The sequence below is a fragment of the Nonomuraea sp. NPDC005730 genome (genome assembly GCF_040630865.1).
Classification (GTDB): domain Bacteria; phylum Actinomycetota; class Actinomycetes; order Streptosporangiales; family Streptosporangiaceae; genus Nonomuraea.
The window spans coordinates 1-222,925 of the sequence record NZ_JBEXYK010000004.1; the positions used below are offsets into that span (position 1 = coordinate 1).

A 222,925-nucleotide genomic window follows, 5' to 3' on the forward strand; every position below is an offset into this window, starting at 1 on the left:
GACATCATCACCACGATCGCCCGGCGCAGTTTGACCGGGTCTTTCGCAGTACGGGCGATGCGCTGGATCTTCCGGCCCTCCTCCATCGTCAAGGGTCGGACGAACACATCCGGTGGACGGGCCACGGCTACCTCCCAGGTTCCAGAGGCAGCCAGCTTTCCGGGTTCACCAGCCGAGATCAATTACCGGGTCAACGTTCAGAGACGGGCCACTAGCGATTTCGCTTGCGTTTATTTCGTCTGTTGCGGATACTGCGAAGAGGGGGTGACGTCATGACTGACGTGCAGGCCAAGCGAGTTCGGCCGGGAAGCATCGATGCCGAGGTAGCCGGTCGCGCGGTACGCCGAATCAAGGATTACCTCATGCGGTATCCCGAGCAGCCGACCGTACATGTCGTCGGTGAGCACGGGGACGAGGACCCCTTGATCCTGCCTCGTGAAGCCGTGACTCTGCTTGCCTTCATCCTCGCCCAAGCAGCCGAAGGGCGCGGAGTCACGGTGATTCCGTCGCATGCTGAGCTGACGACACAGCAAGCGGCGGACATGCTGAACGTCTCACGCCCGTATGTGATCAAACTTTTGGAGACGGGAGAAATTCCCTTCCGGTTGATCGGCAAGCACCGCCGAATCAAGTACGAGGATCTCCAGGAGTACAAGCGTCGCGATGATGCCAAGCGCCGGACCGCGGCCGACGAACTCGCTGCGCTGGGGCAAGAGTTGGGCATCTGAGCCATGACATTCGTGGTGGTCTACGACGCGAACGTGTTGTACGGCAACACCCTGCGTGACCTGCTCATTCGTCTCGCCATGGCAGGACGGGTGCAAGCCAGGTGGACCAACGGCATCCTTGACGAGATGCAGCGCAACCTCGCCGCCAACCGGCCCGACATTCCTGCGGAGAAGCTCGACAAGCTCCGCTGCCTGATGAACTCCGCTGTCCGAGACTGCCTCGTCGAGGGATATGAGCCACTGATCGAAGGGCTGAAACTACCCGACTCCGATGATAGGCATGTGCTGGCTGCGGCGATCAAGGTGGGCGCGAAGGTCATCGTTACGTCGAATCTCAAGGACTTCCCTGCCGACTACTTGGTTCCATGGGATATCGAGGTGAAGTCACCCGATGACTTCGTGCTGGACCAAATCGACCTGGACGGAAGGGTCGTCTGGGCTTGTGTGCAGCAGATCGCGGACTCACGGACCAGCCCGCCGGAGACCGTCGATGATGTGCTTGACGCTTTGGAGGCGGCGGGGCTCGTCGAAGCGGTCGCTGCCCTCCGAGCCGGCTGAAGTCCCCCAACTGGATCTGTAGCGCGAAGCCAAGTTCTACCACCAGCAATACTTGTACAAAGTGCCCAACGGGTACTGCGGAATCGGCGGAACGGGCGTCGCCTGCCCGGTGGGCCTGACGTCTGGCGAGGCGTGAGTCGAACGCCGGCCCAGGCGTCGCACTTCTGTGCAGATAGATATACAGTTCATGTATGACTGTTCTGCACGACGCTACTGAGCTGAGCGTCACAGAGGCGGCCCAGCGAGGGGTTGCCCGCCTAGTGGCTGATGCGGAGCAGGGGACCGATCTGGTGGTCACCCGTCGGCGTCAGCCAGTGGCGGCCGTGGTGAGTATCCGCCGGCTCAATGAGCTGGAAGAGGCGGCGGCTGATCTGCGTGATCTGGCGCTGGTGCTCGCCCGGTCGGTTACGGACACGGGGGAGCGGGTCTCACTCGATGAGGTGCTTGGCGCTTTCGGGCATACTCGCGAGTCGCTGTCCACCATCCCGGACGATGAGTGAATCGTGTCCGACGTCGCCTTCACGGCGCCGGCGGTCGACGACCTTCGGCGGATCGGCCCAGACGCGGTACCCAAGGTGCTCAAGAAGATCCTTCTCCTGCTGGACAACCCTGAAGCTGGTTATCCGCTCGGCGGGGAACTGACCGGTTTCCGGAAGCTGGTGGTCGGTCGCAACACCTGGCGTGTCGTCTACCGCATCACCGAGGACAAGTCGGTGGAGATCTGCGAGGTGTGGGCTGTTGGTGAACGTGCCGACGCCGAAGTGTACGAGGAGGCGACGGCGAGGGTCCGGGAGGCGGGTGCAGGCCGTCCCGAGATCATCCAGCTCGGCCAGGTGATCGAACGCCTCGGCGCGCTGGCCGATCACATTCGGGTGGAGAAAGCATCTCCCAGGGAACCCGTTCCGGATTGGCTCGCAGACCGTTTGATCTACACGGTCGGGATGGCGCGTGAGGATGTTGCCGCTCTTGACCTTGAAGAGGCGGTCGACACGTGGGCTGAGTACCGGTCCGAATCTCGTTAGGTTGCGCATCTATCGCCTGAAGCAAAGTGCGGCACGCGTGACAGTGCTTCGGAGGAGGTTGCGGCGAACATCTCGCAATCTTGATCGGCGTCTCCTCCCGGCCGAGACACTGGGCCAAGGCTCGGCAGATCAGCCAGCCTATGTGCGGCAGATCTGCCGGGAGAGGTGCGGCAAATCTGCCATGGAAGCACGCCCGATGTCGATCATGGGCCAGATTCGTTCTCGGCGACAACCTTCCTTGAAGATCTAGGGCAGGTTGGGTGTCCAAGGTGGTGCGTGGTCGTCAGCCGCTCACTGTGGACCAGCTTCGGGAGATATCCATCCAGATTGGGTGCCGCTTCACCTGCTCCGATTCGGAGCCCGAGGAGATGACGATCCGAGGAAGCGCAAAGATTTCGGCACGGCCGTGGCGTTGACCGCGCTGGCGGGGATGGCCCTGCCCAAGCGTCCCGATGTGGATGAGACGACAGCCGTCACGCGGACCAGCATTACGGGCGCCCAGCGTCGGTTGGAGGCGGTCACACCTGCGCGCGAACTCGCCAGGTCGGCTGTGGCGCAGGTCGATCTCGCGAGCCGGGTTCTTGGCCCTGGACTCCTGCGAGCCATCGGATCGAGCGCGGCCCCATGGCGCGTAGCACCGAGGAGATCCTCTCCCTGTCAGCTGATCGTGGAGAAGAGCGGGAACGGACGCCGGCCACCGCCTCCCTTGCGTTGATCAAGCACGATCCCACCGCGCGTGCCCTGGTCATCGCCATGCCAGAGGTCTTCCCTTGGGTTCGCCACCTGTCGTCCACCGAACTCAGCGCCTTCACGTTGGAATTGGTGGAGGTGCTCTCGGATGCGGCTGAACTCGATGTCGACGCCACCAGCCAAGAGGTCATAGCGGGCTGGCGAGCCACTGCCAGGATCAAGGCGGATCCTGCCGGCTACGCCGAGGCTCGTAAGGCCACAAGCGGCGACTTCGGGCCGGTGCCGGTTTCCATATGAGCCCGAAGCGACACCCGAAGGACGCGGAGTAGGTAGTCATCGCTTCGTGAGGCTGGGTGCTTACCCCCAGATCAGGACGACCCAGATCAGGACGAGGGGACGGCGCGCCGCCGCATCTCCGTCCTCTGGCCGCGCACCGACGGCCCCGGCTCGTCGAAGGAGGTGAGACTTTCTGGGCGCGTGCCCGATCTGTGCCAGGACGGGCAGGCGCGTGGTCACTCACGGCTGGTCGCGAGGGTGATCGTCACCTGGTTGATCGCTTGTGGTGGGGGTCAGAACTTGCCCGTCTGTACCTCGATGCGGTGACCCAGTTGCTTGCTCAGTTCCGTGTGGAAGCCGGCGCGGAGAGGTGGCCAGCCCCAGAAGTCGAATGCGAGGGCACCGAGGTCGAAACCGGACCCGAACAGCCACTCGGTGACCGGGACGGAGGCTCCGCACGAGGAGCAGGTGACACTTCCTTCGCCGGTCTCCTTCCAGGTGTCGATGCCGTCGCTGAACGGCTGCCAGGCCTTCTGGTCCGCCTCCCACGCGTTCGGGTAGTCGATGATCACGGTGGTCGTGTCACATCGCGGGCAGGTCGCCGAGTCCGCCTCGCTCATCCCCTGGCCCCCGACATGGTGATCCCGCCCGACGATGACCGCTACCGGGCCCGGTATCCACGACGGGTCCGAGGAATCGGCCACTGCCCGTTCCCAGTTGGGGCCGGGCTCGTAGCCGTCGTCTACTTGCAGGCTGTACATCCCGTCGCGGGACCTTTCGCGTGTGATCAGCCCCTCGGCGACCATCCAGTCGACCACACGCTCTGCGAGCGACTCAGCCTTTTCGCCGGTCACCTCGACATCGACGATCCGCTCGAAAAAGTCACCCATAGTGCTTCAACTCCTCCTCGGTCACTGATGCCCACTGTGCCACCCCGCTGAGACAGGGACGCCGTTCCCGCGACCGCTACGTGCCGCGGCACAGGTGGTTGAGCCTGTTTCTGGAGAGGCAGAGATTTGCGGGAGCACCTGCCTCGTTCTCGGCAGATCATCTCGATCGGTGGTCACATAACATCGTGAACATGGACGAGGCCACCACCGTAAGGCTCCCGCACGGGCAGAACCTCAGGTGCGACACGTGCCAGAGCGAGATCTTCGAGTCCCGCCAGTGGAAGCTGCAGACGACCGGAATGACCTTCATGGGCCTGGACTGGGCCAACCGGGACGCGACCTGCTTCGTCTGTACCACTTGCCGGCGGATTCACTGGTTCCACCTGTAGGGGGAACCGGCTGCCGGCGCCCGGAGGTGAACCATGGTGCGCATCGCGGTGTCCGGGCACAGGGGCTTGCCGGGCGAGGCTGCTGTTCTGGTCGATCGGGCGATACGTGAGGCCCTCGTGGAGTGCCTTCCCGGCCTCAGTGGGTTGTCCTGTCTGGCGGACGGGGCCGATCAGATCTTCGCTCGCGCGGTACTCGACCTCGGCGGTGTGCTGGAGGTCGTGATCCCGGCCGAGCGGTATCGGGACGGGCTGCCGGGCGAGTGTCGTGCTGCGTACGACGAGTTGCTGGGCCGGGCGGGCCAGGTTCACAGGCTGGAGTTCGTGGAGTCCACCGCGGAGTCGCACATGGCGGCCAGTGTGCGGATGCTGGACGACGCCGATGTGTTGTTCGCCGTCTGGGACGGGCAGCCGGCCCGGGGGCATGGCGGCACGGCTGACGTGGTGGCCGAGGCTCGGCGGCGGGAGGTGCCGGTGCGGGTGATCTGGCCCGATGGGGCCCGGCGGGGTTGAGGTGCCTTCGAAGCTTGATCGGGATGGCGCCACCCTTGATGTCGCAGTGACGGACTCGCTTGCTGCCGGCCCGCTTGCTGCCCAGCTCGGCCTGCTTGTTGTCCGGTCGGCTTGGGTCGCTTTCGATATGGTCGGTTGCGTTTCGTGTACGGGGGGCTGGTGAGAAACCATATCCCCGGGAGGAAAGACGGTTGGTGATAGGAGAAAGAACTACACCTCGGGTCGGACCACGGCTCGGTTTCTTTGCCGTCCACCTGTCACTGTGCTCACGTCAGAGCACGCGCCGGGCCACCGGCGCGGCATCTTCTTCCCTGCGTGGAACAGGCAGGAGCCGTGAACCTAGAGGCGCAGATCCTCGAGGTGATGCTACGCGTCAAGGCGCTCGAGACGAGCACCCGTACCGCGGACGACATCACCATGATCAGCATTGTTCTGATGATGACCGAACTCGCTGCCTTCCAGGCCGAGCTGAGACGAGATTACGAGGCCCTGGTCGACGAGATCACCGGGCTGCGGCACCACATCAACGGCCATGGCTGCAGCCTTTTGCGCCGTTCGGACCTTCGGCAGCGACCGGAGAGCAACTAGCGAGCCGGTGCCGGTCGAGAAGACCTCCTGTTGTGGGGGAGACAGCGTCTCCGTCGCAACAGGAAGGCTTATGTCCCACGGTGCCTGTGGTGCAGTTTGGGATCATTGAGTGTGATGTGGAATGTGGCGGGGCGGTTGTGGGCGGACCTGGCTCGGGTGCCTGTGGTGTTTCCCGGGCGGGGAGAGGTCGCGGTGGTCGTCTCCGCCGGGTCGTGGTTGTGTCCGCCCGGGTGGACGGGGATCGTCGTGCTGGACGGCGGGGCGCTGGTCACGGTGCCTGACGCCGGGTTGGCCGAGCCGGTGCGCCAGGCCCTGCGCGGCAGTCTCGGCGAGGACGGCGTCGATCTTTCGCGGTTGTCCGAGCGGCTTTCTGAGCGGCTTTCTGAGCGGTTGTTCGAGCGGTTGTCCGAGCGGCTGGAGGTCCGCGAGGTTCTGGGGCCGGCGACGCTCGCGTACGTCGATGCTGAGGAGTTCGTTCCCTGCCATGCCGGGGCGGATGTCGAACGGCTGGCGGCGGGGGATGGGGACGTCGGCAGGCTCGTGGCGGCGGTGAGTGAGCAGGATGCCGACGAGAGCGGGCTGGCGGAGGTCGGTTCGGCGGTCTGGGTGGTTCGTGAGGGCGGTGAGGTGGTGGCCGCAGCCGGGTATCGGACGTGGTTGGACACGGCGGCGCATTTGTCCGTACTGACTGCCGAGGGGTTTCGGGGGCGGGGGCTGGCTCGGGCGGTGGCGTCGGCGGCGGTGGCCGACGCTCTTGGTGAGGGGCTGCTGCCGCAGTGGAGGGCGCGTCCGGCGGCGTCGCGACGGGTGGCCCGAGCTCTCGGGTTCCGCGAGCTGGGGTCACAGGTGAGCCTTCGCGTAGAGCGGTGACCGTATCTCTGCAGAGCGGTGACCGTATCTTTGGCGCGTGGGCAAGGTGTCGCCAGAGGTGTTCGAAGAAGTGTCCGTGCTTTGGGAAGAGCATCGGCACATTCCGTTTCCCGGGCTGGCTGATCGGGACCTGTTCGCGGACCTGGTCCTGGCGGACGACGGTGTCGCGGGTGTCATGTTCTGGTACGTCCGTAATGAGGGCAAGGCGCTCACCGACCAGCTACGCGAGCGGCTCATCAGCAGCGCCCGCGACCTGCGCTGGATCCGGCGGCGAGCGCGTGGCCGGGAGGCGAGGACGTACGTGGACCGGCTGCTGCGGATGGCCGACCTGATCCTCGGTGGCTCCCCGGCTGGATGAGGAGCTTGCCCGGCGCCCGGTCAGATCGCGTCGGTGAAGCGGGTGAGGAGGGTGCGGAGGGTGGTGCGTTCCTCGGGGGTGAAGGCGGTGGAGATGCGGCGTTCGATGATCACGGCGGCCTCGTCCGCCACCCGCAGGGCTTCGCGCCCGGCGTCCGTGAGGTGGGTTTCGAGCATGGTGCGGTGCCACTGATGGGGGGAACGTTCGATCAGGCCGTGTTCGAGCAGGTTCTTCAGTACGACGTTCATGGCCTGCGGCGTGACCAGGCATTCCCTGGCCAGGGCGGCGGCGGAGATGCCCGGGCTGGCGTCGAGGGCGAGCAGGGCGGCGTACTGGGGCACGGTCAGTCCGGCGGTCTTGACCGCGGCGTGCTTGGCCGCCATGAGTCGCTGCTCGGCGCGCTTGACGTCGAGGCCGAGCCGCTCCTCCGGGGGCATGTCCATGCAGGGAGCCTACAAGCCGGCAGGCACTAAAAGCTCTTATAGGTATAAAAGATTTGATAGTGTTCCGGGCATGTCTGTGATCCCGGAGAGCCATCTCGACCTGCTGACCCGCCCCCTGTACGTCCACCTGGCGACGTTGATGCCCGACGGCACCCCGCAGGTGACGCCCGTGTGGACCGTCTGGGACGGTGAGTTCCTGCGCTTCACCACCACGAGCGACCGGCAGAAGGGGCGCAACGCGAGCGCCCGCCCGCACGTGGCCGTCTCGGTCAACGATCCCGAGCAGCCGTACCGCTACCTGGAGGTCCGGGGGACGGTCGAGCGGGTCGAACCCGACCCCCAGGGTGACTTCTTCGACGTGCTGGCCAGGCGGTACGGCCTCGACTACGAACGGCCCGTCGGCGACGCCGAGCGCAGGGTGGTCATCGTCGTGCGGCCCACCCGCTGCACCAGCCAGTGACCGAGCACCTCTAGGACGGCTGCCGGGGGCGGGGCTGGGCGCGCATGTGCATGCGTTCGCCCTGCCGTCCGAACAGGTTGAGCACCTCCACCGGATGATCGCCCGCGGGGCCGAACCAGTGGGGCAGGTGGGTGTCGAACTCGGCGGCCTCGCCGGGCCCCATGGCCAGGTCGTGGTCGCCCACGATCAGGCGGACGCGCCCCGAGAGCACGTACATCCACTCGTAACCCTCGTGCGTGACGAGCTGCGGCTGGTTCTGGTCGGCGGGGATGACCGACTTCCACGCCTGCAGCGGGCCGGGCTGGATGGTCAGGGGCAGCACGGTCCGGCCGTTGCGGACCACCGGCTTGAGGCGCACGCGCGGGTCGCCGACCTCCGGCGCGCCGACCAGCTCGTCCAGCGGCACCTGGTGCGCCTCCGCGATCGGCAGCAGCAGCTCCAGGCTGGGCCGCCGCTGCCCCGCCTCCAGCCGCGAGAGCGTGCTCTTGGAGATGCCGGTGGCCTCGGCCAGGGCCGACAGGGTCACGCCGCGCTGGGTGCGGAGGTGTCTGAGCCGGGCGCCGACCTGGGCCAGCGTGGCGTCGATCCGGGATTGCTGCTCCATGAGGCCCATTCCATCGCCGATTTCCCAGAAATGGCAACAGAAGTTGTCATCTCCGCGTGCCGGATCGCACCATCGGGGCCGGAGGTGATCGTCATGACTACGGCGATGAACAGCAAGAACAGCGAGTACGACGTGGTGGTGGTCGGCGCGGGGGCGGCCGGACTGAGCGCGGCCCTGCTCCTCGGGCGCGCGCGGCGCAAGGTGGTCGTGGTCGACGCGGGCGCGCCGCGCAACGCCCCGGCCGCGCACATGCACGGCTTCCTGTCCCGCGACGGTCTGCCGCCCGCGACCCTGCTGGAGCTCGGACGGGCCGAGATCGAGCGGTACGGCGTGCGTCTCGTCCGGGGGCGCGTGGCGGAGGTCGAACCGGGCTTCGCGGTGCGGCTGGAGGGCGGCCCGGTGCTCGGCGCCCGCCGCCTGCTGGTCGCCACCGGCCTGTACGACGAGCTGCCCGCCATCCCCGGCGTGCGGGAGCGGTGGGGCAAGGACGTCCTGCACTGCCCCTACTGCCACGGCCACGAGGTCGGCGACCAGGCGCTCGCGGTGCTCGGCACGCATCCGGGGGCGGTCCACCAGGCCCTGCTCCTGCGCCAGTGGAGCGACGACGTCGTCTTCCTGACCCATACCCTCGACCTGGCGCCGGAGGACCGCGGCCGTCTGGAGGCCCGCGGCGTGCGCATCGTCGAGGGCCCGATCGACCACCTCGTGGTCGAGGACGGACGGCTGCGCGGCGTCGAGCTCACCGACGGGCGGGTGCTGCCGCGCGCCGCCGTGTTCCTGTTCCCGCGCATGGTGCCGCAGGACCAGGTGCTCACCCGTCTGGGCTGTGCCAAGGACGACGCCGGCTGGGTCGTCACCGACCGGACGGGACGGACGAGCGTGCCCGGGGTCTGGGCGGCGGGCAACGTCGTCGACCCCCGCGCGCAGGTCGTCACGGCGGCGGGGATGGGTTCGGCCGCCGCGTTCGCCGTCAACGCCGACCTGGTGGACGAAGAGGTCCGGGACGCCGTCGAACGGCGCCGCGCGACGTCCGTCCCGGCTCGCTGACCCCCCACACGCAAGGAGACTTCGTCATGCCCGCGCATGTTCCTGGCCCGGTGCCCAGCATCACCGAGCAGAACTTCACCGAACGCGTCCTCCAGGCGGAACGTCCGGTCCTGATCCAGTTCTGGGCGGCCTGGTGCCGTCCGTGCCAGATGGTCACCCCGATCGTGGAGAGCCTGGCGGCCGACCGCGCGGGCGAGGTGGACGTCGTCCGGGCCGACCTGGACGACCAGCCCGGCCTGGCCGCCCGGCACGGCATCACCGCCGTCCCCGCCTTCGTCGTGTACGCCGGCGGCCGGCCCGCCGGTTCCTGGACGGGCGCCGCTCCCCGGCACGTACTGGACGAATACCTCACCGCGGCCCTGCGCGAGGCGGGGGTGGACCGATGAGCGCCACGGCCACCGGGCGGCCGGCGGTCGCCCGTGGCAGGCTGCCGCTGGGGGTCTACCTGCTGTCCTTCAGCCTGTTCTCGATGGGCAGCGCGGAGTTCCTGCTCGCCGGCGTCCTGCCGGCCGTCGCCGCGGACCTGGGGATCACGCTGGCCTCCGCCGGCGGGCTGATCTCGGCGTTCGCGGCGGGGGTCGTGATCGGCGGGCCGCCGCTGGCCATCATGACCCTCCGCTGGCCGCGCCGGACGACGCTGGTGGTCGCCCAGGCGGCCTTCGCCGCCTGCGTGGCGATCGGCATCCTCACCGACAGCTATCCGGTGCTCCTGGTCACGCGCTTTCTCTCCGGTCTGGCGTACGCGGGGTTCTGGGCGGTGGCGGCGGTCACCGCGATCGGGCTGGTCCCCGCGGACCGCACCGCCCGCGCGTCCGGGGTGGTCGTCAGCGGGCTGAGCCTGGCGATGATCGCCGGCGGGCCCGCCGGGGCGATGATCAGCTACTTCACCGGGTGGCGCGGCGGCTTCTGGGCCGTGACCGCCCTCACCGTCGCCGGCGCCGTCCTGACGCTCGTCGCGCTGCCCGCCACCGGCGGGCACGGGCAGGCGAGTGTCCGCGGCGAGCTCCGCACGATGCGCCGGCCCCAGCTGTGGATCGTGTACGCCGTCACCCTGCTGAGCACCGCGGCCTACATGATCTCCTACAACTACCTGGCGGCGTTCCTGACGGGGGTCACGGGCGTGCCCGGGGTCTGGGTGCCGGTGATCCTGACGCTGTTCGGCGTGGGGGCCTTCGCCGGGCTGTCGGTCGGGGGCCGCATCGCCGACCGGCTGCCCACCCACGCGCTCCTGGCGGGGGCGCTCGGGATCGCGGCCTGCTCCGTGCTGCTGGCCGTGCTCGGGCGGCACGTCCCGGCCGTCGTGCCGCTGGTGCTGCTGCTCGGCGTCGCCGGGTTCGTGCTGAACCCGGCCATCTACGGGCGGGTGTTCGCCATCGCGTCGGGGGCGCCGACGCTCGCCGGGGCCACCACCGTCTCGGCCTTCCAGCTGGGCATCAGCCTCGTGCCGGTGCTGGCCGCCGCCGCGCTGGACGCGGGGGCGGGGGTCACCGCCGTCCCGTGGATCGGCGCGGGGCTGGCCGCGCTCACGGTCGTCCCCGTCCTGCTGGACCGGTTGTCGTCGCGCCGGGCGGGCTAGCAGACGCCGGGCAGGCCGCAGACCTTGACGGCCATCTTCCTGGCCTTCTTGGTGAGCCGGCCGGGGTCGTAGTCTCCCTCGTCGGTCCGGTAGAGGATCAGCGCGCTGCCCCTGCGTGCGACGACGCCCGTGATCGTCCGGTCCACGTTGCCGGTCTGCCGGGTCCGGTAGCCCATGCCCAGGGCCTCGTCCCCCGCCTTCACCTTGGTCGTCCGCCACTGGATCTTGAGCGTGGGCATCGACGGGTCCCCCTTGCGCGCGCACCGCCCGGCCTCGGCGCGCAGGCCGGCGAGCGCGGCACGGGCGGCCCGCGGGCTTTTGTAGAGGACGAGCTGCTCGGCCGACCTGCTGGGCGCGGTGCTCCAGTGGGTGATCGTGCGGGCGGCCGTCCGGCCGCGGTCGACGGCACGCCGGTGCCCGCACGGGTTCAGTTCGAAGGGCGCGGTGAGCCTGTCGCTGATCTTGTATCCCATCTCTGCGGCGTCGTCCGGGCTCAGTGGCACGCGCGCGTCGCGCTCGGTGAACAGGAAGTTCTTCGGAATCTCGGTCACGGCCGCCGGTGACAGGGCCAGCAGCAGGGAGAGCGTCACGCTGATCATGAACAGTTGGATGCCGCCGCAGCCGACTTGGTTCTCGGCCGACGTGTGTCGCGGATCACAGCGGGGCCGTGTCACGGATGGGGCGGGGTCTCGCATCACGTGGTCAGACGCACCGTACGAAAGGCACGACGATGACCACACAGCGCGAGAACGGCAAGGCTCCGCACCACGTCCTGGTGCTGGGGGCGGGGTATGCGGGGATGGCGGCGGCGGTTCAGCTCGCGGCGCGGACCAAGGGGCGGGCGGACGTCCGGGTGACCCTGGTCAATCCGCAGGAGCGGTTCACCGAGCGGTTGCGGATGCACGTGGTGGCGAGCGGGCAGCAGGTCGCCGAGATGCGCATCCCGGAGCTGCTGGAGGGCACCGGCGCCCGGTTCGTGCGCGGCTGGGTGACGGCCGTGGACGTGCGGACCAGGAGCGTGCGGATCGACGACGACCGCGTCCTGCACTACGACACCCTGGTGTACGGGCTGGGCAGCGTGGCCGACTCGGTGACGGTGCCGGGGGTCGAGGAGCACGCGTACACGCTGGACAGCGTGCCGGACGCCGAGGCGCTGGCCGCCCGGCTCGCCCGGCTGGGCCGTGGGACGGTGGCCGTCTGCGGCAGCGGGCTGACCGGCGTCGAGTCGGCCGCCGAGATCGCCGAGCGCCACCCCGAGCTGGACGTCGTGCTGCTCGGCAGGCAGGAGCCCGGCGCGGCCATGGCGGCCGGACCGAGGGAGTACGTGCGCAAGGCGCTGGCCCGGCTGGGCGTCCGGGTGCGCAGCGGCGTCGAGGTCACGAAGGTGCTGCCCGGGTCGGTCGAGGTGGTGTGCGGACCGGACGCGGAGAGCGTCGCCGCCGACGTCGTCCTGTGGACGAGCGGCACGCGGGTCTCGCCGCTGGCGGCGGCCGCCGGGCTCACCGTGGACGACCGCGGCCGGATCGTCACCGACGCCTTCCTGCGCTCGGTGTCGCACCCGGACGTGTACGCCCTCGGCGACGCCGCCGCGATCCGCCAGGGTTACGGCGTCATGCACGGCACCTGCCAGAGCGGCATGCCGACCGGCGTGCACGCCGCGGTGTCGATCCTGCGCGCCCTGGACGGCCGGCGGCTCAAGCCGTTCCGCTTCGGCTACTACCACACCCCGGTGAGCCTCGGCCGTAACGACGGGGTCGTGCAGTTCACCCACCCCGACGACAGCCCGCGCAGGGTGTATCTCACCGGTCGCACGGCCGCACGGTATAAGGAGACGGTGACTGCCGCACCCTGGCCGACGTACGTCCGCATGAAGAAGATGCCGGTCTCCGGCGCGCTCTGGCCGCGTGGCGGCCGGTTCACCCGGATCGGCGCCGGGCGATGAGCCACGCGTACTCGGAGCAGGACCAGCAGGTCTTCGACCAGCATCGCAAGCTGCTGTTCTCGGTGGCCTACCGCGTGCTCGGCTCGGCGGCCGACGCCGAGGACGCGGTCCAGGACGCCTGGATCAGGTGGTCGGCCGACGACCGTTCGCAGGTGGCCGATCCCAAGGCGTACCTGGCGCGGATCGTGTCGAACGTGGCCCTGCAACGGCTGCGGTCGACGCAGTACCAGCGCGAGACGTACGTGGGGCCGTGGTTGCCGGAGCCGATCCTGACCAGCGGCGACACCGCCGACGACGTCGCGGGCGCCGATTCGGTCTCGACGGCGATGCTGGTGGTCCTGGAGACCCTGAGCCCGCTCGAACGCGCGGTGTTCGTGCTCAAGGAGGTCTTCGGCTTCAGCCACGCCGAGATCGCCGAGGCGGTGGAGCGTTCCGAGGCGGCGGTGCGCCAGGTCGCGCATCGGGCGCGGGAGCACGTACAGGCCCGGCGGCCGCGCTTCACGGCCGACCGGACGCGGCAGCGGGACGTCACGCGGCGCTTCCTGGCCGCCGCGACCGGCGGTGACATCAACACGCTCATGGAACTGCTGTCCCCTGACGTCACCCTGTGGACCGACGGGGGCGGGAAGGTGCGCCAGGCGCTGCGTCCGGTCGTGGGCGCCAAGACGGTGGCCGCGTGGTTCGCCGCGATCGGCACGGTCGCCTACCAGGGCGTCGAGCCGGGCGACATGAGGGCCGAGCTCGCCGAGATCAACGGCGGCCCCGGCGTGGTGTTCAGCGGTCAGGGCCGGGTCGTCGCCACCGTGACCTTCGACTTCGACGCCGACGGGCACATCACCGCCGTCCACAACGTCGCCAACCCCGACAAGCTGGGCGCGATCGCGGCCGGGACCGCCCGCGATCTCAAGCCTTGACAACCGTTGCTGACCCGGCCGGTGGCGACGACCTGACATGTCGGTTGTCCGCCATGCCCTAGTCATGGTGTGTACGTCCCTTTCTGGCAAAACTTTGTTCTGCCGGTTGCGCAACCCCCCAACCGGTAGAAAGAGAGCCACCGCCATGCCATTCAGTCGTAGAGCGGCGCTGCTCAGCGCCGCCCTCGCCGCCACGCTCGTCGCGGCCGGCACCGGAAGCGCCCACGGTGACGCGACGGCCCCCGCCGCCGGTGTCACCGGCGTCCCGGCGTCGTCGGTCACCACCGCGCGGGTCACCCTCATCACCGGGGACGAGGTCATCGTGGCCAGCCAGGCCGGCCGTCCCGTCTCGGTCACCGTCACCCCCGGCGGGCGGTCGGCCGGCGACCTGCGCACCTACACGGTCGGCACCGACGTGTACGTGCTGCCGAACCAGGCCGCGCCGCTGGTCGCCTCGGGCCAGGTGGACAAGCGGCTGTTCAACGTCACCCAGCTCATCGCCCAGGGGTACGACGACGCCCACAGCGAGTCGATCCCGACCATCGTGCGGTACACCGGCAAGGGCCTGGCGAAGGCCGGTCCGCCCGACGGCGGCCGGGTCACCCGGTCCCTGCCCGGCATCCGGGGAGCGGCCGTCGCCGCGGACAAGAAGCGCGGCGGCGCGTTCTGGGAGGCCGTCGACGACGACACCGCCAAGGCGGGAACGCCCAAGGCCCGGCTCTCCGGCGGCATCGAGAAGCTCTGGCTGGACGGCAAGGTCAAGACGCTGCTCGACAAGAGCGTGCCGCAGATCGGCGCCCCCGAGGCATGGGCCGCCGGTTACGACGGAACCGGCGTCAAGGTCGCCGTCCTGGACACCGGCGTGGACGCGAACCACCCCGACCTGGCCGACCGGATCGCGGAGAGCCGCAGCTTCGTCCCCGGCCAGACGGCGCAGGACGGCCACGGGCACGGCACGCACGTCGCCTCCACGATCGCGGGCAGCGGCGCGGGCTCGGGCGGCAAGTACAAGGGCGTGGCGCCCGGCGCCCGGCTGATCGTGGGCAAGGTGCTGGCCGACGAGGGCGCCGGCATGGAGTCCTGGATCCTCGACGGGATGAACTGGGCGGCCCACTCGGGCGCGAAGGTCGTCTCGATGAGCCTGGGCGGCCAGGAGGGCGCCGACGGCACCGACCCGATGGCCGTGGCGGTCAACGAGCTGACCGCCGAGACGGGCGTGCTGTTCACCATCGCCGCGGGCAACAGCGGCCCGGGGGCGACCACGGTGGGCTCGCCCGGCGCGGCCGAGGCGGCGCTCACCGTCGGCGCGGTCGATTCGGCGGACGCGATCACCGACTTCTCCAGCCGCGGTCCCCGCGGCGGCGACGGGGCGCTCAAGCCGGAGATCACCGCTCCCGGCTTCAAGATCGTGGCCGCCCGCGCCGCGGGCACCTCGATGGGGACGCCGGTGGACGGCACCTACACCACGGCGAGCGGCACGTCCATGGCCACGCCGCACGTGGCGGGCGCCGCCGCGATCCTCGCGCAGCGGCACCCCGACTGGACCGCCGCGAGGCTGAAGAACCAGCTCGTCAGCACGGCCCGGACGACGGCCGGCACCCCCGTGCACAGCCAGGGCGCCGGCCGCGTGGACGTGAGCCGCGCCGTACGCCAGCCCGTCTCGGGCTCCGGCGTGATCGACTTCAGGCTCGCCGACTGGGACGCCGGAGAGCCGGCCACCAAGCAGATCGAGTACGTCAACGACGGCGACCAGCCCGTCACCCTGACGCTCGCCGCCAAGGGCGCGGGCGAGGACCTGCCGGCCGCGGCGCTGACCGTGGGCGCCCAGACGGTGACCGTGCCGGCGCGCGGCACCGCGTCGGCGGCCGTCACCGTCGACACCTCGGCCGTGCCGGCCGGGGCGCACGGCGCGCACGTCACCGCGACCACCGCCGACGGCCAGACGGTCGTGACCACCGCTGTCGGCTTCGTCCGGGACGTGGAGCGCTTCGACGTCACCCTCAAGGTGCTCGACCGGGACGGCAAGCCGACCACCGGCGCCGCCGTCGTGCACGACATCGATCTCGACCGGCTGGGCCTTCCGGACAGCCACCTGATCGGCGCGGACGGCACCGCCAAGGTCCGGCTGCCCCGCGGCGAGCACGCCTTCATGGCGGAGATCTTCCACTACGCCGCCGACGGGAACCGGATCTGGGAGTACACCTACGGCGCCGAGCCGGGCGCGGTCATCGACTCCGACCGGACCATCACGTTCGACGGCGCCAAGGCCGGCCCGGTCACCATGGACACCCCGAAGCCGAACCAGGCGAACAGGGTCCGGCTCGGCCTGGCCATCCAGAGCGCGGCCGGCACCAACGCCTACGGCCTCGAACAGTGGATGAACGGCGAGACGAAGGTGTACTCCGTCCCGTCCCAGGGCACGAGCAGCCGCTTCGAGTCCCGGGTCGGCTGGTCGCTCACCGCGCCGGAGCTGAAGGCGCAGATCCTGGGCGCCGGTGCCGAGCCGATCGAGCCGGCGTACTTCCGGGGCCGGGCCGGCTCCGCGCGCATCGACGGCACCCAGGTCATGCGGGCCGCGGACGCCGGGACCGGACGTCCCGAGGACTACGCGGGGCAGGCGGTCCGAGGGCGAATCGCGCTGGTCAAGCGCAGCGCCGAGCTCACGCCGCAGCAGCAGGTCGACAACGCGGCCGCCGCGGGCGCGGGCGCGGTCATCGTCTACAACGACAAGCCCGACAACTGGGGCGCCGAGAACTGGAGCACGTCGCCGACCAGGATCCCGGCGATGACGCTCGCGGGTGAGCAGGGCGCCCGGCTGGCCGCGGCGGCGGGCCGGGGCAGGTTGCAGGTCCGGCTCACGGGCACGGCGGTGAGCCCGTACGCCTACGAGCTGGTCAAGTACCGGAACGGCGGCGTCCCGGCGGACCAGCGGTACAAGGTGCGCGACGGCGAGCTGGCCACCGTGCAGTCGTCGTTCCACGCGTCGGCGCCCTCCACGGAGGCCGGGTACGTCCGGCTGCTGGTCTCGCCGATGCAGACCATGGCCTACGCGGTCTTCACCCGGCTGATCATGCCGCGGCCCCTCACCGAGTACGTCACGGCCGACCTGCGGACCTGGGAGGCGATGCAGGTGGGCTCGGTCTGGGAGGGCGGCCAGGCGTGGCAGCAGACCGCGCCGTCCGTGCTCAAGGCCGGTCAGCGGGTGTCGCGCGACTGGAACAAGGCGGTGGTGCGCACGGCGCTGCCGGCCACGGTGGACAAGGCGGCGGTCCGCGAGGGCGCGACCGGCGTGGTCTTCGCGGGCGGGCTGTTCGACACCGCGCCCGGCCAGACGTACCTGTTCCGCGCCTCTGCCGACAAGGAGCAGTCGACGGTCTACCGCGACGGCGAGCTGCTGGGCTCCGCGCCGTCGGCGGCCGTCGCCTTCCCGGTGGTGCCGGAACGCGCCCAGTACCGCGTGGTGACCGACGTGGAGCGGAACCAGCCTTTCTGGACGACCTCCACCAAGGTGCGCACCGACTGGACGTTCCACTCGGAGCAGACGGCCCCCTCCGTCCTGCTGCCGGTCCTGTCCATCGACTACGACCTCGACGTCGACGAGGCCAACAGCGCCCGCGCGAACGCCCCCACCCGCGTCGGCCTCGGCCTGCGCCACCCGAAGGGCCTGGCGGGGCCGCGCATCACCCGGGCCGCCCTGTGGACCTCCGCCGACGACGGCGCCACCTGGCAGCCCGTGCGGCTCGCCGGGGCCGGTGAGCGGGCCTTCACCGGCACGATCAGGAACCCGGCGAAGCCCGGCGGGTTCGTGTCGCTGCGCGTGCAGGCCACCGACGCCGACGGCGGCACCGTCGAGCAGACCGTGACCCGCGCGTACCAGCTACGCCGATAGGTCCAGGTGAGGGGCGTCCCCGGCGGGGGCGCCCCTCACAGCGGGATCATGCCGGACCGGGCCGCGTACCAGGCGAGCTGCATGCGGCTGTCGGTCCCGGCCAGCTTCATCAGCCGCCGGATCCGGCGCTGGACGGTGCGCTCGCTGGTGCCGAGCCGGGTGGCGACCGTCTTGTCCGGCATCCCGGACAGCAGGTACGTCATCAGCGTCACATCGGTGTCGTCCCAGGCCGCGACCCCTTCGGTCACGCTCGTGGCGGTGAGCCGCAGCGGGGTCGCCGCCTGCCACACCCGCTCGAACAACGCCACCAGAAGATGGACCAGGGACTGCCCCCTGACCAGGAGGAAGCCCGGCTCCACGCTCGTCTGGTCGGGCAGGATGGGCAGGAGCACGACCTCCCGGTCCACGATGATCATCTTGCTGGGCAGCTCGACGGCGATCCTGATCTCGTAGCCGCCCTTCAGGAACCTGGCGATCTCGGCCGGGGCCCTGGGGTCGTCCAGCGCGGCGCGTTCGTACACGTAGCGGTAGGTGGCCAGGGCGTTGGTGGAGTCGTTCAGGTTGACGTCGAGCACGTACGGAGGCCGGAAGAAGGCCAGCACCTCCCGCCGGGCGCCGCGTTCCAGGTTGCCGAGCCAGGTGGCGAGCTGTTCCGGCGTGGTGAGCGCCTCGATCTCGCCCGCGGGCGAGGCCGCGCCCGTGCGGTACACCTCCACCAGCTCGGCCAGCCTGCCCTGCACCTGCTGCAACGCGGCCTGACGCTCGGCGATCAACGTGCCGAGGCCCACGTCGGGGGGCACGGCCGTGTACAACCCGGTGTTGTCGCGGCTGGCCAGGCCGAGCGCGACGAGCCGCGTCACGGCCGCCGTCACGGCCGCCACCGGCAGCTCCAGCGCCTCGCCCACGTCGGGGATCGTCACCCGGCGGCGGCGCAGGAGCTCGAGGTAGACGACCTCCTCCTCGTCGCTGAAACCCAGCCTATCCAGCATTTCCCAGCACTTTCCGACTGCCTCGCCGCATCACTGTCGCTCGTACGCGGGGGCGGCCAGCTCCCAGAGGCCGATGGGCCGCAGGGCGCGTGCGGCGGCGAGCAACTGCTTCTCCTCGGGCACGGTTCCGCTGGAGAGCTGCACCAGAGTGTTCTCGTAGGCGGTGAACACGGTTCTGCCGTGGCCGCTCCTCAGGATCCAGAGGTCCGGCGCCGCCTCCGCGCAGGTCATGTCCCCTTGGGGATCCACTGCGTCGTTGCAGGCCTGCTCCGGGGACATGGTCTCCGGCAGGACGTTGACCAGGACGGTGGCGGTGGCGCGCTCGTACCACAGGGAGAGCTCCGGGCCGTAGATCCTCACCCTGGCCAGCCGGAAACCGGGCAGGTCGGGCACGACGTTCGTGGTGTCCCGGGCGGCCATGGCCTGCGCCTGGGCGGCGAGCGCGATCACGTCCTGGTTCGACCAGGCCGCCAGGAACATGGACGCGGCCACGCCGATCGCCGAGATGCGCAGCGGCGTGACGAGCGGCAGGGCGAGCCCCGCTCCCACGGCGTAGCCGCAGGCTCCGGCGGCCATGGTGATCAGGCCGACCCGCCAGGAGCCCAGGCCGACGAGGATGGGGAAGGGCGCGGTCATGGTCAGGCCGACGTACAGCGCGACCAGGGCGAACTGCCCCAGCAGCGCCACGAGCCACCAGTTCCGCAACATGGCGTACCAGGCCAGCAACATCCCGGCCGGAAGGGGCGCGAACAACATCAGCAGCAGGTTTCCCGCGGCGTCCTCAGGGCCGTGGAAGGCGATGACGGCTTGTGCCAGGCCCACGACGGCCCCCACGAGGGCCGCCCGGATCAACGCGTTCATGCCCGATCATGGACGATCTTCGCCTATTCCTGTCAAGAGGCGGCATCCATCCGCTTCCGCTGCGAGAACCAGCCCCAGGACGGCGGCAGGAGCAGCAGGACGACGACGGGCAGCGGCCCGAGGGCGTTCGCGACGAGCAGCCGTACCGGGTCGAGGTGGCCGGAGTCGATCAGGCGCAGTACCACGAACTCGGTGACGACGAGCAGTTCCAGGGCGACGACCGCCCGGCGCACCCACGTGGCGCGGGTGCCGAGGCGGCCCAGCAGCCAGCCGGTCAGCCCGAGGAGCGCCGCCTCCCATGCCATCAGCAGGAGCGGGCCAGGTTCGAAGGCGGACAACGCCGCGGCGCCCAGGAAGGCGAGTGCCACCAGCCCGAACGCCACCTGGAGCGTCATGAGGAACCTGGCGGCCCGTACGACGAAGGGCATCGGCTCGGTCCGCACGGTCACCGTCATGGGACGAATGATGACGGACCGGCCGCCCGCAGGGACAGGGGAACCCCGCGTGAATCCCGCCTTTCGATCAGGGGACGATCCTCCGTCCCAGGGACCCTCAATTGGACAGCGGCATGCGCGCAACGGATATTGGACGGGAATGGAGGATCTATTACATGGATGCGCGTCTGGACCATCTCGTTCTCTGGGTCTCCGACCAGCTTGCCGCCCTGCGCTTCTACGAGCAGGTGGTGGGCCTGCCTGGGGTCCGGGGGGAGGAGTTCCGCGAGGGCAAAGCGGGGTTCCCGAGCGTACGGATCGCCGACGAGACGATCATCGACCTGATGGCGCACGAGGTGTCGAAGGGCGTGGAGGAGGGCACGGGGGTGACGGGCAGCGCCGGGCACCAGATCAACCACTTCTGCCTGTCGGTGAGCAGGGAGGACTTCGAGGCGCTCAAGGTCCGGCTGAAGGACCACGGGGTCGAGGTCACCGGCACCGGCTCCAACTCCTTCGGCGCCAAGGGCATCGCCCCCGAGACCATCTTCTTCCCCGACCTGGACCGCAACGTCATCGAGGTCCGCTACTACCGCTGAGCCGGCGGAGTTGTCGGTCGGATTTGATAGACAGGCGCCATGGGTGTGAGCGTCGACGAGTTCCTTGACCTGGTCCGCGGGTTGCCGGAGGTGACCGAGCATCCCGGCGGGGAGTGGGTCGGTTTCAAGGTCCACGGCAAGGGCTTCGGCTACCTGTGGGAGAAGACCGAGACCGTCGGGGTCAAGGCCACGATCGAGGAGCAGCTGGCGCTGGTGGCCGAGCGGCCCGAGGTGTTCGAGGTGCAGTTCACCGCGGGGCGCTTCGGGTGGGTCGTCGTCCACCTCGACAAGATCGACGCCGACGAGCTGTTCGAGCTGATGGCCGAGGCGTGGTGCCTGACCGCGCCCCGGCCGCTGGTCAGCGCGTTCGAGGCGGAGCACCAGATCGCGCCGTCATGAGCCGGCGGTAGTCTCGGGCAGCGTGACCCCCGTCGACATCCGGCTTCGCGAGTGGCGCGAGGACGACGCCCCGGCCGTGCTGAGCGCGTTCCGCATGCCCGATCTGCGCCGCCAGTCGTCCTTCCCCGTCGTCACGCTCAAGGACGCGGTGGGCTGGATCACGTCCTGGACGGGCGTCGGGCACGCGTTCGCCGTGACCGTCGAGGGCGGCGCGGTGGTCGGCAACGTGGCCGTGGCCGGGATCGACGCCCACGACACCGGGTGGGTGTCCTACTGGGTCCTGCCCGCACACCGGGGGCTCGGGATCGCAACGGCGGCCACCGAGGAGCTGGCCCGGTGGGCGTTCGGCGAGCGCGGGCTGTTCCGGCTGGAGCTGGGGCACCGCACGGACAACCCGGCGTCGTGCCGGGTGGCGACCAAGGCGGGGTTCCGGGCGGAGGGCGTCGAGCGTGGCAAGCTCTGCTACGAGGGCGTGCGCCTCGACGTCGAACGCCACGCCCGCCTCGCCACCGACTGACCCGCCCGGCCTGACCCGCCCGGCCTGACCCGCCAGACTGACCCGTCAGACTGACCTCGCCGCAGCGGGCCTGGGGGCCGATCGACGTTCGCGCCGGGGGAGGGCTCGGTGGTCACGGCCCCACCGCGGGAGGGCGAGGTGATCGGGTGAACTGGTCACGAGGTGGCGGGGTGAACTACCCTTTTTCGGGTGGACAGCGAGAGCCGGGCCGCGGCCGGGCTGCTGGCGGCCCTGAGCAGGGCGGCCGAGATCCTCGCCGGCTTACGCCACCCCTTCGTGCGCAGCCGTCCCTTCTCCTGCTTCGTCCCGCCCTCGGGAGTGCGCACGGGCGCCGACTTCGTCCTCCCCGACGGCCGCGAGGTGCGCTTCGAGGTGTCCCTCACCGTCTCCGGCGACGCCTTCCACGTGGAGGGCGGGATCACCGCGGAGGGCGAGCCGCTGCTGGAGCTGCCGCGCAGAAGCCTGCCGGACGTGCACGACGCGCTCGCCGTCCTGGACGACTACGCGGGCGACGTCGCCGCCCCCGCCGACCGCATGCTGGACGGACTGCTGGACGAAATTGTCTAATTGTCTGACAATGGAGGCATGAAGAACGGACCTCTCGCCGTCGTGGGCGCCTCCGCGCTCTGGGGCACCGCGGGCACGGCGGGGCTGCTGGTCTCGGCCGACTCGGTCGCCCTGGCCGCGGCCCGGCTGGTCATCGGCGGCGCCGCACTCGGCCTGCTCGCGCCGGCCGGCTTCCGGCGGGCGTTCCGGCCGGGGCTGGTGCCGGCGGCCCTGGCGGTGGCGGCGTACCAGTTGTGCTTCTTCGCGGCGGTCGGGCGTACGGGCGTGGCCATCGGCACGGTGGTCGCGATCGGCAGCGGCCCCGTGTTCACCGGCCTGCTGTCCTGGGCGCTGCACGGACGGCGGCCGAGCGGGCGGTGGGCGCTGGCGACCACGGCGGCGGTCTGCGGCTGCGCGGCGCTGATCGTCGGCGGCGGCGCGCAGGCGGGCGGCCAGATGGTCTCGGGAGTGCTGTTCGCGCTGCTCGGCGGCCTGCTCTACGCCTTCTACGCGGTCTCGGCGGCCAGGGCCATCGAGAAGGGGGCCGAGTCGGACGCCGTGATGGGGGTGCTGTTCGGCGGCGCCGCCCTGGTCATGCTGCCGGTGCTGCTGGTCAACGGCGTCGGCTGGCTGGGGGAGCCGCGCGGGCTGCTCGCCGTGCTCTACCTGGGCCTCGGCACCACCGCGCTGTCCTACATCCTGTACGGGCGCGGCCTGCGCACCACGCCGGTCGCCACGGCCTCGACGCTGGCGCTGGCCGAGCCGGCCGTCGCCGCGCTGCTGGGCCTGCTGGTGCTGGGCGAGCGGCTGTCCCCGCTCTCGGTCGCCGGGCTGGTGATGCTGGTGCTCGGGCTGGTGGCGGTGGCCGTGCCGGAACGCGGCAGGAAGCGGGGCAGGGAGCGGGGCAGGGAGCGCGACGGGGAAACGGCACTAGCATCACAGCCGTGATGTTGCCCCTCAAACCCGTCTCCACGGTCGGCGCGCTCGCCGACGCCCTGCGCAGCCGGGTGCTCTCCGGCGAGATCGCGCCGGGCACGCCGCTGCCCGAGCAGGAGATCGCCGCGTCGTACGGCGTGGCCAGGCCGACCGTGCGCGAGGCGCTGGCCGGCCTGGTGCACGAGGGACTGCTCAGGCGGGAGCGCAACCGCAGCGCCTATGTCCCCGAGGTGACGATCTCGGACCTCCAGGACCTCATGTACGTGCGCCGCCCCCTGGAGGACCTGATGGCCCAGGCCGTCGCCGGCCGCCGGGTCCCCGACGCCGAGGCCGCGCTGCTCAGGTGGGAGGCGCTGCCGGCCGACGCGCCGTGGTCGGCGACCGTGGCCGAGCACATGGCCCTGCACGAGGCGCTGATCGAGGCGGCCGGCAGCCGGCGGCTCGAACGCCTCTACGCCACGCTCGCCGCCGAGACCAGGCTCGGCATGGTGCGTCTGCGCCAGGTCTACCGCGACCGGGACGTCCTGATCCGCGAGCACCGTGAGCTGCTCGACGCCATCGCGGCGGGCCCGGTGGAGGCGGCGCGGGCGGCCGTCGCGGCGCATCTCAGCCACAACTGGGGCAGTCCCGAGCTGCCCTGAACGGGTGAGCCGTGTGCGTCATTGCGCGCGAGCCCTTGCGGGACAACCCCGGAACTCGCAAGAATCGCGGCCATGCACGGCAACCCGATGCCGGACTCCTACGTATATGTCACCGAAGAGGGCGTCACCCGCCACTACGCCGACGGCAGCGTCGAAGCCCTCGCGTGGGAGGACGTGGTGGAGGTCCGTGTCGCCACCGAATCCGGGGAGGACGTCCTCTACATCCTCCTCGATCGGGACGGCGAAGGCTGCGTGGTGCCGCGTTCCGCGACTGATGCCACCTTTGTCGCCCGACTACGCTACTTGCCCGATTTCGATCTCGACCGGCTGAACCTGGCCGCCGATTCCGCGCGTGACGGAGTTGTGGTCGTGTGGCGCAGCCCTGATCCGCCGTCCGCATTGCCGGACCTGGAGTACGACTAGCGGCTTTGCTTGCCGGTCACCTGGCGAAATGTCGTCATAAACCTCACATTTTCTCGCCCGCACGCTGCACTTTTGGATCGTTCCGTCAACCCCCGAAACCCCTAGATCGACGTCCGATTGTGGACATTTCCCGTTATTCCCCAGGTTGGAATCGATCTTTACTCTTTAGTGGGGGCCGCCGCCCTTGATAACGCATGGGTCATTGTCAACCTATGCGGCACAAGGAACGTCCTGTTATCGCGGTGAAAGCAGTTATCACAGGGTGGTGCTATGAGGGTGGGGACTGGGGAGTCCACTGCTGTGCTCCTCGAGGCCGCGCCACGCCTTGAGTCCAACATCTGGACGCGGGCGTATCTGCGGCTCCTGTTAGGTGGGGACACGGCGTGCGCGCTGTTCGCGTGCGCGTGCGTGCTGGGCGTACGCCTGGCCTCCGGCGTGTACGTGCCGATCGCCGAGTACGTGCTCGGGCTCGGCCTGCTCGTCGTCTGGCCGGCCGCGCTCATGATGGCGGGCGCGTACCGTCAACGCGCCAACGGCGAGGGCACCGAGGAGTTCAAGGCCGTCTTCGGCGGCGGCATCGGGCTGATGGCCACCACGGCCATCCTGGCCTACGCCACGCAGACGGCCATCGCGCGCAGCTTCGTCATGGCGATGTTGCCGCTGGTGCTGGCCGCCACGCTCTACTTCCGCTACCGCATGCGCAAGCGTCTTCATCGCAGGCGGGCGATCGGCGAGTACATGCGGCAGGTGATCGCGGTCGGGCACCGGGAGTCGATCCTCGACCTCGTCGTGCAGTTCCGCCGTCAGCCGCACCACGGCATGCAGGTGGTGGGCGCCTGCCTGCCGCACGACACGCTCGACGTCGACCTCGACGGCATCCCCGTGATGGGCTCCTTCGGCGACGTCGCCGAGGTCGTGGCCCACTCGCGGGCCGACGCGGTGGCCGTCCTGGCCTGTCCCGAGCTGGACGGCGCTGCGCTGCGCAGGCTGGCCTGGAGCCTGGAGACCGCGCGGACCGACCTGTTCGTGGCGCCCGCGCTCATGGACGTCGCCGGCCCGCGCATCAGCATCAGGCCGGTGGCCGGGATGCCGCTGCTGCACGTGGAGCACCCGGAGTTCGACGGCTCCCGGCAGCTCGTGAAGGCGGCCTTCGACCGGCTGGTGGCCGGCGCGGCCCTGCTGGTGCTCGCGCTACCGCTGCTGGCGCTCGCCCTGGTGATCAGGCTCACCAGCCAGGGGCCGGCGCTGTTCCACCAGACCAGGGTGGGCAGGGGCGGCAGGGAGTTCCGGGTGGTGAAGTTCCGCACGATGGTGGTGGACGCGGAACGGCTCAAGCAGCAGCTGCTCGCGGCGAACGAGTTCGACGGCGTGCTGTTCAAGATAAGGAACGATCCAAGGATCACCCGGGTCGGCGCGTTCCTGCGCCGCTACTCGCTGGACGAGCTGCCGCAGCTGCTCAACGTCATCCGTGGTGAGATGTCCCTCGTCGGCCCCCGGCCGCCGTTGCCGGAGGAGGTCGCCAGGTACGGCGCCGACGTGCGCCGCCGTCTGGTGGTCAAGCCGGGCATGACCGGCCTCTGGCAGGTCAGCGGGCGCTCCGACCTGACGTGGGAGGAGTCCGTACGGCTCGACCTGCGCTACGTGGAGAACTGGTCGCTCCTGCTCGACCTGCAGATCCTGTGGAAGACCTGGTCCGTCGTCACCCGTGGAGAAGGGGCTTACTAGCAGTGAAGGCACTCGTGCTCGCCGGAGGGTCGGGCACACGGCTCCGGCCCATCACGCACACCTCGGCCAAGCAGCTGGTCCCCGTCGCCAACAAGCCGGTCCTGTTCTACGGGCTGGAGGCCATCGCGGCCGCCGGGATCCGGGAGCTCGGCCTGGTGGTCGGGGACACGCAGGCGGAGATCGAGTCGGCCGTGGGGGACGGCTCGGCGTTCGGGCTGCAGGTCACCTACCTCCGCCAGGAGGCACCGCTCGGGCTGGCGCACGGCGTGCTGATCGCCCGCGAGTTCCTGGGCGACGAGGACTTCGTCATGTACCTGGGCGACAACTTCGTCGTCGGCGGCATCAACGACCTGGTGGACAGGTTCGCCAGGGAACGGCCCGCCGCGCAGATCATGCTGACCAGGGTCGGCGATCCCGGCCAGTTCGGGGTCGCCGAGCTGGACGCGAAGGGCCGCGTGGTCGGCCTGGAGGAGAAGCCGGCCCGGCCCAAGAGCGACCTGGCGCTGGTCGGCGTGTACCTGTTCAGCCCGGCGATCCACGCCGCCGTCGCCGAGCTCAAGCCGTCGTGGCGGGGGGAGCTGGAGATCACCGACGCCATCCAGTGGCTGATCGAGGCCGGTTTGCGCGTGGAGTCGTCGGTGATCTCGGGATACTGGAAGGACACCGGCAACGTCACCGACATGCTGGAGGTCAACCGGCTGGTCCTGGAGTCGGTCGAGCCCGGCGTGCGCGGGCGGGTCGACCAGGCCAGCGAGCTGATCGGCCGGGTCGTGGTCGAGCCGGACGCGGTGGTCGAGCGCTCCCGCGTGGTCGGCCCGGCGATCATCGGCCGGGGGGCGCGCATCCAGGACAGCTACGTCGGGCCGTTCACCTCGGTCGGCGCGTCGTGCGTGGTCACCGGCAGCGAGATCGAATACTCGATCCTGCTGCCCCGGGCGTCCATCGACGGCGTCGGCCGGATCGAGGCGTCACTGATCGGCCACGACGTCGAGGTCACCCGAGCGCCCAACACGCCCAGAGCCCACCGTCTCGTGCTGGGCGATCACAGCAAGGTACAGATCACTACATGACAAGAATTCTGGTGACGGGCGGCGCGGGATTCATCGGCTCCCATTTCGTCCGGGGGTTGCACGACGCGTACGTCACCGTCCTCGACAAGCTCACCTACGCGGGCAACCGGGCCAACCTGGAAGGGGTGCGGCACGAGTTCGTCCACGGCGACATCTGCGACGCCGAGCTGCTGCGCGAGGTCGTGCCCGGTCATGACCTGGTGGTGAACTTCGCCGCCGAGTCCCACGTCGACCGGTCGATCGAGGGCGCCGCCGCCGAGTTCATGCGGACCAACGTGCTCGGCACCCAGACGCTGCTGCAGGCGTGCCTGGACGCGGGCACGCCCAAGGTCGTCCAGGTCTCGACGGACGAGGTCTACGGGTCGATCGACATCGGCTCCTGGGACGAGTCCGCGCCGGTGCGCCCGCGTTCGCCGTACGCGGCCAGCAAGGCGGGCGGCGATCTGATCGCCCGCTCGTACGCGATCACCTACGGCCTGAACGTGTCGATCACCCGCTGCGGCAACAACTACGGCCCCCGGCAGTACCCGGAGAAGCTGATCCCGCTGTTCGTCACGAACCTGCTGCGCGGCCGCCCGGTCCCGCTGTACGGCGACGGCGGGAACGTGCGCGACTGGATCCACGCCGAGGACCACTGCGCCGGCATCCGCCTGGTCGCCGAGAAGGGCGAGCCCGGCGAGATCTACCACATCGCCGGCACCGCCGAGCTGACGAACAAGGAGCTGACCGCCCGCCTGCTCGAAGCCTGCGGCCGCGACTGGGACTCGGTGCGTCACGTCGAGGACCGCAAGGGCCACGACCGCAGGTACTCCCTGGACGACAGCAAGCTGCGCAAGCTCGGCTACCGCCCGGAGATCCCGTTCGAGCAGGGGCTGAAGGACACGATCCGCTGGTACGCCGAGCACCGCGACTGGTGGCCCGCGTGACCGGGCGCCTGCCATGAGGTGGCTCGTCACGGGCGGCGGCGGGATGCTGGCCGCCGACGTCCTGGAACGGGCCGCGCTGACCGGCGAGCCGGTGCTCGCGCTCGGCCGGTCCGAGCTCGACCTGTGCGACCGGCGCGCGGTCCGCGACTTCGTCTCCGCCTACCGGCCGGGCGTGGTGGTCAACTGCGCCGCCTGGACCGCCGTGGACGACGCCGAGACCCACGAGGACGAGGCGCTGGAGATCAACGGGCACGCGGTGGGCTGGCTGGCCGAGAGCTGCGCGCGGGCCGGGGCGCGGCTCGTGCACGTGTCCACCGACTACGTCTTCGACGGCACCGCGCCGGCGCCGTACCCGGAGGACGCGCCGACCGCGCCGGTGAACGCGTACGGCAGGACCAAGCTCGCCGGCGAGCGGGCGGCGCTGGAGCACGGTCACCACGTGGTGCGCAGCGCCTGGCTGTACGGCGCGGCCGGCCCCAACTTCGTCCGGACGATGATCAGGCTGGCGGCCGAGCGCGACACCGTGGACGTGGTCGACGACCAGCACGGCCAGCCGACGTGGACCGCAGACCTGGCCGACTACCTGGTCCGGCTGGCGCGCTCCGAGCTGCCGCCGGGCGTCTACCACGGCACCAGCTCCGGGGAGACGACATGGTGCGGCCTGGCCAAGGAGATCTTCACGCTGCTCGGCCTGGACCCGGAGCGGGTGCGCCCGGTGAGCTCGGCGGGCTTCCCCCGGCCGGCCCGGCGTCCGGCCAACAGCGTGCTCGCGCACACGAGGGGAGAGCCGATCCGGCACTGGCACCAGGCGCTGCGCGCGGCCTGGCCGGTGCTGACGCGCGGGCGCCCGTGCGGCGTCGCGTAGGCGGCGCGGTGCTGTGGCTCATGGTGGCGGGCCTGGCGGGATGGGCGGGGCTGCGGCTGTGCGGGTGGGAGCCGAAGTTCCTGTGGTCGCAGCTGGTGTCGTTCACGCCGTACGCGGCGGCGCTGTCGGTGGTGCCGCTGGCGTTCGCGCTCTACCTGCGCGCCGGGCCGCTGATCGCCGCCGCGCTCGCCGTGACGTGCGCGTTCGCGGTGGCCGTCGTGCCGCGCGCGGTGCCCGAGGGCAACCCGCCGGCCGCCGGGCCGGTGCTGCGGGTGCTGGCGGTCAACCTGCTGCACTCCTCCGTGCTGCCGCCGGTGCTGGTGGCGACGGTCGAGCGCGAGCGGCCCGACGTGCTGCACCTGCTGGAGTTCACCGGCCTGATGCGGGAGCGGGTGGAGGAGCTGGGGCTGACGCGGCTGCTGCCGTACCGGATCGTGTTGCCGGGGGAGGACTCGTCGGGGGCGGCGATCTACTCGCGGTACCCGTTGCGGGCCGCGGGCTCGCCGATCGCGGCGCCGCCCTTCGAGGAGAGCCCGCGCCACCTGCCCGCCGTCGTCACGCTGCCGGGCGGGCGGGAGGCCGAGATCGTCGCCGTGCACGCGTGCGCGCCCTCGGAGGGCTGGCGCACGGCCTGCTGGGCGTCGAGCATCCGGGCGCTGCCGCCGGCCGGCGGACCCCTGCGGATCCTGGCCGGGGACTTCAACTCCACCCTCGACCACGTGGTGCTGCGCGACCTGATCGCCACCGGCTACCGGGACGCCGCCGACGTCACCGGAAAGGGGCTCTCCATGACCTGGCCCTACTACGAGCAGCCGCGGCTGTTCCCGAAGGTGGCCATCGACCACGTGCTGGCCGACCGGCGGATCGCGGTCCGGAGCTTCCAGACCCTGCGGGTGCCGCGGACCGACCACCGGGCCACGCTCACCGAGCTGGTCCTTCCTTGATGTGACGTTTCCGGAGCTGAGACCGATATGTCATGGACACCCAGGGGGACGGATGACGAGGTTGCCGGAGAGGAAGACGGTGTTCGGCACCGTGCTGGACGCCCTCACCATGAGCCAGGTGATCGCCCGCTGCGTGGCGGCCGTCGCGGAGGGCGGCAGGCTGACCATCGGCGTGGTGAACGCCGCCAAGATCGTCAACATGCGCGCGGACGCCGCCCTGCGCCAGTCGGTGCTGGACAGCGATCTCGTGCTGGCCGACGGGCAGGCGGTGGTCTGGGCGGCGCGGGTGCTCGGCCACCGGATCCCCGAGCGGGTGGCGGGCATCGACCTGTTCACCGAGCTGATGGCCGAGGGCGGCCGGCGCGGCTACCGGGCCTACTTCCTCGGCGCGACCGGCGAGGTGCTGGCCGGCGTGCTGGACGAGGTGCGCGCCCGCTACCCGGGACTGGCCGTCGCCGGGTCCCGCGACGGCTACTTCGCGCCGGAGGAGTCGGCCGAGGTCGCCGCCGAGATCGCCGCCTCGCGGGCCGACCTGCTGTTCCTGGGCATCACCTCGCCGAAGAAGGAGATCTTCATCCGCGAGTGGGGCGAGCGCACCGGGGCGCGGATCATCCACGGCGTGGGCGGCTCGTTCGACGTGCTGGCCGGGCGTACCCGCAGGGCGCCGGTGCGCTGGCAGCGATTAGGGCTGGAATGGCTCTACCGCATGCTCCAGGAGCCGCTGCGGCTCGGGCCGCGCTACGTGCGCACCAACGGCAGATTCCTGCTCCTGGTGGTCAGGGAGTGGGCCGGTGTCAGACGCAGGATCGAGGAGACGACGTGACGGATCACCGGATCGCTCTGCTGAGCTCCGGCCACCAGGACTTCGTGCGGGGCATGCTGGACCTGTCGGTACGCGGCCTGCCCCCCGGCTACGGCGACGGCGGCTTCGTCTTCACCCGCCGGGGCCGGCGGCAGGCCGACGGCACGTGGACGGCCGTGCCCGAGGGGCGCAGCATCCGCTACTCCGCGATCGTCGCGCTCGGCGTGGCCACCCTGGAGGAGGCGCGGCAGCGGGCGGCGCTGGCCGGTGACGACGTCCTCGACCTGGTGGGGAACCTGGTCAAGCGGCTGCCCGAGGTGCGCGGCGCCGGCGACGCGGCGCTGATCTGCTGGGCGGCGGCCGAGACCGGGCACGCCGACCTCGACCTGGCCCTGAGCCGCCTCGCCGAGCTGGACGCGGGCGGGCACATCTACACCGTCGAGGCGGCGTGGGTGCTGGCCGCCCTGGTCGCGGCCGGGGTGCGCGACGGCCGGGCCGAACGCGCCCGGGAGCGGCTGCTCGGCGGGCTGGCCGGCAACCGGCTCTACCCGCACGCGCTCGGCCGGGGCGCGCTGGTGCCGCGCTACCGCGCCCACGTGGGCTGCTTCGCCGACCAGGTCTACCCGCTGCAGGCGCTGGCCAGGCTGCACGCCGCCACCGGGGACGCCGAGGCGCTGCTGGCCGCCGAGCAGGTGGCCGCGGGCATCTGCCGGGCGCAGGGGCCGGAGGGGGAGTGGTGGTGGCACTACGACGCTCGTACCGGCTCGGTGGTGGAGGGGTATCCGGTGTACAGCGTCCACCAGCTCTCCATGGGGCCGATGGCGCTGCTGGACCTGGCCGACGCGGGCGGCACGGCGTACGTGGCGGAGATCTCCAAGGGGCTCGACTGGATGATCGAGCGGCCCTCGTTCGTGCTCGACGACCTGGCGCTGACCTGGCGGAAGGAGGCCAGGGCCGATCCGCGCAAGCTGGTGCGCGGGCTGCGGGCGATGGCGACGGGCGTGCATCACGGGATGCGGCTCGGCGTCCTGGACCGGGTCTACCCGCCGGTCGCCGTGGACCGGGAGTGCCGGCCGTACGAGCTGGGGTGGTTGCTGTACGCGTGGCTGGCCAGATGCGGACAAAGCGCGTGACTTAGCCCTGAATCGGTGCGATAGATCGATTCAGGGCTCGGGGGATTTTTCCGTTTCAAGGGGGTTCCCGTGTTACGGCGGCTTCGCCATGCGCTTTTTTCCGTCCTGCTGATCACGACCGGGCTGGCGATCGTCGCGCCGCCGCCCGCGCAGGCACTTCCGGGCAGCTTCCAGAGACAGGTGGTCTTCAGCGGGCTGACCAATCCGACCAACATCGAGTTCGCCCCGGACGGCCGGGTGTTCGTCGCCGAGAAGAGCGGCCTGATCAAGGTTTTCGACTCCCTCGCCGACACCACGCCGGCGATCTACGCCGACCTGCGCACGCAGGTGCACAACTTCTGGGACCGCGGGCTCCTCGGCCTGGCCCTGCACCCGGACTTCCCGGCCGACCCGCGCATCTACGTGCTGTACTCCTACGACGCGGTGCCCGGCGGCAGCGCGCCGCGCTGGGGCACCGCGGGCGCGAGCGCCGACCCGTGCCCGACCCCGCCCGGCGCGACGGGGGACGGCTGCCTGATCACCGGGCGGTTGTCCGTGCTGGCGCCCTCGGGCGGCTCGGTGGCCGAGACCCCGCTGATCACCGGCTGGTGCCAGCAGCACCCCAGCCACTCCGTCGGCGACCTGGCGTTCGGCCCCGACGGCATGCTCTACGCCAGCGGCGGCGACGGAGCCAGCTTCAACTTCGCCGACTACGGCCAGGACAACCTGACCGGCTCCGACGTCACCCCGGACAACCCCTGCGGCGACCCGCCCTCGCCGGTCGGCACCGCGCTCAGCCCGCCGGCCGCCGAGGGCGGCGCGCTGCGCTCGCAGGACCTGCGCACCGGCGGCGACCCGGCGGGCCTCAACGGCAGCATCATCAGGATCGACCCGGACACCGGCGCCGCCGCCCCCGGCAACCCGAACGCGGGAAGCAGCGACCCCAACGCGGCCCGGATCATCGCCTACGGCCAGCGCAACCCGTTCCGCATCACCGTCCGGCCCGGCACGAACGAGATCTGGGCGGGTGAGGTCGGCTGGAGCACCTACGAGGAGATCAACCGGATCGCCGCCCCGACCGGCCCGGTCAACAACTTCGGCTGGCCCTGCTACGAGGGCCCGGCCCGGCAGGGCGGCTACGACAACCTGAACCTGACCCTCTGCGAGAACCTGTACGCGGCGGGCCCGGCGGCGGTGACGCAGCCGTACTTCGCCTGGAACCACTCCTCCAAGCCCGCGCCGAACGACCCGTGTCCGTCAGGCGGATCGTCCTCCAGCGGCGTCGCGTTCTACGAGGGCGGCTCCTACCCGGACGCCTACGACGGCGCGCTGTTCTTCTCCGACTTCAGCAGGTCGTGCGTCTGGGTCATGACCAAGGGCGCGAACGGCCTGCCCGACCCGGCGACGGTGACCACGTTCGACTCCGGGATGCCCGCCGTGGAGGTGCAGACCGGCCCCGGCGGCGACCTGTTCGCGGTCGACTACACCAACGGGCAGATCATCCGATACCTGTACAACAACATCCCGCCGACCGCCGTCATCGGCGCCAGCGCGACCTCGGGCAACGCGCCGCTCACGGTGAACTTCACCTCCGCCGGATCCGCCGACGCCGACGGCGACCCGCTCACCTTCCGCTGGGACCTGGACGGCGACGGCGACTACGACGACTCCACCTCGGCCACGCCGTCCCACACCTACGCGCAACCCGGCTCCTACGTGGTGAAGCTCCGGGCCGACGACGGGCGAGGCGGCCAGGGGACCGCGACCGTGACGATCAACGTCAACAACACGGCCCCGACGGCGACCATCAACTCGCCGTCGCCCTCGCTGACGTGGGCCGTCGGTGACACGATCACGTTCTCCGGCACCGGCACCGACGCCCAGGACGGCACGATCCCCGGCTCGCGGATGCAGTGGAAGCTGATCATGCATCACTGCCCCAGCACCTGCCACGAGCACGAGATCACCACCTTCACCGGCACCGGCGGCTCCTTCGCGCCGCCGGACCACGAGTACCCGTCCCACCTGGAGCTCCGGCTGACGGTGACCGACGCGCACGGCCTGACCGACACCAAGAGCGTGCTGCTGCAGCCGAAGACGGTGAACCTGACCTTCCAGACCGTGCCCGCCGGGCTGCAGCTCGGCTTCAACAGCGAGCAGACCGTCGCCCCCTTCACCAGGACGGTGATCGTCGGCTCCCACAACTCGGTCTCCGCGCCCTCGCCGCAGAGCTCCGGCGGCTCCAGTTACACGCTCACCTCCTGGTCCGACGGCGGCGCGGCCACCCACAACGTCACGGCGCCGGCCACCGCGGCGACCTACACCGCGACCTACCAGCAGTCCCAGGTGCCGGACGGCCTGGTGGCGGCCTACGGCATGGACGCGGGCGCCGGCACGGCGGTCGCCGACGCCTCGGGCAAGGGCAACAACGGCACGGCCGCGAACACCACGTGGTCCCTGACCGGCAGGTACGGCCAGGCGTTGTCGTTCGACGGCACGTCGAGCTGGGTGACGGTGGCCGATTCCAGTTCGTTGCGTCTGACGAACGGGATGACGTTGGAGGCGTGGGTGCGTCCGTCGAGTGTGACGGGGTGGCGGACGGTGTTGATGAAGGAGTTCGGGGCGGATCTGGCGTACGCGATCATGGGGAGCGGCGGCAGCGGTCCGGCGGCGTTCATCTACACCTCCTCAGGGGCGAATGCTCCGGCGGCGAGCAATCTGCCGTTGAACACCTGGAGTCATGTGGCGGCGACCTATGACGGGTCGACGTTACGGATGTTCGTCAACGGCACGCAGGTGGCGACCAACCCGACGGTCGGCAACCTGCGTACCGGGACGAGTCCGTTGCGGATCGGCGGGAACAGCGGTTCGGGCGAGTACTTCAGCGGTCTGATCGACGAGGTGCGCGTCTACAACAAGGCGCTCACCGCCGCCCAGATCACCACCGACATGAACACGCCGGTCGGGCAGCAGGGACCGCCCGACACCCAGCCGCCCACCGCGCCCGGCTCGCTGGCCGCGACCGGCGGTCAGGGCAGCGCCCAGCTCACCTGGACGGCCTCGACCGACAACGTGGCCGTCACCGGGTACACCGTCCACCGGTCGGCGACCGCCGGGTTCACGCCGTCCGGGGCCAACCAGGTGGGCTCGACCGCGAGCACGTCGTTCACGGACTCGGGGGTCGCGGCGGGCACGTACTACTACCGCGTCGTGGCCTTCGACGGCTCCAGCAACACAGGGCCGCCGTCCAACGAGGCGTCGGCGGTGGTGACCCAGCCGCCCACGGTCAGCGGGCTGGTGGCGGCGTACGGCATGAACGCGGGCACCGGGACGGCCGTCGCCGACGCCTCCGGCAACGGCAACAACGGCACCCTCACCGCGGCGACCTGGACGGCCGGCAGGTACGGCCAGGCGTTGTCGTTCGACGGCACGTCGAGCTGGGTGACGGTGGCCGATTCCAGCTCTCTGCGTCTGACGAACGGGATGACGTTGGAGGCGTGGGTGCGTCCGTCGAGTGTGACGGGGTGGCGGACGGTGTTGATGAAGGAGTTCGGGGCGGATCTGGCGTACGCGATCATGGGGAGCGGCGGCAGCGGTCCGGCGGCGTTCATCTACACGTCTTCGGGGGCGAATGCTCCGGCGGCGAGCAATCTGCCGTTGAACACCTGGAGTCATGTGGCGGCGACCTATGACGGGTCGACGTTGCGGATGTTCGTCAACGGCACGCAGGTGGCGACCAACCCGACGGTCGGCAACCTGCGCACCGGGACGAGCCCCCTGCGGATCGGCGGGAACAGCGGTTCCGGTGACTACTTCAGCGGTCTGATCGACGAGGTGCGCGTCTACAACAAGGCACTCACCGCCGCCCAGATCACCACCGACATGAACACGCCGGTCAGCTAGTTCCGGCTGCTCTCGTCGCGCAGCCAGGTGGTGTAGTCGCCCGCGCGGATCGCGCGGGCGGCCCGCCGCCTGGCCAGCACGGCCATCGCGGCGAAGACCACCGCCGCGCCCGCCAGGCGCGGCTCCTTCGCCACGATGGCCGCCAGGTCGCGCGGGCCGGTGCGCTCGCCGGCGGTGGCCGAGGTCCGCTCCAGCTCGGTGACGCTGGTCATGGCCCGGACCCGGCGACGCAGCAGGTCGGCGACCGTGCGCGGCGGATGGATCACCGCGCGGGCCGTGCCGACGATCACGCGTTCGTCGGGCGTGAACGCCAGCGAGGCGGTCAGGTCGTCGGCCATCACCGGCGGCAGCGCGCGCAGTCGCTCGTTGCCCACGCCGTTCACCGCGATCACCCCCCGGGCGAACAGCCCGGCGCGCACGTGCGGCAGCCGCGTCCAGATCGCGTAGTAGGCGCGCACCGGCCACGGGCGGTCGGCCAGCGTCAGGTCCCGCTCCGGCGCGGCGGCGAGCGGCCCGTCCGGCGCGGCCAGCACGGCCGCCAGCGCGCGCGCCGAGGCGGTGCTGAGCTCGATGTCGGCGTCGACGTACAGGCGGGGGTAGCCGCGGGCGGCCGCGTCGCCCATGCGCAGCGCCGCGCTCTTGGAGGGGACGGGCGTGGTCAGCACCCGGACGTCGTACGGCCGGGCCACCTCCGCCGTGCCGTCGGTGCAGCCGTTGGCCACGACCACCACGTCGAACTCGCCGGGCGCCGCCTCGCCGAGCAGGCCGTCCAGCAGGCGGCCGAGCACCTTGGCCTCGTTGTGCGCCGGGATCACGACGCTCACCACGACGGGAGGATCCCCGCGTCGCGGGCCTGCTTGAGCGTGGGGGCGGCGGCGTCCTTCGCCGACAGGACCGGCTCCACCTCGATCGGCCACTCGATGGCGAGATCGGGGTCGAGCGGGTGGATGCCGTGCTCGTGAGCCGGGTCGTACGGGGAGGAGCAGAGGTAGACGACCGTGGCCGACTCGCTGAGGGCCATGAAGCCATGGCCCAACCCCTCGGTCAGGAAGATGCCCTGGCGCGAGACGTCGTCCAGCCGCACCGCCTCCCACCGCCCGTACGTCGGCGAGCCCACGCGGACGTCCACCACGACGTCCATGGCCTCGCCCGACACGCACATGACGTATTTGGCCTGGCCGGGCGGCACGTCGGCGAAGTGGATGCCGCGCAGCACGCCGCGGCTGGAGACCGAGCAGTTGACCTGGGCCAGCTCGATCGAGCGCCCTGTCGCCTCCCGCAGGTCGGCGGCGCGGAAGCTTTCCAGGAAAACGCCCCGGGGATCGCTGAGGATGCGGGGGGTGTAGAGCAATGCTCCATCGATGCTCAGGCGTTTCATGAAGACACTTGTAACACTCATTGCCGCTCACCCGAAGTATGGCTGTGGGTTTCCAAAGGGGGAAATCTTGTCATTTCTGGGTGGGGCCCTTTGTTGATGACATCGTGCCGGTTGTGCGGCTCGACGGACCTGGTCGGCGTGGTGGATCTCGGGGCGACACCGCCCTGTGAACTCTTCCTCACCGCGGAACAACTCGATCAGCCAGAGCTCACCTATCCCCTTCATCTGCGGGTATGCACGGGCTGCTGGCTGGCCCAGATCCCGCCGTTGATCACGCCGGAAGAGACATTCACCGAATACGCCTACTTCGCGTCATTCTCTGCCTCCTGGGTGGAGCACGCGCGGCGGTTCGTCGACACGGCCGTGGAACGGTTGAAGCCGTCGTTCGTGGTCGAGGTGGCCAGCAACGACGGCTACCTGCTGCAGCACGTGGTCGGACACGGCATCCGGTGCCTCGGCATCGAGCCGTCGGCCAACGTGGGGCAGGCGGCCAAGGACAAGGGCGTGCCGACGCTCACCGCGTTCCTCACTCCGGAGACGGGCGCGTCGGTGCGGGACGGGAACGGTCCCGCCGACCTGGTGGTGGCCAACAACGTCTACGCGCACATCCCCGACGTCATCGGCTTCACCAAGGGACTGCGCGCCCTGGTGGCCGACGACGGATGGGTCTCGATCGAGGTCCAGCACCTGCTCACGCTCGTGGAGCTGAACCAGTACGACACGATCTACCACGAGCACTTCCAGTACTACACGGTGGCCTCCGCGCAGCGGGCGCTGGCGAGCGGCGGGCTGACCCTGGTCGACGTCGAGCTGCTGCCCACCCATGGCGGGTCGATCCGGCTGTGGGCGCGACCCTCGGGCAGCCCGTCCGGCCGGGTGCTCGACGTGCTCGCCAGGGAGAAGGCCGCCGGGCTGCACGACCTCTCCGGTTACGCGGGGTTCGCGGAGCGGGTCGCCCGCGTCCGCCGCGACCTGCTGCGCTTCCTGATCACCGCCGCCGAGGAGGGCAAGACGGTCGCCGGGTACGGCGCGCCGGGCAAGGGCAACACGCTGCTCAACCACTGTGGCATCCGGCCGGATCTGCTGGCCTACACGGTGGATCGCAATCCGTACAAACACGGCAGGTTCACGCCGGGCACCAGGATCCCGATCGCTCCGCCGGAGCGCATCGCCCAGGACCGCCCGGACTATGTGCTGGTCCTGCCGTGGAACCTGCGCGAAGAGCTCACCGCTCAGCTCTCCTATGTGCACGAATGGGGAGGCCGGCTGGTCTTCCCGATCCCACACCTGGAGGTCGTGTGAAGGTTGTCCTGTTCTGCGGAGGATTCGGCACCCGGATGCGGACCGGTGTGCCGGGCGAGGTGCCCAAACCGATGGCGCTCGTCGGTCCGCGACCGCTGCTCTGGCACGTGATGCGCTACTACGCCCACTTCGGACACAAGGAGTTCATCCTGTGCCTGGGGTACGGCGCCCACCACATCAAGGACTTCTTCCTCGGCTACCAGGAGGCCACGTCCAACGACTTCGTGCTGCGCGGCGGCAAGGTCGAGCTGCTGTCGAGCGACATCTCCGACTGGTCCATCTCGTTCGTGCAGACCGGGACCGACTCCCCGATCGGGGAGCGGTTACGCCGGGTCCGCAGCCACCTGGGCGACGACGAGGTGTTCCTCGCCAACTACGCCGACGTGCTCACCGACGCCCCGCTGCCCGAGATCATCGACCGGTTCACCGAGTCCGGCGCGGCCGCCTCGATGATGGTGGTGCCGCCGTCCCAGACCTTCCACTGCGTGGACGTCGGCGAGAACGGGCTGGTCGGCGGCATCTCGCCGGTCAGTGAGATGCCGGTGTGGGTCAACGGCGGCTACTTCGTGCTGACCCAGGAGATCTTCGAGCACATCCCGGAGAACGGCGACCTGGTCGCCGACGGCTGCGCCGAGCTGGCCAAGCGCGGACGCCTGCTGGCCTACCCCCATCGGGGCTACTGGCGGCCCACCGACACCGTCAACCAGCGCATGGAGCTGGACGAGGCGTACTCGCACGGCGTGCGCCCGTGGGCTCTGTGGGAACGGTCCCGGTGATCGGACTGCGTCCCGGAGGCGTGACCTCCGTCGTGGCGCTCGCCGCGCACTGCGACGACCTGGCGATCGGAGCCGGCGGCAGCCTGCTGACGATCTGCGCCGCCCGTCCCGGCGTGCGCGTGGACGCGCTGGTGCTGTCCGGCGGCGGGACCGAGCGGGAGGACGAGGAGCGCGCCGCGCTGGCCGACTTCTGCCCCGGCGCGGACCTGCGGGTGAGCGTGCTCAAGCTGCCCGACGGCTACCTGCCGGCCCGCTGGGAGGAGGCCAAGGCCGCGGTCGAGGAACTGCGGGCCCGCACCGAGCCCGGCCTGATCCTCGCGCCCTGGCGCGGCGACGCCCACCAGGACCACCGGGGGCTGGCCGAGCTGGTGCCCACCGCCTTCCGCGACCACCTGACGCTCGGCTACGAGATCGTCAAATGGGACGGCGACCTGGCCGCCCCCGCCGTCTACCAGCCGCTCGCCGCGGAGGTGGCCGAGCGCAAGGTGGACCTGCTCCAGCGCCACTACGCCTCCCAGCGGCACCGCCCCTGGTACGACCGCGAGGCGTTCCTGGGCCTGGCCCGCATCCGTGGCATCGAGTGCCACGCGCGGTACGCCGAGGCGTTCCACGTATCCAAGCTGACCGTCGATCTGGAGAACTGATGCGGGTACTTCTCACCGGCCACCAGGGCTACCTGGGCAGCGTGATGGCCCCCGTCCTGGCCGAGGCCGGGCACCAGGTCGTCGGCCTGGACTCCGGCCTGTTCGCCGACTGCGTGCTCGGGCCCGAGCCCGAGCCGGTCGAGGCGCACGCCGTGGACCTGCGCGACGCCGGCCCCGAGCACGTCGCCGGGTTCGACGCGGTGATCCACCTGGCCGCCCTGTCCAACGACCCGCTCGGTGCGCTCGCGCCCGACCTGACCTACGACATCAACCACCACGCCTCCGTACGGCTGGCCAGGCTGGCCAAGGACGCGGGCGTGCGCCGCTTCCTGTACGCCTCCACCTGCTCGGTCTACGGCGCCTCCGGCGGCGCGGACCTGCTGGACGAGGAGGCCCCGCTGCGCCCGGTCACGCCGTACGCCGAGTCGAAGGTGCGGGTCGAGGACGACCTGACCGCGCTGGCCGACGAGGACTTCACCCCGGTGTTCCTGCGCAACGCCACCGCCTTCGGGTTCTCGCCGAGGCCGCGCGCCGACATCGTGCTGAACAACCTGGTGGGCCACGCGCACCTGACCGGCGAGGTCCGGGTGTTGTCCGACGGCACCCCGTGGCGTCCGCTGGTGCACGCCAGGGACATCGCCGACGCGTTCGCCGCCGCCCTGACCGCGCCGCGCGAAGCCGTGCACGCCACGGCCTTCAACGTGGGCACCGAGGTCAACAACGTGACCGTGGCCGAGATCGCGGCCGAGGTGGCCGCGGCCGTGCCCGGCTCGACGTTGACGATCACCGGCGAGACGGGCGCCGACCCGCGCTCCTACCGCGTCGACTTCTCCCGGATCAGGTCCGCCCTGGGCTACGAGGCCCGCTGGACGGTCAAGGCGGGCGCCGTCGAGCTCATCGACGCCTACCGCGAGCACGGCCTGACCCGGCACGACTTCGACCGCCGCTTCACCAGGCTGGCCCGGCTCGCCGACCGGCGCGAGGCGGGCACCGTCGACGCCACCCTGCGGCCATGACCGGCCCGGAGATGCACGACCTGGTACGGCGGCTCTACCCGCTGTGCCGCAGCATCACCGGCGACGGCCTGCGCCGCACCCTGGAGATCATCGGCGGGTCCATCCCGCTGGAGATCACCGAGGTGCCGACAGGCACGCAGGTGCTCGACTGGACGATCCCCCGCGAGTGGAACATCCGCGACGCCTACGTCAAGGACGCCGCCGGGAACCGGGTCGTCGACTTCCAGGAGAGCAACCTGCACGTCGTCGGCTACAGCGCGCCGGTCGAGGCCACCATGTCGCTGGCCGAGCTGCGCGGGCGCCTGCACACGTTGCCCGGCCAGCCGGACCTGGTGCCGTACCGGACCAGCTACTACGCCGAGACCTGGGGCTTCTGCCTGAGCCAGAACACCCTGGACGGGCTGGCGGACGGGCCGTACGAGGTCAGGATCGACTCCACGCTCGCCGACGGCCACCTGACCTACGGCGAGCACGTGATCCAGGGCCGCAGCTCGGAGGAGGTGCTGATCTCCTGCCACGTCTGCCATCCCTCGCTGGCCAACGACAACCTGGCCGGGGTGGCGGTGGCGGTGTCGCTGGCCCAGCGGCTGGCCGATCCCTGGTACACCTACCGGTTCGTGTTCGCGCCCGGCACCATCGGCGCGATCACCTGGCTGGCGCTCAACCGCGAGCGCACCGACCGGATCAGGCACGGCCTCACCCTGGCCTGTGCCGGGGACGCCGGGACGGTCACCTACAAGCGCAGCAGGCGCGGCGACGCCGAGATCGACCAGGTCTTCGCGCACGTGCTCAAGGACCGGCCGCACACCCTCCTGGACTTCTCGCCCTACGGCTACGACGAGCGGCAGTACTGCTCACCGGGGTTCGACCTGCCCGTGGGCTCGCTGACCAGGACGCCCTACGGGAGTTACCCGGAGTACCACACCTCGGCCGACGATCCGGACTTCGTGCGGCCCGAGGCCATGGAGGACACCCTGGAGACGCTGTGGAGCGCCGTACGGGTCCTGGAGGGCAACCGCCGCTACCAGAACCTCAGCCCGTACGGCGAGCCCCAGCTCGGGGCGCGCGGCCTGTACGGCTCACTGGGCGGCCGCAGTGACACGAAACAGGCCCAGATGGCGATGTTGTGGGTGCTCAACCTTTCCGACGGGCGGCACAGCCTGCTCGACATCGCGGAACGGTCGAACCTGCCGTTCCAGGCATTGGCGGACGCGGCGAACGCCCTGCAGAACGCGGGCCTGCTGAAGGAGTGGGTGGATTGAGCCTGGCGCTGAAAGTCGGCGACGTGGTCGAGGTTCTCAGTGCTGAAGAGATCCTGGCGACCCTCGATGAGCGCGGAGAGCTGGACAGCCTCCCGTTCATGCCGGAGATGCTGCGGTTCTGCGGGCAACGGCTGACCGTCCACAAGGTGGCCAACAAGCTCTGCGACACGATGACCAGGACCGGGATGCGGAAGATGGAGGACGCCGTCCACCTGACCGGCTCCCGCTGCGACGGCACGGCCCACGGTGGCTGCCAGACGGCCTGCCTGCTCTACTGGAAGACGTCCTGGCTGCGGAAGGTCGACGGGCCGCCCACGGCCGAGGAGCGGGTGCGTCCCGAGCGGCCGCTGCTGCCGCTGCTGGAGGTCAACACCCGCAAGGAGCCCGCGCCGGACGGCGAGGAACGTTTCCGCTGCCAGGCGACCGAGCTGTTGCGGGCCGCCCCCGAGCTGCTCCCGTTCCGCGACCTGGGCCAGTACGTCACGGACGTCCGGGTGGGCAACGCCGGGATCGCCTCGACCGTCCGGACGTTGTTCTTCGGCCTGTTCAACCGCTACCAGCGGCTGTCCAGGAAGTTCCCCCGGGCGCTGCGCTTCAGAGGCGGCCTGGACTGGGGGTTCGTGCAGCCCGGCCCGCACACCGGCCCGGCCCCGACCGGGACGACCGACCTCCAGCCGGGCGAGCTGGTCCGCGTCAGGTCCAAGGACGAGATCGTCGCCACGCTCACCACCAAGGGGTTCAACCGGGGGCTGGGCTTCGAGGAGGACATGGCGCGGTCGTGCGGCAAGGTCGCCCGGGTGACCGCGCGGGTCGAGCGCTGCATCGACGAGAAGACCGGAAAGCTGCTTGAGATGAAAAATCCGTGCATCGCCTTGGACGGAATCATCTGCGACGGTGTGTACAAGTCCAACTGCCCCCGCGCGTTCATCCCGTTCTGGCGGGAGATCTGGCTGGAGCGGGTCAACGAGCAAAAGTAGGGCACAGCATGGTGGATCAGGCGAGCCCGGACATCAGTGACATTGGGCGCAAGGTGGGTCGAGGGGCGGTGTGGAGCCTGCTCGGCACGCTCGTCACCCGTGCGGGCTCGTTCATCCTCGGGCTGATCCTGGCCCGGCTCCTCGCGCCCGCGGACTTCGGCACGTACGCCGTCGCGCTCGCGGCCACCCAGTTCGTCATGGTGGTCAAGGACGTCGGCGTCATGTCGGCCGTCGTGCAGTGGCGCGGCCGGCTGGAGGACATCGCGCCCACGGCCACGACGCTCACGATGATCTCCGCGCTCGGCCTGTACGGGATCTTCTGGACCGGGGCGCCGTACTTCTCGGCGCTGGCCGGCAGCGAGGAGGCCACCTCCGTGGTGCGCATCCTCACCGCGGTCATCCTGGTCGAGGCGGTCACGGCGGTGCGCAGCGCGGCCCTGCTGCGCTGGTTCCGCACCGGCAAGAACGCCAAGGCGGTCCTCGCGGGCTTCCTGGTCAACGCGCCGGTGGCCATCGTGCTCGCGGTCAACGGCGCCGGGGCCTACAGCTTCGCCTGGGGGCAGCTCGCCGGGGCCGTGGTCACCGGCGTGTTCATGCTGATCTACGCCCGGCTGCCCTACCGGTTCGGGTTCGACCGGCACATCGCGGGCCGGCTGCTGAGGTTCGGGATCCCCTCGGCGGCCGGGATCGCCCTGGAGGTCCTGCTGCTCAACGTGGGCTACATCATCGTCGGCAACATCATGGGCGAGTCGTGGCTCGGCTTCTACCTGATGGCGTTCAACGTGTCGAGCTGGGTGCCCGGCATCATCGGCAGCGCCATCCGCATGGTGTCGATCGCCGGCTTCTCCCGGCTGGCCGAGCGGGACGAGGAGTCGTTGTCGATCGGCGTCCAGCGCAGCGTGCCGCTGCTCATCGCCATGGTGCTGCCGCTGGCCGTGTTCATGGCGGTGCTGGCGCACTCGCTGATCATCTTCATCTACGGCCCGGACTGGGAGCAGGCCGCCGGGGTGCTGCGCTTCCTGGCGGTCCTGATGGTGGTGCGCATGCTCACCGCCTTCGCGCTCGACATCCTGAACGGCCAGGGCGCCACCCGCTCGACCGTCTGGATGAACCTCGGCCACGCCGCGGCGATGATCCCCGCGGTCATCGCCGGCACGCACCTCGACGGCATCCGCGGCGCCGCGATCGGCCAGGCCACCGCCGCCGTGCTGGTCGCGCTGCCGCTCGCGATGATCGCCGTGCAGCGGGCGGGGGTCCGGCTCGGGCCGGTGCTGCCCGGTCTCGTACGCCCGGCGGTCGGGGCGGTGGTCTGCGCCGCCGTCATGCTCGGCCTGGCGAGCCTGACCCACGGCAGCCCGTTCGTCCAGCTCGTCCTGGCCGGCGGCGGCGGCCTGCTGGCGTACGTGCTGGTCGTGGTGACCCGCGACCAGTTCCACCTAGTGAGCGCCCGTCTGGTGCGGCTGCTGCCCGCCCGCGCGCGCTGACCCCGAGGAGAGACGATGCTGGTGTCCATCGGAATCCCGGTACGCAACGGTGCGGACCGGCTGGAGACGGCCGTGCGCTCCGCGCTCGCCCAGGATCACGCCGAGCTGGAGGTCGTGATCTCGGACAACGCCTCCACCGACGGCACGCAGGAGCTCTGCCGCGAGCTGGCCCGCCAGGACGGCCGCATCGCCTACCACCGCCAGCCGCACGACCTGCACGTGGTCGGGAACTTCGTGGAGGTGCTGCGCCGCGCGCGTGGCGAGTTCTTCCGCTGGATGGGCGACGACGACCTGCTCGAACCCGACTACGTCTCGCGCACGCTGGAGCCGTTCCTGGCCGACGAGCGGCTCATCCTGGTCACCTCCGACGTCCGGTACACCGGCGCGGACGGGACCGTCCACGAGCCGCGCTACCGCGGCACCCGGATGCTCTCCGACGACCCGGTCGACCGCCTCGACGAGCTGTGGGACGTGGTCACGACCCAGCACCACGGCCTCGACCCCCTCTACGGGCTGATGCGGCGCGAGCGGGTGGCCGCCGTGCCGAGACCGCTGATGATCCGCGAGGACGAGGTCTACGCCACCATGCTCGCGCTGACCGCGCCCTGGGGGCACGTCCCGCGGGTGCTGGCCCATCGCAACCTGCGCGAACGCCGCCTGTCCGGGATCGCCGCGGCGCTCGGTGTGCCCGCCTGGACCGCCCATTTCGCCACCACGCTGCAGTTCCGGGCCATGCACCGGGCCCTCGGTGGCACGGAACTGTCGGCGGAGCAACGCGCCCGCGCGCGGGCCGTGCTGCTGCGCACGTACTGGCGGCGCCAGCAACAGATGCTGACGCACCGCAGCCGCAAGATCGCCGGGTTGGCGGCCCGACTCGTCTCCTCGAAAGGGTGAAACCCTCGTGCTGATTCGCATCGTGCGGCTGCTCATGCAGCCGGGCCGCATCCTGCTGGCCGTCATGCGACGCCTGCCGTTCGGCTCCCACGAGCTGCGCTGCGCGCTCGACCTCTATCCGCGGCCGCACTACGCGTACGGCGTCCAGCAGGCGGCCGAGCTGGCCAGGCGGCTCGGCGTCGGCCGGATCAGCGTGGTCGAGTTCGGCGTCGCCGGCGGCGCGGGCATGGTCGAGCTCAACCGCATGGCGGCGCTGGCGACGGCGGCGACCGGCGTCAAGATCGACGTGTACGGCTTCGACACCGGCGCCGGCCTGCCCAAGCCCACCGACTACCGCGACCTGCCCTACATCTGGCGCGAGGGCGACTTCGTCATGGACGTCGAGGCCCTGCGCGCCCGCCTGGGAGCCGCGCACCTGATCCTGGGCAACATCGAGGACACGGTCGGGCAGTTCCTGGACGGCGAGCACCCCGCGCCCATCGGCTTCGTCTCCATCGACGTGGACTTCTACTCCTCGACCGCATCGGCGCTCAGGCTGTTCGCCGGCGACCACCGCTACTTCCTGCCCCGCGTGTTCGTCTACCTGGACGACACCGTCGGCGACGACGACCAGGTCATCCACAACGACTACGTCGGCGAGCTGAGCGCGATCCGCGAGTTCAACGAGGACAACAAGGCGATGAAGCTGGCCCCGATCCACGGCCTGCGGCACAAGCGCCCGGTCGCCGCCCCCTGGAACGACAACATCCAGGCGCTGCACCGGTTCGACCACCCCGACTACTCGACCTATGTCGCCCGTCCGGACACCGAGACGCAATTGCCGCTGTAAGTCCCTGTAACGAAGAAGCGGGCATCGGCGAGAGAAAGGAAAAGAACGACGCGAGGGGGTAAATCTCGCTATGTCCGTTATATTAACCAATAGCCGAATTCGGGATGATGTTCGGCGTCAAATGATCTTCAAAGGGGACGTGTTCCTCTACTCCGCCACCTCCGCCTCGACCAAGCTGATCGAGTTCGCCCGCGAGCTGATCGAGGAGGCGTTCGGAGCACGCGACCCGCAGACCGCCCAGTACGAGATGCCGGTGGAGGACTTCGCCGCGCTGCTCGCCGAGCTCAAGCCCCGCTTCATCCATCATCCCACCAGCAAGAAGCTGATCGGCGCCCTGCTGGAGGAGCTCGGCATGGCGCTGGATCAGACCTACTTCGACGTGCCGCGGCTGCGCACCTCGACCGCCGACCACTACCTCGACTCGGGCATCTCCTACGCCTACCACGCGCACAGGGACTGCTGGTACTCCGCGCCGTTCTGCCAGGTCAACTGGTGGATGCCCATCTACGAGGTGGTCCCGGAGAACGTCTTCGCCCTGCACCCGCAGTACTTCGACCGTCCCGTGCTCAACGGCAGCGGGCGCTACGACTACGCGGAATGGACCGCGGTGAGCCGGCCCACCGCCGCGCAGCACGTCCACAGCGACACCAGGGAGCAGCCCAAACCGGAGGAGGCGCTCGACCTCGACCCCGAGCTGCGGCTCGTCCCCGAACCGGGCGGCATGATGCTGTTCTCCGGGGCGCACCTGCACTCCACCGTCGCCAACACCTCCGGCAGGACCCGCTTCAGCATCGACTTCCGCACCGTGCACATCGACGACGTCCGCACCCGCGCCGCCGCCCCCAACGTGGACGCCGCCTGCCGCGGCACCACCCTGCGCGACTTCCACCGCGCCGACGACCTGTCGCGCATCCCCGAGGAGCTCGCGGCGGCCTACGAGGCCGAGGCGCTGGCGAAGATCACCTGATCCGGGTCACCTGAACCGCGCCCGCGCGGCCTCGCGCAGGCTCCGCCAGCCTCTGTGCCGCTGGAAGGGCAGCTCGAAGACGGACGCGAACAACCACGCCACTCCCACGCTCGCCGGCACGGCCAGGGCGAGCGTGAGGAGGAAGGCCGGCATCCCGGGCGGCACGCGCGGGGCCACGACCAGCCGGTTGACCATGACGACCAGCGGCGCGTGGATCAGGTAGAGGCTGTAGGAGAACGAGCCGAGCCGCCGTACCGGACGGGTGTCGAGCAGCCGGACGAGCCAGGAGGGCCGGCCCGTCGCCACGCCCGCCAGCAGCAGGCCGGCGGCGGGCCCGACCGCGAGGTCCACCCAGAAGAAGTGCCCGACCACCCACGCCGGACCGGCCACCACCACCAGCACGAGCACCGGCAGCGCGGCCGCCGCGGCCAGCCAGTGCCAGGGCAGCCGCCCGGTACGCTCCGACGCCCGCACCACCCCGGCGCACACCGCGCCCACGGCGAACAGCGCCGCGAACTGCGGGGTCAGCCGCATCAGCAGCTCCACGGCCGGCACGTACGGCGCCAGCGCGCCCACGGCCACCACGACCAGCGTCACCGCGCCCAGCATCACCGCCGCGCCCCACCGGCGCAGCACCAGCAGCATCAGCGGGAACACCAGGTAGAGCTGCGCCTCGACGGCGATCGACCACATGGCGCCGTTGGGGCTGGGGGAGCCGAAGACGTCCTGGAGCAGCAGGCCGTAGATGAGCACCGACTGCCCGGTGGGCACCTGCTGGCCGGGCTGCGGGATGACCGTCCACGCAATAACCAGGCTGAACAGCAGCGCCGCCCAGTACGGCGGCAGGATGCGCCAGGCGCGCCGGTTGAAGAACGTGGGGAGGCTGCCGAGCCGCCAGCCGGACCGCGCGGGCGAGACCGCGAGGGAGAACCCGGACAGCACGATGAACACCACGACCGCGAAGTGCCCGTAGAGCAGCCACCCCGTCCACCAGGGCGCGTCGTTGACCGGGAACCCGGGGAACGACAGCAGCCAGCAGTGGTGCAGGACCACGAACAGCGCGGCCAGCCCCCGTAACCCGTCGAGCCCGGCGAGCCTGCTCCGTGTCGCCGGACGCTCAATTGTCAGCCCCACCGAAAGCCCCCGTCGCCGTAGTCGTAGGTCTATCGCGGCGACCACGTCCGATGTAACCGATCTGGGGGGATGTAACGTCTGCCAGTGATTGGGCGATGGTCCGCTATAGGGCAAGTTCGCTGATGCGGGGGAACGTACCAAAATGGAGTTCTGGAAGGCGATCCTTGGTCTTCTCCGACGAATTCTGATAGGCCCGCCGCTGATCCTCCTGTCGATCCTGGTGGGCGGCGTGGTGTACGTCGTCCTTCCGGCCCACTACACGACCGACGTCTCCCTCGTCCTCGCGACCCCGGTGAACGGCGGCACGGTCAACAGCGACAAGACCAAGCAAGGGCTGACCAACCCCTTCCTCTCCTTCAACGACGCCCTCAAGACCGGGGCCAGCATCGTCATCCTGGCGATGAACACCCAGGACGTCTGGACCGAGCTCGGCGCCCCCAAGGACGGCCCGACCGAGATCACCATCGACGACGGGCGCACCAACCCCAACGTCCTGGACATCAACGGGCCCTACATCTACATCAGGGTGGACAGCGAGTCCCCGCGGCAGGCCACGACCGTGCTCATGGCGGCCCGCGAGCGCGTGGCGACCGAGCTGTTCAAGTGGCAGAAGACGCTCGGCGCGCCGCCGAACACCTTCATCACCTCCACCGACATCGTGCCGCCGTCCCAGCCGGAGGCCGACCACAGCGTGAACTGGCAGGGGGCGATCGGCGGCGCGCTGCTCACCCTGGTCCTGGGGCTCGGCATCGCCTACGGCGTGGTGGTCCGGCGCGAGCCCCGGCAGCGCCGCCGGCCCGAGCTCGCCGCCCCGGCCGCGCCCCCCGCCCCCGCTCCTGCCCCCGTTCCGGTTCCGGTTCCGGTCGCGGCGCCCGAGCCGGTCGAGGCCCAGGCGAGCGAGCCCGCCGAGCTCCCGGTACTCGACGAGGACAGCTCGGCCACCATGGAGTTCCCCGCCTACCGGGCCGGCCCGCTGTCGCCCGTCCCGGGGCCGAGGAAGGCGAACCAGGACGACGGCGAGAAGTGAGGGCCCGCCATGGACTTCTGGGCGACGGCGAAGATCCTGTTCAAGCACTGGTACGTGACGGTCCCCGCGTTCCTGCTCACGGTCGTCACGGCCCTCGGCGTCTTCGCCGTCGCGCCCAAGACCTTCATCTCCAGCTCGGCGCTCGTCCTGACCCTGCCGGTGACCGGCGGCAGCGTGCCGAGCGACCCCAAGTTCCCCAACCCGCGCACCAACCCCCTGGTCTCCTTCGACCAGGGGCTCAGCATGACCTCCTCGATCCTCATCCAGGCGCTCAACACGCCCCAGACGGCCGCCGCGCTCGGCGCGCCCATCGGCGGCGACGTCACGCTCAAGATCACCAGCGGTGGCACCAACCCCGAGCTGATGCCCGCGACCCCGTTCATCGTGATCGTCTGTGAGGCGCCGAGCGCCGAGCTGGCCCACGGCATCGTCGTGAAGGTCACCGCCCTGGCCCAGAAGGAGCTGCGGGCCCGGCAGCAGCAGGTCAAGGCGCCGCCCACCACGTACGTGACCGCCACGGTCGTGGTGCCGCCGACCGCGCCCGACGAGAAGAAGGGCAGCCGCATGCGCAGCGCCGTCATCACCGGCGCGCTGGCGTTCTTCATGAGCCTGTTCGCCGCCTTCGCCGTGGAGAGCTTCGCCCGGCACCGCCGGTCACGCCGGGGAGCCGCGGGCGGTTCCGTGCGGTTCGAGCCCGCGCTCGCCAACGGCGCCAGGACGCCGGCGGGACACGAAGGATGACCGCGACCACCCTGCCGCGGCGCGCCGACGGCGCCACCCTGGCCTGCCTGTTCGTGCTGTTCCTGCTGATCCTGCCGGCCCGCCTGGCGGTCGCCGGGCTGCCGCTCTCGCTCACCCCCGCCGAGATCATGGCCCTGTTCCTGGGCCTGGTGTGGGTGTGCGCCCAGATGGTCGGCACGACCGGCGTCGCCAAGGGCGGCAACCCCGTCCGCACCTCGATCTTCGTCTACGGCATGCTCCTGCTGGCCGTCTACGGCTACACGACCTACCGCTACCTGCCCTCCGACGAGCTCAACCTCGCCGACCACACGCTGGTGCTCTACCTGGGGTACGCGAGCCTGCTGCTGGTCATGTGCGACGGGATCGGCAGCCGCGACCGCCTCGACTTCGTGCTCAAGGCGGTCGTCATCGGCGGCACGTTCGCCGCGATCGTCGCGTTGCTGCAGTTCCGGCTGGACCTCGACCTCACCGAGTACATGCGCGTCCCAGGCCTGCGCCACTCCTCGGTCGAGGAGGTGCCGACCGTGATCTCCCGGTCCGACCTGCGCAGGGTCGCCGGCACGCTCGGCCACCCGATCGAGTTCGGCGCGCTGTCGGCGATGCTGCTGCCGCTGGCCGCCCACCTCGGCTTCCAGGCGCGCAGCCGGGGCCAGGCCGCGACCCGCTGGTGGATCTGCGCGGGCGTCATCGCGGCCGGCCTGATGTTCTCGGTCTCCAGGACGGCCGTGCTCGGCCTGGCCGGGGCCGGGCTGATCCTGCTGCTCGGCTGGTCCAACCGGCGGCGGATCGTCACCATCGGCGCGTTCGTGGTGTTCCTGGGCTTCATGAAGGTGCTGGCGCCGGGCCTGATCGGCACGTTCTACAACCTGTTCGCCGGCGCGGGCGAGGACAGCAGCGTCATCTACCGCACCCACGACTATCCCTTCGCGATGCGGGAGTTCGCCAAGAGCCCGGTCTTCGGCCGCGGCCTCGGCACCTGGTACCCCTTCAAGCACCAGGTGTTCGACAACCAGTACCTGCTGTCCCTGGTGGAGACCGGGGTGGTCGGCGTGCTGGGGTTCGTCGGCGTGATCGTGTGCGGGATCGTCGTCGCCCTGCGGGTGCGCCGCATGAGCACCGACCCGAACGTGCGCAACCTCGGCCTGACCATCGCCGCCTGCCTGGTGATCCCGCTGCTCGGCGCGGCCACCTTCGACCTGCTGTCCTTCCCCGGCATCACCAGCGTGCTGTTCCTGCTCGTCGGCGCGGCCGGGGCGCTGATGCGGTTCGAACGCCGCGATCAGGAGGCCAGGATGGTCCTGAGCTCCTTCCACGAGCCCGCCGACCTGTCGCGCTCGCTGATCGCGGTCACCGGCAACGGCCACGGCAGCGCGAGGTCGGGGTCGTCGTAGCGGACGGCCAGGTCCTCGGCCGGGTCGTGCTCCCTGTCGATGCGGTAGCAGACGTCGGCCTGCTCGGTCAGCGCCTGGTAGCCGTGCAGGAGGCCCGGCGGCACGTACAGGTTGGCGAAGGTCACGTCGTCGAGCCGGACGGCGACGTGCGCGCCGAACGTCGGCGACCCCGGCCGCGCGTCCACCAGGACGTCCAGCACCGCGCCACGGGCGGCGCGCACCAGCTTGGCCTCGCCGCGCCCCGACCGGCCGTGCATGCCCCTGACCGTGCCGAGCCGCGAGCGCGACTGGCTGTCCTGGACGAACGCCGTGTGGTCCAGCCCGTGCTCGGCGGCGATCGCGGCGTCGAAGGTCCTGGTGAACAGGCCGCGGTCGTCATGGCTCGGCGTCGGCACGAACAGCAGCGCGCCTTCGAGCCCCAGTCGCTCGACTCTCATGGTGTTCCTCTCCTGTGGAAGGGCCCGCGGCTCAGCCCGGCAGGGCCCGCAGCCGGCGGGACGGCCTGAGCAGCGCCACGACCGAGGCCCTGGCCGTACGCCGCCCGGCCGCCGCCCGCATCGCCTCGCCGAGCAGCACGGCCAGGTAGAAGCCCGCGGTCGCGACCCGGCCCCGGCGCCGCCGGAACAGCCGGACGCGGTTGACGGTGAGCAGCGCGGCCAGCATCGGGCTGGTCTTGGCCTCGCCGCCGATGTGCTCGACCACCGCGGCGGGCTCGTACCAGAGGGTCCAGCCGGCGTCGGCGGCGCGCAGCGCGTACTCGGTCTCCTCGCTGTAGAGCAGGAAGGACTCGTCCCAGGGGCCGAGCCGGGCCAGCGCCGTGGCCGAGACGAGCATGGCGGCGCCGGTGGCCCAGTCGGCCGGCCCGGGACGTTCGTAGCGGGCCGGATCGACGATCATCTCGCCCAGCGTGCCGATCCGCCCCGCCAGCCGTCCGCCGACCAGCGACTCGGCCAGCGCGCGGCGTACGGCGGGCGTGCGGCGCAGCGAGTGGTGCAGCACCCCCTCGGTGCTGACCAGCCGGGGGACCGCGATGCCGGTGCCCGGCCGGTCGAGGGCCGCGGCCAGTACGGCCAGCGCGCCGGGGCGCAGGCGGCAGTCCGGGTTCAGGACGAGCACCGCGTCGAGGCCGTCCAGGTCGAGCGAGGCGACCCCGGCGTTGATCGCCGCGGCGTACCCGGCGTTCCGGCCCACCTGAAGGGGCCGTACGGGCAGGCCGGCGGCCTGTTCGGCGATGCCGATCGAGTCGTCCTTGGAGGCGTTGTCGGCCACGACGACGTCGGTGAGCCGGACTCCCTTCGCGCCCTCGGGCAGGGAGGCCAGGCAACCGCCGAGGACCGGCGCGCTGTTGTAGGTCACGATCACGATCGCGACTCGGGGAGGGCCGGGCGTCACATGTCGCCATCGGCGGCCGGGAATGGATCGTTACAGGTAACAGAAGGCACTGATGAGGCGATGAGGAGGTAGAGGCCGGGTGTCGTAGGAGACGGAGACACATTCCATGCAGGATCTGCAGGCTTTCACCTTCCGCCGGGACGAGCTGTTCCCGCTGGCGGACAAGTACTCCGAGCAGTTCCGTACCGCCTCGCCGTTCCGTCACGTGGTCATCGACGACTTCCTGCCGCCCGAGGTGCTGGAGCCCGTCCTCGAGGAGTTCCCCGAGCCGCGCGACGCCACCTGGCAGCGGTTCGACAGCGCGCGCGAGGTGAAGCTGGCGCTGGCCGACACCGAGCGCATGGGGCCGGCCACCCGGCGTCTGCTGGCCGAGTTCAACAGCGGCGTGTTCGTCGAGTTCCTGGAGCGGCTGACCGGCATCACGCAACTGGTCTCCGACCCGCACTTCGAGGGCGGCGGCCTGCACCAGATCCGGCCCGGCGGCTTCCTGAAGGTGCACGCCGACTTCAACCGCAGCCGCCGGCTCAACCTCGACCGCCGGCTCAACGGCCTGCTCTACCTCAACAAGGACTGGGAGGAGAGCTACGGCGGGCACCTGCAGCTGTGGAACCAGGACATGACCGAGTGCGAGGGCAAGATCCTCCCGGTCTTCAACCGGTTCGTGCTGTTCGCCACGACCGACGACGCCAACCACGGCCACCCCGACCCGCTCACCTGTCCCGAGGACCGGGCCCGCCGCTCGATGGCGCTCTACTACTACTCCAACGGCAGACCCGACGACGAGGTCACCGACGACCACACCACGCTGTTCAAGCAGCGGCCGGGCGAGGCGTGGAAGAGCAACCTGCGCCAGGTCGCCAAACGCTGGACGCCGCCCGCGCTGGCCGACCTCGTCGGCGGCCGGAGGACCAAGGGCGAGTGAGGCCGTACGTCCGAGGGGGCTGGTGTCTCGTCGCGGTCCTGGTCGTGCTGCTGAGCGGCTGCACCGGGTCCCCCGGCGGGCCCGAGGTCACCCGGTCGCCGGCCGTGGCCACGTCCAGGCCGGGCACGCCGCCGCCGTCGAAGCCGGCCGAGCAGGGCTGGCCGGGCGCGCACAACACCGGCGTGCCCGAGGGGGTGGCGCTGCGCGAGTCGGGGTCGATCAGGGTGACCAAGGACGGCACGGTGATCGACGGCGTCGAGGTGACCGGCTACATCACGGTCGAGGCCGACGACGTGGTCATCCGCAACACGCGGGTGCGCGGCACCAAGGGCTGGTGGGGCATCCTCCAGCGCGAGGGACGCACCGGCCTGACGGTCGAGGACACCGAGATCTTCGGCAACGGCAAGGCGCGCACCCAGTTCGGCATACTCAACCAGGGCAAGCTGATCACGATCCGCCGCGTGGACATCCACACGATCTCCAACGGCATCCTGACCCAGCAGGGCCTGGTCGAGGACTCCTACGTGCACGACCCGAAGTACTACTCCGGCGACCACACCGACATGATCATGTCCACCGGGCCGCCCGCTCCCGGCACCGAGCTGGTCATCCGGCGCAACACGGTGATCAACACCCTCGACCAGACCGGCGCCATCGCCCTCTTCCAGGACTTCGGCGTCGTCAAGGACGTGACGGTCGAGGGCAACCTGCTGGCCGGCGGCGGCTGGTCGCTGTACGCGGGGGCCGGGGTGAAGGGGAAGTCGTCCAACATCAAGGTGATCGGGAACGTCTTCAGCCGCCGCGTCTGGCCCAAGGGCGGAGCGGCGGGACCGGTTTCATATTGGGATAAAGACGGGCCCGGAAACAGGTGGCACGGGAACACCTGGGAAAACGGCGGCACGGTACAGCCGGGATGACGCCTCTTTGTCGGATTTGCCGTGATAGATGAGAAACATGAGCTTGTTGTGATTTTGGAGGATAACGAGTTTATTTCGGTAAAAGGCACCACTTCTTCTTTCGGCATGGCTACTCTCTCCCCTTGGGGGACTCGGACTCGGCCACGATCGGAAGGAGTCGCCTGTGTCGCGGCATCGAAGAGGGAAGAGACGTACCGGCTGGTTATCCCTGGCCGGGGTCTCCGTGGTGGCGGTGCTGGCCGGCGGGTACGGCCTCGTCGTCTCCGACGTACTGGAGCCCCGGGCCGTCCTGACGGAAGCAGGCGGGGCGAGCAACGCGGCCTCGCCACAGGCCGCCGCCGGCCGGCGGGCCCGGCCGCGTCCCACCACCCACAAGCCCCGGCCCACCCGGACCCGGAGCCAGGAGCCGTGGTGGTGGCCCAGGCGGCCCACGAGGAAGCCGACCGCGCGCCCGACGCGCCGTCCCACCCACCGGCCGACGCACCGCCCGACGCCGACCGGCACCCTGCCCGGCACCCCACCCGGGACGCCCACGAAGACGCCCCCGCCGACACCCCCGCCGACACCCCCGACGACGCCCACGGCGACGCCCACGGTGAGCCCTCCGGCCACGCCGACCGTCACGGCCACCCGTACCCCGACCGCGACGCCCACGGCCACCCGCACCCCGACCGCGACCCCCACCGGCACCCCGACGGCGACGCCCACCGGCACCCCGACCGCGACGCCCACACCGAGCAAGACTCCGCCCCAGACGCCGACCCAGACCCCCACCAAGACCCCCACCGCCACCTCGCCCCCCGGCGGCGGCTGGCCCGGCGCGGGCAACACCGGCGTCCCCGACGGCACCGACCTGGTCAAGAAGACCGGCTCGATCGTCATCAAGGAGGACGGCAAGGTCATCGACGGCTGGGACGTCACCGGTGACATCACCGTCGAGGCCGACAACGTGACCATCCGCAACACCCGGGTCCGCGGCCAGAGCGACTACTGGGGCATCCTCCAGCGCGAGGGCTTCTCCGGCCTGAAGGTCGAGGACAGCGAGATCTTCGGCAACGGCAAGGTGCGCACCCAGTTCGGCATTCTCAACCAGGGCAAGATGATCACCATCCGCCGCGTGGACATCCACACGATCTCCAACGGCATCCTCACCGACCAGGGCCTGGTCGAGGACTCCTACGTGCACGACCCGAAGTACTACTCCGGCGACCACACCGACATGATCATGTCCACCGGCACCGCCGCCCCCGGCACCGAGCTGGTCATCAGGCACAACACGGTGATCAACACCCTCGACCAGACCGGCGCCATCGCCCTCTTCCAGGACTTCGGCGTCACCAGGAACGTCACCGTCCAGGGCAACTTCCTGGCCGGCGGCGGCTGGTCGCTGTACGCGGGCGCCGGCCGGAAGGGCCTGTCGTCCAACATCAAGGTGATCGACAACGTCTTCAGCCGCAAGGTCTGGCCCAAGGGCGGCTACGCCGGCCCGGTGTCGTACTGGGACGCGAACGGGCCGGGCAACGTCTGGAAGGGCAACTCCTGGGAGGGCGGCGGCGCGAGCATCATGGGCGCGGACTGACCCCGGCGAGCCAGGGCGGGCCGGCCGCGGACCGCGAGGACCGCGCTCAGGGCGGGCCGGCCGCGGATCGCGAGGACCGCGCTCAGGGCGGGCCGGCCGCGGATCGCGCTCCGGGTGCTAGCTGCGGACCGCGATGACCGACTTCACCAGCCCGGCCAGCCGCTCGAAGCGCAGCCGCGACTTCGGGAAGTAGTGCCGCATCTCGGTCACGCTCAGCAGCTCGACCTCCATGGCGATCATCCGGGCGGCGTCCCGGTCGGAGGTCGGCGTGTGGACGAGCGGCCAGCGGCGCAGGATCGTCGTCCGCGCGGCGAGCGGCAGGAACTGGAAGCCGGGGAACAGGAAGTGCGGCTCGACCGGGAAGTACCGGTAGGGCGTCTGCACCCAGTGGCGATCGGCCATCTCGTGCACGGTGTCGGCGAAGCGCTGCCGGCGCTGGTGGCCGCCGACGTGCTCGATGACGGCGTTGGAGAAGACCAGGTCGTAGCGGGTGCCGCGGATCGCGGGCGGCAGGTCGCAGGCGTCGGCGACGTCGGCCCGCAGCCAGGACGGCAGGTCGGCGGGCGGCTGTTCGAGGTTGACGATGTGCACGTGCGCGGGCCTGACCGGGGCGCGCATCCAGGCCCCGGCCGTGCCGCCGAGGTCGAGGACGCTCATCCGGTCGAGGTCGGGGAAGCGGGCGGCGAACCACTGCCACCTGCGTGCCCGCGCCTTGGCCCCCAGCGAGTCGGGAGCGTCCACGAAACGACTGCGCAGGGCGTTCAGGCGGCTCATAAAGGCAACTCCTCCGGCCGGAATAAGTAGCCCTATGCTCGCAGAATTTCGCCTGCCCGGCTAAGAGCGCGTTTCTTCGTGACATTCTTGGGATGCATACCAATTGACCGTCCGGCGCAACCCCTCGTCCAATTCCGTGGCAGGGCGCCAGCCGAGCCGGTCCGCCGCCGGGACGATGTCGGCGACCTGCGTGATGTCGTGCGGTCGGTCGGGCGCGGCGCCGAACTCGGGCCGCGTGCCCGTGCCCGTGATGCGGTAGAGCCGCTCGACGACCTCGTGGGCGGCGGTCCGTACGCCGGTGCCGACGTCGAGCGTGTGGCCGACCGCCTTGTCGGACTCGCCCGCCAGCACGAACGCGTCGACGACGTCGTCCACGTAGATCCAGTCGGCGAGCTTGGCGCCCCTGGTCAGCCGGGGACGTTCGCCGCGCAGCAGGCAGAGCGTCACGTACGGCACCAGCTTGGTGGTGTCGGGCTGGGCCGGGCCGTAGACCATGCTGGGACGCAGCACGGTGACGGGAAGGTCCCAGAGCCGGTGGTAGAGCCGCGCGTAGCCGGTGGCGGCCCACTTGGACATCGCGTACGCCGACGAGGGCGGCGCATGGTCGTTGCCCGGCCGCGGCTCCTCGATCGAGCCGGTGAACACGGTCCGGACGCCGTGCTCGCGCGCGGCCGACAGCACGTTGACCGCGCCCACGACGTTGCTCTCCAGCGTGGCCCGGACGACCTCGTCACCGCGCGACCCGGTGACCTCGCCGGCGAGATGGAACAGCAGGTCCGGGCGTACAGACCGGAACAGCCGCGCGGTGTCGCCGGCGTCGTCGAGCCGGGCCTGGTGCCAGATCTCCCCGTGGCGGGCCCGCTGGGGCCGCCGGCTCACCGCGTGCACCTGCGCGCCGAGCACGCGTAAACGCGCGGCCAGGTGCGATCCGATGAACCCGGCCGCACCCGTCACCAGCACCACGGCCTCAGGCCAATACGACATCGTGGATTGACCTCCGTGGAAGATGGAGCCGTCAGGCCGACGGCTCCATCTAATACACGAACTAGCCGATGCGCCAGGTGTCTCCACCCATGAGCAGGTCGCTCAGGTCGCCGGGGCCCTTCTGCGCCACGGCCTCCTCCAACTGGTCGGCCATGAGCACGTCGTAAGCCGGGCGGTCGACCTGGCGGAAGATGCCGATCGGCACGTGCTCGAAGGCCGGCTCGTCGAGCCTGCTGAGGGCGAAGGCCACCGACGGGTCGGGGTTGTGGGCGTCGTGCACGAGGATCTGCTCCTCGCTCACGCCGTCCCTGGCGACGACCTCGATGCCGCCGTTGGCGGCGCGCACGACGGCCTTGGACGCGCTCACGATCGGCTCGCCGTGCTCCAGGCGCAGCGTGATGTCGTCGCGGACCGCCGGGTCCTTGAGCTGCTCGAAGGCGTTGTCGTTGAAGATGTTGCAGTTCTGGTAGATCTCCACCAGCGACGTGCCGCGGTGGGCCGTGGCCTCGCGCAGCACCGACTGCAGGTGCTTGCGGTCGGAGTCGATCGTGCGGGCCACGAACGACGCCTCGGCGCCGATGGCCAGCGAGATCGGGTTGAACGGCTTGTCCAGCGAGCCCATCGGCGTCGACTTGGTGATCTTGCCGACCTCGGAGGTGGGCGAGTACTGGCCCTTGGTCAGACCGTAGATCCTGTTGTTGAACAGCAGGATGTTCAGGTTGACGTTGCGGCGCAGCGCGTGGATCAGGTGGTTGCCGCCGATCGACAGCGCGTCGCCGTCACCGGTGATCACCCACACCGACAGGTCCGGCCGCGAGGCGGCCAGGCCGGTCGCGATCGCGGGCGCGCGGCCGTGGATCGAGTGGAAGCCGTAGGTGTTGAGGTAGTACGGGAAGCGCGAGGAGCAGCCGATGCCGGAGACGAACACGATGTTCTCGCGCCGCAGCCCCAGCTCGGGCAGGAAGCTCTGCACGGCGGCCAGGATCGCGTAGTCACCGCAACCCGGGCACCAGCGCACCTCCTGGTCGGACTTGAAGTCCTTCAGCCCCTGCTTGACGTCCGTCTTGGGAACCAGGCTCAGGCCCTTCCCGTTCACCAGCTCAGTCACTGTCGATCACGTCCTGAATGACTCCGGCCAGCTCCTCGGCCTTGAACGGGAGCCCGCGCACGCGGTTGTAGCTGATCACGTCGACGAGGTAGCGGGCCCGCAGCAGCAGCGCGAGCTGGCCGAGGTTGATCTCGGGCAGCAGCACCTTGTCGTAGCTCTTGAGCACCTCGCCGGTGTTGGCCGGCAGCGGGTTGAGGTGGCGCAGGTGCGCCTGGGCGACCTTGCCGCCCTCGCGCCTGATGCGCCGCACGGCCGCCGCGATCGGCCCGTACGTCGAGCCCCAGCCGATGACCAGGACCTTGGCGTCGCCGTCGGGGTCGTCGACCTCGATGTCGGGCACGTCGATCCCGGCGATCTTGGCGGCCCGGGTGCGGACCATCAGGTCGTGGTTGTCCGGGTCGTAGGAGATGTTGCCGGTGCCGTCGGCCTTCTCGATGCCGCCGATGCGGTGTTCGAGGCCGGGGGTGCCGGGGATGGCCCAGGGGCGGGCCAGCGTCTCGGTGTCACGCTTGAACGGCAGGAACTCGCCGCCCTCACCGTTGGGCTCGGTCGTGAATTCTTGCGAAATGTCGGGCAAGTCGGAAACTTCGGGCAGGCGCCACGGCTCCGAGCCGTTGGCCAGGTAGCCGTCCGAGAGCAACATGACCGGCGTGCGGTACTTGACCGCGATGCGGGCCGCCTCGACGGCCGCGTCGAAGCAGTCGCTCGGCGAGAGCGGCGCGACGATCGGCACCGGCGACTCGCCGTTGCGGCCGAACATGGCCATCAGCAGGTCGGTCTGCTCGGTCTTGGTCGGCATGCCCGTGCTGGGACCGGCGCGCTGGACGTCAACGATGATCAACGGCAGCTCGGTGGTGACCGCGAGGCCGACCGTCTCCGCCTTCAGCGCCACGCCGGGGCCGGAGGTGGTGGTCACGCCCAGCGCCCCGCCGAACGCGGCACCCAGCGCCGCCCCGACGCCCGCGATCTCGTCCTCCGCCTGGAAGGTGCGGATGCCGAACCGCTTGTGCTTGGACAACTCGTGCAGGATGTCGCTGGCCGGCGTGATCGGGTAAGAGCCCAGGAACAGCGGCAGCTTCGACTGCACGCTGGCCGCGATCAGCCCGTAGGCGAGAGCCTGGTTCCCGGAGATGTTGCGATAGACGCCGGGAGCCAGCCTGGCCGGCTTGACCTCGTAGGAGACCGAGAACGACTCGGTCGTCTCGCCGTAGTTCCAGCCCGCCTGGAAGGCCGCGATGTTCGCCTTGGCGATGTCGGGCTTCTTGGCGAACTTCTGCTCCAGGAACGAGATCGTCTGCTCGGTCGGCCGGTGGTAGAGCCACGACAGCAGGCCGAGGGCGAACATGTTCTTGGCGCGCTCGGCGTCCTTCTTCGAGATCTCGAAGCCTTCGAGCGCCTTGACCGTCAGCGAGGTCAGCGGCACCGCGTGCACGCGCCACTCGCTCAGGGAGTCGTCCTCCAGCGGGTTGGCCGCGTAGCCGACCTTCTGCAGGTTGCGCTTGGAGAACTCGTCGATGTTGGCGATGATGTCGGCGCCGCGTGGCAGGTCGCCGAGGTTGGCCTTCAGTGCCGCCGGGTTCATGGCCACGAGCACGTTGGGCGCGTCGCCGGGCGTCAGGATGTCGTGGTCGGCGAAGTGGAGCTGGAAGCTCGACACGCCGGGCAGGGTTCCTGCGGGAGCGCGGATCTCGGCGGGGAAGTTGGGCAGCGTCGACAGGTCGTTGCCGAACTCCGCCGTCCCCGCGGTGAAGCGGTCGCCGGTGAGCTGCATGCCGTCGCCGGAGTCGCCGGCGAACCTGATGATCACGCGGTCGAGTTGCTGGACCTGCTTCGTCACAGCTCAGTCCTCCTCGACGCGCCAAGGCGCGGTTGCGTTGGGCGCGTTCTCTGTTTCCATGCTAGATCCTCGGAAGGTCACGCGTTTGCCAGCCGCGAAAGCGGGTAACGCGGTCGGAAGTCAGGGTGAGGCGGGAGAACGACGACACAGCCCTGACGCGAGCCTGCAGAGGTCTACATGCAGGCGTGCGAAGAGGACGGTTCGGGTCACGAGCGCCAATGATACGTCCCCCCAACACGTGTGCTACGTCAGGGGCTGCTTGCGCGACTGCTGGTTCCCCGACTCGTACAGGCGTCCGGCGCGCATCGCTGCGGAGCCGTACAACTCTGGAACGGTCACGAAGGTGTAACCCTTCCCGCTGAGTTCTTTCAGGATGCCCGGAATCGCGTCGATCGACTCGGGGTTGGTGTCGTGCATCAGGATGATCGCGCCCGGATGGGCCTTCCGCACGACGCGGTCGGCGATCTCCGACGCCTTCGCGCCGGGCTCGTCCCTGGAGTTCACGTCCCAGCCGACCAGCGACAGTCCGAGGTCGCGGGCGACGTCGCGCACGTCCTTGCTGATCGCGCCGTAGGGCGGGCGGGCCAGTGTGGGCTCCTGCCCGATCGCCGCCCGGACGGCGTCGTCGGCACGCCGGAAGGAGTCAGCGATCTTGCTGGTCGCCTGCTTGGACAGGTCACGGTGCGACCAGGAGTGGTTGCCGACCAGATGGCCTTCCGCGCTCATCCTGCGCAGCAGGCCCGGCTGCGCGACGGCGTTCGTCCCGACGGTGAAGAAGGTGGCCCGCGCCTTGCCGGCGGCCAGCAGGTCGAGCAGCCGCCCGGTCCGCGGCCCCGGCCCGTCGTCGAACGTCAGCGCCACGCACTTGGTCCTGGCGCAGTTCACGCTCCCGGCCCGGTTGCTGGACGCCTCGGGGCTGGCCGTCGGCGTCGTCTTCGGCCCGGCCGGAGGGGCGCTGCGGGCGGCCTCCCGTACGCTCTCCTGCGCCCGGCGTCCCAGCTCGGACAGCAGCGGCGCGACCCGTCCCGCCTGGACGGCCACGGCGACCCGGCCGAGCGAGCACGGCCCGATCTGGCAGTCGTCGAACTCGACCACCAGGTCACCGCTCCGGTTGAAGGCCATGGAGTCGAACTGGCCGGGGTCGGCCCGCACGCCGTCCCGCTCGACCTGTGGCCCGCGTCCCTTGAGCTGCTCCTTGACCAGCACCGCGAGCCGGTCCAGCGCCTGCGGCCCGCCGAGCAGCGCCGCGGACCCGCCCGCCTTGCCGGTACGCGGGTCGAACCAGAAGGTACGGGTGGAGTTGCCCCAGCTCGCGCCCAGGAACTCGCCGGTGCGCAGCCGTACCGCGACGGCCTCCGGGGAGCGGGCGGCGAGCTGCCAGTCCACGTTCAGCTCGGGACGCGGGTAGTCGCCGTTGACGCTCTTGGCGGCCCGGAAGTCCCGCAGTTGCCGCTCGGCGTCCGCGCGCAGCGCGCGGTTCAGGCCCGGCGCGTCGGCCAGTTCGGGGTAGCTGATGTGCACGAATCTGCTGTGGTCGTCCTCGTTCGTGATGGTCGCGGTGGACAGGCCGACGACTGTCGCGGGGTCGACGAAGTCGATCGCGGTCGGCTCTGCCGGGACCAGCACGTCCCGCTCGGGTGCGGCGGCGGCCAGCCCGCAGCCCCCGGCCGAGAGGGCCAGCAGAGCGATTCCAGCAAAGAATCGCGTTTGGTGCATGTCTGTCAGGGTATGTGGGGGACCTTACCTTTTGCCCTGTCTTGGGGCTATGGGGTCTGAGGTTTGACTGGGTTACGATCACGTCATGGAGGGCTACTTCGGGTCCTACGTGCTGGTCGCCGTGCTGTTCGCGATCGGCGTCGCCATCGTCGCCGGGGCCCTCACGGCCAACCGGCTCCTGCGGCCCACCAGGCCGACCCCCGAGAAGCTGACCACGTACGAATGCGGCGTCGACCCCGTCGGCGACGGCTGGGCGCAGTCGCAGGTCCGCTACTACGTCTTCACCTACCTCTACGTCGTCTTCGCCGTCGACGCCGTCTTCCTCTTCCCGTGGGCCACGATCTTCGACGCGCCCGGCTACGGGGTCACGACTCTGGTGGAGATGTTCGTGTTCCTCGGCTTCATCGCCCTCGGCATCCTGTACGCCTGGCGCAAACGCGTCCTGTCCTGGACATAGCCCGGCTCCTGGCCGCCGATCGTTACCCGGACGTGCTGGCACCCTGAATGTGTCGTGTGTCACCGTCCTCGGTCGTGCCGAGACAAAGATCGTGTCCCCGCTGCGACGTTTCGATCGAGCATGATGAGCGGTATCCCGCCTGGTGTCCGTCCTGCGGATGGAATCTGCCCGTCCCTCAGGGCAAGCGCTCGATCAGCGCGGTCCTCGCCGACCGCCTGACGGCCGGACTGCACGCCGACGCGCTCAGGAGAGGCGTCGACGTACCGCAGGGGAAAGTCCCGCGGGCGCTTTCGTACCTGTTCGCCGGGCTCATCCACCTGATCGCGGTGAGCGCACTCGCCGCGGCCGGCTGGGCGGTCGTCACGTGGCCGAACGTTCTCGGCGTGCTGCTCGGCGCGTTCCTGCTGTTCGTGGCCTGGCTGATGCGGCCGCGTCTGGGCCGGGTGCCGAGCGGACCGCTCGTGCTCACCAGAGACGCCGCGCCGCGCCTGTACGACCTGACGGACAGGATCGGGGCGGAGATCGGGGCGGACCAGGTGGACCTCGTCGTCGTCACCCCCGTCTTCAACGCGTCCTTCGAACAGGTGGGCCCAAGGGGCAGGCGCGTGCTCACGATCGGCGCCCCCCTCTGGGCGCTGCTCGAACCCCAGCAGCGGGTGGCGCTGCTCGCGCACGAGCTGAGCCATTCCAGCAACGGCGACAGCCGCCACGACCGGTTCACCCGTACCGCGCTCGGCGCGCTGGCCGCCGTGCACCGGGCGATGCGCGGCGCGGCCGGGGGCGGGGAGTACGCGGCGGAGGCCGTGCCGCAGAGCGTGCTCAGCGTCCTGGCGCTGGTGCTGCTCATCGTGATGCGCGTGGCCGGGGTCGTCGTCCGGCTGGTGGGCCTGCTCTTGCTGGTCGTCACCATGCGCTCCGCCCGCCAGGCCGAGTACGTCGCCGACGAGCGCTCCGCCCGCATCGCCTCCTCGGCGGCCGCCGCCGCGACCCTTGACCTCGTCGCCACCGGCGACGTCGACGTGAACGAACTGGCCTGGATGTCGTCCGCGCTCGGCCCTTCGGTGTGGGAGCACCTGCGTGAGCGGCAGGCCGCCGTCCCCGACTCCGAGCTCGAACGGCGCCGCCGGATCGAGGCCATGGCACAGGCCCGCCTCGACGACTCGCATCCGCTGCTCCCGCTGCGCGTGGAGTTCGTCCGCTCGCTGCCTCACGACTGGCCCCTGATCAGGCTGCGCGACAACGAGAACGAGGCCATCGAGGCCGAACTGGCCCCCCTGTTCGACCGGCTCGCCACCGAACTCGGCGCCACCAAGAGACATGATTCCTTTGCCTGACCTGCGATTCGCGCAAGAATGGGCGACATGGCAGCAACGGATCTCCCGATGCCCACCGTCGGACCTGTCTCCAGGCTCGCGCCCAAACCCATGCGGTTCGTGCTCAACTGGGGGCGGCGCTACTCGCTGTGGGTGTTCAACTTCGGGCTGGCCTGCTGCGCCATCGAGTTCATCGCGACCTCCATGAGCAGGCACGACTTCATCCGGTTCGGGGTCATCCCGTTCGCCAACGGCCCCCGCCAGGCCGACCTGATGATCGTCTCCGGCACGGTCACCGACAAGATGGCCCCCGCCGTGAAGCGCCTCTACGAGCAGATGCCGGACCCCAAGTACGTGATCTCGTTCGGTGCCTGCTCCAACACCGGCGGCCCCTACTGGGACTCCTACTGCGTGACCAACGGCGTCGACCAGATCATCCCCGTCGATGTCTACGTGCCCGGCTGCCCGCCCCGTCCGGAGGCGCTGCTCTACGGGATCATGAAGCTTCAGGAGAAGATCGCGGGGGAGAAGCTCAGCGACCGCTACGTCTGGTCCCGCTCCCACGGCTCCGAGGACCAGGCGTGAACGCCGCCGTCGCCGCCCGTTTCGGCGAGCGCGCCGAGATCAGCGAGTCCTACGGCGAGACCACGGTCGACGTCGCCCCCGCCGACTGGATCGAGCTGCTGACCTTCGCGCGCGACGACCTCGGCCACGCCTTCTTCGACTGGCTGACCGGCGTGGACGAGCCCCCCGACGCGTTCGTCGTCGTCGCCCACGTCTACAACCTGGACGCCCGCGAGCGGCTGCTGCTGCGCACCCGGGTGCCGCGCGCCGACCCGCGCCTGCCGTCCGCCGTCGGCGTCTACCGGGGGGCGAACTGGTACGAGCGCGAGACGTACGAGATGTTCGGGGTGATCTTCGAGGAGCACCCGTACCTGGTGCCGCTGCTCCTGCCCGACGGCTTCGAGGGCCATCCGCTGCGCAAGGACTTCGTGCTGGCCGCCCGCGTGGCCAAGCCGTGGCCGGGCGCCAAGGAGCCGGGCGAGTCAGGGCACGGCGCCCCGAGCCGCCGCAAGACGCTTCCGCCCGGAGTACCGGCCGATTGGGGTCCGCCTGATGCTTGAAGTGGTGCTGAGCTTCGTCGTCATCCTCGCCGTGTTCCTGGTGCTGCCGCTGATCGTCGGCCAGACCGAGCACAAGGTCATGGCCCACATGCAGTCGAGGCTCGGCCCCATGTACGCCGGCGGCTTCCACGGCTGGGCGCAGCTCATCGCCGACGGCGTGAAGTTCATGCAGAAGGAGGACGTCATCCCGGCCGCGGCCGACCGCCGCGTCTTCATGATCGCGCCGGGCGTGGCGCTGGTCCCGTACCTGGTCGTGCTGATCGTCATCCCGCTCGACCGCGGCCTGGTCGCCGTCGACCTCGATCTCGGGCTGTTCTTCGTGCTCGCCGTCATGGGCGTCGGGGTGCTCGGCGCGATCATGGCGGGGTGGGCGTCGGCCAACAAGTATTCGGTGCTCGGCGGCATGCGGGCGGCTGCCCAGCTCATGTCGTACGAGCTGCCGCTGGTGCTGGCGGCCTCGTCCGTGGCGATGGCGGCGGGCACGCTGTCGATGCCCGGCATCGTCGAGGCGTGGCAGTGGTGGTGGCTGCCCTGGCAGGCGATCGGCGGCGTGGTGTTCTTCGTGGCGGGGCTGGCCGAGTTGCGCCGTCCGCCGTTCGACATGCCGATCGCCGAGTCCGAGATCATCATGGGCCCGATGACCGAGTACACCGGCATGCGTTTCGCCCTGTTCATGCTCTCCGAGTACGCCGGGATCGTCGTCCTGTCCTTCCTGACCACCGTGCTCTTCCTGGGCGGCTGGCACGGGCCGTTCCTGCCCGGCTGGATCTGGACCCTGATCAAGGTCTTCGCGCTGGCGTTCGTGGTGATCTGGCTGCGCGTCACCTATCCGCGGCTGCGTGAGGATCAGCTGCAGAAGCTCGCCTGGGCCGGCCTGGTGCCGCTGGCCCTCGTGCAGCTCGCGCTCACTGGAGTGGTGAAGGTCCTCATCTGAGTTTCGCGGCGGCGGAAACTTTATGCCGCCCTTATCCGTCATACCCGGCATAGGGGGCCCCGGATGAAGGGGACGACTTGTGAACGCGCAACTCCTGCCCGTCGCGGGTGCGATGAAAGGCGCCCGCTGCCCGAAAGTCAGCCTCACCTCCGACGGCCGCACCTTGACCGTCACCGACGAAGCCAGGGGCCGTTCCATGACCCTGTCGCCCGCGTCGCTCTACCGTTACAAGTATTCGATCGACGGTTCGGGGAAGAAGTCGCAGTTACTGAAAGGGGTCGCCGCCCTCGACCCCGACGGGCTGGTCCTGCTGGACCTCCCCGGCGACTGGCATCCACCCCACCTGCGGGACTTCGCCGCCAAGGCCGGCATCCCGCTCCGGGACGGCCGGGACGACAGCTCCAAGCGGGCGCGCCGGATCCTCGCCGCCCGCGCCCCCGGCTGGGAACGCATCCGCGGAGTCCCGGCGCCGCGGACGACCCGATGGAACATGGCGCTGGGGGTGTGCGCGGGAATCGCCGGGCTGGCGTTGATGGTGTACCTGGGGGTCGCGGGAATGTGGGGTGCCTGGCGCGGCTTCTCGGCCTTCGGGCGTTTCCTGATGGAACTGATCGAGGCCAAATGGTTGATGGTGGCCTTCAGTCCCGCGCTGCTCGTCGTGCGGCCTGTGCTGGGCGGGGTGCACCGGTGGCAGGAGAAGCGCGGCCTTGTCGTGGGGCCGCCTGGAGGGCCGTACCTGCGGATGAAGTCGTCCCGGACGTTGTCGGTGTACCGCCGTTCGGGGGTCATCACCGAACTTCCGGTCGAACCGGGCAGCAGCCTCCTGCGGTACCGCCACGACGACCTGTGCGGCGTCTTCGTCCTCGACCCCGCCGGGAATCCCCTGCTCCACCTGCCCGGCCGCTGGCCCCCGGCCTCTCTCCACCGCTTCACCGAACGCCACGGGCTGGGCCTGGCGATGCACCAGGTCTCCCGAGAGGAATACCTGACCCTCACCACCCACTCCCCACAGGCCTTCCCCTGACACCCTCATCATCACGACGCCCTGTACGAGATCCGGTGAAGGGGGCTCCCGTGCCTCGTGTCCCTTGAGGCAGGGGATGACCCGCTTTCGTCGTACGGCGCTTCGGAGTGGGGTGATTCGCTTCAAGCCCTTTTGATCCGGTTGGGAAGGCCAGCCGCGGGCGATCACCGGTGGGCGGCCGGTTGTGCGGTGGTTGCCGGCCTGTGTGGAGGTGGTCGGCGGTCAGTGGACGATCGCGACCATCACGTCCGACGCCGACGGTCGTTCCTCGGGGCGTTTGTTCAGGCATGCCCCCACCACAGCGCGCAAGGCGGGCGGCAGCGGCGACAGGTCCGGATGGAACGTGAGCACCCGGTTGAAGACGGCAGGCACGGTGTCCTCCCCGAACGCCGGACGCCCGGTGGCCGCGAACATCATCGTCACCGCCCAGCTGAACACGTCGGACGCGGGCCCCACAGGCTCACCGGTCAACTGCTCAGGCGACATGTACGGCGGTGTCCCCACCATCTTCCCGGACGTCATGGTCATCCGGTCGAGCGCCCGGGCGATCCCGAAGTCGATCACCCGCGGCCCGTCGTGCCCGATCAGGACGTTGCTCGGCTTGAAGTCACGATGCACCACCCCGGCCTTGTGGATGGCCGCCAGCGCTCCGGCTGTGGATAACGCGAGCCGCGTCAGGCCGTCCTCGTCACGGGGCCCGTGGCGCCGTACGAGTTGCTCCAGCGACGGGCCCTCCACGTATTCCGAGACGATGTACGCGTGCTGCCCGTTGATGTTCACGTCGAGCACCCGGGCCGTGGAGAACGTGGCGACCCGGCGAGCCGCGTCCACCTCCCGCGCGAACCGGGTGCGCGCCGTCTCGTCGACCAGGTCGTGCAGCACCTTGACCGCCACCCGCGCCCCGTTGGGCGCCATGGCCAGGTAGACGGCGCCCTGCCCACCGCGCCCGAGCTGGTGCAGCACCCGGTAGTGCCCGATCCACTCCGGCTGCCCGCGATGCTGCTGATGGGTGGGGGCCGTGGTCCGTTGATGCAGGTCGGCGGGCCGGTGTTGCGGCACGGGCGTCTGCGCGTGCGCGTGCATGGGTGCCTGCGTGTGCGCGGGGGCCTGCGCGTGCACCGGCGGCCGGTGGCGCGCCCGCGCCATCGCCGGCACCAGGACGGCAGAATGGGCGATCCCGCCGATCCAGGCGATCACGAACCCGAACGAGATCAACGTGGACATCGGCTCGGGGATGTTGTCGAAGTCGTCGTACAGCATGATGGCGATGACGAACGAGCCGATGAGGACCAGGTAGACGCAGGCCCCGATGGCCTGCCAGGTGCTCCGCAGCCAAAATGCCGCGAACCCGATCGTGAACGGGGTCGCCAGCCCGCACGAGATCAGGGCCAGGCTGGCCCACCCGATGGCGGCCGCCCACGCCCCGCTGCTGGGACGGACCGGTTGGCTGTACGGCATGGCCGAGAGACTATCGCCATGCAGTCGTTCATATCGGACAGTCACCCAGCCTGTGGATAACTTCCATCGAACCTGTGGATGGCTGTGGAAAAACTGGGGACAACGGTCTTGGCTCATTCACCTCCGCCGCCAAGTACGTCATGATGTTGAACCATGGCGCGGATACCGGGAGTCGGACTGGCGAAAGGGCTGTCCATCACTCTTCGCCACATGCTGCGCAAATCCGTCACCCAGCAGTATCCCGAGGTCAAGCCGGCTCTACCGCCGCGCAGTCGAGGCGTTATCGCCCTCGTTGAGGAAAATTGCACCTCTTGCATGCTCTGTGCCCGAGAGTGTCCCGACTGGTGCATCTACATCGACTCCCACAAGGAGACCGTCCCGGCCCCGGAGGGCGGGCGTCCCCGTCAGCGCAACGTGCTGGACCGGTTCGCCATCGACTTCGCGCTCTGCATGTACTGCGGCATCTGCATCGAGGTCTGCCCCTTCGACGCCCTCTTCTGGTCTCCGGAGTTCGAGTACGCCGAGGGTGACATCCGGAACCTTCTCCACGAGAAGGACAAGCTGGCGTCCTGGACCCAGACCGTCCCGCCGCCGCCCGCCCACGATCCCGGCGCCGAACCTCCCAAGGAGCTCACGGCGGCCCCTCGCCGTCCCGCGGCCCGTACCGGAACCACCCGCCCCGGAGCGGCACCGGAAGCACCCGGCCCCGCCCGCCGCGCCCCGCGAGAGCGGGAGGGCGCCACGGGCGAAGCAGCGTCGACAACGGCCCCCCAGGAAACGGGCACGGCTCGACCAGGCGCCGGCCCGCAGGGCGAGCGTGCCGGCAGGCGGGCGACGGGCGCTCCGGGCGGAGGCGTGACCGAGCCGGGAGCCGCCGAGCAGGGAGCCGTGACCCCAGGGAGCGGAGAGCCGGGGGCGGCGGCCGCCGGTGGAAACGCGGGCGCCGACTCCGAGACCGGCGCCGCATCGGCGCTCGGCCCCGACTCCGCCGTGAGCGCTGCCCCCGACTTCGCCATAAGCGCAACCCCCGGCACCGAAGCAGCGCGCCGCCCCGAAGTCGGGGAAGCCGCCCCTGCCCCCGAGGGGGCCGCAGCAGGTGACACCGGACGGGCGGGCGCAACCCCGCCTCCGGGGCGCATCGACGCGGGCCCGTCGGCCGGGGACGTCGAAGAGCGCGCCGGTGCCGACCAGGAAGAACAGGCGCGTGAGAAGGCCGGCGCCGCGGAAGCTCCCGAAGCCGCCCCCGGCGAAGGTCCTGCCGCGCCGCCGTCCGCTGCGGGCCGCCGCGAGCGTACGCGCAGGCCCATGTCCAACGTACGAGGCATCCGTCCGCCAGGCGCTCTCCCGCCCGGTCCGCAGCCGGCCGAACCGTCCTCCACAACTCCCGCCCCTGCACAGGGCCAGGAACCGGAAGACACTCGTCCGTCCGCGACAAAGACGCCGAAACCGCCAACACAGGCAAACCCGTCGGACGTGACGGAAGGCGAGGTTCCCCCCGCGGCGGAGGGCGATGCGACGCGCGTCCATGACGGCGACGCCGCCGCTCCGGCAGGCGAGGAGCCGAACCGCCCGCCCACAGGGGACCAGGGCGGCCAAGCCTCGGACGAGCGCCCGCCGCCTTCATCCACAGGCGAGCCGCCCTCGGACGGGTTTTCCACAGGCGCGGGCGAACCGTCTCCGGAGCCCGGCCCGGACGAGCAGACTTCTTCCGCGAGCCCCCGCAGGCGCCGGATGGCGGACCCGAGGTCCATCCGACCGCCGGGGCGGCTCGGCCCTGACGACCCAGAGGAGTCCGAGGAGGAGTCGTGACCGAGGCGGTGCCCTCCTACCTGTCACCCACCGGGCAAGAGATCGTCTTCTTGCTGCTGGGAGCGGTAGCGGTTGGATCGGCGCTGCTCGTCGTCACGACCCGGCAACTCGTCCACGCCGCCCTGTGGCTCGTGGTCTCCTTCGGCGCGCTCGCGGGCGGCTACCTGGTGCTGACGGCCGAGTTCGTGGCCTGGGTCCAGGTGCTCATCTACGTGGGCGCGGTGGTGGTCCTGATGCTGTTCGGCATCATGCTCACCCGTGCCCCGATCGGCCGTTCCGCCGACCTCGACAGCGGCAACCGGCCGGTGGCCGCCCTGGTGGCGGTGGCGACCGCTGCGGTCCTGGTCACGGTCGTGGTCGACGGGTTCCGCACGGCGTACACCCCGCTCACACCGGGCCAGGGGGCGGCGAAGGAGCTGGGCGCCAGCATCTTCGCCACCTGGGTGCTGCCGTTCGAGGCGCTGTCCGTGCTGCTGCTCGCCGCATTGATCGGAGCCATCGTGCTGTCCCGTACGGACATTCCCGGCTCGCCGCCCGATCAGACCGGGGGTCACTAGTGCACATCGTCTACCCGGCGGTCGTCTCCGCGCTGCTGTTCTCCGTGGGCGTCTACGGGGTGCTCGCCAGACGCAACACGATCCTCGTGCTGATGTCGGTCGAGCTGATGCTCAACGCCGTCAACCTCAATCTGGTGGCGTTCGACGTGTGGCTGCGCGACCGCCTGCACAGCGGTCAGGTGCTCACCCTCTTCGTCATCGTCATCGCCGCCGCCGAGGTCGGCCTCGGCCTGGCGATCGTCCTGGCCCTCTACCGCAACCGGCGCACCGTCGACCTCGACCATCTCCGCGACCTGTCCGAGCCCGCCGACGAACGCCCTGACCTGGTCCCGAGCGGCGCCCGCCCGACCGCCGGCCCCTCCGGCCAGGCCGCCGACACCACCCCGCCCTCTCCCAACGACCACCACCCGGCCTCGCCGGCCGGCCCAGGCCGGCCCCCCTCTGAGGACCACCGCGCCCGGCGAGGGGGCGAGCTGTGACGACGTTCCCGCTGCTGGCCGTGTTGCTGCCCGCCATCGCGGCGGCCACCGGCCTGCTGCTCTCCCGCTGGCCGCACGGCCGCCCCGCAGTCCAAAAACAACCACCGGGCAGAGCGCGGCTCGCGGCCGCCGAGAAGACCGCCGGCGAACGCGCCAACATCCGAGCCGCCTGGATCGCCGTCATCCCGACCGCGGTGTCGGCCGTCCTGGCTCTCTGGTTGGCCTGGGGGCCTGGCTTCACGTTCCTCGAAGGCGGCGCCCCCTCGGAGCCCGTGGGCCGCACGTACGGCTCGATCGTCACCGGCGGCGTCCCGATCTCGCTGACCCTCCTGGCCGACGACCTGTCGGCCGTCCTCGGCGTCCTCGTGACGCTGGTGGCGCTGGCGGTGCATGTCTACTCGGTCGGCTATCTCAAAGACGATCCCCGCTACCCCTCCTACAGCGCGTTCATCAGCCTGTTCACCAGTGCCATGCTCCTGGTGGTCTACGCGGGCGACCTCCTGGTCCTCTACGTGGGCTGGGAGATCATGGGCCTGTGCTCCTACCTCCTCATCGGTCACTGGTGGGAAGACCGGGGCAATTCGCGCGCGGCGGTCAAGGCGTTCCTCGTCACCCGGCTCGGCGACGTCGGCTTCCTGTTCGGCATCTTCGTCCTCGGCACGGCGGCGGGCAGCTTCCGCGTCGCCGACGTGCTGGCGAAGGTCCCCGACATGTCCGCGGCCACCCTCACGACGGCCACCATGCTGCTGCTGTGCGGCGTCGCCGGCAAGAGCGCCCAGGTGCCGCTGCACACCTGGCTCCCGGACGCCATGGCCGGCCCGACCCCGATCAGCGCGCTGATCCACGCCGCCACCATGGTCGCCGCCGGCATCTTCATCGTGGCCAGGCTCTTTCCCGCCTTCCTCGCCGCCCGTCCCACGCTCGACGTCCTGGCCGTCATCGCGGCGATCGGCATGCTGGGCGCCGCACTGGCCGCGTTCGCCCAGGACGACCTGAAACGCGTGCTCGCCTACTCCACGGTCAGCCAGCTCGCCTACATGGCCGGCGGCCTGGCCGCGGGCTCCGACCGGGCGGCGATCTTCCACCTGGTGACCCACGGGGCGTTCAAGGCGCTGCTGTTCCTGTGCGCGGGAGTGGTGATCCACCACGTCGGCTCCAACCTGATGACCCAGATGGGCGGGTTGCGCCGCGAGCTGCCGGTCACGTTCGTGACGATGACGGTGGGGTTCGCCGCTCTGATGGGCCTCCCGCCGGCCAGCGGCTTCTTCAGCAAGGACGGCGTCCTGGCGGCCATGGACGGCGCGCTGGCCGGCGGCCGCCTGACGGACGCCGCCGCCCTCCTCCTGTACGGCTGCGCCCTCGCGACCGTCGCCGTCACCGGCGCGTACGCCACCAGAGCCTGGCTCCGCACGTTCTTCGGGCCGCCGCGAGTGGTGGCGCTCCCCGAGCCCGAGCCCGGCACGGCCCACGTCGTCGACGTCACCGAGGCTCCCAGGACCATGCTCGTGCCCGTCGTGCTCCTCGCGGTCCCCGCCCTGCTGCTGGGCTTCGCGGGGCAGCCGCACGTCGACCTGGGGGTGGCCGCGATCAGCGTCGTGCTCGCCCTGCTCGGCGCCGGCGTCGTCTACGCCGTCTGGCGCGGCGATCCCGTCACCGACCCGGCACGCCTGCTGGGCCCTCTGCGGGTGCCCTGCGAGCGCGCGTTCTACGTGGACGACGTCTACGCGGCGCTGTTCGTCCGCCCGATCACGGCCCTGGCCCGGCTGGTCGTCAGAACGGACGACGTGGTCGTGGACGGCGCCGTCCACGGGTCGGGCCGCACCGCCCGCGGCCTGTCCGGATGGCTGCGCCTGGCCCAGAACGGCAACGTCCAGCTCTATGTCAGCGGCGTTCTCGCCGGCGTGATCCTGATCGCGGTGGGGGCGGTGATGCTCACATGACGGGCTGGCTGTCGGTCACATTGCTCGCCGTGCCCCTGCTCGGCGCGCTCGTGCTCCTCCTCGCCCCCGGCGCGCTCCGCCCGGTCCTGAGCACGTACGGCTTGATCCTCTCGGGGGTCATGCTGGCACTGGCCCTGGTCATGGCGGCCACGTTCGACCACGGGCGGCCGTCGAGCGTGCAGTTCGCGATCGACCAGCCGTGGATCCCCGGCCTGGGGCTCCGCTTCCACCTGGGCGTCGACGGCATCTCCCTGCCGCTGATCGTGCTCACCGCGCTGCTGACGTTCCTCTGCTTCGGCTACCTGTCCTGGGGCCGGCCCCGCACGCCGAGCCGGTTCCTGGGGAACAGGCCGAGGGCGCTCGTGTTCACGCTGCTGGTGCTCGAAGTCGGCATGATCGGCACGTTCCTCGCCCTCGACCTGCTGCTCTTCTTCGTCTTCTTCGAGATCGTGCTGATCCCGATGTACTTCCTGATCGGCATCTGGGGTGGCGCCGGGCGCCGGGCGGCGTCGGTCAAGTTCATCCTGTACACGCTGCTCGGCTCGGTCGTGATGCTCCTCGGCCTGCTGCTCGTCTGGGCGCGGACCGGCACGCTCGACATGGCCGAGCTGGCGGCGGCCCACGGCGCAGGAATGTCCAGGTCCGTGCAGATCCTGGCGTTCGTGGCGATCGGTGTGGGCCTGGCGGTCAAGACGCCGATGTGGCCCCTGCACACCTGGCTGCCCGACGCCCACACCGAGGCCCCGACCGTCGGCTCGGTGCTGCTGGCCGGAGTGCTGCTGAAGATGGGCACGTACGGCTTCGCCAGGATCGCCATCCCCGTCCTCCCCGAAGGGGCGACCGCGGTGGCGCCGTGGCTGGGGGCGTTCGCCGTGGTCGGCATCGTCTACGGTGCCCTTGCCTGCCTGGCCCAGCGTGACCTCAAACGCATGATCGCCTACTCCTCCGTGGGCCACATGGGTTTCGTCCTGCTCGGCTTCGCCACCCTGACCCCGGTCGGCGTCAACGGCGCCCTGTTCGCGAACGTCGCCCACGGCCTGATCACCGGCCTGCTGTTCTTCCTGGCCGGCGCGATCAAGGACCGCTACCGCACGGCCGACATGCCGAGCCTCGGCGGCGGCCTCCTGGCCACGATGCCGCGCCTGGGATCGGTGCTCACGTTCGCCGCGATCGCCTCGCTCGGCTTGCCCGGTCTGGCCGGGTTCTGGGGGGAGATGCTGGCGCTGCTGGGGGCGTTCCAGCCGGCGAGCGGCCTGCCACGTGCGCTCTTCCTCACGTACATGGTGATCGGCGGCCTGGGGGCGGTCCTGACGGCCGCGTACTTCGTGCTCATGCTGTCCCGCGTCACCCATGGCCGACCTTCGGGAGCCGCGCGGCGGCGGGAGACCCCGCCGGAGGGGGAGACCCCGGACGAACGCCCCGTAGTGCCTCTCGGCTCGGACGAGTCGCTCGCCGGGCAGCCGGCGACCGCGACACTCGAAGCCGGGAACGCCACGCAGCGCATCGATGACCTCCGCTCCTACGAAGTGGCGGCGTGGACCCCGCTGGTGGTCCTGATCGTGCTCTTCGGGCTCTGGCCCGGTCTCCTGCTCTCACTCACCACGCCGGTGGCGCAGACCCTGCTGGGAGCCCTGCCATGACTCAGCAGATCGACTACTTCGTGATCGCGCCGCCGCTGGCCCTGGCGGTGGTGGCCGGGCTCGTGCTGCTGCTCGACGTGTTCCTGCCTGCCGCGACGCGCACCCGCACCGCGCTCGGGCTGGTGACCCTGGCGGGGGTCGTCGTGGCACTCGGGTTCGTGATCGCGCAGGCCGTCGGCGGCACGTCCCGGGCGACGTTCTGCGTGCCGCCGGATCTCGCGACCGGGGGAGCGGGCACGCTCTGCTCGTTCGTCGCCGACCGGTTCACGACGGCCTTTGCGGGGCTGGTGCTCGTCGCGGCCCTGGTGGTCGTGCTGATGTCGATGACGGAGCTGGCCGGGGGCGGCATCCCTGCCGGTGAGTGGTACTTCCTGCTGCTGTGCACCCTCGTCGGCGCGGTGACCCTGCCCGCCTCCCGCGACCTGGTCATGCTCGTGGTGGCACTCGAACTGGTCTCGCTCCCGGTGTTCGCCCTCACCGCGCTCAAACGCTACGACGGCCGCGCCTCCGAGGCCGCGGTCAAGCTCTTCGTCGTGTCGGTCGTGTCCACGGCCGTCATGCTGTTCGGCGTCTCCCTCCTGTACGGCGTCTCCGGGGCGGTCCACCTCTCCCGCCTGGCGGCCGTCCTGGGCGGCCGGATCCCGGCACCGGGAGCGGCGGCGGGCACGCACTCCACGGCCTTGGCGACGGCCCACGGGCTGCCCGCGGTCGTCACGGTGGGCGTCGTCCTCGTGGCGGCCGGGTTCGCGTTCAAGATCGCAGCCGTGCCGTTCCACTCCTGGGCGGCCGACGTCTACCAGGGCGCGCCCGTCCCGGTGGCGGCCCTGCTCTCGGTCATCTCCAAGGCGGCCGGGTTCGCGGGGCTCATCCTGGTCCTGGTCACCGGGCTGGCCGGCCAGTCGTCCACCTGGGGGCCGGTGATCGCGGTCATCTCGGCGCTGACCATGACCGTGGGCAACCTGCTCGCCATGCGTCAGCGGTCGGCCGTCCGCATGCTGGCCTGGTCCTCGGTCGCACAGTCCGGCTACATCCTGGCTCCGCTGGCGATCGTCGCCACGGCGGCCACGTCCCAGGCCGCGACCGGCACATCCATCGCGTACCTGGTCATCTACGCGGCCATGAACCTCGGGGCCTTCGCCGTCGTCATGCTCGTCTCCAGGGTCGCCCCGCGCAACGAGCTCGACGACTATCGCGGCCTGGTCCTCCGCAGCCCGGCGGCCGGCATCGCGCTGGCCTTCTGCCTGGTCTGCCTGGCAGGGCTGCCGCCGGGGCTGGCCGGCCTCTTCGCCAAGGTCTTCGTGTTCCGGACGATCGTCGAGGGCGGCCTCGGCTGGCTCGCGCTGGTCATGGCCGTCAACACCGTGATCGGCCTCTACTACTACGCAGCCTGGGCGGCCCGCCTCTTCGCCCCTCCCGGGGAGACGCGCCTGCGGGGCTCGTCCCCGTCGGCGTGGCTCGCCGTCGGCCTGGCCCTGGCCGTGGCGATCCTCTTCTCGCTCGCTCCGCAGCTCGTCCTGGACCTGACGTCCTTATCGGCCACGAGCTGACCGCAGGCGGGTCCTGACACCGGCTGTCCCCATGCGGGCAGCCGGGCCGCAACCCGCCCTGCTCCCCGGCGGACACGGGGGTAAGTCGCGCTCCGCCCGCAGCTGAGCACACCGGGGAACGATAGACCGGGTCGTCGTCGTTGGACGAGGTGAAACCCGGACCACGAAGGGGGGGAGACCTTGCACCACAACGGTCTGCGTACCGCCATCCTCCTGGGAGGTCTGTCCGCGTTCATCATCATGATGGGCGCGTGGCTGGGGGGTGGCACCGGCCTGCAGATCGCGCTCGTGCTGGCCCTGCTGAGCAACGGCGTCGCCTACTTCTTCTCCGACCGCATAGCGCTGTCGGCCATGCGGGCCAGACCGGTCAGCGAGGTCGAGCACCCCACGCTCTACCGGATCGTCCGCGAGCTCTCCACCGAGGCGCGCCAGCCGATGCCGCGGCTGTACATCTCCCCGACTGTGCAGCCCAACGCCTTCGCGACCGGCCGCAGCCCACGGAAGGCCGCCGTGTGCGTCACGTACGGTCTGACCCAGCTGCTCGACGAGTCCGAGCTGCGCGGCGTGATCGGGCACGAGCTGTCCCACGTGTACAACCGGGACATCCTCGTCTCGTCCGTGGCCGGTGCGCTGGCCACGATGATCACGTGGCTCAGCTACGTCGCCGTCTTCTTCGGTGGCTCCGACGACGACGAGGGGCCCGGATTCGTGGGCGCCCTGCTGATGATGATCCTCGGGCCGGTGGCAGCCGGGATGGTCCAGATGGCCATCTCCCGGACCAGAGAGTTCCAGGCCGACGAGTCGGGCGCGAGGCTGACGGGCGACCCGCTGGCCCTGGCCTCGGCCCTTCGGAAGATCGAGATGGGTGCGCGCAGGCTGCCGCTTCCCGAGAACAGCCGCCTCACGTCGGCTTCCCACATGATGATCGCGAACCCGTTCAGCGGATCCGGCTTCGGCCGCCTCTTCTCGACGCATCCGCCCACGTCGGAGCGGGTGGCGAGGCTGGAGCGCATGGCCGGCTACCGCCGCTGACCTTCCCGGCCAGGACGAAGTCCACGGGCACACGCCCGCGCTGAATGCGTCAGCGCCTCCGAAATCGACCGTGAGCCCCTGAACGGGGCTCTTCTCTTCGGCGGTCCTGCTGCAGCGATCAGGGCCGTCCAGTGACGTCGGGGCTACCCGAGCTCTCCGGCCGCAGTGATCCTCCTCAGGATGGCGGGCAGGTCCTCCGGGAAGAAGGTCTCCTGGGTGTTCTCGAGTTCCTCCGCGCTCCACCACCGATGCCCGGTCGTCGTCTCCTTCTCGATCTGCTCCATGTGCTCGAACGAGACGGCGGCGTCGTGCACCCGGATCGCGAAGAAGGTCTGGTCCTGCGTGATCGCATAATCGGACCAGCAGAACTCGATCGTGCTCGTCCCGTACGGCCCGGCGAACTCCTCCACCTCCCGCCGGAACCCGACCTCCTCGTACAGCTCGCGCGCGGCGGCCTGCCGAAGCTCCTCCCCGGCCTCCGCCGCGCCACCGATGGTGAACCAGAACGGCTCGTCCGGCAGTTGCGGATCAAAGCCGTGCAGCAGCAGCACCCGGTCCTTCGCATCAAGGGGCAGGACGCGTGCCGTGAAGCGGCGCAGGGGGATCTTCGTCACGGTTGTCGAGCTTACGATGCCGGATTCGCCCGTTCCAACGAGAATGCAGGCCCGAGGCACAAGAAGGCGCGTACGCCACCATGTGCCCCGGATGCCGACCTGTTAGCGGTAGTTCACGAATTGCAGAGCGATGTCCAGATCCTTGCCCTTGAGCAGAGAAATGACGTCCTGCAGATCGTCCTTCTTCTTCGAGCTGACCCGCAGCTCCTCGCCCTGGATCTGCGCCTTGATGCCCTTGGGGCCCTCGTCGCGGATCAGCTTGGAGATCTTCTTGGCGTTCTCCTGGTCGATGCCCTCCTTGAGGGTGACCAGCATGCGGTATTCCTTGCCCGACAGCCTGGGCTCGCCCGCGTCGAGGGTCTTCAGCGAGAGCCCGCGCTTGACCACCTTCTCCTTGAACACGTCGAGTGCGGCATTAGCGCGCTCCTCGCTGTTCGCCTTGATCTCGATGTTGTCACCGGTCCAGCTGATGCTCGCCCCGGTGCCCTTGAAGTCGAAGCGGTGTCCGATCTCCTTGACCGTCTGGTTCAGCGCGTTGTCGACCTCCTGGCGGTCGATCTTGCTGACGATGTCGAAAGATGAATCGGCCAAAACACCCATCCTCTCGGCTGTGAAAGCGTTATTCGGGGTCCCGCCTCTCCGCCGTACGCGAAACCGCTCCGTCGTACGCCAAATGCGCGGACCCAGCGAACGAGCCTAGCCAGCATCGGCGCGCCGTGCAGTCCACGTGGGCGTGAGGCGCCTTGATGCCGGGCCCTTGGCGACGGATCATGCCTGTGGGCCCACATTTCGCAGTTTCCGATCGTATTGGTAGGGATCATGCGAGTCATCGGAGCCGGCTTCGGCCGTACCGGAACGTTGTCCACGAAGACCGCGCTGGAACGTCTGGGCTTCGGCCCATGTCATCACATGACGGAGGTGCTCCAGAATCCCGTCCACATCCGCCGCTGGCTGGACCTCGCCGAAGGCCGTCCGGTCACCTGGGAAACCCTCATGTCGGGGTACGACTCCTGCGTCGACTGGCCGGCCGCCGCGTACTGGCGCGAACTTGCCCACCACTACACCGACGCCAAGGTCATCCTCACCGTCCGCGACCCGGAACGCTGGCTGGCCAGCATGAACGCCACCATCTTCAAACAGTCGGCCCGCGCCCGCACCTGGTCGGGCCGGACGATGGCCACGCTCTCCCGCCTCCTCGACACGGACTTCGCGGCATTCATCCGGATGACCCGCCTGGTCGTGAGCGAACGCGTCTTCGGCGGCGCCACCCCCGACACGGAACTGGCCCTAAAGATCTTCACCGAACACGTGGAGGAGGTCAAAGCCACCATCCCCCAGGACCGCCTGCTGGTGTTCGAAGTCGCCCAGGGCTGGCAGCCACTATGCGACTTCCTCGACGTACCCGTCCCGGACGAACCCTTCCCCAGAACCAACGACGCGGCAGGCTTCGACCAGCACGCACGCGGGATGGGGCGCCTGCTGTTCCGGCGCAGCCGGTGACCACGATCCGGCTGGGGACAAACTGGTGTCACGTACACCTCGGAAGTCCGCTATTCTTCTGTCTGTCGCCGCGAGAGCGGATGGCACGGCAGGTTGCCCGAGTGGCCAAAGGGAGCGGTCTGTAAAACCGTCGGCTCAGCCTACGCAAGTTCGAACCTTGCACCTGCCACACCAGCGGGAAGAGGCCCGTCACCAGCGGAAACGCGGTGACGGGCCTCTCGCGTTGTGTCCGACCGTCTACGACGGTCACCGGTACTTAGCGGGCAGCCACGGCTAATACGCGGCCAAGTTCTAGGCACGGATCCGACGCGAGTAGGGAGGAGGAACTGGGTGAGCGGCCGGCCTCCCCCTTGCCTCCTCACCTCGCTGAGCTGGCGTATGGAATGAGTGGCGATCGAAGGCGTCGGAGTAGGTGGGGCGTGACCGACCAGCGGCATGGTGCTTTGGCACGCGGCTTTGTGGCCGACCTCTTGACGGATTGGGTACCTGATGCCATCGGTGCCGTAGACGCCGTAGGTGCACTGGGTGAAGGCTCTACGCCCTCCGCCAGCCCTGTTGAGGCGGACGAGATCACGGTGCAGATGGCCATGCACTCGGAGCGACTCGCAATCATCGACGTGATGCTGCGTGCTCGCCTGCACTGGCTCGTGGACGAGGCACTCACGGGTCACCTGCCGCCCCCAGGCGTCTTCAGCTATCGCTCTAGCTACTCGGACTACCACGCCGGCTACTGGAAGCGCGCCGCGCGTCTTCGAGAGTTGTCCACAGACGACCGTTACCCGCTTGTGCTGTACGCCGATGTGCATCGGTTCTCCGCCTCGGTGTCTCTGGAGATCTTGGTGCGGCAGCCGTGGATGACTTCGGCGCTTGCCAAGGAACTCACCGCCCTTCACGCTGTCGCCGGCAGATGTTGCCTGCGAGGCCATATCTGGGCTAACCGACTCTGTGGCACCGTACTCGAGCCGCTTGATGCGGCACTTGAAAGAGCTGTAGGGCCTCGATGGGTTCGCTGGTCGGACGACATCCACGTGTTCGTCACCGACGACGACGAAGCCCAGCAAGTTCGTCAACTCATCGCCGAGGAACTGGCTAACCAGGGGCTCAGACTTTCCGATGCCAAGACAGGCATCCGGTCGGCAGCATGGCCGCTGGCCGGCCCCGCCAGAAACGTTGCTGGTCAGCCTGCGGAGGTTTGGCGTCTCGCCGTTGAACACGATGACGTACGGGCGGCGCGCTATGCGCTGTCCCGGCTTGGCCCCTTGGGAGACGCCATCGCCCTGAGAGATCTTGTCGCGATAACAGGCGCGCATCCTTACCTGCTTCCGCGTGCGATCCACTACCTAGACCACTTCGCGGAGACGACGAAGGGGATGGAAATCTTCCATCAGTGGCTGGAACGAGAGCCAGCACCGTGGCCTCAGGCACGACTGCTTGCCTTGGCGATACGTCATCCGGCCCTTCTCGTGACCTTGCCCGAACGAACAGTCCAAGACGCAGCGAACTCCGATGTGGTAGCCGTACGTGCACTGGCATGGCGGGCCTCACTTGAGCAGGACCGGATCACGCCCGCGCCTACGAAGCGTCTGTCCTCATGGGCACGGGATAGTGGGTGGTTGAGCGGACGGGGGGCTGATCTGCCTAGCGTGGAAACTCTGCTGTGATGTATCCCGCCGAGACGGCCGCCTGGGGCGAGCACGATTACGAGGTCCTTCCGCTCATCAGCCGGACATCCATCCGGGCATATGCGTCCGCTATTGAGGGCCTGACGAATGCGCTGCCTTCCGGTCTTTGGCATGTCAAGGGCGCCGCCGCCCTCCTAGCGCATGTTGGGCCGACTGCCAGACTTCCTCGTGACCTCGACGTCAGCATCGCAGCACCCGCTGCTGATGCCCTCCTCCGTCACACCGTGTCACTGATGGATGACGAGGGTGGTCCAGTGGACATCCTCGGGTCTGAGACCATGCGGTTCAGCGACCCAAGAGCAAAGCCGCAGGTGTACCGAGTACTGCTAGGAGTGGGGCGCGACCCAGTAGTGGCCTTCATCACCGTAGATGTCCTGACGGTCCCGGAGGAAGGCGCACTCGCTGACACACGGGTGATACCCATAACGTTCCCGACGTCCACAACGTGTGCCCCTGCGGCGACTCTCAGCAGGTGCCTAGCGCAGAAGCTGCTCCGCTATACCAAGCGGCGTAGCGACAACCGGGTGAATACTCGTTGGTCGGACCTGTGGGATTTTCTCGTGGCGGCATCGAGTCCCGCCGCCGCGCAACTGGATACGTCGGTGTTGAGGGATGACGTCGAGATCGAGTTTTCGCATATGGGTCGGACGATTCCAACCACACTCCCAGAGCCACCCGTAGAGTGGCTGGACCATTGGGACGCGCACTCGTTCCAGTCGAGGTCCTCCTTTGGCGCCCTGAGCACCGCAGCGGCTCGCCTGACGCACTTCTGGGATCCTGTCCTCTCTTATCAGGGCGCGTCGCTCCATTGGGACTCCGCCTCGTGGCGGTGGAGAGGTGTCCCAAGCGCGTCGATGAACTCGCGGTGAGACGCGGGAGGAAGGTGTCGTAGCCAGTGGTCCGCGTGGCGGCGAGCGTGATGCCAGTGGTGACTGGGGTGATCACGCAGGTGCAGTAACCGATCGAGGACGATTCGGCTTTCGCGGGCTGGCAGGGGTTCTCCGAATACGTGCAACTCTGCGAAGGGTGTGTCCTCTGGCGTGAGCAGTTTCGTCACGTGGAGGCTGAACTCAGCCTGTCGTCGCGCAACGTCCCGACCTGCCGCATCGGCTTTCTGTGCCCTCGCTGCTCCTGCTCCACTGCGAAGCCGCCCTTCGTTGGAGGCATTCGTAGCTGTCAAGATCGTCCTGAAGTAATCCTTGGATGGCACCATCCCTTCGAGGCCGTCGCCCAACGTCCCGAAAAGCATTCCTGGCTGACAACTGAGAGAGCGGAGGTGGACAGCTAGGGATTGCTCACGATCCAAGCGGTCGTTGTACGCCGCGTCCAACATCATGGCTGTGCTTCGCTCGGCTGCGAGCCATGCGCGTGCCACGGGTAACAGTCGTGTGGCGTTGCCTTCGGCTGAAGTTGTCGCATTCGTCCCGACAGTCGGTGCTGATTCCTTCTTCAGCCCCCACTCAACGCCATGGACATCAGTGATCACGTAGAACGGCATTTCCGGCGCGCTAGCAAGCTCCCCGATTCGGTCGCCCCGCCGAACTCCTGGCCAGCGGGGATCATCCCCGTCGCCGACTGCTACCTCCTGGGTGCCGTAGGGCCTGACCAGCACCGCTGCGAGCATCGACGCGACCTCGCGTTCACATGGATTCGGCCGTTGGGCGCGCCACTCCTCAAGGCTCTGCTGAGCCTCACTAGCTTGCAAGCCTGAATAGTTGCGCCGCACCCGCGCGGCAACACCAGCGCGATAGCAGGCGGCCAGCAAGGTGGAGATCCGGCGACTCGGAGACCCGGAGAGCGCGACGGTGGTCCAAGACCATCCCATCCGGGTGCGTGAGTCGGCAGGCAGGGTTTCGTCTATGGCCATGGCCATGCTGGGCTTGGCCCCAGGGTGGACGGCGATCAGGTCCTTTCCGTAAAACCCGGCTCGCCAGGCCGACGGAAGAGTGGTGGCGAATTGGGCCAGCTCGGAGCGCACGAGTTCCAGGCCACGGATGTGATCGCCCTGTGCCTCGATCATATTTCGCAGGGCAGTAGTGACCACAACTACTGTTACTGCTGAGCCCTCTACCCCCGCTAGCACATCACCAGCGTCTGCACATCCAGGAGGGAAGCCGGGTGCCTGCCGCGGTGGACTCTCGAACGTTCTCATCGCCGTCTCCACGAGAAGATGCTTGAAAGCAGTCTCTTGAGCCCGGGGAATACCAGGACGAGTCCCAGCGAGAAAACCCCCGACAGTGCAACCGTTTTCCACAGTGACGGGTAGTCGTTGTCGGCCAGCCCTTGCCACATAGCAATCCCAACCGTGATGGGAAGGCCCACGGCTGTAAGCAATCCTAGGATCGCATTGGTAGTCTCGCTCGCTGCGGCCTGGACTTGGCGGGAGAACTCTCCGAGATCCCGTGTCAGCCGATCCATTTCCGCTTGCAGCCCGAATTGATCCTGGCAGGCAGCCAAAATCACGTCAATGGCTTCTCGTCGGCCAAAATGGGCAGACCAATAAGTACGGCGAAAGCTGAGAAGGTCCCGTTCCAGGCGGGCGACCTCGTCGCGCTTGGGTTCATGACGCCCGGTCCTAGCTACCGCACCACCGATCGCCTCAAGAAAGATCCGCTGCAAGCATGCGAGCGCGACGGCATCAGCGTAGAGGGTGCGCAAGTGGTAGGTAGTCCCGTCGTAGAAGTTGGTGGGTGTGTCACGGCCCGGGTCCCGGGTAGTACCGACCAGTGATAGACCTCTATGAGAAACGATGCCACGAACTTTCGACGACATGCGAATGCGCAAGGCGCGGAGGTCGTCGATATTCTCGGCGTCCGGCAGATAGCGGGCGGAGTAGTAGAGACTCCAGAGCCACTGTTCCTCAAGTTGCCAATCGGCGTATTCCTGTCGAGGGAAAAGTCGTGGCAGCCGATTAGCTGCAGTGATCAGGGTGCATGCGAGAGCTTCACGCGTCGAGGCAGAGACGGTAGTCCCTTCGGGCAGTTGACGACTAATCCATTCTCGCTGCGCTCGTCCATGACTCGGATCGATGTTACAGGTTCTGTGCAGCGCCCTTGGAACCCTCTCGCCATTCTGAACAGGCAAGGTGCCGTGTAGCAACGCGACACCGTTCGCTTTTTGGCTGTCGACTCTGCCTGCTGCTCTGAGCGCGTCTGGCGTGAGTCGAACGACTTCCACTCCGGAAAGCACGAAGTCGGTCTTCGGCATGGCCAAGTCGCTGACTTCATGATGCCAGCGCACAGTGTTTGCCCAGAGGAGTGGCAACAGTCCATCGGAGGTATATGATCGACGACTTTCCGCCGTCGCGGCGAGTTCGTCGCGACGGCCGATCCGCCAGCGTAAGGCTAGAGGCCCCGCCTCAAACGGTTCCTTTGGCCCCGAAGGGATAACGACGGGCACTACTAGCACGACATCGCAGCGTGCTAGAGCCGGCATGTCGCGCCGGCCCAGCTTCTTCACCATCCCGGCCGCAGCTCGTATGACCACCGGCAATCGCGCATTCACGTGATCTGCTGTAGCACGGATCGGATCAAAGCGTCACGCTCTGCGGGTGCAACACGCGTGAAGTCCTCTCGGGATGGGCCGCCGTCCCTCGCAATCAGCACCCGGGCGACGGGCTTGACATGCCTATCCCGTGCCACGAAGGTCACCGTTCCGGCCGCTGCGGCTACTCTGTGCAGTTCCGTCGGTTCCTGTGAGTATTGCTCGCCGCGGCTCAAGGTCACACGAGCCCGCACGACCGGCACTACAGCGGAGCCGCCGGCGGGCTCAAGCGCGAAGGTGGCGCCGTCTGAACTGTATGTTGCTATGTGAGCGCCGCGCATATCGCTCATGCCGCTCACGCAGGGTTCGAGATTATATGTGGTGTTAACAAGACGGCCTGCTAGAACAATCGAAGTAAATCCCCAGCGGTGATCGTGTATCTGTGAATCCGATGCAGAATTCTCCCATACGTGAAGAAATAACCGCTTTTTGTCGGCGCTCGCTGGCAATGGAATTTTCGTGAATCCGTTGGGGTGACGTATCGCGGGTGCTTGTGCGCTCTGGCTGAGGGCGGCCTGCATGACGAAGCGAGCTTGGGCGAAATCGTCGTCAGTTCTGAGGCGCTCATCCTTCATCGTGGATCCGTAGAGACGCGTGCTGGCTCATCTGGGCCAGACTCGCACCAATGCATGATTCCTCCTCATTGTTTTGGCCGCGATGCCGAAACGGGATGCCGACCGTGTAACGGTGCGTCGACTAATCGAATCGTTGCACAGCGTCGCTGACGTGCTAGTGCCAAGTTCAAATCATTGAGTGCGGCCACGCCAATTTCCCGGGACCCTGGTTCCAGGATTCGGTTGCTTATGGGCGGCGCGACGTCTGGGCAGACGCCGGGAAAAGTGGTGTACTTGTGTTAGTTGATCGAGGATTGGGAATCAAGAAACCGAGTGATCTTGTCTGATGAAATGGCGGTGTACTGTTCGCTGCCACGGTTGCTGCGGGCATAGATCAAGTCTCCAACGATGTGTGTGGCCCTGTCCAGAACGTATGAACACAACTTGTCGGCGCAACACAGCGGTCACTTGGTGGCGTCCCATATGCGTCGCATTGCTTCGCCCTGCTGGCCGTGGATGCACTTGGCGTAGACGCGTAGCAAGACGTTGACGCTGTGGCCAGCCCATTCAGCAACTTGAGGCGCGGGAACGCCTGCGTTGAGCCAGGTGGACACGCATGCGTGGCGTAGGTCGTAGGGGACAAGCATGAGAGGCGACATGGCCTCTGCCGGGGCGAATGCGTTAGTGCGTGCCTCGTGGAAGACTTTCAGGTAGGCACGATCCGTCATGAGGCCGCCTCGAGGACCGATGAAAATGCGGTTGTCGGGGCCGGTGCCGAACTCGCGGATGTGCTCACGGAGCATCGCGCCGAGTTCTGGGTGGATGGGTACGGCGCGGGTCTCGCCGTCTGCTCGGTGCTTGAGTGAGCGGCGCTCGCGAACCTTGCCGCTGTTGGTCCAGCGGCTGCCGGCGCGCGGTTCGGCGTGAGTGAGGCGCATCTCGCCCCAGCCCTCCTCCGGAAGGCTGACGAGGTGCTCCTGGCGTAGGTCGACTACCTCTTCCGGCCGGAGGGCGGCGAAGTACATGCAGCCGAAGAACGCCTTCATGCGCTGGCCTCGTGCGCCTTGGCGATGGACGGCAGCTAGGAAGCGTCGGGCCTGTTCGACGTTGATCACGACTCGTGGGTCAACGCTGGTGAGTGTGCGCGGCTTCGTCCACTTCACTGCCTTGAGTGGGTTGGAGGACAGAGTGCCGATCTCTACGGCGTACTCCATGGCGTTGTTCAGGCTCATGCGCTTGCGGTTCGCCGTGTTGGCGGCAGCGGTCTGACCGTCTCTCGTCTGGCTGATCCGGTCGAGCATGCCGCGTGTGAGGAGGGCGCCCTTGCCCGGTTCCTCGAAGGCTGTCATGGGCACTGTGTTGGCTTCGAGCCAGCGCAGTGTCGCTGCCAGCTCGGCCGGCGGCTCTGCGGCGCCCCGTAGGCGCTCGCTGTAGGCCCAGCGGAGGGCGGCGCGTTGGGTGTCGGTATCTGGTCCGCCGTTCTGCTTGGTCAGGAGGGCCTCTGTGGCGTCGGTGAGGGCCTCGGCGATGCCTCGGCGGTGGTTCGGTGCGGCGTAACGCCACTTGGCTTCGACGTAGGAGAGCGTGAAGGTGAACCACGTGAGAGCGGTCTCTTCGCGCTGCCAGGAGATGGGGCGTCCTGTGGCGACGCTGAACGCCTCGCCTTGCCGGGCGGCGGTCATGAGTTGGGCGCGGAAGCTCTCGGCGTGGGCCAGGGTGCGGAAGGGCTCCTTCCACTCGCGACCGTCCACGATCCAGCGGACGGTGTGGGTGGTGACCCTGGTGCCCTTGTATGTCTTGATCGCCCAGAAGCGGACGCTGAAGGTGGTCTTCCCCATCAGGCGGCGTCCTCTCGTTCGGTGAGCCAGCGGTCGAGTTCGGAGCGGCGGATGCGTAGTTCGCGGTTGGCGAGGGTGATGCAGCGGGGGCCCTGCTTCTTGGCGCGCCAGTCGTAGAAGGTGGAGCGGGCGATCTTGAGTTCGGCGCAGACCTCGGCGACGGTGAGCTTTTCGTCGGTGCGGGTTGTTGTCTTCAAGGGCGGTTCCTTCTCAAGCTGCTTGCTGGTGGAGGCTTGGGTGGACGGCGTAGGCCGGTGATGGGCGGCGGCCGGGGCCCGTCCTGGGTGGTTCGGGCTCGCGGCGGATCCAGCCGAGCTGCTCCAGAAGGTCGAGCGGAGTCTCCAGCTCGGCGACCTTGCGGAAGCGGTTGCGTGGTAGGGCGGTGAAGGCTTCGCGGACGGTGAAGCGCTGCGGGTTGGTGCGCTGCAGCCAGGCGTGCACGACGCGGGCGGCTTCGAGGTCGGGGTCGGCGCCCATGGCGTCGAAGGTGGCCAGGGCGTGGGCGATGAAGTACTGGCCGATGGTGATGGCGGCGTTGACGGTGTCGGCGGTGATTGGGTGGCGCCAGCCGTCTTCGACGCGGCCGGCCAGGTGGATGAGGCCAGCGATGCGCATGACGGCGCCGTCGAACTTGCCTGCCCAGTCGGTGATGTGGCCGAGGTCGCCGGAGTCCGGGCGCAGACGGCGTTCGGTGCTTCGGCGGTGTTCGGTGAAGATCTCGGCAGCTTCTGGTGACAGGACGAGTTGGGCGGGGTCGTGCCAGTCGTGCATGTCGATGGTGAGGCGTTGCAGGTTGGCGTCGTAGCGGGCGGCGATGTGGTCCGGGACGGTGGGTGCGTCGACGTTGCGGTAGCCGACGTTGCTTTTCGGGAGGCTGTAGAGGATGCGGCCGAGTAGGCCCTTGCCGCGGAAGCCGGGCATGGTGGCGATGTCGGAGACGATCTCGGGTTGGACGGCCAGGCCCATGGTCAGGACGGCTTGGTCGACGCGTTCGCTGCGGCCTCGGCGGTCGATGATGAGTGGGTCTCCGGCGTGGCCTTTGAGGAACAGGTCCAGGTTGGGTGTGCCGGAGTAGCGGCCGGCGAGGGTGGCGAAGATGCCGCCCTCGGCGGACAGGACGGCGAGACGTCCGCCCTGCTCCACGAGGATGGTGGAGGCGGACTCGGGCGTGACGTCGTCGGCCATCAGCCGTGGCTTGACCGGGATCTTGATCTCTTCCACGGCCAGGGCTGCGCTCTGGGCCTCCGCGATCGCCTCGGCGGCGGATTCGCCGCGTGCCGAGCTGGCCGCGCGGGCGGCCTTCTCGGCGAGGTCCTCGGCCAGGCGACGCGCGACTTCAGCCTCGGTGATCTGCGGACCGATACGGCTGAGCAGGGCACGTTCCGCTTGGACGAGCGGGCTCGTCATGGCGCGGAACACGGCGGACTTGCGTGACCCGGGTGGCATGGCGACCAGGACGAACAGGTTCACCGGCTCGACCCATGAGCCGCGGACGTTGACCACTGCCCGTCCGCCGGCCGCGGTGGACAGCGCGGCCAGGGCGACGCAGCCTGCCAGGTCGAGCGGTGTCTGTGTCTCCTCTGCTACGGCGCTGACGTGGTCGGCGACCCAGCCGGGAAGGGCGTGTACTGGGAAGGTCGGGAGGTCGCCGCGCTGGCCGAGTGGCGCGGGCGGCTCCCAAGCCGCGGGTGCATTGTGCAGTTCGCTGAGCTGCTTTGCGGCACCGAGGTTGCTCAGGATGGTTTCGGCGGTGGGGCGTCCGTTGGTGGTCAAGCGGCTGCCCTCCTTGGACGGCGTAGGCCGCTGTCGAGCCCGGAGCGGATGGTGTTGAACGCCTCGCGGAAGTCGAGCCCGATGGCCTCGGCTGCGTTGTGCAGGCACGCCTCGGCGAGGTTGCGTGGGAGCAGGCTGGCCGCGATGAGCTGGCCCAGAGCGAATGCCGCTAGGTTGAGGGTGTCGTTGCGGATGCCGGGGACGGCGTCCAGGACTCGTTCGACCTCGCCGCGCAGTGCCGCCAGGGCGTACCCGGCTGCCCGGTCCCCGCCGCAGGCGGCCAGCACTGCCCCCGCAGACGCGCTGGACGTGGGCGGCGGGGGAGGACTGAGACGCTCGGTCAGCCAGGCTGGAAGCGTGGCCGGAGTTGGGTCGTGCAGGACGTCGTAGGAGCCGCTGCCGTCCCGTTGGGTGACGTGGCTGCCGGGGGCGACGACGTAGCCGCCGTGAGCTCGGGTGTCGATCTTCCAGCCGAGCCTGCCGGCGGTGTTCCGGAGGTCGGTGTCGGCCGGGGTGGTGAAGTAGAGGTGGGTGCCGCCGCGTCGGGTGCGGACCGTGAAGGTCTCCAGTGGCAGCGGTTGGCCGGCCTGCTCGCAGAGCGAGGCCAGGACGTCGGCGCCGTCGTTGATGCCGGGGCGCGCCCAGTTGGATGGCGGGTGCTCGTCGGGCTTTGGTACGTCCAGGTCGAGCACCACCAGACCGGACGGGCCGCAGGCGATGCCGATGTTGAACGGGCCGCGGGCCCACATGTGGCGGATGAGGGCGGTGTCGGTGGTGGCGTGCTGCTCCCAGGCGGTGAAGCCGGGCAGCGGGCGCTTGCCGTACGAGGTGAGCGGGAAGACGTGCCAGCCGCGGGCGGCGGCGGCCAAGGCGTAGCGGGTGAGGTCGCGCATGTGGGTCTCCTGAGAGGAGCAGGTGGGTGGCATCAGTGGTTGCCGTCGCGGTGGAGGCGGCGGGCGTAGAAGTAGAGTTGCCAGCCGAGGCGCGGGCGCTTGCCGGTGCCCTCGCAGGCGCGGCAGGTGCGGTTCTTGCCGCCGGGACGGCATCGGGTGCAGCGGCCCCAGGGCGACGCCAGGCACACGACGATGTAGCTGAGAGTGACGAAAGGTAGGCAGGCTGCTAGAAGGGTGATGACGCTGGCCATGAGGGCCTCCGGGGCCGATTTCAGGGTTTCCGCTGGTCAGGCTCTAGGTGCTAGAGCCCAGATAGAACACGGTTTCGGGCTCTAGGGGAGCCTCTAGACCTAGAGGGATGCGCCTCTAGGTCTAGAGGCGATCGGGCGAGCTACGACGCCTTGCCCTTGTCACGCAGGGTGATGGCCGTGGTGAGGTCGTCGCGGGCGATGCCGATGCGGTTGGCACCCTTGCCGCCGCCCTCCGGGCTGCCCCACACCTGCATGGTGCGGACGCCGTACGGCTTGAGCGCGGTGGTGAGCTGGGCGGTCTTCGCCCCGCCTTCCAGGGCCGCCCATGCGCCGTAGATGTCGGGCCGGAGTTCGGCCAGGCGATCCACGACGACCTCGTTCCAGACCTTGGCCTCGGACGACGGGACCACAGCGAGGATGTCGGCCAGCAGGTCGAAGGTCGGCGCGGCCGGCTCGGGCGTCTCGCCGAGGGCGTAGCCGGTGAGCGTGCCTGCCGTCTTGCGCAGTGCGTAGGCGCGGTCGGCGATGAGCTGGGTTTCCGGGGTGTTGAGGTAGGCGGCCTTGACGACCTTGGGCATCGGTGTCGCGCCGACCAGGTAGCCGGTGCCCGCGTCCTTCTCCGGGACGAAGACGGTGGCGCGGATGCCGTTCTTGTAGGCCGAGGTGCCGAGGATCATGTCGTTCTCAAGCTGGCCGGCCACCCGCAGGCAGAAGCGGATGGAGACGTTCGCGGAGATGCCGGTGGGCAGGCTGTCGCGGTCCGGGCGCTGGGTGGCCAGGATCAGGACGACGCCCAGGGCGCGGCCGAGCTTGATGATGAACTCGGCGTCATCGCCTGCCCTGTCGCCGTACTCGGGGTGGGCGAACAGGTTCTGGCACTCGTCGATGATGCAGACCAGCGGATGCAGGCCCAGTGAGCGCTTGTCGGCGATCTGCCGGGTGACGCGCTTGTCCGGGCACAGGTCCGCGGGCAGGGCCTTGAGCGCGGCCGAGCGGCGCATGACCTCCTTGCGCAGCAGGGTCAGGGAGTCGGCGGCGTAGGCGATGGCCTCGTCCTCGATGCCGGAGACGTAGCGGTGGCAGACCTTGTCGTACGGGTCCAGGTCGCCGGTGCCCTTGAGCTCGTGGAACCACGCCTCGACCGTGGGATCGAGCACGATTCCGGCGGCCAGCTCGCGGATGGACGAGGTCTTGCCCTGGCCGGGCTGGGAGCCGATCAGCACGTTGTGCTGGATGAGCGGCACGGTGACCAGGCGTCCGCGCGGGTCGTTGCCGAAGGGGATGCCCTTGAACACGTCGTGCGAGCCGGCCCGCTTGAGCGGGGATCGCACGATGGTCTTGGACAGGTCCTTGTCGCCCACCCACAGGATCAGCCGTCCCTCGTGGACGGACGGGTCGCCCTCCGGCCAGATGCAGCCGAGCGGGCGGCGCAATGCGCCGGACAGTTGCTTCCGCCTGTCCAGCACGTCGGCCACGGTCACGCCGTACGGCAGGTCGATGTCGGCGCGCCAGCCGGGGCCGTCGCGGGTGATCGGGGCGACGAAACGGATGGCCTCCTTGGGGTTCTTCGACAGGGCCTGCGTGATGCCGGCGATGCCGAGCACGCTCAGCGCGCGGACCACGATGTCACTGGTCAGCTTCTCCACCTCGGACGCCATGACGGCCCGGTTGATGAGCGGCCGGTCGGCGGGCTTGCCGAGGAGGCCCAGCACGGCCATGGTCACGGCGAGCGCTCCCCAGCGGGCGGCGGACGGCTCGTTGGCCGCGACGATGGCCAGGACCAGCAGCGCGATCAGGATCGTCCCGGTGATCCAGACCCGCAGCCGAACACGTGAGTCTCGTTGCCTGCTCAGCTTCAGGTACCCCTCGTAGTCGGATTTGCGGACGGCCGCCACGCGTGCGGGCTCGCCCTCCAGGTCGAACGTCCACCGCGCCATGCCGTTCACGAGGCGGACGAAGCCGCGCGGGGCGCGGACGGTCAGCCGTCCGGCGTAGAGCGGGGCGCGGAGGGTCTGGTAGCAGGCGACGTGCAGGTAGTGGAGGCTCGCCCAGCGGATGGTCTCGACGGCCTCGGAGCGGGAGCGCAGCCACAGCGGGATGATCGGCTGTCGGGTGGTCGCCTTGCGTTCCAGGCTCGCCCGCCAGTCGGTCCGGGACGGACCGGGCTGGTCCACTCGGACGATCTCGCCGTCAAGGACCGGTCCGTCCGCGTCGTTCTGCGCGGGCTTATTCGGGTCCGATTGGGAGCGGTCGGAGTGGCGTCCGGACCGGGCGGCGTCGAGGTCGACGATGTCCGCGCCCTTGCCGTCCTGGCGGTCCGGGGTCGGTTCGTCGGACCGGCCTGGAGTGTCGTCCTCGTCCGGGTGGTGGTTGGGGTCGTCCGGTCGGTGAGTCATGATGAAGGCACCTCTGCTGCCTGATGGGTGGTGGGGTCCCGGGGCGCGGTCGTTGTCTTGGCGGATGAGGCCGCGCCCCACGTGACGGTCAGGGACGATGTGCGGTCGGACCGCGATTCGTCCGGGCGGTCGGTGGGTCTGTGGTCAGCGGTCGGCGAGTGCGGTCCGTCCGCTTGGGCGATGTCGAGTTCGGTCGGCAGGGTCAGGGCGAGCAGTTCGGCCAGGAGCATGGCGGTGGCGGCTTCGTCGCGGTCGAAGAGGCGTCCGGGGTAGCCGGTGACGGTCCATCCGCCCGCGCCGAGTTCGGCGACGTTCAGGCACCGGTCGGAGCTGATCCGGGTGCCGGTGACGGTCAGGCTCATCAGGCGGCCTCACCTTCGGGTACGGGGCCTTCCGCTTTGAGCTGGGCCAGGAGCGCGCCGGCGCGGTCGGTCGAGATGCTTTGGCCGCGGTTGCGGATGGCGTCGCGGAGGCGGTCACGGGTGAGGGGCTCGCCCTGTGAGATCAGGTCGGCGGCGATATGCCGTCCCAGCGGCAAGAGGTCTCCTACGTTCGGTGACGTCGTGTTCTGGGGTCGCCTGGGGCCACGGCCGTGTCGCCTTGGAGCGGCCGGTGGTAGAGCGGTGCTGGGAGCCTCCAGTTCCGGGAGTGTCGCGACCGGCAGTTGCATGTGCCTGGGTGTGAGTTCGCCGAGGCGGTACAGCGCTCGCTCGCGACGGGTGGCCTTCCACCGCCACAGCAGGCCGTACCGGTCCTGAAGCTCCGTGCGGGCCAGGATGCGTTCACGTTCCCTGCCGAGAGCCTCCGGGTAGCTGCGGATCTCCCAGAGCACCATGCGGCGCCAGAGGGAGACCGTCGCCAGCGGGGCGAGCAGCCAGCGTGAGCGGCGGATGCCGTCCATGTGGTCCGGCCTGGCCAGCTCGGCGTGCTTGCGGACGACGTGGGCGCCGACCTCGATGGCGATGACCCACAAGAGCGGCAGCAGGGCGTGCGCGACGACGGCGAACCAGTCCGTCGGTCCTGGCGTGGTGAGGTAGGCCGCGACGTTGAGGTAGACCGTCGCGGCCGTCAGGGCCCACGGGATGAAGCGGAGCCAGCCCAGGCGCATGCCGAGGCGGGCAAGGACGATGTCGAGCGCCGAGAACGCCGCGATCCCCAGGTCGATGCCGAGTGGAACGGTCCAGGCGAACCATCCGAAGGAGGGCTCGGCCGCCGTGGCGACGCGCTCGAAGCTGTTGACGAAGCCCAGGAGTCCGAGGGCGCCGGTGACGGCTGCGGTGGTGGAGATGGCGGTACGTTCGCCCTCGGTCAACGGGCGAGGCGTGGCCTCGTAGGCGGTCATCGTGTGTCCTTCCTTTGGGTGGATCGTGGGCGGCGTTCGCGGGTGGGGCGTCCGCTGCGGCTCATGCCGCGCTTGCGGTCGGCCTCCAGCCATCCGTCGCGTCCGGCTTCCGGCTGGTAGAGGCTCGGGAGCTTCTCGCCGTGGATGGTGACGCCGGGACGCCCGGAGGTGTCGAGGGTGCGGCGGCTCACGCGGCCACCTCCTCAGCGCAGTCGAGGCACACGCCGAGGTGGCGCGGCAGCACGTAGCCGACGTCGCTCAGGCACTCGGGGCACGTCCGGCTGGTCTTGAAGATGTCGGTACGTCGGCGCGGGCTCGGGGTGCGCTTCGGCAGGGCGAACCGCACGTCGTACAGGGAAACGGTCCGAACGCGAGGCGGGCCGGGACGCCGGCCGCGCCACAGGGCCTGGGCCTGTGCGCCTTGAGGGCCAGGGCGTAGTCCCTGGGCGGCGAGCTGGTGGAGCGTGAGCATGTGCGGCGGGACCAGGTGCCGTGGGTAGGTGGGGATGCCGTACCGGGCCCCGGACGGGTCCCAGAAGCGGGTGCGGATGCGGCTGGCCATTCAGGCCACCTCCATGTCTGCCAGGTCGGTGGTGCAGGTGGTCAGGGCGGCGGCCGGCAGGCCGGCCCAGATGCCCGAGGTGGGGCGGGTGCGCCTCGCGTACTGCTCGCACAGCGACAGGGCGGGGCAGGTGGCGCAGACCTCGCGGGCGACGGCCTCGCGGGCGGCGCGCTCCTCGGTGCTCTCGATGGTGAGCCGCGGTCCGGTGTGCAGTTCGGGGTCGTACGTGCACTCGGAGAGCGGCGCCCCGCCGTCGGCCTGCCAGGTGGCTTCGATCTCGGCGAGTGACATGCGGGCCGGGTGGATGGGGCGGTTCGGGTTCTGAGTCACGGCGTCTCTTTCTGCGATCACTTGTTGATGGTGTGGACGAACCGGGCGAAGGACTCCGAAGCGCTCATGACCAGGTGGGCGGCGGCCTTGACGATGGTCGCCGCGCCCTCCGGGTCCTTCAGGGCGTAGAGCGCGGCGCAGATCGTCAGGACGGTCGGGAGCACCTTGCGCGGACGGATGAGCATGACGAGACCTCTCGGTTCGAGGACCTGTCGAGCAAGTCCTAAGAGACATAGAACATGTATAGCTACGGAGAGTCAAGTGTGAGGGACTGGTTGTGTTGGAGTCCCGCGGTGCTTGGCTCGCCCGCTCTTGCTGACTCAAGCCTTCCTCGCTGGGTGCCGCCCCAACACTGTGCTCATGATCGGGACTGAATGCACAGGGGGTGCTTTTTGGGGGTGATTCAAGCCCTGAGCAGGAGAAACGCGGGCCGGTATTTCTCGGGAAAGCGGGCGTTTAAGGCCGTGTTCGCGCCATGATTGCCGAGGCGTGCACATGTGGAGGTGAAGATGTCTCGAATGCCCAATGTGGGGCTTGCTGATGCGATGCGGCGTGCCGATTGTTCTAATTCGGGACTTGCTTCACGAGTGCGACAGATTGCGCAAGAAGAGGGCATAACCCTGAGCTGTACGCACGTGGACGTCAAACGCTGGCTCGACGGCGTGAAGCCACGGCCTGCCACCGCGCGCTTCATCGCGGAAGCACTCAGCAGGAAGGCCGGGGTCACCTTCACGCTGGACGACATCGGGTTCGCCAGCGTCGTGACTCCGGAGACGCTGGAACGCACGCTGGCTCATGGCGGCGGCATCTCCGACGTGGGGAGTCGGCTGCTGGGCCTGACGCGGCGTGACCTCGCAGACGATCCCGTGGCGCTTCAGTCGGTGGTCGTCCCGGACGCCTGGAACGAGTCCCTCATTGCGTGGCTCCTGTCGCGGCCGGAACCGGTGCTGGTACGGGAGCACGCGCGCCCGTCTGTCGGCCCGTGGGACGTGCAGACCATTCGCGCCACCACAGAGCTGTTCGCCAGCATGGGTTTTCAATTCGGGGGCGGACATGCACGTTCAGCGCTCGTCCAGTATTACCACCGAGAAGTCGTTCCCATGCTCGACGGGAAATTCGAGGAGACGGTAGGGCGGGCGTTGTACGCGGCGGCGGCCGAAATCACGGAGTTGGTCGCGTGGACGGCGTACGACCTCGGCCGACACGGGCTCGCGCAACGCTATTTCCTGCAAGGACTGCGCCTCGCCCAGGTGTCCGGAGATCGCATGCTGGGCGGCCTGATCCTGGCCGACATGAGCCATCAGGCCAACTACCTAGGCCGCTACGACCAGGCCATTCAACTCGCGCGTGCGGCGCAGGAGGGCTGCCGTAACGCGTCCACCGCGACGCCCATGGCCCTGTTCTTCGCCATGGAAGCCCGCGCGCACGCCGGGAATGGCGATGAGGCCGCCTGTGCGCGAGCCCTGCTTGAGGCGGAGAAATGGTTCGCCAAGCGCAACGTGGACGATGACCCCTCGTGGGTCGGGTACTTCGACGCCGCCGAACTGGCCAGCGAGGGCGCGCATTGTTACCGCGACCTTCGCAAGCCGTTCCGGGCGATGGAGTTCGTCGGCCAGGCGGTCGGGCTCTGCGATCCGATGTACGTGCGGACCCTCGCCTTCGACCGGCTGGTCCAGGCGGCAAGCCACGTGCACATGGGCGACCCGTCGCAGGCCGCGGCCGTCGCGCTGGAGGCCATCGACCTCGCCGGGCCGCTCAAGTCGGAGCGCTATCTCCGGTATATCCGAGACCTACAAGCAGACCTGAAGGCGTACGCGGACGATGGTTTGGTGGCGGAGTTCAACGCCGTCGTCGCCCGGAAGTATTCGTCGGAGAGCGATTAGTGCGGTGACCGCTAACGTTCGCCGGGTTCAGTGACCTGCGGCCGGTCAGTCGTCGTTGACCAGCCACTGCCGTCCGTCGATCAGCTCCCGGACCGCGTCGAGCTGTCCGGCGTGCGTCGCAGTGTCGACGATCACGTGCATCAGCACTTCGCGCAAAGACCCCAGGCGCCATGACCCCGAACCGAACATCTTCGTCGGCCACCAGGCCGGCACGGCATCGATCGCCGTCGCCCCGATGACCATGTTCGACTGCTCGATCGTCCATCGATACCGCGCGAGCACGTCCGCACCGGAGAACTCCTCGGGGACCTTCCAACCGAACTCGCCGACCACGAGCGTGTCGATGATCTGGCGATCGGCGGTCATCGCGCCGCGAAACCAAAGCGCCTCGGACCAGGTCAAATGGTGCACCAGGTCGCGGGGCGACCAACCGGACGGCAGCACCACCTGGCGTAGTTGCTCCTCGCCAAGGCCGTCCAGGATGCCCAGGACGTGCTTGCGCTGCGAGTCCAGGTAGCCGACCAGTGTTTCGCGCTCCACGGCCTTGCCCTCCCCGCGATATTTGCCGACGTCAGACCATACAACAACGAGATCGGCAATCGCGTGGATCAACGTGAGCGCGGTCAAGCCGGTGCGTTGTCCACCCGGTGAACGTTCATGGTCACCGCATTAGCTGTCGTACCCGTGGCGAGGTGGCCGGCCGTATCTCCACAGGAGGTAGCCGAGCGGCAGCACGAGCACCAGCAGCCGAGCAGGGGCATCGCGGAGGCCGTCGAACTGGAGTTGATACAGCAGGCCGACGCGTAGGGATTCGTCCCCGGTGAGGAGCGGGGCGAGGGCCACCAGCCCGTACACCACCAGGGCGTCCATGACGGTCGTCAGCGCACGCCGCCCAGAGATCGGCATCGCCTGGGAGTGCGATGCGAGCAGCACCAGCAGGGCAGCCGCCAGCAGGCACAACTCCCAGAGTCCCCAGCCGCCGGACAGAGCCTCGAACCAGTCCGGGGTGAACATGGGCAGTGAGCCCGAGCAGATGCTGTCCCCCTGGTAGTCGGCCGAGAGCGGCCGAGCGAGCGCGATCAGCAGCAGCACCCAGGCGGCACGCGGTCCCGCCGTCGCCGAATGCCGCTGCATCAGGGCGACCAGCACGGCCAGCAGGGGCACGGCCCAGGTCGTCGCAAGTTCGGTGAGTGTGGCGAGGTCGTCGCGCAGCGGTAGGAACGGCGAGTGGTCGATCGCGTCGTACGGACGTACGCAGCTCACTACGCCCTCGGTGAAGCCTTCGTAGTGCAACTGCGCGAGGTACTGCTCGGGCACGTCGGCGGCCGTGAACAGGGAGGACCAGTCGAACCTGGTCTTCCAGGTGTCCCAGGTGGGGTAGGCCGCAGCGGCGAGGGCCGCCAGCCAGGCTAACGGGGCTGAGGGTGACACGTCAGGGGCTCCTTTTGCTTCTGGCGCACCCTATCGGTGATCTTGAGCGACGAGAGCTGAGGCTGCTGGAGAGGGGCATTGCATCCCTGCGACTGACAGCCGTCACAACATGTCGGATACGGCACGTGAGCCCCGGACATCGACCTTGATTTTCGAGTAAGTGGCACCCGTACTGTGCTCTGGCTAGGCGGTCATCTCCCGGTCCAGGACATCGACGTCAGAAAGCACGCCAGCGGCGAGGTGCGTCGGGATTCCGTAGCGAGTTCATGCGATTGCGGAACTCTCGGGCTATGGCCGCGTCTTCGTCGACGTTCTGCATGAGCCACGTCGTCATTTTCAGCTCATTGATGTCTCTGAGCACCGGGTAGCCTTCCCAGGCCAGAACATCGAATCCGTACCGCTCCGCGAACCGGTCATATTCGGTGCGCGTTCCCCAGCCGACGGTGTGCTCGATGGCCGTGACAGCGAGATCCGTCTCCGGTGGGCCGAACGCGAAGCGCTCGAAGTCGATGAGCAGGACCCTTCCGTCGACGGTTCGGATGAGATTCTCGTTGTGCGCGTCACCATGGACTGCGCACGGCGTGAGAGGGAAGGTCAGCTCGTCGTACGCGCTTTGCAGCTCGCATCGCCGTGTCAGCAGGAAGTCTCGATCCTCGTCGGTGAGGACGGACGCCGCATTGATGCGTTCAGAGATGCGGCTGAGGATGTCCATCGCCGGCAGCTCCAGGTCGGCGGGGACGGCCAGGCCGTGGAGCACGCGCAGGATGCCGGCCAGGTCGTCGAGGGTCGCATGCGAGCCGCTGTCGGGGATGAGGTGCCAGAGCGTTACCGGGTGGCCTCTGACGATGAGTGGTTGGTCGTGGGCCGTCGTTCTCGCCGCCGGTATCCCGGAGTCGTTCAGCCAGGCCGAGACGGCTACTTCCTTGTGTACGTCGTCCAGCACCTCGATGCTGCGCGCGATCCTCACGACCACCTGCTCGGCGGGGAGTGCGAACAGAGCGTTCTCGCCGAGGCGGATCAGGCGGGCGTCCTGGCTGGCCAGTCCTGCGCTCTCGCAGGTCTCGTGCAGGGTCGCCAGTGCTTCGGTGGTGGTGAAGGGGATCGAGGGCGTCTGGGATACGGTCACGTGTCACCTTCGGCTCGTGATTTGACGACGCGGCCCATGCCGGGCCTTTTCTCGATGACTCCTTCCGCTTCCAGCAGCGCGAAGGCGCGCCTGATAGTGATGCGGCCGACGCCGCGTTCCTGAGCGAGTGCGTTCTCTCCGGGCAGGACGGACCCCACAGCGAGCCTGCCTGTGGAGATGTCCTGCCGGAACTCGGCGGCGACCGCGTCGGCTCGGGTTTGCGCGTGCTCGGGGCCGCCGACGAACCAGCCCTTGCCGTGGACGGCTGTGATGAGCCGTTCGCCGGCCAGGAGTTGCAGCGCCTGGCGGGCCGTGCCCTTCGACACCCCGAACTCCTCCGCTGTTGCGGCCTCTCCGGGCAATTGCTGGCCAGGCACCAGCTCGCCGTTCTCGATGCGCCCTCGGAGCGTCTCGGCGATCGACTCGTACTGCGTCGTCGCTGCCCGCGGGGCTGTGGGGTCCTCGCTCTTCACGCGCCGGCCGCGGCCGGCCTCGCTGGCCACCAGCCCCGAGCGTTCCAGCTCGGCGACCGCCTGACGTACGGTCCCTCTCGCCACCCCGTATGTGCTGGCGAGGGTGGATTCGGAGGGCAGCATGGCACCGGCCGGCAGATCACCTTGGAGGATGCGATTGCGGATGTCGTCTGCAATTCGGACGTAGATACGGGCGTCCTTCGCCTTGCTCATCGCGCTCCCTCGCCGAGGCACAGTGTCTCTAGGGTAGGGCGGGGGACATGGCCGCTGGCGAAGCTTCGCGGACCATGTCCCTCTTGGTCTTTCCCTACGCGTGGCGAGGGGACGCCGTACGGAACCAGCTTGTCCACGCTGGTGGCAGGCGCCGATCTTGGCGGGCTTGCCGCGCAATCCGCAGAATCCTCTATCCCAGCATCCAAGCCCATGACCCCTCGCTGGCCATCGCGGCCACGGCGGCTCGCACTTTGCCGCGGAACACCGCAGATTGGATCAGCTCTCTTGTTCCAAGAGAGTTGCTCTGGTGGCGGTTCACGTGGCCTTGCCCGGCAGCGCCTGGCCACGCTTCTTGGGACGAGCAGCCATCCGAGCCCGAACCTTCCGCTTGTGCTCGTCCTCGTGAAGGATGAGCAGCGCCTCCCAGACGGACCGCGCGTGCCGGTACAGCCCTCTGGCCGTCTCCTCGTACTGGCCTGTAGAGGTGCGCCGGAGGATCAGGAACTGTCCGCCCTGGCAGGCCCACTCAAGAGCACCGCAACATGAGGTCTCCGTGATCCGGATGCGGTCCCTCGGAGGGCGCAGGTACGGCTCCCACTCAGGTACGGGCTCGTCAGAAGGCGGGGACATGCTCCGGTTCCCCTGCGCCGTATTGCCTCACGTACCGGTAGACCTTGCGACGGCTCCGCTGCCAGGTGCACCTGTAGGCGAGTTGCAGGGGCGAGTCGGCGACCAGCTCCCGCAGGACGCCGTAGGCGACCTCGCCGGCCGTCAGCTTGGGCAGCGGCCTCGCATGCCATTGACCCGCGTTGTCGCACCAGACGTAGAAGCGCCTGAACGCACCGCGCAGATCAAGCTCACATGCCTGCTCAAGCGTCGACGTCATGCCGGCCGCCCCTGCAGTTGGCGAGCCGGATAGATGTGCGGAGGTCCTGCAGCGTTCTCGACGTTGCCGATCAGTGTCGATTGCCAGGCCAAGGCCGCCGCGAGTGCGATCGCGTCCTCGCACCTGACGATGCGCATGACCCCCTCCGCCACCAACTCGACGGTCAGAGACCGGTTCGGCACGGCGGTCCACCACAGCCTCTCCGTGGAGTCGAGCTCCAGGGCGATGTCCCAGGCCGGATAGGTGCCGCGCAGTACGGAGAGCTGGCGGTCCCGCAAGTCCTGTATGAGCGCCGCCAGTGCAGAGGCTTGGCGAACGCTCTGAGCAGTGGCCCTCAGCAGCTCGTCCAGCCCGGCTTTGGTGTCGGCGTCTAGGTGATTCGTGTCCCAGTACACGAATCCATCACAACGCTGAGTAACGACGCGTAGACAGATGTGATTGGGGGACACTGGGGGCGGCGACCGTGTCCCCCAACTCGGTGGTGAGGTGCGACGGCATGCTGGAACAGGCCAGAACTCCCCGGTGGGCCGAACGCATTCGTGATGAGCGACGTCAGCGCGGCTGGTCACAGAAGCAACTGGCCAGACACCTGTTCCTGGCGGCGGGCGAGGAGATCGCCTTGCCCGAGTTCGAGTCGGTGGTCCGCAGGATCAAAGACCACGAAGCGGGCAACAGCCGCCCGAAGGACCCCTACCCCTTGCTGTACTGCCGCGTGTTCGGCATGGACGAGGCCGTCCTCTTCGACCGTGACGGCGAGTTGGTGGGGACGCTGCCGACCAGCGGTGACCTGATCGAGCACACAGCCTGGATCGAGCAGACCAACGTCGGCAACAGCACCATCGCCATGATTGACGAGACCCGTTACCACCTGACGCAGCGTCACACCCAGACCGCACCCGCGCCGCTACTCGCCGATGTACTGCGCCTGCACCGGCGAGTGCTGGGGCTCCTGCGGGGTGGCAAGCAGCGGCTCCACCAGACGCGTGAGCTGTTCCAGATCGACGCCGAACTCCTCGCCCACGCCTGCATCCTGCTGGGCGACCTGTACGACGACGAATCAGCCGTCGTCCACGGTGGAGCCGCCCTCCTGTCCGCCCAAGAGGCCGGCGCGAGCGAGGCGGCGGCATTGAGCGCCCAGGCTAAGACCGAGCGGTGGCGATGCCGGTACGCCGTCTCTGCCGACGCGGCCAGACGCGGCTACGAATGCAGCCCGCCCACGCCCCTCCGGGTGCTCCTCGCCAGCCAGGAGGCGAACGCCGCAAGCCTGCTCGGAGACTTCGACCGAGCCCGAGAGGCCCTTCACCGAGCGGACGAGGCAGCTGGCTCTGTGGCCAGCGACTCCGGCGTGACGCCCTGGTCGTGCCCAGCACCCAGGCGGGCACTGTACGCCCTGTCGGTGGCTCTCCAAGCGAGCGACCATGCCGCAGCACTGCAGGCGGCAGCGGCGGCCGACGACGCATGGGCCAACGGTGCTCCCTGGGTGGCCGGCACCTGGGCACAAGTCCGCTTCGGCGCCGGCATCGCGTACGTGATGCTGGAGGACCTGGACGCTGCCGCCGAACAGGTGACGCCAGCCCTGTCTCTGCCGCCCGAACAGCGACTGTCCACGATCACCAACTACCTGGTGCGGATGGATGCTCGATTGGCCGCCCCTCGGTTCCGCGGCTCGGATATGGTGACCACGCTGCGCGAACAGATCAAGACGTTCAACTCCGCTCGGGCTCTGCCCGCCCCTGTCGAGGAGGATGCGTGAGCCCGTTGCCAACGCGGATGGTGAACCGCTGGGAGAAGCGACGAGCGCTCATGCTGCCGCCAGGCCAGGGCCAGCTCTACTGGCACGTCCTCCTGGGAGAGGATCCCGAAGCGCAGGCCATCGTCCAAGAGGCTCACGACCGGCTGGCCGGCCTGCCCGGCCTCGACCTAGTGCCGCAGAAGTTCATCCACCTCACCACGTTGGTCGCCGGTTACTCGCACGAAATCACGGATCACCAGGTGAACGTGATGGCCGAGGAGGCCACGGCTCAACTTTCCCGGATCGCGCCCATCACTGTCTCGCTGGGGCGTGTGCTCTACCACCCAGAGGCGGTGGTCCTAGAGGCGCGGCCGACGGACCGTCTTAGGCCGCTGTTGGAAGCAGCTAAGTTCGCCACACGGGCGGCCACCGGCCGCGATGGCGCTCTTGCTCATGCAGCATGGGTACCGCACGTCACTGTTGCCTACAGCAGCGCTGATGGCCCGGCGGCCCCCATAATCGAAGCGCTCGGCAAGCAGCTTCCCGAGCGCCACATCACCATCAACAACATCCACATCGTGAACCAGGATGGGCCCGAGACGGTCTGGGACTGGCGTCCTCTGGCGCGAGTGCAACTCGGTACCTCGTGAGACGTTGGCACCGGCGGTGTGCGGCTGTCGAAACCGAGCCATGCGCGCCCGCGTCACCTGCGGAATATCCTTTTGCGAGATTCTGCGGCGTTCTGCTGGGCGGATTGATGAGGCATCAGCAACTTCGTCGTACTGGGCCTGACCTGGAGTTGTGCCTTCATCATCGGTTTTCGCGAATTCTGCGGTTCAGCCGAGCAGTCGAGATCGGGATTCTCAAGGGCACTGTCCCGCAGCGCCATCCTTCCGTTTGTGCTCCCTCCCGACGCCAGGACACCGCCTGTGCCATCCGGGCCTCGCCAGGAGGGCAGCGGACATCGAGGAACATCCCGATGACCGTCGGTCCGCGAGAACTGGTTGCTCATGATGAGGCCCTGCTTGGACCAGCAGCACGTCTAGAGCAGCGACTACTCCCTCCATGAGACTGGACGAGGGATGGCGTGGCGGGCCGATCGGTTCCTGCAGCGGGCCAGTTCGTACGGGAGCCATCACGTCGCTGCTACGTCGAGCCAACAGTCTGGTTCCACAGCGATGGTCACGCACTGCCGAGAGCGCACCGCTGCCTGGATGCTGCGGACAAGACATGCGTGATCACAGAAGGGGGACGCACACTTCCTTTATGCCGCCGAGCCGACTGTTGCTCTATTCATCACGGAAGGTGCGATCGAGAGTTCCGGATCTAGGCAGCAGGGGACACGAGAGACGCCCTTGATTAGCGCGGACAAGGAAATCCAATATACCGCCGTCATGTCGCCAGAGAAGCGTTCCGTCGGAAATGCATACTTTCCAAGATTCGGGATCGCCGGAGGTCTCCCAGAGGCATACATCGCCATTTAATGTCGCTCCCCAGGGGAAAATCCCTCCCGGGCTGGGATAATGCTGGAAATAGCGAGCTTCGAGGACGTTGCCTTGATCGTCCACGACCTCTAATTCTTCATCCTCATGAGGTCCTAGGTCGTGCAATATTCCTAGCGTGGCTTCACGCATCAATCCACCTGGTATGCAGCCCGGGTTAGCTATATACAGTCCCAGGAACGCGTCCAGATTTAGATTGGCATATCTGGCCATGAGCTCCTTGTAGTCACTCGGAAGGCGTAGGCCCAGTTCGTCCTCTATCGCGGTCCAATCATTGTTGGGTGCAGTTTTGCGTGGAGCGCCAATCAGACTTTCGAGGTCAGCAATAGTAGCCATCTGTCACCGTTAGATCTGAATCATTGTGGATGCATTCGTCGGAAACCACTTCGCCGTCGATTGACGTCGTCATTCGGAATCTGCTTGGCATCGTGTTTCTGCCATCATATCTAACTTCCACGCGATAGTCTACCCTGCTTTTACCTGCCGCCTCCCTAACTGCCTTTTTAGCTGCGTTCTCGTATCGCTTCATGGGGCCATTGTTCACGGTCTGCAGACATGGAACCAGGTTATCGACATTAGTCCCCGATCCGCCTAAATGATTGCCGATGATATGGCACCTGGCGTAGCGGCGAACTGTTGGCTTTCTGGGATCCGGTGCAGGATTGTTGCTGACCCAATACCTAGGGTAGGTATTCTCGCCCACGGGTGACCCTTTCTCGAGGTCCGATGGACTGCAATATCGCGCAAATCCTCCGATTGGGCGCTTGTCGCGAGGATCGATATAATGCTCCATCTTGGGCTCGCATCCAGAGCTCTCATAGCCTCCGTTCGGAGGATCTGGTGCTGGCTCCTCATCGGGAGCCGGAGCAGGCTGCTGATCGTCTTGTGGCTCTGTTGTCGGTCGGGATGGTAGTTCAACGAATCCAGGGCCGTCGCCGTCAAGGAACCAGACGCCACCGAATCCTGTGTAATCAATACCGACAGGCCAGATCTCGTCTAGCGGCAGATTGCCGTCGATCATGCACTTTTTGCCGCAAAAATGTCCCCAGGGAATATTGGGCTTGCGGACAGGCTCCCTCTTTTTCTGGCGAGGACGAGGGGACGGCGGGCTTGGAGGAGTGGGTGGATGATAGTTGTTTGGAGGGCCGGGCTGAGGAGACGGCTTCTTGCCGGTCGGCTCCTTGGGCTTTTTGGTGCCTTTTTTTGGGTCGTGATTACCACGATTATTGTTGGGGCATGCGTTGGAGAATTCGGCACACGGATCCGGTTTGGGCGGCTTGTAGCCGCAGACCGCTCGCTTGTCGTTCGGCATGCACTGACTGTCGGACTGCTTAGCCCCGTTCGGCGGGGCGTCAGTGAGGACATCGCACACCAATCCCGCGAGGGCATCCAACGGATTTTTTACTTTCCAACAGTTCGGATTCCATGGCCAATGCCCGGTCGGGTCTGAATTGACCAGCGGGCTGCCGTTCCCGTAGGTGTAACGGTTCCCCTGGACCGACGGGGAGGGCGGGAGAGTCCAACTGTCACGAGAGGTGAAGGCTCCCGTATCGGGCTGATACCAGCGAGCGTGCATATTGACAGCACCGGTGTCAGGATCAGTGTATTCACTCTGGTAACCGAGGCTAGGTTTACTGCCGCTTTGTGCCACGACTTCACCGAATGGACTGTAGGCAGTCGTCGCGGACAGCGCGGTACCCGAGAAGGTACCGACTACATCCTGGTGGTGGTCGGCGAGCACGCCCATGGCGGGATTGCCGCCTTCTTTGATGCTGACCAGGTCACCTGCAGGATCGCGGCCAAACGAGGATTGGATGACGCCATTTTGATCGGTGATGGCGACCACATCATTGTCGAGTCCGGCATAGACGAAGCGTTGCTGACCGGCGCCTGTCTGCCGGGTAGCCATGCGGTCGAAGGCGTCATAGGTGTAGGTTGCGGCGCCGTCGTTGATCAGCCGATCGAAAGCATCGAAAGTGAGAGTGCGCGTGTTCCCATTCTTGGTTTGGCTGGCCAGAGTTCCACGCGGACTGTAGGTGTAGGTGCTGCCGTCGCCGGAGAGGAGCCGGTTGCGTTCGTCGTAGGTGAAGGTCTTGTCGCCGGCCTTGATGCGGTTGCCAGAGGCATCCCAACTGTAGGTTGTGGTGCTGCCGTCCGGGCCTGTCCAAGAGGTAAGCCGGTTGGCGTGATCATATCCGTAGATATTGGTTCCCGCGCCGGCCAACCCTTCGGTGGTCTTGGACGTGAGGTTGTCGTCCTTGTCCCATCCGTAAGTGATCTTGGCGAGTTGGGCGCCGCTACTGTTCTTCAGAGTATGAGTGAGTGGCCGATCCAGTGCGTCGTAGGTGTAGGCCTGCGTGTTGGCCGGATTGGCAGATGTGATTGTGGTGAGCCGGTCGGCCTTGTCGTAATCGTAGGTATTGATCCGGCCGCTCACCGGGTCGTTGACGGTTTTGAGTCGATCGTCCTTGTCCCAGGTGAAGATGGTCGTTCCAGTCGCATCTACGCGTTGGGTAGGGTTGCCGCCTGCGTCGTAGGCGAAACTGCTGGTGCCGCTGGCCGGCGAGGTTACCTTGGTGAGTAGGCTGCGGTCGTTGTATTCCAGGGACTGACCACTGACGATGATGGGACGGCCGCTGAGATCATAGGTGTAGGTTTTGTCCTCTGAGACGATTCCCGCCCCAGAGCCGGTAACTTTTGTCACCTGGTCGAGGGCGTCAAATTGCCGATCCAGTCGTACGCCGCCGGGCTTGATAAGTGCGGTTTCGTTTCCAGTGGCGTCGTAGGCATGTGTCCAGGTGCGGTCGGCCAGTCCGGGGTGGGCGGTCGTAGCAGGCTCAGTGAGAGTTTCGATCAGACCGAGACTGTTGTAGGTGGTCCATGTGGCGTTCCCACGTCCGTCGGTGACACGGGTAGGTGCACCGTTGGCGTCATAGCCAAAGCTCGTGGTGATCGACTCGTCAGTAGAGATGGGTTCGATGAGCTTGGTCAGCATGTTGGTGGCGTCGTAACTGCGCCGGGTCACGTGCCCCTCACCAGATGTGTACTGGATGACGTTGCCGGCGGAGTCGTAGCTGAAGCCAACGGTGCGAGCGATGGTGCCATTCTTGTCCAATCGCTTCACACTTGTGAGCCGACCTGCAAGATCGTATTCGCCGAGTGTGGCATTGCCAGTGAGGTTGCTGTACTTGGCCGCACGACCTGCAATGTCGTAGGTGTACGCTGTGATGTCGTTCATTGGGTCGGTCACAGTCGTGACTTCGCCAGCGGCGTTCACTTCATAACTGGTGGTCCTGTCGCCCGGTAAGGTCCGCTTGGTGAGGTCGCCCGCATCGTTGTAGGTCATTGTGGTGATGTAGGCGGCGTTGGCCGGTTTCCGCTCGACCTCAGTATGCGTTATTTGCCGCCCCAGGTCGTCGTATGTTGCCTGGGTGCGCGCGCCGGTCGGGTCTATGACGGCCAGTTCCTCACCGACAAGGTCGTATTCCGAAACCCATTGCCCGGCGGTCTGCCCTGGGCCGGCAGGCGGGTTGGTGACGCGGACCTGGTTCCCCAGTGCATCGTGTTCAAAGGTCGTGGCGTGTCCGCGCGCGTTTGTAATGCGGATCAGGCGGCCTGCGTTGTCATATGCGAAGGCTGTCTGAGGGGTGACTGTGATGCCGCTGCCTGGTGGCGTGTAGGCAGGCGTGGTCCGAGAGGCAACTCGTCCAGACTTGTCGTAGCTGGTGGTGCTGGTTCGACCTTCAGCGTCGACGATGTGCGTCTGATTGCCGTAGGTATTGTAGCCGGCCCGCATGGTCGGCCTCGCAGTGACTGCCTGTACACCTGCCCTTTCGACTTGAACAGCAGGCACTGTGGTCTCTATCAGTCGGCCGAGCTGGTCGTAGCGGCGGGTGGTAGTGAAGTCTGCTGCTGTCGCTCCATCTTCGTTGCCGCGGGGATCGGTCATGGCCGTGATGAGCCCGCGGTCATCCACTTGCCAGGTGGTGATCAAATCTTGAGACCCGTTCTCGACTTTCTGTCTGATCACCGCGCCGATGGCGTTATAGGAGTTCTCAACGATCTCTTCCCTGCTGCTGCCCGCCCCTGTAAGGGTTTCTTTCGTGATCAACCCGTTGGCGTCATAGACATAAGCGGTCTTGCGGGCAAGGTTGGCCGGATCGAGGATTGTCGAGGTGAGCCGGTTGGCCGCGTCGTAGACGTAGCCGGTGGTGGTGATGCCGTTGCCGGTAACTTTCTTGATGAGGTTGCCGGCTGCATCGTAGGTGTTGGTTGCCAGCACCACATTCTTCGGGAGGCTGGAACCGTTCAGTTTGACGTCTACGCCGATCGCCTCAGCAAGGCGGTCGTCGGCGTAGTAGGTGTATGAGGCCTTGCGGCCCATCGCATCGGCCTGGGCGGCCAGACGTCCGCCGGGGTCATAGGAAAACGACTCCAGCGTGATGTCCTTGGCAGGCTTGGGGGTGACCGGGCTGTCGATCCAGTTTTTCAGAGTGCGCTTCTCCAGCTCACCCCGTTTGGTGTAGGTGTAGCCGAACACCGAGCCCAGCTGGTCGGTGACAGTGACCGGGAGGCCAAGCTTGTCCCAGGTGGTGCGAATCAGGCCGCCTTCCGGATCGGTGCTGGTCTCCTGGTGGCCATAGGCGTCGTAGGTCGAGGTTGTGGTGCGCGCGGGATCGCCGCCGGTCAGGTCGGTTACGTTCTCGGTGAGCAGGTTGCCGTCCGGATCGTAGGTGTAGGTCGTCTTCGCGGTGTGGGTGACGCCGCTGATCTCGTTCTTGACTCCAGGGGCGGTCTGGGTGGCCAGTCGACCGGCGGCGTCGTATGTGAAGGTTTCCTTCACCCCGCTCGGCTCGGCGTCGGAGATCTGGATCTGGACGGTCGTCCGCCCCATCACGTCGTGCTCAAACGCGGAGATCAGCCCACTGGGGGCGGTCTGCTCAGCTAGGTCGCCCGCGGTGCTGTACGTGAACGTGGTGTCGTTGCCCTTGGCGTCGGTGCTCCTCTTGACCAGGCCGGCAGGGGCGTTGCCGCCGCCCACGGCTGGCTCGGTGCCGTCGGTGTAGGTGACGGTGGTGGAGCGGCCGTTGGGGAAGTCGAGGGTAGCCGGGGTGGTCTGCTTGGTCTGCTCGCCGTAGGAGTTGTACTCAAATCTGGTGGCGTAGGTGTTGTCGGTGCCGCTGGACGAGCGGCCGTCCCGGACCGCTACCAGCCGGTCGTTGCGGGGATCGAAGTCGTTGTCTTTGTTGACGTGGTATTCGTACCAGCGCTGGCCTTTGATCATCGCGGTGTCGCCGAGCCGGAGACAGGAGAAGAACGGGTCCTCATCCGGGACTGGCAGCGGGCTCGTCGTTCGTTTGCACTGGTGTTCGGACAGCAGGTTGCCGCGCTTGTCGAAGCTGAGATCGGTAACGACCTCGTTGGGGTCGGTGATCTGGTGCAGGTAGCCGGCCGTGTCGTAGACGTAGGTGATCTTCTGGCCGAGCTGATCGGTATGGGAGATGGTCCGGTAGCCGCGCCAGGCGTCGTGTTCGGAGCGGGTGGTCTCGCCCTTGGGGTCCGTGATGGTGACTGTGGACTTGCCGTTGGTCGTGTCGATAGGGGTGGGCTCGCTCAGTTTCCAGGTGCCGCCGTGCTGGTCGGTGTGGGTGAGCAGCCGGTCCCTGGCATCGTCGTAGGTGTTGTCCGCCCACACCCGTCCCGATGGCAAGGTGATCTTCTTCAGCAGGTGCGGGGCCGCCAGCCGGGCCCCGTAGTGATCACTCACCTCAGTGGCGGCCAGGGGCCGGTCGTAGAGGGCGACCTCGTCGATCTGGCCGGTGAAGCCCCACGGGGTGTAGTACGTGGCCGGGTCTTCCGGCTTGGTGGCGGGGAAATCGGAGGAGGTGACACCGTCGCCGATCGTCGCGTATGCCAGCCAGTTGTGGTCAATGGCGCCGCTCAGTGTGCCCACGGCGACGCCGTCAACGTAGAGCGTCTGGGCGTTGCCGGCGCCGGACAGGAGCGCATGATGCCAATTGTTGTCAGTGACCGCTGCGGATGTGGTGATGGGAGAGATGGTTTCGCTGCCGTCGGCGGCCAGAACACGGAACTGGCCGCGCAGCTTACCGTCGGTGCCCACGTACAGCAGCGGATTTCCCCACCGGCCGCCCCTACCTGCCAGCGCCGCACCAGCGGGAATGGCGAGCGGCTGGGAAGGCGCAGCATAGGCAAGTACTCCAGACGTGCCGGTCTTGAACCACAACTCCAGCGACAGTTGGTTGTTCAGCCGGGCGATCGCCTTGTCCGGCAGCCGCATCTGCGATGCCCCGTTGAAGCCGCCAGCGGTGTCTGTGGACCCTGTCAACGCTCCTGGCTGGGCCAGCGAAACACCTGTGTAGGCCGCTGCCTCTGCCCCCCAGCCGAGGCTGTCAGCTGCGGTGGTGGGCTGTGGTTGGCACAGTCGAGGGGAGATCTGACAAGGATCGGGCGTGGCCGTGGGGGTGGGGGTGGGCTGCATGACCGGTTCGCCCAGACGCCAGTAGCCGACCGGCTCGTCGTCTTCCACGATGCCCCGGTAGAGAGACCCGGTGGTGTACCCGTAGGTGGTGCAGTTCGGCGCCGTTCCTGGGCTGCAGACGGTGGTCAGCTTGTCGCCGTCGTAGGTGTAGGTCCATGTCAGCGCGGCACCGTTCACCGGGTCGGTGGACACCGTGGCCACGTGGGCGCCGTTCCAGGTGAACGTCAGCGACCGGCCGCCGACGCCAGTGGCCTTGGCCAATTTGCCGTCAGCGCCATAGGTGAGGTTCTGGCTGCGGCCGCGGGCGTCGACGATCTTCGTCAGGCGTCCTGCGGCGTTGAAATGGTAGACGGTCGAGGACTTGTCCATCAGCTTCCACCCGCCGCCCGGCACCACGCCCAAGGTGGCGTACGTGCCCGGTGGCGCCTGGAAGGTGCCGTCCCCCTTCGGCGCGAAACGCAGCCGGCGCCCATCGGGATAGGTCGCCATCAGCGCCCCGCTCGACTCCGGCTCGATCTTCATGTCGAAGCGAGTCGACCAGCCCGCCCCGAACAAGCCGTCCCGCCGGGCATCCAGGCTGTTGTAGGAGCGCACCAGCGACAACGCGGGCCCCACCGTCGCCACGGAGGCGTCCGCTACCGTGGTGGTGTAGTTGCCTGACAGCGCCTGGAACTCCTGACCGGCCGCCTCCCGGTTGGCCAGCTGCGCGCCGATCGACGGCTGCCGCGCGCCGATGACGATCAACCGCTCTTGCGAGGTCGAGGAACTGCCGGTTGTGTCGGAGACCGTCACCTTCCAGGAGTACGAGCGACCCCACTTCAGATTCCCTGCCGGGACCTTCCAGGAATTCACGCCTGCGGGCAGCTGTCCTGACGTAATGGGACGCGTCGGCTCGGCCGGGTTGGTCCCGCATCCGCCGAGCCAGTCCGGAAGGCTCATCCCATCGTCTTCAGGGATCTCACAGATGCTGAACGCATAGCGGAGTCCCGAATCACTTCCCGTGCCATGGCCGACCAAGGTGGGTGTCACGGAGCCGACTTGAGCCCCGTTCAGCGGCCACATGTCGTCGACAGCCGGGACCGATGCCGCGGCGGCGTCCAAAGCCTCAGCCCGCGCAGTACCAGGGGAAGCGAGCCTGTCGTCACCGCGCGTGCTCTGCCCGCGCGGCGCCGCATCCGGCCCTGAGGCCCCCTTGGCGGGCTTCAAGTCGCGCTTCGACGCTCTGGTCGTCTTCGGTTCTTGCGCCGCCGTTACTCCAGCCGGGACCAGTGAAGGCAAGGCCTGCGTGGACCCCGGCATCTGCTGCGGAATGTCGAGCGCCCCTTGGGCAGTGGCCGACGTCTCGCCGCTGACCAGGGCCGAAGCCGGGGTGGGCATCAGGGAGATTTGCACCAGGCCCGGCAGTGCCAGCGTCACGACCGCTGTGGCAACGCCGGTCAACAAGCGTGATGAACGAGCCCATGACAAATTCCGGCGCATACGCCGTCACGCTCCGAACCAACGAGGGGCGGCCCTACGGACGCCGGACGTCACTCCACCCCACCCGGCAAGGAGGAGACAGACACCTTGGCCCGTGCGGCTCGGAGCATGTTGCCAAACAGGCGAAGCGTAACTTTTGGAAGATCAAGGCAACAAGATCTATTTAGGCTACCTGGCAGGTACGGAGCGCAACATTCCGGATGGAAGCCGACAGAAGTGACATAAAGGGGCACGCGTGCCATGGCTGGTCACCTCAGGATTCGCCTCTGCGGGCCGATACAGAGATCCGAGGTAGCCAGCGGAGTGTGATGGCTACCGCTGCAACAGTGACGTGAATCGGTGCAGCTCGGGGACCTCTTTAGAGGGATCGATTGTGGGTCTGTTGGCACTGCATTCGCGAGTTGATCGGCCCCTTGTGTTGGATCGTGCCTCCGAAGGTGAGCCTAGAGATGGTTTAAGTGGCATTTGCTTCGCTGATGGAGCAGGTGCGCTGCTGAACTTCAGCGGATCGTGTAGCTGGCATCCCATTTGGTCAGAGCGGCCAGGAGGTCGACTCTGGCCTTCCCCTCATATCGTGGAGACCGAACCGGGAGAGGTTTGGTCGTGGCAGGGGTCACGCGGCGGCGCTTTGATCCGGAGTTCCGGGCAGGCGCGGTGCGTATCGTGAAGGAGACCGGCAAACCCGTCGCGCAGGTGGCGCGGGATCTGGGGATCAGTCCGTACACGCTGCACAATTGGGTGCAGATGGATCGGCTCGCCGAGCACTACAACGGCGACGGCGATGGGAGCGGAACGCTGGAGGAGACCGAGCAGGAAGAGCTGGCCCGACTGCGGCGGGAGAAGGCCGAGCTGGCCAAGCAGCACGCCCGTGAGAAGGCGGCGTGGGAGAAGGAACGCGCCGAGTTGGAAGACGAGCGTGACGTGCTCAAGCGCTCGGTGGTCTTGTGGGTCAAAGAGGCGATGGGCCGATAGGCGTGGCGGCCTTCATCAGCTCCCAGAAGACCGAGCACGGCATCGACCACGTCACCTCCTGCCGGGCATTAGGTGTGTCGCAGTCCTGGTACTACAAGTGGAAGAACCGCATCGACCAGGACAAGCTGACCACCCGCCAACGTCGGCGGGCCGATTTGGATGTGGAGATCACCCGCTCGTTCGAGGCGTCCGGCGGCACCTACGGCTCGCCGCGGGTCACCCGTGACCTGCACGAGGCGGGCTGGCGGGTGTCGGAGAACACGGTCGCGGCGCGGATGGCAGAGCTCGGCCTGGTCGCTCGCGTGCGCCGCAAGCCGCGCTCGCTGACCCGGCAAGGCAAGCGGCCCGCCGCCCCGGACCTGGTCCGCCGGAGGTTCACTGCGGTCGCTCCGGACGTGCTGTGGTGCGGCGACGTGACGCAGATCGACACCGACGAGGGCAAGCTCTACCTGGCCACGGTCGAGGACCTGTTCTCCCGCCGGCTACTCGGCTACGCCATGTCCGAGCACCACGACGCCGTGCTGACCAGCGCCTCGCTGCAGATGGCGGTGGCCATCCGCGGCGGCGACATCGACGGCGTGATCTTCCACTCGGATCGCGGCTCGGAATACACTGCGGCCCGCTACCAGGAGCTATGCCGGCGCCTGGGCGTGGTCCAGTCCATGGGCCGCGTGGGCTGCGCGCTGGACAACGCCGCCGCCGAGGCCTTCAACAGCACCCTCAAGGTCGAGTACGTGCACCGCCACCGGTTCCGCACCCGGGCCGAAGCGCGCTTGAAGATCGCCACCTGGATCGCCGACTTCTACAACACCACCCGGCGGCACAGCACCAACGACGGGCTGCCGCCCATCACATTCGAACGTCACATGATCGAGAAGAGACAAGCCTCATCGGCCCTGCTGAGGACCGCTGTGGCATAGAACCGTCTCCACGTTTTCAGGGGATTGACAACTCCGGTGAGCGTTGGTCGTCAGTGCGCCAGCTGACAGCCGAACTGGCTCTCGGGTATGGGGAGCCGAAGCGTTAGGTGCCGTGTGGTCCTCACCGCCTCAAGCACGGCCAATACGCGGCCACATTGGGAGAGCGGCGACAAGAACCCCTGGTCAGGGTTTGGTCGCAACGGGACTGTAAAACCGTCGGCTCAGCCTACGCAAGTTCGAACCTTGCACCTGCCACCAGCAGTAGCTGCAGGTCAGAGGCCCTTCGGGGCCTCTTCTGCGTTTCAGGGGTATGCAGCCGTAGGCAGCTCTGAGCGGTCGTTTGTCGCTGGTCACGGGATATACGCAGGATGGATCACGCCGCGTTTCCTCAGGTGAACGGGCAGGCTCCGGGATGCACGCGGGATGATGCGGCCCTGCAACGCCGAAAGGCCCCGGGGAAGCCGGAGCCCTACGAGGAGTGCTGCTTGTGATCTCATGCCGTGAGTACGTCCGCGATTCGCTGGTTGACGATCTCCTCCTGGCCGTCGATGCACTTGGCGTAGACGCGGAGCAGGACATCCACGCCGTGGCCGCCACGGGCCGCCACCTCTGGGGCGGGGACGCCGCCGTTGAGCCAGAGCGAGACTGCCGCGAGCCGGAGGTCGTACGCTCGCCGAGCGAGCGGTGAGGCGACTTGGGCAGGAGTGAGAGCCAAGGTACGGGCCTCCTGCCAGACCTCGACGGAGTCACATGCGTCTGACCATGGTCTCGATCAGCCGAGCAGGGCGGTAGTTTCGCCTGACGAGTGGACGGTCACTGGCTGGACATCTGTCTATTTCTCTTGCTTCACCTGGTGACACTGGGCTCAACTGGGGCATTGCCGAATGGCTCTTGTAGGTATCAGCAGCGGCGCGCGCGCCGCCGTACGCCCCGCGCGGACGTCCCCGCGCCGCGCTGTGGCCTGGGGGCCGGTCACGGCGCGGGCGTCGCGCGGGGCATCGCCGCATGACTGCCGCGCCGTATCCAGCCAACGCGCCGACCGCCGGCACGCCGCCACTACTCATGGCCGATCCGTCTGGCACCACAATCGGCGGGTCAAGCTACCGCACACGCTTCACTAGCCAGTAAGCCAGTAAGCCAGTCTGGATATCCCCGTGATCGGTCACTCAACGACTGGGTCATCCTTCACATCCTGGCCAGTTCGCTTCCGCGCCAGGTGTACGACTCCGGCAACAAGCTTGAGCAGAATGCTCAGCGAGAGAAACACCCACAGCCCCGTCAGCCATGCATCCGGCATGGGTCCGCGAAACCCGGAGAGCCCGAACACCGCACCAGCCCCACCCCACCCGCAGAAGATGAAGGTGCACGCAGACCCAAGTTGATACCAAAAAGATCGCCGCACATCCATGCCGCCAACCCTCCCGCTTCATCACCGAACCAAACAGTGCCTCCGGCAGGGGCCTCCGGCTCCGGGATGATCGGCGCATCGAGTGTCTGGTCCGCAGGTGGCTGAGGTGGAAACCTGATCGTCCCGCCCGCCATCGACCCGGGACAAGCCGAGCAGACCTGGGCCACGGGGTCAAGGTCGTTCGTCCGGCGGGGCGCTCCACCTTGACCCGTGACTAAGGCCCGCTTCCCCTTCGGGCGGGACGATGGCGGACGGGACGATCAGTCAGGAGGCGGTGCGCGCTGAGCGCGCCCGCTGCTTGTTGACGCCGAGGCAAGCCACCACTCGTGAAGCGTCGGGAGATAGGAAGAGCTGAAAGCGATAGTCGGACTGAGGGCTCTTGACGATGCCGAGGATGAGGTGCTGAAGCCCACAGGAGCCGAGCTGCGTGACCGCCTCGTCAAAGCAGAGGGACGGGATGTCCATCCAGCGGGTAAGACGAGCGCGACGTTGGTAGATCTTGGTCAGTGGGAGCACCTCGACCGGGTCCGGCCAAATCTCGAAGGACGCCCCAGTCATGAGCGCTCGACGGCATGCACGGCCTGCTTCCCCTACATCCTGCAGGAGCTGAACGAGCGTCTCTCGGTCCATGAGGGCAGCGTACGTACAGCGCAGCCTTCTGGCGCCATGAAATATGCGTGCAACGATCATGAGGAGGGTGGCGTGCTTGTGTCGCTCCGCCCCAGGTGGAAGGCCATGCATCCGCCGTAACGGTCACGCGCTGTAAACCGTCGGCTCAGCCTAAGCAAGTTCGAACCTTGCACCTGCCACCAGCGGGAAGAGGCCCGACATCAGCGGAAACGCGGTGGCGGGTCTCTCGCGTTGTGTCCGGCCGTCTGTGACGATCAACGGTGCTCCACGGCGTCTCGCGGCCAATACGCGGCCAAGTTTCAGAGGCATGGCGGGCCCTTGCGCGGCTCGGCCTCCATCCCGGGCGCCAGGGCCGGGCGACCAAGAGTTCCAGGACTTTGCCACTTCGGCCCACGGCGCAGTTCCGGCAGGGGCGGAAGGTCGCCTCAGCAGCCATGGGGGTGGTTGACCGGCCACTTCGCGGGGCGGACGGCGGCCCATCGGATGGACGCTTGCCCACCGGATCAGGGCTTTGTGACGCTCGGGCCCGCGCTCGTAGATCCGCACATGCCTGCGACAGCGACCCAGCCAGGCGAAGGTTCTTTGTGCCATCCGCAGGCGCCCTCACTTCGTGCCGGCCACCCCTTGGAAGAGATCGTCCAGGGACTAGAGACGCTCGATGAGTCGTACGGCCACGGTGTCCCCGGCGCCCTTGCCGAGGGCGCGGCGCAACGGGGCGGCGATGGGGAGTTTGTGGGTGCCGTCGCCGAGAGCCATGAACGAGCTGGTGAACGGATGGCCGTCGACCGTACCGGTCACCTTGACAAGGCCGCGGGTGCCGAAGTAGGCGGCCGAGTCCGCCATGACGACATAGGTCCATCCGCCCTTGGCCGGGCTCTGCACGAGCGTAGCGGTGAACTCGCGGTCGAGCGGTCCGAACTTCGTGTGGTTGGCGTTCATGACGGGTCCTTTCGGGTTGTCGTCGTGCTGTCAGTGCAGGACGCCGAGCACGGCGCCGATGAGCAGCAGTTTCAGGAGCCAGTCCCCGGCGTGCAGCGCGGCGGTGACCACCGGCACGCGCTCCCACAGGACCGAGCCGGTGAGCAGGATGAGCGGGAAGCCCAGCCACGCGACGAAGGCCAGCGACATCGCTGAGGGCCAACCCAACAGGTTGGCCTGTGCTGCGATCCAGGCGAACACGCCGGCGACAAGGGCGGTGCGCAGCAATTCCACGGCCGCCTTCCACGGTGCGGGCCGTCCGCGGTCGAGCGCCGCGGCACCCAGCCGGCGCCGCTCGAACGGCGTGGCCAGGGCGTAGTAGACGGAACTGACGACGAAGGCCGCGACCGCGGCGAGGGCGATTCCCAGAGCAAGCATCTTGGTGCCCCTTTCAGTACTGAAAAGTACTATATTTTTTAGGTTATAGTACTGTCAAGTACTAAGGAGGGCGGATGTCGGCAGAGGTACGGCCGCGGCCACGCGGGCGCCCAGGAGGCAGTGGCGGCGCGGACCTGCTGGCGATCGCCCGCGACGTGTTCCTCACCCGGGGATATCCCGGCGCGACGATGGATCAGGTGGCCGCCCAGGCCCGGATCTCGAAACAGACGCTCTATCGCGAGTACCCCTCGAAGGAGCGGCTGTACGCGGCGGTGGTCCGCGACTGGGTCGACCGCGGCTACGACGCCATGCGACCACACACCGAAGCGCTCAGGGAGTCCACGGACATCCGAGCCGGCCTGCTGCGACTTGCGCACGTACTGCACTCGGGCGTGCTGAGCGAGCCGGTGCTGCGCATGCGATCGCTGGTCGCCACGGAGTCCGCGCGGTTCCCGGACGTCGCCGCCGACTATGTCGTACGCAGTTGGACCCGGAACACTCATCTACTCGCCGACGCGCTCGCCGCCCTGGCGACACGGGGCCTGATCGAAGCCGAGGACGCGCTCGTGGCGGCGCAACAGTTCACCTGGCTGGTTCTCGGTGACCCGCTCAACCGCCTCACGCTCGCGGCGCACTCCGAACCGCCGGAGGACGGCGAGCTTGCGCGGCAGCGCGAGGAAGCGGTCACGACGTTCCTCAGCCGCTACGGCCTGCCGGCCCCGCACCGAGAATGACGACGGCGTCTCGTGGGCCGGGGGTTGGCAGGGCGTCGGTTCACCGGCTGCTGCTCATCGCCCTCATCGGCGAACGGGGCGCCATGCCAGGACTGCTCGCCGCCGCCCCCGCCGCCCGCCGCCCGCGCCGCCCGCCGACGGCCCGCTGACCGTTGTAGCGTGGCGACCTGCAGACGGCGATGACTCCGCCCACCCCGGCCCACAACGCCGTTTCCGTTCGGTTGCAGCTCAAGCCCCTGAAACGATCAAACCGCCGCTCAGCGCAACAATCCGGACGATAAAGAACAAGCTCAGGACTGGCCGCAGGTCGCGGGGCAGAACTTGACCTCGGGGTAGCGCGAGGACGGCTTGTCCAGGAGGGGCTGCCGCTTTGACTTCAGATGCTGGTCGAGAAAGGCCGCCACGTAGGAGCGGGTGAGCTCGGCGGCGCGCGCCGCGGGCAGAACGCCGGAGGCGGGCGTGATGGCGAGGGCGTCGGCCATCAGCGGGCCGTCGGTGAAGGACTGATGTTCCGCGCCCGACAGCACGAGCCAGCGCTTCCACCCGGTCAGTAGCTTCCAGTCGCGCTCCCACGAGGTGTCGCGACCGCCGGGGACGTGCTGCGGCGAACCCAGGAACATGAACGGCCGGGAGAACCCGCTCTTGGGGATGCGGGCGTAGGTGGTGCCGTCCATGTCGATGCCGGCGCGCACGCGGGAGTCCTTCACCATGGTCGCCATGGCGCTCGCCCCGCCGATCGACTGGCCGACCATCGCGATCTCGGAGCGGTCGATCAGGCTAGAACCATCCCATTTCGATGGCAGCTGATCGAGTACGAAGGAGACGTCGGCCGCCCGTCCCGCGACCACCCCCGGGCCGAAGCCCGGGTCGGTGTCGCTGTCGCAGGCGAGGCATTCGGCGATCCGCCCGCCGGGGAGGGTCGTGGCGTAGCTCTCGTAGGTGTGGTCGATCCCGGCCACCACATACCCGCGGCTGGCCAGGTCCTCGGCCAGGGACGTGAGCGTGTTCACCGGATTGGTGAAGCCGGGGGACAGCACCACCAGTGGCAGGTTCCGGCCCGCGGGTTCGGCGTCCGCGATGGCGTTGGTGCGCGTCCCGCTGAGCGTGCCGTCCGGCACGCCCGCGACCCCCAAGCGCCTCAGGGTGAGCGCCGATTCCTTCGGCGTCATGTACGGCGCCCGCTGCCCGTCTCGCTGCTCGGTCGGATACCACAAGGTGACCTTGAGCTCCCTGGCGTCGACGTCGAGGTTCCAGGGATCGGGGCGGGAGGCGTCCTTCAGATACAGGGCGGTGGTGCCGACCGGATGGGCGCCGGTGGGGGCGGGCAGGGTGGCGGGGCCGGTCGGCGTGGCCGACGGTGCGGCGGACCGGGGCGGCGTGGGTGTGGAGCAGGCGGACGCGGCCAGGACGACCAGTCCCGCGGCGACTGCCAGGATCTGTCTCATCGAGAGGTCCATTCACTTGTTCAGCAAGGTCAGGGCCTTGGCCAGCGCGGGGTCGCGTCCGTCGGCCGCGTCCTGCGGGGTCAGGGGCACGTGGTGGTCGGGCGGCACGCCGATCCGGTCGATCACCTCGCGGTTGGGCCCGAGGTGGTGCTTGGCGGGGAAGCTCAGGCTGGTGTTGTTGCCGAGCAGGTACGACTGTGACGGGCCGGAGATCACGCCGGCGGTTCTGGTGCCGACCAGCCGGCCGAGGCGCAGGTCCTTGACCGCGGAGCTGAAGTGCTCGCACGCCGAGGCGCAACTGCGGTCGGTGAGCACCACCAGCGGCAGGTTGAGCAGCTCGACGGTGTCGTCGGTCCGCGAGGTCTCGCACTTGGCGTCCACGGTGCACTGGTAGGCGGTGACCTTTCCGTGGCCGAACGCGCTCACCAGCCGGGTCGCCTCCACGGGGCTGCCGCCGCCGTTGCCGCGCAGGTCCAGCACGACGCCGGCCAGGGGCCGGGCGGCGCGCATCCGGGAGATCGCCCTGAAGACCCTGTTCGCGGAGTCGGGAGCGAACCCGCGCAGCCGTACGTAGGCGATGTCGTCGTCCAGCAGCTTCGAGGTCACCACTCGCAGGGCGGCCAGATCCCGCTGGTAGAGGCCAGGCTTGAGCGTCACGCTCCAGCGGCGGCCGGTGCTCTGCCGCAGGAGCCGTAACCGGACCGGACGCTCCTCCGGGTACACCGGGTAGAGGGCGGCGATCGCGGGAGTGGCCTTCCCGTCGATGAAGGGCGCCGATCCGTTGACCGACTCGATGATGTCGCCCGGGCGCAGCCCGGCCGCTTGCGCCGCGCCGCCCTGCACGGTGGTGACGAACAGCGGAGGCAGGGCGATGCCGGGGTTGCCCTCCACCTGTGGGCCGTTGACGTTCGCCAGGAGACCCAGGCCGTAGCCGTCGCCGTCGTAGTAGTCGGGCGGCCGCTTGACGTCGTGCGTCCAGCGGGCGTGGTTGTCGCCGAGGCCGGCCACGATGGCCTCGAGGGTGACGACGGCCAGCTTGTCGCGAAGGTCGGGGACCTGATCGGTGGTCTTGCGGTAGGCGGCCTCGAAGGCGCTCCAGTCGGTCTTGCGGTCACCGGTGAGCGCCGGCATGCCCGCCTCGGGCACGTCGCGGCCGTTGCGGTTGAGCTCTCGGGTCAGAGCGCCGAATCCGGCGCTCAGCAGCGAGCGGGCATCCAACGTGGCGCCGCCGTAGTAGTTGCCGAGGATGCAGAAGTAGGCCTGCTCGATGACGTCGATCGTGGTGGCCGTCTCCGCTCCGGGAACTTCCCGGGGCGCTGCGCAGACCGTACCGGCTGCCGTGCTCGCCTGGCCGCGCGGCGGCGTCGGCGCCGCGCAGGCCGCCGCCGTCGCGATGGCGAGCCCGGCGGCCGCGATCCTGATGACGGTCATGACAGACGCCTGTGGATCCACCAGAAGCAGAACCACGACAGGCCGAGGGTGAGCAGGGTGTAGATCCCGGTCTCGATCCACTGGAAGGGCCAGAAGCGCTCAAGGGGCTGGTAGGTCGCCTGCTGCCGATAGCCGAGCCGGTTGATCTCGACCATGCAGCTGTCCCCGGTGCCCGCCGACGGTGCGCAGGGGCCTGACGTGGTGGAGATCCGGGCGGCGGCGAAGCCGCCATCGGTGCCGAGCGCACGCCCGGACGGATCGACCAGGTTGGCGGACAGGACCCAGGCACCCGCGTGACCGGGAACGGCCGTCTTCAGGCGTATCTCTACATATCCGCCTCGGTCCCGATTTATGCCGATGCCGTCCACGTTTGCCTGGCCGAGCTCGAAGGCCGAGGTGATGGGGGGCGCCAGGTGGGGCCGGACCAGCAGCGGCATGGCGAGCTGGAACACGGCGAAGACGGCCAGAGTGAGGGCCATGGCGGGCAGCGTGCGGCGCACCAGCATGCCTACGGTCACGCCGAGGACGAAGGTGAAGGCCGCATACCCCATCGGGGTGATGCCGCGCGCGCCGAACACCAGGGGAGCCATCAGAGCCAGGTTCTCTGCGGCTGATTTGTCCAGAGGGTCGGACCACCAGGTCACCATGAGGCCGCACAGGCCGGCGGCGGCCACGGCGGTCAAGCCCATGAGCCCGAGCTTGACCGCCAGCCAGCGGCTGCGGGTGATGCTCTGGTTCCACACCATCAGGTGCGTGCCCGCCTCCAGCTCGCGGGTGATCAACGGTGCTCCCCAGAAGAGCCCGGCGAGGGCGGGCAGGAGCAGCACGACGAGGGTCAGGGCCATGAACTCGGTGTCGTGCCCGCCGAAGAAGTGGTCGTAGAAGCGGCCGCAGCTGTCGTTCTGGGTGCAGGCTGCGATCCCGGCGGAGTAGTCGGAGGCCAGACCGGGTCCGGTCAGGGCCAGGGCGGCGGCGAGGACGACGAGCAGGGCGCCCATCGTCGCGGCCGAGCCGCGGAACTGGCGCCAGGTCAGCCAGATCATCGCTGCACCTCCAGGGCGACTCGCTGGTCCGCGGTGCGCTTGTCCATGTAGGCCAGGACGAGGTCCTCCAGACCGAACTGGGTGACCGTCCAGGCGGGGTCGTGGATCGGGGCGTCGGTGCGGATCACATACGTGCTCTGCCGGTCGGTGTGGCGCGCGCAGACCACGTGCTGATCGGCCGGGAGCCGGTCGGGATCGCGGCGCGGGCCGGTGAGCCGGTGATGGGTGGCCAGCAGTCGGTCGACCTCCCCGGCCACCTGGACGCGGGAGTCGACGAGCACGATCAGGAAGTCGCACACCCGTTCCAGGTCGGAGACCAGGTGGGAGGAGAGCACCACGCTGAATTCGTGCTCGACCGTGGCCTCCATCAGTCCCTGCAGGAACTCGCGGCGGGCCAGCGGGTCGAGCGAGGCGACCGGCTCGTCCAGGATCAGCAGTTCGGGCCGCTTGGCCAGGCCCAGGGTGAGGGCGAGCTGAGCACGCTGGCCGCCCGACAGCTTGCCTGCCCGCTGGGCGGGGTCGAGGCCGAGTCGCGCGATCCGGTCGCGCGCCATGGCGGCGTCCCAGCGGGGGTTGAGCCGCGCTCCCAGTCGCAGGTGATCGGCGACGCTCAGCCCGGTGTAGACGGGAGTGTCCTGAGCGACGAACCCGACCCTGGCCAACTGCGCCGGGCCGCCGGCGGGACGGCCGCCCAGCACGGTGATGCCGCCCGCCGTCGGCTCCAGCTGGCCGCTGGCCAGCTTCAGCAGCGTCGTCTTGCCGGCTCCGTTGGGACCCACCAGCCCCACGACGTGGCCCGCCGGGATGTCGATGGTGCACTCACGCAGCGCCCAGTGCTTGCCGTATCTCCGGCCCAGCCCCTGGGCCTGTAGGACGGGGTTCACGCTATGTCCTCCTGAGCGGTGGTCCGAAAGGTGGTCATGAACAGGGCCTCAATGCTTTCGTCGTCGAGGCCGGCCCGGCGGGCCTTGGCCAGCCAGCGCTGCAGTTCCAGCCGCAGCGGGCCGTGCGCGGCCAGCGAGGCGTTGGTGAGCGTCGCCGTCACGAACGTCCCCACCCCCGGCCGGGCGGCGACCAGGCCCTCGTGCTCGAGTTCCCGGTAGGCCTTCAGGACGGTGTTGGCGTTGATCGCCAAGTGGGCCACGACCTCCTTGACGGTCGGCATCTGGTCGCCCTCGCGCAGCACGCCGAGCCGCAGCGCCTGCCGTACTTGCTGGACCAGCTGCAGGTACGGCGAAACACCCGACCTGCCGTCCAGATGGAACTCGATCACCGGCTTCTCCATTTATCTAGCTTGCTAGCACTTTAGAGTTCCAGATGTTAAAGGATCATAAAGAGCGCTGTACAGGCCGCGCCCGGGGGCGCGCGGCAGCGTTCGCCTCGTCGTGGTCGCGAGGCATGCGCAGGACGGTGGCCGGGTCGGCTCGGCCTGCGCAGGTTCGAACCTTGCGCCTGCCCCACCAGCTGTCACATTTCCGCCGCGCGCCGGGTCATGGAGGCGACGGAACGGGCTCGGCCGCCGGCACCTCGCGGAGCGTCCCTCGCGAGAGTCGTCACCTTCGCCGTGTCCGCGTCGTCGTACAGGCGAAGACGAAACGCGAGCAAGTGGGTGTCCGTATATGTCAGCGACCGGGGCGTCTTCGAGGCCGTCCCGCCGGCCGCCGCCCACGCGCAGGGATCGCCTGCCTCGGCAACCCCCTTTCCACGAACCCGGAGGGATTCGTCCATGAAACTCACCGTCTTCGGCGCAAGTGGCGGCGTCGGCCGGCAACTGCTCGACCAGGCTCTGGCCAAGGGGCACGACGTCACGGCCGTCGTACGGAGTCCGGCCAAGCTGGACGGGAAGCCGGTCCGCGTCGTGCGTGCCGCCGACCTGGCCACGGCCGACGTCACGACGCTGCTGCCCGCCGTCGAAGGAGCCGATGCCGTTCTGTCGGCGCTCGGCCCGCCGAACAACGCCGCGGCCGGGGTGGCCTCCAGGGGCACCAAGGCGATCCTGGCGGCGATGCAGGTCGCCGGGACCCGTCGGCTGGTCGTGGTGAGCGCCGCCCCGGTGGGCACCACCCCCTCACCCGGACGGCCCAACCCGCCCCGGCACGACCCCGGCGACGGGCCGTTCCTGCGCTACGTGGTGTATCCGATCGTCAAGGCCGCGCTCCGCCCGCAGTACCTCGACCTGGCCGTCATGGAGGACGACGTGCGCGACAGCGGCCTGGACTGGACGGTGCTCCGGCCGGTGCAACTGACCGACAAGCCGGTGACCGGCACTTACCGGACGGCGGTGGGACAGAACGTGCGGGGCGGCCGGTACGTCTCACGCGCCGACGTGGCCCACGCCATGCTCGCGGTGCTCGACCGGCCGGAAACGGTCGAGCAGGTCCTCGGCATGGCGAACTGACCCTCCGCTCACCGATCACAAGGGAGAAATCATGAATGAAGTTCCGATCACCCGTACCGAGACGCCGGTCGACGAGCCGATCACCATGATCAACGCCTTCACCGTCCCGGTGGAGGAGTCGGAGACGTTCCTGCCGCTGTGGATGGAGAACGCCGAGATCATGGCAAGGCAGCCGGGATTCGTCCGGGCGCGGCTGCACCGATCGATGATCGACGACGCCGAGCTGCGGTTCGTCAACGTGGCCCACTGGGAGAGCGGGAGGCGGCTCGAAGAGGCGCTGGGCAGACCCGAATGGCAGGAGAGCGCGCAGCGGCTGCTCAATGATCCCGGCCTGCACATCACCGCGCGGCCCAGCATCTACGAGGTCATCGTCGACCTCCAGCCCGCCCGCGACGGAAGCGCCGCACCGGTGACGAGCTGAAGCCGGCGCTATGGCCCGGGCATCCGCTGAAGGACATGCGGATACCCGGGCCATGGTGTTGTGTACGGCATGGCCATGATCACGAAATTGATCAGGGCCATGCCGGTTTCCCCTACCGAACGGTCGACGCCCGGCCGACCGACGGGCTCGGCGCCGCGCGGACGCTCCGGTCGTCGAGGGGGTGGAGAAGGTCCCGCCAGTCCGCCGGCCAGTTCGCCAGCGCCACGCCGATCATGATGATCAGGTGCAGCGGCGCCGACACCTCCTCATACAAGGGGGCGACGTCGATGAGGTGCGTCGTCACCGCGCCGATCAGCACGAACACCAGCCCCGCCGCGCCGATGAACCTGACCCGCCGCCGCGGCACGAGCATCATCAGCCCGAAGACGAGCTCCAGTGCGCCGACCACGAACCGCATCCACGGCGGCCAACCCCAGTCGACGAACTTCTCCGCGTAGGCCGGACCGAAGAAGGTCGGCCCGGGCCAGAACTTGGTGACGAAGCCGATGAAGAACGACGCGGCCAGATACCAGTAGAGGACTGTGGCGAGCCGTCGCGGCCAGGGACGTGCGGTCATGAGCCCTCCGTCGTGTTCGCCATGCGACTCAGCCCCACTTCTGGCCGGCGAGCTGCCGGGTGGTGACGTTGAGCCGGTTCGCCAGGTTCGTGACCGCGGCCATCAGGATGATCGCGGCCAGTCCCGCCTCGTCGTAATGCCGGGCCGCCTCGTCCCAGATGTCGTCGGGGACCGGGTCGCTGCGGTCGGCGAGCCGGGTGGCGGCCTCGGTGAGGGCCAGCGCGGCCCGCTCGGCGTCGGTGAAGTACGGCGTCTCCCGCCAGGCGACGACCAGCCCCGTCCGCTCGTCGCTCTCGCCGCTCTTCCTGGCGCTACGGACCCCCGACTCCACGCAGGGGCCGCACCCGTTGATCTGGCTGGCACGCAGGTGCACCAGCCCCAGCGTGGTCTCCGGCACGCCGCCCGTACGGGCGGCCTTGAAGAGCTCCTGGATGGGCGCCATCGCCGTCGGCAGGACGGCGGCGGGATTCTTCATCCGTGTCTGCATGTGTTTCTCCGCTTCATCGGCTGGACTTCCGCCCTGATGACTCGCCGCGAGGAGAGGTTGTGACAGCGCGCCGCCTGTCACATCTGCTCGGTCGTTTCCGTCATCTGTTACAGACAGCACGAGAGGGACGGCGTCATGGAGGAGAAGGACCTGCTGGCCGGTTGGTTCCAGCAGCATCGCGACCATCTGTGGGCGGTGGCCTACCGGCTGCTCGGCTCGGCGAGCGAGGCCGACGACGCGCTCCAGGAGGCATGGCTACGGCTCAGCCGCGCCGGCGCGGAGGACGTGCGGAACGTGCCGGGCTGGCTCACCACGATCGTCGCACGGGTGGCGCTGAGCATGCTGCGCGATCGCCGGACGCGCCGCGAGGAGCCGCTACGCGTCTCCGGTCCGGGCCCGATGGCCGGCCTTCGTGAGGCGGACGATCCGGAGCACGAGGTGGTCGTCGCCGATTCGGTCGGCCTGGCTCTGCTGGTGGTGCTCGACATGCTCGCGCCGGCGGAACGGATCGCGTTCGTCCTGCACGACATGTTCGCCGTGCCGTTCGGCGAGATCGCGTTGATCGTGAACCGTTCGCCGGCCGCGGCCCGGCAACTGGCCAGCCGCGCCCGCCGGCGCGTACAGCACCCGACGGGCCCGGGGGCCGGGACCGACTCCGTCAGACAGCGGGAGATCGTCGCCGCCTTCCGGGCCGCGTCCCGTGACGGTGACTTCGCGGCCCTGCTCGCACTGCTCGACCCCGACGTGGAGATCAGCGCGGACCGCACCGCCGTGCTCTCCGGCGCGTCGAGGCTGGTACGAGGGGCGGACGGCGTGGCCGAGACCTTCGCCGGCCGGGCTCAGGCCGCCGAGCTCGCGCTCATCGACGGGGCACCGGGCCTGGTGTGGGCGCCGGGCGGACGGCCACGGGTCGTCTTCGCCTTCACCATCGCGAACGGCCGGATCACACACGTCGACCTGCTCGCCGACCCCGAATGCCTGGAGGACATCGAACTGGTGATGCTCGGTGGGTAGGCGTCCGGCCGGGCCGCCGACCGCGCGGTTCCCGGCCGGAGCCGTCAGGCGAAGAACTGGGCCAGCGACCGGGACACCAGTTCGGGGTCTTCCTCACACAGCCAGTGCAGCGCCTTGTCCACGGTGACGATGTCGCGGACGTCCGTGGCCACCTGGGGCAGTGTGCCCTCGAACCAGGGACGGGTGTCCGGGGCGACCAGGCCGAGTACGGGGGCGTTCACCTTGGCGTAGGTCGCCATGTCCTGGATGTCCTGGTGGCAGGCCTGGTACCAGCCGTTGCCCGCTCGGATGGCTTCGGGCTTGTCGTAAACGCGCGCATAGATGGCCCTGTCGCGGTCGGTCACCGAGCTCTGGTCGACGAGCCCGATGCCGTAGTGCCAGTCGATCAGAAACCGTGATCGGTTCGCGAGAAGTTGTTCCGGCAGGCCCCGCACCTGGTTGAACGCCCACCACCACATGTGCGTGTCGCCGCCTGGCCGCTGCAACATCGGAATCTGGTAGAGACTCTCGTCGGGATGCAGCACGTCCAGCAGCGCGAGCCTGCGCGTCGCGGCCGGGTGGTTGGCCGCGAAGCTGAAGGCGACCATCGCGCCTATGTCGTGCCCGGCGATGTTGACGCTGTCGTGGCCCAGCGCGCGCACCAGTTCGTGGACGTCGCGTGCCATCGTCTTCTTGTCGAAGCCGCCCGCGGGCTTGTCGGACGCGCCCATGCCCCGGATGTCGACGGCGATCACGCGGTAGCGGCGGGCGAGGGCCGGCATGACCTTGTGGTAGCTCCACCAGGTGGCGGGCCAGCCGGGCAGCAGGACGAGCGGTTCACCCGCGCCTCCCGCCACGTAGTGCAGTCGGATCCCGTTGACGTGGGCGTGGGCGCTGCGGAAGCCGCCGGGGAGTGAGGCGGCCAGTTCGGCGTCGCCGGGAAGGTTCGGCCCGACGGCGGCCGAGGCCGGGCTCGCGGTCGCAGCCAGGCCACCGGTCGCGGCGAGCGCTGCGCCGAGGGTGATCAGATGACGTCGGTTCAGGTTCATGTGAGGGTGCTCCAAGTGCAGGGGTTCCGGAGACCGCGGCCCCGCTAGGCCCACGTGGTACCGGCGGGGTCTTTGATGATGTTGTTGACGGTGTTGAAGAAGTTGCTGGTGGCCATCCAGAGGATCAGCGTCGCGCGCTGCCGCTCGTCGTAGTGCTTGACGAGTTCGTCCCAGATCGCGTCGGGGATGGCATCGGCGGAGCGGTCGTTCATCCGGGCGGCGGCTTCGGCCAGCGCCAGGGCGGCACGTTCGGCGTCGGTGAAGAACGGCGACTGCCGCCATGCCGCTACCGAGGTCAACTGGTCGTCGGTGACCCCGGCCTTCCTGGCTTCGGCGGCGTCCGCGTACAGGCAGGCGCTGCCGCCGTTGATCTGACTGCCGCGCATGGCGGCCAGCATCAGCGTGGCCGGCGCGACGACGCCGTCCTCCATGTCGTGCCGCATGGCCTGGAAGAGGGCCTGGATCGCTTGTCCCGCGTCCGGCACCAGGTAGGCGGGGTTGGTCATTCGTGCTTGCATGATTCGTTCCTTTTCGAGAAGTCGGTGCACCGGGAGCGCTCAGGGTGAGGCGCGGACACCGGTCCTCCCCCTGAGCGAGTCCGCCGGCTACTGCCTCCACTGCTCCGTCGGCGAAACCCCGGGCAGCGGCTTGCCGATGAGGGCCAGGGGGATGAAGAAGCAGACCTGGCCGATGGCCATGATCAGCGTGGCGAGCGCCTTCTCGTCGTAGTGCTCGCGCGCCCGCTCGTACAGCTCGTCGGAGACGCGCTCGCCGGCCGGGTTCGCGGTGAGGACGGCCTCCACCAGGGCGAGCGCGACGCGCTCGGCGTCGGTGAAGTAGGGGGCGTCCTGCCAGGACGCCACGGCGGTGATGCGCTCCTCTGTCTCCCCGGCCTTGCGGAGCGTGCCGGTGTGCAGGACCGTCAGGTACGAGTTGCCGACGATCTGCCCGGCGCGCAACTGGAGCAGGCTGATGGTGACCTCCGGGACGGAGCCGTTCCCGGTCGCCTTGAACAGGGCTCCGGCGATCTCTTTCAGCTCGGGGACGAGCACGGCGGGGTTGGACAGGCGCGACTGGCGGTGCTGCTGCTCGGTGCTGGTCATGGTGGTGGGTTTCCTTTCTGGTTCAACGGTGTTCCGGCGCTATGACGGATCCCGCGGGCCGAACGTGACCGGTGGGGCGATGGAGCTCAGCGAGGGGCGCTGCCGAGGCGCTCGGCGCTCCGGCTGACGGGGCGCGGCCGCAGCAGCAGGACGGCGGCCAGGACGGCGGCCAGGTAGAACGCGCCCGCGCCGAGCATGCCGGCGGTGTAGCCGCTGGTGAGCGCGTCGTGCGGGGGCGTGCCCGGCGGCCGGCTCGCGGTGGCGGCGACGGCGATGCCGGCCAGGACGGCCAGCCCGAGTGCGCCGCCGATCTGCTGGCTGGTGTTGACCAGGCCGGCGGCGATGCCGGAGTCGCGGGACGCCACGCCCTGGACGCCGCCGATGGTGGCGCCGACGAAGCCGATGCCCAGGCCGACGCCCCCGGCGAGCTGGGCCGGCAGCAGCACGAACAGGGGGTTCTGGTCCGGGGTGAGGAGACCGAACCAGCCCATCGCCGCGGCCGCCACCGCCATGCCGGTCGCCAGGACGGTCCGCGTGGAGGTGCGGGCCTGCAGCGCCGGCCCGGCGAGGCCGGAGCCGAGGCCGATGCCGACGGCGAACGGCAGGTACGCCAGGCCGGTGATCATGGGGGAGTACTGCTTGATCGTCTGCATGTAGAGGGTGAGGAAGTAGAAGGTGGCCAGCTGTCCGGCGCCCATGAGCAGCATGACCAGGTTGGCGCCGAGCCGGCCGCGGTCGGCCAGTACGCCTGACGGCAGCGTCGGGCTGCGCGCGCCACGCTGGATGGCCACGAACGCGACGAGCAGCGCCACGGCCACCGCGCCGAAGGCCAGGGTGAGCCCGTCGCCGGCGCCGTGGGACCCGGCCCGGTTGATCGCGTAGACCAGCGAGCCGAGGGCCAGGGTCGCGGTGAGCGCGCCGGGCAGGTCGAGCCCGCCGCGCTCACGGGTGCCGGGCACCAGGGCGAACGTGCCGGCCAGGACCAGGAGCGCGATGGGGATGTTGACGAACATGATCCAGCGCCAGCCCAGGTACTCGGTGAGCGCACCGCCCAGGAGCAGTCCGGCGACCGAGCCCAGGCCGCCCATGGCGCCGTACACGCCGAGCGCCTTATTGCGCCGGGGCCCGGCGGGGAAGGTGTCGGCGAGCAGGGACAGCGCGGCCGGGGCGACGATGGCGGCGCCCAGGCCCTGCAGGACGCGGGCGGCGATCAGCACGCCCTCGTTGCCCGCCAGGCCGCCCAGCAGCGAGGCGGCCAGGAAGACGGTCAGTCCGGCGCGGAACAGCCTGCGCCGGCCGAACAGGTCACCGGCCCGGCCGCCCGCCAGCAGCAGGCCGCCGAAGGCCAGGGCGTAGGCGGTGAGGACCCAGTCCAGGTCCGCCTCGTCGATCCGCAGGCCGGCTCCGATGACGGGCAGGCCCACGGTCACGATGGTGCCGTCCATCACCATCAGCAGTTGCGCGGCGGCGATCACCAGGAGGGCGAGGCCGCTTCGCTCAGGACGGGGTGCGGTGTGCGTACTCATGTGAGGTCCTCAGGAGGTGGTGGCGCGGTGGCGCGCCGCGGCGTCGTGCACCGCGGCGGCCAGCCGGTCGTGCTCGGGGTAGGACCAGCCGAAGCCGAAGCGGCGGCGGGTGTAGCCGAAGGCGATGCCGCTGCGCGGGTCGGCGAAGGACTCCGAGCCCGCCGAGCCGTCGTGGCCGAAGGCGTTCGCGCTGAGGAACGGGTAACGCAGGCCCTTGGCCTGGAAGCCGAGCGCGTAGCTGCCCTGCTCGCCGCGGACCAGGTCGGCGCCGGTGGAGTGCAGCATGGAGAACTCGCCGACGGTGTCCGGCTTGAGCAGCGGGGGGTGCCCGTCGATGCCCCAGACGGCCGCCGCGTACAGGCCGGCCAGGCCGCGGGCGCTGCCCACGCCGCCGGCCGACGCCTGGCCGTTGGCGCGGACGGCGCGGGTGTTGGCGAAGGCCACCTGGTCCAGCGGCGGCGTGCTGTTGAGCCCGTAGCCGATGCCGAGGATGCTGTGCGGGCCGGGCACGTTCGACCAGAACGCGGCCTCCTGCTCCGGGGTGGCGGTCCACCACCGGATCGGCCGGAAGCGGCGCTCCTCGGCCTCGGGCAGCCCCAGGTAGAGGTCCAGCCCGTACGGGGCGCGGATGCGCTCGTCGTAGAACTGCTGCAGCGACCGGCCGGTGACCCGCCGGATCACCTCGTTCACCATGGCGAACGAGACGAACCCGCCGTAGCCGTAGGCCGAACCCGGCTTCCAGTACGGCCGCTGCCCGGCCAGGTGGCGCGCGATCACCGCGTCGTCGGCCAGCTCGGCGGCCGACAGTCCGCCGTCGACGCCGATGACGCCGGAGCGGTGGGTCAGCACGTCCCGCAGCGTGATCCCGTCCTTGCCGGCGGCGGCGAACTCCGGCCATCGCCGGGCCACCGGCTCGTCCAGATCGAGGACCCCGTCCTGCACCAGCAGCGCCACCACCAGCGTCGCGGCACCCTTCGTGGCGGAGTAGACCCCGGTCAGCGTGTCGCCGCTTACCTCGTCCCCGGCCCACAGGTCCACCACCTGCCGGCCGTGCGCGTAGGCGGTCACTTGCGCGCCCACCTGGCCGTCCTGCTCGGCGGCCACCTCGGCGAACGCCTCGCGCACCTGCTCGAAGCCGTCCGCGACCGTTCCGTGGACATCCGTCCTGCTCATCGTCGGCAACCCTTCGTGAGTGAGTGTTGGTCGCCGGCATGACGGACGGTCCGCAGGAAAGGTGACCGGACGCGTTCACGGTCACCTTTCACCGGTTTGCTCCGTCAGCGCTCCGACGTGGCTGACATGAGAGGACTGCAACCGTGACACCCCAGGACTTCCTCGCCGACCGGTTCCAGGGGCACCGCCCTCATCTGAAAGCGGTCGCCTACCGCATGCTCGGCTCGCTGAGCGAGGCCGAGGACGCCGTCCAGGAGGCATGGCTGCGGCTGGCGCGTTCGGACTCGGGCGACATCGACAACCTCGGCGGCTGGCTGACCACCGTGGTCGGCCGGGTGTGCCTGGACATGCTCCGCGCCCGCAAGTCTCGACGCGAGGAGTCGCTGGAGGAACGCCTGCCCGATCCGGTGATCAGCCGCGCGGATGCCGCCGACCCGGAACGGGAAGTGCTGCTGGCCGACTCGGTGGGCCTGGCGCTCCTGGTCGTGCTGGAGTCCCTGACCCCCGCCGAACGGCTGGCGTTCGTGCTCCATGACATGTTCGGGATGCCGTTCGAGCAGATCGCGCCCATCGTGGACCGCACTCCCGCGGCGGCCAAGAAGCTCGCCAGCCGGGCACGCCTGCGGGTCCGCGGCGCGACCCCGAATCCCGACCCCGACCTGAGCAGTCAGCGCCGGGTGGTGGACGCCTTCCTCGCCGCCGCCCGCGACGGCGACTTCGCCGCGCTGGTGTCCATCCTCAACCCCGACGTGACGCTGCGCGCCGACGGCGGGACGCCCACCGGCGGCATGCGGGTCATCAGGGGCGCCGCGGCCGTGGCGGGACAGCTCGCCACCTTCCACCGCATGGCCACGAGCGCCACCACCCACCCGGCGCTCGTCAACGGCCTCGCCGGCCTGGTCAACACCATCGACGACGAGCTGATCTCGGTCATGAGCTTCACGGTCTCCGACGGCAGGATCGCCAGGATCGACATCCTGTCCGACCCCGACCGGCTGGCTCGGCTCGACCTCACCCACCTGGAGCCGTGACGACGATGGACTTGACCCTGACACCGTGTCAGGCGGCACGGTGCGGAGCATGTCAGTCACCTATGTCGGCTCCGGGCCGTACTGCTACGCCAACTCCCTCGCGATGGTCCTGGGCGGCGAGGCGCCGCCTCCGGCCGTGATCGAGGTCCTGACGGGCTCCCCGTACGGGATGCAGCTCATCGGCGGCCGGTTACCGCTGTTCGACGCGTTCGGCTGGGACCCCGAGACCGGGATCGACGCCGCGCTCGGCCTGCTCGGCTGGGAGTGCGAGCGCGCGGACGGCGGGACGGCGGCGACGGCGCTCGACCGGCTGCGCCGGGCCTGCGAGGACGGCCCGGTGCTGGCCGGCCCGCTTGAGCTCGGCCTGCTGGCCTACCAGCCCGGGTCGGGCGAAGCGGTCGGCGCCGACCACTACCTGGTGGTGCTGGAAGTGGCCGGCGACACCGTGCTCGTGCACGACCCGCAGGGCTACCCCTACGCCACCCTGACGGTCGACGCCTTCGCCGAGGCGTGGCGCGGAGAGCTGATCCCCTATCTGGAGCGGCCGTTCCGGATGCGGCACGGCTTCACCCGCCGCGAGCAGGTCGGCCCGGAGGAGGCGCTGCGGCGCTCGCTGCCCGCCGGACTGGCCTGGCTGGCGGGCCGTACGGATGTGGAGGTCCCGCCCGGCACGCTGGGGCTGGCCGAGGCCGCCGAGCGCACGGCCGGACTGGTGGAGGAAGGGCTGGATCCCGAGATCAGGACGCTGTGGCAGGAGTTCGCGGTGCGGGTGGGCGCCCGCCGCCTCAACGACCTGGCGGCCTGCCTGTCGTCCCTCCGCCTCGACGCGGGCGCGGCCATCGCCGCCGAGCAGGCCCGCATCGTCGGTGGGTTGCAGGGGCCGCTCGTGGCGGGCGACGACGCGGCGCTGGCAGCCGGGCTGCGCCGATTGGCTCCGACGTACGAACGGCTGCGCACCGCCCTGCTCCCCGTCCGCGAACAGCTCCTGGGCACCGATGACCCCGCCACACTGGTGGCCCGGCACGAACTCGCCTACTGAGCGGTGCGGGCCGCGGCAGCCGCCTCAAGATTTCTCCGTACGGCACGAGTGGTGGGATGGCCGGCCAGCGCAGATCACCACCGCTCCGCCGCCGGCGTTTCCCTGCCCGTCCTGCTCCGGATCGCCCAGCAGGCCGGCCAGCCGCCGACGCAGTTGCGGGCGCGACTGGAAGCCGGGCGGGCATTGCGGGATGTCACCCTCGACGATCTGGCCCGGTTCCGGCCGGGGCGGGTAATGGTGGTTGATGGTCTGGTCACCGGCCGCCTGATACACGTGTCCCTGCCCTGAGGCGGTGGCGTCCATCTGGACGGACGGCTGCCGCTGTGGGGGATCAGCCGCTGGAGGCGTGGTCATCGCTCATTGATGGTCTGGTCGCCGCCGGCCTGATACACCCGGCCCTCCCCTGATGCCTCCGCCCGCATCTGCACATTCCGCGCGCCCTCACCGGTGGAGACGATGCCGGAATTGTCGCCGCCGACGGCGATCGACCGCTCCCCCGAGACCGACGCCCGCGGCGTACCCGGCTCGGCAGCCGGAGTGCCAGGCGCGGTGCCGGCAGCCGACCGGCGGTCGGCGCGGACCTGCGCTCGCAACGCCACCACGGCGACTACCAGCCCGGCCGCTCCCAGTGCCATGCCGGTGAACATGCCGACCACGCTGGCTCGCTGATCGAGCACCTGCAGCACCTGGTCGGGCAGGTGCAGCGGATCGGCGAAGAACCACAGCACCCCGCCCGCCAGACAGGCCGCCAGCACGACGACCGCGATGATCGCCACGACCCGCCACAACCGCGACCCCGTCGCGCGTCCTGTCCCAGACGACCTCTTCGACATGTCTCCAGGGTGCCCCCGCCCCCGGCGGTTGGGGCCGAAAGTGGCGAAGGCGTTACCGACCTCTCAGCATGTGCGAATCGGTCGTTTGCGGGACGGTCTGCCAGGCCGGGCCCGTGATCGCGTTTCCGCAGGCGCGCCGCGGCGCTCCCCTGGTCGCCCTCTCAGAATCCGGGCGGCGGCGTCGCGTCCGCCGCCGGCTCGACCTGGAGGATGATGACGCCGTCGTTGTAGGTGGTGGCGGTCGTCACCTTCCAGCTCGGATCGACGCGGGACGCCGGCACGCCCTGCTCGTAGCGGACGCCCTCGTCCTGGTGGAGGGGCCATTCGAGCCAGTAGGTCACCTTCAGGTCGTGCTCGCGCACGACGTTGACCGCCTCGGCGACCGAACGTCCCTGAAGCTTCACCCCGGCCAGGGCCTCGCCTTCCCAGCTCGCGTCGGCGGGGGCGCCGTACTTCTCGCCCGGCTTCGCCGGCCGCCCCAGGGTGAACCGCGCCGGCCCCTTGATGTCGGCGGTGACGCTGAAGGCCGTCAGGCACCCTTCGACGCGCTCCCCGCAGTCGGACAGCGTGGACGACATGCGGGCGCCGGGATCGGTCTTGTCGAATCCGACGATGGGCGCGCGCTGCCGCGGCGAGACGGGGACCAGCCCGACCGTGACGTTGTCCAGCCCGACCTTCCGGAACGCCTTCTCCAGCTCCGCGGGATCGGGGTCGCCGTCGGTGATGTAGAAGACGAACGAGTCGCCGTCGCGGTCGATGGTCACGGCCTGGCTGGCGTACACCTGCTCGGCCCCCTTGAAGAAGGACGGCACGACGACCAGGGCCCCCGCCATGACGCCGGCGGCGGCCAGGCCCAGCAGCGCGCGGCGCGGCGACGGCGTGATCCGCCGCCGGGCCGGCTCCGGCTCCTGGGCCAGCTGGACGATCTCCGCCAGCAACGCGTCCGCCCCCGCGGTGGACGCGCGCCCGGCCAGGTCCTTGTCCAGGACCCTGGCCCGGCCCTTGATGATCTGGTCGTTGTTCATCGTGACTCCTTTTCGGCGAGCGGCCGCGCGTCCAGGCGCGGTACTGACGTCCGGGTCTTCTCCAGCGCCTTGGCGAAGCGCTTGCGGGCCCGGTACAGGCGTATCCGGGCGGCGTTGCGGGAGCAGCCCAGTACCGAGGCGATCTCTCCCGGGTCGAGCTCCTCCCAGACGGACAGGGCCAGCAGCTCGCGGTCGTCGCCGGACAGCATGTCCATGGCCTCGCCCACCGCGTCCGGCCCGGACTGCGGGGAGGACGCGGCGTACAGGGCCGCGGCCTCGGCCGCGAGCTCGGCGTGCTGGGTGGCCCTGCGGCGTTCGCCGCGACGGTGGTTGGCGAGGACCCGGCGGGCCACCCCGTACAGCCAGAGGCGGCCGGCCTCGCCGTGCGGCAGCTCCGATATCCGTCGCCATGCGATCACGTAGGTCTCGGCCACGACGTCGGCGGCGTCCTCGGGGGAGGAGCACCGCCGTATGGCGTAGCCAAGGATCTGCTCATATGTCTGCCGGTAGGTGGTCTCGAACCGCTGCCGGCTGTCCGTTTCATCCACGCGTCATCCTCATCGAACCTTTCGAACGTTTTGGGGTTCGTTCTCTACGTGTCCGCGGGCGACGGCAGAATTTCAGGCAGGAGAGACGTTCGCCGGCAGGGCGCCTCCCTCTCGGCGGCCACGCTCGCTGGTGACGTGGCGCGCAGCAGCTCCGAAGCGAGCCGACGTAAGTTCGAACCCGGCACCTGCCACACCAGCGGGAAGAGGCCCGTCACCAGCGGAAACGCGGTGACGGGCCTCTCTCGTCGTGTCCGACGGCCTACGCCGCCGCCATCCCCTTCCCCGACGCCCCTGCGGCCACTCGGTCCTCAGAAGGCAGAGCCAGGCCTGTCCGGCCGTGCCTGTCCGGCCGGTTCCCGCTGGTCGGCCGAGTCGGCCGGCGTGCCGCAGAACTCCTGCCTGACGAGGGCGTCCACAAGCGTCAGGAAGTCCTTGGCCGGACCTCTGGTGGCCGAATCCAGCCAGGTCACCGAGGCGGTCAGGGTCTTGCTGCCGTCGGGCGAGCTGTACATCAGCGCCCCGTAGCCGTGCGGTGGGCTGCCGTTGTGCTGGTAGACGGTGCCGCAGCCGGGGCCCAGGTCCTGCGCCCATATGCCGAGGCCGTAGCCCCGGTCGGGGAGCGGCGTGGGGATCGTCGTGCGCATCTCGGTCAGCAGCTCGGCGGGCAGGAGCCTGCCGCCGTTCAGCGCGGAGAAGAACGTGGTCAGGTCCTGCGTGGTGGAGATCAGGTCACCGGCGCCGGTCAGCAGGGACAGGTTCTGGTGGGAGAGGTCGATCACCTTGTCCTTGTACCGGTAGTAGCCGTGGGCGTGTGGTCCGGGCAGCGCCGTCGTGCGGTTGCCCGCCGCGAGGGTGTCCCGCAGTCCGAGCGGGCCGGTGATACGCCGCTTCAGCTCGGTGGCGTAGGAGTGGCCGGTGATCTTCTCGATCATCAGCAGCGCCACCGTGTAGTTGGTGTTGGAGTAGCTCCACTGCGTCCCGGGTGCGATGCGCGGCTTTTTGGACAGCGCCAGCCGTACCAGTTCCTCGGGCTTGTAGCTCCTGAACCGGTTGGGCACCCATTCGTCGCCGTTGGCGGGGATCCCCGGCTCGTCCATCGTCCCGTCGGGCTTGTACTCGCCGGTGTAGTTGAAGATCCCGCTGGTGTGGCGGAGCAGCATCCGTACGGTGATCCGCTCGTCCAGTCCGTAGCCGGGCAGGTGGTCGGCGACGGGACTGTCCAGCTCGATCCTGCCCTCGGCCACCAGTTGCAACACCATGGTCGCGGTGAAGGTCTTGATGATGCTGCCCGTCCAGAAGCTCCCGTTGGTCGGGGGCTTGGCGGCCGATCCCAGCCGGCGCATCCCGGCGCCGGCGGCCCAGTCGCCCTGCTGATCGCGCACGCGTAGCTGGATCCCGGTGAAACCGGCGTCGACGAAGGCGTTCATCGCCTTGCGCAGCTCCGGGCGATCCGGCCCGGTGGAGGTGGCCGTGGCGGGGGTGGCGGCCCCCGCGAGCACCGCCGTTGCGAGCGCCGCGACGGCCATGCGCCGGCTGATCGTCGTGTTCATGGTTTCCTCGTTCCTGGGGTCTTGGTCGCTGTGCTCAGCTCGTGGTCCGGCCGTCGCGGAACACCTCGTCGATGAGCCGCTGTGTCGCCTGCTGGAACGCCGCCGCCTTGGACAGGTCGGCGTCGTCCACGTAGGTCACCGAGGCCGTCATCGTCTTGCCGCCGTCGGGCGTGCTGTACATCAGCGCCGCGGAGCCGGCCATGCCGCCGTTGTGGTGGTAGACGGTGCCGCCGTTCTCGCCCAGGTCCTGCTCGAAGATCCCCAGGCCGTAGCCGATCTTCGGGTCCGGCCTGCGCATCTCGGTCAGCAGTTCGGCGGGCAGCAGCCGGCCGCCGTTCAGCGCGGAGAAGAACGTGTGCAGGTCCTGGGTGGTGGAGATCATGTCGCCGCCGGCGGAGATCCAGGAAGGATTCTGGCTGGTGACGTCCACCGTGTGCTCCTGGCCGCCGTCCTCGTACCGGTAGTAGCTGTGGGCGTGCGGCCCCGCGATCTCCGTCGAGTTGCCCGGTGCCTCGGTGCCCGTCAGCCCCAGCGGGCCCAGGATCAGCCGCTGCAGTTCGTCGGCGAACGAGCGGCCCGTGACCCGCTCGATCAGCAGCCTGGCCAGCACGTAGTTGGTGTTGGCGTAGCTCCAGTCCGTGCCCGGCTCGAACCGTGCCGGCTTAGACAGCGCCAGCCGCACCAGCTCCTCGGGCTGGTAGGTGCGGAACCGGCCGTCCACCCATTCCTTGCCCGACCACGCGATTCCCGGCGCGAACGTCCCGTCCTCGTAGTACTCGCCGGTGTGGTTGAAGATCCCACTGGTGTGCTGCAGCAGCATTCGTACGGTGATCCGCTCGTCCAGCGCGAACTCGGGCAGGTAGCCGTCCACCGGGCTGTCCAGCCCGATCCTGCCCTCGGCCACGAGTTGCAGCACCACGGTCGCCACGAACGTCTTGGTGGAGCTGCCGACCCGGAACCGTCCGTCCGCCGGTGGCTTCTCCGACGAGCCCAGCTCGCGTGCCCCCGCGGTGCCGACCCACTCGCCGCGCTCGTCGTTCACCCGCAGTTGCATTCCGGCGGCCATCCCGGAATCGACGAACGCCTGCATGGCCTTCTGCAGTTCCGGGCGATCCTGCCCGGCCACGGTGTTCGCTGCGCTCACCTCGGGCGTGGCCGGAGCGGTGTCGAGGGCTGCGCTGATCTTGCGGGCCATCTCGGTCATGGTGGGACCGGGCCTCCCGTGGGTGGCCGCTTCGACGGCGACCAGGACGGTGCGGCGGAAGTTGTCGGCCTCGGCCGGGGCCGACTTCTTGAGCAGGCTCATGGAGGCGTTCAGGGCAGGCAGCACCTGGTCGGCGAGTTCGGCCACGGTCTTGCCGTACTTCACGCCCTTGGGCGCCTTGGCCAGCACGTGCCCGACCAGGCCGGTCGCGGAGGTCAGGGCGACGGAGCCCTCGGCGGCGGCCTTGTGCGCCGAACCGGCGGCACCGGCGGCCGACATCAGCGAGACGGCGCCCCAGGCGGCGGTGCGCAGGGTGAGCCGGTCCTGGTCGGTGAGGGCGAGGGCGAGGGACATGGCGGTGCTCCTTCGGGTTCTTCTGGCTTGTCGGCGACGAGGTCCGTTGGCGACGACAGGAACGTTACGGCCGTTGCCACAATCTTGGCAAGTATTTGCCAAAAGTGATTGCCAAAGCTGTGGCGTACGGGCATCGGCGTCAGGCAACAACTTGTCTGGAGGGAGGCAAGTGAGCTAGCCTCTGGCGTGACCCTCCACGACGTCAACCGCCACCCGGGAGTTCGGACATGCTCGAACAACCAGTCTTCGGCCGCCGACTCAGGCAACTGAGGACCGAACGCGGCCTGACGCTCGCAGCCCTCGCGGGCGAGGGCATGTCCGCCGGATACCTGTCCCGGCTGGAATCAGGGGCGCGTCAGCCCACCGAACGGGCCATCACGCACCTGGCCGCACAACTCGGCATCAGCCCCGCCGCACTCACCCAGTCCACCGCCACCTCCCTGGCCCAGAGCCTGACCGTGGCCACCGGCCTGAGTCAGGACGAAGGCGGCCAGACCCTCAGCGACGCCCTGAAAACCTCCGGCGGGGAGGACCCCCTGCTGCGCTGGCAGGCCCTCTGGCAAGTCGCCGAATGGCGTCAGTGGCGCCAGGAGTACGCCGAGCAGCGGACATGCCTCGACGAGCTGGCCACGCTCAGCGCGCAGATCGGGCTACCCGAGCTGCAGTGCAGAGTGCTGGCCGCACTGTCGCGCTGCATGCGCAGCACCGGAGAGATCGTCGGTGCCGTCGATGCCGCGACACACGCCCACGAGCTGGCCGAACGCGAAGCGCTGCCCGCCCGTGTGCGGGCCTCCACGCTGCTGGCCCTGGTGTCGGCGCTGGCCGAGGCCGGGCGACTCGCCGACGCCGCCCGGCATGCCGACGAACTGCTCACGCTGGCGGACCAGGTCTCGGGAGCGCTGCGGGCCCAGGCCGTGTGGACCGTGGCCAACATCCGGGTCCGCCAGGGCGACCTCGACACCGGCGCGGAGCTGATGAACCAGGCCATCGACGGCTTCGACGGCCGTGACGACCTGACGCTCTGGATGCGCCTGCGCCTCGGCGCGGCCCGGCTCGACCTCAGGGCCGAGCCGCCCGGAACGGAGTCCGCCCGGCGGCGGGTTGCGGAAGTCCAGGCCGCGTTGCCGTTCGCGGGCGCCCCCACCATCGAGCAGCAACTGCTGGCCGTACGCGCCCGGATCGCCGTCCTCGCCGGCGACCTGGACGAGGCCCGCACGGTCCTGGACCGGCTGACCGGCTTCGACGACCTGCTCACCTACCAGGAGCGGATGCGGCTCGACGTCTTGCGCAACCGCGTCCTGCTCCTGGAGGGCGAGCAGGACGCGGCGCTCGCCGGGCTGCGCAAGCTCGCCGAACAGGCCCAGCAGAGCGGCAACATGGACCTGGCCGCGGACATCTGGCGACTCGTCGCCGAATCCCTGACCAAGTAGGGCGCTGTTCCGGCCACGGGGCTGCCCGGTGCCTCGTGGTCTGGCACCAGGTCAGCCAGTCGCCTACACCTGCTCCAGCGCTCGAGCACCCTGCTCTTCGAGCCGTACCGCCTGTTCCACCAGTTCGGCCAGCTCGACGTACGACGCCCAGCCGGCCGCGGCTGCCGCCACCTGTGACCATTGCTCGCCCGCCTGCCGGTAGACGGCCGCAGCCACGTTGTGGCCGGTCTCGGTCAGGAAGTCGGCATACAGCGGCCGCGTGGCGCCCGCACTGGTGTGTTCGGTCGTCAGGCAGTCCCGCAACCGGTCCAGGGCAGCGCCGGGGTCGGGGAAGCGGCGGGTCCAGCCCTGTTTGCCGGTGGTGTCGGCGAGCTGGGCGGCCAGTTTGCGCATGCCCGACAGGCCGAAGTTGGCGTCGAAGGAGTTGCCCAGCACCGGCCCGGTCAGCTTGGCCGCGGTGTCCCGGATGGCCTCGGCCACCTGCGGAGGCCCTGAGGCGGCTCCGGTGACCTCGATGAGCTGGTGCCTGGACTTCTTCGAGGCCGACCAGGCGGCCATGAAGTCGGCCAGGGGCAACTCGCCGGGCTGGTCGTCCTGCACGTGTACGGTCTGATCCTCGACGCCGAGCACCGCCACCTCGACGGGGTCGGGAAAGCGCGGCGGCGGCCGCCAGGGCAGCAAGTGGCGGGCGAGGGTGCAGATGGGGTGACGGCCGGCGTCCAGGGCCGTGCGCAGATTGCGTTCGGCGACCTTCGCTGAGCCGGTCCGGTGGATCTGATGCGGGACGCCGGCCCGCTTCAGTGCGAGCGGGATGATCGGCTCGGGATGTGCCTGGGCGACGACGGTGAGCATCGGCGGTTGTCCGGTGTACTCGAACACGAAGTACATGAACCCGATGCCGCCGCCGAGGCCGAGCAGCATGGCCTCGGAGTAGCCGTCGTCCCCCAGGACGCGACGCAGCAGCGCGGCCTCATGGTGGCGCCCAAGGCTTTGAGCGGAGTGCCCGGAGTCAGTGGGGGCATCGCGGTGGGCGGTGACGTGGCGGTGGGCGGTGGCGTAGGACTCGCCCGTCTTGGCCATACGCTCGCGCACCCGCCGCTTGAGATGCTTGTGGTCGGTCATGGTGATGGCTCCTGAGGCGGGCTCACGTGCGAGGACCCACGCTCCGGTCACACGGCCCGCCGTCTGGGAACAGACCGGCATGATCGCTACATCGGCCCCGAGGACATCGATCCCCTCAGCCTCCGCAGGCGCCGTGCGGCGTGGGCACGCGGTCAGGAGGTCAGGTGCAGGACGGCACCCGTCCAGAAGAATACCGAAGTGCCCCATGTTGCGGCCATGCCCGCCCGCGGCCGCCGACATCTGCCCCTCGCCGGGGGCGGTTGGGCTCCACGTCGCAAGCCGGGCGCGGCGCGCCCGAGCTGCGGGGCCCGTGCTACCCGGTCGACCGCAGGCTCGACGAGTGCCGCCTTGGCACAGCGTGGTCCGTACGACCGCAGGCCGGCAACTGGCATGAAAGGTGCGATGCACCGGAAATCACGGACCGGTCGGCGACAGTCGCGCTACCGGGGACTGCGTACGGAGAATTCGTTGCCGTCGGGGTCGAACATCAGGACCTGACCCTCATCGCCCTGGCCGGTACGCGTGGCCCCGAGCGAGAGCAGGCGATCGACTTCCGCCTCCCGGTCGGCGTCGGCAGGCGTCGCCAGCTCGAAGCACAGCCTGTTCGTGCCCGTCTTCGGCGCCACCGGAGGACCACCCCACGTGATCTTCGTACCGCCGCCCGGCGACTGGATCGCGGTCTCCTGGTCCTGGTCCCAGACCAGCGGCCACCGCAGCGCCTTGCTCCAGAAGTAGCCGACCTCCTGGGTGCCGTCGCAGGCCAGCGCCCCGATGACGCCGGTGTCGGCGAGAAACTTGTTGCCCGCCTCGATGACGCAGAACTCGTTGCCCTCCGGATCGGAGAGGACCACATGTCCCTCTTCCGGAAGTTGGCCCACGTCGATGTGCTTCCCGCCGAGCGTCAGCGCCCTGGCCACCGTCTGCTGCTGATCCTCCGGGGAGGCGCTCGTCAGGTCGAAGTGCGCCCGGTTCTGGCCGACCTTCTGTTCCAGGCTCGGCAGGAAACGGACGCGGAAGCCGACAGGATCAGGAGGCAGGATCGCGACGCCGTCAGGACCGTCAGCCATCTCCCAACCCAGCACCCCCGCCCAGAACCGCGCCAGGTCCGAGGGACGGATCGCATTGAAGCAGATCGCGAACAATTGACTGGTCATACCTCACGCATCCCCGATCCGCCAGGCTTGATACGAGGCCCGCTCCGTCGGCACAGCCTAAGCGCGCCCACGCGGCACCGCATCCGAGTTTCGTGGCGGCGGCGCGGTCACACGCCACCTCGGCGCAGTCAACCTGCCATGAGGTGATCGGTCGAACCCGTGAGGGCCGGTCGGGATCGTCGTCCCTCCGGTAGCGGTAGCCGTACAGGCCGAACGTGGTGATCAGGCGCTCGTTCGCCTGGTAGGTGAAGTGCGAGTCATCGACATTGGCGAACACCGTGGCCACGGCCGTACCCGACGACAACGGCTCGCCCCGCCCATGCGCGCTCCTGGATCGTTTCCGGTGGCCGCCGGCCTGGACGGCTCCGGCCCGCTTCCGATCCGGTGCAGTCCTCCGGGTCGAAGGCCGCTCGAAGCGAACCTCGGCCGTGTCGACCGGCCGTACCGGCATCCGCTGCGTCAACCGATGACAGTGATTCGCAAGGCCGCCACGGTGCAATATGGGTCATCTCGTCGGGCTCAAGTGGAGTGTCGGTGCGTGGACGTATGAAGTGTCCGGACTGCGGTGTGATGTTGTCCGGGACCGGGCTTCAGGGGCCGGTTTCCCGATGCCCGAGGTGTGCGCTGCCTCTGCAGGGTCCCGTCGCGCATGAGCTCTGGCAGGTGGACCAGGCTCTTGCCACGCTGGGGGATCAGCTCGCCGGACTGCGGGCCCGCCGTACGGAACTGCTCGGCACCCTTCGTGCCGAAGCGGCGCGTCAAGGAGCGGCGGGCGCGGGTGCGGCAGGTCAGCCAGGGGCGGGCGCGGCGGGTCAGCCTGGGGCGGGCGCGGGTGTGGGTGTGGGGGCGGTGCCTCCCCATGCGGGCGCGTTGCCGCCGCATCCGGGGGCGGCGGCCGGATTCGGGGTTGCCGGCCCCGGCGCACCGAGGCCGGAGGTCTCCACGGGCACCGCGAAGAACGTCCTGCTCATCCTCGGTGGCCTGCTGCTGACGGTGGCGGCGGCGGTGTTCACCGTGGTGAGCTGGGGGCAACTGGGCATAGGCGGGCGCGCGGCCGTGCTGGCCGCGTTCACCGCGCTGGTGATGCTGGCGCCGGTCGTGCTGATCCGGCGCAGGCTCACCGCGACGGCCGAGACCATGGCCGGGTTCGCGGTCGCGTTGCTGCTGCTCGACGGCTACGCGGCCAGGCGCGTGGGACTCCTCGGGGTCGACTCCCTCGACGTGTCGCACTACACGGCGGGCGTGTTCGGGCTCACCGCACTGATCCTGGTGGCCTATGCCCGGGTCACCCGGCTTCGCGGCCCTGCTCCCGTCGCCGTGGTGCTGGCGCAGCCGGTCCTGCCGTTGCTGACCGGAGACTGGTCGGAGACCTGGCTGGTGGCCATGCTGGTGGCCACGGCGGCGCTGGACGTCGTCCTGGTCCGCCACGGCCGGGGAGCGGTGCGGGCGACGGCCGCTTCGACCGGCAGCGGCGTCGCGGTCCTCGCCCTGCTGGGCGGCGTGCCGTACGCGCTGGGATCGCCTTCCGTCGGTCAGGCGCTGGTCAGGTCGGTGCCGCTGGTCGCCCTGGTGCTGCTCGGCGGGTGGGTGACGTGGCTGCTGGCCAGGCATGGCGACGCCGAGAGGGAGATCTGGGCCTCCGTGGTCGCCGTCGGAACCGCGCTCACGCTGATCGCCGTGCCGGCGGCGTTGGCGCAACCGGTGCTGGACGGTCCGGGCACGGACTGGCGTCCCCTGGCCTACCTCGTCCCGGCGCTCGGGGTGGTGCTCGCCGCCGGCCGGCTGCCCTGGCGGCGGGTACGCCCGGCGGTCATGGGCACCGGCTGGCTGGTGGCGCTGCTGACCACGCTGACGGTGCTGCCTCGGCTCGTGGTCACCCTGGCGGCGCCGTTCGCCTGGCTGGACGTGTTGTGGACGGGCACCTGGAACGGGCGGGAGTGGCCGCCGTTCGACATGGCGTCCCCGGTGGACGTGGTGGTGCTGGCCGTGCCGGCGACGGCCTTCCTGGCGGCAGCCGTGAGAGGCGCCGGCGGGTGGCCGACAGCGGCCGGGCGCGGCGCCGGTGGGTGGTTGGTGAAGGCGGCGACGGCCGGGGCGCTGGCAGCCGGGGCGCTCGTGATCGTGGTCGCCCCCCAGGCCTTCGGGATGCCCTACCCGGTCGCGACGGCGGTGCAGGCAGCCCTGGCCGTCGCGCTCGCGGTGGCCGCCACCCGCGGCCGCACGCCCTGGTGGGCGGCGGCCTGCGCGCTCGTCGCCGCCCCCGTCTCGGTACGGGCGGCGGCGTACGCGTTCGGCAGCGAGCCGGCGACGCTGATCGTGCTGCCGATCCTGGCGGCGGCGGCCGCCGCGATGGCGCTGTCGGCCAGGCTGAAGGAGCTCCGGCTCTGGGCAGTGGGCTTCGCCGCCCTGTTCCTCGGCCTGGAGGCGGTGGCGGCGGGGTTCTCGCTGGGCGCGCGCGTCCTGGTCGCGGGGAGCGTGGGGTTCGCCGTGGCCGGGGTGCTGGTGCTGCTCATGTCGCTGTGGTCCGGCTCGGCCGGCCGGGTCGGCGGGAACGGCCTGCGGTACGCCGGCGCCGTCCTGCTGCTGCTGGCGTCGTGGTTGCGGCTGGGGGCGGACGAGGTCACCGTCGTCGAGGCGTACACGGTGCCGTGCTCGCTGGTGCTGCTGGGATCCGGCTGGTGGCGGCGGCGCGGCGCGGCGGTCTCGTCGTGGGCCGCCTACGGGACGGGTCTCTCCTTCACGATGCTGCCCAGCCTGGTGGCGGTCTACTCGGACACCGAATGGCGGCGGTCGTTGGTGCTCGGCGTGCTGGCGCTGGCGGTGCTGTTGGCGGGGGTCCGGTTCAAGCTCCAGGCGCCCACGTCGATCGGGGCGGTCGTGGTCGCCGGGGTCGTGGTGCGGGAACTGGCGCCGTACGTGTCGGAGATGTTCCTCGCGGTGCCGCGCTGGGTGCCGATCGCCGTGGGCGGCCTGCTGCTCGTGGTGGTCGGGGCGACGTTCGAGGCCCGCATGCGCGACCTGCGCCGGTTGCGCGACACCCTCGCGACGATGGGCTGACGCCGAAAGCCCGCGGGGGGCCGGCTGCGTCCTGTCGGGTGTCAGCGGCCGTGTCAGGACGGCGACGGTGCGGTATCAGAGCGGTCCGCGATGGTTGACCCATGAACGGTTCAGCGATGCGGCCCCAGGGCCGCGAACTGGGCCGAACGCCCGCCCCTCCAGGGGTGGGCGTCGGAGACCACGAGTCGCAGGAGAGCATCATGCAGCAGTTCGACACCACCGCCCCCGTCCGCGTCGTCCTCGACATCCCCGCCGGACGCGTGCAGTTCGTGGCGGACGACCGGGCCGACACCACGGTCGAGGTCCGGCCCGCGAACGCCTCGAAGAGCCGCGACGTGCAGGCGGCGGAGCAGACCACCGTCGACTACGCCGACGGCGTCCTGCGGATCGCGTCCGCGGCGAAGAACCAGTACCTCGGCCCGTCCGGGGCGATCGAGGTGACGGTCCAGCTGCCCGCCGGCTCCCGCGTCGAGGCCAAGGCGGCCAGCGCCGAGCTGCGGACCGCCGGGCGTCTCGGCGACGTCGCCTTCGAAGGCGCGTACAGCCGGATCGAGATCGAGGAGGCCGCGAGCCTGCGCCTCACGGCGGTCGACGGCGATGTCGAGGTCGGCCGGCTGGGCGGGCCCGCGGAGATCAGCACCGCACGCGGGGACATCCGGATCGCCGAGGCCGCGGGCGGCAAGGTCGTGCTCCGCACCCAGTCCGGCGACATCTCGATCGCCGCCGCCGGCGGCGTCTCGGCGGCCCTGGACGCCGGCACCAGCCACGGCCGCATCACCAACGCACTCAAGAACGACGGCACTGTCGAGCTCGACATCCACGCCACCACCTCCAACGGCGACATCACCGCCCGCAGCCTGTGACCGGCGGCTTCCGACCGGAGGGCGGGCCGCCTCGCCGAGGCCGCCCTCCGGAAGAAGCCGCAGGTCAGAGCGTTCTTGTGGCGGGACTGTGAAACTGTCGGCCCAGCCTGCGCAAGTTCGGGACCTTGCGCCGGCCGCCAGTGTCAACAGCAGGTCAGAGGCCCTTCGGGGCCTCTTCTGCGTTGCAGGGGGCTGGTCTCGCCGTCGCGCCGCAGGCCGATGAGCGACCAGGCTCAAGAGTCACCGGAAGATCGTGTGACACACACGCGCCCGCACCCCCTGGAACCTGGCGCACGGTGAGTGGTGGTGCCTGCGCTTTTTCGCGTGGTGGGGCTTCCTCGCCGCGTGCTTCGCCGCGTGTTTCGCCGCGGTCTTCGGAGGCGCGGCCGGGCGGGGCGGTTGAGTGGCCGGCGGCCGAGGTGGCGCGGACGGGGCCGCCTGCGGGACGGCCGCCTGTGGGACGGCCGCCTTCAGGACGCCCGCCGGCCCGCGGCCCAGGGCTTCCTCCTGCAGCCCGCGGCTGACCGTGAAGCCGACGAACACGCCCAGCCCGAGCGCGAGGGCGACCGCGATGACGACGAAGACGTGGCTGAAACGTCTGCGAGGGGCGAGCGGTGATCCCCGGAAGAGCGCGGACGGCGGAAGGACGGCCTTGCCGCGTGCCGCGGGCCGGGACGGGGCCGGACGGATGGACACGGAAGATGGCAGGTCGTTCATGGTCGCCTCCGAGATCACGCTCAGACGGTTGCCGTCTGGCCCGTATGACGCTCGGCGCGAGCACTCCGGTTCGGGAGTTGGCGGATCCTTGGGCAGGTCGGGCCCAGGTCCTGACACTTCCGGGTGCCTGAGCCCGGGGGCAGGCGGGGCTAAACGCCGACTGATGGGTCGGCTTGGATTCGCGCCCGGACACCAACTCCCTGTCCCGTTTTCTGCCGATTAGGTGCTTTGTCGGTTTTCCGGGTAGGTCAAGCCGCGGCGAGCAGGCGTCGGCGTGTTCGGGGTCTGTCCGCGCGCACTGGACCGCGCGCTGGACTCCAGTGCGGGTCGAGATGGTGAGCGAGCGGAAGGAGAGCTGACCATGTCGAGCAGATTGCAGATGGCCTTTGCCGTCCTCGCCGGGTACTACCTCGGCAGGCGCCACAAGTTGCGCACGGCCGCGGCACTGGCGGCGGCCGGGCTGGCGGGACGCGCCAGCTGCGGCCAGGGTGGGGCTGGTGGCCTGCTGGCGCAAGGCGTCAAGACCCTCGGCTCCAATCCAGAGGTTCAGCGGATGACCGGCCGCCTTCGCGGCGAACTCATGGAGGTCGGCAAGGCGGCGGTGATCTCCGCGGCCACCAAGCAGATCGACTCCCTGACCCACAAGCTCCAGGAGCGTGGGGAGAAGTCCGGGACCGCGCAGGAAGAAGAAGCCGAGCCGCAACCCGCGAAGCGGCAGGCGCCCAGGGACGAGGAAGCCGACTACGGCGAGGAGGACTACGACGAAAGCGATCGCTACCAGGAGGACGACGACGAAGAGGAACCCGAGGCGCCGGAGCAGGCCAGACGCAGGCCCGAGGGTCAAGAGGGTCATGAGGGTCACAGAGGGCAGCGGCGGACACGTCCTGTCCGGCGGGTCGGCCAGTCACGGAGGTGAGTGCGGTGGCTGATGCAGCGAAGAGGACGGCGACCGGAAGCGGCGGGGAAGCCCTGGGCAAGGCCGCCGGAACGGCCCGTCGAGCCGGTCAGGCCGCGACGGGCACGGTCGAGGACGTCACCGGGAAGGCCGGGGACGTCACCGGAAAGGCAGGGGACGTCGCGGGGAAGGCCGGGGAGGCAGGCCATGGCATCGCCGACAACCTGCCGATGGACCGGCTCGTGCAGTCCGCGCAGGGGCTCCTGCAGGCGGCGGGCACGCGCGTGTTGTCCTCCGCCGGGGACAAGCTCGAAGGACTGACCGGCCGGCTCACCGATTACGTCGAACACGGCGGAAAGGGCTTGATGAGCGCGGTCACGGGCTCGGACAAGCCCGGCTTCATGAGCGGAGCCCTGAAGGGCGGCCTCACGGGAGGTCTGAAGGGAGGCATCAAGGGGGGCCTCAAGGGAGGACTCAAAGGCATCTGGCAGAAGATCACCGGCCGTGGCGGCGGGAAGGCCGGCCACGCAAAGATCACCAACATCGTGGAGACGATCGACATCGGTGCGTCCCGGCGTCTGGTGTACGACCAGTGGACCCAGTTCCAGGACTTCCCGACGTTCATGAAGAAGGTCGAGACCATCAAGCAGGACTCCGACGAGGAGCTGTCCTGGAAGGCCCAGGTCTTCTGGTCGCACCGGAGCTGGAAGGCGCACATCGTCGAGCAGATCCCCGACCAGCGGATCATCTGGCGGTCCGAGGGACCGAAGGGGCATGTCGACGGAGCGGTGACCTTCCACGAGGTCACGCCCGACCTGACCCGGGTCCTGGTCGTGCTGGAGTACCACCCGCAGGGCCTGTTCGAGCGCACCGGCAACCTGTGGCGCGCGCAGGGCCGGCGCGTACGCCTGGAGCTCAAGCACTTCAGACGGCACGTGATGGCGCACCTGCTGCTGAAGCCCGACGAGCTGGAGGGCTGGCGCGGCGAGATCCGCGACAGTCAGGTCGTCAAGGATCACGAGACCGCCATCCAGGAGGAGCGGGAGCAGCAGGAAGCCGAGGAGCGGCAGCCCGAGGAGGGCGAGCGGGCGGAAGCGGAACAGCCCGAGGAGGAGCAGCCCGAGGAGGAGCAGCCCGAGGAGGGCGAGCGGGCGCAAGCCGAGCCCGAGGAGGAGTACGAAGAGGAGCCCGAGGAGGAGGAAGAAGAGGAGGAGCCCGAGGAAGAAGAAGGGGAGTTCGAGGAGGAAGAGGGAGAGTTCGAGGAGCCCGAAGAGGAAGAAGAAGAGGAAGAGGAAGAGGAGCCCGAGGAGCGTCCCGCGGCTCCGGCCGTGGCGCGGCGTCGCGGCGGAGCGTCCACCCGCCGGTCCGCAGCCGAGCACGACCGCCCGGTGCGCCGGCGTCGGATCCGAGCCGAGTAGCCACCCGTCAGGGCCTGTCGCCGAAGGCCCGGCCACCCAGAACCAGGGGGAACGACATGACCGTTCAGCCTGCCGGTCGCGGTACACCGGCCAGCAGCGGCACCGCGGGGACAAGTCTGGCGGACGTCATCGACACCATCCTCGACAAGGGCCTCGTCATCGACGCCTTCGTCCGGGTCTCGCTCGTCGGCATCGAGGTGCTGACGATCGACACCCGGATCGTCGTGGCCAGCGTGGACACGTACCTGCGCTTCGCGGAGGCGGCCAACCGCCTCGACCTGTCGGCCACCGAGAAGGGGCTGCCGGAGGTCGTCGAGGGGGTGACGGCGGCCAGGGCCGTCGGCCAGGCGAGCCAGCCTGACGCCGGGGAACTGGAGGCCGCCTCCGACGAGCCCGACGAGTTGCAGGAGCTCACGGGGGAGGTCGTGGACCGCGAGGAACAGCCGCGCCGGGCACGTCGTAGGGAGGATGACTGAGATGTCGCCACGCAGAGAGGCCGCGGAGGCCGCCGGGTCCGAGGACGCGTCGCAGGCGAGCATGAACGGCTACGCGTCCTACGTGTACGGGATCGTACCGATGGATGTCGAGGTGGAGCCCGGGACCGAGGGAGTGGGGGACCCCGGGGGGCAGGTGCGGCTGGTGCCGTTCGGCCAGATCGCCGCTCTGGTGAGCGATGTCGAGCCGGACCGCCCGCTCGGCCGGCCGCGGGACCTCCAGACGCACCAGCGGCTGCTCGACCAGACCGCGGCGGAGGTGCCGGTGCTGCCGTTTCGGTTCGGGGCTGTGCTGACGAGCTCCGAGGCCGTGGTGGAGGAGCTGCTGAAGCCGTACCACGACCAGTTCGCCGACGCCCTTCAGGAGGTGGAGGGCCGGACGCAGTACGTCGTCAACGGCCGGTACGACGAACGCGCGATCCTGAGCGAGATCCTGCGGGAGAACGGCGAGGCCGCGAGCCTTCGGCAGCAGATCACCGGCCGCCCGGAGGACGCGACGCGCAACGAGCGCATGCGGCTCGGCGAGATCATCGAGGGCACGATCGCGGACAAGCGCGAGGCGGACACCGCGACGGTGGTGGACGAGCTCTCGGACCTCTGCGAACAGCTGGCCGTGCGCGAGCCCTCCCACGAACGGGACGCCGCGCACGTGGCCGCGCTGGTGGCGCACGACCGGCGGGCCGAGTTCGAACAGGCGGTGGACGAGCTGGCCCGCCGCTGGTCGGGCCGCGTCGAACTGCGGCTGCTCGGACCGATGGCGCCGTACGACTTCGTCGGCACGAGCTGACCGCGCCGGCACGGACGCCGACGCCTGGGAGGAGTGAACATCCTTGGGACTGGGGACGTTGCTTTTTGGCTGGCCACTCATGCCGCTCTACGCGGTCGTCAAGCTCGGCGAGCTCATGCGCGACCAGGTCGAGCGGGAGCTGCACGACCCGGCCGTGGTCCGGCGCCGCCTGGAGGAGGTGGAGCAGGCCAGGGCCGACGGCCGGATCTCCGCGGAGGAGGAGGACCGGGCGGTGGAGGAGATCTTGCGGGGGATGGTCGGCTGGTGAGGCGCTAGCGGGGGGCCGCACCAAAAAGTACGGGGGTGATGTGGTGCCTGCCAGGCAGGAAGCCGAGCACAAGCGTGTGCCGGGGACAAGGCGCGCGGAGGCCGGCGGCGAGGGGCCGCCTCGTACGCGTCCGGCGAACATGCCGGCCGCCGAGGTGGCTGCGGTCGGGTTGCGGATGATGACCGAGCTGACCGGCAAGGAAGCGGAGAGCGTCACGCGGGTCGAGCCGTCCGAGGACGGGTGGGTGGTCGGCGTGGAGATTCTGGAGGACCACCGGATCCCGTCCTCCGGTGACACCCTGGCCCTGTACGAGATCGACCTCGACATGGCGGGCAGCCTGCTGTCCTACCGCCGGGTGCGCCGCTACAAGCGGGGCAGCGGCGATCTCGCCGAGGGCTCGCGGTGAGCGCCAACGTGCGGCCGAGCCCGTACATGCCCGGGTCCTCGTACCAGCCGGCCTCCCATGGCGGCCGCGAGTCGGCCAACCTCGGCGACATCCTGGAACGGGTGCTCGACCGGGGCGTGGTGATCGCCGGCGACATCCAGGTGAACCTGCTCGACATCGAGCTGCTGACGATCAAGCTGCGGCTGCTCATCGCCTCGGTCGACACGGCCCGCGAGATGGGCATCGACTGGTGGGAGCACGACCCGTGGCTCACCGGCGACACCCAGGAGCTGGCGAAGGAGAACCGCAAGCTGCGCCGCCGTCTCGCGGCCCTTGAGGAGATGGTGTCCGCCCGGGTGGTGGAAGGCGGCCCCGCGACCGGGCGCGCGCCCGGTCACGTGCCTGAGGCGGTCGAGCGTGGCCACTGACCAGGGCGTCTACCTCTACGCGGTCACCCGCGACGAGGGCGAGGGGCCCGACGGCCTGGCGGGGGTGGCGGGCGCGCCCGTGCGCCGGCTCGCGCACCGGGGCCTGGCCGCCTTCCTCAGCACGGTCTCGCTGGCGGAGTTCGGCGAGGAGGCGCTGCGCCGCTCGATGGAGGACCTCGCCTGGCTGGAGGAGACCGCGCGCAGCCACCACCGGGTGGTGGAGGCCGTCGCCGCCCTCCGGCCCACGGCGCCGGTACGGCTGGTCACCGTCTACACGGGAGAGGCACAGGTGCGGGAGCTTCTCGACGAGCGGCACGAACAGTTCGACGCGGTGCTGACGCGGGTGGCCGGCCGGCGGGAGTGGGGCGTCAAGGCGTACGCCGTTCCCGGCCGGGCGGAGCCGGTGGCCGACCCGCAGGGAGCGACGCCGGGGGCGGCCTACCTGAGCCGCCGCCGGGCCGCCCTGCGTAGCCGGGAGGCCGACTGGCGCCGGGCCGCCGAGCACGCCCGGGAGGTGCACGAGGCGCTGATGGACATCGCCGTCGTCGGCAGATGCCACCGGGCCCAGGACCCGCAGCTGTCCGGACGGCGGGAGCAGATGGTGCTCAACGGCGCCTACCTGGTGGACGACGAACGCGCCGCCGAGTTCGCGCAGGCGATCGAGGACGTCGGCGAACAGGGGGTCACCGTGGAGCTCGTCGGCCCCTGGGCGCCCTACTCCTTCGCCGCCCTCGACCAGGACGGTGAGGCAGCATACGGTGACGCCTCCTGAGCCGAGAGGAGGCCGGCTCGCCGCCCAGGGCCGCCTGCCCGAGCAGCGGGTGGCGCTCGTCGACCTGCTGGACCGCCTGCTGGCGGGTGGGGCGGTCGTGACCGGCGACCTCGTGCTGTCCATCTCCGGCATCGACCTCGTACGGATCTCCCTGAGGGCCCTGCTGGTCAGCGTGCGCGAAGGCGACGCGGTCGAAGGAGGGATGCGACATGACGAGCCCGACTGACAGGCAGGCGGCCAGACGCGGTGAGTGGCGGCTGGAGACGGACGCCGACTCGGTGCAGCACGACCTGAGCCGCCTCGTGCTGACGCTGGTCGAGCTGATCCGCCAGCTGGTGGAGCGCCAGTGCGTCCGGCGGATGGACAACGGCGACCTGACCGGGGAGCAGCTGGAGGCAGTGGGGCTGACCCTCATGCGGCTGGAGGAGGCCATGGCCGAGTTGTGCGACCGGTTCGGGCTGTCGCCCGCCGACCTCAACCTCGACCTCGGCCCCCTCGGCACCCTGCTCCCGGTGGACTGACCGTTCGCTCACGCGGCCGAGCGCATCGTGAGCCGGGCGGGCAGGGCGGTGGCCGCCAGAGCCAGCACGGCCGCCGCCCCGACCACCGCCGCGTACGTCCCCACCGGCACGTACGGCACCGCCGACCCGGTCATCCCCGCCCCGAACGCGGCCAGCGTCACCAGCGCGGCCCCGGTGCCGAGCACGACGGAGGTGGCCACCGCGCCCAGCGTCTCCAGCCGCAGCATGCGCAGCACCTGCCGCCGCGTCGTGCCGGCCAGGCGCAGCGCGCGCATCTCACCCGAGCGGGCCGAGGTGGCCATGGCCAGCGTGTTGACCACGGCGATCGCGGTGAAGGCGATGATCAGGCCCAGCGCCACGAACGTGGCCTGCGGGTTCGACGCGCTCACCTCGGCGGCCCGCGCCCGGTCCAGCACCGACGCCCCGGGCAGCGCCTCGGCCAGGGCGTCCACGGTCAGCCCCGGCGCCTTCACGAGCAGGGAGGCCGCGGGGTCGTCCACGTGGCCAGCTACCAGGTCGTACGGCAACGTCAGGTCGCCGAAGCCCAGCCCGCGGGTGTACACCGCGCCGACCGTCACCGTCGCGGGGGTGCCGTCGCCCAGCGTCAGCTTCAGCGGGTCGCCCACCTCGACGTCCAGCCGTTCGGCGGCGGTCGAGCTGACGGCCACGTCCTTCATGGAGCCGGCGACGATGCCCAGGTCCATCGTGCGTTCGTCGTAGGTGACCGCCTGCGCGCCGTACTTGTCCAGGCCGGCCCGGACGGTCGTGCGCAGCACCCGGGTGACGGCCTCGACGCCGGGGACCCTGGCCGCCTCGGCGGCGGAGACGCCGGTCAGGACGTACTCGGCGCGGGTGCCCGCGTCGGCCTGCTCCTGCGCGGCGTGGCCCATCGTGGTCTGGACGAAGAGGATCGTACAGGTCATCGCGATCATCAGGGTCAGCGGCGACAACACCGAGGCCAGCGCCCCCGAGTTGGCGCGCAGGTTGCGCGCGGCCAGGAAGCCGCCCACCCGGGAGGCCCGCAGCGGGATCGACAGCACCGCCGCGGCCACCCGCGCGACCACCGGGCCGAGCAGCGTCAGCGCGATCGTCCAGACCAGCGCGGTCAGCATCGTCACGGGCGTGGCCGCCGCCTCGGTACGCAGGTTCGACAGGACCACCGTCAGCGTCACCGCACCGGCCAGGGCGATCGGCCCGGCCACCAACCGCCACCGGGCCACCCGGCCGCTGTCCAGCACCGCCTCGCCCAGCGCCTCCACCGGCCGGATCCTGGTCAGCCGGCGGGCCGACACCCGGGCCGCGACCCAGGCGGCGCCGACCGTGGCCAGCAGCGCGGCCAGCGGCGGGAACGGGCTGACCACCAGGCCGAGGTTCGCCGGAACCGTCCCGAGCGAGACGAACTGGGCGCGCAGCCAGAACCCGACCCCGATGCCCGCCGCCGAGCCCAGCACCCCGGCCACCCCGGCGACCAGCAGCGCCTCGCCGCCGACCAGCTTGCGCACCTGCCGGGGGGTGGCCGCCACGGCGCGCAGCAGGGCCAGCTCGCGCTGGCGCTGCTGGATGGACAGCGCGAACGTGCCCACCACGACCAGGATCGCGACCAGCAGCGACGTTCCGGCCAGCGCGCCGCCCATGCTGATCAGTTTGACCCGCGCCTGCTCGGCGTCCAGGAACTCCAGCCTGCCCCGCTCGTCACCCGTGTAGGCCACCGCGCCCGCGGGCGCCCGGTCCAGCCCGGGGAACACCCCGACCGCGCTCACCCTGCCGGGGTGACCGGCCAGGCGGCGGGCCTCGGCGGTGCTGAAGAACACGGTGTCCTGGCTCGGGAGCGCCTGCGCGGTGACGCCCACCACGCGGTGTCCGCGCAGCTCGGCGCCCACGTCGAGACCGGCGCGCGCGTCGACGACGACCTCGCCCGCCGACCTGGGCTCGCGTCCCTTCGCGATGGTGAACGGGGTGAGCGCGGCCGACTCCCAGCCGTGCCCGGTGAAGGTGCCGAAGGGGAACGTCACCTCGGGGACCACCTTGTCGGCCCGGATCGCCGCCACGACGGACTCGGGCAGCCAGGCGCGTTCCGTCAGGGGCTTGGCCTTGGTCTTCGTCTCGCCGTCGCCCTTGTCGACGGTCTGGCGCACGTACTGGTCGGCGGCCACGATCGCGGGGGCGCCGGCGTACCGCTCGGGGGCGACGCCGCCGCGCAGGCCGGTCTCCAGCAACATCAGGCACGCGCACACCAGGGCGGCGGCGCACAGCAGCGCGAAGAACGCGCCCGCGAACGCGGCCTTCCTGTGCCGCAACATCCTCAACGCCAGAGTGATCATCGGGTCCACGCTCCCAGCCTGGTCATGCGCTCGGCCACCTTGTCGGCGGTCGGTGCGGTCATCGCGTCCACGATCCGGCCGTCGGCCAGGAACAGCACGGTGTCGGCGTACGAGGCGGCCACCGGGTCGTGCGTCACCATCACCACCGTCTGGCCCAGGCCGTCCACCACCTCGCGCAGCAGCCTCAGCACGTCGCGGGCGGTCATCGTGTCCAGCGCGCCCGTCGGCTCGTCGCCGAACACCACCTCCGGCCTGGTGACCAGCGCCCTGGCGATGGCCACCCGCTGCTGCTGGCCGCCCGAGAGCTGCGCGGGCCGGTGGCCGGTCCGGCCCTCAAGGCCGACCCTGCGCAGGATCTCCGCCAGCCAGGTGCGGTCCACGCGGGCCTTGGCCAGGCGCAGGGGGAGCGTGACGTTCTCGACGACGTCCAGCGCCGGGATCAGGTTGAACGCCTGGAACACGAACCCGATCCGCTGCCTGCGCAGCTCGGTCAGGCTGGTCTCGTCCATGCCCGACAGTTCCGTGCCGCCGAGCCGCACCGAGCCCGACGTGGGCACGTCCAGCCCGGCCGCACAGTGCAGGAACGTGCTCTTGCCCGACCCCGAGGGGCCCATCACGGCGGTGAACGACCCTTGCGGGATGCCCACCGACACCTCACGCAGGGCCGCGACCGCGCCCTGGCCCTTGCCGTACACCTTGCTCACGGCGTCCAACCGCACCACGTCCGTCATGGGTACAAGCCTGCTGGCCTGCGCGTTCACCGACCAGAGACGCGATCACCGATCGCCCATGACGTCTTCATGATCCGGACATCCGGTCGCATTTCCCCCGCGCCCTGGATGGCTCGTATGCGACAAATGAGAAGGGCGATCCCCGGATCTGGGGGATCGCCCTTCAGCGGGAGCGCCGGCTCACCTTCCGGTCGGCACGCCCGGCTGCTCGGCGGACGTGCGCGGCCGCGGGACCCGGTTGTCGCGCAGGTACTCGACCTCGGTACGCAGGTTCGCCAGCAGCTTGGCCGCAATGTCCTGGCTGAAGCCGTTGCGGATGACGAAGCGGATGACGGCGATGTGCTCCAGGTCGGGCGGCAGGTAGTACGTCGGGGCCTGCCAGCCGTGCATCTTCAGCCGCTCGGCCAGGTCGAAGACGGTGAAGCCGTCGAAACCGGGCGTGGTCCGGACGGCGAGCACCGGCAGCTCCGAGCCGTCGGCGATGAGCGAGAGCTCGGGCAGCTTCGCGATCTCGTCGCCGAGGTAGGTCGCGACGTCCCGGCAGGTCTGCTGGACGGCCCGGTAGCCGTCGAAGCCGAGCCGCAGGAAGTTGTAGTACTGGGCGACGACCGGCGCGCCGGAGCGGGAGAAGTTGAGCGTGAAGGTGTCGATGTTGCCGCCGAGCAGGTCGCAGGAGAGCACCAGGTCTTCGGGCAGCGCGTCGGGCTCCTGCCAGACGATCCAGCCGACGCCCGGGTACACCAGGCCGAACTTGTGCCCCGAGGTGTTGATCGACTGCACCCGGGGGAGCCGGAAGTCCCACACCCGGTCGGGCTCCAGGAACGGGGTGATGAAACCGCCCACGGCGGCGTCGACGTGCAGCGGGATCTTCAGGCCGCGCTCGGCCTCCAGCCGGTCGAGCTCGGCCGACATCTGCTCGATCGGGTCGTACTTGCCGCACTGCGTGGAGCCGAGCACGCCGACGACGCCGATGGTGTTCTCGTCGCAGAACTCCCTGAGCCGGGAGGCGGACAGCGTGTAGGCCGGCTCCTCGATCGGGATCCAGCGCGGCTCGACGTCCCAGTACTGGCAGAACTTCGGCCAGCAGGTGTGGACGGCGGTGCCCATCACGAGGTTGGGCCGGTCGACGGGCAGCCCGGCCGCCCGGCGCCGCTCGCGCCACTGGAACTTCATCGCCAGCGCGCCGAGCATGGCGGCCTCGCTGGAGCCGCCCGTGGAACAGCCGACGCTGACGCCGTTTGGATCGTTCCACAGGTGGTCGAGCATGTTGACGCAGCGCGCCTCGATGTCGGCCGTCTGCGGGTACTGGTCGTGGTCGACGATGTTGCGGTCGAGGGTCTCGGCGATGAGCTCGCGGGCCTGCGGCTCCATCCAGGTGGTGCAGAAGGTGGCAAGGTTGAGCCGGGCGTTGCCGTCGAGAAGGAGCTCGTCACGGATGAGAGCCTGGGCCGCGCTGGGGTTCATCGGGCCGGCCGGCATCTTGAAGCGGGGCACGCCGCCCTCGGGCACCAGCCCGTTGTAGAGGGGGTTGACATCGAGCGCTTCCTGCCACCGGTCGGATTCGACTCGTCTGAGCATGAGCTTCACCTTCTCGATGAGTTCTGTGATGTCGAGCACTCACAGTAGGCAAGTTTTTACTGTCAGTCAACGCCCGCTTTACCCGGCAGCCGCCGGGCCACGCACCGAGGAGAGGCACTTTGAGTCAACCCGGGGGCGGCGGCCTGGTTCAAGGGGGCGGCTGGTCGGCTCGTCGAGCGGGTGCCGGGGTATCTGGCGATCCTCGCCGCGCACGATGTGGACTGTGTGCGCCTCGAATCGGCTGATCCAGGCAGGATCATCTACGAAGACGATGATCAGGTGGTCGTCGTCCCTCATGTGACCGGCTAGGGCGGGGTGGGGTGTGGCGGCATAGGGTGGGCGGCCGGATGGCGGCTTATGAGAGGAATGTCCACTGATGGATACCGATGTGATCATTGTGGGGGCCGGGCCGACCGGTCTCATGTTGGCGGCGGAGCTGCGGCTGGCCGGGGTGCGGCCGTTGGTGCTGGAGCGGAAGGCGCAGCGCAGGGACGTGCCCAAGGCGGGCGGGCTCGGCGGGCAGATCCTGGAGTTGCTGCGGTATCGGGGGCTGCTGGAACGGTTCGCGGCGGCCTGCACCGAGCCGATGCCGGCGCCCAGGTTCCCGTTCGGCGGGGTGCATCTGGATCTCACCCAGCTGGCCGATCCGCCGATGCACGCCCTGCCGCTGCCGCAACAGCTCCTTGAGCGGCTGCTGGAGGAGCGCGCCGGCGAGCTCGGCGTCGACCTGCGCCGCGGCCACGAGGTGGTCGGCGCGAGCCAGGACGACACCGCGGTGACCCTGGACGTACGCGGACCGGACGGCCCCTACCAGGTGACCGCCCGGTACGTGGTGGGATGTGACGGCGCGCGCAGCCGGGTCAGGGAGCTGGCCGGCATCGCGTTCCCCGGCACCGTCTATCCGGAGGTCAACCGGCTGGCCCAGGTCACCCTGCCCGACGAGGTGACCGTGCACGGCAACGGCGATCTCGACGTGCCCGGCTTCGGCACGATCCGCGCCGGTTTCACCCGGACCGAGAGCGGCCTGCTGGGCGTCGGCTCGTCGCCGGACTCCAGGGTCGTCTCCCTCTACACCACCGAGGACGAGAGCACCGAGTACGACGACGACGTCCCGATGACCGTGCCGGAGCTCCAGGACAGCCTGCGCCGTGTGGTGGGCGTGGACCTGCGGGTGGGGGAGGCGCTGCGGCTGTCGCGGTTCACGTTCAAGGCGCGGCAGGCCGAACGGTACCGCGACGGGCGGATCCTGCTGGCCGGGGACGCGGCCCACCTGTTCCCGGCGACCGGGATCGCGCTCAACGCGGGCATGCTCGACGCGGTCAACCTGGCCTGGAAGCTGGCCGCCGAGGTGCGGGGGTGGGCGCCGTCCGGGTTGCTGGCGACGTACCAGGAGGAACGTCATCTGGCGGGCGCCCGCACCATGTTGCACACGCGCGCCCAGGTGGCGCTGCGGCGCGGCCACGACGCGGCCGCCGAGGCGCTCCGGGAGGTCTTCCAGGAGCTGCTGACGGACGAGCAGCCGCTGCGCCGCATGGGCGCGATGGTGGCCGGCAGCGACATCCGCTACCCGATGCCCGGGACGCACCATCACCCGCTGACCGGCGCGTTCGCCCCCGACCTCGTCCTGCACACCGACCAGGGCATGACCGGCGTCGCCGAGCTCATGCACCCCGCGCGGCCCGTCCTGCTCGACCTCGCCGACCGCGCGGACCTGCGCGAGGTCGCGGCCGAGTGGCGGGACCGGGTCGACGTGCACACGGCCAAGACCGACCAGCGCCCGGCCGACGTGCTGCTGATCCGTCCGGACGCGCACGTCGCCTGGGCAGCCGGCCCGGACGAACCGGCCGGCACGGCCGCGCCCGCGCTGCGCGAGGCGCTGTCCACCTGGTTCGGCGCCCCCTGAGGACGCGCGAACCGGCCGGGTGCGCAGATCCTCCGGTCCCCCTGTCGCGACGGCGGCGCGGCCGATCGTCTTCCAGGCGGAAAGGCATCGGTCCCGGCACGTCGTCCGGCAGGCCGCGGCCGAGGGGGCGACGCCTTCGGTCAGGGGTGGTTCGTGTGGAGGTGGAGGTCGCGTAGCAGGCAGACCTCCGACAGGTGGTGGATGAGCTCGCGGTGGACGTGCAGGACCAGGTCGGCCATGGGGGCCTCCGGGTAGGGCTCCGCGTCGCCCATGGGCGCGCGCAGGCCGGCCTCGCCGAGGTCCCGCACGCCCGCCAGCCACCGTTCGGCCTGCGTGTCGAGCTGGTCGAGCGCCGCGGCCGCGCCGCCGGCGTACTCCCAGGTCTCGTACGAGGCCGGCGGCGCCCCGAAGTGGACGGCGTTGCGGACGGCCAGCACGCCGACGATGACGTGGCCGAGCCGCCAGGCGATCGTGGTGAAGGGCGGCGGCACCGGCTGGGGGAAGGCGAAGTCGATCGTGTGGCCTCCCGCGCCGGCCTGCACGGGCGCCGTGGAGGTGCCGCGCGGCCGTACGCTCCAGGCGTCCGGCACCGGTGACCAGAAGTACTCCTCGTCGGTCAGGCCGTCGAGCCGGGCCCGGAGCTGGTGGTTCCAGTGGAACTCCCACTGCTCGCGCAACGTGCGGTTCCAGTCGAGTGTGTGTGCGTCCATGGAGTCACGATCACCCCCCTGGCGGACAGGATCGGTCCGCTTTCTGGCAAGGTGGCGGCATGGACGAGACGGGCGGCGAGGAGCGGGGCACGACCGAGCGGGTGCTGGCCCTGCTCGGCCTGTTGCAGCAGCGTCAGGTCTGGACCGGCCCCGAGCTGGCCGGACGGCTCGGCGTCACGTCGCGCACGGTACGCCGCGACGTGGAACGGCTGCGCGCGCTCGGCTACCAGGTACATGCCAGCCAGGGCATCGGCGGCGGCTACCGGCTCGGCCCCGGCCAGGACCTGCCGCCGCTGCTGCTCGACGACGAGGAGGCGATCGCCACCGCCGTGTCGCTGCTCGCCGGGGCGGACAGCGCGGTCGCGGGCGCAGGCGACGCCGCGATCCGGGCGCTGGCCAAGCTCGACACGGTGCTGCCCACCCGGCTCCGGCACGAGGTGCGCGCGCTGTCCGGGGCGGTGGAGTCGTTCGGCGGGGGGCGTGCGCCGGTCGATCCCGAGGTGCTCATGACGCTGGCCAGGGCCTGCCGGGACGAGGTCGAGGCCGGCTTCGACTACCCGTCAGGAGGGCGGGTGGGGCGGCGGCGGGTCGAGCCGTACCGGCTGGTGACCTCCGACCGGCGCTGGTACCTGCTCGCCTACGACCTCGACCGGGACGACTGGCGCAGCTTCCGGGTGGACCGGATGGCCGGGGTGGCCGCGCGCACCTTCCGGTTCCGGCCGCGGCCGGCGCCCGACGCGGCGGCGTACGTGCAGGAGGGCGTGGCGAGCCGGGTCTACCCGCACCAGGCGCGCTTCCTCCTGCACGCCCCGGCCGCCACGGTACGCGCGCAGGTCCCGGCGTCGGCGGCCGTCGTGCGGGAACGGGAGGACGACCGGTGCGAGCTGGTCAGCGGCGCGGGCAGCCTCGACTACGTGCTCATGCACGTGGTAGCGCTGGGCCACGACTTCGAGGTGCTCGACCCGCCGGAGCTGCGGGAACGCTGCCAGGAGCTGGCCCGCAGGCTGTCGGCGGCCGGGGCGGTCAGGCCGTCGGGGTGACGGGGGCGGTGTCCAGGGTGAAGGTCTCGACGATCTCGGTGCAGGTGCCGTGCTCGCCCATCACGCACAGCGCGAGGGTCTGGTAGGCGGCGGTGAAGGCCGACGGCGCGGCAAGGAGGCCCAGGTCGAGCGGGTGGTCCGGCTGCTGGAGCCGGGTGAGGGTGATGTGCGGGCGGAACAGGTCGCCGATCTCGTCGTAGCCGTAGAGGTCGAGGTTGGCGCGGGCGGTGGGCGGCGCGGTGAGCCGGTGGTCGGCCAGCACGCGGCCGACCGGGTCGCGGTGGCGCAGGCCCGTGCGCAACGGGTTGAGCGCGGCGACGACGTCCTCCTGGAGGCGGGTGATCGCGTCCGTCTTGCGGTAGAACAGCTCGACCATGCCGTGCTCGTTGGCGGCGAAGGACTCGCCTTCCAGGAGCGTCGCGGAGGTGCGCCGGCTGAGGTCGCGCAGCAGCGCGACGGCCTTCTCGAGCTGGTCGGGGGTGAAGTTGGCCATGTAGAGCGAGATGTGCGGGTAGAGGCCGTCCTCGCGCAGGACGAACTCGGTCGCGGTGGCCTCCGCGCAGCGCCGGCTCAGGCGCACGGCCTCGGCGTTGACGTCGTGCGGCGGCAACAGGACAACGTCGTAGACCGGGAGATCGCCCATAGGGGATGAGTGTAGGACGGAACGGGGGTGCCGCGCGCGGGCGGCCTGCCGCCGCAGGGCCAGGCGTACGGCCGGGAACGAGTAGGCGGCCAGCGGCGCCAGCAGGAACACCGCCCCGGCCGCGCGCTGGTCGGCCAGCGGGTCGGGCACCCCGGGCGGGGCCGCCAGGGCGAACCAGTCGGCCGCGACGGCCGGGCCCACCAGCAGGTACGTCCCCAGCCCCAGGTACGCGACGGCGGCCACCGCCAGCAGCCGGACCCGCGCGGCCCACGGGAACGGCCTGGGCAGCGGGTCGAGGTCGAGCACCGCCCAGGCGACCAGCAGGCCCACACCGGCGGACACGGCCATGGTGACCAGGTGAGGCGCGTACCCGGCGAGCGACCAGGGCAGCCACGGCGTGCCGTACAGCAGCAGGAGCAGCACCGGGGCGGCGGCGGTCAGCAGCGCGGGACGGGTGAGGCGCCGCCCGAGGGCGCGCTCGCCGAGCGGGCCGTACTGGGAGCCGGGGCCGGTGGCCCGCGCGGCCAGGGTGAGCGGCGCGCCCGCGCACAGCAGGAGCGGCGCGACGACGGCGAGCACGACGTGCTGCACGGCCTGGGCCGACGACATCGCCCGCGCGTACCCGCCCACGCCGCCGAACAGCGCGACCGCGGCCACGGCCAGCCCGGCGTGCCAGGAGAGCGTGCGCAGGACCGGCCAGCCGGGCACCCGGCGCAGACCGGCCAGGTAACCGGCGGCGGGCAACGCCAGCAGCAGCAGGACGAGCGGGTCGAAGCGCACCTCGCTGAGGAGGGCGCCGGGCGAGAAGGGCGCGAGGGCGTACTCCAGGACGGGATGGTCGTGCCCGCCACCCGCGCCGGGCGGCGGCGGGGTACGCGAGAGGCCGACGGCCAGCCCGGTCGCCGCCACCATCACGGTCACCTCGCCCGCGGCCAGCCGGACGAACGTGCGCCGCACCCCCCGGTCGGCCACGCCGGCGACGGTACGCAGACGGTGCCGCCGGCCGAACCAGGCCAGCACCGCCAGGGCGGCGACCTTGGCCAGCAGGAGCAGGCCGTACCGGCTCAGCCACAAATCGGACAGGGTGTCGAGCCGCACCCAGGCGCTGACCAGGCCGGAGAGGGCCACCGCGGCGAAGCAGCACAGCGCGATCGTGCTGAACCGGGGCAGCACCACCCGCAGGTCGGCCGAGCGCCGGAAGTGCAGCAGCACCGCGGCCAGGCCGCCCACCCACACCGACACCCCCAGCAGGTGGGCCATCAGCGCGGACACGGCGATGTCGTGGTCGGCCGCCGAGGCGGCATGGCCCACGTAGGCGGGCGGCAGCAGCCCGAACGCCGCCACGGCCAGCGGCACCCAGGCGGGCAGCCGGCGCACGAGCGTGGCCACCGCCACCGCGAACGTCGTGACCAGCACCACCAGGAGCGCCTGCGTCTGCGGGAGTGAGGTGCCGAAGTCGAGCATGCCGGGCTCGGCGAGCAGGTTCCGCACCGGCATCGGGATGAAGCTGGACAGGGTGAACAGGTAACCGGCCAGGGCGGCGACCGCCCACCCCAGCGCCCACCAGCCCGCCGCGCGCAGGCATCGCGCCGACTCGGGCGAGCCGGCCGGGGCGAGCACGGACGCCGCCAGCAACGTCCCCACGCACGCCACCGCGCACAGGTCGAGGGTCAGGCGGGCCAGCGGCAGCCCCCAGTCGGTGACCGGACCGGCGGTGGGCAGCCCGAAGACCTCCACCGTGCCGGCGCCGCCGCCGAAGCGCAGCGCCGCGACCAGTGCCAGGACGCCCACGCCGACCGCGAACAGGGCGTACGTCCGGGCAGAAGCTCTCATAGCCGACCCGCCACGTCGTCGGAGGCCAGGAACCCGGCCGCGCCACCCGGGGCGGGCGCGGCCCCCACATGCTCCCACAGGGCCTTCGGCCGGGCCAGGCGCGAGCGACGTCTGCTTCCAGCGCATACGCGGAGATACGCGCCTCCGCCGCCCGCGGTTCAGCAGGTCAGGGGTGGAGCCCCAGGAGGGTGACGGCCTGTTCGCGCATCTCGACCTTGCGGATCTTGCCGGTGACCGTCATCGGGAACCCGTTGACCAGGTGCACGTAGCGGGGGACCTTGTAGTGGGCCAGACGGCCGGAGCAGAAGTCCCTGATCGCCTCGGCGGTCAGCGGCTCGGTGCCGGGGCGCATGACGATCCAGGCCATCAGCTCCTCGCCGTACTTCTCGTCCGGCACGCCGATCACCTGGACGTCGGCGATGTCGGGATGCGTGTAGAGGTACTCCTCGACCTCGCGCGGGTAGACGTTCTCGCCGCCGCGGATGACCATGTCCTTGATCCGGCCGACGATGTTGACGTAGCCCTCGGCGTCCATGGTGGCCAGGTCGCCGGTGTGCATCCAGCGGGCCTCGTCGATCGACTCGGCCGTCTTGTCCGGCTCGTTCCAGTAGCCGAGCATCACCGAGTAGCCGCGGGTGCACAGCTCGCCCGGCTCGCCGCGGGGCACCGCGAGCCCGGTCTCCGGGTGCACGATCTTCACCTCCAGGTGCGGCATCACCTGGCCGACCGTCTCGGTGCGGCGTACCAGCCCGTCGTCGCGGCGGGTCATCGTCGACACGGGTGACGTCTCGGTCATGCCATAGCAGATCGCCACCTCGCTCATGTGCATCTCACCGATCACCCGCTTCATCACCTCGACCGGGCACGGCGAGCCCGCCATGATGCCGGTGCGCAGCGACGACAGGTCGAAGTCGGCGAAGCGCGGATGGCCCAGCTCGGCGATGAACATCGTCGGCACGCCGTACAGGGAGGTGCACCGCTCGCTCTCCACGGCCCGCAGCGTGGCCTCGGCGTCGAAGCCGGGCGCGGGCAGCACCACGCAGGCGCCGTGCGAGGTCGCGCCCAGGTTGCCCATGACCATGCCGAAGCAGTGGTAGAGCGGCACCGGCAGGCAGACCCGGTCGTCCTCGGTGTAGCCGACGCCCTCGCCGACGAAGTAGCCGTTGTTGAGGATGTTGTGGTGCGACAGCGTCGCGCCCTTGGGGAAGCCGGTCGTGCCCGAGGTGTACTGGATGTTGATCGGGTCGTCGAAGGACAGCGTGGCCGCCCGTACGCGCAGCGCGGCGGTGTCGGCACGGCGGCCCGTCTCGACCAGCTCGTCCCAGCCGGGCTCGCCGATGAACACCACCCGCGTGAAGCCGATCTCGGCGAGCATCGCGCGGTAGTCGCTCGTCTTGTGCTCGACGGCGCTGACCAGCAGTTGCATGCCCGACTGGCGGACCACGTAGTCCAGCTCGTGGGCGCGGTAGGCCGGGTTGATGTTGACCAGGATCGCGCCGATCTTGGCGGTGGCGTACTGCGTCAGCACCCATTCGGCGCAGTTGGGGGCCCAGATGCCGACCCGGTCGCCCTTGGCGATGCCCCTGGCCAGCAGGCCGAGCGCCACCTCGTTCACCGCGGCGTCGAACTCGGCGTACGTCCAGCGCCGCCCGCTCGCCATCTCGACCAGCGCCTCGCGGCCGGCGTACCGGGCCGCGGCGCGTTCCAGGTTCTCCCCGATCGTCTCGCCCAGCAGGGGGAGCGCGGAGACGCCGGACGCGTAGGAGAGCAGTGAGTCACCCATGCCCGAAGCATCCGCCAGGGCGGTGAGGCACGCTACCCCCGTTCAGGGGTAGCCGCGGGACGCCGGCCGCGTGCCATGCTGGTGACATGGCGGTGACACATCTTCCGTCGAGTGCCCTGGCCCCGCAGGCCGCCGTGCTGCTGCGGGCCGCCCTCACCCGGATGCGGCACGTCGTCGGGCTGCCCGTCCTGTTCGGCGGCGCGGTCTCGGCCCCGGGCGGCGCCGTGCGGCTCACCGAGCTGACGGGGGTCCGCACGGACGTGCTGCGCGGGCTCGCCATCCACACCGGCAGCGGCCTGGGCGGCCGGGTCCTGGTCACCGCCCGGCCGGGCAGCGTCGAGGACTACGTCACCGACTCCCGCATCAGCCACGAATACGACAGACCGGTGGCGGCTGAGGGCCTGCGGGCGATCGCGGCCGTCCCCGTCGTGGTGGGCGGGACGGTCTACGGGCTGCTCTACGGCGGCGTCCGCGAGCCGCTGCCGCTCGGCACCCGCGTCCTCGACGGCATGCACCAGATCGCCGCCCGGCTCGGCGTCGAGCTGGCCGTACGCGCGGAGGTGGAGCGGCGGGTGGCCGCGCTGGAGACGGCCGCGATCACCGGCGCCGCCCGCGAACGGCCCGCCGGCCCCGAATGGGAGCAGCTGCGCGAGGCGCACGCCGAGCTGCGCTCGATCGCCCAGGAGGTCGCCGACCCGGTCCTGCGCGAGCGGCTGCAGGGCGTCTGCGACCGGCTGACCTCGCCGAACGGCGGCGCGGTCCCGGCCAACCCGCTCTCGCCCCGGGAGCTCGACGTGCTCTCGCTGGTCGCGGTCGGCTGCGGCAACGCCGAGGTCGGCCGGCGGCTCGACCTGAAGCCGGAGACGGTCAAGAGCTACCTGCGCAGCGCGATGCGCAAGCTCGGCACCCACACCCGGATGGAGAGCGTGGTCTCGGCCAGGCGCGCCGGCTACCTCCCCTGACACCGGCGGATTTACCAACTACGGACGATGCCCGTCGGCGCCGTCGACCGGTTCCGGGTAGGCCCCCACCATGACTGCTTGGACGAACGACGAACTCGACCGGATCGCCGCCGCCGAGGAGCTGCAGATCGCGTCCCTGCGCGGCGACGGCGAGCTGCGCCGCCCGGTGACGATCTGGGTCGTCCGCCTCGGCGACGACCTGTACGTCCGGGCCGTGAACGGGCGGGACGGCACCTGGTTCCGCGGCGCCCAGGAGCGCGGACGTGGCCGGATCCAGGCCGGGGGGGTCGACAAGGGCGTCACGTTCGCCGACGCCGACCAGGAGCTCAACGACCGGATCGACGCCGCGTACCGGGCCAAGTACCGCCATTACTCGGAGAGCATCGTGGACTCGGTGGTCAGCGGGCAGGCGCGGGCCGCCACGATCAGGCTCGTGCCGCGCTCCTGACCGGCCCGGCAACGAGAGGTCCGAAGGCCGCCAGCACCCGGCCCGCACCGGCGGCGACAGTGGGACGCATGAACACTGTCGTGGATCAGCACGTCCGCATTGAACCCAACATCCTCTACTTCGGCACCCCCGTCGTCCTGATCTCCACCGTGAACGAGGACGGCACCCCCAACCTCGCCCCCATGTCGTCGGCCTTCTGGCTGGGCTGGCGCGGCATGCTGGGGCTCGGGGCCAGGTCGAAGACGTCCCAGAATCTGGTGCGGACCGGCGAAGGCGTGCTCAACCTGCCGTCCGACGCCCTCGCCCCGCAGGTGGACCGGCTGGCGCTGACCACCGGGAGCGACCCGGTCCCCGAGCGCAAGCACCAGCGCGGCTACCGGTTCGTGCCGGACAAGTTCCAGCGGGCCGGGCTGACCGCCGTCCCGTCGGAGACGGTGGCCGCGCCCCGGGTGGCCGAGTGCCCGGTCGCCATGGAGGTCGTGGTGGAGGAGACGCATCCGGTCGGCGACGGCGGGGTGCTCGCGTTCGAGGTGCGGGTGCAGCGGGTCTGGGTGCACGAGGACATCCGCATGAAGGGCACCGACGACCACATCGACCCCGACGCCTGGCGTCCGCTCATCATGAGCTTCCAGAAGCTGTACGGCCTGGGCCCGCAGGTGCACCCGTCCACCCTGGCGAGCATCCCGGAGCGGCACTACCGCAGCGCCGACCTCGAACGCGCGCGCACCCTCTAGAGGCGTTCCAGCAGCGGCAGCCAGGTGCGGTGGGCGCACAGCTCCTTGATCCGCGCCCGGGGCAGCCACTCCGCGCCCGTGCTCTCCGACCCGGCCGGCGGCGCGGTCGCGGCGCCGGGCGTCGCCAGCCGGGCCCGGAACATCACCATGTACGTCAGCGGCGCGTAGCGGTAACCGGCGGGAGCCGGGCGCAGCAGCTCGATGCGCTGCCACGCGAACACCGACAGGGCCGACGGCTCCAGGAGCAGGCCGGTCTCCTCCTGGAGCTCCCGGACCGCGGCCTCGGTGGCGTTCTCACCGGCCTCCAGGTGGCCGCCCGGCACGTCCCAGCCGCGTCCGGGCCGGTCGACGCACGTGAGCAGGGTCCTGCCGGTGCTGTCGGTGACGAACGCGAACGCCGAGGTCGTGCCGTCGGCGGGCGGGAGGTCCGGGGAGAGGATCACGTCGAGGCGGTGCTCGACGGGGATCCACGGCACGGTGCGGGAGGCCATCACACGGGTCATGCCTCCATTTCACACGCCCTTGCGCATGGCCCGGTTGCCCAGGTACAGGCCGATCGCGGCGACCAGGCAGGCCGACGCGGTGCCGTACAGGACGGAGGGGTTCGCGAGGTCGCCGGAGAACAACGCGCGCTGGCCTTCGACGATGTACGTGACCGGGTTCGCCGTGCCGACGGCGCGCAGCCAGCCCGGCGCGGTGTCCAGGGGCAGCAGCACGCCCGACAGCAGCAGCAGGGGGAACAGGATCGACTGGCTGACGATGTAGAACAGCGTCCCGCCGGGCGCCGACCGGATGGCGAGGACGAACGAGAACGCCCCCAGCCCCACCCCGAAGACGGTGAGCTGCGCCAGCCCCGCCAGGACGCCCGCCGGATACAGCTCGAACCCCAGCGGGACGGCGAGCACGATGATCAGCACGGCCTGGGCCAGCAGGACGACCATCGCCTTCATCGCCCGGCCCACCAGCATCGCCGTCCGGTTCAGCGGCGTGACCAGCATGCGTTCCAGCGAGCCGCCGATCAGCTCGACCAGCAGCGTGTAACCGGCCGACATCGGCCCGGTCAGGCACATCATGACCAGGATGCCCGGCACGAACCACTGCCACGACGAGCCCACCGCGCCGTCCAGCAGCGCGCCGAACAGGAACAGGAACAGCAGCGGCTGGCCCATCTCGAACAGCAGCGCGACCGGCTCGCGCAGGACCGGCCGGAACTCGCGGGTGAAGACGGTGGCGGTGTCACGCAGGAAGGTCGTCATCGGTGAGGCTTCTCCCGGTGAGGGTGAGGAACACGTCGTCAAGGGTGGGGCGCGCGGTCTCGGCGGCGGTCACCTTGATCCCGGCGGCGTCGAGCGCCCGCAGGCAGCCGGGGAGCGCGGCGGGCGCGTTCGCCACCCGCAGGCGCACGGTGACGCCCTCGGCTTGGCCGCCGGTCAGCTCGGCGGCCCTGGCGGCGTCCTGGCCGGTGTCCGTGGTGACCGTGATGGTGTCGCCGGCCAGGTCGTTCTTGAGCTGCTCGGCCGTGCCGTCGGCGATGATCGTGCCGTTGTCGATGATCATCACCCGTTCGGCCATGTTGTCGGCCTCCTCCAGGTAGTGGGTGGTGAGGAAGATCGTGGTGCCGTACGCCTCGCGCAGGCGCAGGATGTGCCGCCAGATGTCGGCGCGGCTCTTGGGGTCGAGGCCGGTCGAGGGCTCGTCGAGGAACAGCAGGTCGGGGCGGTGGATGAGGCCGAGCGCGATGTCCAGGCGGCGGCGCTGGCCACCGGAGAGCGTGCCCGGCCTGCGGCCCGCCAGGTCGTCCAGGTCGAGCAGGCGCATCAGCTCGCCGGCCCGCGCGACGGCGTCGGAGACGGTCAGGCCGTAGCAGCGGCCCTGCGTGACGAGCTCGTCCCGGACGCGGAAGCTCTCGCCCGCGCTGTTCTTCTGGCCGACGTAACCGATGCGGGAGCGCACGCCGGCCGGGTCGCGGGTCACGTCGTGCCCGGCGACGACGGCGGTGCCGGAGGTGGGCGGGAGCAGCGTCGTGAGCAGGCGGAGGGTGGTGGACTTGCCGGCGCCGTTGGGGCCGAGGAAGGCGACGAGCCGGCCGGGTTCGACGTCGAGGTCGATGCCGCGTACGGCTTCGACGGTCTCTTTCTTCATTTTGAACACTCGGGTGAGGCCCCGGGTGTGGATCATGGGTGGTGCCTCCTGGGCATGGCGAAGAAACCCCTGGTCGGGGGCCCTTTCGGGGATCGGTTCAGTCTGAGCCGGGTGATATCGATTTGGCAAACGCGAATGTGACGTTCATATACGGCCCTGACCTGCGGAAACGACGTCCGCGGAGGTGGCTGCGGAAGGCGGATTTCCGGGCCTCGACATGGGGTTTCGCGCCTTTTCGCGAAGAGGTGTGATATTTCCGTGCTTGCGGCGTATGTGGTGGCTCCGCGATGATCTCGGGCGTGAAACGCTTGTGGTTGATTGCGGTAATTGCCGCTGTCGGTATGACGGGGGTCGCGGAGGCGGCGGACGGTGTTCCCGGTGTCGACGTCAGCAATTGGACGGGCGACGTGGACTGGGCGAGCGTGGCCTCCGGCGGCGGCAAGTTCGCGTTCGTGCAGGCCACCGAGGGCACGAACTACCGCAACCCACGGTTCGACGCGCAGTTCGGCGGGGCCGCGACGGCCGGGCTCCTGCGCGGCTCCTATCACTTTGCGCAACCGCATGAATCCGACGGGACAGCACAGGCCGACTATTTCCTGCAGAACGGCGGAAACTGGACCAGCGACAGTCAGACGCTGCCCGGTGTCCTCGATATCGAGGACAATCCGTACAAGGACAAGAACGGCAAGAACAACTGTTACGACCTGTCCGCCGAGGACATGGTCACCTGGATCAAGGACTTCACCAAGAAGTACCGGCAGCGGACCGGCCGGGACGCGATCATCTACACCACCACGAGCTGGTGGCAGACCTGCACGGGCAACTCCGGCGCGTTCAAGGCCAACCCGCTCTGGCTGGCCCGCTGGGGGAGCGACCCCGGAGAGCTGCCGAAGAGCTGGAAGAGGCACACGTTCTGGCAGTCGGCGGAGAAGGGCTCGCTGGCCGGCGGCCAGAACTCCTTCAACGGCTCGGAGTCCCAGCTCAGGTTGCTGGCCAACCCGCCCGCCCGGGTGTCGGTCTCCGGCCTGGTCAAGGGCAGGAAGCTCTACCGGGTAACGATCACGAACACCGGCCCGCACCCCGTCGAGGACATCGTGGTCTCCGGGCGCGCGTACGGCGGGCAGAAGGTGGTCAAGGCCCCCGGGTGCAAGTTCAGCGGCACGGCGGTGCGCTGCGTGGTCGGCAAGCTGGAGCGGGGCCAGAAGGCCGCCTTCACCTTCACCACCAAGCCGAAGCCGAAGGGCCAGGTCGGGATGGTCGTCGAGGTAGGAACCGTCACACTTAACCTCAAAAGCTGATAAATCCCGATAGGTAGGATAAAACCCGGAATCTCGGCTTAAGGGAGAAACGGGTGGCGCGGCGGCGGCTGGTCCTGGTGGTGACCGCCCTGGTCGTCCTGCTGGCGGGCGCGGCGTCCATGCCGTTGTCGACGTTCGTGCCGTCCAGGATCGTGCGCATCGCGTACGAGATCGAGCGGTACGACATCACGTACTCGTGGGGCGGCGGCCACGGCGAGCGGCCCGGCCCCACGAAGGGCACCTGTCTGGGCTACAGCGGCCGGATCAAGCCCTGCCCGGCCGCGCGCACCCGCGGCCTCGACTGCTCCGGCCTGGCCCGCTGGGTGTACGCCCTGGCCAACGGAAGGGACGTGCTCGGCCCCGGCAACACCGACGACCACGTACGCAGGATGCGGCCTGTCGAGCGGGGCCTGCCGGGCGACTTAGTCTTCTTCGGAAAAATCACGAAAAATAAGATCAAGACGCATCATGTGGGCATCTATCTGGGTCGTGGGAAGATGATGAACGCACCTGAGACGGGGGCTTCGGTGCGCATTGACGATATCGGGCGAAGAGCTGACTTCGCGGGCTTCTACCGGTACTGAAAGCGGGCGCTACCGGTACTGAAAAGGGTGCCATGCTCCAGTTACACCTCCTTGGACCGCTCCACGCCACCATGGCCGGCCGCCGGCTCGACCTCGGCTCCGCCAGGCAGCGCGCCGTGCTCGCCCGCCTGGTCGCCGCCGACGGCCAGCTCGTCTCGACCGACCGGTTCATCGAGGACCTGTGGCAGGGGCAGCCGCCGCCCAAGGCGCTGGCCGCGCTCCAGGTCTACGTCTCGAACCTGCGCCGCGTCCTCGAACCCGACCGGCCGCCGCGCGCCCCCGCCGCAGTGATCGTCAGCGCCCCGCCCGGCTACCGGCTCTGCCTGCCCGACGAGGCGGTGGACGCCTGGCGGCTGCCCGGCCTCATCGACGCGGCCGGCGCGGCACTCAAGCGGGGCGCGGGCGCCGTCGCCCACGACCTGCTCGACCAGGCGCTCGGCCTGTGGACGGGCCCCGCCTACGCCGAGTTCACCGAGGAGTGGGCCGCGCCCGAGGCGGCCAGGATGGCCGAGCTCAGGCTCGTCGCCGTCGAGTACCGCGCCGAGGCCGCGCTGCTGATGGGCCGCCACGCCGAGGCCGTGCCGGAGCTGCGCGCCCACGCCGACGCCCACCCCCTGCGCGAGAACGCCGTCCGCCTGCTGGCCCTGGGCCTCTACCGGTCCGGCAGCCAGGCCGAGGCGCTGGCCGTGCTGCGCCAGGCCCGCGAGAACCTGGCCGAGGAGCTCGGCGTCGATCCCGGCCCGGCCCTGCGCGCGCTCGAACAGGACATCCTTCGCCAATCCGAGTCCCTGCACGCGCCCGAGGTCGTCGAACACGTCCAGGAACGGCCGGTGGCCACGCAGGAGCCCGCGATCGTGGGCCGGGCCCGCGAGCTGGCCGCGCTGCGGGAGGAGGCCGGGCGGCCTCTTCGGCGCACGGTCTGGCTGGGCGGCGAGCCGGGCGCGGGCAAGAGCGCGCTGGCCGAGGCGTTCGCGGCCGAGCTGGCCGAGCGCGGGTGGCGGGTCGCGTTCGGGCGCTGCCCGGAGATCGACGGTGACGCGCCGCCCGCCTGGGCGTGGAGCGAGATCGTCCGGCAGCTCGCCGCCGTACGGCCGCCCGCCGCCGCCGACGCCGCCCGCCTGGCCCCCCTCCTGAACGACGGCGTCGCCATCCAGAACCAGTTCCAGCTCGCCAGGGCCGTGGCCGGCTACCTGGCGGGCTGCGCGCCCCTGCTCGTGGTGCTCGAAGACGTCCACCGGGCCGACGGCGAGACCCTGCACCTGCTGCGGCACCTGGACCCCGCCGCGCGGATCCTGGTCGTCGCCACCTACCGTCCGGCCGAGACCACCGAGGACCTGACCGCCACCCTGGCCGCGCTCGCCACCGGCAGCAGGCACGTCGAGCTCGCCGGGCTCGACGAGGCCGCCGTCGCCACGCTGCTCGAACGCCACTCCCAGCGCGCCGGCCTCGACCCGGCCACCGTCCGGACGGTCCTGGAGCGCACGCTCGGCAACCCGCTGTTCGTCTGCGAGATCGCCCGCCTGCTGGCCTCCGAAGGGCCGCAGGCCGCCGAGGCGCTGCCGCCCGGCGTGCGCGACCTCATCCGCCGCCGCATCACCCGCCTGCCCGCGACCGCCCAGACCGTGCTGCGCAACGCCGCCGTCGTCGGCCGGGACGCCGACGTGGACGTGCTGATCGCGCTGCACGACGGCGACGAGGACACCGTCTTCGACGGCCTGGAGGCGGGCGTCATGACGGGCCTGCTGGCCGAGCCGGGACCCGGCCGCGTCAGGTTCACGCACGTCCTGGTCAGGCAGGCGCTGTACGAGGACACCGCGCGGATCCGCCGTACCCGGCTGCACGGGCGCGTGGTGTCGGTGCTGGAGCGGCTGCGGCCGAACGACGTGGCGGCTCTCGCGCACCACGCGCTGGAGGCCGCCGCGCCGGACGCCGTGCGGTACGCCAGGGCGGCGGCCGTACAGGCGTCCGGCCTGCACGCGCACCGCGAGGCGGCGGCGCTGTGGCGCGCCGCGCTGGAGTTCGCCACCGACGACGCGACCCGGCTCGACCTGCTGTGCGGACTGGTGTCGGCGCTGGGCCACGCGGGCGACGTGCTGGGCGCGCTGGCCGCCAGGACGCGGGCCGTCGAGCTGGCCGCCCCGCGCGGCGCGCTCGCCCGCGCGCTGACCTCCTACGAAGCCCCCGTGGTCTGGACGATCCAGGTGGACTCCCTCTACAACAGGGACTTCATGGAGGCCGTGGAGCGCGAGCTGGCCGCCGGACCCGACGACGAGACGCGCTGCCGCCTGCTGGCCGCGCTCGTGTTCGAGCTGGAGGGGCACGACGACGACCGCGTGGACGCCGCCGGCGCCGAGGCCGTGGCCCTGGCCCGCCGCCTCGGCCGTCCCGACCTGCTCTGCCTGGCGCTCAACGCCCGCTACTTCGCCGTGCTCAGCCCCGAACGGCGGGACGAGCTGGAGGCCGTCGGCGCCGAGCTGCTGGAACTGGGCCGCACCCACCGGCTCGTCGGCTACCTCACGCTGGGCCACTGCGCGCTGCTCATGGCCGCGCTCGGACGCACCGACCTGGAGGCGGCCAGGCGGCACGCCGACAGCGGCGTGGCGGTGTCCACCAGCGGCCAGCTCGGCATGTCGCTGGCCATCCTGGCGCTGTTCGGCGCGCTGCGGAAGCTGGTCGAGGGCGAGTTCGACGAGGCGGAGGCCGTCTACACCGGGCTCACCGAGCAGATGGCCGAGCGCGGCGGCGTCAACGCGCGGGCCATGGGCGCTCTGGGCAGGTTCGCCGTCCGGATGGCCCGCGGGAACGTCCGCGACTCCCTCGACGAGCTGGCCGCCATCCGGGAACGCGTGAACAGCGACACCGTGCACGAGATCTACGCCGGGGCGCTGGCGGCCGCGGGCGAGCTCGACGCGGCCCGGCGGGTGTGGCGGCCCGAGTCTTGGTTGCCGCGCAACTACTACTGGCTGATGTGGCAGGCGCTGCGCGGCCGGACCGCCGTCGCCCTGGAGGACCGCGAGGTGGCCGGACGCTCCTACCGCGTCCTGCTGCCGTGGGCGGCCGAGCTGGCCGGGATGAGCAGCGGGTCGGTCACGCTCGGGCCGGTCGCGCTGGTGCTCGGCGACCTGGCCGAGCTGCTCGGGCTGCCGGCCGAGGGCCACTACGCGCAGGCTCTGAAGGTCGCCGAGCGCGTCGGCTCGCCCCACTGGGCGCAGGCGGCCCGCCGCCGGGCGCGCCGCTGAGCGGTCCCAGGGGGATCACGGCGTGCCGAAGATCAGGGTCTGGCGGCGCCGGTGGCCGCGCCGCATGAGCGCGAGCAGCACCATGAGCACCGGCCCGGCCAGGCGCCGCAGCTCGGCCAGCTCCTCCGGCTGCGCGTACTGGGCGATCCTCGGCAGGTCGAACCGGGCGTCACCGCCTTTCCTGACCTCGGTCTCGACCTTCTCCCAGTCCGCCTCCGAGACGTACTTGGCGACGACCGGGAAGATCAGCCGCTCCTCCTCCTCGATGTGCTCGTCCAGCAGGTCGGCGAGCGCCGCCAGGGACTTGGCCATCCGCCGGGCCGCCTGCCCGTCGGAGCCGAGCTGGGCCGCGGCCGTCGTGATCTCCTCCAGCAGCGGGTCGAGCGCCGCGTGGTCGTCGGTCAGGTCGCTCAGGTCCACCTCGGCGCCCGCCGAGCGCACGATGACCGGCCACAACACGTTGTCCTCGGCCTGGTGATGGTGGTGGATGCCCGCGCAGAGCTTGGCGGTGAACGTCGCGATCGCCCGCAGCCGCTCCTGACCGGCCTGCTGCTCGCCGGCGGCGATCGCGCTCGTCACCTCGGCCAGACGGCGGGTGTCCCCGCGCATGGCCCGGTGCGTGATGCGGAAGCCGAGCATGTTGGGTGCCATTTCGGTGCTCCTTCTGTCTGTTTGGCACCAGCCTGGGACGCGGCTCTTAGACACCTCTTGGTGCCGACTTGGCATGGCGGTAACGCCTGTGGCGGACGGAAATTGAGAGACCCGGCGGCTAGGGTGTGCCGCTATGGACAGGCGATGGGTCGGCCTCGACGGCGTCGAGGTCGTGCCGGTGGTGCGGGCGGGCCGGCAGGTGCTGCGGGTGCGCAGGAACGGGTGGCTGGTCGCCGACTGCCGTTCGGTGGAGGAGGTGGCCATCCACGTCGACCTGGCCGATCTGTGCGAGGTGATCGATCTTGCCGCACGCCGCGGATCCAGCGGCGCGGTGGAGGCCCGTACGAGTTCGCATCATGGCTGAGTGCCGTGTATGGTTACACCTGTCCGCAGCGAGCGGACAGGCCCCTATAGCTCAGTCGGCAGAGCGTCTCCATGGTAAGGAGAAGGTCAACGGTTCGATTCCGTTTGGGGGCTCTTGTAATGAGCAGATATGACGCCCGGCCAAGGTGACTTGGAGCCGGGCGTTTTTCGTTGTTCGGGTTGAGTGGCGCTTGTCCTGGGGCTTCAGTCAGCCCCAAGAAGGCTCCAAGCACGGGCGTGTTCCATGACGGTCATGAGAAACATGTTCGCGGCCCGTGGTGTGCGCCGGGCGCTGGCTCTGATCCTGCTCTCCGTCTCGACCGTGCTGACGATCAGCGTGGCGAGCAGTCCCGCCTACGCGTGGAACCCGGCGAACGACGGCTGGTACAAATGCCTGATCGAAGGCAAATGGATGTGGTGCAAGGACCTGTAGGTCCTGCGGGCAAGCCGCTCTTCCCGTGCGGGGAGGGCGGCTTTTCGGTGTCGTACGGCTGTCAGGTTCTGGCCTTCCGGGACGCGAAGGCGGGGAGGTCGATCACCTCGACCAGGTCGGCGAGGTCCACGTGGTGGACGATCTGGGCGATGGTGCCGTAGTAGCCGAGGAGGTAGCGGCGGCCGTTCACGGTCTGGGTGACCTTGATGCGTTGCCTCGCGCCGAGTGTGATGATCTCGACGAGGATGCCGCGGGGGCCGTGCCAGCGTGTCACGCCACAACTCTACGCAAAACGGACAAAAGCATAGAATGCGGACCGGCGGGCAGTAGGCCGGTGAGGGTTGGTTGCCCACACCCGAAGGCTCCGGACGCGGGGAAGCGTCCGGAGCTTTCGCGTGCTCGGGGGTTTCCGGCGCTACGCGGTCTCGTCCAGGGGCGGGTAGGCGAAGTGGCGGGTGTCGGCGAAGGTCTGCGGGCCGGTGAGCCGGTAGCCGTGGGCGGCCTCGCTGGTGGTGTGGTACGGCCCCACGTCGACGGTGTCGGCGATCGACCAGACGCCCTTCACCTGCTGCTTGACGACGTAGAGGAACTCGTTGAAGTCGAGGGAGGAGGAGACGAAGGCGTTGACCACGGTCAGCGATCGGCGTCCTGAGGTCAGCGCCAGCGGCAGGTCCACGGACTGGTCCCGCCAGCGGTAGGTGTTCTCGACGGGCAGAGGGTGCCACACGCCGGCGGGGGCGCCGTTCACGGTGATGGCGGCCTGCTGCATGGAGATGCCGGCGTCCAGGCGGCGGATCAGGCGTACGCCGGTGTTGGCGGGGTTCACGGTCACCGTGAACCGGCTGGACCCTCCGGGGCCGAACGCGCGCCCGTCGTCCGAGACGGGCCGGCCGAGCGCGAAGGGCTCCACATGCCGCGGCGCCACCCACAACCCGACCACCACCCCGACCCCAACCGCCCCCGCCACCACCAAAGCCCCCACCCCAACCCCCCGCCACCGCCCCCACCCCCGACCGGCTGAGCCCACCACCCCTCCCATAGGGGCCACCGTCCCACCCGCCGGAGCCGCTACCCCGCCTCCCGGTACGGCCACCCCACTCGCCGGAACCGCTGCCCCATCTGCCGGTACGGCCACTGCACCCGCCGGAGCCGCTGCCCCGCTTGCTGGAACGGCCACCCCACCCGCCGGAGCCGTCACTGTGCCTGCCGGAGCGTCTGGACCCCCGCCGACCGGGGAAGCGTCGGCGGGAAGACCATCGACCAGGGAAGCGACACCGGCGGGAACACCGCTTACGGGCAGGGTGGCTCCAGGTGCGCCCGCAGGCTGCTCGCCACCAGAACTCCCCTCACCGGGAAGCCTGTCGGAGGGAGCACCGATCGGGGAAGCGCCGATCGGGGAAGCGCCGAAGGCAACGCCACCGCCGGAAAGGCCATCGGAAACCCCGTCTCCCGCAATTCCATCGACGGGAATCCTGCTCACCCAAAGGCCACCCCCCGGAACCTCACCTACCGGAGGCCCCTCGCCCGGCTGATTCCCGCCCGGCTGATTCCCGCCCGGTAGACCCCCGCCCGGCAGACCCTCGCCTGGCCGATCGCCAACCGGAAGTGCGCTGCCTGGAAGCGCGTCGGCCGGAAGCGCATCGACCGGGGGACCTCCGACTGCGGGGCCGTTGACCAGGGGGCCATCGACGGGGAGAGCGCCGCTGACGGAAGGGGCGACGGGCAGGGCCGCTGAGGCTGCCGGGGCAGATGCCGGAGGCGCCCCACTTCTCGCCATCTGAGCGCCTGTCGAACGCTCTGCCCCTTCGTGAGGCCCAGCGAATCCCGGAAGCGCGGCTCCTTGGCCGGGGCTTCCAGCAAGAGGTACAGCCTCTTGGCCAGGGCCTCCAAGAGGCTCTGTACCTGGCACGGCGTCCGCCCGGCTCGGCCCCGCAGGAGGTACGGCGCCCGGCTGAGGCAGCCCCCCGAGGGGACCGGCGTGCGGATGAACGGAGGCGACGTCGAGGAGCCCGGAATCCTCGAAGGGCGGAACGCTCGGGGACAGTGCCGTCCGGGTGAGCTGGAAGCCGGACGGCGGCATGCGGTTGATCCGTACGCGTTCCCAGGCCCGTTCCCACTCCGGCACCCGATGCTCGGGCACCCCGCAAGCCCGCAGGAACGTCACCATCACCGCCTTCTTCGGAAACCGCCGTCCGGCCAGCATGTCCGCACAGGTCGCCCGGGGAAGCCGGGGTCCGCCCGCTCTGTCCGCCCGCGCCTGGAGCTCCCGCAACGACACGTCCGCCCGCGCGAACTGCTCGGCGAGGAGCCTCACCAGACCCTCGTGACAGCTCACCGACTCCACGCCGGGTTCCGCGCCTTCCTGGTCCTCGCCCATCGCCCCTCTCCCCGACCAGCCTTCATCTGTCCGACAGTGTACGAACGATGACCGTACGTGTCCGGAGGGATTTCAGGGACGTCCGAGTCAGGCTCGCGTGTGGACGACTCCGGACGAGTATGTCCGCCCTGCTGTTGGACACCGGCGCTCGGTCGCTTTCCTGGCATTCGAGCGCAGACCAGCGCCGAAACCCTGAGCAGCACAAGCAAACGAGCAGAAGAGGAAGACGACATGAACAGGAAACTGGCACTCGCCGCCGGTGTCGCCGCTGTCCTTTCCGGGCTTGTCATCCCGTCCGCCCCCGCCTCGGCCGGCAGCCTCCAGTGCAACAGCGGCCGGGCCCCGGAGGACGGCTACGTCGGCCGGGCCGACTGCCACAACCCGACCGGCCAGACCTGGGTGTACCGCGCCGTGATCACCTGCGGCTGGAGCCCGGACGTCGTCGGCCCGTGGATCACTCTCGGGCCCGGCGCCTCGGGCAGGTCCGAGGGCAAATGCGCAAGCTGGGGCAGCGGCGTCGGCGCCGTCGGCGTCGACGAACGCCAGGCATGAGACCCCCGCCCGGCCCCCACCCGGTCCGGCCCGGCCGAGCCCGACGCAGCCCGGCCCGCCGGACCAGGACCTAACGCAGTCCGTGTCGGAGCTCGGCCCGACAGAGTCCGCCCATGTCCGACCCGACCCGGTCCAGTCCGGCCCGACCCGGTCCGGCCCGCTGACGTCCGACCCATCGGAGTCCGGCCCCTCACGGAGTCCGGCCCATCGGTCCGGCCCACGCCGGGCCGGACCGATGGGCCCGGATGAAGCGTCGGCCCGGGGCGCGAGGGCGGGTGGGGACGGCTCGTCGTAGAGGAGCCGGGGCGCGGTCGGGGTGGGCGGCACCTCGCCGGACACCCGTGCGGCACGCGCCCCCCTTGCGCGGTCGCACGGGTGTCCACCGCGCTCCCTTGCCCGCCCAGGGCTGCCCATCCAGGGCCGTCCCGCCCCAAGGGCTTGCTCCCCGCAGGGACCCCGCCCCACGCCCGCCCTGGGAGTGACCATCCAGGGCTGACCATCCAGGGCCGCCCACTTGGGGTCGCCCACGCAGGGCTGACACTCAGGGCCGTCCACTCCAGGGCTGCCCGCTCTGCCAACTTCGCCACTGCGCTGGCTTTGACTGCGCGACACCTTCGGGTGAGCGCAGGCGTCCGCTGCGGGCCCCCTCCGCCGCTGCGTCGGCGTCCGCCGCGGACACCCCTCCGTCACCCGCGCGGGTCCGCCCGCCGCGGGACGCGCGCCGCCGGCGTTCGCCGGGGGCACGCCCGTTCACCGTACGGACGGGCGTCGTCGGCGGTCGCCGGGGGAGCCCTTCTGGTCACCGCGTGGACGGGGCGTCGCCGGGGGACGTTCGTTGCTGCGTGCCTGGTCCGGACGTTCGCACCGGCAAAGGGCGGCTGCTAGTGTGGCGATGGCCTCCGCGGGTGATTCCCCAGGCGAGACCCAGGTGGCATGATCGGATTTCGGTTGTCGGAGGTTCCTGGGGCATACTGGTAGCACCCCACCCGATCAGGTGAGTTACTAATGTGCTCCCAGCTTCGGGTATCCTCTATGGGCCGGGAGTTTCCGGCCAAGGCGGAGTAGCTCAGTCAGGCAGAGCAAACGGCTCATAATCGTTGTGTCGCCGGTTCAAGTCCGGCCTCCGCTACTACCCAATCCCAGGTCGGTCGGCCTGGGTACGGGTGTGTCCATGTCCCGAACGTAGAAAGGCACTCCCAAGTGGCTGCCACCGACGTTAGGCCGAAGATCACGCTGGCCTGCCAGGAGTGCAAGCACCGCAACTACATCACGCGGAAGAACCGGCGCAACGACCCGGATCGGCTTGAGCTGAAGAAGTACTGCCCGAACTGCCGCTGCCACCGCGCGCACCGCGAAACCCGCTAGCGGTACTTCTGCCTCCATATCGCACAACCGGCGTCCCGGACGGGGCGCCGGTTTGTCGTGTTCTCACTGCTTTGAGGGGCCTTCCTGGGCGCTGAGCCGGGCCCCGGCAAAAAGCACGCCATGAGCGGCGACAGCCGAACCTTGTTCTGTTACCGTCTGCCTCAGCAGCGCTCGTTGAAGACATACGAGGGAGCACTGATGGCCTTGAACCGTGACTTCGTGGGCAGGACCTATCCATCCGCCGCCCCGTACGAGGTCAGCCGGGTGAAGATCAAGGAGTTCGCGGCGGCGATCGGCGACAACAACCCGGTCTACCGCGACAGGGAGGCCGCCAGGGCCGCCGGATACCCCGACGTGATCGCGCCGCCCACGTTCCCCATCGTGTTCAGCCTCCAGGCGGGCGGTGAGGCGCTGGTCGACCCCGAGCTGGGCCTGAACCTCGCGATGGTGGTCCACGGCGAGCAGCGGTTCGAGTACGTCAGGCCCGTCTGCGCGGGCGACGAGCTGGTCACCACCGCGACGATCACCGACATCAGGAGCGCTGGACGCAACGAGCTGCTGACGATCAGGAGCGACGTGACGACGGTCGCCGGAGAGCCGGTCTGCACGACCTACAACACGATCGTCGAGCGCGGAGGGGCGGGCTGAGATGGCGGCCACGGTGAGGTACGACGAGGTCGAGGTCGGCCAGGAGCTCCCGGCCGTGGGCTACAACGTCCGGCGGCTGAACCTGGTCATGTACGCCGGCGCCTCCGGCGACTTCAACCAGATCCACTGGAACGAGCGCTTCGCCCGGACGGTCGGGCTGCCCGACGTGATCGCGCACGGCATGTTCACGATGGCGCAGGCGGGCCGGTTCGTCACGGACTGGGCGGGCGATCCGGGCGCCGTGCTGGATTTCGGCGTGCGGTTCTCGTCGATGGTGATCGTGCCCGACGACGACCAGGGGGCGACGATCTCGGTGAGCGGGGTCGTCGAGGAGAAGCTGGAGGACAAGCGGGTGGTCGTCGGGCTGACGGCCAAGGCGGGTGACGCGAAGGTCCTGTCGAAGGCGCGTGCGGTGGTACAGCTCTCCTGATCCGGTGATATGTCGGGCGGGTCGCGGGTAGCCCGTGTTGTTATGAGTGAAGTTGCGCGACAGGTCTGGCCCACCGTCCGTTCCATCCCCGTGTCGTCCGTGACCGACGCCAAGCCTCCCGCTCACCTGCGTCCCACGTCCCCTGAACAGGTGGGGGGCAGCAGCGGCACCGGACGGGACACCACGGGCGGTTCGGCCACCGGCGTCGGCACGGGCCGCGCCCGGCCCAGGGGCGCGGGCGCGCACGGGAACCCCGCCGCCGCGCTGGGCTTCTCCGGCGACCCCGGCCAGCACGGCGACCCCGACGACACGATGCTGCACGCCCAGCGCGTCTGGGACGGCACCCTCGCCACGAACCGCATGGACGACCTGGGCGTCAACACCGAGCGCCAGCGCGTCGAGACCAAGGACGTGACGGTCTCCGCCGGGCTGCTGGTGGACGGCCGACCCGGGGACGTGCTGGAGTGCGTCCAGTCGGTGATCGACCACACGCGCGCCCGGATCCTGGCCCTCGACCTGGGGAACGTCGACGGCGCGGGAGACGTCCTGGACGAGCTGGCCGAACGGCACCCGGAGCGGATCGCGGTGTGGCACGTCGCCGAGACCTCGCGGGCGGCCGGGGGCACGGCGGGGTGGGGCGAGGGCCGTACCAAGCTGTTGCGGCTGGACGAGTCCGAGGTGCACGTGCTGGTCGAGACCTCGCTCGCGCTGACGGGGGACGCCCTGACGCCGCTGGTGGCGGCCATCGTGGAAGGGGCGGTGGCGGCGGGGTGGCAGGCGGCCGAGGCCGAGGAGCCCGGCAGGGTGGGGGCGTTGCGCTGCGACCTGATGGCGGTGCGCAGGGCGGCGGCGCTGGGGGCCTTCCCCGAGGGCGCGGAGCGTGGCGAGGAGGCCGACCTGGAGTTCTCCCGCGCGCTGGAGGGCGGGCTGGTGGTGCCCGAGGGCCCGCTCCCGGTCCGCCGGCTCGACTCCACCCACCGCCGCGACCAGCCCCTCCACAGCTGACTCCGCACCATCGCCCCCCCTGACCCGGAAGCCGATCGGAAGCGTCGCCGCAGGCGCGGCCGAGGCGGGTGCGGGTTCGGGGAGGGTGTCGTGGGGGCTGGGGGGCTCATAAGCTTGGTGGCCATGGAGATGCTCGCGCCGCACACCACCCTGGGCCTGGGTGGCCCCGCCCGCGACTTCGCCGAGGCAGTCACGGCGGAGCAGCTCGTGTCCCTCGTCGCCGAGGCCGACATGAACGGCGTGCCGACCCTGGTGCTCGGTGGCGGCAGCAACGTGGTGATCGGTGACGAAGGCTTCGACGGCCTGGTCGTCAAGGTGGCAACCGAGGGCGTGACGGTCTCCAGGGACGGCGAGCAGGTGCTGCTCACGGTCGAGGCGGGCCAGGACTGGGATCCGCTGGTCGAGCGGGCCGTGGCCGAGGGGTGGTCCGGCATCGAGTGCATGTCCGGCATCCCGGGCCTGGTGGGCTCGACGCCGATCCAGAACGTCGGCGCGTACGGCCAGGAGGTGGCGCAGACCATCAGGTGCGTGCGGGCCTACGACCGGCTTACCCGGCAGGTGATCGACCTGGAGGCGCGCCAGTGCGGGTTCTCCTACCGTGACAGCGCGTTCAAGCGGGACCTGTCGCGGCACGTGGTGCTCGCCGTGACGTACGCACTGGATGTGTCGGACTTGTCCGGCCCGGTGGCCTACCAGGAGCTGGCCGGGCGGCTCGGGGTTGAGCTCGGCGGCCGTGTGCCCCTCGGGCCGGCCCGTGAGGCCGTTCTGGGGCTGCGGCGGGGCAAGGGCATGGTCTTCGACCCTGCGGCCGATCCCGACAGCCGCAGCGCGGGCTCGTTCTTCACCAACCCGATCCTGACCGCCGAGGAGGCCGCCGAGCTGGCCGGACGCGCTCCGGGCCACCCCAGCTGGGACATGCCCGACGGCCGCGTCAAGGTGCCGGCCGCCTGGCTGATCGAGCAGGCGGGCTTCCCCAAGGGCTACGAGCGCGGCCCGGTGCGCATCTCGACCAAGCACACGCTGGCCCTCACCAACCCCGCGGGCGCCGCCTCCACGGCCGACCTGCTGGGGCTGGCCGTGGAGGTGCGTGACGGGGTGCGGGAGAAGTTCGGCGTGACGCTGGTCAACGAGCCGGTGCTGGTCGGCTGCACACTGACGGCCGAGCCGGGGGGCCGGTCGGCGGAATGACGGCTTCACGTGGGCTGTTATGGTGTGTCGGTAATTCCGAAGGGGAGTAGTCCCAATCGTGTGATCGACATACTGGCGCGTGATCGCGCCCGGTCACACGGGCCTTGACGGGCGGACGAGACCTTCGGCCTGGCAGTCATGGACAAAGACGCTGCCGGGCCGAAAGTCGTGCCCGAAGATCCCCCGGGTGCCTGCTTCCGGTCCGGTCGCGGGGAAGAGGACCGGTTGGAAGCGTTCTGGATCAGTCTCGCGGTCATTTTCGTGGCCGAACTCGGTGACAAGAGCCAGCTCATGGCGATGACGTTCGCCACCCGTTTCAAGCCTTGGCCCGTGCTCGCGGGCATCACCATCGCCACCACCGTCGTGCACCTGCTGAGCGTGGCCGTGGGCGGGCTGGTCGGGAAGGCGTTGCCGACGACGGCCATCTCGATCGTGGCCGGCATCGCCTTCCTCGGGTTCGCCCTGTGGACGTTGCGGGGCGACGAGCTGACCAAGGAGGAGGAGGACAAGGCCCGCCGTACGACCAGGAACGTCCTGGTCGCGGTGACCGTGGCGTTCTTCCTGAGCGAGCTGGGCGACAAGACGATGCTCGCCACGATCACCCTGGCCACGCAGCACGGCTGGGTCGGCACGTGGATCGGCTCGACCGTGGGCATGGTCGCCGCCGACGCCCTGGCCATCCTGGTGGGCCGCCTGCTCGGCAAGCACCTCCCCGAGAAGGTCATCCGGTACGGCGCCGCCGCCGCGTTCGCGGTGTTCGGCATCGTGCTGCTGGTCGAGGCGCTGCTCTAGAAGCGCGGCAGCCGTTCGTGGACGTCGGCGAGCAGGCCGAGCACTGGCTCGCGGCTCTCCCGGGCGAAGGCGGCCTCCACCGCCTGGGCCGCGGGCCCGTCGCCGAGCCAGGCGAGGACCTGGGCGTGGGCGGGGGCGTCGCGATCCCAGAAGGCGTTGGTCAGCCGCCGCCCGGACAGGCCGTCGGTGACGAAGTCGCGCAGGTGGGCGATCGCCGCCTCGCTTCCCAGCCCGGCCCAGGCGTCGAGGAAGGGCGTCAGGTCGACGCCGGTGGCGGCGACGGCGCACAACACCGTGCCGGCCGGCGGGCGGGACGGATGGCGGCGCAGCGTGCCGAGCCACCACTCGTGCAGGAACGCGGTGACGGCCGCGCGTTCGCCGGCCGGCCAACCGTGCCAGCCCGCGACGGCGAGCTTGCCGAGGACGATCTCCGGGTCGGGGTAGGAGAACGCGTCGGCCGCCGCGCATTCGAGCAGGCGCGGCAGGAAGTAGCGGAAGGCGGGGACGTCCCCCCACGTGGTGAGCGCCTTGGTCGCGTAACGGGCCAGCGAGCCGGCCTCGATCGCCGAGACCGGGCCGGACAGCAGGCACGCCTGCTCGCCCGGCTCGACGCAGTGGGGGCAGCCGGGCACGCTCGCGGGCCTGGCGACGGCTCCGAACACCTCGTAGAGCCGCCCGAGGGCCGTCACCCTCAGTCGAGGGTGAAGTAGTCGGGGCCCGCGTAACGGCCGGTGGCGAGCTTCTGGCGCTGCATGAGCAGGTCGTTGAGCAGCGAGGACGCGCCCAGCCTGAACCAGTCGGGGGAGAGCCAGTCGTCGCCCGCCGTCTCGTTGACCAGCACCAGGTTCTTGATGGCGTCCTTGGTCGTGCGGATGCCGCCGGCCGGCTTCACGCCCACCTGGCGGCCGGTGGTGTCGCGGAAGTCGCGCACCGCCTCCAGCATGATCAGGGTCACCGGCAGCGTGGCGGCCGGGGACACCTTGCCGGTGGAGGTCTTGATGAAGTCGGCGCCCGCGATCATGGCCAGCCAGGACGCCCGGCGCACGTTGTCGTAGGTCGCCAGCTCGCCCGTCTCCAGGATCACCTTCAGGTGCGCGGCACCGCAGGCGGCCTTGATCGCGACGATCTCGTCGTAGACCTTCAAGTAGTCGCCGGACAGGAACGCGCCGCGGTCGATCACCATGTCGATCTCGTCGGCGCCCGCGGCCACGGCCAGCGCCGTGTCGCTCACCTTGACCTCCAGCGAGGAGCGCCCGCTGGGGAACGCGGTGGCGACCGAGGCCACCTTGACCCCCGACCCGGCCACCGCCCGGACGGCCACCTCCACCATGTCGGGATAGACGCAGACCGCCGCCACCCTGGGGGCGCCGCCGCCCGGGTGCACGGCCTTGGTGCACATGGCCCGCACCTTGCCCGCCGTGTCGGCGCCTTCGAGCGTCGTCAGGTCGACCATGGAGATGGCCAGGTCGATGGCCTGGGCCTTGGCCGTGGTCTTGATGGAACGGGTGCCGAGCATGGCCGCCCGCTGGTCGGCGCCCACCCGGTCGACTCCGGGAAGGCCGTGCAGGAAGGCGCGCAGCGTCGCGTGGGACGAGGCGACGTCCGCGAGCGAGGTAGTCACAGTTGACACCCTCACAGCATCGCCGACCAGGGCCACTACCTCCAAACCGGACGGACGGGAACGCCGCCTAAGGCAGGGCGGGCCCTGTCCTAGGTATGTCCGGCCCCGCGTACGCCCGGAGATAGGTCATCCACCTGATGTGGCGGGCCGGGCCTTAGGCCGAACATTGAAGATGTCAGGGAAAAGCAGCAAATGTTCAGGAGAACACGATGAACCCCGAACTCGAGTACGAGCTCATGAAGTCCCACGCCAGCGAGCTCCGGAAGGCCGCCGCCGAGCACCGCCGCGTACGCGAGGCCATGAAGGGCAACAAGGCCGAGCGTCGCTCGGTCTTCGGCAAGCGCCGTTCGTCATGACCGCCCCAAGAGAGCCCGGCCGCGTGAACAGTAGTGGCGGCCGGGCCTCTGAACCCCCCTGAACCCCGTCGAAACTGATTGATAGGGCATGGCATGCTGAACGACATGCTGGGACGTTCGGTGAGTCCCGTCTTCGTCGGGCGGGCGGAGGAGCTCGCCGCTCTCGCAGAGAGCTTCGACGAGGCACGTAAGGGCACGGTGACGGCCGTGCTCATGGGCGGAGAGGCTGGGGTCGGCAAGAGCCGGCTCGTACAGCGCTTCGCCGAGTCCTGCATGGCCGACGGCGCTCAGGTGCTGGTCGGCGGCTGTGTGGAGCTGTCGGCCGAGGGCCTTGCCTACGCGCCCTTCACCGCCGCGCTCAGGCAGCTCGTCAGGGAGCAGGGACCCGCCGCGGTGGCCGCGCTGCTGCCCGAGGGGGCCCAGCGAGACCTGGCCAGGCTGCTGCCGGAGTTCGGCGAGCCCAGCGGCGACGGGGAGACGGACACGGGCCGCGCCCGGCTCTTCGAGCAGTTCCTCACCCTCCTCGAACGCCTCGCGGACAGCCGCCCCACGGTCCTCGTCATCGAGGACATCCACTGGGCCGACCGCTCCAGCCGCGACCTGATCGCGTTCCTCAGCCGCAACCTGCACGCCCCGCAGGTGCTCATCCTCATGACCTACCGCTCCGACGACCTGCACCGGCAACATCCGCTCCGCCCCGTGCTGGCCGAGCTCGGCCGGGTGAACGGCGTCCACCGCCTGGACCTGCCCCGCCTGTCGCGCGACGAGGTGGCCGCCCAGATGGCCGGCATCCTCGGCGCCGCGCCGGAATATGTGAAGGTTCAGAAAGTCTACGAACGCAGCGAGGGCATCCCGCTGTTCGTGGAGGCCCTGCTCGACGGCGGCGAGGACTGCACGTTCCCCGAGTCCATGCAGGACCTCATACTCAGCGCCGTCGAACGGCTGCCCGAGGACACCCAGCGCGTCCTGCGCATGGCCGCGGCCGGCGGCAACCGGGTCGGCCACGCGCTGCTGGCGGCCGTCAGCGGGCTGTCCGAGATCGAGCTGGAGGCGGCTCTGCGCCCGGCCATCGCCGGGAACGTGCTGCAGATCGCCGACAACCGCGCCTACGTCTTCCGGCACGCGCTGATCCAGGAGGCCGTGCACGAGGAGCTGCTGCCGGGCGAGCACCAGCGCCTGCACTCCCGGTACGCCGAGGAGATCTCCAAGGACCGTTCGCTCGTCCCGCCCGGCCGCGCCGCCGTCGAGCTGGCCCACCACTGGTACGGCGCCCGCAACGACCTCTGGGCCCTGGTGTCGGCCTGGGAGGCCGCGCAGAAGTCGTTCAAGGCGTACGCCTACACCGAGGCCGTGCCGCTGCTGGAACGCGTGCTCATGCTCTGGGACCGGGTCCCCGACGCCGCCCGGCGCATCGGCGTCGACCACACCGCCGTGCTGGAACGCGCCTCCGAGGCCGCGAACGCCGGCGGCGAGGTGGACAAGGGCGTGAAGTTCGTCAAGGCCGCCCTCGCCGAGCTGGACGAGACCGCTGAGCCGGGCCGGGTGGCCCAGCTCATCGTGCGGCAGGCGTCGTTCAAGGCGTCGAAGGGGCAGATGGGCGTGATCGAGCTGCTCCGGCACGCCCTGCGGCTGGTGCCCGAGCCGGGCCCGGTGCGCGCTGAGGTCGTCATGCCGCTGAGCAGGCAGCTCATGCTCCGCGGCCAGGTCGCCGAGGGCGAGGAGCTGATCCACGAGGGCCTCGACCTGGTCAGGCGGTCCGGCGACAAGTGCCTCGAAGGCGACCTGCTGATGAACCTGGCGCTCGGCCACTCGATGAGAGGCGAGCTTGATCGGGTCATCGCCGTCAACGAGCAGGCGAGGGGCATCGGCAAGGCCGAGGGTTCGGGCCGCATCATCGTCAGGGCGATCGGCAACAACATCGACTCCCTCATCGACATGGGCCGCGCCGAGGAGGCCCTGCGCCTGTCGGAGGAGGGCTGGGAGTACGCCAAGAAGTACGGCAGGCTGCGCGGCAGCGGGCTGTTCATCCTCAACAACTGGGCCGAGGCGCTGGAGTCGCTCGGCCGCTGGGACGAGGCGCTCGACCTCGTGGACAGCGCGCTCAACTACGGGCCCGTCCTGCGCACCCAGTACGCCCTGCTGCGCGTGCGCGCCGACATCGGGCTGGCCAGGGGCGACCTGCAGCGGGTCGAGGGCATCCTGTCCGAGATCGGCGTGCTCAAGGACCGCCCCGAGGACTTCGTCCAGGACGTGATCAGCAACGCGCGCCTGCACATCGGCTGGCACCTGCTCAAGGGCGAGCCGTGGGCGGCGCTGGCCGTGGCCGAGCGGGCGCTGTCGCATCCGAGGCTGCCGAGCAAGGCCATGCTGGGCTGGCGGCTGCTCTCCCTGCTGCGCACGGTCTGCGACGCGGCGGAGGACCTCGAACCCGGCCGGACCGCCGCGGTACGGGCGCACGCCGCGGAAGTGGCGGCCGAGCTGACGATCAGCGGGCCGGTGGCGGAGGCGTACCGGCTGTCCTACAGCGGCGACTTCGACGCCTCGGCGGCGGCGTGGGAGCGGCTGATGCGTCCGCACAACCAGGCCAAGGCCCTGCTGCGGGCGGCCGGCGCCGCGGCCAGGAGCGGTGACAGGGAGGGCGCGGCGACCCGGCTCCGGCAGGCGCGCCCGCTCGCCGCCGCGCTGCGCGCCACCCCGCTCGCCGAGGAGATCGAGGCGCTGTCGCGCCGCGTGGGCGGCGGCCTGCAGGCCCAGGAGACGCCGTCGGAGCTGCTGACGCCGCGTGAGCTGGAGGTGCTGCGCCTGGTGACCCAGGGCCGCACCAACCGCGACATCGCCGCCGAACTGTTCATCTCGGCGAAAACCGTCAGTGTGCACGTCTCGAACATCCTGGCCAAGCTGGGTGTCACCACGCGCGGAGAGGCCGCCGCGGCGGCGCACCGCCTGTCACTCCTGTCCTAGGAGCTCCGGGCCCCTCTGAGCACTCGGACCGACCGTCTACGCTGGCAAGGTGATGTCCCTATACCTCACCCTGGCGTGACGGCGATGTTCGACTACGCACCCGCGCCAGAGTCGCGCGACATTGTCGATCTCAAGCCGTCGTACGGGTTGTTCATCAACGGTGAGTTCGCGGACGGCTCCGGCTCCCCCTTCAAGACGGTCAACCCGGCGACGGAGGAGAAGCTGGCGGAAGTCGCCTCGGCCTCCTCCGACGACGTCGACCGGGCCGTGCAGGCGGCGCGCAAGGCGTTCGGCGTGTGGAGCGCACTGCCGGGCGCCGAGCGGGCCAAGTACCTGTTCCGCATCGCGCGCCTGATCCAGGAGCGGGCCCGCGAGCTGGCCGTCCTGGAGTCCCTCGACAACGGCAAGCCCATCCGCGAGTCGCGCGACGTCGACCTGCCGCTGGTCGCGGCCCACTTCTTCTACTACGCGGGCTGGGCCGACAAGCTGGCCTACGCCGGGTTCGGCCGGAGGACGACGGACGGGCACAGTGGCGGCAAGCCGCTCGGCGTGGCCGGTCAGGTCATCCCGTGGAACTTCCCGCTGCTCATGCTGGCCTGGAAGATCGCTCCCGCGCTGGCCTGCGGCAACACGGTGGTGCTCAAGCCCGCCGAGACGACCCCGCTGACCGCGCTGCTGTTCGCGGAGATCTGTCAGCAGGCCGAGCTGCCGCCCGGCGTGGTCAACATCGTGACCGGCGCGGGCCAGACCGGCGCCGCCCTGGTGGCCCACCCCGACGTGAACAAGGTGGCCTTCACCGGCTCGACCGAGGTCGGCCGGATCATCGCCCGCACGGTCGCGGGCACCGACAAGAAGCTCACGCTGGAGCTCGGCGGCAAGGCCGCGAACATCGTGTTCGAGGACGCCGCCGTCGACCAGGCGGTCGAGGGCATCGTCAACGGCATCTTCTTCAACCAGGGCCACGTCTGCTGCGCGGGCTCCCGGCTGCTGGTGCAGGAGTCCGTGCACGACGAGCTGCTGGAGTCGCTGAAGCGGCGGCTCGGCACGCTGCGGCTCGGCGACCCGCTCGACAAGAACACCGACATCGGCGCGATCAACTCGGCCGAGCAGCTCGCCAAGATCCGCGAGCTGTCCGAGGCCGGGGCCGACGAGGGCGCCGAGCGCTGGTCGCCCGCGTGCGAGCTGCCCGACCGGGGCTACTGGTTCCCGCCCACCCTGTTCACCGGGGTCGCCCAGTCCCACCGGATCGCCCGGGAGGAGATCTTCGGGCCGGTGCTGTCCGTGCTGACCTTCCGCACCCCGGCCGAGGCCGTGGAGAAGGCCAACAACACCCCGTACGGGCTGTCGGCCGGGGTCTGGACCGAGAAGGGCTCGCGCATCCTGTGGATGGCCGATCGGCTGCGGGCCGGGGTCGTCTGGGCCAACACGTTCAACAAGTTCGACCCCACCTCGCCGTTCGGCGGCTACAAGGAGTCGGGGTACGGACGTGAGGGCGGGCTCGCGGGGCTGGAGGCCTACCTTGACGTGTGATCATCGCCGTGCCGGGCGGTCCGGGCGGCGTGCCCAGGCCACCCGCGGGCACGCCTTCGCCCGCGCCGGTCGGCCCGTACGCGTCGGCTGGTACGCCCACCGCTGCGGCGTCAGCAGGTGCGGCCAGGTGTTCGCCCCGGTTCAGACGTCGCAGGAGTCCACGTGGAGAGGTCAGGGCGATGAGTAGGTTGTCCGTCAGAAAGACCTACAAGCTGTACATCGGCGGGGCCTTCCCGCGCTCGGAGAGTGGGAGGTCCTATCCCGTGACCTCGCCCAAGGGCGACTTCCTCGCCAACGCCTCGCGCGCCTCGCGCAAGGACGCGCGCGACGCCGTGGTGGCCGCGCGCAAGGCGTTCCCCGGCTGGTCCGGCGCGACCCCCTACAACCGGGGGCAGATCCTCTACCGCGTCGCCGAGATGCTGGAGGGGCGGCGCGGGCAGTTCGCCGAGGAGCTGGGCCTGGGCAAGAAGGCCGCCCTGGAGTCGGTGGACGCGGCGGTCGACCGGCTGGTCTGGTACGCGGGCTGGTCCGACAAGATCACGGCGGTGCGCGGGTCGGCGAACCCGGTGGCGGGGCCGTACCTCAACCTGTCCTCGCCGGAGCCGACCGGGGTCGTGGCCGTGGTCGCGCCCGCCGATCCGCTGCTCGGGCTGGTGTCCGTGGTCGCGCCGGTGATCGTCACCGGCAACACGTGCGTCGTGGTCGCCTCCGAGCCCTCGCCGCTCGCCTCGATCACGCTGGCCGAGGTGCTGGCCACGTCCGACCTGCCGGGCGGGGTGGTCAACATCCTGACCGGTCACCAGGCCGAGCTGGCGCCCTGGCTGGCCGCGCACATGGACGTCAACGCGCTCGACCTCACCGGGGTCGAGGACGCCGACCTGGCGCTGCGCTGCGAGCAGGAGGCGGCCGAGAACCTCAAGCGCGTGCTGCGCCCCGTGCGCGAGGACTGGACGGCCGATCCGGGGCTCGGGCGGATGACGCGGTTCCTGGAGACCAAGACCGTCTGGCACCCGGCCGGCGTCTAGGAGAAACAGGCGGTCAGGAGAAAACCGGCGGTCAGGAGAAGCCGGGCGGTCAGGAGAAGCCGGGCGGGCGCAGCGGCGGGTGGGCCGCCTGGAGCTGGGCGGCCAGGGCCAGCAGGTGCGGCTCGCCGCCCGGCGGCGCCACGAGCTGCACGCCGATCGGCAGCGCGCTGGAGTGCGTGGCGACCGGCACGGCCATCGCGGGCCAGCCGCACAGGTTCCACGGGCCGGTGGTGGGCGCGTACCTGACGTTGGCCAGCAGGTTGGGCAGGAGGCCGCGCCCGCCCCAGCGGTCGGCGCGCGGCGGCAGGGCGGCGAGCGCCGGCGTGATCATCACGTCGGCGTCGCCGAACCAGGTGTCGGCGCCGTAGCCGCTCCAGCGCTCGCGGCCGCGCCTGCCGTCCAGGCCGATCCTGGTGAGCACGCGGCCGGCGCGGGCGAGCGCGCGGGTACGCCGTTCCAGGGCGTGCGGATCGAGGCCGTCGGCGGCGGCGGCGGCCCGGCCGAGCCAGGTGGCCACCCCGGCGGGGCCGAGCCAGGCGGGCAGGCGGTGCGGGTGCTCGACCACGGTGTGCCCGGCGTGCCGCAACGTCTCGGCGGCCGCTCGCACCGCCGCCTGGAACTCCCGGTCGACGGGCAGGCCCGGCGGCAGCGGCTGAGGGGCGTAGGCCACCCGCAGGTCGAACGGCTCCGGGCTGTCCTGCGGCGGTTGCGGCTCCCACACCTCGTCGTCGTCGGCCCAGACCGAGCGCAGCATGCGCGGCTTCGGCTCGACCCGGTGGCCGGTGCGCCACGCCTCGGCCAGCGCCGGGTCGGCGGCCAGGACGGACAGCGCGAGCGACAGGTCGGCCGCGGTCGTGGCGAGCGGGCCGTTCTCGGTGAGCCCGTCCCAGTCGTCGGCGGGCGGCGGGACCAGGCCCGTTCCCGGCTTGACGGCCAGCACGCCGCAGCAGGCGCCGGGGATGCGCAGCGACCCCATGCCGTCGTTGCCGAGCGCGATAGGGACCATCCCGGCCGCCACCGCCGCCGCGCTGCCCGAGGAGGAGCCGCCGGCGGTGCGGGCCAGGTTCCAGGGGTTGCGCACGATGCCGTACGGGCTGTCGCCGAAGCCGACCAGCCCCAGCTCCGGCAGGTTGGTCAGCCCGACCACCACCGCGCCCGCCGCGCGCAGGCGGGCCACGGCCGGATGGTCCTCCCGGGCGGGCGCGCCGGACGTGGCCGCCGAGCCGCCGCGGGTGGGCTCGCCGGCCACCTCCAGGTTGTCCTTGACCGCCACCGGCACCCCGGCGAGCGGCAGGTCGGCCAGGTCGCGGCGGTCGCCCACGGCCCGCGCCTCGTCCATCGCCTGCTTCCTGACCAGCCGGAAGGCGCCGACCCGGGAATCCCGCTCGGAGATGCGGTGAAGGTGCTCCTCCAGGACGGTGGTGGCCGTGACGTCGCCGCGCCGGACGGCCGCCGCGATCTCGATGGCGGTCCTGCCTGCCCACAACATGTCTAGAGTGTGCAGGTTTTCACTCTTCCTTGCGAGAGCTCCTGCCGGGCTCCCGCCCGGCCTCCTTCAGCGCCAGCCGCAGCGCGAACTCGATCTGCGCGTTGATGCTGCGCAGGTCGTCGGCCGCCCACTTGGCGATGGCGTCGTAGACGGCCGGGTCGAGGCGGAGCAGGAGCTTCTTGCGCTCAGCCATACAGGCTGCCGGCGTTCACCACCGGCTGGGTCGCCCGGTCGCCGCACAGGACGACCAGGAGGTTGGAGACCATCTGGGCCTTGCGCTCCTCGTCGAGCTCCACGACCCCCTCGGCGGCCAGCCGGTCGAGCGCGAGCTGGACCATGCCGACCGCGCCCTCGACGATCCTGGTGCGGGCGGCCACCACCTGGCTGGCCTGCTGGCGCACCAGCATGGCCTGGGCGATCTCCGGCGCGTAGGCCAGGTGGGTGATGCGGGCCTCCAGGACCTCGACGCCGGCCAGCTCGGTGCGCTCGCGCAGCTCGGCGGTCAGCTCGCCGGCCACCTCGGCGCCGTCGCGCAGGCTGGTGCGCTCGGGCTCGTGCGAGTCGTACGGGTGGGTGGTCGCGAGGTGGCGCACGGCGGCCTCGGACTGGATCGCGATGTACTCCTCGTAGTCGTCGACGGAGAAGGCGGCCTTGGCCGTGTCGGTGACCTTGTAGACCACCACCGCGGCGATCTCGACCGGGTTGCCGTCGGCGTCGTTGACCTTGAGCTTGGCGGTCTCGAAGTTGCGCACCCGGAGGCTGATGCGGCGCTTGGTGGTGAACGGCGTCACCCACTGCAGCCCCGCCACGTTGACCGTGCCGACGTAGCGGCCGAGGAACTGCACGACCTTCGCCTCATTGGGGTTGACCACGGTGAAGCCGGAGGCCACGAGCGCGAAGAGCACGATCCAGGCTATGCCGAGCGTCTCGATCGAGACCAGCGCCGCGCCGCCCAGCAGGAGGAGGACGAGCAGGACCAGGAATCCGTTGACCCGGAAAGCACGACGTTCCATCGCGACTCCTTGCTATCGAAGTGATATCACCATGATAGCCATATAAACTCCATGCGCGTGAACGGATCTTCGCTTGCCATCCGCCAGCGCTCGCTGGGTGACCCTTCGATCGAGTTCCCGCTGTCCCCGCCGCTCACGAGGGGCTGCCCGCGGACCAGCACCACCGAGATCGCCTATCCGGTGGAGGTCGTCTACGACTACGCGCGCGTCGACAAGGGTCTGTTCGACCAGGAGCCGGGGCCGGACATCGCGCGGTGGTCGCCGCTGCTGCCGTCCCTGGAGGCGCCGACGCTGGGCGAGGGCGGGACGCCGCTGCTGGAGTTCGACGGGATCTACGTCAAGGACGAGTCCCAGAACCCCACCTGGTCGCACAAGGACCGGTTGAACCGGGTGGCGGTCAGCGCGGCCCTGGCGGAGGGGGCGGCCGGGGTGGTGGTGGCCTCGTCCGGCAACCACGGCGCCTCGGCCGCCGCGTACGCCGCCCGCGCCGGGCTGCCCGCCATCGTGCTGGCCTCGGCGGACTCGCCGGCCGGCGTGCAGGCGTTCGTGCGGGCGTACGGGGCCAAGGTGTTCTCCGTGCCGGTGGAGGAGCGGTGGCCGCTGCTGCGGGAGGTCGTGGAGCGGCTGGGCTACCACCCGGTCAGCAACCAGACCGTGACCCACACCGGCCACCCGTTCGGCCCCGAGGGGTACAAGACGATCGCGTACGAGCTGTTCCGGCAGCTCGGACGGGTCCCCGCGGCGGTCTTCGCGCCCACCGGGTACGCCGAGCTGCTGTTCGGGATGTGGAAGGGCTTCACCGAGCTGCGGCTGCTCGGGGCGGCCGGGGACGTGCCGCGGATGTTCTCCTGCGAGCCGGCCGCGGGCGGCCCCAACGCGCGGGCCCTGGCCGAGGGCTCACCCGCGGCGGTCGTCGAGCTGGGAGCCAGCCGGGCGTACGGGATCGCGGGGTCGGTCGGCGGCCACCGGGGCGTGCTGGCGGTGCGCGACAGCGGCGGCGAGGCGGTGCTCGTGACGGACGACGAGATGCGCGCCGCCCAGCGGGACCTGGCGCGGCAGGGCATATGGCAGGAGCTGTCGGGGGCGGCGGGCCTGGCGGGCTACCGGAAGCTGCGCCGGGACTTCGACGGGCCGGTGGTGTGCGTGGGCACGTCGAGTGGCTTCAAGGACATGGGGGTGGGCGAGGTGACCCATCCGGTCCGCGCCGGTTTGACGGCGGCCGACCTGACGGACTGACCGGCGCCCGGCGGGTCAGGGCTTGAGCAGGATGCGGAGGGGGCCGAGGGTGGTGAAGCCGTGGGCGAGGGCGGCCGACGGGTCGCTCTCGTAGCCGACCAGCGGGCGGCCGGGGAACAGCTCGGCCGCCATCGCCACCGTGCCCTCCCAGGCGGCGGACTCGTCGCAGCCGGCGGCGAAGACGTTGGAGACGCCCGTCACCGTGCCGCTCGCGTTGAGCGCCGCGCCGCAGACCACGTCGGCCCCGATCTTGCCGTGCACCAGCCGCACCTGCGGCTCGTCGAGCAGCGCGGGCGGGAACAGGCCGGGCGCGCCGCCGGAGAAGCACGCCTGCGCCCACTCGCCCAGCGCCCTGGGGTCGGCGGCCACCTCCCACACGATCGGGTCGCCGGTGGCCGCCCGGAGGGGACGCGCGGGCGCGCCGGGCGCGGGCCGGCCGATCCACTGGGCGGTGAACAGCACGTCGAAGCCGGGCAGGTCGAGCGTGCCGAAGCTGTCCTTGACCGAGGCGCCCGAGCCCGCGTCGATGTGGCCGAGCACGTCGGCCGGACCGGCGTCGGGGGAGAGCGTGACGGCGTCGGGGTACAGGACGGGCGTCCTGGCCGGGTTGGTCCAGGCGAGCGGCCCGAAGACGCCGGGACGGCCGTGCGCCCGGCACATCGTGTCGCACCAGGCGGCGTTGTCGCGGACGGCTTCGTCGATCAAGGTCTGCTCCGGTTGACGCGGCGGGTCGGCGGCGCGGTGAGCGGATCCTCCGGCCATGGGTGCTTAGGGTAGCGGCCCCTCATCTCGGCCCGTACGGACCGGTAGCCCTCACGCCAGAACGAGGCCAGGTCCGCGGTCACCGCCACCGGACGGCCCGCCGGGGAGAGCAGGTGGACCAGCAAAGGGACCCCGGCGATCCGCGGCGTCTCCTCCCAGCCGAACAGCTCCTGCAGCTTCACCGCCAGCACCGGCTGCTCGCCGGAGTAGTCGATCCTGATCTGCGAGCCGCTGGGCACCTCGACGCGTTCGGGGGCCACGTTCTCCAGGCGTTCGCTCCACGGGATCAGGCGGCGCAGGGCGGCGGCCACGTCGATGCGTTCGACGTCGGCCCGGCGGCGGGCCCTGGACAGCTCCGGCTCCAGCCACTGGTCGGCCAGGGCGATCAGGTCGTCGGTGGCGGGCCACGGGGGGCCGATCGCGCGATGGGCGAAGGTCAGGCGGTCCTTCAGCTCCTTCGCCTGTCTCGTCCAGGTCAGGAGGTCTTCGGTGCGCAGGCCGTGCAGGATGGCGGGGCGTACGTCGGCGTCCTTGAGCGGCGTGGCGGACAGCTCGATCGCGCCCAGGCGTTCGACCACGCGGGCCGACACGTCGCCGCGCCGCTCGCCCGGCGGCACCCGCCAGGCGACCTCCTCCTCGACCGTCACGGGCAGGGCCAGCCTGGCGATCTCCTCGTCGATCACCACGGCCTGGCGCACGCGGGCCGAGGCCGAGCCCGTGGGCCGGTCGGCGACGGCGATCGCCAGCCACGGCGCGGTGGACAGTTTGGAGCCCTCGGCGAGCTGGGCCTGCGTGCCCGACGCCATGAGATAGCCGCCGCCGCGCCGCCGTGCCACGCGTTCCGGGAACGCCAGCGCCACCGCCATCCCGGCCAGCGCGTCGTCACCCACCTCTCGCACGTCCGACCCCTGGCCAGAGGCGCGGGCGAGGCGCCTGGTCTCCTGGCGCCAGCGGGCCGCGAAGCCGGTGCCGCCCCCGCGGGCCGTACGCCAGACCTCCGCGAGGTCGTCGCCCGCGTCCCTGGGCAGTTGCTCCGACAGCAGCGCCACCACCTCGGCGGCCCGCGGGCCGAGGTCGAGCAGGGCCCTGGCCAGGCGGGGATGCACGCCGGCGAGCGCCATGCGCCGGCCGCGACCGGTCACCCGGCCGGCCTCCAGCGCGCCCAGCGCCTCAAGGGTGCGGACGGCGGCCGCCATCGCGGCGGGCGGCGGCCGGTCGAGGAGGGCGAGGCCGACCGCGTCCGCGTCGCCCCAGCAGGCCGCCTGGAGCGCGAACCCGGTCAGGTCGGCGAGCGCGATCTCCGGCCGCGCGTGGTCGGCCAGGCGTTCGTGCTCGGCCGCCGTCCAGCAGCGGTACACGGCCCCGGGGGCCTCCCGCCCGGCGCGGCCGGCACGCTGGTCTGCGGACGCCTTCGAGACCCGGACCGTGGTGAGCGACCCGAGCCCCCTGGCGTGGTCGGTACGGGGTTCGCGGGCCAGCCCCGAGTCCACCACCACGCGGACGCCCGGCACCGTCAGGCTCGACTCGGCCACCGACGTGGCCAGCACGACCCGGCGGCCGGCCCCGGGCGACAGGACGGCGTCCTGGACGCGGGCCGGCGCCTGGCCGTGCACCTGGAGCACGTCGAGGTCGCCCAGCATCCCCGCGACCCTGGCGATCTCTCCCACGCCGGGCAGGAAGCACAACACGTCGCCGTCGCGCTCGGCGTACGCCCGCCGGACGACCGAGGCCACGTGCGACAGCAGCGCCGGATCGACGCGCAGGCCGTGGGGCGGCGCGACCGGACGCTCCGGCGGCGCCCACACGGTCTCCACGGGATGGGCCGTCCCCGAGGCGGCCACCACGGGCCCGCCGATCAGCAGGGACCACGGGGCCGCGTCGGCGGTCGCCGAGGTGGCCAGCAGCCGCAGGTCGGGACGGAGTGTCGCGCGCACGTCGAGCAGGAACGCGAGGGCGGTGTCGGCGTCGAGATGGCGTTCGTGGCACTCGTCGAGCACGACCGCGTCGACCCCGGCGAGCTCCTGGTCGCGCTGGAGCCGCTGGAGCAGCACGCCGGTGGTGACGACCTCGACCATGGGGTTCGCCCCGGTGTGCCGCTCGCCGCGGATCGTGTAGCTGACGCCCATGCGCCGGGCCGCCGCGCGTACGGCCAGCCGCCGGGGCTCGGCGACCAGCACCCGCAGCCCGGTCTCGGCCAGCGCCAGGGGCACGACCGTGGTCTTGCCCGTGCCGGGCGGCGCGGTGAGCACCGTCGTGCCGTGGCGCTCCAGCGTGGCGAGCAGCTCCGGGAGCGCGTCGTGGATCGGCAGCCGGTCAGGCGGGGGCATGTGAGGCGGACAACACGGAGTCGAGCAGGCCGGGGAAGCGTGCGTCGAGGTCGCCGCGGCGCAGGCTGATGTACTTGAGCCGGCCCTCCTGCTTGGAGATGATCACGCCGGCCTCGCGCAGCGAGCGGTAGTGGTGGGAGGCCGTCGACTTGTGGACGCCGAGATGGTCGCCGGCGGCGGTGCACGTCATCTCGCCCAGGGTGGCCAGGCGGACCACGATCTCCAGCCGGACGGGGTCGGCGAGCGCGCGCAGGACCTCGGTGAGCTGGATGTCCTCCTTCGCGGGGTGCGGTAGCAGGCGCATGGTGGAACCCTACCTCCCTCTGATTGTTTGACAACCATCCAACTGTAATGACAGTTTGATGCCCGTCCAACTATTTGGCTGGAGGTTCCATGAGTTCCCGGCTCTATCCCCTTGCTGCCGGAAATTTCGCCATCGGTACTGGCATGTTCGTCACCGCCGGCCTGCTCACCCCCATCTCCGCGGACCTCCGGATCTCCACGTCCGCCGCCGGGCAGCTCATGACCGTGTTCGCCCTGGCGTACGCGGTGCTGTCCCCCTTGCTGGCCGCGCTCACCGCCCGCCTGTCGCGCAGGCGGCTGCTGCTGCTGGCGCTGGCCGTGTTCGTCGCGGGCAACGTGCTGACCGCGCTGGCTCCGACGTACCCGCTGGTCATGGCCACGCGGGTGGTCGCCGCGGCCGGAGCGGCGATGTTCACCCCGACCGCCTCGGGCGTGGCCAACGTGCTGACCTCGCCCGACCGGCGCGGGCGGGCGCTGGCGCTGGTGATGGGCGGGCTGAGCGTCTCCTCGGCCGTCGGCGTGCCGCTGGGCACCTGGCTGGGCTCGGTCTCGGGCTGGCGGACGACGATGTGGCTGGTCGTCGGGCTGGGCGTGATCGGCTTCGCCGGGGTGGCGGCGCTCGTGCCCGACGTCAGGGTCGCCGTGTCGGGACGGCTCGGCGAGCGGTTCGCGCCGCTGGCCGACCGGCGGGTGCTGGTGGTGCTGGTCACCCAGCTGCTGATGTTCGGCGCCGGGTTCACCGCCTACACCTACATCGGGTCGCTGTTCGACCTGCCGCTGCCGGCCGTGTTGTGGGCGTGGGGGCTCGGCGGCATCGTGGGCAACCAGCTCGGCGGGCGTCTCACCGACGCCTACGGGCCGCGCAGGATGGTGCTGATCGGCCTGGCCGCCTCCACGGCCTTCATGGCCCTGATCCCCGTCGCGAACCTGGCCCTGCCGATCGCGCTGGTCTGGGCGTTCCTGTGGGGCGCGCTCGGCTGGCTGATCGCGCCGGCCCAGCAGTTCAGGACGGTGGCCGCGGTGCCGGACAACGTGCCGATCGGGCTCGGCCTGCTGTCGTCCGCCCAGTACGTCGGCCTGTTCGCGGCCGGCATCGCGGGCGGCGTGGCCCTGGACGCGTACGGCAGGGCAGGGGTGGTCGTGCTGGCCACCGGGCTCGGCGTGGCGGCGCTGCTGTTCACCCTGGCGACCTACCCCCGGGCGGCGGCGATCTCGTCGAGCGAGAGCGTGCCCGTCAGGTAACGCTGGACGTTGGGCGCGGTCAGGGCCGCGACCTGGCCGGCGGGCAGCGAGGCCAGCGGGTCGAGCCTGAGCATGTAGCGGATCATGGCCAGGCCGAGCAGCTGCGAGGCCGCCAGCAGCGCGCGGACCTCGGGATGGGCGCCGGGCAGCCGGCGGGCGATCGGGGCGAGCAGCTCCCGGCCCAGCAGCTCCTTCAGCAGCGCGGCCGTCGCCGGGGTGGCGGCGGCCGCGTGCAGCACGGCCGAGAGCCGGGGGCCGTGCCGCGGGTCCTCCCACAACTCCAGGTAGCGGGTCACCAGCCGCTCGCCGATGCCCGACGCGTCGCCGTCGAGGGCGCCGACCATCAGCGCGACCGGCATGCTGGCCTTGATCGCGGCCTCGAACAGACCGTCCTTGTTGCCGAAGAAGTGCATCACCAGCGCCGGGTCGACGCCCGCGGCCCGCGCCACGGCCCTGATCGTGGTGCCGCCGTAGCCGTGGGCGGCGAAGGACTCCATCGCCGCCTCCAGGATCTCCTGCCTGGTCTGCGGGTTTCCCGGTCGTCTTCCGCGTTCCTCGGCCATGGGGCTATTCAACCACGTGGAATTCATCTACCCTCAAATTCAACATCGATGAACTCATCAGGTGGTGAAAAAATGCGCAGGATCATTGGCCTCGTGTTCGGGGTCGCGCTGCTCGGGATGTTGTTCGCCGGGTCGTTCCTCGGTGCCTTCCACGCGCCGGAACCCCACGGCGTGCCGGTCGCCGTCGTCGCGCCCGCCGAGCAGGTGCGGCAGCTCCAGAGCGGCATCGACGGGCGGCGGGCGGGGGCGTTCACGCTGAGCCCGTACGGGTCGGCCGCAGCCGCGCGGGCCGCGCTGCTGGACCGGGAGGTGGACGCCGTGCTCGTCCCGCGGGAGGGCAGGCTGGTGGTGGCGAGCGCGGGCGGCCGCACCGGCGCGACGGTGATCACCGCGGCTTTCCAGGGGGCCGCGCAGGCGCAGGGCCGCACCCTGAAGGTCGAGGACGCCGTCCCGCTGCCGCCCGGTGACGCCGGCGGCATCTCCGGCATGTTCTACGTGCTCAGCGTGCTGCTGCCGGGGATCGCGCTGGCCGTGCTGCTCGCCCGGATCGCGCCTGGCCTGGGCGCGGCGGCACGGGCCGGCGTCCTGGCCGCGGGCTCGCTGGTGGCGGGCACGGCCGTCGCGTGGCTGGCCGACATGGTGTTCGGCGCGCTGCCGGGCAGCTTCGGACCGCTGGTGGCGGTCTCGTCGGGCATCGCGCTGGCGGTCGGCCTGGTGGTCGCCGGGCTGGTCAAGGTCATCGGCACACCGGGGGTCGGGGTGGCGGCGCTGCTGTTCGTCCCGATCGGGCTCCCGGCTAGCGGCGGGCCGCTCGGCGCCCGCTACATCCCCGAGTGGTACGCCGCCGTCGGCCGCGTCCTGCCCGTGGGCCCGGCCGCCGAGGCGGTGCGCAACACGGTGTTCTTCGGCGGCGCTGCCCTGTGGACGCCGGTCGGGGTGCTGGCCCTGTGGGCGCTGCTCGGCCTGGTCCTGCTCGCCCTGCCCCGACGCCGGGCGCAGGCGGCCCCCGCCGCCCCGCGCACGCCGGTGGCGGTCTGATCTTCTCCGCCTCGGAGGTGACCTCCGGTCGCCCCGCAGGCGGACGACGGGTGGCGGCGGCGGCACGTACCGTCGCCGGCATGTTCAGGAACCAGGTGACCTTCCGCCGCGTCGCGGCGGGCACGTTGCTCATCGCGGCCCCGCTCCTGCAGTTCGTGGCCGTCGTCATCGACCCCGGCACGTGGGGCGACTCCCGCGAGGCGGTCAGCTACGGCGACAACCCCGCGCTGGCCCAGGCCGAGTCGGCGCTCTACCACTGGAGCTGGATGTTCATGGGCCTGGCGGCCATCGCCCTGGTGCACCTCACCAGGCGCAAGGCCACCGTGCTCGGCCACATCGCCGGCGCGGCGACGGCCATCGGCTACATCTCGACGTCGGCCCTGCTGATGATCGACCCTGTCGAGTGGTGGCTGGGCCGGCACAACCCGCCGGAGCAGGCGCAGAAGATCCTCGACGAGATGCTGAACCTGCCCGGCGTGATCTTCGGCTTCCAGATGCCGTGGATGTTCTTCGCCGTGCTTGGCCTGCCGCTGCTGGTCGTCGCCGTGTGGCGGGCCGGGTTCGTCGGCTGGTGGGTGCCACTGCTCGTCTTCGTCGGGTACGTCGTCTCCTTCCCCATCGAGTACGGCCCCGTGACCGTGCTGTTCTGGGCCCTGCCCGTCGCCGGCCTCGGCTGGACCGGCCTGAAGGTCCTGCGCATGGGCGACGAGGCGTGGGCGGCCTACTACCCCTCGCCCGCCCTCGACCGGACGGCCGTGTCGGCCTAGGCCGGGATCCAGCCCAGGGTGACCGCCAGGATGACGAAGAAGCCGAGCAGGATGCGGTAGATCACGAACGCGGTGAACCGGTGGGTGCTGATGTACTTCAGGAACCAGGCCACCGCCGCGTAGCCGACGGCGAACGAGATCAGCGTCGCCAGGATGGTGGGCCCCCACGCGGGGGCCTGCCCCTCGCCGATGTCCTTCAGCTCGAACGCGCCGGAGGCCAGCACGGCGGGGATGGCCAGCAGGAACGAGTATTTGGCGGCGTCCTCGCGGCGGTAGTCGAGCAGCAGGCCCGCCGTGATCGTGCCGCCCGAGCGGGAGACGCCCGGGATGAGGGCCAGCGCCTGCGCGAAGCCGTAGACGACGGCGTGGGTGAAGCTGAGGTGCTTCTCCAGGGTGAGCTTGTTGCGCGCGGTGCGGTCGGCGAACCACAGGATGCAGCCGAAGACGATCAGCGTCGTGCCCACCAGCCGCAGGTCGCGGAAGACGGTCTCGATCTGGTCCTTGAACACCAGGCCGAGCACGCCGATCGGGAGCGTGCCGACGATGACGTACCAGCCCATGCGGGCCGCCCAGTGGCCGCGCAGCTCCCGGTCGAACAGCGAGCGGACCCAGGTGGAGACGATCTCCCACAGCTCCTTGCGGAAGTAGATGAGCACCGCGGCCTCGGTGCCCAGCTGGATGACCGCCGTGAAGGCCGCCCCCGGGTCCTGCCAGCCGAAGAAGGCCGAGACCACACGGATGTGGGCGCTGGAGGAGATCGGCAGGAACTCCGTGAGCCCCTGGACGAGCCCCAGCACCACCGCTTCGAGCCAGCCGATCACGACTACACCTTCCGGTTACGGGAGTGACCAGGGTGAGGTTAGCGGAAACGGGGGCCACGCAGTTGCCCGCCCAGCAGGTTGAGCAGGCCGGGGGAGAGCCGGCCCGCCCTCAGCGTGCGGACCACACCGCGGCGTTGGCCCCGGCGTAGTCGGCGAAGTCGCGGGCCGGACGGCCGAGCGCCTCCAGGACGCCGTCCGTCACGTGGGCATTGCGGCCGTCGAGCACCTCGGTGAACAGCCCGGTCAGGCCCTCGGCCTCCTCCTTCGGCACGCCCGCCGCCACCGCCCCGGCCACGTACTCCTCCGGCGTGACCTGGATCGAGGTGATCGTGCGGCCCGTGGCCTTCGACAGCTCGGCCGCCGCGTCGGCGAACGTCAGCAGCCTCGGGCCGGTCAGCTCGTACCGGCGGCCCGCGTGCCCGTCCTGGGTGAGGGCGGCCACGGCCACGTCGGCGATGTCGTCGGCGTCCACGAACGGCTCGGGCACGTCGGCCACCGGGATCGCCAGCACGCCGTCGAGGACCTGGTCGAAGAGGAAGCCCTCGCTGAAGTTCTGCATGAACCAGCCGCAGCGCACGATCGTCCAGTCGAGGCCGGACTCCCGCACGGTCTGCTCGCTCGCCTCGGCGCCCGGCTCGCCCCGGCCCGACAGCAGCACCAGCCGCCGCACCCCGGCGTCCGCGGCGAGCCGGGTGAGCTCCCTGACGTCCTCGTACGCGCCGGGCAACGCCAGGTCGGGGTAGTAGGACACGTACACGGACTCGACGCCGTCGAGCGCGGCGGCCCAGGTGGAGCGGTCCGCCCAGTCGAAGGACGGCGTGGCCGAACGGGAGCCGATCCGCACGGGAAGGCCGAGAGAGGTGAGCCGGTCAGCGACACGGCGGCCGGTCTTGCCGGTTCCGCCAAGAACCAAAATCGTCATGCATCTAGTAAGCCGTCATACCCATAAGACTCTCCATGGTTGAGAAGCGCGTTGCCATATGCGATCGTCTGGCCCATGGATCAGCTCGCGGCATTGCTCGACGGACCGAGAGCGCGGAGCGCCTTCCTGCTCCGGTCCATCCTCGACCCGCCGTGGTCGATGCGCATCCAGGACGAGGCCCCGCTCACGCTGGTGGCCCTGCTGTCCGGTGAGGCGTGGGTGCTGCCGGACAGGGGCGAGCCGGTCCGCCTCGAACCCGGGCAGGTGGCCATCCTGCGGGGGCCGGAGCCGTACGTGGTGGCCGACGCCCCCGGCACCGCGCCGCAGATCGTCATCCACCCCGGCCAGCGCTGCACCACCGTCGACGGCGAGTCGCTGTACCAGTCGATGGACCTCGGCGTGCGCACCTGGGGCAACGACCCGGCGGGCGGCACCGTGCTGATCACCGGCACGTACACGCTGGAGGGCGAGGTCAGCAGGCGCCTGCTCGACGCGCTGCCCCAGCTCCTCGTGCAGCCCGGCGGGCCGGTCAGCTCGCTGCTCGGCGCCGAGATCGTCAAGGACGACCCGGGCCAGTCCGCGGTGCTCGACCGGCTGCTCGACCTGCTGCTGATCGCCGTGCTGCGGTCGTGGTTCGCCACCCACGAGGCGCCCGCCTGGTACCGCGCGATGGGCGACCCGATCGTGGGCAGGGCGATGCGGATGTTGCACAACAACCCCGCCCACCCCTGGACGGTCGCCGCCCTCGCCGCCGAGGTGGGGGTCTCCAGGGCGGCGCTGGCCAGGCGGTTCACCGATCTGGTGGGGGAGCCGCCGATGTCCTTCCTCACCGACTGGCGGCTCGCGCTCGCCGCCGACCTGCTGCGCGAGCCCGACGCCACGATCGGCTCGGTGGCCAGGAAGGTCGGCTACGGCAGCCCGTTCGCGCTCAGCACGGCCTTCAAGCGCGTACGCGGCGTCAGCCCCCAGGAGCACCGGGCCGGAGCGGCGAGGTGAAACCCCTGCTGCTGCTCGACGTCGACGGCGTGCTCAACCCGATGGGCCGCCCCACGCCCGACTTCCGGCGCTACCGCTGCACGATCGGCACCGACGTCTACACCGTGCACCTCAACCCCCGCCACGGCCGCCGGCTCCTCGACCTGGCCCTGACCACGGGCGCCGAGCTGGTCTGGGCCACCACCTGGGAGCACCACGCCAACGAGTGGATCTCTCCCAGGATCGGCCTGCCCACGCTCCCGGTCGTCACCATGGGCCCCGACCGGACCCGGACCGAGCACGGCGAGATGTTCAAGACGCCGCACGTCGCCGCGTACGCCGGGCGGCGGCCGTTCGTGTGGTTCGACGACCAGGTGTGGGCGCAGGACGAGCAGTACCTCAGGGTGCATCAGGGTCTGGAGAATTTCCTGTTGATCCACGTCGATCCCAGACATGGACTGACCAGGGAACATCTGGGCATGGCTCATGAGTGGCTGACCCTTACAGGGTTTTCTCAGGGTCCCTAGCGGGATATCGGCGGCACTGCTGTCCGTTTTACCGGTAGGTCATCACGACACGGAGGAACAGCATGTACCGCTCAAGGGAGCACAGGATTCTGGCCGGCGTCTGCGGCGGGCTCGCCGACAAGATGGGCCTGCCCCCGACCCTCGTCCGCATCCTCTGGCTGCTGCTGTCGCTCATCCCCGGCCCGCTCTGGGTGGTCTACGTCGCCATGTGGATCCTCGTCCCGGAGGAGCCGAGGGGCTACTCCCACTGACGCGTCCGCCGGCCCGCCGAACCACCGCGTGAGCGCCGCCTCGGCGGGCTCCGCGCAGGGTTCGGCCCAGGCCACGTAACCGTCGGGCCGCACCAGCAGCCCGCGGTCGCCGGGCACGACGTCCACCCGATCGGCCCAGCGCGCCCCCGCGGTGAGCAGGGCCGGGTCGGAGGTGACGAGCAGCCCGCGCCCCTCGTCCAGTCGCAGGCCCTCGGGCATGAAGGCGCCGACGAGCGGGTTCTGGCCCGCCGCGTACCGCACCGACGCCGCGCTCACGTCCTCGGCCAGCATCCTGTTGGCCTCGGGAACGGTCATGAGCTGGGCGAACAGGTCGCGCAGCCGAGTCGTCCCGGCGTCCGGCGCGGACAACTCCACCTGTTGGAGGGTGTTCGCCAGCACGGCGGCGGCCACCGGGTGCCGTTCTGCGTGGTAGCTGTCGAGCAGCCCGGCCGGGGCCGTCCCGCGCACCGCCAGGGCCAGTTTCCAGCCCAGGTTGACGGCGTCCTGGAGGCCGGTGTTCATCCCCTGGCCGCCGAACGGCATGTGCACGTGGGCCGCGTCGCCGGCCAGGAACACCCGGCCGGCCCGGTAGTGCTCGGCCTGCCTGGCCGCGTCGGAGAAGCGGGACAGCCAGGTCGCCCCGGTGATCTCGGGGGCGGCGTCCCCGAGGTGCCGGCGCACGCTGGCCGAGAACTCCTCGATCGTCACGGGGGCGTCCCGGTCCGCGTGCACCCGGCCGTGGTCGACGGTCAGGATCCTGGTCGTGCCGTCGGGCCGGACGAACGGCCACTGGAACAGGCCGTGGCCGGTGCGGACCCAGCCGGTCGGCGTGCCGCCGGTGACCGTGACGTCACCGACGTAGGCGGCCAGGGTGGCGGGGGTGCCGGGGAAGGCGATCGCGGCCAGCTTGCGCACCGTGCTCCGGCCGCCGTCGCAGCCGACGAGCCAGCCCGCCCGGTACGTCGTGCCGTCGCCGGTCTCGACCGTCACGCCCGACCCGTCCTGCGCCAGGCCGGTCACCGCCCGGCCCCGGACGATCCGCGCGCCCAGCTCCAGCGCCCGCGCCTCCAGGATCTCCTCCACCCGCGACTGCGGGATCAGCAGCCCGTACGGGTGCGGGGTCCGCGTGGCCGTCAGGTCGAGCACCCGCATGCCGGCGAAGTGCTGCAGGTCCAGGCGGGGCGCGTCGCCGAGCCGGTCGAGCAGCCCGCGCATGGCGAAGGTGTCGACCGAGCGGGGGTGCAGGTTGAGCGCCCTGGACAGCCCGGTGGGGGCGGCGAGCCGTTCGAGCACGAGTGTGCGCACGCCGCGCAGGCGCAGCTCGCAGGCCAGCATCAGCCCGACCGGGCCGGCCCCGGCGATGACGACGTCCATCCACGTCTCCTTATCAACGATAAGTGCTTATCACTGATAAAGCCTTATCTTTGATAAGTTGTCAAGCGTGGAACGGCGGACGGCGGTACGCGCGGCCCTGCGGCTGCTCAACGAGGTCGGCATCGACGGGCTGACCACCCGCAGGCTGGCCGACGAGCTGGGCGTGAAGCAGCCGGCCCTCTACTGGCACTTCAAGAACAAGCAGGAGCTGCTCGACGAGATGGCCGAGGAGATGCTCGCCGACACGCTGGAGCGTCTCGACGTGCCAGAACCGGGTCAGGAATGGGACAACTGGCTCATGTCCCGCGGCCGGGTGATCCGCAGCGCGCTGCTGTCGTACCGGGACGGCGCGCTCGTGCACGCCGGGTCCCGGCCCACGCCGCGCCGGCTGGCCGAGCTGCCCGCGCTCATCAGGCCGCTGACCGAGGCCGGATTCACCGGCGAGCAGGCGGTCAGGGCGCTGATCGCGGTCGGCAGGTTCGCCCTCGGCTCGGCGATCGACGAACGCGGCCCGGCCGTGCCGCTCGACGTGCGGCCTGAGGAGGACCCCGACGGCGACTTCGAGTTCGGGCTGCGTGCGCTGGTGTCCGGGATGCGTCTTATCCTCGAAGGATGAGGGCAAGGCCGCTGACACTTCTGCAGGACGATCTGGTCGACTACGACACGGCGATGGAGCGCATGACCGACCTCGTCGGGCAGCGCCAGCGGGACGAACGGCCGGACACGCTCTGGCTGCTCAGCCACCCGCCCGTCTACACCGTCGGCCGGCGCACCCCCGCCGAGCACCTGCCCGACCCCTCGCGCGGCATCCCCGTGCTGGAGACCGGGCGCGGCGGGCAGCTCACCTACCACGGCCCCGGCCAGCTCGTGGGCTATCTCATCGTCAAGCTCGGCGAGGACGAGGGCATCGTCGACTACGTGCGGGAGGTGGAGCTGCGCCTGGTCGAGGCGCTGGGCAAGCTCGGCCTGCCCGCCGAGCGGCGGGACACCCCGCCGGGCTCGGAGCTGCTGACCGGCGTCTGGACGTCCACGACCGGCCGCAAGATCATCTCGATCGGCATGCGCCAGAGCCGGGGCGTCACCAGCCACGGGTTCGCGCTCAACGTCGACGGCGACCTCACGCCCTGGAACTGGGCGGTGGCCTGCGGCATGCCCGACGTGGACATGACCTCGCTCAAGCGCGAGCTGGACGACATCACCATGCACGACGTGCGGCCCGCCGTGGCCGCCGCCTTCGAGGCGTCCTGAGCCCTCAGCGGGGAGTGGCCAGCCCGGCCACGACCATGTGCTTGAGCAGGTCGTAGCTCTCGTCGAGCAGCTCGGGCAGGCCGAACGCGCCCGACGCCTCCAGCACCGCGAACCCGTGCGCCGCCGCGCGCAGGCAGCGGGCCGCGTGGATCGCGTCGGAGCCGGCCAGCCCGTAGCCGCGCAGCGCCGCGAGCATGATGCCCATCAGGCGCTCGCCCGCCGTCCGCATGCCGGGATGCGGCTGCTGGATGACCATCGCGTAGCGGTGCGGGTGGCGGGTGACGTAGGCGCGCCAGGCGTCCATGAGCGCGCCGACGGCCTCCTCGCCCGAACGGCCCAGCACCGCCTGGCCCAGCGCGTCGGAGATCTCGTCGGTGATCCGCACCGACAGCAGCTCGCGCAGCTCGGCCAGGTTGCGCACGTGCTTGTACAGCGACGGCGTCGCGACCCCGGCGCGGGCCGCCAGGGCCGAGAGCGTCAGGGCCTCGGGCCCACCCTCGTCGACCGCGCGCATCGCCAGGTCGACGACCGTGTCCTGGGACAACGCCGCCCTAGGCATGGACGCGCTCCTTGACGAACGACGTCACCGCGGCGGCCACCTGCGCCGGGAACTGGGCGTGCGGGTAGTGGCCGGCGCCCTCGATCATGGCGATCCGGCCGCACCCGGCGGGCATGGCCGCCACGATCCCCTCCGCCTCGGCGCGCGGGTCGGCCCAGTCGGGGTCGAGCGTGCCCATCACGACCAGGACGTCGCGGGTCAGGTCGGGAAGCCGGGCGCCGGCGTCGGTGGGGGCGACCTGGCCCATCCTGGAGACCACGGCCATCCGGCCGGGCCGGCGCAGGTCGGCTTCGAGCGCCGCGATGTGCTCCGCGTGGTCGGCGGGCCTGACGCCGGGCATGGCGTGGTCGAGGTACTTCTTCCACAGCCCGATGCTGCGCAGGAGCGCCGCGCCGAGCAGCAGCATGGCCCCCTTGCGATGGTGGGCGTTGCGCAGCAGGCCGGCGCCGTCGATCTTCTGCACCCGGGTGAACGGGCCGATCTCCACCACGGAGCTGACCAGCTCGGGCGCCTGCGCGGCGGCGATCGTGACGGCCCCGCCCGCGAACGAGTGGCCCACCAGGATCGCGGGGCCGCCCAGGTGGCGGACCAGCGCGAGGATGTCACCCGCGACGTCGGTGCGGGTGTAGGAGGGCCAATCGCGGCTGGACTCGCCGTGGCCGCGCAGGTCGGTGGTCGCCACCCGGAAACCCGCCGCCACCAGCTCGGGCACCAGGAACCTGAACGACTGCCGCCCGACGCCCATGCCGTGCGCCAGCACCATCAGCGGCCCTTCGCCGGTCACGTCGTAGGCGAGCTGTCCACCCTCGACCGTCAGGAACTCCGTCATGTCCGACCCCTCTCTGCTAACTCTTATAGCTTTAAAGCTAAAGCCTTTAGCTGACGGGTGTCAAGCATCAAAAAGGCGGGCACGGCCGGATCGGCCGTGCCCGCAGACAGGGGTGGTCAGGAGATCGGCACCTCGTCGATCGTGCGGCGCGGGCCGGTGAACCAGTGCCTGGCCGACAGGCTCCACCACAACCAGATGCCGATCAGCACGACGCCGACCGCGATCGGCGCGTAGTTGACCGACGTCCAGGTGAAGTCCTTGTTGCCCGGCACGCCGGCCGGGGAGAACGGCATGACGAAGTAGATGGACACGATGACGATCTCGACGCAGGCGATCCAGCCCAGCACCCGGTACTTGCGGCCGAGCGTCCACGGGCCGGGACGGAAGGCGTCGCCCATGCGCAGGCGCAGCCAGATCGGGATGAGGAAGGCCAGGTAGAGGCCGATGACCGCGATCGACACGACGGCGTAGAAGGCGACCGGGGTCGTCGAGCCGGCCGGGGCGTACAGGGCGGGCAGGGTGATCAGGGCGGCGATGAGGCAGCCGGCGAGGATCGCGTTGACCGGGGTGCGGTTGCGGTCCACCTTCGACCACAGCCGCCAGCCGGGCACCGCACCGTCGCGCGAGAACGCGTACGTCATGCGCGACATCGAGGTCACGCAGCTCATCCCGCAGAAGAACTGGCCGATCGTGGAGATCGCGAAGATCGCGGTGGCCAGCGGGGAGGAGAGCGCGGTCTCGAAGATGGCGCCGACGAAGCCGGACTGCTTGTTGATCTCGTCTACGTTGGTCGCGGCGAACAGGAACGCCAGCAGCAGGATCCAGCCGCCGATCGCCGAGTAGAAGATCGACTGCCACAGGCCGCGGGCGGCCGTCCTGGCCGCGCCCTGCGTCTCCTCCGACACGTGGGCGCAGGCGTCGAACCCGGTGATCGTGTACTGGGTGAGCAGGAAGCCGAGCGGGAGCACGTACAGCCAGAAGGGCACGCCGCCGTCGCCGTCGCCGAAGCCGGAGTTGTTGATCGTGCCGCCGAACACGAAGCCGAGCGACTGGTGCTCGGACGGCGCGAAGACCAGGATCGCGACGATGACGACCGCGCCCGCGACGTGCCACCACACGCTGATGTTCTGCAGCAGCGAGATGAGCCGGTGGCTGAAGATGTTGATGAGCGCGTGCAGGATGAGGATGATCACGAACAGCAGGAACGCCTGGGGGAGCGTCCCCTCCCACGCGCCGCCGGTCAGGCGGCTGATCGTGATGTTGAGGAACGTGGCGCAGCCGTAGTCGACCGACGCGGTGACCGCGATGAGGCCGATCAGGTTGAGCCAGCCGGTGAACCAGCCGTGGATCGGCTTGCCCATGGTGGCGGCCCACCAGTAGATGCCGCCCGCCGTCGGGAACGCCGAGACCAGCTCCGACATGCAGAAACCGATGATCAGGATGAACGCGGAGATCAGCGGCCAGCCCCACGAGATGGCGATGGGGCCGCCGTTGTTCCAGGCCTGCCCGAAGGTCGTGAAGCAGCCGGCGAGGATCGAGATGATGGAGAAGGAGATCGCGAAGTTGGAGAAGCCGCTCCAGGTCCGGGCCAGCTCCTGCTTGTAGCCGAGCTCGGCGAGTCGCCTGGAATCCTCTTCGAGTGACATGAGGTCTCCCTGGGGGGCGCGGAGGACGCTCTGTTTGGTCTAGGTCTAGACCATTTCTTCCCGAGGGACAAGGTGTGACAGATGAGTTTCGATGTGGTCAGGAGAGGCCGTGTCCCGCCGGGCCGATGTCGAGCACGACCTTCCCCGTGACCGTGCGGTCGAGCTGGGCCGCGGCGGCCTCGTCCAGGCGTTCCCAGGGCACGCGCCGGCCGATCTCGACGGACAGGTCGCCCGCGGCCACGAGGCCGAGCAGGAAGGCCAGGTCGGGGCCGGGGGAGTCGACGTCGCCGAACGAGCGCATCGAGCGGGCGGGGCCGAGGGAGAAGGTCGAGCCTGGCGGGAAGACGGCCGGCTGCCCGCCGGCCCAGCCGATGCTCTGGAGGTTGCCGCCCGGCTTGAGCAGGCCCCAGGCGGTCACCAGGGTGGGGCCGCCGACCAGCTCGATCACGACGTCCACGGGGGCCACGCCGTCCAGGCCGGTCACGACGTGCACGTCCGGGCCGAGGGCCAGGGCGCGGGCGGGGGAGCTCACCGAGGCGACGACGTGGGCCCCGGCCAGCCTGGCGAGCTGCACGGCCAGCCTCCCGACCGAGCCGGACGCCCCCGTCACGAGCACGCGCGAGCCGAGGGAGACGCCGGCGGCGCGTAGTGAGCGTAGTGCGGACAGGCCGGACATCGGCAGGGCGGCGGCCACCGCCAGGTCCACCCCGTCGGGCACCACGGCGAGCGAGCCGGTGTCGAACGCCGCCCGCTCCGCCCACGCCCCCGCTCCGAACGCCGCCACCCGCGCGCCCTCGGCCGGGCCCGTGCCGTCCGCGGCGGGCCGCAGCACCACCCCGGCGGCGTCGTAGCCGAGCACGACGCCCTCGGGCAGGCGGTCCATGTGCCGCAGCTCGCTGAAGTTGACCGACGTCCGCCGTACCTCGACGAGCGCCTGCCCGGCCCCAGGAACGGGCTCGGGAACGTCGGCGAGCCGCCCCACGGCCCCCGGGCCGACCACCAGTGCGCGCATACGAAATCCTCCCGCGACCATGCGGACCGGCGGTCCGCTTCGCTGCCGGGATACTATGGGGACCGACAGTCCGCTTGCAAGGAGGGGCCTTGGTGCGATCAGACGCGACCCGCAACAGGGAGGCGATCCTGCGGGCCGCCGAAGAGCTCCTGGACGCCCACGGCGCCGAGCACATCTCGCTCGACCGGGTGGCCGCGGCGGCGGGGGTGGGCAAGGGCACGCTGTTCCGCCGCTTCGGCAGCAGGACCGGCCTGTTCCAGGAGCTGCTGGCCGAGCGCGCCGCCGCCCTGGCCGAGGCCATCGAGTCGCCCGGCTCGCCGCTCGGGCCGGGGGCGCCGCCGCGGGAGCGGCTGCTCGCGTTCCTGGACGAGCTGGCCGGGCTGGCCGAGCGCAACCTGGCGCTGTTCGCCGCGCACGAACGGGCCTGCGCGGCCGACAAATACCGCGACCCCACCTACCTGCGGTGGCACGCCCACGTGACGGCGCTGGTCGCGGCGGCGGCGCCGGGGCTCGACGCCGAGTTCGCCGCCCACACCCTGCTGGCCTCCTTCGACGCCGACCTCGCCCGGCACGTGATGGCCGAGGGCGGCGCCGACCGGCTCAGGGGCTCGGTGCGCGGCGTCGCCGAGGCCCTGCTGCGCGCCTGAGCCCGCCAAGGGGCCGGCGCGGCCTCAGGGCAGGCTGACGCGGTCGCGGGGCCGGGTTCGGGCGGTCGCGGGGCCGGGTTCGGACCCTATGCCGAGAAGGCGTCCGTGGCGGCCTGGCAGAAGGCCTTGAGGTCGTCCGGTTTGCGGCTGGTGACCAGGGTGTTCGGGCCGTCCGTGCAGACCACGACCTCCTGGTCCTTCCAGGTCGCGCCGGCGTTGCGCAGGTCGGTCTGCAGGCTCGGCCAGGACGTGAGCGTACGCCCGCGCACGACGTCCGCCTCGACCAGCGTCCAGGGGGCGTGGCAGATGGCGGCCACCGGTTTGCCGGCGTCGAAGAAGGCGTGCGCGAACCGGACCGCCTGCGGCACCGTGCGCAGGAAGTCGGGGTTGGCGACGCCCCCGGGGAGCAGCAGGGCGTCGAAGTCGCCGGGGTCGGCGTCGTCCACCGTGGCGTCCACGGCGAAGGTGTCGGCCTTGTCCAGATGGTTGAACGCCTGGATCCGTCCCGAGGACGTGGAGACCAGCCGGGGCGTGCCGCCCGCCTGCTTGACCGCCTGCCACGGCTCCGTGAGCTCCACCTGCTCGACCCCCTCGGGAGCGACCAGGAACGCGATGGTCTTGCCGTTCAACATGACTGTCCCTTCGTTTTCCCCTCCCCTATCCGGACATCAGGGAAGTATGCGCATTTACCCCTGGGGGGTATATAGTGGGCCGCGAAGCCGAGAGAAGAGGAGTTCGGGCATGGTGATCACCGCGTACCAGGTCGAGGGCATGACCTGTGGCCACTGCGTCGGCTCGGTGCGGGCCGAGGTCGGCAAGGTCGACGGGGTTCAGGCCGTCGAGGTCGACCTCGCGGCCAAGGAGATGGTCGTGACCAGCAGCGCGCCGATCGACCAGGCCGTCATCGAGTCGGCCGTCGTCGAGGCCGGCTACGAGCTGGGCGGCGGCCGGGAGCTGCTGCCGCAGGCCGGGTCGTGCTGCGGCTCGGGCGGCTGCCACTGACCTCTCAGGGGGATCGGCGCCGGGAGGCCCACAGGGTGTGCGCGGCGCCCGCGGCGGCCGCGCCGACGGCGTACCAGAGCAGGTCGGGCGGGTTGAAGGTGCTGCCCAGCAGTGGCCGCAGGACTGCCGGGATCTCGCCGAGCTGGGCGAACTCGATCGCCCAGCTCAGCCCGCCCGACCCCGCCGCGGCGACCCACGGCCGCACGCGCGGCAGCACCAGGACGACGAGCGCGTAGATCAGTACGGTGTAGAGCGCGTCACCCGCGTATTTGGGCACCGGCCCGTCCCACCACATCCGGACGGCGAGCCCTGCCACGACGGTCACGACGGCGGCGAGGAGAACGGGCAGGCGAGGCACTCGATCACGGTATTGCCAAGCGTACTGAAAATTTACACCGCGAAAGGAAACGAGAATGAAACAATTTTCCGCCACTCGTTGACACGCGGTCTCCGTATGGTGTGCCTTCATCTACACAGGAATCCCCCGCCTGAAGGTGAGGCATCATGAGGAAATGGTTCGCACGCCTGGCTGTGCTGGGCGTCGCGCTCTTAGTGGCCGGCCAAGGTGCGACGGCGGCCCAGGCCCAGGAACCTGCGGCGGGGAAGAAGATCCTACGCGTCGGCGCCACCCAGGCGATGGACTCCATGAACCCGTTCCTGGCGGTCCGGCTGGTCTCCACCGCGATCCAGCGCACGATGTACGGCTTCCTCACCGTCCCTGACTCCAAGACGCTCCAGCCCAGCCCCGACCTGGCCGAGTCGTGGACGACGTCCGACGACGGGCTCACCTGGACGTTCAAGATCCGTAACACCAAGTGGTCCGACGGCCAGCCGGTGACGGCCGAGGACGCCGCCTGGACGTTCAACAAGATGATGACGGACGAGGCGGCCAAGACGGCCAACGGGCCCGCCGTGGAGAACTTCGCGAGCGTCACCGCCAGCGGCCAGGACTTGATCATCAAGACCAAGGCCCCGCAGGCGTCCATGCTGGAGAACCCGGTCCCGATCATGCCCAAGCATGTGTGGGAGAAGGTCACCGACATGGCCAACTACGAGGCGGAGACGTACCCGACCGTGGGCAGCGGCCCGTACATCGCGGTCGAGCACAAGAAGGACCAGTACGTCAAGCTGCAGGCCAACCCCAACTACTGGCGGGGCAAGCCGAAGGTCGACGAACTCCAGTTCATCTTCTACGACAACCCGCAGGCCGCCATCGCCGGGCTCAAGAAGGGCGACATCGACCTGCTCGGCCGGATGACGCCGCCGGAGTTCCAGGCCATCGAGAACGACCCGAACATCGAGGCGTGGAACACCCAGGGCCGGCGGGCCTCGTACCTGCAGATCAACCACGGCGCCACGACCACCGACAACAAGCCCATCGGTGACGGCCACCCGGCGCTGAAGGACCCGAAGGTGCGTCAGGCGCTGCACTTCGCCATCGACAAGCAGAAGCTGGTCGACGAGGTGCAGGGCGGCCTGGCCAAGCCCGCCGACGGCTCGATCGTCCCGCCCATGTACAAGGACTTCTTCTGGGAGGCCACGGGCGAGGAGAAGGTCACCTATGACGTGGCCAAGGCGAACAAGATCCTCGACGACGCCGGCTACAAGAAGGGCGCCGACGGCGTCCGGACGATGCCCGACGGCAAGCGCAAGCTGGAGTTCCGCTTCAGCATCCACACCGACACGCCGATCGAGGACAAGCTCGCCGAGTACCTGACCGGCTTCTGGAAGGAGATCGGCATCACGCTGACCACCCAGAAGCTCGACTCCAGCAAGTTCACCGAGGAGACCGGCGTCACGGCGCTGTTCGACATCGCGATCAGCGGCTGGTCGGTCAACCCCGACCCCGAAGAGGTCCTGGCCACCCACCTGTGCAGCCGCAGGCCGGCGCCGGGCGGCGAGGGCGGCGGCACCGAGTCGTTCTACTGCGACCCGACCTTCGAGAAGCTCTACCAGGAGCAGCTCAAGGAGCTCGACCGGCCCAAGCGCGCCGAGCTGATCAAGCAGATGGAGCAGCGGCTCTACACCGACGCCCCCGTCATCGCGATCTACTACACCAACGACCTCGAGGGTTACCGCAAGGACCGGATCACCAGCATCACCCCGATCCCCGAGGACAAGGGCCTGCTGTACGGCGGCAGCGGCTACTGGCCGTTCTACACGGCCGACGTCAAGGCGACCGCGGCCGGCGGCTCGGCCTCCGACGGCGGCTCCGGCTCCAACACCGGTCTCATCGTCGGCGTGGTCGGCGGCGTGGTGGTCATCGGCCTCGTGGCCTTCCTCCTGACCAGGCGGCGCAAGAGCGCCGCGGACGAGCGCGAATGACAACACCGCTCGAAGCAGCAGAGCCCGCCGCCGTCCAGGCGGCGGGCCCTGGTGAGGACCGCCCCGCTCGCCACGGCACGCTGAAGTACGCGTTGTCGAAGGCCGGCGGGGCGCTGTTCAGCATCGCCGCGGTGATCGTCGGGACGTTCTTCGTCTTCCGCCTGCTGCCCGGCGATCCGGTGCGGAACCTGGCGCAGGGCCGCAACATGACCCCGGCGCAGCTCGACATGGAACGTCACCGGCTCGGTCTCGACAAGCCGGTGCTCGACCAGTTCCTCGACTTCGTCGGCAAGACGCTCAGGCTCGACCTGGGCACGTCGTACGAGTACAAGCGGCCGGTGCTCGACCTCATCGGCGAACGTATCGGCCCGACGCTGCTGCTGGCCGGGACCGGTCTGGTCATCGCGGTCAGCCTGGGCCTCTGGCAGGGCACCAGGGCCGGATGGCAGCGGGGGAGCCGGTTCGACCGCTTCTCCACCGGCCTGTCGCTGGTGTTGTGGTCGGTGCCGACGTTCTGGCTCGGCCTGCTGCTGATGATGGTGCTCGGCGTGGGCATCGGCCCGATCCCCGGCATCTTCCCCTTCCGCGGCATCGAGAGCGTCGACGCGCCCGACGGGTTCGCCTACGTGCTCGACGTGGCCTCGCACATGGTGCTGCCGTGCCTGACCCTGGTGGCGGTGATCTACGCCCAGTACCTGCTGGTCATGCGGTCGTCGTTGCTGGAGGAGGTCAGCCAGGACTACATCACCGTGGCCCGCGCCAAGGGCCTGCGCGACGACGAGGTACGCCGCCGCCACGCGGTGCCCAACGCCCTGCTGCCCACGGTGACGCTGGTCTTCATGCGCATCGGCTTCGTGGTCGGCGGCGCGGTCACCGTGGAGACGATCTACACCTGGCCGGGCCTCGGGCAGCTGTTCTACCGGGCGGTCCGGGTCCCCGACTTCACGCTCATGCAGGGCACGTTCATGCTCATCACCGTGGCCGTGATCCTCATGAACACGCTGGCCGACGTGCTCTACCACGTTCTCGACCCGAGGGTGAGGTCGGCATGACGAGTGTCGCTGCCACGCGCAGGCGGCAGGCGCTGACCAACTTCTGGACCGACTTCCGCAGGCACCGCGCCGGCGTGATCGGGACGGTCATCCTGCTGGTCGCCGTGGTGCTCGCGCTGGTCGCGCCGCTGTTCATCGACGAGGGCGTGACGAGCGTCATCGACGCCCCCGGCGACGAGTTCGACGCCCCCAGCCTGGCCTTCCCCTTCGGCACCGACGAGTCGGGCCGGTCGATCCTGCTGATGATCTGGTGGGGGTCGCGCGCCTCGCTGCTCATCGGCTTCCTGGCCGCGCTGCTCAGCATCGTGATCGGCATGGTCATCGGCATCGCCGCCGGGCACTTCGGCGGCTGGCTCGGCGGCGCGCTGATGCGGGTCACCGACTGGTTCCTGGTGCTGCCCTCGCTGGTGACCGCGCTGGTGCTGGCGGCCATCCTCGGCGGCAGCACGTTCACCATCATCATGGCGATCGGGGTCACCACCTGGCCGTCCACGGCCCGGCTGATCAGGGCGCAGACCTTCGCCGTCGAGGCCCGGCCCTACATCGAACGCTCCAAGGCGCTCGGCGGCGGCCACTGGCACATCACCACCCGGCACGTGCTGCCCAACGTGGCGCCGCTGCTGCTGGCCAGCACGACGCTGGAGGTGGCCAGCGCGATCGTCACCGAGTCCACGCTGGCCTTCCTCGGCGCCAGCGCGAACAAGACCTCGTGGGGCACCATGCTGCGCGGCTCCTACGACTACGGCGCGGCCAACGAGGGCGCGTGGTGGTACATCATCCTCCCCGGTCTGGCCATCCTCGTGGTCGTCATGGCGTTCACCCTCGTCGGACGGGCGCTGGAGGCCGTGCTGAACCCAAGGCTCAGGAGGGCGGCATGAGTCTCCTCGAACTGGACGACCTGTCGGTGACCTACCGCATCGCGTCGGGCGAGGTGCCCGCGGTGCGCGGCGTGTCGCTGACCCTCGACTCCGGAGCGGCACTCGGAGTCGCCGGCGAGTCGGGATCCGGCAAGTCCACGCTGGCCATGGCGCTGCTCAGGCTCCTGCCCAAGAGCACGCGCGTCGGCGGCCGGATCCTGCTCGACGGCGACGACGTCCTCACCATGAAGTGGGGACGCATGCGGGCCGTGCGCTGGGCCGAGGCCTCGATCGTGTTCCAGGGCGCGCAGCACGGCCTCAACCCCGTGCGCCGGATCGGCGAGCAGATCGCCGAGCCGCTGCTCGTCCACGGCCTGGCCAAGCCGGACGGCGCCCGCAAGCGCGTCGGCGAGCTGCTCGAACAGGTCGGCCTGCCCGCCTGGCGGGCCCGCAGCTACCCGCACGAGCTGTCCGGCGGTCAGCGGCAGCGCGTGATGATCGCGATGGCGCTGGCCTGCTCACCCCGCCTGATCATCGCCGACGAGCCGACCACCGCGCTCGACGTGATGGTCCAGGCGCAGGTCCTGACGCTGATCAAGCAGCTGATCGCCGAGCACGGCATCTCGCTGATCATGATCTCGCACGACCTGTCGGTCCTGGCCGACGTCTGCGACCAGCTCGCGGTCATGTACGCCGGCCGCGTGGTCGAGCACGGCCCCTCCCGCGAGGTGTTCCACGACGCCCGCCATCCCTACAGCCGGGCGCTGGCGGCCGCGTTCCCCACCGTGGGCGACCCGGTCTCGCGGCTGGCCCCCAAGGGGCTCGGCGGCGACCCGCCGGACCCGATGCAGCTCCCGACCGGCTGCGCCTTCCACCCGCGCTGCCCGGTCGCGCTGGACGAATGCGCGGGTCTCGACGTCGCGCTGTGGCCCGCCGGTCCCCGCCACGCCGCGGCCTGCGTGCACGTACGCTCCAAGGAGGAGGTCGAGGCTTCATGACCGAGACGCAGACCGCGGCCGAGACCGTCTCGACGGGCAAGGGCGCGCTGCTGGAGGCCCGTGACCTGCACGTCGCCTTCTCCTCGCGAGGCCGCAGCGCCCGCGCCGTCGACGGGGTCAACCTGGCGATCGGCCAGGGCGAGATCGTGGCCCTGGTCGGCGAGTCGGGCTGCGGCAAGACCACCCTGGCCCGCACGCTGCTCGGCCTCGAACGCCCCACGTCCGGCGAGGTCCGCTACGACGGCTCCGTGCTGCACTACGGCTCCAAGGCGCTCAAGTCCTACCGCCGTCAGGTCCAGCTCGTCCTGCAGGACCCGATGGGCTCGCTCAACCCCCGCCAGACCGTCTACGAGGCGGTCGCCGAGGGGCCGCGCATCCACGGCCTGCCCGACGAGGAGCAGATCGTGGCTTCGGCCCTGTCCAGGGCCGGGCTGCGACCGCCCGAGCGGTTCTTCCTGCGTTACCCGCACGAGCTGTCCGGCGGTCAGCGGCAGCGGGTCGTGATCGCCGGCGCGCTCGCCCTCGACCCGAAGGTGCTGATCGCCGACGAGCCCGTGGCCTCGCTCGACGCCTCCGTGCGCGGCGAGATCCTGGCGCTGATGCTCAAGCTCAAGACCGACCTCGGCCTGTCGGCCCTGGTCGTCACCCATGACCTCGGCCTGGCCTGGAACATCGCCGACCGGGTCGCGGTCATGTACCTGGGGCGGATCGTCGAGTCGGGGCCGGTGGAGCAGGTGCTGACGGCGCCGCGCCATCCGTACACGCAGGCGCTGATGTCGGTGTTGCCGGAGTCGCCCGAGCGGATCGTGCTGTCCGGTGAGCCGCCGGACCCGACCAGGGTGCCGGGTGGCTGCCGGTTCCATCCCCGCTGCCACGTGCTGGCCTCCGGCCGCGCGGCGGAGGCGGGCGTGGACGCGGCCTGCCGGTCGCAGGCGCTGAGCATCCTGCCCGCGGTCCCCGACGCCCAGGCCGCCTGCCACTACGCGGCGGTCACCGGGTAGGTCACCCGCGGAACGCGTCGGCGTGCTCGCGCGCCCACTCGGCGAAGTCACGCGCGTCCCGGCCGGTGATCTCCCGGACGGTCGGGACGACCGTGTAGCCGACCTCCGGCGTGTTGCCCAGCGCGCCGACCAGGAACTCGATGGTCTGCTCGCCCATGCCGTCGGCGCGCCACTTGGCCCGTGCCTCGTCCACGGTGAGCTCGACGAACCCGACGTCCCTGCCGACTGCCTCGGCCAGGACGGCGACCTTCTCCCGCAGGGTGATCGCGCGGGGGCCGGTCAGCACGTACGTCCGGCCGCCGTGCCCGCCCTCGGTCAGGACCTTCGCGGCCACGGCGGCGATGTCCCGCTCGTGCACCAGGGCGCTCAACCGGTCGCCGAACGGCTCCTTGATGACGCCTTCCGTCCTGATCGTGTGCGCCCACCACTGGAGCGTGTTGGCCATGAACTCGACCGGGTGGAGCAGCGTCCACTCCAGGTCGGTGGTGGCGAGCGCCTGCTCGAGCGCGCCGTCCTCGCGGCCGCCGAGCACGGTGACCCGGCGCACGCCCGCGTTGACGGCCAGCTCGGCGAGCCGGGCGCCGTCGGGCAGCGGGGCGTAGTCGTCGCCGGCGAAGTTGATGAAATGCACCCCGGTGACGCCCTCGAAGGCGGCGGCCAGGGAGGCCGGCTCGGCGAGATCGCCGCCGACGACCTCGACGCCCTCGGGGAGGGCGGCCTTGGCGGGGTTCCTGGTCAGCGCGCGGACCTGTCGGCCGGCCTGGAGGAGCTCCTCGACGACGAGGCGGCCGACGGTCCCGGTGGCACCGGTGACGAGGATGGTCATGTGAACCCCACTTCTTTCGGAACGGAACGTTCTGCTCTTACTATAGCAGAACGGAACACTTCATTCCATATAGTTCTTGAGCCGGATCGCCACGGCCGCCCGGTGGATCGCCCCGGCGATCCGCTCGACGACCTTCTCCCTGCCCGGCAGGTACGGCAGCAGCCTGAGCATCCTGAGCTGGAACCACAACGCCAGC

Annotated in this window: 223 protein-coding genes, 3 tRNA genes and 4 pseudogenes (1 of these 230 cut by a window edge); 129 read left to right on the forward strand and 101 right to left on the reverse strand. The window is 70.2% G+C overall.

Annotated features, from left to right (window positions below; genetic code table 11):
* Positions 1–272: 272 nt before the first annotated feature.
* The 6 genes and pseudogenes from ABZ444_RS07375 (at position 273) to ABZ444_RS07400 (ending at position 3,295) form a co-directional block, all read left to right on the forward strand.
* Positions 273–728, forward strand: coding sequence for a helix-turn-helix domain-containing protein (locus ABZ444_RS07375; RefSeq protein WP_357993972.1), 456 nt, complete (start codon positions 273–275; stop codon positions 726–728).
* Positions 729–731: 3 nt separating this feature from the next.
* Complete coding sequence (locus tag ABZ444_RS07380) at positions 732–1,286, forward strand: PIN domain-containing protein (RefSeq protein WP_357993974.1); 555 nt, start codon at positions 732–734, stop codon at positions 1,284–1,286.
* Positions 1,287–1,314: 28 nt separating this feature from the next.
* Positions 1,315–1,422, forward strand: a pseudogene (locus tag ABZ444_RS07385) (peptide-methionine (S)-S-oxide reductase); the annotation flags it as partial.
* Between the two features lie 55 nt (positions 1,423–1,477).
* Entirely contained in the window at positions 1,478–1,786 is a 309-nt protein-coding gene (locus ABZ444_RS07390; protein WP_357993976.1) for a type II toxin-antitoxin system prevent-host-death family antitoxin, read from the forward strand.
* Between the two features lie 3 nt (positions 1,787–1,789).
* Complete coding sequence (locus ABZ444_RS07395; RefSeq protein WP_357993978.1) at positions 1,790–2,308, forward strand: type II toxin-antitoxin system RelE/ParE family toxin; 519 nt, start codon at positions 1,790–1,792, stop codon at positions 2,306–2,308.
* Between the two features lie 624 nt (positions 2,309–2,932).
* Positions 2,933–3,295, forward strand: coding sequence for a hypothetical protein (locus tag ABZ444_RS07400; protein ID WP_357993980.1), 363 nt, complete (start codon positions 2,933–2,935; stop codon positions 3,293–3,295).
* A gap of 272 nt (positions 3,296–3,567) precedes the next feature.
* On the opposite strand, the gene ABZ444_RS07405 is transcribed toward ABZ444_RS07400, so the two are convergent.
* Entirely contained in the window at positions 3,568–4,164 is a 597-nt protein-coding gene (locus ABZ444_RS07405; protein ID WP_357993982.1) for a hypothetical protein, read from the reverse strand.
* A gap of 191 nt (positions 4,165–4,355) precedes the next feature.
* Between ABZ444_RS07405 and ABZ444_RS07410 the strand changes: the two genes are divergently transcribed.
* The 5 genes from ABZ444_RS07410 to ABZ444_RS07430 all read left to right on the forward strand — a co-directional run bounded on the left by ABZ444_RS07410 (position 4,356) and on the right by ABZ444_RS07430 (position 6,879).
* Positions 4,356–4,553 carry a hypothetical protein gene (locus ABZ444_RS07410; protein ID WP_357966389.1) on the forward strand — a complete coding sequence of 66 codons (198 nt, stop codon included), beginning with the start codon at positions 4,356–4,358 and terminating at the stop codon, positions 4,551–4,553.
* 33 nt (positions 4,554–4,586) lie between these two features.
* Positions 4,587–5,063 (forward strand): hypothetical protein, encoded by a 477-nt coding sequence (locus tag ABZ444_RS07415; protein WP_357993984.1) that lies wholly within the window; start codon positions 4,587–4,589, stop codon positions 5,061–5,063.
* 315 nt (positions 5,064–5,378) lie between these two features.
* Complete coding sequence (locus tag ABZ444_RS07420; RefSeq protein ID WP_357993986.1) at positions 5,379–5,651, forward strand: hypothetical protein; 273 nt, start codon at positions 5,379–5,381, stop codon at positions 5,649–5,651.
* A 114-nt stretch (positions 5,652–5,765) separates the two neighbouring features.
* Positions 5,766–6,521 (forward strand): GNAT family N-acetyltransferase, encoded by a 756-nt coding sequence (locus ABZ444_RS07425; protein WP_357993988.1) that lies wholly within the window; start codon positions 5,766–5,768, stop codon positions 6,519–6,521.
* A 37-nt stretch (positions 6,522–6,558) separates the two neighbouring features.
* A complete protein-coding gene (locus tag ABZ444_RS07430) occupies positions 6,559–6,879 on the forward strand; it encodes a hypothetical protein (protein ID WP_357993990.1) in 321 nt (106 codons plus the stop codon).
* Between the two features lie 20 nt (positions 6,880–6,899).
* On the opposite strand, the gene ABZ444_RS07435 is transcribed toward ABZ444_RS07430, so the two are convergent.
* A complete protein-coding gene (locus ABZ444_RS07435; protein ID WP_357993992.1) occupies positions 6,900–7,322 on the reverse strand; it encodes a MarR family transcriptional regulator in 423 nt (140 codons plus the stop codon).
* A 70-nt stretch (positions 7,323–7,392) separates the two neighbouring features.
* Between ABZ444_RS07435 and ABZ444_RS07440 the strand changes: the two genes are divergently transcribed.
* Positions 7,393–7,782: a PPOX class F420-dependent oxidoreductase gene (locus ABZ444_RS07440; RefSeq protein WP_357966402.1), complete on the forward strand. Its 390-nt coding sequence runs from the start codon at positions 7,393–7,395 to the stop codon at positions 7,780–7,782.
* A 10-nt stretch (positions 7,783–7,792) separates the two neighbouring features.
* Here ABZ444_RS07440 and ABZ444_RS07445 read toward each other — a convergent pair whose 3' ends face one another.
* Positions 7,793–8,395 carry an XRE family transcriptional regulator gene (locus ABZ444_RS07445; protein ID WP_357993994.1) on the reverse strand — a complete coding sequence of 201 codons (603 nt, stop codon included), beginning with the start codon at positions 8,393–8,395 and terminating at the stop codon, positions 7,793–7,795.
* A gap of 84 nt (positions 8,396–8,479) precedes the next feature.
* Between ABZ444_RS07445 and ABZ444_RS07450 the strand changes: the two genes are divergently transcribed.
* From ABZ444_RS07450 to ABZ444_RS07460, 3 genes are read left to right on the forward strand one after another with little or no spacing between them, the layout of a single operon-like run.
* The gene (locus tag ABZ444_RS07450; RefSeq protein WP_357993996.1) at positions 8,480–9,433 is read left to right on the forward strand and encodes an NAD(P)/FAD-dependent oxidoreductase; all 954 of its coding nucleotides are present in this window, start codon (positions 8,480–8,482) and stop codon (positions 9,431–9,433) included.
* Between the two features lie 26 nt (positions 9,434–9,459).
* Positions 9,460–9,819 carry a thioredoxin domain-containing protein gene (locus ABZ444_RS07455; RefSeq protein ID WP_357993998.1) on the forward strand — a complete coding sequence of 120 codons (360 nt, stop codon included), beginning with the start codon at positions 9,460–9,462 and terminating at the stop codon, positions 9,817–9,819.
* Entirely contained in the window at positions 9,816–11,009 is a 1,194-nt protein-coding gene (locus ABZ444_RS07460) for an MFS transporter (RefSeq protein WP_357994000.1), read from the forward strand. The genes ABZ444_RS07455 and ABZ444_RS07460 overlap by 4 nt, the downstream gene beginning before the upstream one ends.
* On the opposite strand, the gene ABZ444_RS07465 is transcribed toward ABZ444_RS07460, so the two are convergent.
* Positions 11,006–11,608, reverse strand: a complete 603-nt coding sequence (locus ABZ444_RS07465) for a hypothetical protein (RefSeq protein WP_357994002.1) — start codon at positions 11,606–11,608, stop codon at positions 11,006–11,008. The two genes, ABZ444_RS07460 and ABZ444_RS07465, sit on opposite strands and share 4 nt — an antisense overlap.
* Positions 11,609–11,739: 131 nt before the next feature.
* Here ABZ444_RS07465 and ABZ444_RS07470 point away from each other — a divergent pair, with 131 nt between their 5' ends.
* The 3 genes from ABZ444_RS07470 to ABZ444_RS07480 all read left to right on the forward strand — a co-directional run bounded on the left by ABZ444_RS07470 (position 11,740) and on the right by ABZ444_RS07480 (position 17,754).
* The gene (locus tag ABZ444_RS07470) at positions 11,740–12,951 is read left to right on the forward strand and encodes an FAD-dependent oxidoreductase (RefSeq protein ID WP_357994004.1); all 1,212 of its coding nucleotides are present in this window, start codon (positions 11,740–11,742) and stop codon (positions 12,949–12,951) included.
* Positions 12,948–13,865 carry an RNA polymerase sigma-70 factor gene (locus ABZ444_RS07475; protein ID WP_357994006.1) on the forward strand — a complete coding sequence of 306 codons (918 nt, stop codon included), beginning with the start codon at positions 12,948–12,950 and terminating at the stop codon, positions 13,863–13,865. Before ABZ444_RS07470 ends, ABZ444_RS07475 begins: the two co-directional genes overlap by 4 nt.
* Positions 13,866–14,010: 145 nt before the next feature.
* On the forward strand, positions 14,011–17,754 hold the full coding sequence (locus tag ABZ444_RS07480) for a S8 family serine peptidase (RefSeq protein ID WP_357994008.1): 3,744 nt from the start codon (positions 14,011–14,013) through the stop codon (positions 17,752–17,754).
* Positions 17,755–17,789: 35 nt separating this feature from the next.
* Here ABZ444_RS07480 and ABZ444_RS07485 read toward each other — a convergent pair whose 3' ends face one another.
* Genes ABZ444_RS07485 through ABZ444_RS07495 form a run of 3 tightly spaced genes read right to left on the reverse strand, consistent with a single transcriptional unit; the run spans position 17,790 to position 20,059 of the window.
* A complete protein-coding gene (locus ABZ444_RS07485) occupies positions 17,790–18,743 on the reverse strand; it encodes a helix-turn-helix domain-containing protein (RefSeq protein WP_357994010.1) in 954 nt (317 codons plus the stop codon).
* A 30-nt stretch (positions 18,744–18,773) separates the two neighbouring features.
* Positions 18,774–19,604, reverse strand: a complete 831-nt coding sequence (locus ABZ444_RS07490; protein ID WP_357994012.1) for a hypothetical protein — start codon at positions 19,602–19,604, stop codon at positions 18,774–18,776.
* 32 nt (positions 19,605–19,636) lie between these two features.
* The gene (locus ABZ444_RS07495; protein ID WP_357994014.1) at positions 19,637–20,059 is read right to left on the reverse strand and encodes a hypothetical protein; all 423 of its coding nucleotides are present in this window, start codon (positions 20,057–20,059) and stop codon (positions 19,637–19,639) included.
* 155 nt (positions 20,060–20,214) lie between these two features.
* Between ABZ444_RS07495 and ABZ444_RS07500 the strand changes: the two genes are divergently transcribed.
* The 15 genes from ABZ444_RS07500 to ABZ444_RS07570 all read left to right on the forward strand — a co-directional run bounded on the left by ABZ444_RS07500 (position 20,215) and on the right by ABZ444_RS07570 (position 35,443).
* Positions 20,215–20,634, forward strand: coding sequence for a VOC family protein (locus tag ABZ444_RS07500; RefSeq protein ID WP_357994016.1), 420 nt, complete (start codon positions 20,215–20,217; stop codon positions 20,632–20,634).
* Positions 20,635–20,673: 39 nt separating this feature from the next.
* A complete protein-coding gene (locus ABZ444_RS07505) occupies positions 20,674–21,033 on the forward strand; it encodes an MmcQ/YjbR family DNA-binding protein (protein ID WP_357966439.1) in 360 nt (119 codons plus the stop codon).
* Positions 21,034–21,055: 22 nt separating this feature from the next.
* The gene (locus ABZ444_RS07510) at positions 21,056–21,550 is read left to right on the forward strand and encodes a GNAT family N-acetyltransferase (RefSeq protein WP_357994018.1); all 495 of its coding nucleotides are present in this window, start codon (positions 21,056–21,058) and stop codon (positions 21,548–21,550) included.
* Between the two features lie 189 nt (positions 21,551–21,739).
* Positions 21,740–22,117, forward strand: a complete 378-nt coding sequence (locus ABZ444_RS07515) for a hypothetical protein (protein ID WP_357994020.1) — start codon at positions 21,740–21,742, stop codon at positions 22,115–22,117.
* Positions 22,118–22,135: 18 nt separating this feature from the next.
* Positions 22,136–23,044: an EamA family transporter gene (locus ABZ444_RS07520; protein ID WP_357994022.1), complete on the forward strand. Its 909-nt coding sequence runs from the start codon at positions 22,136–22,138 to the stop codon at positions 23,042–23,044.
* Entirely contained in the window at positions 23,044–23,673 is a 630-nt protein-coding gene (locus tag ABZ444_RS07525; protein ID WP_357994519.1) for a GntR family transcriptional regulator, read from the forward strand. The genes ABZ444_RS07520 and ABZ444_RS07525 overlap by 1 nt, the downstream gene beginning before the upstream one ends.
* Before the next feature lie 72 nt (positions 23,674–23,745).
* Complete coding sequence (locus ABZ444_RS07530; RefSeq protein ID WP_352364750.1) at positions 23,746–24,096, forward strand: hypothetical protein; 351 nt, start codon at positions 23,746–23,748, stop codon at positions 24,094–24,096.
* A gap of 270 nt (positions 24,097–24,366) precedes the next feature.
* A complete protein-coding gene (locus ABZ444_RS07535) occupies positions 24,367–25,821 on the forward strand; it encodes a sugar transferase (RefSeq protein ID WP_357994024.1) in 1,455 nt (484 codons plus the stop codon).
* A 2-nt stretch (positions 25,822–25,823) separates the two neighbouring features.
* Positions 25,824–26,891: a glucose-1-phosphate thymidylyltransferase gene (locus tag ABZ444_RS07540; protein ID WP_357994026.1), complete on the forward strand. Its 1,068-nt coding sequence runs from the start codon at positions 25,824–25,826 to the stop codon at positions 26,889–26,891.
* Positions 26,888–27,817, forward strand: a complete 930-nt coding sequence (gene rfbB / locus ABZ444_RS07545) for a dTDP-glucose 4,6-dehydratase (RefSeq protein WP_357966455.1) — start codon at positions 26,888–26,890, stop codon at positions 27,815–27,817. Before ABZ444_RS07540 ends, rfbB begins: the two co-directional genes overlap by 4 nt.
* Before the next feature lie 13 nt (positions 27,818–27,830).
* Positions 27,831–28,682 (forward strand): dTDP-4-dehydrorhamnose reductase, encoded by an 852-nt coding sequence (gene rfbD / locus ABZ444_RS07550; protein ID WP_357994028.1) that lies wholly within the window; start codon positions 27,831–27,833, stop codon positions 28,680–28,682.
* Positions 28,667–29,626 (forward strand): endonuclease/exonuclease/phosphatase family protein, encoded by a 960-nt coding sequence (locus tag ABZ444_RS07555; protein ID WP_357994030.1) that lies wholly within the window; start codon positions 28,667–28,669, stop codon positions 29,624–29,626. Before rfbD ends, ABZ444_RS07555 begins: the two co-directional genes overlap by 16 nt.
* A gap of 52 nt (positions 29,627–29,678) precedes the next feature.
* A complete protein-coding gene (locus ABZ444_RS07560; RefSeq protein WP_357994031.1) occupies positions 29,679–30,449 on the forward strand; it encodes a WecB/TagA/CpsF family glycosyltransferase in 771 nt (256 codons plus the stop codon).
* Positions 30,446–31,561: a hypothetical protein gene (locus tag ABZ444_RS07565; RefSeq protein WP_357994033.1), complete on the forward strand. Its 1,116-nt coding sequence runs from the start codon at positions 30,446–30,448 to the stop codon at positions 31,559–31,561. The genes ABZ444_RS07560 and ABZ444_RS07565 overlap by 4 nt, the downstream gene beginning before the upstream one ends.
* 69 nt (positions 31,562–31,630) lie before the next feature.
* Positions 31,631–35,443, forward strand: coding sequence for a LamG-like jellyroll fold domain-containing protein (locus ABZ444_RS07570; protein WP_357994035.1), 3,813 nt, complete (start codon positions 31,631–31,633; stop codon positions 35,441–35,443).
* Here ABZ444_RS07570 and ABZ444_RS07575 read toward each other — a convergent pair.
* Positions 35,440–36,270, reverse strand: coding sequence for a glycosyltransferase (locus ABZ444_RS07575; RefSeq protein WP_357994037.1), 831 nt, complete (start codon positions 36,268–36,270; stop codon positions 35,440–35,442). The genes ABZ444_RS07570 and ABZ444_RS07575 overlap by 4 nt on opposite strands.
* Positions 36,264–36,821, reverse strand: coding sequence for a dTDP-4-dehydrorhamnose 3,5-epimerase (gene rfbC / locus ABZ444_RS07580; protein ID WP_357994039.1), 558 nt, complete (start codon positions 36,819–36,821; stop codon positions 36,264–36,266). Before rfbC (ABZ444_RS07580) ends, ABZ444_RS07575 begins: the two co-directional genes overlap by 7 nt.
* Before the next feature lie 96 nt (positions 36,822–36,917).
* On the opposite strand from rfbC (ABZ444_RS07580), the gene ABZ444_RS07585 reads away from it, so the two are divergent.
* The 10 genes from ABZ444_RS07585 to ABZ444_RS07630 all read left to right on the forward strand — a co-directional run bounded on the left by ABZ444_RS07585 (position 36,918) and on the right by ABZ444_RS07630 (position 46,972).
* On the forward strand, positions 36,918–38,123 hold the full coding sequence (locus ABZ444_RS07585; protein WP_357994520.1) for a class I SAM-dependent methyltransferase: 1,206 nt from the start codon (positions 36,918–36,920) through the stop codon (positions 38,121–38,123).
* Positions 38,120–38,899 (forward strand): sugar phosphate nucleotidyltransferase, encoded by a 780-nt coding sequence (locus ABZ444_RS07590; protein WP_357994041.1) that lies wholly within the window; start codon positions 38,120–38,122, stop codon positions 38,897–38,899. Before ABZ444_RS07585 ends, ABZ444_RS07590 begins: the two co-directional genes overlap by 4 nt.
* Positions 38,896–39,543, forward strand: a complete 648-nt coding sequence (locus tag ABZ444_RS07595; protein WP_357994043.1) for a PIG-L deacetylase family protein — start codon at positions 38,896–38,898, stop codon at positions 39,541–39,543. Before ABZ444_RS07590 ends, ABZ444_RS07595 begins: the two co-directional genes overlap by 4 nt.
* Entirely contained in the window at positions 39,543–40,559 is a 1,017-nt protein-coding gene (locus tag ABZ444_RS07600) for an SDR family oxidoreductase (RefSeq protein ID WP_357994045.1), read from the forward strand. The genes ABZ444_RS07595 and ABZ444_RS07600 overlap by 1 nt, the downstream gene beginning before the upstream one ends.
* The gene (locus ABZ444_RS07605; RefSeq protein WP_357994047.1) at positions 40,556–41,821 is read left to right on the forward strand and encodes a DUF4910 domain-containing protein; all 1,266 of its coding nucleotides are present in this window, start codon (positions 40,556–40,558) and stop codon (positions 41,819–41,821) included. The genes ABZ444_RS07600 and ABZ444_RS07605 overlap by 4 nt, the downstream gene beginning before the upstream one ends.
* Positions 41,818–42,798: a hypothetical protein gene (locus ABZ444_RS07610; protein ID WP_357994049.1), complete on the forward strand. Its 981-nt coding sequence runs from the start codon at positions 41,818–41,820 to the stop codon at positions 42,796–42,798. The genes ABZ444_RS07605 and ABZ444_RS07610 overlap by 4 nt, the downstream gene beginning before the upstream one ends.
* 68 nt (positions 42,799–42,866) lie before the next feature.
* The gene (locus ABZ444_RS07615) at positions 42,867–44,282 is read left to right on the forward strand and encodes an oligosaccharide flippase family protein (RefSeq protein ID WP_357994051.1); all 1,416 of its coding nucleotides are present in this window, start codon (positions 42,867–42,869) and stop codon (positions 44,280–44,282) included.
* 15 nt (positions 44,283–44,297) lie between these two features.
* Positions 44,298–45,176: a glycosyltransferase family 2 protein gene (locus tag ABZ444_RS07620; protein WP_357994053.1), complete on the forward strand. Its 879-nt coding sequence runs from the start codon at positions 44,298–44,300 to the stop codon at positions 45,174–45,176.
* A gap of 7 nt (positions 45,177–45,183) precedes the next feature.
* Positions 45,184–46,005 carry a hypothetical protein gene (locus ABZ444_RS07625; RefSeq protein WP_357994055.1) on the forward strand — a complete coding sequence of 274 codons (822 nt, stop codon included), beginning with the start codon at positions 45,184–45,186 and terminating at the stop codon, positions 46,003–46,005.
* 121 nt (positions 46,006–46,126) lie between these two features.
* Complete coding sequence (locus ABZ444_RS07630; protein ID WP_357994057.1) at positions 46,127–46,972, forward strand: hypothetical protein; 846 nt, start codon at positions 46,127–46,129, stop codon at positions 46,970–46,972.
* A 6-nt stretch (positions 46,973–46,978) separates the two neighbouring features.
* Here the strand turns inward: ABZ444_RS07630 and ABZ444_RS07635 are convergent, their stop codons facing one another.
* On the reverse strand, positions 46,979–48,106 hold the full coding sequence (locus ABZ444_RS07635; protein WP_357994059.1) for an acyltransferase: 1,128 nt from the start codon (positions 48,104–48,106) through the stop codon (positions 46,979–46,981).
* Positions 48,107–48,248: 142 nt separating this feature from the next.
* On the opposite strand from ABZ444_RS07635, the gene ABZ444_RS07640 reads away from it, so the two are divergent.
* From ABZ444_RS07640 to ABZ444_RS07650, 3 genes are read left to right on the forward strand one after another with little or no spacing between them, the layout of a single operon-like run.
* Positions 48,249–49,133 (forward strand): hypothetical protein, encoded by an 885-nt coding sequence (locus ABZ444_RS07640; RefSeq protein WP_357994061.1) that lies wholly within the window; start codon positions 48,249–48,251, stop codon positions 49,131–49,133.
* Between the two features lie 9 nt (positions 49,134–49,142).
* A complete protein-coding gene (locus ABZ444_RS07645; protein ID WP_357994063.1) occupies positions 49,143–49,874 on the forward strand; it encodes a hypothetical protein in 732 nt (243 codons plus the stop codon).
* Entirely contained in the window at positions 49,871–51,265 is a 1,395-nt protein-coding gene (locus ABZ444_RS07650) for an O-antigen ligase family protein (protein ID WP_357994065.1), read from the forward strand. The genes ABZ444_RS07645 and ABZ444_RS07650 overlap by 4 nt, the downstream gene beginning before the upstream one ends.
* On the opposite strand, the gene rfbC (ABZ444_RS07655) is transcribed toward ABZ444_RS07650, so the two are convergent.
* Both rfbC (ABZ444_RS07655) and ABZ444_RS07660 read right to left on the reverse strand, forming a co-directional pair.
* A complete protein-coding gene (gene rfbC, locus ABZ444_RS07655) occupies positions 51,154–51,702 on the reverse strand; it encodes a dTDP-4-dehydrorhamnose 3,5-epimerase (RefSeq protein WP_357994067.1) in 549 nt (182 codons plus the stop codon). The genes ABZ444_RS07650 and rfbC (ABZ444_RS07655) overlap by 112 nt on opposite strands.
* Positions 51,703–51,733: 31 nt before the next feature.
* Complete coding sequence (locus ABZ444_RS07660) at positions 51,734–52,657, reverse strand: glycosyltransferase family 2 protein (RefSeq protein ID WP_357994069.1); 924 nt, start codon at positions 52,655–52,657, stop codon at positions 51,734–51,736.
* 106 nt (positions 52,658–52,763) lie between these two features.
* On the opposite strand from ABZ444_RS07660, the gene ABZ444_RS07665 reads away from it, so the two are divergent.
* From ABZ444_RS07665 to ABZ444_RS07675, 3 genes are all read left to right on the forward strand, one after another.
* Entirely contained in the window at positions 52,764–53,579 is an 816-nt protein-coding gene (locus tag ABZ444_RS07665; protein ID WP_357994071.1) for a 2OG-Fe(II) oxygenase, read from the forward strand.
* A complete protein-coding gene (locus tag ABZ444_RS07670; protein ID WP_357994073.1) occupies positions 53,576–54,496 on the forward strand; it encodes a hypothetical protein in 921 nt (306 codons plus the stop codon). The genes ABZ444_RS07665 and ABZ444_RS07670 overlap by 4 nt, the downstream gene beginning before the upstream one ends.
* Positions 54,497–54,659: 163 nt before the next feature.
* Positions 54,660–56,075: a hypothetical protein gene (locus ABZ444_RS07675; protein ID WP_357994075.1), complete on the forward strand. Its 1,416-nt coding sequence runs from the start codon at positions 54,660–54,662 to the stop codon at positions 56,073–56,075.
* 117 nt (positions 56,076–56,192) lie between these two features.
* On the opposite strand, the gene ABZ444_RS07680 is transcribed toward ABZ444_RS07675, so the two are convergent.
* The 6 genes from ABZ444_RS07680 to ABZ444_RS07705 form a co-directional block, all read right to left on the reverse strand.
* A complete protein-coding gene (locus ABZ444_RS07680) occupies positions 56,193–56,849 on the reverse strand; it encodes a class I SAM-dependent methyltransferase (protein WP_357966519.1) in 657 nt (218 codons plus the stop codon).
* Between the two features lie 60 nt (positions 56,850–56,909).
* A complete protein-coding gene (locus tag ABZ444_RS07685; protein WP_357994077.1) occupies positions 56,910–57,833 on the reverse strand; it encodes an NAD-dependent epimerase/dehydratase family protein in 924 nt (307 codons plus the stop codon).
* Positions 57,834–57,894: 61 nt separating this feature from the next.
* On the reverse strand, positions 57,895–58,941 hold the full coding sequence (locus ABZ444_RS07690) for a 2-oxoacid:ferredoxin oxidoreductase subunit beta (RefSeq protein ID WP_357994079.1): 1,047 nt from the start codon (positions 58,939–58,941) through the stop codon (positions 57,895–57,897).
* Positions 58,934–60,778, reverse strand: coding sequence for a 2-oxoacid:acceptor oxidoreductase subunit alpha (locus ABZ444_RS07695; RefSeq protein WP_357994081.1), 1,845 nt, complete (start codon positions 60,776–60,778; stop codon positions 58,934–58,936). Before ABZ444_RS07695 ends, ABZ444_RS07690 begins: the two co-directional genes overlap by 8 nt.
* A gap of 120 nt (positions 60,779–60,898) precedes the next feature.
* Positions 60,899–60,988: a putative leader peptide gene (locus ABZ444_RS07700; protein WP_352322479.1), complete on the reverse strand. Its 90-nt coding sequence runs from the start codon at positions 60,986–60,988 to the stop codon at positions 60,899–60,901.
* Between the two features lie 33 nt (positions 60,989–61,021).
* Entirely contained in the window at positions 61,022–62,494 is a 1,473-nt protein-coding gene (locus ABZ444_RS07705; RefSeq protein WP_357994083.1) for a polysaccharide deacetylase family protein, read from the reverse strand.
* An 85-nt stretch (positions 62,495–62,579) separates the two neighbouring features.
* Here ABZ444_RS07705 and ndhC point away from each other — a divergent pair, with 85 nt between their 5' ends.
* The 6 genes from ndhC (at position 62,580) to ABZ444_RS07735 (ending at position 67,346) form a co-directional block, all read left to right on the forward strand.
* Complete coding sequence (gene ndhC / locus ABZ444_RS07710) at positions 62,580–62,951, forward strand: NADH-quinone oxidoreductase subunit A (RefSeq protein WP_357994086.1); 372 nt, start codon at positions 62,580–62,582, stop codon at positions 62,949–62,951.
* Positions 62,952–63,025: 74 nt separating this feature from the next.
* Positions 63,026–64,285, forward strand: coding sequence for a M48 family metallopeptidase (locus ABZ444_RS07715; RefSeq protein WP_357994088.1), 1,260 nt, complete (start codon positions 63,026–63,028; stop codon positions 64,283–64,285).
* 90 nt (positions 64,286–64,375) lie between these two features.
* The gene (locus tag ABZ444_RS07720) at positions 64,376–64,849 is read left to right on the forward strand and encodes an NADH-quinone oxidoreductase subunit B family protein (protein WP_352322499.1); all 474 of its coding nucleotides are present in this window, start codon (positions 64,376–64,378) and stop codon (positions 64,847–64,849) included.
* Positions 64,846–65,388 (forward strand): NADH-quinone oxidoreductase subunit C, encoded by a 543-nt coding sequence (locus tag ABZ444_RS07725; RefSeq protein WP_357994090.1) that lies wholly within the window; start codon positions 64,846–64,848, stop codon positions 65,386–65,388. Before ABZ444_RS07720 ends, ABZ444_RS07725 begins: the two co-directional genes overlap by 4 nt.
* Positions 65,381–66,322: an NADH-quinone oxidoreductase subunit NuoH gene (nuoH, locus tag ABZ444_RS07730; RefSeq protein ID WP_357994092.1), complete on the forward strand. Its 942-nt coding sequence runs from the start codon at positions 65,381–65,383 to the stop codon at positions 66,320–66,322. The genes ABZ444_RS07725 and nuoH overlap by 8 nt, the downstream gene beginning before the upstream one ends.
* 79 nt (positions 66,323–66,401) lie before the next feature.
* Complete coding sequence (locus ABZ444_RS07735; RefSeq protein WP_357994094.1) at positions 66,402–67,346, forward strand: hypothetical protein; 945 nt, start codon at positions 66,402–66,404, stop codon at positions 67,344–67,346.
* A 222-nt stretch (positions 67,347–67,568) separates the two neighbouring features.
* On the opposite strand, the gene ABZ444_RS07740 is transcribed toward ABZ444_RS07735, so the two are convergent.
* Positions 67,569–68,804 (reverse strand): serine/threonine-protein kinase, encoded by a 1,236-nt coding sequence (locus tag ABZ444_RS07740; RefSeq protein ID WP_357994096.1) that lies wholly within the window; start codon positions 68,802–68,804, stop codon positions 67,569–67,571.
* A 210-nt stretch (positions 68,805–69,014) separates the two neighbouring features.
* Here ABZ444_RS07740 and ABZ444_RS07745 point away from each other — a divergent pair, with 210 nt between their 5' ends.
* The 7 genes and pseudogenes from ABZ444_RS07745 (at position 69,015) to htpX (ending at position 77,808) form a co-directional block, all read left to right on the forward strand.
* Complete coding sequence (locus ABZ444_RS07745; protein ID WP_357994098.1) at positions 69,015–70,613, forward strand: 4Fe-4S binding protein; 1,599 nt, start codon at positions 69,015–69,017, stop codon at positions 70,611–70,613.
* A complete protein-coding gene (locus tag ABZ444_RS07750) occupies positions 70,610–71,170 on the forward strand; it encodes an NADH-quinone oxidoreductase subunit J (protein ID WP_357994100.1) in 561 nt (186 codons plus the stop codon). Before ABZ444_RS07745 ends, ABZ444_RS07750 begins: the two co-directional genes overlap by 4 nt.
* Positions 71,170–71,472: pseudogene (nuoK, locus tag ABZ444_RS07755) on the forward strand (NADH-quinone oxidoreductase subunit NuoK); the annotation flags it as partial. The gene ABZ444_RS07750 and the pseudogene nuoK, both read left to right, overlap by 1 nt.
* 173 nt (positions 71,473–71,645) lie before the next feature.
* The gene (locus ABZ444_RS07760; RefSeq protein WP_357994102.1) at positions 71,646–73,589 is read left to right on the forward strand and encodes an NADH-quinone oxidoreductase subunit L; all 1,944 of its coding nucleotides are present in this window, start codon (positions 71,646–71,648) and stop codon (positions 73,587–73,589) included.
* Positions 73,586–75,229: an NADH-quinone oxidoreductase subunit M gene (locus ABZ444_RS07765; RefSeq protein ID WP_357994104.1), complete on the forward strand. Its 1,644-nt coding sequence runs from the start codon at positions 73,586–73,588 to the stop codon at positions 75,227–75,229. Before ABZ444_RS07760 ends, ABZ444_RS07765 begins: the two co-directional genes overlap by 4 nt.
* Positions 75,226–76,776: an NADH-quinone oxidoreductase subunit N gene (locus tag ABZ444_RS07770; RefSeq protein ID WP_357994106.1), complete on the forward strand. Its 1,551-nt coding sequence runs from the start codon at positions 75,226–75,228 to the stop codon at positions 76,774–76,776. The genes ABZ444_RS07765 and ABZ444_RS07770 overlap by 4 nt, the downstream gene beginning before the upstream one ends.
* A 180-nt stretch (positions 76,777–76,956) precedes the next feature.
* Positions 76,957–77,808, forward strand: coding sequence for a zinc metalloprotease HtpX (gene htpX / locus ABZ444_RS07775; protein ID WP_357994108.1), 852 nt, complete (start codon positions 76,957–76,959; stop codon positions 77,806–77,808).
* 143 nt (positions 77,809–77,951) lie between these two features.
* Here the strand turns inward: htpX and ABZ444_RS07780 are convergent, their stop codons facing one another.
* On the reverse strand, positions 77,952–78,422 hold the full coding sequence (locus ABZ444_RS07780) for an NUDIX domain-containing protein (protein ID WP_357994110.1): 471 nt from the start codon (positions 78,420–78,422) through the stop codon (positions 77,952–77,954).
* Positions 78,423–78,524: 102 nt separating this feature from the next.
* Complete coding sequence (locus tag ABZ444_RS07785; RefSeq protein WP_357966563.1) at positions 78,525–79,022, reverse strand: YajQ family cyclic di-GMP-binding protein; 498 nt, start codon at positions 79,020–79,022, stop codon at positions 78,525–78,527.
* Positions 79,023–79,241: 219 nt separating this feature from the next.
* Here ABZ444_RS07785 and ABZ444_RS07790 point away from each other — a divergent pair, with 219 nt between their 5' ends.
* The 4 genes from ABZ444_RS07790 to ABZ444_RS07805 all read left to right on the forward strand — a co-directional run bounded on the left by ABZ444_RS07790 (position 79,242) and on the right by ABZ444_RS07805 (position 82,473).
* Positions 79,242–79,922: a sulfotransferase family protein gene (locus ABZ444_RS07790; protein ID WP_357994112.1), complete on the forward strand. Its 681-nt coding sequence runs from the start codon at positions 79,242–79,244 to the stop codon at positions 79,920–79,922.
* 87 nt (positions 79,923–80,009) lie between these two features.
* Positions 80,010–80,091: transfer RNA gene (locus ABZ444_RS07795), tRNA-Tyr, on the forward strand.
* Between the two features lie 250 nt (positions 80,092–80,341).
* Positions 80,342–81,583, forward strand: coding sequence for a hypothetical protein (locus ABZ444_RS07800; protein ID WP_357994114.1), 1,242 nt, complete (start codon positions 80,342–80,344; stop codon positions 81,581–81,583).
* Positions 81,583–82,473 carry a nucleotidyl transferase AbiEii/AbiGii toxin family protein gene (locus tag ABZ444_RS07805; protein WP_357994116.1) on the forward strand — a complete coding sequence of 297 codons (891 nt, stop codon included), beginning with the start codon at positions 81,583–81,585 and terminating at the stop codon, positions 82,471–82,473. Before ABZ444_RS07800 ends, ABZ444_RS07805 begins: the two co-directional genes overlap by 1 nt.
* Here the strand turns inward: ABZ444_RS07805 and ABZ444_RS07810 are convergent.
* The 15 genes from ABZ444_RS07810 to ABZ444_RS07880 form a co-directional block, all read right to left on the reverse strand.
* The gene (locus ABZ444_RS07810; RefSeq protein WP_357994525.1) at positions 82,395–83,624 is read right to left on the reverse strand and encodes a hypothetical protein; all 1,230 of its coding nucleotides are present in this window, start codon (positions 83,622–83,624) and stop codon (positions 82,395–82,397) included. The two genes, ABZ444_RS07805 and ABZ444_RS07810, sit on opposite strands and share 79 nt — an antisense overlap.
* A gap of 128 nt (positions 83,625–83,752) precedes the next feature.
* On the reverse strand, positions 83,753–85,066 hold the full coding sequence (locus ABZ444_RS07815) for a hypothetical protein (RefSeq protein ID WP_357994118.1): 1,314 nt from the start codon (positions 85,064–85,066) through the stop codon (positions 83,753–83,755).
* A gap of 38 nt (positions 85,067–85,104) precedes the next feature.
* Positions 85,105–85,722 carry a hypothetical protein gene (locus tag ABZ444_RS07820; protein WP_357994120.1) on the reverse strand — a complete coding sequence of 206 codons (618 nt, stop codon included), beginning with the start codon at positions 85,720–85,722 and terminating at the stop codon, positions 85,105–85,107.
* Between the two features lie 443 nt (positions 85,723–86,165).
* On the reverse strand, positions 86,166–87,539 hold the full coding sequence (locus tag ABZ444_RS07825) for a tyrosine-type recombinase/integrase (protein WP_357994122.1): 1,374 nt from the start codon (positions 87,537–87,539) through the stop codon (positions 86,166–86,168).
* Entirely contained in the window at positions 87,539–87,736 is a 198-nt protein-coding gene (locus ABZ444_RS07830) for a helix-turn-helix domain-containing protein (RefSeq protein ID WP_357994124.1), read from the reverse strand. Before ABZ444_RS07830 ends, ABZ444_RS07825 begins: the two co-directional genes overlap by 1 nt.
* 13 nt (positions 87,737–87,749) lie before the next feature.
* Complete coding sequence (locus ABZ444_RS07835) at positions 87,750–89,312, reverse strand: YfjI family protein (RefSeq protein WP_357994126.1); 1,563 nt, start codon at positions 89,310–89,312, stop codon at positions 87,750–87,752.
* Positions 89,309–90,205, reverse strand: coding sequence for a bifunctional DNA primase/polymerase (locus tag ABZ444_RS07840; protein WP_357994128.1), 897 nt, complete (start codon positions 90,203–90,205; stop codon positions 89,309–89,311). Before ABZ444_RS07840 ends, ABZ444_RS07835 begins: the two co-directional genes overlap by 4 nt.
* Before the next feature lie 32 nt (positions 90,206–90,237).
* Positions 90,238–90,456 (reverse strand): hypothetical protein, encoded by a 219-nt coding sequence (locus ABZ444_RS07845; RefSeq protein WP_357994130.1) that lies wholly within the window; start codon positions 90,454–90,456, stop codon positions 90,238–90,240.
* A gap of 140 nt (positions 90,457–90,596) precedes the next feature.
* Positions 90,597–92,852, reverse strand: coding sequence for a cell division protein FtsK (locus ABZ444_RS07850; RefSeq protein WP_357994132.1), 2,256 nt, complete (start codon positions 92,850–92,852; stop codon positions 90,597–90,599).
* On the reverse strand, positions 92,849–93,214 hold the full coding sequence (locus ABZ444_RS07855) for a hypothetical protein (protein ID WP_357994134.1): 366 nt from the start codon (positions 93,212–93,214) through the stop codon (positions 92,849–92,851). Before ABZ444_RS07855 ends, ABZ444_RS07850 begins: the two co-directional genes overlap by 4 nt.
* On the reverse strand, positions 93,214–94,194 hold the full coding sequence (locus tag ABZ444_RS07860; protein WP_357994135.1) for a DUF2637 domain-containing protein: 981 nt from the start codon (positions 94,192–94,194) through the stop codon (positions 93,214–93,216). Before ABZ444_RS07860 ends, ABZ444_RS07855 begins: the two co-directional genes overlap by 1 nt.
* Positions 94,191–94,385, reverse strand: coding sequence for a hypothetical protein (locus ABZ444_RS07865; protein WP_357994136.1), 195 nt, complete (start codon positions 94,383–94,385; stop codon positions 94,191–94,193). Before ABZ444_RS07865 ends, ABZ444_RS07860 begins: the two co-directional genes overlap by 4 nt.
* Positions 94,382–94,756, reverse strand: a complete 375-nt coding sequence (locus tag ABZ444_RS07870; RefSeq protein ID WP_357994138.1) for an RRQRL motif-containing zinc-binding protein — start codon at positions 94,754–94,756, stop codon at positions 94,382–94,384. The genes ABZ444_RS07865 and ABZ444_RS07870 overlap by 4 nt, the downstream gene beginning before the upstream one ends.
* The gene (locus ABZ444_RS07875; RefSeq protein ID WP_357994140.1) at positions 94,757–95,086 is read right to left on the reverse strand and encodes a WhiB family transcriptional regulator; all 330 of its coding nucleotides are present in this window, start codon (positions 95,084–95,086) and stop codon (positions 94,757–94,759) included.
* A 17-nt stretch (positions 95,087–95,103) separates the two neighbouring features.
* Positions 95,104–95,271: a hypothetical protein gene (locus tag ABZ444_RS07880; protein WP_357994142.1), complete on the reverse strand. Its 168-nt coding sequence runs from the start codon at positions 95,269–95,271 to the stop codon at positions 95,104–95,106.
* Between the two features lie 450 nt (positions 95,272–95,721).
* On the opposite strand from ABZ444_RS07880, the gene ABZ444_RS07885 reads away from it, so the two are divergent.
* The gene (locus ABZ444_RS07885; protein ID WP_357994144.1) at positions 95,722–96,969 is read left to right on the forward strand and encodes a hypothetical protein; all 1,248 of its coding nucleotides are present in this window, start codon (positions 95,722–95,724) and stop codon (positions 96,967–96,969) included.
* 45 nt (positions 96,970–97,014) lie between these two features.
* On the opposite strand, the gene ABZ444_RS07890 is transcribed toward ABZ444_RS07885, so the two are convergent.
* From ABZ444_RS07890 to ABZ444_RS07915, 6 genes are all read right to left on the reverse strand, one after another.
* A complete protein-coding gene (locus tag ABZ444_RS07890; RefSeq protein WP_357994146.1) occupies positions 97,015–97,596 on the reverse strand; it encodes a DUF664 domain-containing protein in 582 nt (193 codons plus the stop codon).
* Between the two features lie 42 nt (positions 97,597–97,638).
* Positions 97,639–98,400: a hypothetical protein gene (locus ABZ444_RS07895; RefSeq protein WP_357994148.1), complete on the reverse strand. Its 762-nt coding sequence runs from the start codon at positions 98,398–98,400 to the stop codon at positions 97,639–97,641.
* A 217-nt stretch (positions 98,401–98,617) separates the two neighbouring features.
* The gene (locus tag ABZ444_RS07900) at positions 98,618–99,526 is read right to left on the reverse strand and encodes an aminoglycoside phosphotransferase family protein (protein WP_357994150.1); all 909 of its coding nucleotides are present in this window, start codon (positions 99,524–99,526) and stop codon (positions 98,618–98,620) included.
* Positions 99,523–100,212, reverse strand: coding sequence for a GntR family transcriptional regulator (locus tag ABZ444_RS07905; RefSeq protein ID WP_357994152.1), 690 nt, complete (start codon positions 100,210–100,212; stop codon positions 99,523–99,525). Before ABZ444_RS07905 ends, ABZ444_RS07900 begins: the two co-directional genes overlap by 4 nt.
* Before the next feature lie 613 nt (positions 100,213–100,825).
* Positions 100,826–101,098: a hypothetical protein gene (locus ABZ444_RS07910; RefSeq protein ID WP_357994154.1), complete on the reverse strand. Its 273-nt coding sequence runs from the start codon at positions 101,096–101,098 to the stop codon at positions 100,826–100,828.
* Positions 101,095–101,493: a hypothetical protein gene (locus ABZ444_RS07915; RefSeq protein ID WP_357994156.1), complete on the reverse strand. Its 399-nt coding sequence runs from the start codon at positions 101,491–101,493 to the stop codon at positions 101,095–101,097. Before ABZ444_RS07915 ends, ABZ444_RS07910 begins: the two co-directional genes overlap by 4 nt.
* Before the next feature lie 101 nt (positions 101,494–101,594).
* Here ABZ444_RS07915 and ABZ444_RS07920 point away from each other — a divergent pair, with 101 nt between their 5' ends.
* Positions 101,595–102,851 carry a hypothetical protein gene (locus ABZ444_RS07920; RefSeq protein WP_357994158.1) on the forward strand — a complete coding sequence of 419 codons (1,257 nt, stop codon included), beginning with the start codon at positions 101,595–101,597 and terminating at the stop codon, positions 102,849–102,851.
* The gene (locus ABZ444_RS07925) at positions 102,848–103,480 is read left to right on the forward strand and encodes a 2'-5' RNA ligase family protein (protein WP_357994160.1); all 633 of its coding nucleotides are present in this window, start codon (positions 102,848–102,850) and stop codon (positions 103,478–103,480) included. Before ABZ444_RS07920 ends, ABZ444_RS07925 begins: the two co-directional genes overlap by 4 nt.
* A 639-nt stretch (positions 103,481–104,119) precedes the next feature.
* Here ABZ444_RS07925 and ABZ444_RS07930 read toward each other — a convergent pair.
* Both ABZ444_RS07930 and ABZ444_RS07935 read right to left on the reverse strand, forming a co-directional pair.
* On the reverse strand, positions 104,120–104,668 hold the full coding sequence (locus ABZ444_RS07930) for an SMI1/KNR4 family protein (RefSeq protein WP_357994162.1): 549 nt from the start codon (positions 104,666–104,668) through the stop codon (positions 104,120–104,122).
* Entirely contained in the window at positions 104,652–112,247 is a 7,596-nt protein-coding gene (locus tag ABZ444_RS07935) for a DNA/RNA non-specific endonuclease (protein ID WP_357994164.1), read from the reverse strand. Before ABZ444_RS07935 ends, ABZ444_RS07930 begins: the two co-directional genes overlap by 17 nt.
* A gap of 666 nt (positions 112,248–112,913) precedes the next feature.
* Between ABZ444_RS07935 and ABZ444_RS07940 the strand changes: the two genes are divergently transcribed.
* Both ABZ444_RS07940 and ABZ444_RS07945 read left to right on the forward strand, forming a co-directional pair.
* Positions 112,914–113,282, forward strand: coding sequence for a transposase (locus ABZ444_RS07940; RefSeq protein ID WP_357994166.1), 369 nt, complete (start codon positions 112,914–112,916; stop codon positions 113,280–113,282).
* Between the two features lie 2 nt (positions 113,283–113,284).
* Positions 113,285–114,202, forward strand: a complete 918-nt coding sequence (locus tag ABZ444_RS07945; RefSeq protein ID WP_357994168.1) for an IS3 family transposase — start codon at positions 113,285–113,287, stop codon at positions 114,200–114,202.
* A 493-nt stretch (positions 114,203–114,695) separates the two neighbouring features.
* Here the strand turns inward: ABZ444_RS07945 and ABZ444_RS07950 are convergent, their stop codons facing one another.
* The 4 genes from ABZ444_RS07950 to ABZ444_RS07965 all read right to left on the reverse strand — a co-directional run bounded on the left by ABZ444_RS07950 (position 114,696) and on the right by ABZ444_RS07965 (position 117,596).
* Positions 114,696–114,917 (reverse strand): hypothetical protein, encoded by a 222-nt coding sequence (locus ABZ444_RS07950; RefSeq protein ID WP_357994170.1) that lies wholly within the window; start codon positions 114,915–114,917, stop codon positions 114,696–114,698.
* Positions 114,918–115,874: 957 nt separating this feature from the next.
* Complete coding sequence (locus tag ABZ444_RS07955; RefSeq protein ID WP_357994172.1) at positions 115,875–116,240, reverse strand: hypothetical protein; 366 nt, start codon at positions 116,238–116,240, stop codon at positions 115,875–115,877.
* A 645-nt stretch (positions 116,241–116,885) separates the two neighbouring features.
* Positions 116,886–117,179 carry a DUF1905 domain-containing protein gene (locus ABZ444_RS07960; RefSeq protein WP_357994174.1) on the reverse strand — a complete coding sequence of 98 codons (294 nt, stop codon included), beginning with the start codon at positions 117,177–117,179 and terminating at the stop codon, positions 116,886–116,888.
* A gap of 30 nt (positions 117,180–117,209) precedes the next feature.
* Positions 117,210–117,596, reverse strand: coding sequence for a DUF1761 domain-containing protein (locus ABZ444_RS07965; RefSeq protein WP_357994176.1), 387 nt, complete (start codon positions 117,594–117,596; stop codon positions 117,210–117,212).
* A 74-nt stretch (positions 117,597–117,670) separates the two neighbouring features.
* On the opposite strand from ABZ444_RS07965, the gene ABZ444_RS07970 reads away from it, so the two are divergent.
* Positions 117,671–118,330 carry a TetR/AcrR family transcriptional regulator gene (locus ABZ444_RS07970; protein ID WP_357994178.1) on the forward strand — a complete coding sequence of 220 codons (660 nt, stop codon included), beginning with the start codon at positions 117,671–117,673 and terminating at the stop codon, positions 118,328–118,330.
* A 290-nt stretch (positions 118,331–118,620) separates the two neighbouring features.
* On the opposite strand, the gene ABZ444_RS07975 is transcribed toward ABZ444_RS07970, so the two are convergent.
* From ABZ444_RS07975 to ABZ444_RS07995, 5 genes are read right to left on the reverse strand one after another with little or no spacing between them, the layout of a single operon-like run.
* Entirely contained in the window at positions 118,621–119,775 is a 1,155-nt protein-coding gene (locus ABZ444_RS07975; RefSeq protein ID WP_357994180.1) for an alpha/beta hydrolase, read from the reverse strand.
* A gap of 12 nt (positions 119,776–119,787) precedes the next feature.
* Complete coding sequence (locus ABZ444_RS07980) at positions 119,788–121,206, reverse strand: S41 family peptidase (RefSeq protein ID WP_357994182.1); 1,419 nt, start codon at positions 121,204–121,206, stop codon at positions 119,788–119,790.
* Positions 121,203–122,249, reverse strand: a complete 1,047-nt coding sequence (locus tag ABZ444_RS07985; RefSeq protein WP_357994184.1) for an ABC transporter permease subunit — start codon at positions 122,247–122,249, stop codon at positions 121,203–121,205. The genes ABZ444_RS07980 and ABZ444_RS07985 overlap by 4 nt, the downstream gene beginning before the upstream one ends.
* Entirely contained in the window at positions 122,246–123,133 is an 888-nt protein-coding gene (locus ABZ444_RS07990) for an ABC transporter ATP-binding protein (protein WP_357994186.1), read from the reverse strand. The genes ABZ444_RS07985 and ABZ444_RS07990 overlap by 4 nt, the downstream gene beginning before the upstream one ends.
* Positions 123,130–123,522: a GntR family transcriptional regulator gene (locus ABZ444_RS07995; RefSeq protein ID WP_357994188.1), complete on the reverse strand. Its 393-nt coding sequence runs from the start codon at positions 123,520–123,522 to the stop codon at positions 123,130–123,132. The genes ABZ444_RS07990 and ABZ444_RS07995 overlap by 4 nt, the downstream gene beginning before the upstream one ends.
* 453 nt (positions 123,523–123,975) lie before the next feature.
* On the opposite strand from ABZ444_RS07995, the gene ABZ444_RS08000 reads away from it, so the two are divergent.
* Together ABZ444_RS08000 and ABZ444_RS08005 are read left to right on the forward strand one after the other, a co-directional pair.
* Positions 123,976–124,647, forward strand: coding sequence for an NAD(P)H-binding protein (locus tag ABZ444_RS08000; RefSeq protein WP_357994190.1), 672 nt, complete (start codon positions 123,976–123,978; stop codon positions 124,645–124,647).
* Between the two features lie 31 nt (positions 124,648–124,678).
* Positions 124,679–125,068: an antibiotic biosynthesis monooxygenase family protein gene (locus ABZ444_RS08005; protein ID WP_357994192.1), complete on the forward strand. Its 390-nt coding sequence runs from the start codon at positions 124,679–124,681 to the stop codon at positions 125,066–125,068.
* A 112-nt stretch (positions 125,069–125,180) separates the two neighbouring features.
* On the opposite strand, the gene ABZ444_RS08010 is transcribed toward ABZ444_RS08005, so the two are convergent.
* Positions 125,181–125,645: a DoxX family protein gene (locus tag ABZ444_RS08010; protein ID WP_357994194.1), complete on the reverse strand. Its 465-nt coding sequence runs from the start codon at positions 125,643–125,645 to the stop codon at positions 125,181–125,183.
* A 28-nt stretch (positions 125,646–125,673) separates the two neighbouring features.
* Positions 125,674–126,132 (reverse strand): carboxymuconolactone decarboxylase family protein, encoded by a 459-nt coding sequence (locus ABZ444_RS08015; RefSeq protein WP_357994196.1) that lies wholly within the window; start codon positions 126,130–126,132, stop codon positions 125,674–125,676.
* Between the two features lie 135 nt (positions 126,133–126,267).
* Here ABZ444_RS08015 and ABZ444_RS08020 point away from each other — a divergent pair, with 135 nt between their 5' ends.
* Complete coding sequence (locus tag ABZ444_RS08020; protein ID WP_357994198.1) at positions 126,268–127,146, forward strand: sigma-70 family RNA polymerase sigma factor; 879 nt, start codon at positions 126,268–126,270, stop codon at positions 127,144–127,146.
* Between the two features lie 44 nt (positions 127,147–127,190).
* Here ABZ444_RS08020 and ABZ444_RS08025 read toward each other — a convergent pair whose 3' ends face one another.
* From ABZ444_RS08025 to ABZ444_RS08045, 5 genes are all read right to left on the reverse strand, one after another.
* Positions 127,191–128,174, reverse strand: a complete 984-nt coding sequence (locus ABZ444_RS08025; protein WP_357994200.1) for an alpha/beta hydrolase — start codon at positions 128,172–128,174, stop codon at positions 127,191–127,193.
* 44 nt (positions 128,175–128,218) lie between these two features.
* Positions 128,219–128,692 (reverse strand): carboxymuconolactone decarboxylase family protein, encoded by a 474-nt coding sequence (locus ABZ444_RS08030; RefSeq protein WP_357994202.1) that lies wholly within the window; start codon positions 128,690–128,692, stop codon positions 128,219–128,221.
* Positions 128,693–128,779: 87 nt separating this feature from the next.
* Positions 128,780–129,277: a carboxymuconolactone decarboxylase family protein gene (locus ABZ444_RS08035; RefSeq protein WP_357994204.1), complete on the reverse strand. Its 498-nt coding sequence runs from the start codon at positions 129,275–129,277 to the stop codon at positions 128,780–128,782.
* Between the two features lie 86 nt (positions 129,278–129,363).
* Positions 129,364–130,803, reverse strand: a complete 1,440-nt coding sequence (locus ABZ444_RS08040) for an MFS transporter (protein WP_357994206.1) — start codon at positions 130,801–130,803, stop codon at positions 129,364–129,366.
* 9 nt (positions 130,804–130,812) lie between these two features.
* The gene (locus ABZ444_RS08045; RefSeq protein ID WP_357994208.1) at positions 130,813–131,976 is read right to left on the reverse strand and encodes a serine hydrolase domain-containing protein; all 1,164 of its coding nucleotides are present in this window, start codon (positions 131,974–131,976) and stop codon (positions 130,813–130,815) included.
* A gap of 143 nt (positions 131,977–132,119) precedes the next feature.
* On the opposite strand from ABZ444_RS08045, the gene sigJ reads away from it, so the two are divergent.
* Together sigJ and ABZ444_RS08055 are read left to right on the forward strand one after the other, a co-directional pair.
* Positions 132,120–133,007, forward strand: a complete 888-nt coding sequence (gene sigJ, locus ABZ444_RS08050; RefSeq protein ID WP_357994210.1) for an RNA polymerase sigma factor SigJ — start codon at positions 132,120–132,122, stop codon at positions 133,005–133,007.
* 49 nt (positions 133,008–133,056) lie between these two features.
* Positions 133,057–134,046: a hypothetical protein gene (locus tag ABZ444_RS08055; RefSeq protein ID WP_357994212.1), complete on the forward strand. Its 990-nt coding sequence runs from the start codon at positions 133,057–133,059 to the stop codon at positions 134,044–134,046.
* Positions 134,047–134,070: 24 nt separating this feature from the next.
* Here the strand turns inward: ABZ444_RS08055 and ABZ444_RS08060 are convergent, their stop codons facing one another.
* The 6 genes from ABZ444_RS08060 to ABZ444_RS08085 form a co-directional block, all read right to left on the reverse strand.
* Positions 134,071–134,349, reverse strand: a complete 279-nt coding sequence (locus ABZ444_RS08060) for a hypothetical protein (RefSeq protein ID WP_357994214.1) — start codon at positions 134,347–134,349, stop codon at positions 134,071–134,073.
* A gap of 47 nt (positions 134,350–134,396) precedes the next feature.
* Entirely contained in the window at positions 134,397–134,822 is a 426-nt protein-coding gene (locus ABZ444_RS08065) for a hypothetical protein (protein ID WP_357994216.1), read from the reverse strand.
* A gap of 218 nt (positions 134,823–135,040) precedes the next feature.
* Complete coding sequence (locus ABZ444_RS08070) at positions 135,041–135,904, reverse strand: hypothetical protein (RefSeq protein ID WP_357994218.1); 864 nt, start codon at positions 135,902–135,904, stop codon at positions 135,041–135,043.
* Positions 135,901–136,452, reverse strand: coding sequence for an RNA polymerase sigma factor (locus ABZ444_RS08075; RefSeq protein ID WP_357994220.1), 552 nt, complete (start codon positions 136,450–136,452; stop codon positions 135,901–135,903). Before ABZ444_RS08075 ends, ABZ444_RS08070 begins: the two co-directional genes overlap by 4 nt.
* A gap of 308 nt (positions 136,453–136,760) precedes the next feature.
* On the reverse strand, positions 136,761–138,002 hold the full coding sequence (locus tag ABZ444_RS08080; RefSeq protein WP_357994222.1) for a serine hydrolase domain-containing protein: 1,242 nt from the start codon (positions 138,000–138,002) through the stop codon (positions 136,761–136,763).
* A 34-nt stretch (positions 138,003–138,036) separates the two neighbouring features.
* Positions 138,037–139,560 (reverse strand): serine hydrolase domain-containing protein, encoded by a 1,524-nt coding sequence (locus tag ABZ444_RS08085; RefSeq protein ID WP_357994224.1) that lies wholly within the window; start codon positions 139,558–139,560, stop codon positions 138,037–138,039.
* A gap of 227 nt (positions 139,561–139,787) precedes the next feature.
* Here ABZ444_RS08085 and ABZ444_RS08090 point away from each other — a divergent pair, with 227 nt between their 5' ends.
* On the forward strand, positions 139,788–140,990 hold the full coding sequence (locus tag ABZ444_RS08090; RefSeq protein WP_357994226.1) for a helix-turn-helix transcriptional regulator: 1,203 nt from the start codon (positions 139,788–139,790) through the stop codon (positions 140,988–140,990).
* A gap of 63 nt (positions 140,991–141,053) precedes the next feature.
* Here ABZ444_RS08090 and ABZ444_RS08095 read toward each other — a convergent pair whose 3' ends face one another.
* Positions 141,054–142,112: a BtrH N-terminal domain-containing protein gene (locus tag ABZ444_RS08095; RefSeq protein WP_357994228.1), complete on the reverse strand. Its 1,059-nt coding sequence runs from the start codon at positions 142,110–142,112 to the stop codon at positions 141,054–141,056.
* A 440-nt stretch (positions 142,113–142,552) separates the two neighbouring features.
* Complete coding sequence (locus tag ABZ444_RS08100) at positions 142,553–143,266, reverse strand: VOC family protein (protein WP_357994230.1); 714 nt, start codon at positions 143,264–143,266, stop codon at positions 142,553–142,555.
* Between the two features lie 663 nt (positions 143,267–143,929).
* On the opposite strand from ABZ444_RS08100, the gene ABZ444_RS08105 reads away from it, so the two are divergent.
* Complete coding sequence (locus ABZ444_RS08105; RefSeq protein WP_357994232.1) at positions 143,930–146,323, forward strand: hypothetical protein; 2,394 nt, start codon at positions 143,930–143,932, stop codon at positions 146,321–146,323.
* A 200-nt stretch (positions 146,324–146,523) separates the two neighbouring features.
* On the forward strand, positions 146,524–147,186 hold the full coding sequence (locus ABZ444_RS08110; protein WP_357994521.1) for a DUF4097 family beta strand repeat-containing protein: 663 nt from the start codon (positions 146,524–146,526) through the stop codon (positions 147,184–147,186).
* A 240-nt stretch (positions 147,187–147,426) separates the two neighbouring features.
* On the opposite strand, the gene ABZ444_RS08115 is transcribed toward ABZ444_RS08110, so the two are convergent.
* The gene (locus tag ABZ444_RS08115; protein ID WP_357994234.1) at positions 147,427–147,921 is read right to left on the reverse strand and encodes a hypothetical protein; all 495 of its coding nucleotides are present in this window, start codon (positions 147,919–147,921) and stop codon (positions 147,427–147,429) included.
* Positions 147,922–148,282: 361 nt separating this feature from the next.
* Between ABZ444_RS08115 and ABZ444_RS08120 the strand changes: the two genes are divergently transcribed.
* The 10 genes and pseudogenes from ABZ444_RS08120 (at position 148,283) to ABZ444_RS08165 (ending at position 153,871) form a co-directional block, all read left to right on the forward strand.
* Positions 148,283–148,819 carry a hypothetical protein gene (locus ABZ444_RS08120; protein ID WP_357994236.1) on the forward strand — a complete coding sequence of 179 codons (537 nt, stop codon included), beginning with the start codon at positions 148,283–148,285 and terminating at the stop codon, positions 148,817–148,819.
* Between the two features lie 5 nt (positions 148,820–148,824).
* Positions 148,825–150,216, forward strand: a complete 1,392-nt coding sequence (locus ABZ444_RS08125) for an SRPBCC family protein (RefSeq protein ID WP_357994238.1) — start codon at positions 148,825–148,827, stop codon at positions 150,214–150,216.
* A gap of 56 nt (positions 150,217–150,272) precedes the next feature.
* Positions 150,273–150,479, forward strand: a pseudogene (gene gvpJ, locus ABZ444_RS08130) (gas vesicle protein GvpJ); the annotation flags it as partial.
* Positions 150,480–150,693: 214 nt separating this feature from the next.
* The gene (locus ABZ444_RS08135) at positions 150,694–151,497 is read left to right on the forward strand and encodes a GvpL/GvpF family gas vesicle protein (RefSeq protein WP_357994240.1); all 804 of its coding nucleotides are present in this window, start codon (positions 150,694–150,696) and stop codon (positions 151,495–151,497) included.
* Positions 151,498–151,576: 79 nt separating this feature from the next.
* Positions 151,577–151,765, forward strand: coding sequence for a gas vesicle protein GvpG (locus ABZ444_RS08140; protein WP_352320939.1), 189 nt, complete (start codon positions 151,577–151,579; stop codon positions 151,763–151,765).
* A 43-nt stretch (positions 151,766–151,808) separates the two neighbouring features.
* A complete protein-coding gene (locus tag ABZ444_RS08145; RefSeq protein WP_357994242.1) occupies positions 151,809–152,171 on the forward strand; it encodes a gas vesicle protein in 363 nt (120 codons plus the stop codon).
* Positions 152,172–152,197: 26 nt separating this feature from the next.
* The gene (locus tag ABZ444_RS08150) at positions 152,198–152,578 is read left to right on the forward strand and encodes a gas vesicle protein (RefSeq protein ID WP_357967450.1); all 381 of its coding nucleotides are present in this window, start codon (positions 152,198–152,200) and stop codon (positions 152,576–152,578) included.
* A complete protein-coding gene (locus ABZ444_RS08155; RefSeq protein ID WP_357994244.1) occupies positions 152,568–153,350 on the forward strand; it encodes a GvpL/GvpF family gas vesicle protein in 783 nt (260 codons plus the stop codon). The genes ABZ444_RS08150 and ABZ444_RS08155 overlap by 11 nt, the downstream gene beginning before the upstream one ends.
* Positions 153,337–153,576, forward strand: coding sequence for a gas vesicle protein (locus ABZ444_RS08160; protein WP_357966755.1), 240 nt, complete (start codon positions 153,337–153,339; stop codon positions 153,574–153,576). Before ABZ444_RS08155 ends, ABZ444_RS08160 begins: the two co-directional genes overlap by 14 nt.
* Complete coding sequence (locus tag ABZ444_RS08165; protein ID WP_357994246.1) at positions 153,560–153,871, forward strand: gas vesicle protein K; 312 nt, start codon at positions 153,560–153,562, stop codon at positions 153,869–153,871. The genes ABZ444_RS08160 and ABZ444_RS08165 overlap by 17 nt, the downstream gene beginning before the upstream one ends.
* An 8-nt stretch (positions 153,872–153,879) precedes the next feature.
* Here ABZ444_RS08165 and ABZ444_RS08170 read toward each other — a convergent pair whose 3' ends face one another.
* From ABZ444_RS08170 to ABZ444_RS08180, 3 genes are all read right to left on the reverse strand, one after another.
* The gene (locus ABZ444_RS08170; protein WP_357994248.1) at positions 153,880–156,192 is read right to left on the reverse strand and encodes an ABC transporter permease; all 2,313 of its coding nucleotides are present in this window, start codon (positions 156,190–156,192) and stop codon (positions 153,880–153,882) included.
* Positions 156,189–156,923: an ABC transporter ATP-binding protein gene (locus ABZ444_RS08175; RefSeq protein WP_357994250.1), complete on the reverse strand. Its 735-nt coding sequence runs from the start codon at positions 156,921–156,923 to the stop codon at positions 156,189–156,191. Before ABZ444_RS08175 ends, ABZ444_RS08170 begins: the two co-directional genes overlap by 4 nt.
* A gap of 180 nt (positions 156,924–157,103) precedes the next feature.
* On the reverse strand, positions 157,104–158,501 hold the full coding sequence (locus ABZ444_RS08180) for a glutamate decarboxylase (RefSeq protein ID WP_357994252.1): 1,398 nt from the start codon (positions 158,499–158,501) through the stop codon (positions 157,104–157,106).
* 376 nt (positions 158,502–158,877) lie between these two features.
* On the opposite strand from ABZ444_RS08180, the gene ABZ444_RS08185 reads away from it, so the two are divergent.
* A complete protein-coding gene (locus tag ABZ444_RS08185; RefSeq protein WP_357994254.1) occupies positions 158,878–160,404 on the forward strand; it encodes an FAD-dependent monooxygenase in 1,527 nt (508 codons plus the stop codon).
* A 140-nt stretch (positions 160,405–160,544) separates the two neighbouring features.
* Here the strand turns inward: ABZ444_RS08185 and ABZ444_RS08190 are convergent, their stop codons facing one another.
* Positions 160,545–161,114, reverse strand: a complete 570-nt coding sequence (locus ABZ444_RS08190; protein WP_357994256.1) for a DinB family protein — start codon at positions 161,112–161,114, stop codon at positions 160,545–160,547.
* Positions 161,115–161,173: 59 nt separating this feature from the next.
* Here ABZ444_RS08190 and ABZ444_RS08195 point away from each other — a divergent pair, with 59 nt between their 5' ends.
* Entirely contained in the window at positions 161,174–162,154 is a 981-nt protein-coding gene (locus ABZ444_RS08195; protein ID WP_357994258.1) for a YafY family protein, read from the forward strand.
* Here the strand turns inward: ABZ444_RS08195 and ABZ444_RS08200 are convergent.
* On the reverse strand, positions 162,138–164,630 hold the full coding sequence (locus tag ABZ444_RS08200; protein ID WP_357994260.1) for a cytochrome c oxidase assembly protein: 2,493 nt from the start codon (positions 164,628–164,630) through the stop codon (positions 162,138–162,140). The genes ABZ444_RS08195 and ABZ444_RS08200 overlap by 17 nt on opposite strands.
* A 166-nt stretch (positions 164,631–164,796) precedes the next feature.
* Positions 164,797–166,413, reverse strand: coding sequence for an AMP-binding protein (locus tag ABZ444_RS08205; protein WP_357994262.1), 1,617 nt, complete (start codon positions 166,411–166,413; stop codon positions 164,797–164,799).
* Between the two features lie 86 nt (positions 166,414–166,499).
* On the opposite strand from ABZ444_RS08205, the gene ABZ444_RS08210 reads away from it, so the two are divergent.
* The 3 genes from ABZ444_RS08210 to ABZ444_RS08220 all read left to right on the forward strand — a co-directional run bounded on the left by ABZ444_RS08210 (position 166,500) and on the right by ABZ444_RS08220 (position 168,557).
* Positions 166,500–167,375, forward strand: a complete 876-nt coding sequence (locus tag ABZ444_RS08210; protein ID WP_357994264.1) for a LuxR C-terminal-related transcriptional regulator — start codon at positions 166,500–166,502, stop codon at positions 167,373–167,375.
* Positions 167,376–167,445: 70 nt separating this feature from the next.
* Entirely contained in the window at positions 167,446–167,823 is a 378-nt protein-coding gene (locus tag ABZ444_RS08215; protein WP_357994266.1) for a DUF2255 family protein, read from the forward strand.
* Between the two features lie 68 nt (positions 167,824–167,891).
* Entirely contained in the window at positions 167,892–168,557 is a 666-nt protein-coding gene (locus ABZ444_RS08220) for a flavin reductase family protein (protein WP_352355777.1), read from the forward strand.
* Here the strand turns inward: ABZ444_RS08220 and ABZ444_RS08225 are convergent.
* From ABZ444_RS08225 to ABZ444_RS08235, 3 genes are read right to left on the reverse strand one after another with little or no spacing between them, the layout of a single operon-like run.
* A complete protein-coding gene (locus tag ABZ444_RS08225; protein ID WP_357994268.1) occupies positions 168,554–169,060 on the reverse strand; it encodes an NUDIX hydrolase in 507 nt (168 codons plus the stop codon). The two genes, ABZ444_RS08220 and ABZ444_RS08225, sit on opposite strands and share 4 nt — an antisense overlap.
* A 9-nt stretch (positions 169,061–169,069) precedes the next feature.
* The gene (locus ABZ444_RS08230) at positions 169,070–169,813 is read right to left on the reverse strand and encodes an ABC transporter permease (RefSeq protein WP_357994270.1); all 744 of its coding nucleotides are present in this window, start codon (positions 169,811–169,813) and stop codon (positions 169,070–169,072) included.
* Positions 169,794–170,735 (reverse strand): ATP-binding cassette domain-containing protein, encoded by a 942-nt coding sequence (locus ABZ444_RS08235; RefSeq protein WP_357994272.1) that lies wholly within the window; start codon positions 170,733–170,735, stop codon positions 169,794–169,796. The genes ABZ444_RS08230 and ABZ444_RS08235 overlap by 20 nt, the downstream gene beginning before the upstream one ends.
* A 251-nt stretch (positions 170,736–170,986) precedes the next feature.
* Here ABZ444_RS08235 and ABZ444_RS08240 point away from each other — a divergent pair, with 251 nt between their 5' ends.
* Genes ABZ444_RS08240 through ABZ444_RS08250 form a run of 3 tightly spaced genes read left to right on the forward strand, consistent with a single transcriptional unit; the run spans position 170,987 to position 175,820 of the window.
* Complete coding sequence (locus tag ABZ444_RS08240) at positions 170,987–171,997, forward strand: lysozyme (protein WP_357994274.1); 1,011 nt, start codon at positions 170,987–170,989, stop codon at positions 171,995–171,997.
* 53 nt (positions 171,998–172,050) lie between these two features.
* The gene (locus ABZ444_RS08245) at positions 172,051–172,581 is read left to right on the forward strand and encodes an NlpC/P60 family protein (RefSeq protein ID WP_357994276.1); all 531 of its coding nucleotides are present in this window, start codon (positions 172,051–172,053) and stop codon (positions 172,579–172,581) included.
* A 32-nt stretch (positions 172,582–172,613) separates the two neighbouring features.
* Positions 172,614–175,820 (forward strand): BTAD domain-containing putative transcriptional regulator, encoded by a 3,207-nt coding sequence (locus ABZ444_RS08250; RefSeq protein ID WP_357994278.1) that lies wholly within the window; start codon positions 172,614–172,616, stop codon positions 175,818–175,820.
* A 15-nt stretch (positions 175,821–175,835) separates the two neighbouring features.
* Here ABZ444_RS08250 and ABZ444_RS08255 read toward each other — a convergent pair whose 3' ends face one another.
* Positions 175,836–176,471: a hemerythrin domain-containing protein gene (locus ABZ444_RS08255; protein ID WP_357994280.1), complete on the reverse strand. Its 636-nt coding sequence runs from the start codon at positions 176,469–176,471 to the stop codon at positions 175,836–175,838.
* Between the two features lie 133 nt (positions 176,472–176,604).
* Here ABZ444_RS08255 and ABZ444_RS08260 point away from each other — a divergent pair, with 133 nt between their 5' ends.
* The 3 genes from ABZ444_RS08260 (at position 176,605) to ABZ444_RS08270 (ending at position 177,267) form a co-directional block, all read left to right on the forward strand.
* A complete protein-coding gene (locus tag ABZ444_RS08260; protein ID WP_357994282.1) occupies positions 176,605–176,835 on the forward strand; it encodes a transposase in 231 nt (76 codons plus the stop codon).
* 40 nt (positions 176,836–176,875) lie between these two features.
* Positions 176,876–176,948, forward strand: a tRNA-Thr gene (locus ABZ444_RS08265).
* 139 nt (positions 176,949–177,087) lie between these two features.
* Positions 177,088–177,267 (forward strand): hypothetical protein, encoded by a 180-nt coding sequence (locus tag ABZ444_RS08270; protein WP_357966816.1) that lies wholly within the window; start codon positions 177,088–177,090, stop codon positions 177,265–177,267.
* 61 nt (positions 177,268–177,328) lie between these two features.
* Here ABZ444_RS08270 and ABZ444_RS08275 read toward each other — a convergent pair whose 3' ends face one another.
* Together ABZ444_RS08275 and ABZ444_RS08280 are read right to left on the reverse strand one after the other, a co-directional pair.
* On the reverse strand, positions 177,329–177,541 hold the full coding sequence (locus tag ABZ444_RS08275; protein WP_357994284.1) for a hypothetical protein: 213 nt from the start codon (positions 177,539–177,541) through the stop codon (positions 177,329–177,331).
* 141 nt (positions 177,542–177,682) lie between these two features.
* Positions 177,683–178,249 (reverse strand): hypothetical protein, encoded by a 567-nt coding sequence (locus tag ABZ444_RS08280; protein WP_357994285.1) that lies wholly within the window; start codon positions 178,247–178,249, stop codon positions 177,683–177,685.
* A 1,626-nt stretch (positions 178,250–179,875) separates the two neighbouring features.
* Here ABZ444_RS08280 and ABZ444_RS08285 point away from each other — a divergent pair.
* The 8 genes from ABZ444_RS08285 to ABZ444_RS08320 all read left to right on the forward strand — a co-directional run bounded on the left by ABZ444_RS08285 (position 179,876) and on the right by ABZ444_RS08320 (position 185,624).
* Positions 179,876–180,196 (forward strand): hypothetical protein, encoded by a 321-nt coding sequence (locus tag ABZ444_RS08285; protein ID WP_357966825.1) that lies wholly within the window; start codon positions 179,876–179,878, stop codon positions 180,194–180,196.
* A gap of 1,055 nt (positions 180,197–181,251) precedes the next feature.
* A tRNA-Met gene (locus ABZ444_RS08290) sits at positions 181,252–181,325 on the forward strand.
* Positions 181,326–181,396: 71 nt separating this feature from the next.
* Positions 181,397–181,561, forward strand: a complete 165-nt coding sequence (gene rpmG, locus ABZ444_RS08295) for a 50S ribosomal protein L33 (protein ID WP_019632658.1) — start codon at positions 181,397–181,399, stop codon at positions 181,559–181,561.
* A gap of 198 nt (positions 181,562–181,759) precedes the next feature.
* Positions 181,760–182,209 (forward strand): MaoC family dehydratase N-terminal domain-containing protein, encoded by a 450-nt coding sequence (locus tag ABZ444_RS08300; protein ID WP_352320994.1) that lies wholly within the window; start codon positions 181,760–181,762, stop codon positions 182,207–182,209.
* A gap of 1 nt (position 182,210) precedes the next feature.
* Positions 182,211–182,639, forward strand: coding sequence for a MaoC family dehydratase (locus tag ABZ444_RS08305; protein ID WP_352320996.1), 429 nt, complete (start codon positions 182,211–182,213; stop codon positions 182,637–182,639).
* 99 nt (positions 182,640–182,738) lie between these two features.
* Entirely contained in the window at positions 182,739–183,644 is a 906-nt protein-coding gene (locus tag ABZ444_RS08310; RefSeq protein WP_357994288.1) for a hypothetical protein, read from the forward strand.
* A gap of 123 nt (positions 183,645–183,767) precedes the next feature.
* Entirely contained in the window at positions 183,768–184,832 is a 1,065-nt protein-coding gene (locus ABZ444_RS08315) for a UDP-N-acetylmuramate dehydrogenase (protein WP_357994290.1), read from the forward strand.
* A gap of 225 nt (positions 184,833–185,057) precedes the next feature.
* Positions 185,058–185,624, forward strand: a complete 567-nt coding sequence (locus ABZ444_RS08320; protein WP_357966838.1) for a TMEM165/GDT1 family protein — start codon at positions 185,058–185,060, stop codon at positions 185,622–185,624.
* Here ABZ444_RS08320 and ABZ444_RS08325 read toward each other — a convergent pair.
* Both ABZ444_RS08325 and deoC read right to left on the reverse strand, forming a co-directional pair.
* Positions 185,621–186,313 carry a hypothetical protein gene (locus tag ABZ444_RS08325; RefSeq protein ID WP_357994292.1) on the reverse strand — a complete coding sequence of 231 codons (693 nt, stop codon included), beginning with the start codon at positions 186,311–186,313 and terminating at the stop codon, positions 185,621–185,623. The genes ABZ444_RS08320 and ABZ444_RS08325 overlap by 4 nt on opposite strands.
* 2 nt (positions 186,314–186,315) lie before the next feature.
* Positions 186,316–187,245, reverse strand: a complete 930-nt coding sequence (gene deoC, locus ABZ444_RS08330; RefSeq protein ID WP_357994294.1) for a deoxyribose-phosphate aldolase — start codon at positions 187,243–187,245, stop codon at positions 186,316–186,318.
* Positions 187,246–187,454: 209 nt separating this feature from the next.
* On the opposite strand from deoC, the gene ABZ444_RS08335 reads away from it, so the two are divergent.
* The 4 genes from ABZ444_RS08335 to ABZ444_RS08350 all read left to right on the forward strand — a co-directional run bounded on the left by ABZ444_RS08335 (position 187,455) and on the right by ABZ444_RS08350 (position 193,117).
* The gene (locus tag ABZ444_RS08335; protein WP_357966847.1) at positions 187,455–187,601 is read left to right on the forward strand and encodes a hypothetical protein; all 147 of its coding nucleotides are present in this window, start codon (positions 187,455–187,457) and stop codon (positions 187,599–187,601) included.
* 105 nt (positions 187,602–187,706) lie between these two features.
* Positions 187,707–190,562: an AAA family ATPase gene (locus ABZ444_RS08340; RefSeq protein ID WP_357994296.1), complete on the forward strand. Its 2,856-nt coding sequence runs from the start codon at positions 187,707–187,709 to the stop codon at positions 190,560–190,562.
* Between the two features lie 84 nt (positions 190,563–190,646).
* A complete protein-coding gene (locus ABZ444_RS08345) occupies positions 190,647–192,092 on the forward strand; it encodes an aldehyde dehydrogenase family protein (RefSeq protein ID WP_357994298.1) in 1,446 nt (481 codons plus the stop codon).
* A gap of 179 nt (positions 192,093–192,271) precedes the next feature.
* Positions 192,272–193,117, forward strand: coding sequence for an aldehyde dehydrogenase family protein (locus ABZ444_RS08350; RefSeq protein WP_357994299.1), 846 nt, complete (start codon positions 192,272–192,274; stop codon positions 193,115–193,117).
* Positions 193,118–193,166: 49 nt separating this feature from the next.
* On the opposite strand, the gene ABZ444_RS08355 is transcribed toward ABZ444_RS08350, so the two are convergent.
* Genes ABZ444_RS08355 through ABZ444_RS08365 form a run of 3 tightly spaced genes read right to left on the reverse strand, consistent with a single transcriptional unit; the run spans position 193,167 to position 195,619 of the window.
* Positions 193,167–194,606, reverse strand: coding sequence for an amidase family protein (locus ABZ444_RS08355; protein ID WP_357994301.1), 1,440 nt, complete (start codon positions 194,604–194,606; stop codon positions 193,167–193,169).
* Positions 194,607–194,625: 19 nt separating this feature from the next.
* The gene (locus ABZ444_RS08360; RefSeq protein ID WP_185845077.1) at positions 194,626–194,799 is read right to left on the reverse strand and encodes a hypothetical protein; all 174 of its coding nucleotides are present in this window, start codon (positions 194,797–194,799) and stop codon (positions 194,626–194,628) included.
* Positions 194,792–195,619 (reverse strand): SPFH domain-containing protein, encoded by an 828-nt coding sequence (locus ABZ444_RS08365; RefSeq protein WP_357994303.1) that lies wholly within the window; start codon positions 195,617–195,619, stop codon positions 194,792–194,794. Before ABZ444_RS08365 ends, ABZ444_RS08360 begins: the two co-directional genes overlap by 8 nt.
* A 57-nt stretch (positions 195,620–195,676) precedes the next feature.
* Between ABZ444_RS08365 and ABZ444_RS08370 the strand changes: the two genes are divergently transcribed.
* Positions 195,677–196,855 (forward strand): pyridoxal-phosphate dependent enzyme, encoded by a 1,179-nt coding sequence (locus ABZ444_RS08370; RefSeq protein ID WP_357994305.1) that lies wholly within the window; start codon positions 195,677–195,679, stop codon positions 196,853–196,855.
* Between the two features lie 15 nt (positions 196,856–196,870).
* Here ABZ444_RS08370 and ABZ444_RS08375 read toward each other — a convergent pair whose 3' ends face one another.
* From ABZ444_RS08375 to ABZ444_RS08385, 3 genes are read right to left on the reverse strand one after another with little or no spacing between them, the layout of a single operon-like run.
* Positions 196,871–197,560, reverse strand: coding sequence for a hypothetical protein (locus ABZ444_RS08375; RefSeq protein WP_357994307.1), 690 nt, complete (start codon positions 197,558–197,560; stop codon positions 196,871–196,873).
* Positions 197,557–199,944 carry an ATP-dependent helicase HrpB gene (gene hrpB / locus ABZ444_RS08380; protein ID WP_357994309.1) on the reverse strand — a complete coding sequence of 796 codons (2,388 nt, stop codon included), beginning with the start codon at positions 199,942–199,944 and terminating at the stop codon, positions 197,557–197,559. The genes ABZ444_RS08375 and hrpB overlap by 4 nt, the downstream gene beginning before the upstream one ends.
* Positions 199,931–200,248, reverse strand: a complete 318-nt coding sequence (locus ABZ444_RS08385) for a helix-turn-helix transcriptional regulator (protein ID WP_357994310.1) — start codon at positions 200,246–200,248, stop codon at positions 199,931–199,933. The genes hrpB and ABZ444_RS08385 overlap by 14 nt, the downstream gene beginning before the upstream one ends.
* A gap of 89 nt (positions 200,249–200,337) precedes the next feature.
* Here ABZ444_RS08385 and ABZ444_RS08390 point away from each other — a divergent pair, with 89 nt between their 5' ends.
* Entirely contained in the window at positions 200,338–201,489 is a 1,152-nt protein-coding gene (locus ABZ444_RS08390; RefSeq protein ID WP_357994312.1) for an MFS transporter, read from the forward strand.
* On the opposite strand, the gene ABZ444_RS08395 is transcribed toward ABZ444_RS08390, so the two are convergent.
* Positions 201,438–202,052 carry a TetR family transcriptional regulator gene (locus tag ABZ444_RS08395; RefSeq protein ID WP_357966875.1) on the reverse strand — a complete coding sequence of 205 codons (615 nt, stop codon included), beginning with the start codon at positions 202,050–202,052 and terminating at the stop codon, positions 201,438–201,440. The two genes, ABZ444_RS08390 and ABZ444_RS08395, sit on opposite strands and share 52 nt — an antisense overlap.
* Before the next feature lie 72 nt (positions 202,053–202,124).
* On the opposite strand from ABZ444_RS08395, the gene ABZ444_RS08400 reads away from it, so the two are divergent.
* Together ABZ444_RS08400 and ABZ444_RS08405 are read left to right on the forward strand one after the other, a co-directional pair.
* Positions 202,125–203,090 carry a hypothetical protein gene (locus ABZ444_RS08400; RefSeq protein ID WP_357994314.1) on the forward strand — a complete coding sequence of 322 codons (966 nt, stop codon included), beginning with the start codon at positions 202,125–202,127 and terminating at the stop codon, positions 203,088–203,090.
* A gap of 80 nt (positions 203,091–203,170) precedes the next feature.
* Complete coding sequence (locus tag ABZ444_RS08405; RefSeq protein ID WP_357966879.1) at positions 203,171–203,857, forward strand: hypothetical protein; 687 nt, start codon at positions 203,171–203,173, stop codon at positions 203,855–203,857.
* Here the strand turns inward: ABZ444_RS08405 and ABZ444_RS08410 are convergent.
* Both ABZ444_RS08410 and ABZ444_RS08415 read right to left on the reverse strand, forming a co-directional pair.
* Positions 203,854–204,678 (reverse strand): undecaprenyl-diphosphate phosphatase, encoded by an 825-nt coding sequence (locus ABZ444_RS08410; RefSeq protein WP_357994315.1) that lies wholly within the window; start codon positions 204,676–204,678, stop codon positions 203,854–203,856. The genes ABZ444_RS08405 and ABZ444_RS08410 overlap by 4 nt on opposite strands.
* A 109-nt stretch (positions 204,679–204,787) precedes the next feature.
* A complete protein-coding gene (locus ABZ444_RS08415; RefSeq protein ID WP_357994317.1) occupies positions 204,788–205,600 on the reverse strand; it encodes an NAD(P)H-binding protein in 813 nt (270 codons plus the stop codon).
* Between the two features lie 75 nt (positions 205,601–205,675).
* Here ABZ444_RS08415 and ABZ444_RS08420 point away from each other — a divergent pair, with 75 nt between their 5' ends.
* The 3 genes from ABZ444_RS08420 (at position 205,676) to ABZ444_RS08430 (ending at position 207,353) form a co-directional block, all read left to right on the forward strand.
* On the forward strand, positions 205,676–206,596 hold the full coding sequence (locus tag ABZ444_RS08420) for an AraC family transcriptional regulator (RefSeq protein WP_357994319.1): 921 nt from the start codon (positions 205,676–205,678) through the stop codon (positions 206,594–206,596).
* Positions 206,593–207,102, forward strand: coding sequence for an HAD domain-containing protein (locus ABZ444_RS08425; protein WP_357966890.1), 510 nt, complete (start codon positions 206,593–206,595; stop codon positions 207,100–207,102). Before ABZ444_RS08420 ends, ABZ444_RS08425 begins: the two co-directional genes overlap by 4 nt.
* 62 nt (positions 207,103–207,164) lie before the next feature.
* A complete protein-coding gene (locus ABZ444_RS08430; RefSeq protein WP_352325923.1) occupies positions 207,165–207,353 on the forward strand; it encodes a PspC domain-containing protein in 189 nt (62 codons plus the stop codon).
* Between the two features lie 21 nt (positions 207,354–207,374).
* On the opposite strand, the pseudogene ABZ444_RS08435 reads toward ABZ444_RS08430, so the two are convergent.
* Positions 207,375–208,727 (reverse strand): annotated as a pseudogene (locus ABZ444_RS08435) (FAD-dependent monooxygenase); the annotation flags it as partial.
* A 67-nt stretch (positions 208,728–208,794) separates the two neighbouring features.
* Here ABZ444_RS08435 and ABZ444_RS08440 point away from each other — a divergent pair.
* A complete protein-coding gene (locus ABZ444_RS08440) occupies positions 208,795–209,343 on the forward strand; it encodes a TetR/AcrR family transcriptional regulator C-terminal domain-containing protein (RefSeq protein ID WP_357994321.1) in 549 nt (182 codons plus the stop codon).
* Positions 209,340–209,975, forward strand: a complete 636-nt coding sequence (lipB, locus tag ABZ444_RS08445) for a lipoyl(octanoyl) transferase LipB (protein WP_357994323.1) — start codon at positions 209,340–209,342, stop codon at positions 209,973–209,975. Before ABZ444_RS08440 ends, lipB begins: the two co-directional genes overlap by 4 nt.
* Positions 209,976–209,979: 4 nt before the next feature.
* On the opposite strand, the gene ABZ444_RS08450 is transcribed toward lipB, so the two are convergent.
* The 4 genes from ABZ444_RS08450 to ABZ444_RS08465 form a co-directional block, all read right to left on the reverse strand.
* Complete coding sequence (locus tag ABZ444_RS08450) at positions 209,980–210,534, reverse strand: TetR/AcrR family transcriptional regulator (protein WP_357994325.1); 555 nt, start codon at positions 210,532–210,534, stop codon at positions 209,980–209,982.
* Positions 210,527–211,363 (reverse strand): alpha/beta hydrolase, encoded by an 837-nt coding sequence (locus ABZ444_RS08455; RefSeq protein WP_357994327.1) that lies wholly within the window; start codon positions 211,361–211,363, stop codon positions 210,527–210,529. The genes ABZ444_RS08450 and ABZ444_RS08455 overlap by 8 nt, the downstream gene beginning before the upstream one ends.
* A gap of 116 nt (positions 211,364–211,479) precedes the next feature.
* Positions 211,480–213,009, reverse strand: coding sequence for an amino acid permease (locus tag ABZ444_RS08460; RefSeq protein ID WP_357994329.1), 1,530 nt, complete (start codon positions 213,007–213,009; stop codon positions 211,480–211,482).
* Between the two features lie 97 nt (positions 213,010–213,106).
* Positions 213,107–214,021, reverse strand: coding sequence for a zinc-binding dehydrogenase (locus tag ABZ444_RS08465; protein WP_357994331.1), 915 nt, complete (start codon positions 214,019–214,021; stop codon positions 213,107–213,109).
* Positions 214,022–214,113: 92 nt separating this feature from the next.
* Between ABZ444_RS08465 and ABZ444_RS08470 the strand changes: the two genes are divergently transcribed.
* Positions 214,114–214,668 (forward strand): helix-turn-helix domain-containing protein, encoded by a 555-nt coding sequence (locus ABZ444_RS08470; RefSeq protein WP_357994333.1) that lies wholly within the window; start codon positions 214,114–214,116, stop codon positions 214,666–214,668.
* 86 nt (positions 214,669–214,754) lie between these two features.
* On the opposite strand, the gene ABZ444_RS08475 is transcribed toward ABZ444_RS08470, so the two are convergent.
* A complete protein-coding gene (locus tag ABZ444_RS08475) occupies positions 214,755–215,300 on the reverse strand; it encodes a type 1 glutamine amidotransferase domain-containing protein (protein ID WP_357966912.1) in 546 nt (181 codons plus the stop codon).
* Positions 215,301–215,409: 109 nt separating this feature from the next.
* Here ABZ444_RS08475 and ABZ444_RS08480 point away from each other — a divergent pair, with 109 nt between their 5' ends.
* Positions 215,410–215,670 carry a heavy-metal-associated domain-containing protein gene (locus tag ABZ444_RS08480; protein ID WP_357994335.1) on the forward strand — a complete coding sequence of 87 codons (261 nt, stop codon included), beginning with the start codon at positions 215,410–215,412 and terminating at the stop codon, positions 215,668–215,670.
* A 4-nt stretch (positions 215,671–215,674) separates the two neighbouring features.
* On the opposite strand, the gene ABZ444_RS08485 is transcribed toward ABZ444_RS08480, so the two are convergent.
* On the reverse strand, positions 215,675–216,028 hold the full coding sequence (locus ABZ444_RS08485; RefSeq protein ID WP_357994337.1) for a DUF2809 domain-containing protein: 354 nt from the start codon (positions 216,026–216,028) through the stop codon (positions 215,675–215,677).
* Between the two features lie 146 nt (positions 216,029–216,174).
* Here ABZ444_RS08485 and ABZ444_RS08490 point away from each other — a divergent pair, with 146 nt between their 5' ends.
* The 5 genes from ABZ444_RS08490 to ABZ444_RS08510 are packed head-to-tail and all read left to right on the forward strand — an operon-like array spanning position 216,175 to position 221,903.
* A complete protein-coding gene (locus tag ABZ444_RS08490) occupies positions 216,175–217,995 on the forward strand; it encodes an ABC transporter substrate-binding protein (protein ID WP_357994339.1) in 1,821 nt (606 codons plus the stop codon).
* A complete protein-coding gene (locus ABZ444_RS08495) occupies positions 217,992–219,047 on the forward strand; it encodes an ABC transporter permease (RefSeq protein ID WP_357994341.1) in 1,056 nt (351 codons plus the stop codon). Before ABZ444_RS08490 ends, ABZ444_RS08495 begins: the two co-directional genes overlap by 4 nt.
* The gene (locus ABZ444_RS08500; protein ID WP_357994343.1) at positions 219,044–219,925 is read left to right on the forward strand and encodes an ABC transporter permease; all 882 of its coding nucleotides are present in this window, start codon (positions 219,044–219,046) and stop codon (positions 219,923–219,925) included. Before ABZ444_RS08495 ends, ABZ444_RS08500 begins: the two co-directional genes overlap by 4 nt.
* Positions 219,922–220,902 (forward strand): ABC transporter ATP-binding protein, encoded by a 981-nt coding sequence (locus tag ABZ444_RS08505; RefSeq protein WP_357994345.1) that lies wholly within the window; start codon positions 219,922–219,924, stop codon positions 220,900–220,902. Before ABZ444_RS08500 ends, ABZ444_RS08505 begins: the two co-directional genes overlap by 4 nt.
* Entirely contained in the window at positions 220,899–221,903 is a 1,005-nt protein-coding gene (locus ABZ444_RS08510) for an ABC transporter ATP-binding protein (protein ID WP_357994347.1), read from the forward strand. Before ABZ444_RS08505 ends, ABZ444_RS08510 begins: the two co-directional genes overlap by 4 nt.
* 1 nt (position 221,904) lies before the next feature.
* On the opposite strand, the gene ABZ444_RS08515 is transcribed toward ABZ444_RS08510, so the two are convergent.
* Both ABZ444_RS08515 and ABZ444_RS08520 read right to left on the reverse strand, forming a co-directional pair.
* A complete protein-coding gene (locus tag ABZ444_RS08515; RefSeq protein ID WP_357994349.1) occupies positions 221,905–222,729 on the reverse strand; it encodes an NAD(P)H-binding protein in 825 nt (274 codons plus the stop codon).
* A gap of 60 nt (positions 222,730–222,789) precedes the next feature.
* Positions 222,790–222,925 carry the end of an FAD-dependent monooxygenase gene (locus ABZ444_RS08520; protein ID WP_357994351.1) on the reverse strand. Its footprint extends 1,040 nt past the window's final position, so 136 of the gene's 1,176 nt are visible here — the last part of the coding sequence; its start codon lies off the right edge, out of view; it ends in the stop codon at positions 222,790–222,792.

Coding starts and splice junctions, on each gene's coding strand:
- ABZ444_RS08340 (WP_357994296.1), top strand. CDS start 187,707: ATGCTGGGACGTTCGGTGAGTCCCGTCTTCGTCGGGCGGGCGGAGGAG.
- ABZ444_RS08220 (WP_352355777.1), top strand. CDS start 167,892: ATGAACACTGTCGTGGATCAGCACGTCCGCATTGAACCCAACATCCTC.
- ABZ444_RS07445 (WP_357993994.1), bottom strand. CDS start 8,395: ATGGGCCTCATGGAGCAGCAATCCCGGATCGACGCCACGCTGGCCCAG.
- ABZ444_RS08175 (WP_357994250.1), bottom strand. CDS start 156,923: ATGACGGACGTGGTGCGGTTGGACGCCGTGAGCAAGGTGTACGGCAAG.
- ABZ444_RS08210 (WP_357994264.1), top strand. CDS start 166,500: ATGGCGGTGACACATCTTCCGTCGAGTGCCCTGGCCCCGCAGGCCGCC.
- ABZ444_RS07520 (WP_357994022.1), top strand. CDS start 22,136: ATGAAGAACGGACCTCTCGCCGTCGTGGGCGCCTCCGCGCTCTGGGGC.
- ABZ444_RS08285 (WP_357966825.1), top strand. CDS start 179,876: ATGAACAGGAAACTGGCACTCGCCGCCGGTGTCGCCGCTGTCCTTTCC.
- ABZ444_RS08070 (WP_357994218.1), bottom strand. CDS start 135,904: ATGAACAACGACCAGATCATCAAGGGCCGGGCCAGGGTCCTGGACAAG.
- ABZ444_RS07560 (WP_357994031.1), top strand. CDS start 29,679: ATGACGAGGTTGCCGGAGAGGAAGACGGTGTTCGGCACCGTGCTGGAC.
- ABZ444_RS07530 (WP_352364750.1), top strand. CDS start 23,746: ATGCACGGCAACCCGATGCCGGACTCCTACGTATATGTCACCGAAGAG.
- ABZ444_RS08385 (WP_357994310.1), bottom strand. CDS start 200,248: ATGCGCCTGCTACCGCACCCCGCGAAGGAGGACATCCAGCTCACCGAG.
- ABZ444_RS07455 (WP_357993998.1), top strand. CDS start 9,460: ATGCCCGCGCATGTTCCTGGCCCGGTGCCCAGCATCACCGAGCAGAAC.
- ABZ444_RS07400 (WP_357993980.1), top strand. CDS start 2,933: ATGGCGCGTAGCACCGAGGAGATCCTCTCCCTGTCAGCTGATCGTGGA.
- ndhC (WP_357994086.1), top strand. CDS start 62,580: ATGGAGGGCTACTTCGGGTCCTACGTGCTGGTCGCCGTGCTGTTCGCG.
- rfbD (WP_357994028.1), top strand. CDS start 27,831: ATGAGGTGGCTCGTCACGGGCGGCGGCGGGATGCTGGCCGCCGACGTC.
- ABZ444_RS07480 (WP_357994008.1), top strand. CDS start 14,011: ATGCCATTCAGTCGTAGAGCGGCGCTGCTCAGCGCCGCCCTCGCCGCC.
- ABZ444_RS08400 (WP_357994314.1), top strand. CDS start 202,125: ATGCGCAGGATCATTGGCCTCGTGTTCGGGGTCGCGCTGCTCGGGATG.
- ABZ444_RS08350 (WP_357994299.1), top strand. CDS start 192,272: ATGAGTAGGTTGTCCGTCAGAAAGACCTACAAGCTGTACATCGGCGGG.
- nuoH (WP_357994092.1), top strand. CDS start 65,381: ATGCTTGAAGTGGTGCTGAGCTTCGTCGTCATCCTCGCCGTGTTCCTG.
- ABZ444_RS08235 (WP_357994272.1), bottom strand. CDS start 170,735: ATGATCCACACCCGGGGCCTCACCCGAGTGTTCAAAATGAAGAAAGAG.
- ABZ444_RS07640 (WP_357994061.1), top strand. CDS start 48,249: ATGGAGTTCTGGAAGGCGATCCTTGGTCTTCTCCGACGAATTCTGATA.
- ABZ444_RS07820 (WP_357994120.1), bottom strand. CDS start 85,722: ATGAAGGATGAGCGCCTCAGAACTGACGACGATTTCGCCCAAGCTCGC.
- ABZ444_RS07720 (WP_352322499.1), top strand. CDS start 64,376: ATGCGGTTCGTGCTCAACTGGGGGCGGCGCTACTCGCTGTGGGTGTTC.
- ABZ444_RS07805 (WP_357994116.1), top strand. CDS start 81,583: ATGTATCCCGCCGAGACGGCCGCCTGGGGCGAGCACGATTACGAGGTC.
- ABZ444_RS07525 (WP_357994519.1), top strand. CDS start 23,044: ATGTTGCCCCTCAAACCCGTCTCCACGGTCGGCGCGCTCGCCGACGCC.
- ABZ444_RS07470 (WP_357994004.1), top strand. CDS start 11,740: ATGACCACACAGCGCGAGAACGGCAAGGCTCCGCACCACGTCCTGGTG.
- ABZ444_RS08215 (WP_357994266.1), top strand. CDS start 167,446: ATGACTGCTTGGACGAACGACGAACTCGACCGGATCGCCGCCGCCGAG.
- ABZ444_RS07650 (WP_357994065.1), top strand. CDS start 49,871: ATGACCGCGACCACCCTGCCGCGGCGCGCCGACGGCGCCACCCTGGCC.
- ABZ444_RS07815 (WP_357994118.1), bottom strand. CDS start 85,066: ATGGTGAAGAAGCTGGGCCGGCGCGACATGCCGGCTCTAGCACGCTGC.
- ABZ444_RS08195 (WP_357994258.1), top strand. CDS start 161,174: ATGGACGAGACGGGCGGCGAGGAGCGGGGCACGACCGAGCGGGTGCTG.
- ABZ444_RS08480 (WP_357994335.1), top strand. CDS start 215,410: ATGGTGATCACCGCGTACCAGGTCGAGGGCATGACCTGTGGCCACTGC.
- ABZ444_RS08165 (WP_357994246.1), top strand. CDS start 153,560: ATGACGAGCCCGACTGACAGGCAGGCGGCCAGACGCGGTGAGTGGCGG.
- ABZ444_RS08460 (WP_357994329.1), bottom strand. CDS start 213,009: ATGTCACTCGAAGAGGATTCCAGGCGACTCGCCGAGCTCGGCTACAAG.
- ABZ444_RS08475 (WP_357966912.1), bottom strand. CDS start 215,300: ATGTTGAACGGCAAGACCATCGCGTTCCTGGTCGCTCCCGAGGGGGTC.
- ABZ444_RS07585 (WP_357994520.1), top strand. CDS start 36,918: ATGACATCGTGCCGGTTGTGCGGCTCGACGGACCTGGTCGGCGTGGTG.
- ABZ444_RS07850 (WP_357994132.1), bottom strand. CDS start 92,852: ATGACTCACCGACCGGACGACCCCAACCACCACCCGGACGAGGACGAC.
- ABZ444_RS08230 (WP_357994270.1), bottom strand. CDS start 169,813: ATGACGACCTTCCTGCGTGACACCGCCACCGTCTTCACCCGCGAGTTC.
- ABZ444_RS07910 (WP_357994154.1), bottom strand. CDS start 101,098: ATGACGTCGACGCTTGAGCAGGCATGTGAGCTTGATCTGCGCGGTGCG.
- ABZ444_RS07985 (WP_357994184.1), bottom strand. CDS start 122,249: ATGATCTGGCTGACCTGGCGCCAGTTCCGCGGCTCGGCCGCGACGATG.
- ABZ444_RS08005 (WP_357994192.1), top strand. CDS start 124,679: ATGAATGAAGTTCCGATCACCCGTACCGAGACGCCGGTCGACGAGCCG.
- ABZ444_RS08180 (WP_357994252.1), bottom strand. CDS start 158,501: ATGCTCAGACGAGTCGAATCCGACCGGTGGCAGGAAGCGCTCGATGTC.
- ABZ444_RS08190 (WP_357994256.1), bottom strand. CDS start 161,114: ATGGACGCACACACACTCGACTGGAACCGCACGTTGCGCGAGCAGTGG.
- ABZ444_RS07685 (WP_357994077.1), bottom strand. CDS start 57,833: ATGTCGTATTGGCCTGAGGCCGTGGTGCTGGTGACGGGTGCGGCCGGG.
- ABZ444_RS07705 (WP_357994083.1), bottom strand. CDS start 62,494: ATGCACCAAACGCGATTCTTTGCTGGAATCGCTCTGCTGGCCCTCTCG.
- ABZ444_RS07375 (WP_357993972.1), top strand. CDS start 273: ATGACTGACGTGCAGGCCAAGCGAGTTCGGCCGGGAAGCATCGATGCC.
- ABZ444_RS08150 (WP_357967450.1), top strand. CDS start 152,198: ATGCCCGGGTCCTCGTACCAGCCGGCCTCCCATGGCGGCCGCGAGTCG.
- ABZ444_RS07870 (WP_357994138.1), bottom strand. CDS start 94,756: ATGGCCAGCCGCATCCGCACCCGCTTCTGGGACCCGTCCGGGGCCCGG.
- ABZ444_RS08255 (WP_357994280.1), bottom strand. CDS start 176,471: ATGGCACCCAACATGCTCGGCTTCCGCATCACGCACCGGGCCATGCGC.
- ABZ444_RS07665 (WP_357994071.1), top strand. CDS start 52,764: ATGCAGGATCTGCAGGCTTTCACCTTCCGCCGGGACGAGCTGTTCCCG.
- ABZ444_RS07745 (WP_357994098.1), top strand. CDS start 69,015: ATGCTGCGCAAATCCGTCACCCAGCAGTATCCCGAGGTCAAGCCGGCT.
- ABZ444_RS07495 (WP_357994014.1), bottom strand. CDS start 20,059: ATGACGGTGACCGTGCGGACCGAGCCGATGCCCTTCGTCGTACGGGCC.
- ABZ444_RS07460 (WP_357994000.1), top strand. CDS start 9,816: ATGAGCGCCACGGCCACCGGGCGGCCGGCGGTCGCCCGTGGCAGGCTG.
- ABZ444_RS07810 (WP_357994525.1), bottom strand. CDS start 83,624: ATGATCGAGGCACAGGGCGATCACATCCGTGGCCTGGAACTCGTGCGC.
- ABZ444_RS07770 (WP_357994106.1), top strand. CDS start 75,226: ATGACTCAGCAGATCGACTACTTCGTGATCGCGCCGCCGCTGGCCCTG.
- ABZ444_RS08300 (WP_352320994.1), top strand. CDS start 181,760: ATGGCCTTGAACCGTGACTTCGTGGGCAGGACCTATCCATCCGCCGCC.
- hrpB (WP_357994309.1), bottom strand. CDS start 199,944: ATGCCCCCGCCTGACCGGCTGCCGATCCACGACGCGCTCCCGGAGCTG.
- ABZ444_RS07490 (WP_357994012.1), bottom strand. CDS start 19,604: ATGAACGCGTTGATCCGGGCGGCCCTCGTGGGGGCCGTCGTGGGCCTG.
- ABZ444_RS07965 (WP_357994176.1), bottom strand. CDS start 117,596: ATGCTTGCTCTGGGAATCGCCCTCGCCGCGGTCGCGGCCTTCGTCGTC.
- ABZ444_RS08505 (WP_357994345.1), top strand. CDS start 219,922: ATGAGTCTCCTCGAACTGGACGACCTGTCGGTGACCTACCGCATCGCG.
- ABZ444_RS08060 (WP_357994214.1), bottom strand. CDS start 134,349: ATGGACGCCACCGCCTCAGGGCAGGGACACGTGTATCAGGCGGCCGGT.
- ABZ444_RS08025 (WP_357994200.1), bottom strand. CDS start 128,174: ATGAACCTGAACCGACGTCATCTGATCACCCTCGGCGCAGCGCTCGCC.
- ABZ444_RS08185 (WP_357994254.1), top strand. CDS start 158,878: ATGGATACCGATGTGATCATTGTGGGGGCCGGGCCGACCGGTCTCATG.
- ABZ444_RS07535 (WP_357994024.1), top strand. CDS start 24,367: ATGAGGGTGGGGACTGGGGAGTCCACTGCTGTGCTCCTCGAGGCCGCG.
- ABZ444_RS08100 (WP_357994230.1), bottom strand. CDS start 143,266: ATGACCAGTCAATTGTTCGCGATCTGCTTCAATGCGATCCGTCCCTCG.
- ABZ444_RS07960 (WP_357994174.1), bottom strand. CDS start 117,179: ATGAACGCCAACCACACGAAGTTCGGACCGCTCGACCGCGAGTTCACC.
- ABZ444_RS08080 (WP_357994222.1), bottom strand. CDS start 138,002: ATGAACACGACGATCAGCCGGCGCATGGCCGTCGCGGCGCTCGCAACG.
- ABZ444_RS08010 (WP_357994194.1), bottom strand. CDS start 125,645: ATGACCGCACGTCCCTGGCCGCGACGGCTCGCCACAGTCCTCTACTGG.
- ABZ444_RS07435 (WP_357993992.1), bottom strand. CDS start 7,322: ATGGACATGCCCCCGGAGGAGCGGCTCGGCCTCGACGTCAAGCGCGCC.
- ABZ444_RS07620 (WP_357994053.1), top strand. CDS start 44,298: ATGCTGGTGTCCATCGGAATCCCGGTACGCAACGGTGCGGACCGGCTG.
- rfbC (WP_357994039.1), bottom strand. CDS start 36,821: ATGAAACGCCTGAGCATCGATGGAGCATTGCTCTACACCCCCCGCATC.
- ABZ444_RS08450 (WP_357994325.1), bottom strand. CDS start 210,534: ATGCCTAGGGCGGCGTTGTCCCAGGACACGGTCGTCGACCTGGCGATG.
- ABZ444_RS07465 (WP_357994002.1), bottom strand. CDS start 11,608: ATGATCAGCGTGACGCTCTCCCTGCTGCTGGCCCTGTCACCGGCGGCC.
- ABZ444_RS08020 (WP_357994198.1), top strand. CDS start 126,268: ATGGAGGAGAAGGACCTGCTGGCCGGTTGGTTCCAGCAGCATCGCGAC.
- ABZ444_RS07680 (WP_357966519.1), bottom strand. CDS start 56,849: ATGAGCCGCCTGAACGCCCTGCGCAGTCGTTTCGTGGACGCTCCCGAC.
- ABZ444_RS07485 (WP_357994010.1), bottom strand. CDS start 18,743: ATGCTGGATAGGCTGGGTTTCAGCGACGAGGAGGAGGTCGTCTACCTC.
- ABZ444_RS08355 (WP_357994301.1), bottom strand. CDS start 194,606: ATGTTGTGGGCAGGCAGGACCGCCATCGAGATCGCGGCGGCCGTCCGG.
- ABZ444_RS07970 (WP_357994178.1), top strand. CDS start 117,671: ATGTCGGCAGAGGTACGGCCGCGGCCACGCGGGCGCCCAGGAGGCAGT.
- ABZ444_RS08090 (WP_357994226.1), top strand. CDS start 139,788: ATGCTCGAACAACCAGTCTTCGGCCGCCGACTCAGGCAACTGAGGACC.
- ABZ444_RS08365 (WP_357994303.1), bottom strand. CDS start 195,619: ATGGAACGTCGTGCTTTCCGGGTCAACGGATTCCTGGTCCTGCTCGTC.
- ABZ444_RS07975 (WP_357994180.1), bottom strand. CDS start 119,775: ATGAGACAGATCCTGGCAGTCGCCGCGGGACTGGTCGTCCTGGCCGCG.
- ABZ444_RS07425 (WP_357993988.1), top strand. CDS start 5,766: ATGTGGAATGTGGCGGGGCGGTTGTGGGCGGACCTGGCTCGGGTGCCT.
- ABZ444_RS07415 (WP_357993984.1), top strand. CDS start 4,587: ATGGTGCGCATCGCGGTGTCCGGGCACAGGGGCTTGCCGGGCGAGGCT.
- ABZ444_RS08030 (WP_357994202.1), bottom strand. CDS start 128,692: ATGCAAGCACGAATGACCAACCCCGCCTACCTGGTGCCGGACGCGGGA.
- ABZ444_RS07845 (WP_357994130.1), bottom strand. CDS start 90,456: ATGGCCAGCGTCATCACCCTTCTAGCAGCCTGCCTACCTTTCGTCACT.
- ABZ444_RS07475 (WP_357994006.1), top strand. CDS start 12,948: ATGAGCCACGCGTACTCGGAGCAGGACCAGCAGGTCTTCGACCAGCAT.
- ABZ444_RS07825 (WP_357994122.1), bottom strand. CDS start 87,539: ATGGGGAAGACCACCTTCAGCGTCCGCTTCTGGGCGATCAAGACATAC.
- ABZ444_RS08000 (WP_357994190.1), top strand. CDS start 123,976: ATGAAACTCACCGTCTTCGGCGCAAGTGGCGGCGTCGGCCGGCAACTG.
- lipB (WP_357994323.1), top strand. CDS start 209,340: ATGAGGGCAAGGCCGCTGACACTTCTGCAGGACGATCTGGTCGACTAC.
- ABZ444_RS07930 (WP_357994162.1), bottom strand. CDS start 104,668: ATGGCTACTATTGCTGACCTCGAAAGTCTGATTGGCGCTCCACGCAAA.
- ABZ444_RS07405 (WP_357993982.1), bottom strand. CDS start 4,164: ATGGGTGACTTTTTCGAGCGGATCGTCGATGTCGAGGTGACCGGCGAA.
- ABZ444_RS08270 (WP_357966816.1), top strand. CDS start 177,088: ATGAGAAACATGTTCGCGGCCCGTGGTGTGCGCCGGGCGCTGGCTCTG.
- ABZ444_RS07630 (WP_357994057.1), top strand. CDS start 46,127: ATGATCTTCAAAGGGGACGTGTTCCTCTACTCCGCCACCTCCGCCTCG.
- ABZ444_RS07790 (WP_357994112.1), top strand. CDS start 79,242: ATGCGAGTCATCGGAGCCGGCTTCGGCCGTACCGGAACGTTGTCCACG.
- ABZ444_RS08250 (WP_357994278.1), top strand. CDS start 172,614: ATGCTCCAGTTACACCTCCTTGGACCGCTCCACGCCACCATGGCCGGC.
- ABZ444_RS07505 (WP_357966439.1), top strand. CDS start 20,674: ATGGGTGTGAGCGTCGACGAGTTCCTTGACCTGGTCCGCGGGTTGCCG.
- ABZ444_RS08120 (WP_357994236.1), top strand. CDS start 148,283: ATGGCCTTTGCCGTCCTCGCCGGGTACTACCTCGGCAGGCGCCACAAG.
- ABZ444_RS07880 (WP_357994142.1), bottom strand. CDS start 95,271: ATGCTCATCCGTCCGCGCAAGGTGCTCCCGACCGTCCTGACGATCTGC.
- ABZ444_RS07980 (WP_357994182.1), bottom strand. CDS start 121,206: ATGACCGTCATCAGGATCGCGGCCGCCGGGCTCGCCATCGCGACGGCG.
- ABZ444_RS08345 (WP_357994298.1), top strand. CDS start 190,647: ATGTTCGACTACGCACCCGCGCCAGAGTCGCGCGACATTGTCGATCTC.
- ABZ444_RS07840 (WP_357994128.1), bottom strand. CDS start 90,205: ATGCGCGACCTCACCCGCTACGCCTTGGCCGCCGCCGCCCGCGGCTGG.
- ABZ444_RS07740 (WP_357994096.1), bottom strand. CDS start 68,804: ATGCCGTACAGCCAACCGGTCCGTCCCAGCAGCGGGGCGTGGGCGGCC.
- ABZ444_RS08055 (WP_357994212.1), top strand. CDS start 133,057: ATGTCAGTCACCTATGTCGGCTCCGGGCCGTACTGCTACGCCAACTCC.
- ABZ444_RS07380 (WP_357993974.1), top strand. CDS start 732: ATGACATTCGTGGTGGTCTACGACGCGAACGTGTTGTACGGCAACACC.
- ABZ444_RS07440 (WP_357966402.1), top strand. CDS start 7,393: ATGTCTGTGATCCCGGAGAGCCATCTCGACCTGCTGACCCGCCCCCTG.
- ABZ444_RS08110 (WP_357994521.1), top strand. CDS start 146,524: ATGCAGCAGTTCGACACCACCGCCCCCGTCCGCGTCGTCCTCGACATC.
- ABZ444_RS08455 (WP_357994327.1), bottom strand. CDS start 211,363: ATGACGGAGTTCCTGACGGTCGAGGGTGGACAGCTCGCCTACGACGTG.
- ABZ444_RS08515 (WP_357994349.1), bottom strand. CDS start 222,729: ATGACCATCCTCGTCACCGGTGCCACCGGGACCGTCGGCCGCCTCGTC.
- ABZ444_RS08490 (WP_357994339.1), top strand. CDS start 216,175: ATGAGGAAATGGTTCGCACGCCTGGCTGTGCTGGGCGTCGCGCTCTTA.
- ABZ444_RS08045 (WP_357994208.1), bottom strand. CDS start 131,976: ATGAGCAGGACGGATGTCCACGGAACGGTCGCGGACGGCTTCGAGCAG.
- ABZ444_RS07605 (WP_357994047.1), top strand. CDS start 40,556: ATGACCGGCCCGGAGATGCACGACCTGGTACGGCGGCTCTACCCGCTG.
- ABZ444_RS07600 (WP_357994045.1), top strand. CDS start 39,543: ATGCGGGTACTTCTCACCGGCCACCAGGGCTACCTGGGCAGCGTGATG.
- ABZ444_RS08260 (WP_357994282.1), top strand. CDS start 176,605: ATGGACAGGCGATGGGTCGGCCTCGACGGCGTCGAGGTCGTGCCGGTG.
- ABZ444_RS08085 (WP_357994224.1), bottom strand. CDS start 139,560: ATGTCCCTCGCCCTCGCCCTCACCGACCAGGACCGGCTCACCCTGCGC.
- ABZ444_RS08170 (WP_357994248.1), bottom strand. CDS start 156,192: ATGATCACTCTGGCGTTGAGGATGTTGCGGCACAGGAAGGCCGCGTTC.
- ABZ444_RS07905 (WP_357994152.1), bottom strand. CDS start 100,212: ATGAGCAAGGCGAAGGACGCCCGTATCTACGTCCGAATTGCAGACGAC.
- ABZ444_RS08200 (WP_357994260.1), bottom strand. CDS start 164,630: ATGAGAGCTTCTGCCCGGACGTACGCCCTGTTCGCGGTCGGCGTGGGC.
- ABZ444_RS08495 (WP_357994341.1), top strand. CDS start 217,992: ATGACAACACCGCTCGAAGCAGCAGAGCCCGCCGCCGTCCAGGCGGCG.
- ABZ444_RS08140 (WP_352320939.1), top strand. CDS start 151,577: ATGCCGCTCTACGCGGTCGTCAAGCTCGGCGAGCTCATGCGCGACCAG.
- ABZ444_RS07450 (WP_357993996.1), top strand. CDS start 8,480: ATGACTACGGCGATGAACAGCAAGAACAGCGAGTACGACGTGGTGGTG.
- ABZ444_RS08430 (WP_352325923.1), top strand. CDS start 207,165: ATGTACCGCTCAAGGGAGCACAGGATTCTGGCCGGCGTCTGCGGCGGG.
- ABZ444_RS08500 (WP_357994343.1), top strand. CDS start 219,044: ATGACGAGTGTCGCTGCCACGCGCAGGCGGCAGGCGCTGACCAACTTC.
- ABZ444_RS08360 (WP_185845077.1), bottom strand. CDS start 194,799: ATGGCTGAGCGCAAGAAGCTCCTGCTCCGCCTCGACCCGGCCGTCTAC.
- ABZ444_RS08420 (WP_357994319.1), top strand. CDS start 205,676: ATGGATCAGCTCGCGGCATTGCTCGACGGACCGAGAGCGCGGAGCGCC.
- ABZ444_RS08305 (WP_352320996.1), top strand. CDS start 182,211: ATGGCGGCCACGGTGAGGTACGACGAGGTCGAGGTCGGCCAGGAGCTC.
- ABZ444_RS08335 (WP_357966847.1), top strand. CDS start 187,455: ATGAACCCCGAACTCGAGTACGAGCTCATGAAGTCCCACGCCAGCGAG.
- ABZ444_RS08095 (WP_357994228.1), bottom strand. CDS start 142,112: ATGACCGACCACAAGCATCTCAAGCGGCGGGTGCGCGAGCGTATGGCC.
- ABZ444_RS08040 (WP_357994206.1), bottom strand. CDS start 130,803: ATGAGTACGCACACCGCACCCCGTCCTGAGCGAAGCGGCCTCGCCCTC.
- ABZ444_RS07855 (WP_357994134.1), bottom strand. CDS start 93,214: ATGAGCCTGACCGTCACCGGCACCCGGATCAGCTCCGACCGGTGCCTG.
- ABZ444_RS07410 (WP_357966389.1), top strand. CDS start 4,356: ATGGACGAGGCCACCACCGTAAGGCTCCCGCACGGGCAGAACCTCAGG.
- ABZ444_RS08135 (WP_357994240.1), top strand. CDS start 150,694: ATGTCGCCACGCAGAGAGGCCGCGGAGGCCGCCGGGTCCGAGGACGCG.
- ABZ444_RS08405 (WP_357966879.1), top strand. CDS start 203,171: ATGTTCAGGAACCAGGTGACCTTCCGCCGCGTCGCGGCGGGCACGTTG.
- ABZ444_RS07765 (WP_357994104.1), top strand. CDS start 73,586: ATGACGGGCTGGCTGTCGGTCACATTGCTCGCCGTGCCCCTGCTCGGC.
- ABZ444_RS08015 (WP_357994196.1), bottom strand. CDS start 126,132: ATGCAGACACGGATGAAGAATCCCGCCGCCGTCCTGCCGACGGCGATG.
- rfbC (WP_357994067.1), bottom strand. CDS start 51,702: ATGAGAGTCGAGCGACTGGGGCTCGAAGGCGCGCTGCTGTTCGTGCCG.
- ABZ444_RS08510 (WP_357994347.1), top strand. CDS start 220,899: ATGACCGAGACGCAGACCGCGGCCGAGACCGTCTCGACGGGCAAGGGC.
- ABZ444_RS08465 (WP_357994331.1), bottom strand. CDS start 214,021: ATGCGCGCACTGGTGGTCGGCCCGGGGGCCGTGGGGCGGCTCGCCGAC.
- ABZ444_RS08225 (WP_357994268.1), bottom strand. CDS start 169,060: ATGACCCGTGTGATGGCCTCCCGCACCGTGCCGTGGATCCCCGTCGAG.
- ABZ444_RS07785 (WP_357966563.1), bottom strand. CDS start 79,022: ATGGGTGTTTTGGCCGATTCATCTTTCGACATCGTCAGCAAGATCGAC.
- ABZ444_RS07860 (WP_357994135.1), bottom strand. CDS start 94,194: ATGACCGCCTACGAGGCCACGCCTCGCCCGTTGACCGAGGGCGAACGT.
- ABZ444_RS07645 (WP_357994063.1), top strand. CDS start 49,143: ATGGACTTCTGGGCGACGGCGAAGATCCTGTTCAAGCACTGGTACGTG.
- ABZ444_RS08390 (WP_357994312.1), top strand. CDS start 200,338: ATGAGTTCCCGGCTCTATCCCCTTGCTGCCGGAAATTTCGCCATCGGT.
- ABZ444_RS07920 (WP_357994158.1), top strand. CDS start 101,595: ATGCTGGAACAGGCCAGAACTCCCCGGTGGGCCGAACGCATTCGTGAT.
- ABZ444_RS07955 (WP_357994172.1), bottom strand. CDS start 116,240: ATGGACCGAGAGACGCTCGTTCAGCTCCTGCAGGATGTAGGGGAAGCA.
- ABZ444_RS08240 (WP_357994274.1), top strand. CDS start 170,987: ATGATCTCGGGCGTGAAACGCTTGTGGTTGATTGCGGTAATTGCCGCT.
- ABZ444_RS08315 (WP_357994290.1), top strand. CDS start 183,768: ATGGAGATGCTCGCGCCGCACACCACCCTGGGCCTGGGTGGCCCCGCC.
- ABZ444_RS08205 (WP_357994262.1), bottom strand. CDS start 166,413: ATGGGTGACTCACTGCTCTCCTACGCGTCCGGCGTCTCCGCGCTCCCC.
- ABZ444_RS08395 (WP_357966875.1), bottom strand. CDS start 202,052: ATGGCCGAGGAACGCGGAAGACGACCGGGAAACCCGCAGACCAGGCAG.
- ABZ444_RS08415 (WP_357994317.1), bottom strand. CDS start 205,600: ATGACGATTTTGGTTCTTGGCGGAACCGGCAAGACCGGCCGCCGTGTC.
- ABZ444_RS07390 (WP_357993976.1), top strand. CDS start 1,478: ATGACTGTTCTGCACGACGCTACTGAGCTGAGCGTCACAGAGGCGGCC.
- ABZ444_RS07500 (WP_357994016.1), top strand. CDS start 20,215: ATGGATGCGCGTCTGGACCATCTCGTTCTCTGGGTCTCCGACCAGCTT.
- ABZ444_RS08035 (WP_357994204.1), bottom strand. CDS start 129,277: ATGACCAGCACCGAGCAGCAGCACCGCCAGTCGCGCCTGTCCAACCCC.
- rfbB (WP_357966455.1), top strand. CDS start 26,888: ATGACAAGAATTCTGGTGACGGGCGGCGCGGGATTCATCGGCTCCCAT.